The sequence below is a fragment of the Planococcus circulans genome, from assembly GCF_020023385.1.
GTDB lineage: Bacteria > Bacillota > Bacilli > Bacillales_A > Planococcaceae > Planococcus.
Genome location: NZ_JAIQCL010000003.1, coordinates 57,672 through 288,357, shown reverse-complemented (window position 1 = coordinate 288,357; position 230,686 = coordinate 57,672). Strand labels below are relative to the sequence as shown.

The window sequence follows — 230,686 nt, the reverse complement described above, 5'->3', positions numbered from 1 at the left end:
TTCGAATCGGTGTGAAAATGCGCTATACGGGTATTTTAAGTATATAAAAGAATATCGGTTCCATGCTGCTGAAACAGGTTTATTCGGGAAAGAGGTGCACGTGATGGAGCAGGACAAAAACAAAAACGCGCTAAGCCATGCAGCTTCCTGGTTTGCGAAATGGGTGCTGAACAACAAAGCGGTATCCGTACTGATCATTGTCCTATTGATTCTGCTGAATTTACTGCTGCTGCCGAAAGTCAGCTTTATCTTCCAGCCGCTTGTCGCTTTTTTTGATGTCATGGGGCTGCCGCTGATTATGGCTGGTGTCTTGTACTACCTGCTGAATCCATTCATCGATTGGATGGAAACGAAAAACATCCCGCGCGCTGGCGGCATCACCATCGTCTTTGTCGTGATCGCCGCATTGTTGGCGTGGGGCATCGCGACTTTGATCCCGATTATCCGGGAACAGACGCTCAGCCTTTTGGACAACTGGCAAGAGTATTTAACCAGCTTCATCTCACAGATCGACGCCTTTTTCCAAAGCGATTTGCTGTCACAGCTCCAGATGCAGCTGACAGGTGAAGATGACAGCCTGTCCACTTCCATTACGGACCAGGCGGACGATGTTGTCGATACGACGGTTACCGGCATCGGCAGTATCTTCGGCATCCTGTCGACCACCGTGCTGGCCATCATCACAACGCCCTTCATCCTTTTCTACCTCTTGAAGGATGGCCATCACCTGCCTTACCACATCATGAAGCTGGTCCCTTCGAGAATGCGCGAGCATACTTACCTGCTGCTGCGCGAAACGAACCTGCAGATCAGCCAGTATATCCGGGGCCAGCTGCTCGTGGCTTTTTTCGTCGGCCTGATTTTTTGGATCGGCTTCAGCATCATCGGCCTCGAATATGCATTGATACTGGCTATTACAGCCGGCGCTTTGAACCTGATTCCTTTTCTCGGCACCTTTATCGCTTTCTTCCCGATTGTCATCATCGCCATCGTGCTGCACCCGCCCATCATGCTCGTCAAAGTGCTGATTGTCTTCTTCATCGAACAGACGTTGGAAGGCCGCGTCATCCAGCCGCTCATTCTCGGCAGCAACCTGAATATCCATCCCGTCACCATCATCGCTGTCTTGTTGACGGCGGGAAATCTCTTCGGCATTCCCGGCGTCATTCTCGGAATCCCGGCCTACGCCGTCACCAAAGTGTTTCTCGTCCACCTATTCACCTGGTACCAGCGCTATACCGGACTGTACGATGATGAGTACAATCCTGCGCCAAAGCCGCTGGTCTCAGAAAAGAAAAAGAAGAAACAGCTGAACCTGAAAAAGAAACTGAGACGTACCCAATAGAACTGCTGAAATGTTTGTGATTCAAGCCATATGCACGTATGAGCTTACGGGTATTAAAAGACAAAAAAGCCTAATTCCCCTTTCTTGAACGAGGAATTAGGCTTTTTTTTATTCAACTAATTGCTGGGATACTTAAGGGTGTTTCAAGAAAAATTGACGATCCGGCTTAGACTGCCAAATCAACTGATAAAAAGTCAGGCATCGACTGTTCACGCTTGTCGAGCATGATCTGTGCGGTCTTGACGCCCTGCTCACGCAGCAATTTAATGTTTTCCATAAGGAAGTCATCGCTTCCGACAACATAGAAAAGGCCATCTTTGTCTGCTGCAAGCTTCTTCACTTCTTCATAATAGTCGCGGCGGTTATCGACGAATTGTGAGGTGAACTTCTTGTCAGGTGCGGATTCAAAGACATCCGTGAACAGGAAATCTTTTGATGAGTCGATGTTCAACGAATGGATTTGATTGACCTGGTCGGCACGTTCGAAATAATCCAGCACAAGCGGCCGGAACGTCGCCAGGCCGACACCCGATGACAATAGGTAGACATTTTTGTCTTCTCTTTTGAGCGGGACATTCGAATGCGTTTTAAAAATCGCTACTTCATCGCCGACTCCGAGGTTTCTTAGAGCCGCTTTAAATTCAGAACACTGCTCTCTGATGCGTGTCGTGATGCCGATCGAATTTTCATGCGGCAATGTAGAGATGGACATATGGCGGATCAATCCACGGTTCGGTTTCTCTCCAGCGTTAAACCCTTCCAAAGCGAAGTGGGTATGGGAACCTTCCTGCCAAGTGAATTCTTCCGGGCGATCCAGAAGGTAGGTTCTGACCTCAGGTGTTTCTTCAATGATCTTGTTTATTTTCGTCCAGTAAATTTGCATAATCTATTTTCCCCCTCAATGTTCTTTCTCTGTTATCATCTACTATACAACAAGTGATAATTGTTCTCAATTAAATGTTCTGGACGAAACGGAGGAAATCTGACAATCCAGCTTTATTTATACTTATTCATCAATTCTTCTGGAATATGACAGTAATCAGTCGGGCATCTGGCTAACCGGTCCTGATGTTCTTCCGCACTCCTCACATAGTTTGTAAGCGGCAAAACTTCGACCACGATAAGATCCGAATCATTTCTTTCATCAATGAATGCCTTCGCCTCTGTTAGATGGGCAGGATTTTCGCTGTAAACGCCCGTTCTGTATTTCTCGCCAACATCCTCGCCTTGTTTGTTCAAACTGGTTGGATCGATGATTTCAAACAAATACTCCATCAATCCAGTGATTGATACGACGGCCGGGTCAAATGTGGTTTTTACACATTCGGCATAGCCATCATAATCACTCTCAAGTAGAGGACTTGTTCCATTGGCCCTTCCTGCTTCTGTAGACTCGACGCCGGGCAAGGTTTTGATGAAAGCCTGCACTCCCCATAAACATCCCCCTGCCAAATAGACTGTTTCCATAGTGGCCCTCCTCTTTATGTAAAATCAATTAAAGTAAATATACCATTTTCCTGTGAGAAGCTTGTTTTTTAATGCGGAATTCCAGAAAGTACAGAGCCAACCCGGCCTCTCCAGATTGACGGTATCCGCTTTAGAATGGTAGATTTTGTATTCAAGCAGTTTTGCTGCAAAACTAAGGTACTGGAAGGGGAAATTAATGTGAACTCATTCAAAGCCATCAGAGTCAAGGAACAGGAAGACCAGATCGTCTATGGGTTGGAAGAAGTAACTGCAGATCAACTTTCCGAAGGGGATGTTTTGATCAAAGTCGCCTATTCGTCGATCAATTACAAAGATATGCTGGCTGTCCAGAAAAATTCAGGGGTCATCCGAAACTACCCGATGATTCCGGGAATCGATTTGAGCGGCACCATCGTGGAATCGAAAGACTCGCGCTTTACAGAAGGCCAGGAAGTGATCGTAACCGGATTTACGATGGGCATGAGCCATACAGGCGGCTTTTCAGAATACGCCCGCATCCCTGCGGAGTGGATTGTGCCATTGCCAGATACTATGAGCTTGAAGGATGCCATGGTATTCGGCACGGCCGGATTCACTGCAGCACTTTCCATTCTTGCACTCGAGAAGAACGGGATGAACGTTGCAGACAATCCGGAAATACTGGTGACGGGCTCAACCGGCGGAGTCGGCAGCATTGCCTTACAGATCCTCTCTAAAATCGGCTATAAAAACGTCTCCGCTTTGGTGCGGAAAGAGCATCAGGAAGAAGTCGCCAAATCACTGGGCGCAGCCAATGTTGTTTTTGCAGACCAGCTCGGAGACGCCAAGAAGCCACTCGCCAAGACCCGTTTCGACTATGTGCTGGATACGGTCGGCGGAGATGTGGCCTCTGCATTGATTCCGCAGATTTCCTACGGCGGCAGCATGAGCATGTGCGGCAACGCGGGCGGCCTTCCAGTGAACACCACTGTCCTGCCGTTCATCCTGAGAGCCGTCAACCTGCTCGGCATCGACTCTGTCAATGTGCCGATCGAGAAGCGCGGAAGCATTTGGGAGAAGATGGCCAGCGAATGGAACATCGCCGACACGACACTGGTGAACGAAATTTCACTGGAAGAATTGACCGAGGCGATCGACGCCATCAAGAATGGCCAGCATTTGGGGCGGACCATCGTTAAATTGTAAGTTCAGGCTAAAAATACAAAAAGCGGAAGGGCTAAAATCAGCCCTTCCGCTTTTTCACGTTTCTTTCCAATCATGCGATCCTCGTACCCAGCCGCCGATCACTGCGCCCATCGCCATCATCGGCGAATCAAACTCGGTGTCTTCCATCAACAGGAGTTGATGCTCGAACGGCACAAGCAACTTATCCAGCACTAAGTTCTCGCGCAGCTTGATGTATTTTTGAGGGCATTTCGGCGAAGTTGACGCCGCAAACTTGGATCCCCGCTGCACGACAAATTTCGCGTCCCGGTAAAATCCGGTCGCATCCGCTCCACGCTTGGAGGTGATGGAAAAGATTTCAGGTGCTGGCTCCTTCTCCGCATAGAGCTGCAGCATCCCCGTTTCAAACGGATTGATGGCCTGTTCCTCGCCTGTCTGGGCATCTAGTTCCAGAAATTGATAGAGCTCGCCTTCTTGCGGGTGCTGGATTTTCTTAACGTAGTACTCCTTCATTTTTCGTCCTCCTCTAAAGTAAGTTCCGACTTTCGCTGGATAGCGAGTGTCTGGTTACTTTAGAGATAGGAGAAGTTAGAGTAAAAGGAGACAGGACTATCAACTTTCCTCGCTTGCAATGTAGCGATACAACTTCCCTTCCACCGTGTTTTCCAAAGCTAAATGCATATGAACCACGGGGATATCCTTTAAGTTTTTATCTTTCATGAACGCTTGCTCAACGCTTATCTTGTCCGGAAGAACTTGCCCTAGGTAATAGAAATCGCCGCCTTCGTCATCATCTTTTTTGATGAATAAATGAAGGTCAATATGATTTTCAGCAGCGTCTATGATGGTTTTTACTTCCGCAGACGCCAGCGTTCGATTACTACGCGTCGACCATTTGAAGATATCCGGGCTTACAAATCCTTCTGTATAGGCAACACTCGACTCTACTTCATCATTTTTATGATAGGTAACAAAAATTGGACAGGTACCATGCTTCGTTTTATACCCATAAATCGTTGAGCTCTCATCGCTTGTCCAGTTCAATAAGCGACATGCATCTTTGCGGGTATATTTTTTGTAGAGTGTCAAAGATTGATCGCATCTATAGCTTCTGCTTAACTCTTTCGCACTGATGACGATATCTATCAGCATTGCTTTAAAGCTTGGATTCTGCTTCAGGCTGGCTTGAATTTCCCTATTAAGTTGAATACCATTTTCCTCAAAGACCACAAGTGGTTTATTGCCATATTTTTTTCGAGGGCCTTGATTGTAGAAACTCAAGTCCAACACACGCTGCACCGAAGCTAAGGTTTCTGGGCCTACAGAGCAATTATGAGATCTTATCGATTGTTCAAATGCCTGCATCGTGACTTGGTCTTTTTCCAGCAATAATTCGAGCAGCAGAATTTCATGCAGTCGCTTGCCATTCAAAATTTCCAATGACAACATCGTCAAGACCTGCTCTTCATAGACCGTTATTAACGGATCAATCTCTTTAAGTTTCAGTAAAAATTGATAATAATTTGTGTATTTTTGAACAATCACCAAAGGGTCGATTGAGTTGTGTTGGATAAAATCCTGAAGCTGCGGAATATGTCCAATTCTGTTTTTTAGCTCAATATAAGCTTCGCGAAGAATCTTCATATCGTTTAAATTACTCTTCTTAATCGCTGAGAACACACGATTTTTCGCAATCTCTTCAAAATTCACAGTGGAAATCCCCTTGATATAGCTGGTGTCTTTCATTCGACGACGGATATTGTCTTTGTTTTGCGAACGTTCACCGGACAAAGCCACGGGAATCAGGTAATTGTTTTTGTAGTTTCCGATAAAGTCGATGATCGTCACAAATTCCTTTGATCCATGCTTACGAAGTCCGCGACCAAGCTGCTGGATAAAGATAATGCTCGACTGTGTTTGTCTCAGCATGACTACTTGGTTGACACTTGGAATGTCTATCCCCTCATTGAAAATATCCACAGTCAAAATATAGTTAATGACACCATTTTCTAGCCGTTCAACTTGCAGAATGCGCTCTTCCTGAGAATTTTGCCCAGTCAAGGCGACCGTTTTTAATCCGCGACGATTCAGCTCTTCTGAAAGCTTCACCGCTTCTTCTTTTCGGCTGCAGAACATGAGACCTCTTACTTTTTCGCCTGAATGACCGTAATAATCGACCTTTTGCAAAATATGATCGACACGTTCTCCCGTTACTAGTTTTGAAAAAACCGTCGCTTCATCAATCACACCTTCTTCATATTCGACGTCAGTCACTCCAAAGTAATGGAACGGACAAAGCATGTCTTCTTCCAGTGCTTCCTGTAAGCGAATTTCGTAGGCTACATTATAATCGAATAGCTCGTAGATATTGAAATCATCAGTACGTTCAGGCGTCGCAGTCATTCCCATCAGGAACTTCGGCTGGAAATGCTCAATGACTTTCTGATACGATTTCGCACCGGCTTTATGCACTTCATCAATTAAAATATAATCGAAAGCTTGTGGATCTAGTTGCTTGAGCGTCGCTTCTTTTGAAATCGTTTGGATGGTCGCAAATAAATAACGCGCGTTTGTCTCTCTTAAATTCCCCGATAGAATCCCAAAATCTTGTTCTATCCCACCTAGTATCCGGATGAAATCTGACTTGGCTTTCTGGAGAATTTGTTCTCGGTGAACGATAAACAACATTCGTTTTGGGGCAAAGTTACGCACGTCAAAAGCCGATAAATAAGTTTTCCCAGTGCCCGTCGCTGAAATAACCAATCCTTTGTCATTCCCAGCTTCCCGTACCGCTTGTATTTCCTGAAGAGCCGCAGTTTGCATCTTATTTGGTTTAATAGTAACCGCTTCTTCTAACGGGTTTTCTGTATACACCTCTGGAAACTCAGCAATATTCTTTAGCTCTTTACGGTATTCAATCGGCACATACGATTGTTCATATCGCGTAATCCACTGTTCGGATAAGGGTTGGGCGTTCTCCCAGACCTCTTCGAATTGCTGATAGAAATGGGAAACCAATTCCCCATTTTCATGAGAACTCAATTTGATATTCCACTCGTAATTTACCTTTAGAGCTTGCGCAGTTAAATTGGAACTTCCGACGATTAAGGTTTGGTGCGTTTCATGAGAAAAAATATAGCCCTTAGAATGAAAGCCTTTCATACTCGACAATCGGACTTCCACATTGTTAATTTTCAAGAGTTCCTTGAATACTTTCGGTTGATTGAAATTCAGAAAAGTTGAGGTTAATATTCTTCCTTTAATGCCTTGGCGGTCAAGATCTGATAAATGGGTTTTTAAAGTCGCCAAGCCACTTTCAGTCACAAAAGCTACAGAAAAGAGAAAGGATTGACAGCTATCCAGCTCTTCAGTGATGGAATTCAATACGGTCTCATTTGTCTTTGTATTATTGATCAGCAAAGTCGGTTTAAAGCGTTCTCCGCTAGGTTTTGTTTGATCGATGAAACCTTTGTAGATAGAGTCTTCTAAATTCTGAAGAAAGTTCATTTCCGTCCCCCGCTTTTCTCTCAACTGTCTCTCTTATTTTTGGGCTTGGTACGTCCGCTTTAATTTTCGGATGGCCGGTATATCTGCCGGAGCCCATTCGAGCTGCTCTAGCTCATATGCTTCTAACCACTGAATCGCAATATGCTCCGTTAACACCGGAGTTCCTTCAACTAGTTGGCAATAAAACGTGGTCAAATGAACAACTCCGAAATCGTATTCGTGCACCGTATGTTCTACTTGCTCACCAATCGCTACCTGGCAACGCATTTCTTCTTGAATTTCTCTTTGTAACGCTGCTTGAGGCGTTTCAGGTTCTTCAATCTTTCCACCTGGAAATTCCCATAAGCCAGGCAAACTTTTTTCCATACCGCGCTGCGCACATAATATTTTATTGCCGTTTGTAATTACTGCCCCCACTACATGTATATTTTTCTTCATAACTTCTTCACCTACTTTTCGAAATTTAAAGTTGCTTATCATTAGAAAATGTTCAATTCCCTTTATTCTAACATTTTCTTTTAAAGAAAAATTCTTCTTCCTTGTTTAAATTGAAATGAGACAATAATACTTCACACAACAAAACCTATTACCTGTAATATCCAATACTTTTTGTTACACTTGGAAAAAGGCAGACTAGTATGCCATCACCGAAAGGATTTTTAGTTTGAAGACATACTGGCTGATTATTGCCATCTTATTGGTTAATCTATGTACACTCCTGGTCAATGATTATTTCCCGGGAACACTTGATGCGCTTGGCATTCCGCCATGGATCTTGTTCGCGGTTATTGCGCTTATGGTTGTACTTAGTGCACTGACGCTTAAACAGCAACGGGAAAAGAAACGTTATATGATCGTCTTTCCGCTCCTCATGATCGTGGTGCCACTGATTGTACTTGCCGTATTGACGGTGCTTGGCGGAGAACCCCGCAACAGTATCTCCCTCACGAGTTCCACCCTGTGGATCGGCGTTGCTGTGACTTTGTGGATTTTCTGGCTCGAATATTTACGCGCTTCTAAAAAAGAAGCAAAGGAAGCATAAGTTTTCTGCACTGCATATGAAAAGGCCAAAGAAGCTCAGATCAGTTCTTTGGCCTTTTTGTATGGAAAATCTATGAAAGTATTAATATGTTTAATTCTCCAGCAGTCCCTGCAATTCTTTGACTACATTCTGAGGAACCTTACCAGTCACACCCTCGACCAGGTTCTCCGCCGCTTTCATAAGCATCGCTGCGCGCGTTTGTTCGGTGGCTGAGCCGATATGCGGGAGGGCGACGACCTGATCCAGCCCGAGCAGTGGATTGTCGGGGCTCACAGGTTCCTTTTCAAAGACATCCAGTCCCGCTCCGCGAATCTCCCCTTTCTCCAGAGCGTCGATCAAAGCTTTCTCATCCACCACTGCCCCTCTGGCACAATTGATCAGAATCGCGCTGTTCTTCATCTTTTCAAATTGCTGCTGCCCCATCAGGTGATGGGTCTCCGGCGTCAAAGGCACGATCAGGACGACGAAATCGGATTTTTCCAGTAAGGCGTCCAGTTCGCTGTAGACGATGCCGTATTTTTCTTCGAGAGCGGGTTTTGGCGTCCTGCTGTTGTAGAGGACTTCCATTTCAAAACCGAACCTCGCTCTTCTGACAATCTTCTCGCCGATGCGGCCCATGCCGATGATGCCCATCGTCGTGTGATGCACATCGATGCCGAACAGGTGCCGAGAATCCGTTTGTTTATCCCATTTCCCTTGTTTGACGAAGTTGTTCAGCTCGGGCACTCGCCTCGCTGTCGCAAGCATCAAGCTGAAGGCCAAATCCGCCACCGTTTCATCCAGCACAAAAGGTGTATGCGTGCCGAGCACCTTATGCTGTTTCATGGCTTCCAAGTCAAAGGAATCATAGCCGACCGCCGAATTGCTGATGATTTTCAGATTGGGTGCCTGCTCCAGCAATTCATGTGTGATGGGCGCATGCTGCACAAGCACCCCGTCGACATCCTTTATTTCTTCTATTAAAACATCCAGCGGAATGGCCCCTTCCCCTTGCCACTTCCTGTAGTCACAGTGCTCACCGATATATTCTTCCACTTCTTTTGAGATCTTTCGTGCAATATAAACTTTTGGTTTCATTCCGAGACCTCCTATATGAGTATAAAATCCAGTTTCTCTGTTCTATTTCAAGAATATTATAACAATGATAAACTTGAATTTGACATGAAAGGATGAGATCGATGAAAAAATCCACTAAATTTAAAGTAGCCGTCGTCCAAGCCGGCTCGGAAATCATGGACAAGGAAAAAGGTGTGTTGAAAACAGTTCGACTGATCGAAGAAGCAGGCGCTCAAGGGGCGAAGATCATCGTCTTTCCGGAAGCCTTCATTCCTGCCTATCCGCGCGGCATGTCGTTTGGTGCAGTGGTGGGCAGCCGCTCTCCGGAAGGCCGCAAAGATTTCCGGCGCTATTGGGATAATTCCATCACAGCACCAGGCCCTGAAACGGAAGTGATCGGCAAGGCCGCGAAGCAGGCGGGTGCTTATATTGTCATCGGCGTCATCGAAAAAGACAGTTCCGGCAGCCAAGGCACGTTGTATTGCACGGCCTTGTTTTTCGGTCCGGACGGCGAACTGCTCGGCAAACACCGCAAACTGAAACCGACCGGCTCTGAACGGCTGATTTGGGGACAGGGAGACGGCAGCACCTTGCCGGTATTCGATACGCCTTACGGTCGCCTCGGCGCCTTGATCTGTTGGGAGAATTATATGCCGTTGGCGCGTGCAGCGATGTACGAAAAAGGCATCCAGATCTACGTCATGCCAACTGCCGATGCGCGTGATACGTGGACAGCGACCGTTCGCCACGTCGCTGCGGAAGGCCGCTGTTTCGTCCTGTCCTGCAACCAGTATTCAACGAAATCCATGTACCCTGAAGAGATCTCATCGCGGGATGAATTCAAGGAGTTGCCGGAGGAAATGTCACGCGGCGGCAGCTGCATCGCCGGTCCATTAGGAGAATTGATCGTAGAGCCGGTCTACGGCGAGGAAACGATCCTGTATGCCGAACTCGACCTGGACCAGATCGCTGAAAGCCAGTTCGACTTTGACGTAGCCGGCCATTACTCGCGCCCGGATGTTTTTCAGCTGTCGGTGAATGAGAAAGAACAAAAGACGGTTGTTTGGGAATAATTAAGTCATATCATAAAAAAGCGCAGCTGAAACGACGGTATAAACCGTTCCAGCTGCGCTTTTCACTTTTTCTCAGGGCTATTTCTTTTTTTAAACGGTTTCAAGTGCCTGCTTGCATAGACTCTTCATCAAACTTTCGAGTATATGAGGTGTCTGGACGAAGGCACTGTCGATATGAAGCCGCTCCGTATACTGATGGGCGTCTTTTCCGAACGGCCCGACATTCAATACAGGAGCTTGCAACTCCAGCATGCCGGCAAATGGGATGCTGTATGTTTCTCCCCAGACCGGCGTATTGCGTTCATAGGAGCTCCAGCCGTTTCCGTTGTCGCTGTAATTCACATAACTTAAATCGCAGAGGCCATTGAAATAATGGATCTGGTCAACTTCAACTCCCAATTCGGCTGCCGCTTCTTTGACTGTGGCGACGCATCCCACAATGAGCGGATCTTCAGATGAATTGACTGCCGGGTAATAAGGCGGTGCGAACAGGAGGACGATTGCCGGCGCCAGTTCGTGGCACTGGATCATCAGCTTATCAGCGATGCGCAGCGACTTTTCGCGTTCATCCCATTCCGGATGGCTCAGGATTTCCGCTTTCAGATGCGCAACAAAATCCGTACCGCGCTTGATTTCTGCATAAGCAAGCAATTGCTCATAGCGCAAGACCCTTACTTCACCAATTCCTTCAATTCCTTCACGTCTGCAAAGTTCTGCGTATGCCGTGTTGCATACGGCAGCTGCCTGTCTTGCTGTTTGCTCGAACAGTTCCATGACTTCTGCCGCATTCCGCTTCATGAGGAAAACATTATACAAAGCGGTTGCCCGGTAAGGGGTCTGGGTCGAATATTGCATCTTTAGGTCCTTTTGCTGAAGCGACACTGGCAGTGGCGTGCTTTCCCCGAAGTCGCTTTCGTGGTAGAGGGAGTTCCACTCCATCGCCTGCGCCAAAAAAGATGCCATATAATTGGCCGTCATCCCTTTCAACGGTTCGCCGACATGTGTCTCCTTTCCGTAGAAAACGGCGGCAGGCATGATTTTCCCAAGCGTTCCGGAATAGATGTAATGCTTTTCGTCACCCGGCTGCTGGGAAAATGCCGGTTCACTGTTGAAGAACATTTTATAGGACAGGCCGCGCTGTTCGCGCAATTTCACCAGCTCTTCAACCGCTATCCGCATGCCAGCCGAATTGACTTCTTCGTCGGGCACCGTCAACAGCACAAGATTGAGCGGCCATTGTTCAATGCCCGCTTTTTCAATAAGCGCCATATGAAGGGCCAGCCCCATTTTCATATCCATCGTCCCGCGGCCGAACAGGTACTTACCTGATTCGAGGTCAAAGCGTGCTTCGTCAGGAAGTTCCTTCTTTCGTTCGAAAAGCTTCTTTGTCAGTTTTTCAGGGTTGCACGCGAGCACCTCCAGATCACCGTATTCCTCCGTCTGCACAGTATCGAAATGGCTGATCAGGACAATGGTGTCCACCGCTTTCGGATGTTCGTAAAGCGCCATCAGCAGGTTCCGCCCCGGATCCGCTTCATGAAGCTGCAGAAAGTCGGGACGCTGCTGGAAATAATCGAGATTTTGCAGTTTCTCCCGTACTTTAAAAGGAAATTCCTTTTCCCCTTCCGTCAGCGTCCTGCTTTCCCAGCTGACCAATTCACATAAAAGCGCCCGGAGATCTGCCGGCGTTCCCCACAACAATTTCCCCACTCCATACTCCTCCTTATTTGACAGGTTCTACTCCCACTTCGGCTGGAACAGTTTTTTTCTTTTCCAGTTTCACTTTATAGAACACCATGCAGGCGACGAAGAAACCGACGCCATATAACAGTCCGATGCGCTGCGTTGGATCAAAAGCCAGAAAGCCAAGAATCAGCAAGCAGAAAGCGATGCAGAAAATCGGCACGAATGGATAAAAAGGCACTTTGAACTTTAGATCCGCTGTATCCCCACCCGCTTTTACGTAGTGGCGGCGGAACATCAATTGAGAAGCTGCAATACCCATCCATGAAATTGTCACGGAAATCCCCGCAATCGACATCAGCAGGATAAAGACCGTATCCGCTTCCATAACACTGGTCAATAGCGACAGCAGCGAAAACATCATGGTAAAAATCAATGCCGCAAGTGGCACTTTGCGTTTTGTCAGCGCGCTGAAAATCCGCGGTGCCATGCCTTCGTTCGCCATCGCCCACAGCAGCCGGGTTGAGGCATAAAGGCAGGAGTTGCCCACTGACAGGATGGCGGTCAGAATGACAAAGTTCATGATGCCGCCCGCGTACGGAATTCCCGCCATTTCCATCAGTGTAACGAATGGACTCCCCATCAGCCCAAGTTCAGAAGCAGGGAATATCGCCGAAAGAATAATGATCGATGCGATATAAAACACGATGATGCGGACCAAAATATTGCGGATGGCTTTCGGGATGTTCTTTTCTGGATTTTCCGTCTCCCCGGCGGCAATCCCCACCAACTCAGAGCCCTGATAAGAGAAAATGACGTTCATCATCGTGATAAAAATAATGGCAATGCCCGCCGGGAACAGGCCTTGAGGAGCGAGATTCTCCATGAATGGCGCTGGGCGGTCCACAAGCGGTATCACACCGAAAATAGCAGCAGCCCCAATAATGATGAACAGCAGGAGTGCGACCACTTTAATGCCTGCAAACCAGAACTCGGCTTCCGCAAAGCCTCGCGTCGTCAAAGCGTTTATCGAAAACAGCAACACCACGAATATGGCGCACCAAATCCATACCGGGGTTTCCGGGAACCAGTATTTCATCAGAATGCCAGCTGCGGTGAATTCAACTCCCGCGGTGGCAGCAGATCCTACAAAGTACATCCACCCAAGCGAAAATCCGGCTGATGGGCTGATGTACCTTGATGCATACGTCTGGAAAGAACCGGTGACCGGCATATGGACGGCCAGTTCACCGAGACAGACCATGACCATATATAAAATGAGCCCGCCGATCAGGTAACCGATCAATGCCCCTCCTGCACCGGATTGGTTGATTGTATATCCTACATTCAAAAATAATCCGGTGCCGATTACGCCTCCAAGCGAAAGCATGAACAGGTGACGGCTTTTCATGGAACGATTCAACTGGTTTGCAGCTGGCACTTCCGGTGTTTTGATCATAAAACTTCCCCTTCCCCTTTGTTATTTCGGAACACCCCGTATACCTTTTTAAAAGCGCAGCGACAGGCAGCTCAGTCCGCCGTCATGTTTTTGGAATTCCGACATTTCAAGTTCGATCGTTTTCAGTCCGCGTTCTGCGAGTTTGCGTTTTGTGTCTTCAAAGCCTTTAGGAATGATGACATAGCCGTTGACTTTGATGCAGTTCGCCGAGTATTTGTCTGCATCGGGAATTTCCACTTTTTCGTAGTCGCTGAAATCTGGATGGTTTAAAAACTCCCCGGCTGCCGCGATGGTATTGTTTCCGAGATAGGCAATGCCCGTTTTTAGATGAAAAAACTCCTGCAGTTCAACAATCGTGGCCGTGTACCCTTCCGTTTCGACAATGTGTTTGAATTGTTGTGTCCCTTCATAGTTGGTGCGTTCTGAAATGCCGACATAGAAATGCTTGTCCACTTGCAGCACATCTCCTCCGTCAAGAGTGCCGGGCGATTTGATGTAATGGAATTTCGAATAGAACTTCTTCAATACGACTTCGATCTCTTCTTTTTCGCCATTGCGGCTTTTAGCGCCCGGATTCGTGATGATGGCAAATTCTGGTGTCACGACGGCTGCGTCTTCGACGAATGTCGAATCGGGATATTCTTCGCTTTCCGGCAACTGTGTCACTTCGACGCCGCACGCTTTCAGCGCTTCGATATAAGCCGAATGCTGTTCAAGCAGGCGTTCATAGTCCGGTGCGCCAAGATCCGAAGTGGTTAATCCGTTAACATAGCTTTTTCCAGGTGTTTTTACGATGACATTTTCAAACATGTGATAAGCCCCTCTTTTCTGAGATTGGTACCCGTACTGCCGGGCTTGTCAGGCACGTTGGCCCTCCGGTTCCTTTGACGCTGATTTCCTCGCCTTTGTATTCGTAGACTATTGCACCTGCCTGCTCCAGCTGTTGTTTAGTCGACTCATTGCCTTCCACCATGATGCAGACGCGCGGCGCAACCGCGAGCACATTGCAGCCGAGCAGGTCATACTCCGCTTTCGGCACTTCAATGAGCTGAATGCCCCGTTCCAGCAGCAGCTTTCTGAAAGCGACCGGCATCAGCGGGGAATAAACGACGGCGAGGTCTTGGTCGACCATGCTGATAAACGACATCAGATGGAGGCATTCTTCTTCCCCATCAGCATGCGGCAGCTGCACTTCAATAAACTCATCGACCATATGCGCCGTCATCTCCTTGATTTGGCGAATCGCTTCCGCATTGGTTCTGTAACCGTTCCCAACTGCCAGCACCCGGTCATCGAGCCAGACGAGATCACCGCCGTCCGAAGTCGCTTTTCCCGTCAATTCACCGATGATTGGAATCCCTTTTTCTGTTAGGAAACGTTTATAAACTTCTGCTTCCGGCTGGCGCAGCGCTTTCCCTGATTTTAGGATGATGGCTCCTTCAGCTGTAAATTTGACAGGATCATGCGCATAGATGGAATCCATGCTGACATGTTCCGATAACGGTAAATAGTCTATATTCGGAACATGACGTGACAGCAGGGAAATGAATTCGGTGTACTCTTTTTTTGCCTTCTCGAAATCAGGTGCAGACAAATAATTGAGTTTCTCCCATTCGTTCTCGATATGCTGCTGGCTGATAAACGCATCGTTAGGATGTTTGACAATCACCCGTTCCAACGGATGATACATCGATGAAATGTTAATAGTTTTCGCCTCCATTTTTCCGCATACCGGAAATAGTTTCCTCTATACGGAAAGTTATTTTCAATAATATAAGTTACGTATGGTATAATGTCAATATATTTAAAATAATAAGACTACTATATTTTATAGAGGATAGGTGGAACCTATATGCAATCAATTGACCGGGCAATGGGCGTCGTAAAATTATTGGTTTCGCGTTCAACTGAAGATGGATTGTCCATCACGGAACTATCGGTTGAATGCGGCCTCCCCGTAAGTTCTATGCACCGTCTCCTAAAAGCCATGGCGGCTCACGGAATGATTCAACAGGATGATAAGACAAAACGTTACGATTTAGGAAATATTTGGCTGGAGTACGGGTTACATATGTACGATACGATGGATTACATCAGCACAATCAGACCCGAATTGGTGAATCTGATGGACCAGACTGGGGAAAGCGTCTATTTGAGCCAGCCTATGGGAGTCGAAGCGCTTATTACCGAACGAATCGACAACGAGAATCACGCAATTCGGGTCTATGACAAACTTGGTTCTCGTATTCCAATGCATATCGGAGCTGCAAATAAATCCATGCTTGCATATATGCCGAACGGAGAAGCAAAGAAAATCATCAATGTGCATATCTCAAAAGAACAACAACCCACTTTTTACGAACTTCTACAACAAATAAAAGACCAGGGATACGCCATCAGCCACAGCGAACGGACAGAAGGCACATCTTCTGTCGGTGCGCCCATCTTGAACCGTTTTGGAAAAGTGCAGGGAGCAATCAGCGTCGGCGTCGTCAGTTACAACCTGACCGACGAACGGCTTGCATTCCTTATCCAGCATGTCACAGAAACAAGCCAGCGCATTTCCGCTAAATTGGGATATAGCAATTAGTTGAAGATAATTTTTTTGAAGCGAATACTGATTCTCTAATGATTTGGACATTTGATGGAAACTCTGTACGAAGGCAAATTGTCTCATCGTGACAGTTCTTCTTAATATCAGAAGCATACGGTCAACAATGCGGCTCATATATTGTTTGCTTCTTTTTCAGCATCATCTGCTGCTCAGTTAAAATCGGAAACAGCGTATGACATTTTTTTCTGAGTAAAAGAAAGAGCTTTGCTGCCTGCAGTAAATATGACAATAAAACCCGTAAATCAAGCAGCCACGTTCTCACTGAAATTTCCTAAGAAAGGAGTGGTACGAGTCTAATTTCACAATGCAAAAAAGCACAGCTGGAACGGTGACTTTCCCCGCTCCAGCTGTGCTTTTTCACTTTTAACTTATCTAGATGCCCCTGACATTTCCATGACCAACTGCTCGATGATCTGCTCCATTGCCTTCGGCTTCACAGCCGGCGCAAAGCGATGGACTACATTTCCTTTGCGGTCGATCAGGAACTTCGTGAAGTTCCATTTGATGTCGGAACTTTCCAGCATATCGCGATCTTCTTTCTGCAACTTGCCTGCCTCGTCAAACTCCTCGTCCGCCGGAGCCTGTCCGCGTAAATACTGATAAAGCGGATGGGCAGCTTCGCCATTCACTTCAGTTTTTTGAGCAAGCGGAAAACTGACACCATAATTGATCGAACAGAATTCCGATATTTCCTCATCTGTTCCCGGTTCCTGTCCGCCGAACTGGTCACACGGGAAGCCGATGATCTCAAATCCTTTTTCTTTATGGGTTTTATACAGCTCTTCCAATTCTTCGTATTGAGGGGTCAACCCGCATTTACTGGCTGTATTCACAATCAGCAGCACCTCGCCCTTGTACTTCTCGAAATGCATTTCTTCACCAGTTGCTAATTTTGTTTGGAATGAATAAATCGACATGAATATCCTCCTCTTTCATGGGTGCTGGATCTCTCAGTTTCTGTCACCGGCTTAGCCTTAGTCAGTTCTAAAAGGAGTAGCACCCAATCTTCTATACAATTTCTTCCGACAGTCTTAGTATCCTGCTTTTCGGCAGCAGTTACAAACTTGATGGTTTCCTGGAGGAGGATCGAACGGTAAAAGACTTGCTGTTACTTGTCCAAAGAATGAAAATACGACCGAGACGATACGTTTTTTCTTTTCAGCTGCACTTTTCATATTCGTTCCAACAGATCGATCACCTACCAGTTTAATCTACCTTCTTCATTTGCTTCTCATTAAGCCACACGAATGGCTCCATCTGGTTTTTAATCCGAACGATTTCTTTTGCGCAATCCAGGGACATGGTGGTCATCGCCTCTTGTGTCAAAGCTGCAATATGAGGTGTGGCAATCAGGTTATCCAGCTTAAGCAATGGATGATCGGCAGGAACAGGCTCCTGTTCAAAGACGTCCAATGCGGCACCGGCAATCCAGTTATCACGGAGTACTTCAGCTAATGCGGCTTCATCCACTAATCCGCCTCTGGCCGCATTGATTAGGAATGCCGAGGGTTTCATCAAACCTAACTTCTCCTGATCGATGAAATGATGAAGCGCTTTGTTATATGGGAGATGCAAAGAAATGAAATCTGACTTCCTCATCAGTTCCTCTATGTCTTCTACTTTGCTTATGTATGTTTCTTCAGGTAGTTTGGCGTAAGGGTCATAGGCGATCACTCTCATTTCGAGGCCGAATGCACATTTTTTGGCGACCAGCTTCCCAATATTGCCAAGTCCAATAATGCCCAGCACTTTTCCTTTCAGTTCAGTTCCGTAAGAGGTGTCCCGCACCTCAAAATCTCCTCTTCTCACAGCCTTATCGACTTTAATAGTTTGTCTGGAAATGGCTAATATCAATCCTGTCACATGTTCTGCCACGGAATTGATGTTGGCGGCGGGTGTGTAGGACACATAAATCCCCTTGGCTGAAGCAGCTTCGATATCGATATTATCGAACCCGACGCCATGCCGTGCAATGATTTTCAGGCGGTCAGCCTGACGGATCATTTTTTCGTCCAGCGTATCTGTTCTCAGCAAAACCGCATCGCAATCTTTAATCGCTGACTCCAGTTCTTCTGCGCTCATTTCTTCACGCACATCCACTTCACAGCCATTCTCCTTTAAATAGTCAATTCCTTCAGATGCTACAGTTCTTGGTACCAGGACCTTAAAAGCCATTTCCCTTCCCCCTTTTCACTTATCCCTATTCAACACCGAATGCCTTATTTTGAAGAATGAAAATCTCACGACCTGTTGAGAGTTACTGATAAATAAGCTTCAGTGCATAGATGAATACACAGCCAATCAAAAACATCGTTAACACATACAGTCCGTTCCACCGGAAGCCCACTGTGAAAAACTTCTTGCTGACTGCGTTCGATATGAGAATCGTAACTGCATTTATCGGACTGATGATAGCAGACATGAACCAAGCCAGTATGAAGACAAAAGCAATCACTACAGGGTCCACACCGATTGCCCCAGGGTCGACTTGCATGACCAGCAATGGAACCGTAATAATTTGATGGAAACCGATTAAGGCAAAGAACATGATGGTAAAAACGATAAATACGACAAAAAAGAAAAAAGAACCTTCAGAAATGATCAATAGAAAATCTTTTATCCAGACCGATATGGAAGAATTCGAAATTGCACTGCCAAATACACCGGCACTTAAAAAAAGAACCATTTCGCTGCCTGTTCCGCCTGTTACCTGATTTTTATAGAGGATGACCTGATTGATGAAACTCTTCCACTTGCCAGCCAAAGCCATCCATATTGCCGGTATGATGATTGCCAGCATGCTCACCAAGACGAGCATCGATAACTTCGTCAGCTGCTCCAGAAGGATCAAAGCTGAAATCAAGATTCCCAATGAGACGACAAATTTCAGAACCAGGGGCAGTATATGTATCTCCTTTTCATCACCTTTATTTTTCTCTGTTGATAAAGGCTTTTCGACTCCATTCTTCATGGCGAACAGTAGATTTCCTGTCAGAAGTTGGGCAGCGGCAAACAGCAGTCCGATGACAAAGTACTCGCTATAAGGGATGTCCAGATAGTACAGCACCAAGGCGACAGAGCCAAAATAAGGTGACCAAACCATCGCTGTAGAAAAACCAGTAAAATAAGAACGGCCCAACAGCTCACCCGACAAATTGCGGTCTTTCATCAAATCAGCTAAAATCCTCACCGATCCTACATTTAAGACAGGAGCCAGCAGGGTCAGAAAGCTTGAAATTCCCAGAAATAGTTGCCTCGGTTTGTTCTTTACCTGTTCTATGTATGCCATCGGATCGTCCAGCAACGTTCCGCTCCTTAAAGGAATGGACAGTAACGGAGCCAGCAGTATCAGGATAAGAAGCGGCAAATTCAGCTGGACGCCTTGAACACTTTCGATCAAGCTGGCGCCATTCATAAAGAAGCTGATGCCCATTCCGATAACCAGAAGACTGATGCCCATCACCTTTGTCATGGCTTTTGAAGAAGGGATGGCAACAATCAATAATAAAAAAGCCAAAATCGACAGTAATATATGACCGCGTTCACTGCCTATAAAAACATTGAAAAAGTAGAGCAGAAGAACAAGGATTATTAAACTGCTTTTTATCCTATTCAGATCCTCCACCTGCTTTCATTGACACTTTTCCTAGTTTTCCAAAAAAATAACAGACTATAAACAATTCACGTTTACAGTCTGCTCCTTTTCAATCACTTTTTTCCGGTAAATTGTCCAGAATTTTTTTCCGGACAAAACTTAGATGCCGGTACATTTGCGTAAACGCTTCATGAGGGTCTCTTTTTTTCAAAGCCTCATAGATTGCCATGTGGTGTTCCACTGTAATATCGGGATCCCGATGCTGAATTAAGCTATCTGTTTTATGATGCGTAATAAGCAAAGAGGTGATCATCCCCTCCACCACCGGATTGTTTGCGCTCAACGCAATGATTCGGTGAAACTCCTTGTCCAGTGCACCGTAGTTGGTATGCGCATTTTCCTTTATGCTTTCAATCGTTTCCAACAGCTGGTCCAATTGTTCATCCGAAATCTTTTCAGCTGCAATAGTCACCAAACCGAGCTCCAACGCCATCCTCGCTTCAATTACAGCAGGAAGGTTGTTTATCGATAAGGCGAGCATCGCTGTAAAAGGATCACTTCCGACTTTATCATTTACAATTGTCCCGCCACGGGGCTTTCTCGTGATGATCTCCAAGGTCTCAAGAGAACTCAAAGCTTCTCGCAAAACGGGTCTGCTTACTCCCAATTGCTCCATCAGCTTCATCTCCGGAGGTAATTTGTCTCCAGGCTTCAGTTGGCCATCAACCAATAAAAATACAATTTTCTCCAAAACCTGCTGTGAGAGTGTACTTCTTCGGACTGTGTCCACTATATATCCATCCATCATATAACCTGTCACCGCCTTTTTATGCAAGAACACTGTAAAATTCTTTCGCTCCTGCGCTACTTCTTTCTATTTTACATTAATTTTACACTTACTTCCTATATTAATCCCTTACTAGGCAAGGCTTCTTATTATCGAATTTCCAATTTGGAATTAAATATTGCATACCTTGAGAATCATCGCGTGCGCCAAGGCCGTGTTCGTTGTATAGCTGATGCGCTTTCTCGATTTTTTCCAGATCAATTTCGATGCCCAAACCAGGCGATTGAGGCACTTCGATTTTGCCATCCACAATTTGGAAAGGATTTTTAGTTAAGTACTGCCCATCCTGCCAAATCCAGTGTGTATCGATTGCTGTAATTTTTCCTGGAGCTGCTGCCGCGACCTGGGTAAACATCGCAAGCGAGATATCGAAATGGTTATTCGAGTGTGATCCCCATGTTAGTCCCCATTCATTGCACATCTGTGCCACTCTTACCGACCCCTGCATGGTCCAGAAATGAGGATCAGCTAATGGGATATCGACAGAGTTCAATTGGATTGCGTGGCCCATTTCGCGCCAGTCTGTAGCGATCATGTTCGTGGCGGTCGGAAGTCCTGTCGCTTTTCTGAATTCGGCCATCACTTCACGCGAAGAATAGCCGTTTTCCGCTCCGCATGGATCTTCCGCATAGGCCAGAACATCTCCCTTGCCTTTACAAAGGCGAATCGCTTCTTCCAATGACCAGGCACCGTTTGGATCCAGCGTGATACGGGCTTCGGGAAAGCGTTCAGCCAAAGCCGTTACAGCCTTCATTTCTTCTTCGCCTTTCAGTACTCCGCCTTTGAGTTTGAAGTCCTGGAAACCATAACGCTTGTGGGCAGCTTCAGCCAGCGCGACAACCGATTCAGGAGTCAATGCTTCTTCATGCCTCAATCTTAACCAGTCGTCAGTTGCATCCGGTTCGCTCAAATAAGGCAAATCTGTTTTATTGCGATCCCCAATATAAAATAAGTAGCCAAGCATCTCTACATGCGTCCGCTGTTGACCTTCACCCAATAGCTCCGCAACAGGGACGTTCAGGAATTTCCCCAAAAGATCAAGCAATGCCGCTTCGAGCGCTGTTACTGCGTGAATCGTTGTTCTCAAATCGAAGGTTTGGCTGCCTCTGCCGCCGGCATCTTTAAATGCGAACTCTTTACGGACTTTGTTTAAAATCCGGTTGTAGGCACCAATCGGCTGATCCAGCACATATTCTTTTGCTTCTTCCAGGGTTTGGCGGATGGCTTCTCCTCCCGGAACTTCCCCCGCTCCAATATTTCCGTGATTGTCTTCCAATATCACAATATTACGCGTAAAAAATGGACTGTGCGCTCCACTCAGGTTCAATAGCATACTGTCATGCCCCGCAACCGGGACAACTCTCATTTCCACTATATGCGGTGCTGCTGTTTTTTGCTGATTCTCATCTTTTGTTAGCATATTTCCACTCCTCAATACTTATTGGTTGAAAAAGTCCCGCAAACGGGTTATGTATAGAATTTTTTCCAAAAGTCCAAATAATTTTAAAAAAGAGGAGTTACGCATCTAGCGCATAACTCCCTCTGCTTTTATTTTTTTACAAATACCGTTTTAATAGCTGTGAAGAACTCGATAGCCGCTTTCCCTTGTTCACGAGAATGTGAGCTCGACTGTTTCATACCGCCAAATGGCGCCTGCAATTCAACGCCTGCGCTTTCCGCATTGATGCGCACAAGCCCGGCTTCCATATCATTGATGAATTCCAGCATATTGCCGATGTTTGTGGTGAAAATCGATGCGCTCAAGCCGTACTCCGAGTCATTGGCCATTGCCAGCCCTTCTTCTATGGTATCCACTTTCAGCAATGCCAGTACAGGACCGAAGATTTCTTCTCTTGCGATGGCCATATCAGCTGTCACGTCGTCGAACACTGTTGGTTCTACGAAGTAGCCGTTGGCAGTTTCCGTTCCTGTAAGGCGATTTCCGCCATAGATCAGTTTGGCTCCTTCTCGCTTGCCTTTTTCAATATAAGACAACACCGTATTCAACTGGTTTTCACTTGCGACTGGTCCCATCCAACTTCCGGAGTCCATGCCATTTCCGACTGTAATTTCAGCGACTTTTTCCAGCAATTTTTTGCGGAACTCATCGTATACACCTTTTTGGACGATGACCCGGCTGGTAGCTGTACATTTCTGTCCTGAAGATTTTAATCCTCCAGCAATTGTCGCACTGACAGCCAGATCGAGATCTGCATCATTGGCTACGATAACCGGATTCTTGCCGCCCATTTCAAGCTGATATTTGATGCCGCGATCAAATGCGGCACGGCCGATTTGTTTTCCGACTGCATTCGATCCGGTAAATGTGACGGCATCCACACTCGGATGCTCCGCCAGACCTTGTCCGATGACTGAACCGGAACCGGTCACCATGTTGATGACACCTTCCGGAAGACCCGCTTCATGGAAGCATTCAATCACCCGGGCTGCCGTAACTGCCGTATCGCTGGCTGGTTTTAAGACGACTGAGTTTCCGTAGATCAATGCCGGTGCCATTTTCCAAATTGGAATGGCAACCGGGAAATTCCAGGGGGTGATGACGCCCACTACCCCTAACGGTACTCTCGTTGTAAACATCAGCGCTTCGCTGTCTGACGATGGAATGACATCTCCAATCGCCCGCATGCCTTCACCTGCATAATAACGCAGAATAGCTACACCACGGAGGGTTTCACCTTTTGCTTCCGCAAAAGTTTTGCCCATTTCCTTGGTCATTGCTTCAGCCACATATTCCACTTTCTCTTCAAGTACATTTGCCACCTTGAACAAGTAATTTCCTCTGTCACTGCCGGCAAGCTTTCTCCAAACTTTCTGGCCTGCCTTCGCTGCAGAGACCGCTTTATCCAAGTCATTGGCAGAAGACAACTGGAAAGAACCCAGCACTTCATCTTTATTGGAAGGATTGAAGCTTTCGCTTGTTTTCCCGGTATCCGATGTAACCCATTCGCCGTTGATGTAGTTCAAGTATGTTTTAACTTCTATATTAGTAGTCATAAAATCCTCCTAGTTTTTAGTCGTTATTTTTGCCGGATATTTCTGCAGCGCCTCTTCGATGATTACTTTCAACTGTGCATAATGCGCTTCTTCGACCGGCGCGATTGGAGCTCTGACATTTGTTGTGACCGGAAGTCCGACGATCTTCATGCCTGCTTTGATCAGTGAAACAGCATAGCCTTTTTTCTGTTTTCTGATGCGGTGAATCGGTAGGATAACTTCTCCGTATATCTCTTTCTCGACTTTTTTATCGCCATTTTTCAATGCTTCGAAATACAGTTTTGAAATATGCGGGATGTAGTTTGAAATGGCCGATGAATACGTATTGAAGCCGAGATTCAAGTAGGCTCCCATCGTCACTTCAGCCAACGGCATGCCGTTGATCCATTCCAGCCGATCCCCGAACAAATGCGTGAATTCAGCGACCGTTTCCATATTGCCGACGCCATCTTTGAAGCCGACCAGTTGAGGCAACTCACAAAGCTTGCCTAATGTATCTGCAGTCATGATACAGTTGTCCCGGTTATAGACGATGGCATTTAAATCGGTGCTGCTGATGATTTCGCTCAAATAATTGTAAAGGCCTTCTTGAGAAGGATCGATCAAGTATGGTGGTAAGATCAAGTAGCCGTCTGCGCCAAGCTCTTCGGATATTTTTGCCTGTTCCAAAGCAGCAGTGATATTGCCGCCGACTCCGGTATAGAGCGGCACTTTTCCTTTTGTCTTTTTGACAGCCAATTCCACCATGGCGTGGTATTCCGCGGTGTTGATCGCGTGAAGCTCACCAGCTCCACATGCTACAAAAATCGAAGTCAGGCCCTGATCCAATAAAAAATCGATATTTGCTTCCAGTCCATTTAAATCCAATATGCCTTTATCCGTTAATGGCGCTACCGGAAAGCCTAAAATCCCTGTGGGTGATTGCCTTTTGTTTTTCATATCAATTACCACCTTCAATTATTTTTTGTTTAATAGTAATATTGTAAGACAATTAAATTGTTCTGTCAATTCAATTAATTTATTCAAGTAACGGGAGAAGGGTTGAATAGGGCAAGATCGTTATGGATTCCCCATTGATCAGCCCAGGTTTGCTTGGATCCGCTGCTCACTTCCAGAATGTCGTTAAAAATTTCATACCCCACTTCTTCAATAGAAGCTTCTCCGGTAGCAATCTTTCCAGCATTTATGTCGATCAGATCATGCCATTGCTCCTGCAGTGTGTTTCTTGTCGACACTTTGAGGACTGGTGCCATACTCAAGTTATAGGGTGTTCCTCTGCCGGTTGTGAATACTTGCAAGTGTATTCCGGAAGCCAATTGAAGCGTTCCACAAACAAAATCACTTGCTGGCGTAGCTGCGAAAACCAACCCTTTCTTTCTCACCTTTTCACCTGGACTCAATACATCGACAATCGGTAAAGTTCCAGATTTCACAATGGATCCCAGCGACTTTTCAACAACATTCGATAATCCTCCCCGTTTATTGCCCGGGGAGGGATTTGCGCTGCGATCCACTTGGCCTCTATTCAAATACTCGTCGTACCATTTCATTTCTCTTATTAAAGATTTTCCCACTTCTTCGTTTACTGCGCGGGGAGTTAATAGATGGATGGCATCCCGAACTTCCGTGACCTCGGAGAAAAGCACCGTCGCACCGGCTCTGACTAAAAGATCTGTGGCATAGCCCAATGCTGGATTAGCCGTAACTCCTGAAAAAGCATCACTTCCTCCACACTGAACACCGACCACCAAGTCGGAAACAGGGCAGACTTCTCTTTGACGTTCGTTTAATCGGTTCAAGCGCTGTTCCGCCATTTTAACGATGGAAGCGATCATTTGGACAAAGCCATCTTCATCCTGAAGGGACAGTATATTATCGTCGTCATTTCCATCGTTTAAACGCGTAGGCACCAATTTTTCGCAACCCAGACCGATGATCATCACTTCTCCACCAAAATTTGGATGTTTCGCTAGATTTTCAATGGTTCGGATCGGTATTTCGGCATCTGGTGCATTGATTGCCACTCCGCAGCCATAATTATGGTTCAAAGCGATAACATCATCTACATTGGGAAACTGCGGCAATAATTCCTGCCTGATTTTTTTGACTGCATATTCCAGAACCCCTGCAACGCATTGCACGCTTGTCGTAATACCAAGCAGGTTTTTCGTTCCGACCGTACCATCTGAATTTCGGTAGCCGAGGAACGTATAGGTTTCTTCTAATGGCTTCACTTCTTTTAGATTCGTTGAAAATGGAAGAGAATCCAGTTCCGGAGGCGTCGGCAAATTCACCAATGCCTCTTTCACCCAACTACCTTTTTGGATCAACTTTTCAGCATAGCCAATTACTTCACCGTAGCGAATGATTTCTTCACCTGGTTGAATATCGGACAAAGCAACTTTATGTCCCTGTGGAATTCGCTGTATAAGAGTCAGACCACATGAAAACTGAACTCCTTGTTTTAATCCACCCGTATTGACGATGATCGCCGTATTATCCTGCGCGTTCATCTTCAAGAACAAGGGAATATCTGCATTCGATTCATGTTCCATGTTTTCACTCCTCTAATTTATGTAAAGTTATATTTCTTTTAGCCTTCAAACTCTGTCATGGCCGCAAACAAAGCTTTGATATAGCCGACAGAATATGCAAACCCAAGACTGGATTTCTTCCAACCAATATTTGAATATTGCCAGCGTGTGTCCAGATCCGGCTGATCTCCTGCCATTGTCGGGACATGGTCAGGATTGATGCAGCCGTCATAGCCCACTTTCTTCAATTCCAGCAATAGTTTGAACATGTTCATATCACCGTCATCCAACAAGGCTTCTTCAAAGGCCCCAGCAGTCGGCAAACTGCCTCTGACATTCCGGAAGTGGACCAGGAAAATTCTGCCCTTGCGGCCGAAATGATTGATTTCATCCAGCACCAATGAAGAACCACCTGCTTCCGCGCGTGTCCCGATACAATAAACCAATCCGACGTTCTTATTTGGAAAATCGTCGATTAGACGATGCAGCCCGATCCCGCCGAATGGTGAATCAGGATGCGGGGTATCTGACGGGTGCATGGCTATTTTCACACCATTTTCCTGTGCAGTCGGCACTAATTCCTTATAAGCTGTCTGAACGTTGCCCCACCAGGATTCCAATTCTTCCAATGTAGGAGTAGGTTGCTTTTCTTTCAGCAATCCGAGGCTCTCGCCACGGGAAATCGCACCGCCGCGCTGTACTGCCTTATAGTTTCTTGAAAGCCCGTAAAAAACATCGCCTTCAAAACGTTGTCTGACAATATCAATTTTCGCTTGTCCAAATACTTTTACTGCATTAACGGAGTTTTCGAGCTCGCGCTCACTTCCTGGGCGGTTCAGCATAAAGTCATCGGTCATATTCGGCAAGGTCACTCTGTTGATGTCCATTCCGTATGATCGGATTCGCCTTTGCAGTTTCAATAATTCATCCAGATCCGGAAATCCTTGTTCACTGACACCGGCAAAAGAGCCGCCAGCACCAAAATCAACACAATCCACCCCAAGTTGGGACATTTGCTGCAAATCCATATCACTTAAATCTGTAGTATTTACTGTTACAGAAACTTTCATCATTTATAAAATCACCTCTTCAGCATTTTTTTAACTATTGTTAAGCCAATAATTTATGGCAGCAACTCTTGGAAGCATCCAGTTATGCACGAATAGTTCTCAAAGTTGCTGCCACTATTTGTTAATTTCCAAGCTTATCAATGTTCCATTATTGAATTATTTATTGTTCCGAGTTGTCATAAGCCTCTTGATAGCTGGCATTGATTTCTTCTAATTTTGCATTTGTTGCCTCTTGGTCCAAGAAAGTAGGCGACAACCAAGAATCTTCGATTTCCTGTTGATACTCTTCATTCGCCACGACATTTTCCATAGCATTAGAGAATTTCTCTACATATGCATCCGGAGTTTCCGGATCGAAGCCCCAATAGAAGATTTTGTCGATGACGATATCAACGCCTTCCTCTTTGAACGTTGGAACATCAGGAGCTCCTTCAAGGCGTTCTTCTGCCATAACTCCCAGTGGAACCATATCCCCGGATTCGATATATCCGCTTACTAAACCAAGTGAAGTTGGCACAATGTCCACACGCCCTCCAAGAAGAGCTGCAATTTTATCGGCTGCTCCACCGATGTCTACGATATTAAATTCAACACCGGTCTGTTCCTGAAATTGAAGTGTCTGAATATAAGTCATGGAACCGATCTCAGTCGCCATCGTCACTTCTCCAGGATTAGCCTTTGCATATTCAATCAAAGAAGGAATGTCTTGGAATTTAGAATCTGGAGACGTAAGAAACGTGTTAGATTGGTCCAATACTCCCACACCCGCCATTTTAAATTCATCATATGTGTAATCGGTCAATCCAAAAACATTATTCAATAGCATAGAGTTATGGAACGCAAGAACCGTTTGTCCGTCAGGCTTCGCATCCAAAACTGTTTGTGTTCCTGTTGCTCCACCTGAACCGGTGACATTCGATACTACAATATTTGTATCAAGTTCTTTTTCCAAATATTTAGCCATGATCCGTGTATTTAAATCCGTATCGCCGCCTGCTCCAGCCGGGACAACAACTGTAATCGGCCCTGATGGATAATCTGCAGCAGGATCGTTGCCTGCATTCGCGTCTTCGCTTGCTCCATCCCCACCACAAGCCCCCAGGAATAAAATCGATGTTGCCAGAACCGAACCGAACAAAGTCTTCTTTAATACACTCTTCATCTAACTTCCCCCTTTTTTTTATTTCAACGGGTCTGAGCCCATTAAAAACGACATCATTGGTAATGTACTTAAACGTTTAAAACACTGGTGCCTTTCTTCTTCTTGTGATTACTGTAAATTGCGAAGACTACTGAAGCTGCTGCAACCAACAGGAACGCTGCTGCAATGGGTGAAGTCAAGAATGGCATGAAATCACCTTGTGAAAGCATTAATCCTCTGCGTAAATTCGTCTCCAGCAATGGCCCTAAGATAAAGCCAAGAACAAGCGGCGTTAAAGGAAAACCAAATTTGATCATTAAATAGCCTAAAACTCCGAAGAACAACAAAGCACCTACATCAAACAATCTATTGTTGACACCGAAAGCTCCTACTACACAAAGCGCGAGAATGATCGGGTATAGGATATGCTGTGGAATACTCAACAAACGGATGAAGCCTTTCATCCCCATAAATAGGAAAAGAATCATGAAGACGTTCGCAATTAGAAGTGCTGCAAAAATTCCGTACACCACATCACCACTGTTTTGCATAAGCAACGGCCCCGGTTGCAAGCCGTGCAACACCAAGCCACCCAAGAGCATAGCTGTTACTGTATCGCCAGGAATCCCTAGAGAGATAAGCGGAACAAGCGCTCCACCTACTGCAGCATTGTTGGAAGCCTCAGACGCCACAACACCGGCTGGATTTCCTTTCCCAAACTCTTCAGGCTTCTTCGAAGAACTTTTCGCCGCGACATAGGAAATGATGTTTGAAGTACCTCCACCAATGCCCGGCAAAATCCCGATCCCCAGTCCAATGAGACTTGACCGTAAAAAGTTCCACCCTTGAGCCACGTATTCTTTTATGCTCACTTTGTAATTCACTTTAGAAAGTTTTGCATTCAAGCCTTTTTTTACTTTCTTTTCAGCCGATATAAAAATTTCCGATAAGGCGAACAATCCGATTAAAACAGGAAGCAAGTTAAATCCAGCGTTCATATCGGTGAAACCATATGTAAAGCGCGGAAATGCATCAATGGGAGCCGCCCCCACCATGGCAAAAGAAATTCCAAGCAATCCAGCCATAATTCCTTTCGGCAGAGAATCTCCAGAAAGACTGGCAATCAAGGTCAAGGAAAAAATAACAATAGCAAAAAATTCAAACGGTCCAAATTGCAAAGCCACTCTCCCTAATGGAGGTGCTATCATAATCAGGACGATAATACTGAGAAGCCCACCTAAGAAAGAAGAAACGATGGCATAATTGAACGCTTTTCCTGCTTCGCCATTTTGTGCCATTGGATACCCATCAAAGGTTGTGGCGATTGAAGAGGGAGTGCCTGGCAGCTTCAATAGAATAGCCGGGATTAGCCCACCCGAAACGCCACCGATGTATAAGCCCATTAAGAGGGACATTCCTGCGATTGGATCCATACCGTATGTAATGGGCAGGCAGATGGCGACGGCCATCGTGGCAGTCAGGCCGGGTATGGACCCGAACACAAGTCCCAAAGCCACACCAGCTGCAATCAGCATGATAATTTGCAATGTCATAACGGACCCGAAGCCCGCAAATAGCATATCGAACATAGTTTATCCTCCTTAGCCAATGATTCCAGTTGGAAGCATGACGTAAAATACATTGCGGAAAAGGTAATAGATTGTTGCAGATGTAACAATGGAGATTAGAAGGAAGAGCCAAATCTTCCGATGAGTGATGTGACTTAATATCAACATCTGCAAGAAAATGTAGATGACTGTCATAATCAAGAAACCGATATAAGGCAACAGTATTACGTAGCCAATCATCAATCCTAAACTTATCAGCACAGGTTTGTAGCTTCTTTTTTCAGTTACAATCAATTCTTCTTTATGTTGCTCTGGCGAGTTTTTCTCTTCAGGAATGACTTTACTTTTTCTGAACCCACCCACAGCGATGACGACGCTGAAAATGGCCATTACTATCGCAATGATTTGAGGCATAAAGGCCGGCCCGACAAGACTCGTAGTTAAAGCTTCAAAACTGTAAGCAGTAAAAAACATGATAACGCTTACAATCAAAAGAAAAATACCGGAAAAGACATCTTCGTACTTTGCCACCATACTGTTCCCCCTCAACATACTGTAGATTTAAAATATTCTGATTGTTAATATATTTTATTGTAAGACAATATAGATTGACTGTCAACAAAGTATTTAAATTTTCTTACTTTACTAGTTAAACTTCAAATTGTGGTGAAAGCTGTGGGTCTTTGAAAATACTTCTTCTATAGAAGAGATGCGCTTCATAAACCAACGAGCAAGAAGTAAAGCTTTAGAAAAGATCGAGAGGATTATCCAGCTATGACTGTTGGCTATCTCAAGAAATCCGGCTGACCGGAGATCAAAACTGAGATTGAGATTTTGAGGGCACCGGTATAAAGTATCGACTTTTTTACACTAAGGGAAAAGCAGCAATAGTTGCTTATCTATCTTCTATATACCTTAATCCGCCATGGCCAACTGACTGATAGCGATAAAACTGATGATGTCAGCTCCACCTGCTCCATCTGGAACACTACTTTAAACTAAATAAACCATAACGTTAAAGAACTGAAACCTTATTTAGGAGTCAGTTCTTTCTTTTTCCTTACTCTAACTAATTTAAAAAGCGAGACCCTCATAGGCTATTCGACTATTTATTTTTAAAATATTGGTTATTAGTTTCCACTAAATTGTTATTATCTGTAATATACCTATTTCTTTTCTTCCCCAACTTCTTTATAATAAAATAAATAACAACAAATTCTTTAAATTCAGAATTTTTTATGTAAATATTTTCTATTTTAAACGAGGTGGAATCCATCACTCTTTCGAATATAAAAAAATTGTTTGCTGTTTATATCTTCTTCCATATCTCCATCTACTATGCCTGGACTTTGTTCAATGAGAGCAATGACTATATTCATCTGCTGGGGATCATCCTTATTTCCTGGCTGGCTCCTCTCGTTGCCGGAATCGCTCTGTTCATTGTGTATTTAAAAATCCATAACCCCGACCGTTATTTCTGGCTGCTCTGTTCGCTAGGGTGTTTCAGCTATGTAATCGCTCAGGGAATCTGGTTCTACAGCCACAGTATTGCCCGTGCAGATGCGCCCTATATGGGATGGACAGACCTGTTTTACTTACTTCAAATCCTTTTCTATCTAATTGCCTTCGTTTATCAGCTCTGGCAGAAAAAAGAAAATGCCCATCAAATCAAGTTTCTGTTTGATATGGGCATTATCGTTGCTGTATTTACGGGCCTTAGCTGGCATTATCTGATCCAGCCCCTGTTCTCGTCAGGTTCTGCATCTCCCCTGCTGCTTGCGGCCTCAGTTGGGTATCCGATTGGAGATTTACTCTTGCTGTTTGCTGCTGTCAGCTTCTATATCGGCTCCACCTACTTTTTTCAGAGCCGCGTACTGGCACTGATCATTGCAGGTTTGATTGTCCAGGTTTTTGCGGATACCGCTTATCTTCTTGCGATGATTGCGGGCAGCTATAATGCAGGCACGCTCTATGATCCCTTATGGTCCCTCGGACTGCTGATCACGGCGCTTGCCGGCCTGTATGCCCTGGAACCCAAAAATGAAGCTATTCCAACCACAGCTTCCGCCCCTACCGATGGCCGGATTTCCCTGCGCATGCTGCTTCCTTATTTCAGCATGGTGCTGCTGTTCATCGTCATGATTTTCGAGCAAAAGAATGATATGAACGGCTTGATTGCCGGAGCTGGCGTGTCGGTCATTTTGATCATCACCAGACAGGTCTTCACGCTGCAGGACAACCGGAAGTTATTGGCTCGCTACCATGAACTGACTTCTGTACTTGAGGAGAAAATCGAACAACGAACGGTCGAGGTCACTTCCAAGAACGAACAATTGAAAAAAGCCGTACGGCAGATGAAGCACATGGCCTATCACGATGTGCTGAGCGGATTGCCGAACAGAAGGTTGTTTCTGGAAAAACTTGAAGCCGCGATATCGGCGGCCAGACTGAATTCACGGAAAGTTGCTGTCGTCTTCATCGATTTGGATCGCTTCAAAAACATCAACGATACGTTCGGCCATGAGTTCGGGGATTTATTGCTGCAGGGATTTTCCCAAAAAATCAGAGGCAACCTACGCTCAAACGATACTGTTTCACGGCAGGGCGGGGATGAGTTCACTTTGATTTTGAACAATATCCAAGCTGAAACGGACATTGCGCCGATGATCCTCAGGCTGCAGTCTGCACTTGCAGCCCCCCTGGTCATCAACGGTCAGGAGCTGCATATCTCGATGAGCATCGGCATCGCGGTCTATCCCAAAGACGGGGAGACGACAGATGAACTGCTGAAGCATGCAGACAGTGCCATGTACAACGCAAAAGAAAAAGGGAAAAATAATTACCAGTTCTTTTCGGACGACATGGCCGTCACTGCCTCCCGAAAAATCGCACTTGAAAACGATCTGCGCCGCGCCCTTGCCAATGAAGAATTCATCCTGCATTACCAGCCGCAGATCCAGGCCGCAACCGGTGAAATCATTGGGATGGAAGCCTTGGTCCGCTGGCAGAATGCAAACGGAAAAATCATTTCTCCCGGAGAGTTCATTCCGCTGGCGGAAGAAACCCGGCTGATTCTTCCCATCGGTGAGTGGGTCCTTTATACCGCCTGTAAGCAGGCGAAGAAATGGCATGATACGGGTTATTCCCAGTTGAAGCTTGCTGTGAATTTGTCTCCTCTCCAATTTCTTCACGAAGATTTGATGGACACGGTGCGGCTGGCTCTTGAAAAGACCGGTTTTCCAGCTGCTTCTTTGGAGCTGGAAATTACTGAAGGCGTCGCCGTCGATGACGCCGAAAAGGCAATTTCCCGGATGCTGGCCCTGAGGAAATTGGGTGTTCGGATTGCCATTGATGATTTCGGCACCGGCTATTCGTCGCTGAATTACCTGAAACGGTTCCCGCTCAATAACCTGAAAATCGCCCAGCCGTTCGTTCAGGACATGGCCACCAACCCTCACGACAAAGCACTTGTCGAAGCCATGATTTTCATCGCCCACCGCCTCGACATGTCGGTCATCGCAGAAGGTGTAGAAACCGGTGAACAATTGGCATTGCTGAAAGAGATGAACTGTGATGAAATCCAGGGCTACTTCTTCAGCAGACCGCTCACTGCCGAAAAAATTTCAGCTCTTCTTGCGAACGGGCTGCCTTCTATAAAATTGGTTTAGATAGTTTTCTGCAAATAAACAGATTAAAAAAAGAAGGAAAGGCGCTTGTCAGAAAGCGCCTTTCCTTCTTTTTGCCTGTTTCTCTATTTCGGCCGTTCCATTGAAAAGATCTCCCCAATGGCAGCATAGTTTGTCCCTGCGAGCCGGCTGATTGCGTCCAGTCCTCTCGGGTCGATGCGGCCGTTTTCGTAAATAGCTTCATCTAGATGGAACCGGACAATCTTCCCGATGAACAAATCGCTGCCGGGACCGTCGCCGCCCAGTGGAACGGACTCCACCAACTGGCATTCCATGCGGATCTTCGATTCTTTGACACCCGGAACCGAAATCACCTCACTCGGCACCTGCGTTAACCCTGCCATGTCCACTTCACTTTCAGAAGGCGGCAAGGAAGCTGCAGTCTCATTGATTTTCCCGACGTTGTCACGGTCCACGATATGCACCACAAATTCACCGTTGCCGTAAATGTTGCGTGCCGTATCCTTCCGCTCCCCCGTCGGCCGCTGAATCGATAAAGAAACCATCGGCGGGTTGGAAGAGACGATATTAAAATAGCTGAACGGCGCTCCGTTGAGGACTCCCGACTCCGACTGTGTCGTGACGAACGCGATGGGACGCGGGATGACCGAGCCGATCAGCAGCTTATAGTTGTCCCGTTCCTTGTTTTTTTCCGGATCAATTGAAATCACCTATACCTTCCCCTTTACTGATAGAATTTGTTGTATTTAAAACTAACTTTCACTATTCGCTTCGGTCGCATTGGCACAGCTCCTGCAAGAAAGGCGAGTAGACCAACTTATCTTATTGCTCCATTCGGCGTTCGCCTGCTCCTAAGCCGGACCGGCGCTGGAGAACTCTCAAAGATATGGAGCAAAATAGCGAAGACTCCTGCGGCTTAGCGATTCGACCGATACACCGCAGGGAGCGCAGCGGACGAGGAGGATTGGGCGGGAGCCCGCTGGAAAGCGGAGCTGTTTTGCGGAATATCGGCTAAAACAAATCATTAGTCCTACTTGTTATAGCTTAATTACCTTATCCATTCCCTCTACTTCTCCATTGTAGCCAAAAAAATAACAGAATGTGCGAGCTTACCTGCACATTCTGTTATTGGGGTTGAAATTTGGATTAACGGATTGTTTTCAATGCTGTTGACCACGGGATGACCTGGTCCAGCATTTGGTTGACGGAATCTGCTTGGACTGGCGCTGCTTTCAATTCCGCACCGTTTTCGAAGTCTGTGAACAGGGATAGTGCCGGGTGGACACGTACATCCGCTACAGATAATTCGCCCAGGATGCCGCGCAAATGTTCTGCCGCGCGCGCTCCGCCGACTGAACCGTAGGATACGATGCCTGCCGCTTTGTTGTTCCATTCCACACGCAGGTAATCGAGTGCGTTTTTCAATGAGCCGGTGATCGAGTGGTTGTATTCCTGTGCGATGAAGACAAATCCGTCTTGAGCTGCGACTGCTTCTGACCAAGCGCCTGCACCTGATGCATCTCCGCCATTTTCGCCTAATAACGGCAATTTATAATCTGCGATGTCGATGATCGTATAGTTCGCGTCTCCGCGTTTGTCTGCCAATTCTTTTACCCAGTTTCCTACCTGCGGGCTTAAGCGTCCTTCACGTGTTGATCCTAAGATGATGCCGATGTTCAATTTTGTCATTGTTGTTTCCTCCTCCGGTTGGTTTTCTTGCGATGTTCCAAATAATCTACTGAAAATACTCATCTAATTTCCCCCTATTTACAGATATTCTTTTTCGATGGTGCGCGTGCTGCGTACGGTGTCGATCGGGCGTACCAGTTTTTCAATCTGGTCGCGTTTCGGCTCGAGGAATGGCGGCAAGGATAAGTTCTCTCCTAAAGTTTCGTAAGGCTCATCGCCCATGAAGCCCGGTCCGTCTGTTGCCCATTCGAACAGGATGCCTTGTGCGACACGCACATACAGCGACTCGAAGAAGAAACGGTCGACATAGCCGGATGTATTGAAGCCAAGATTTTGCATGCGGTCGATCCATTCCTGCAATACGCTGGTATCCGCTACACGGAAGGCTGCATGGTGAACCGTTCCGAAGCCTTGGCGTCCCTCTGGCAGCAATTTATTGTGCTCGACGATCACCTGCGCGCCGTTGCCGCCTTCGCCTACTTCGAATAAATAGAATGAACCTTCTTTTGCGACTTGGCGCATCAGCATGGCTTTTTCCAATACTTCCTTAAAATAATCGAATTCCGCGATACGGATATGGATCGGACCAAGCCCGGTAATGGCGAACTCCAATGGAACCGGTCCGTTCTGCCATGGCGTACCCGATGCTACGCCTTCGTTGTTTTCGTCCGATACCAGCATGTACTGCTGGTCATCGAAATCGACGAACGAGAGGGTTTTCTTGCCGAATACATCCTGAATGCCTTTATGCTTCACGTCGTATTTATCGAAACGCTTGACCCAGTAAGCAAGTGCATCGTCTGTCGGTACACGGAACGCCGTTTTGTAGATTTCGTTGGTTCCGTGGGTGCCTTTCGGGATGTTCGGGAAATCGAAGAAGGTCATATCGGTTCCGGCCGAACCTTTGTCATCGGCGAAGAATAGGTGATAGGTCTGGATGTCGTCCTGGTTCACGGTTTTCTTGACCAAGCGCATGCCCAGTACATAAGTGAAAAATTCATAGTTTTTTTCAGCGCTGCTGGTAATGGCTGTTACGTGGTGCATTCCTCTTAATTCATTCATCAGTATCTCTCCTCAAATAGTAGTGTATAATTATTATCTCGATTCCGAGATATAGGATTAAAAAAAGTTAAATGTCTTGTGATTGATAGCCGATTTTCTTGACGGTTCTGATCATTTCTTCCATTTCCGACTGTTCCATTCCCTGAAACGCCTGATTGATCACTTGTTCATGCTTCGGAAAAATCTCATCCATCAATTGCTGTCCGCTATCAGTCAGTTCTGCGAAGGTTACACGCCGATCTTCCGGACATGCCTTGCGGATGACGTAGTTTTTCGTTTCCAACTTATCAACGACGTAAGTGATGCTGCTGCTGGCAATCAAGACTTTTTTGCCGATCAGCTGAATCGGCTGTTGTCCCCGATGGTACAGCAATTCCAATACCGAAAACTCGGTCGGATTCAATCCGTACTGCGCAACATCCGTTTTAATCAATTCATGGAGAGCGTCAGTTGCTCGAACCAATACAGTCAATGCTTTCAAGTTGAGATTTGGCATAGCCATTCGATTCACCTCATTTATCTTGAATTAATTTATCTTTAATTCGAGATAATCATAACATGGGTATTTCCGGGAGTCAACTGTTTGAGTTGGATTAACTTTTAAGCAAGTAAAAAGCAGCCCGAAAATCCGGACCGCTCTTCGTTACCTATGATACAGGTTATTTTCTTATTTATTCCGAAGCGGCTCGAATGCATTGGTCCAGGCATTGACCTGATCGAGCAATGTTGTGACCGATCCTTCATGGACATCCGCCGGCTTGAACTCATTCATATTTTCAAAATCTGTAAACAAGGACATGGCGGGGTGAGCTCTAACAGTGGCCACCTGCAGTTCGGCCATAATGATGCGCAGAGCTTCTGCCGCGCGCACGCCGCCGGAAGAACCATAGCTGACAATGCCTGCCGCTTTATTGTTCCATTCCACGTACAGATAATCGATGGCATTCTTCAGCGCCGACGTCACCCCGCGATTGTACTCCGGACAAATGAAGACATAGCCGTCGAGCTCCGCTACTTTCTGAGCCCACGGAATCGCTTCCGGGGTTTGGTAATCCTGGCTATAAGCTGCCGAAACCGGTTCCGCGTACATCGGCAAATTATAATCCTTCAGATCCACAATTTCATATTCCGCATCTCCGCGCTTGTCCGCTACGGCTTTAACCCATTCCGCAACCTGTATGCTATTGCGTCCGGGACGGGTGCTTCCTGTGATAATTCCAATCTTTGTCATGAATAACTGCCTCCTCAATTTGTGATCAATTCTTAGCTCTATGAACTTTCACTCCTTGATGCCCTTTCATCATAAGGGAAAATTCCCTCAGTTTCAAACGAAATGTCCGAATACTCTTTTAAATGATTCCAACTTGTAATTCTCCTTGCCTTTGGTCTATTTCAATGACGACAGTATACTTTTTGTCAGTATGTGCGATTAAAGTGCGTACTTCACACGATTGACGGCAGGGCTTACACTGAGCCTGACCCAAAAATAAGAATCCGAGGAGAATACCCATAGATGAAATTACAATTGGCTTTAGATTTAGTAGACATTCCACAAGCAATCGAACTGGTTAAAGAAGTAGAGGCATTTATCGATATCGTTGAAATCGGCACTCCAGTCATCAACAAGGAAGGCTTGAAAGCCGTTTCAGAAATGAAAGCCGCATTCCCGAACCTGGAAGTGCTGGCAGACGTAAAAATCATGGACGCTGCTGCTTATGAAGTATCCAATGCAGTTGCTGCAGGGGCTGACATCGTCACAATCCTGGCGCAGGCAGAAGATTCATCGATCAAAGGCGCAGTTGAAGAAGCCAAAAAACAAGGCAAGAAAATCCTGGTTGATATGATTGCAGTCAAAGACATCAAAACACGTGCGGCAGAACTCGACCTTCTTGGAGCTGATTACATCTGCGTCCATACCGGCTACGATCTGCAGGCAGAAGGCAAAGATTCGTTCGAAGACTTGCGCACCATCAAAAGCGTCGTAAAAAATGCGCGCACAGCTATTGCAGGCGGCATCAAATTGGAGACATTGCCCGAAGTGATCAAAGCACAACCTGACTTGATCATCGTCGGCGGCGGCATCACAAGCAAAGAAGACAAAGGCGCAGAAGCTGCGAAGATCCAAGAGCTGATCAAAGAAAGCGTGACAGCGTAACATGAACACCACAGGCTTTGCCGATGAAATATTGGCCGAACTGAAACAGACCCTCACAAGCATTGATGAGGAACAAGCCGAAAAACTGGTGACCGGCATCCTGCAGGCCAAAAAAGTTTTTGTGGCAGGCGGCGGCCGCTCCGGCTTTATGGCGAAAGCGTTCGTTATGCGCATGATGCATGTGGGATTGGATGCATATGTTGTAGGAGAAACGGTGACCCCGAATTTGGAAACGGATGATCTCTTCATTGTCGGCTCCGGTTCCGGCGAAACCCAAAGCCTGGCAGCGATGACCCAAAAAGCGAAAGCCATCGGTGCGACGGTCGTGGCCATCACGACAAATCCAGATTCTACGATCGGCAGCCTTGCAGACATCACAATTGAGATTTCTGCCCAAGCGAAAGCAGACAGCTCGAGCGGCAAGTCCATTCAACCGATGGGCTCCCTGTTCGAGCAATCGCTTCTGCTTTTCTACGATGCCGTGATCTTGAGATTCATGGATAAAAAAGGGCTGAACTCCGACACGATGTACGGCAGACACGCCAATCTAGAGTGAAACCCAATAAGCCTGAGCCTGAAGTGATCAGGTTCAGGCTTATTTTAATCGTTCATCCCGAATGAAGAACTTGCGCTGCTATGGATAGCCCTTGTATTCAAGCGTTCTCACTGGACAGCCGGATAAATAACATGCCAAGCTGGACATACAACAAACTCCGCAGCAACGGAAGGGTTGATGAGATGAAAATGTATGACGTAACAGGGGCAATTTTTGAAGGCATGGCTGTCTATAAGGACAAACCGGAAAAGCAGCCGAAAATGAATCCGAAGACAACCGGCGAAGTCACTGAAACGCAATTGGAGATGAACGTCCATACCGGGACCCATATCGACGCTCCCCGCCATATGCTCATGGATGGAGAAACATTCGAGTCGATCTCTTTGGACAAGCTCGTGGGTGCCTGCCAAGTATTGGATTTGACGGGTGTGGAAAACGGAATTTCAAAAGCGGATCTGAAACGATTCCACATTCAAAAAGACGACTTTATTTTATTGAAGACAAAAAACTCATTTGACGAAGAGTTCAATTTCGATTTTGTTTACCTTACGGAAGACGGTGCAAACTATCTGGCAGAGCTGGGGATTCGAGGAGTGGGGACAGACGCGCTCGGCATCGAAAGAAGCCAGGAAAACCACCCGACGCATAAAGCCTTGTTTGCCGGTGAGATCATCATCGTAGAAGGGTTGCGTTTGAAAGAAGTTCAGCAAGGCGATTATTTCATGGTGGCAGCGCCATTAAAATTGATAGGGACAGATGCTGCGCCTGCCAGGGTTCTGCTGTTCGACGAACTGAATTTTTAACGCTTCAAAAAGAGGGATAACTAAAAATTTCAAGGAGAGAGCCTATGTATAAAATGATTGCGATTGATCTTGACGGCACACTGCTCACTGATGAGCTGACCATTTCACCCGATACCGCGACAGCCATCCAAAAAGCGATCCGTATGGGAACCGTGGTAACGATTGCGACGGGAAGAATGTTTTCATCCGCAAAACTGATCGCTGAGCAGTTGGGGATCCATGCACCGCTGATCACCTATCAAGGCGCCATGATCAGAGTCGCAGGCGAAGCGGAGGCATTGTATGAACGCCCGGTCTCTCCTGACATTGCAGAAAAACTGATTATGATCGCCCGTGAAAAAAACATCCACCTGCAAGTCTACCAGGACGACATTCTATACGGTGATGCAAAAACGGATAAGCTGATTGCCTATGCTGAAGCTGTTCAAGTTCCGTATACTGTAGAACCGGACCTGATCGGACTGGCTAAAAAAGGATTTACGAAATTGCTCTTTATCGACGAGCCGGACGTTTTGGCTCCCCTGCAACAGGAATTGCAGGTGTTATTCGGAGAGTCCGCCTATATCGCCAAATCAAAAAGAACTTACCTGGAAGTGACCCATCCCGAAGCCAATAAAGGAAGCGCCCTTTTGTTTCTGGCCAACGAGCTTGGGATCGATCGGTCAGAAATCATCGGCATCGGCGATAACCACAACGACTCCGAACTTTTGAAGGCCGCCGGTTTCGGCATCGCTATGGGAAATGCAGTACAGGAAGTGAAGGAACTAGCTGATTACACCTCTCTCACAAACAACGACGAAGGGGTGCTTCATGCCATCGATAAGTTTATTTTAGATCCGGCAAATGTCGCTGCAACTCAGGAAGGAAGAGAAGAACATGCCCAACTTGGGAGAAAAAAGCTTTAACTGTGAAAAGGAACTGACCCTTTCGATCATCGGCGGAAAGTGGAAGATGCTGATCCTGTGGCATTTAGGCAAAGAAGGAACAAAACGGTTCGGCGAACTGAAGAACCTGATGCCGGGCATCACCCAGCGCATGCTTGTCACTCAATTGCGCGAGCTCGAAGAACATTTGATTGTGCACCGGGAGATCTATCCGGTCGTTCCCCCGAAAGTGGAATATTCCCTGACTGACCAAGGAAGAACCCTAATTCCGATTCTTGACTCGATGTACGAATGGGGCAAGGATTATATGGAGCATAATTTGGATACGAAAGTCGAAAGCAGCTAATACTTATGAATAGAGCAAAGCGGATTGCATTAATATGCAATCCGCCCAGACTGTAGACAAAGTTNCTTGACTCGATGTACGAATGGGGCAAGGATTATATGGAGCATAATTTGGATACGAAAGTCGAAAGCAGCTAATACTTATGAATAGAGCAAAGCGGATTGCATTAATATGCAATCCGCCCAGACTGTAGACAAAGTTTGACCAAAATGTATAGCGGTGCATAATCCCCAAGCGGTCCGGCCACTTCGCTTTCCGTGGGCTCAGCTTCAGCCTCCTCGTTACTGGAAAACCCATGCTTCTGCGGGGTCTTCAGCTTTCATCGCTGCGCTGCTCCCACAGGAGTCTTCTTGGCCAGCCCGCTTGGTGGGTGTTGCTTTAATCAAAGAAAGAAGCTCCTAGTCAGTTTCAGAAAAAATAATCTCACAAAACCTAGTAAATTCTTCACTCAAGGATCCGGAGCGCAAGGCGGCGACTCCTGCGGGAACAGTGGAGTGCCGAAATCCACTCGGGCGCCAGTCCGAGTTAGTTCGGCGCGAGCCCGCGGAAAGCGTCCGCCTGAAGCGCAGGATCCATTATAAACATGATGAAATGTAGATTCATTCTTTAAATAACATCAATATTCTTTCGTCTACAAGCTCAGCGGATTGCATTAACATGCAATCCGCCTTGTTTATTTGAGTTTCAGTAGGAACAATACCGAAAGAGTTAGTGGAGTTCCCTTGACCTGAGAACGTTATCATACTTTATGCTGAAAGTGTAAAGCAGCTTTTGATGATTTTCAGCAGTTTCAAGAAGCCTTTTGTGAGTGTAACCCGTTTCGGGGCATGATCACATGGTCCTTCTTGTGTAAGCTGTCGATCGGTCAGGCTGCTTTTTTCCGATTTCATCACCGGGTGACTTTAAACAGTCATTCTTTCGATCAAGTGAACGGAAACTTCTTTATGTGACACCGTATCCGCCAAGGTCTGTCCGAAAAGAAGCTGCCCGATGGAATTCAACGGAATCCCGATGGTGGTAATATTCATGGCTTTGGCGATCGGGTGGTTATCAAATCCGATAATCGCCAAATCATCCGGAATGGCGATACCGTACTTGGAACTGGCGATCACGATGCCAGCCGCCACTTGATCGCTCGTCGCAAGCAGAGCCGTCGGGCGCCGCTGCAGACGCGAAAACCGGTCTAATATGCGCTCCCCATCTTCCAGGTAAAGGCAATCCTTAACCATGTACTCTTCATGATAAGGCAGCCTTTTCAACTCCAGAAAATCCCGGTAAGCCTGTTCCCTTTGTCTGCTGTTTGTTCCGTCGGATCGATTGATGGAGAATCCGATCTCCCGGTGCCCCTTCTCATACAAATAATTTAACGCATCCATAAAACATGCGTAATGATCGACATAGGTGTAACTCAACGGTGTATTCCCGCCGTTTTCGAATAATACGATCATTCCGTATTGGCGATAGCGCTCTATCGTATCCAGTGAAACTTTTCTCGAACAAATGATGAGACTGTCGATTTGCTTGAGCTTCAACATCTCTAATGCTTCCATTTCCTGGCCTTCATGATAACCGGTCTGATAAAGGACCAGTTTATAGTGATGACTTGCAGCCGCCAGTGAGATGCCTTGGATCAATTGCGAAAAATACGGATGATCCACTATCGGCAAAACGATGCCCACCAGGTTGGTTTTGCCTTTTTTCAAATTGATGGCATTGATATTTTGGATATATCCAGTTTCTTCGATGGCTCTTTTGACAGCCTCCACTTTTTCCTTCTTCACATATGGATGGTTATTCAACACACGTGAAACAGTGGCGACAGATACGCCCGCTATTCTGGCAACGTCTCGGATACTTGCCACTCCATCGCCTCCTTATTTCCGGTTCCCTTATTTATTAAAATGAATGCCATGCTCGATATAAGGGACAGCTGCTTTAATGTATTCCTCCGGAGAGACTTGGCTATTTCTAGTCCATTCCACTGACGCTCCGTAGATTCCCCAGCTCAGCATAACAGCCACTGTTTTAAGGGCTCTCTCTTCCTTATCCCCATTTGTCCGCACCAATATGTTATGGAACAGGACTTCGAGCTGTTCCCTTATGATCCGCGCGATGGTATCTTCATATCCCCGGTGGCACCGGTTGGACAGGGACTTCTGAAAACTGGTGACCGCTTCGAAGATTTTAGCGAATGTTTCTTCCGTGAGTTCGTCGTTCCGGTAATTTTCCACATCCAAATTAATCAATAAAACTTCCGATAAGGCCTTCTCCAACAGATCGTAGATATCTTCGAAATGGTAGTAGAACGTCGCCCGGTTAATCATGGCTTCAGCCGTTATGTCTTTTACCGTAATGTCCTTAAATTCTTTTCCTTCCGAAAGTGCGATGAAGGAATCCATGATCAATTTGCGGGTCCGGATCACACGGGGATCCGTCTTTGTTTCTGCCATTTCGCCGTCACTCCTTTTCCGACAATCTCCTGAATGTGTTGCATAAGCGACACATCCCCGGAACTATTGGTGTTGATTGTTTTCATTATGGCTTAAGATCGAATTGTAAAGCAAATAAGCTACCCAAAAACGCTCAGCCAGAGCCAGTTTAAAAAGAGGAGGAACTAGAATGAAAAACAAGATGATGTGTGATATCGAAACAGGCATATGTGGAGTTGCGGAAGAAGAGGAAACAGGGCTGATTGATTTCAATAAACCCAAGAAATCGGTTACGCTTTATTATGTAACAGACCCAATCTGCTCCCATTGCTGGGCTATTGAACCGGTGCTTCGCCGTTTCACAGAGCAATATGGTGAGCATTTCAACTTCCAGACCGTAATGGGCGGGTTGCTGGAAAAATGGCATGACGGCCCCATCGATCCGGCAAACGGCATTTACAAGCCAGCCGACGTCGCCGGTCATTGGAGAGAAGTCGGCGATCATTCAAGAATGCCGATCGACGGGACATTGATGATCGACAATCCGGTACAGTCGTCTTATCCCCCTTCACGAGTCTTTAAAGTGATTCAGGAAAACCACAACGACACCAGAGCCAATGAATACCTGCGCCGTGCAAGAGAAGCGCTCTTCGCATTCAACCAAAACATTTCAGAACCGTCTGTTATGATCGAGATCGTCAACAACATGGGACTCGACGGTGAAGCCATCGTCAAACAAGCCGACCTGCCAGCCGGACAACAAGCGTTGAACGAGGACTTCGCTCTCGCCAGAAGTCTGGGTGCCAGAGGCTTTCCATCCATCATTATGGTCAATGAAGAAAACAAAGGCATAAAACTTGTCGGCGGCCGCCCATTCGAATCCTATGTGGATGGCTTGAAGCAAGTGCTGAATCAGGACGAACTGCAAGCAAAGCCTCAACCCGCGCTTTCGCAGTTGTTGGAAAAAGAACAATTGCTTTTTTCCAAGGAAATCGAAGTCATGTACGATGTGGAGCTGACAGAAGTGAACTCGTTTATTGAAAAGGAACTTTCACCAGGTTATTATCAAGCAAATGAAATTTTAGGCGAAGCCTATTTCACATTGATTAAAAAATGAGGAGGAAACAAGATGGCGTATATCCTACAAGTGGATTTTGAGATGAATGGCCCTTTCGGAGACGAGATGGCTAAGGCATTTTCCGAACTGGCAACAAGCATCAACAATGAAAAGGGCTTTATCTGGAAAATCTGGACCGAAAGCCCGGAAACCAAAGAAGCCGGCGGAATTTACCTTTTCGAGACAAAAGGCGCGGCGGAAAAATATGTGAAGATGCACACTGAACGGTTAGCGGGCTTTGGCATATCACCGGTACATGCAAAGATTTTCGAAGTCAATTCTGCATTGACGGAAATCAATAAAGGTCCGGTCAAGCAGTAAAAGAACCACACCAAATTAAAAAGGGCAGGAGACGCTGATTGATCCAATCGCGTCTCCTGCCCTTTTCATTTAGAAACTCTATTTTCCATTCCATTTATCTTCGAAAACCAGGTTTTCCAACGAACGCCTTTTTTCCCATCCCGCTGTTTCCAGAATTGGCTCGTCGGGATAATCTTCGGTATAGCCAAGCGAAAGTAAGGCGATCGGGTCGATATGCGGCGGGATGTCCAGAATATCCCGGACATCATTTTTCTTGTAGAAGCTTACCCATCCCATCGCCAATCCTTCTGCACAGGCAACCAACCACATATTTTGAATGGCGCAGGCAGTTGATAACGCATCTGTTTCGGGGATGGAATTGCGTCCCAGGACATGTGAGCCGCCGCGTGTAGGATCACATGTCACACAAATCGTCACCGGCGCTTGTTTCAACCCTTCAACTTTCAGATCAAGGAATTTGTTTTCCTTCTCCCCTTCATAATGGATGGCCAGTGCCCGCCGCTCCTTGTCTGCGGCCCAAGCCAATTTTTCTTTTGTTTCGGGCGAAGACACTAAGATGAAGTTCCATGGCTGCATAAACCCTACAGACGGCGCATGGTGAGCCGCATCCAGGATATTGGCGATCAGCTCCTCCGGAATGGCTGTCGGCAAAAAGGTTCGAATATCTCTTCTATTGTAAATCGCTTTATATACGCCTTCTTTTTCTTCTCTCGTAAACATCGATTCATCCTTTCAGCATCTCGTCATCACTTGTTGTCACTGGAATGAATATCCTATGGTTCCGTTACATCAAATTTCAAGGCCCACTTCAGAAAAGGTGGCCATCTCTCTCATCATGTTACAGGCTGCTTCTACGAGCGGGAATGCTAAAGCGGCGCCCGATCCTTCACCCAAACACATATCCATGTGCAGCAGCGGTCTGATGCCCAGCAGTTCACTGGCTCTTTTGCCGCCCGGTTCGGCACTTGCATGTGAAGGGATCAAGTAATCTTTCACTTTCGGCTCAATCGCAACAGCGAGCAGCGCCGCAATCGTGGAAATATAGCCGTCCAGCACAACCGGCACACGGTTGGCTGCCGCACCGATCATGACACCTGCCATTCCTCCGATTTCCAGGCCGCCGATTTTGGCAAGGACATCAATCGCATCGCGCTTATCCGGATTGTTGACCTCAATCGCCGTCTTGATGACCCTCACTTTATGTGAAATTCCGCCATTGCCGACCCCTGCCCCGTTGCCGGTAATCTCCTCAGGTGGAATGTCCCCCAGAACAGACAGAATCGCCGTGCTCGGTGTCGTATTGCCGATGCCCATTTCGCCGGTTCCCAGGATGCGGGCGCCTCCTCTGATTTCGGCTTCAGCAATTTCTATTCCCACTTCGAGCGACCCGATTGCTTCTTCTATGGTCATTGCAGGCCCTGTCGCGATATTGCCTGCGCCTTGCTTAATCTTCCGGTCAATCACTCCGGCATCACTTGGAAAGTCCCCTTTTACCCCGATATCCACGGTGACGATTTTCGCACCGGTCGGCTTCGCCAATACACCGACTCCGGTTATGCCTTTTGCGATGAACATCGTCTGTGCAAACGTCACCTCTTGTGGGTTCGAAGAAACCCCTTCCTCGTACACGCCATGATCGGCAGCCATCACCACAATCGCCTTTTGATCCACCACAGGATACAGTTCTCCATATATTCCCGCCAGTTGTACAGCCAGGTCTTCCAGTCTTCCCAGACTATGCGGCGGCTTGATGAGACTGTCCACCCGACTCTGTGCCATGTCCATCATTTCCAGATCCAAGCCCTCAATACGTCCAATCGTTTGCTTCAATAAATCCATCTTTTTCTTCTCCCTTCTATACTAAAAAGAAAAAGCCTTCAGTTTATTTGCGCGAACAAATAAACTAAAGACTTTTCCATGGTCTATAAGCAGAAAGTAAGCAGGCAGGTCTCCTGGCTCCGGATCGTCATTTCACAGGCCTTCCCAGACAAAAGTCCAGTGGCTATTTCCATAAAACTCCCCGTTACAGTGGCGGGACCGCTGAAGATTTTCACTTCATTCCCTATTCTCCCCGAAGGGCACCTCTTACTGATATTATATTTATCTTTCATCAAGCTTACACTGGATAATCTTGGGCAGTCAAGCTCCAAAAAGGAAGTTTTAGAACAGCAATAGGAGCTGGACTTTGTAAACAAAGAAAAAGAACTCCGAATGGGGACATCGTTTAAAATGTCTGCCATTCAGGGTTCAGTTCACTCTCCCCTTAAAGCAGCTGCCACTTCTTTTTGGATATCAGTAGCTTATTGCATATACAAATCAGGTTCCGGCGTCAGCCTTTGAATCAACAGGAAAAAAAGATAAAATAAATATACACTGAGCTTTTCAAGGAGGTAGGTCACAATACTATGATGAATGACATTATCACACCGGATTATTTGATGTTTGTACTGGCATTGTTTTTTATCATCGGTGTCTTTACGACGAAATTCTCTTCACGTTTTGGCGTTCCGGCCCTTATTCTCTTCATCGCCATCGGCATGCTTGCCGGCAGTGACGGATTTGGACTCCTCTATTTCGATAACCCCTCTTATGCCCAATTCATCGGTATTTTCGCTTTAGTGGTCATTCTTTTTGAAGGTGGACTTTCAACGAAATGGACGACCATTAAACCTGTAGTGTTTCCGTCACTGGTTCTGGCGACTGTCGGCGTTTTGATCACCACGTTCATAGTGGCAATTGCCGCAACCTTTATTTTGGACGTGACATGGCTGGAAGGGCTTCTTTTCGGCGCCATCGTCGGTTCCACAGATGCAGCCGCAGTTTTCGCTGCCCTAAAAGGCCAAAATATCAAAAATCGGCTGGCGGCGACGTTGGAAGCCGAATCCGGTACGAATGACCCGATGGCCATGTTCCTGACTTTAGCGCTTATCCAATTGATTGTGTCGGACGAGCAGGGCATCTTGAGTATCGTCGGTGTATTTTTCCTGCAAATGGGCCTTGGCCTCTTGTTCGGACTTTTATTGGGCCGCTTCGCTTCTTGGGCAATCAACAAAATCAACCTGGATTCAGGCGGACTTTATCCCATCCTTGCCATGGGATTCGCCATCTTGACCTACAGCGTGGCTGCCAATTTGAACGGCAGCGGACTACTCGCGGTATATGTAGCTGCCCTGGTCATCGGCAACAGCGATCTGACTTTCCGCCATACCATCTTTCACTTCAATGAAGGTTTCGCCTGGATGATGCAGTTGCTGATGTTCGTGATTCTTGGCTTACTGGTCTTTCCGAGTCAGCTCTTCACGTTTGAAATCATCATAAATGGCTTCCTGTTGTCATTCATCCTGATCCTGGTGGCACGCCCTCTTGCCGTGTTTGTTTCCACACTTGGATTTGATTATTCCTGGCAGGAAAAAACGCTCATTTCCTGGGCCGGACTTAGAGGGGCTGTCCCAATCGTGCTGGCAACATTCCCCATGATTGCGGGATTGGAAAATGCCCAGCTATTCTTTAATGTTGTCTTTTTCGTCGTCCTCACTTCAGCCCTTATCCAAGGCGCCACTATTTCTCCTTTTGCCGAGAAGCTGGGGCTCACAGGTCCGAAGAAAGTGGCGCCGATCCACACACTCGAGCTTGTATCCATCGGCAAAGCGAATGCCGAAATCGTGGAATATACCGTCAGCGAGGAAACGCCGATTTTAGGAAAAAGCCTGGCGGAGATTGATTTTCCTCCGGAGGTTCTGATCAACGCCATCATCCGTGATGAAGAACTGGTCACTCCTTATGGTGAAACGACCATCCAAACAAACGATGTCCTGTATATCCTGGTGTCTAAAAACAGGAAAAAAGAGCTCAAAAAGACATTAGGGGAAAATGGAATTTCCGATAACAACTAATGGCCATCAGGAAAGGGATGGCAGGGATTATGTTTTCAATCCCATAAATCTTTTGACGCAAAAACCTCCCAACCTTCATCGGATTGGGAGGTTTTTGCTGTTTTGTCGAAAGGCTTCTCGTCCCTGCGAATCGCTCATGCGTAGGAGTGCAGACCCGCAATGACCAAATTGACGAAAATTTGATTGAAAATAATCGTACCGAAGCCGATAATTGCCAGCCAGGCAGTTTTCTCTCCAGTCCACTCACGACCAATCCGCAGATGGAGGAAGGCTGCATAAAAAAGAAACGTAATTAAAGCCCATACTTCTTTCGGATCCCAGCCCCAGAAACGGCTCCAGGCAATCTGCGCCCAAATCATGGCAAAGAACAAGCCGCCAAGCGCAAATAATGGGAAACCGATGACCACTGAACGGTAAGAGATTTCATCCATCAGCGTCAAATTGACTTTGTTGGTGAACGGCTGCAGCAGCTGCGCGATTTTCTTCCGCGTGATCAGACGAATCAGTCCATACAAGACAGAACCGATCAGGAAAGACCAGAGAACCGAGTTGAGTTTTGCCGCTTCGATGCTGTTCGGAATTTCCAGCAGGCCGCCATAATGATTTGCCGGTTCGTAGCTTCCAGCCTTTCCAGTGACGGGCTTTGCATCAATCGGCACGACCATGGCCGGCATAGTGTAGTCATAAACCTGGATTTCACTTTGCTGATTTTCGAATTGGTAGCTTGCGCTGTAATCGGTAATCCGGAAAGCGGATGTTACAAGGATAAAACCGACAACGACCACCAGGAAATACAGGACCAGCTCCAAAAAGAACGAACTTTTTCCTTTTCGAGTGGTATCCACGTGCTTCAGTAAATAAATCAGCCCTGTGACAAACGATACCGACAATACTGCACTGGCAGTGGCGACTGTCATAACATGGATTGTAAGCCAATGGCTTTGAAGCGCCGGAATCAGCGGCGACACTTCATTGGCGAACATGCTGGCATAGGCGATGATCAGAATGGCAATCGGAAGCAAAAACAAGCCGACGACCGGCTGGCGGTAAAGGTAGTAAAACACCAGAAAGCTGCCGATCAGCATGATGCCGAAGAACGTCAGAAATTCATTGAGATTGCTGACGGGTGCATGGCCGGAAGCTGTCCAGCGAAGGATGAAATAGCTCAGCTACGCCAAAAAACCGATAACGGTCATGATCAAAGCAATTTTCGCCGCAACTTGCTTACGGGATTTTACTGCAACTCCGAATGGAATAATGGCAATCAATAAAATGATGAAAGAAAAAAATAATGCCGAACTGCTTAACGAAATTAGGGATTCTACAGACATAGGTATACTCCTTTTAAAAGAATAATGGTATTATTGAAACTATTATTCCAATAATACCATTATTTACTAAGTAAAATCCTAGTCCTTTTTGTGTCATCTTGCTTCTGCGGATTGCATAAGCAGAAGGACGAAAATATTCATTCCATTAAAATTATGGAGGCATAAGCTATGATAAGTTTTATGAAGGATTTGATCGGCGCTATTACAGATATTTTGAGATGGGTCTGTTACTTCCTGGCTGGAGCAGTGGTAGTGACTGTTTTTATGTACATCCTCAAGTGGAGCATTGAATGGATACTTGTCCCTCTTTTAACCTAAGGAAAAGTATAAAAGAAAACCCGTAGATTTGAACCGAGTCCCATTTCAAAATAGATTAATTTAAAAATAATATAAGCCCAACAACTAATACCTACTTAAACACCTGGTCTATCTCATCTCTGTCGTAATCCAATATCCAGGCATTGTGCGTTTTGTACATATGGCGTATGTCTTCCGGAGAAGCCGCCACCAGATCACAGCCTCTGTCATCATACACATGGAAAATGGTTTTCTGTTTAAGGCTGATGAAGAAAACATCATGATAGATAGCCGGCTCGTATCCCATGTCATTATTACAGATGGCTTTCAGTAAAGGCATATATCTGAGATCCGATACTTTGCACTTCAGGACAAACCTATGGGTCTTGTAATTCCCATCTTCATCGTCCTCCGGGATGATATAAGGAAGCGTCATATGTTCTAATTTGTTCAAAACAGATTGATGTCTTATATACCTGGAGAAGATATTCAATTTGCGTCTCAAGCTTCTGTTATCCCCAAAATCATTTACGTTTACTACCACAAAAATTTCGTCCTCTGGAAGATGCAAGGAATCGAACAGCGTAATGGCCCTTCGGTAAACGCCTTTAAGATAAGGACTGTTCTGAGAACAATCATCCCGCCTATAATCCACTCCTAACTCGAAGCGAATACCGATGTTCTAGTTATAAAATAAAGGAGGATTGAGTTCTAAATCCGGAAAGTTCTTTTTCATAAAGTCGATAAATTCCACTTGTCCACCTCATTCTTTTCATTAAACAACCGAAGCTGCCCTCTTCTGCTTGTGGCATCTTTCGCATGTGTACACATACATGGCGGGCACTTCGTTGTCCCGGTTACCTCGTTTGTATTTATGCAGACCGACCCGGCATAAAAAGCTGCTTTCCTTATTACTGCCAATCAATGAAAAAATCAGACCGATCATCCCACCGGCAATCAATAGATAAGGCGCATTGTAAAGATTAAATGTCTCATCCACTTCCGCGAGCAGGACAACCACCCCGATCAAAATAGCAAACGAAGAAATGACCTTCAGTTTCCCCCACATACTATTCCTCCTTTTGTCTTTGGGTTAGTTAAGCCCAATCCCAACAAACTTATCGAATTTCAGCTTCTCTATTCCACATACCCTAATCCTTCTCCTTATATGAATGGTTCTTCTATAGAGATTTGATCCCTAAAAACAAAAGAGAATTACCTCCAAAATTTGGAAACCTTTCGCGAAATCACACGTATAACAAGTCAACACGATTTCGGAAAGAGTAGAGGATGGGAGGGGTTCACCATGAGGAAGTTGTTTTTACTAGCTTTAGCGGCATTATTATTGGCCGGCTGTTCATTTGAAGTGCAGGATGCAGATCCGGATCAAGAAGACGGATTCACAATCGACCTCAAAGACAACAAGGATGGCAAAGAAGAAGACGAAGAATAGGAAGCAGAGAGGGACATTTCCCTCTCTGCTTTTTCATGACGCATGACATTTTACTCGCCAAGAATCTTAAGACTTATCTTTTTCGAAACAGTCTTCACAGATAAACTGTCCTTCGTTCTTCAAATAAGCTTTCACTTCAGTAAAGCCTTTTCGTTTCGGATAGCGCATCTTGATGAATACGACTTCGTTTCCTTCGATTTCCTTGTTGCATATGGAACATTTCGGCTCTTCATTGAACATTGTCATCGCCTCCTGTGTCTGTTCTGGAAAATCACTTCATTTACTTCAAGTGGATTTTGCTATCGTTTTTTCTTAACCGATTGAACGCGATGCTTGAAACAAGTGTAGTTATAATCAGCACAAAGGGTATCTGTGTTAAAAACTGGCCGTTTGCAGCTAATGGATTCTTATACATATAAATACTGATTCCGATGCACACAAGAGCCGAAGAAATCCCCAAAATCAGCAATAAGGATTTTAAAATTTTCTTATCCAAGCTCCATCACCTCGACATTTTCTTTTTCACTAATGAAAAAATGAAAACTACCGCTATAAAAAACAGTAAAGTATAAATTATGTCTCCTATATTAAGCAAATTGCATCCTCCTTCCATCCGCTCCTATTCCAGCTTCTCCAGATGGTTCTATGTAGTCTTCTAAAAAACGTAATGATATAAAACGAAAGCTACCGTTCCGACTAAAATCGGAAGCCACAGCCACTCAAACAGTTTATTTTCAAGTTCTTTTTCTTTTCCAGCCTTCTCGAAAAAATAGTTGCTCCAAACTAATAGAAGAGAAATGATCAGCAATGTGAAAATAGTGAGTGAGCCGGTTAAATGCAATAAGAAAATAATAAAAGACCAAAGTACATACCGTGTCGTCGTATGAGCAAAAAGCGCCAAGATGAAAACCCCCTTCTCTTAACTACGGATTAGTTAGGATGAAGTTGCACTTATGCTTTAATTTTTCTGATTTTCACGTTTGAGCAATGGATTACAATAGTCGTCCGGGAAAACAAAAGAATCTCATGCTGGAGTTTCTTTTTGCTTAATGGAAGAAGTTCATCATAGCCCCATTCATCAAGACCCCGCCTGCCGCCAAACACGATTTTATGCGGAGCGTCTTCGAATACATTTCGGGTGATGTCATAGTCCATGAAGAACTTTCGGACATGCGTCCATTGAATTTCATAAGTTCCTCCGCTATAGTGCTCGATCACCATTTTTATAGCCGTCGGATCTTTCACCTCTTCGTTCTCCTGATTCAATATATTGATCGATACGACCTTGCCGTCATGAAATGAATTATTCTTTAAGAAAGTTGCTGTCTCTTGATTAAACCTGTCTAAAAGCTTTTCTTTTTGCTCTTCGTAACCATCCAAATCCCAGTGGTCTTCGTTTATCAGGTATTTCATCGGTATCTTCCTTTCATTTCCCCATTAAAAAATTATACTAAAAATATCCATAAATAGTTTTTTGTTTCCGCATTTATATGCTGATAAAGGTTTAACGACGTAATACTTTCTTGCAAATGCCATTACGGAAGGTTTTTATATTTAATATATGGCCAAATAAACTATTGAATTTTAATGATTTTTGGTAGCACATTTCAAAATCGGGTTCTAGCCCTTACGGCAGCAAGGGTTTCTTGCAAATGCCAAATCACTCTCGCGCCATGCACACTGGATAGAAGCGTTTTTATTTTTATTTAGTTGTTCCAAATCATTTCAGACCTCTCATTTGCAGGCTCTTTTTGGAAGAAATTGTGTCCGAATTTCCATAATCATTCCAAATATCGCTTGAATAGTATTGAGTTCTTAGAAGAGTTTTTGTATAGTTGCAAAGTGACTCAACGGCTTTTGGAGAAAGCCGGCAAGTCAAAATTACATATAGATAGAAGGAAATCGATTTATGAAATCTCATGTACAAGTAAAAAAACCGAAAACGATGGCAGCTATTCTGATGCTTGGCTCGTTTATCGGGTTATTTGGGGAAACGGCATTGAATATGGCGTTGACCAATATTATGGAAGACTTCGCCATCAGCGCCGGCAAAGCGCAATGGCTGACGACAGGCTATTTACTGGTGCTAGCTATTTTGGTTCCCTTATCCGCCTATCTGGTCCGTTGGTTTTCAACCCGGCAATTGGTGGTCGCGGCATTGCTCATTTCTTCCCTGGGTGCCATGCTTGCGGCACTTTCGCCAAGTTTCTCTGTACTGCTGATCGGCCGCTTAGTCCAAGCTGTCGGCACAGGAATTTTCCTGCCGCTCATGTTCAGTGTGGTCCTGCTGATTTTCCCGATCCAAAAACGCGGATCGGTGATGGGGATTGTCGGCCTGGTCATTACAGCGGGTCCGGCGTTAGGTCCAACATTCAGCGGATTGATCATCAGTGCCAGCAGCTGGCATTATATCTTCTGGGTCATGGTCGTCTTGAATCTCGTGCTGATGATCGGCGCCTTGAGCATGGAAAACGTCTCGGATATATCCAAGCCCCAAATTGATATCGGCTCGTTGCTGCTTTCCACCATCGCTTTCGGGGGCATCATCTACTCCTTATCGACATTGGCCGAAACGCCGTTCACAGAGCCGAATGTATGGGCTCCGCTCGTAGTTGGTGCAGCCGCATTGGGACTGTTCATCATCCGTCAGTTGAAGATGCCGCAGCCGATGGTCGACCTGCGTGTGTTCAAGTACCCGATGTTCGCACTCGGCACCTTGCTGATGTTCCTTACCCTTTTCGTCATTCTGTCCGTGGCGATCCTGATTCCCATCTACTTGAAGAGTGTCCTGGCTTATACATCGATTGCCGCCGGCTTATTGATGTTCCCAGCCAATCTATTGAATATCATCATGGCACCGATTGTCGGTTCCAATTTTGACCGGGTGGGCGCCCGCATCTTTACACGTCTCGGGTTTTCCTTCATCACAGTGGGAGCCATCGTCTTCCTTGTGATCCTTTCGTCCACGACACCGGTTTGGCAAGTCATCGCCGCTCTTTGTGTGCTGTTCTTAGGGATTTCGATGACCATCATGCCTGCACAGACCCATGCGATGAATCAGCTGCCGGCGAAACTGTACGCAGACGGTTCGGCCGCTATGAATACCCTGACACAGGTTGCAGGGGCTGCCGGTACGGCGATTGCCATCACCTTGTTCACAGCCGGGCAAAACAGCTATATTGCTGAATTCGGAGCCGCCAATCCTGCAGAGTTTTTGGCATCCGGCACCCATACCGCGTTTTATGCAGTATTAACGGCTGCGGCCATTGGGTTGATCGGTTCCTTGTTCATCAGAAACAACCGTACTGTAGCTGAATAAAGTAAAACACACCAGTCCGTTAACAGGGCTGGTGTGTTTTTAGATTTTATTGTATTCGCAGCAACGTCTTCCGCTGTAGAACAATCTTTCAATAGCCCAGATTCAGCAAATCATACTGAATGGTCAAAGCCAGTGCCGTTGCAAACACCACCATCTCCCCGATCGTCAAGATCGCCTGCTTCGGGTGATCCGAGTATTTCCACTCAAAAAATGCCCTTACCACATAGTCTATTACCAGGAGCAGCACAACTGGAATAATGTAAAGGATGATGGAATACTCTTTGAAGATGACCAAGTACGAAATGAAAATCAGCACAATCGACGACAGCATTCGAACAACCCAATCTACTTTTTTATGGGTTTTGTTGATATGATTATAAGAAAACCATTCCGTTTTTTCTTTTTCAATCTTGAAGAGCTTCCTCAAAGTAAATTTCACTACTGCCATTACAGCGAATAGAATTACCAGAGACAAGCCGATTTTCAGCCAAACCATACCATTTCCTCCTTGAATATTCTCTTTTTAACTGAAGAAGAATTGATAAAGGACATAGCCCAAAAACAAGATAAGGATCAATAAGAGCATGCCTTTCCAGCCCATGTCACCCGCAATGTCCGGTACATTGCCGTTTCCGGCGCCACGATCGAAGCCATCACGCAAGGAACCTCCCGGATTGCGCTTGTGCTCCTTTCGTCTTAAGCGCTCTCTGCTTTCTTTTGCCGTTTTCCTCGATTCCACTTGGCTTCCCTCCTCGATTTACTGATAATTCAATTAATGACTCACTCTATTATGACATATTTTCGGGATTTCACTCTTTTTTATTCAACAAAGGAATACAAATGGAAATAACCCTAAAACTAAGACCGGGAGATATCAAAATATAAGTTTACTATTGTCGATTGCAATTGTAGAATCCTGTTATGCATTGAAACAAAGGAACAAGGCCTATTAGAGGAATGGCAAAAGCACCACAGAAAGCTTTCTGCAGTGCTTTGTCGTACCGTTTTAATTCATTCATCATTGATTTTATATAAAAGCTAAATAAGATGACCTCCACCGAGTCATCTCATCATCATACAGACTATGTCTTTTCTTTTAAAATTACTTAAATAATGAAGGTCAGTTTAAAGGACCCGGTTATTCTGTATAATCCGCTTCTATATAGAATTTCACCCGTTCACCGACCATGTAGTACTTAGAGTAATGGACAGGTGTCCCATCCGGTCCGTAAATGAGTTTCTTCACGAGGATAACGGAAGAGGTTTTATTGATGCCCAGATATTTGCAAAGTTCTGTCGGCGGATGGACATATTCAATTTCTTTTTTTACTTTTGTGAAGGGGACTTTATAGGTTTCCCGAATCAAGGCGAAAGTGGAGACGCTGTCGTCCAGCAGGTCCTGAATACCAGGGTAGATGTTCAGCGGCAGATAAGCGTAATCCACGCTGAACGGTCCTTCTGCATCTTTTACGAGACGCACAAGTTCCACAAATTCATTTTGTTCATGTAAAAAAGCTTTTGCAATTTCTCCATCGTCAGTGATGATCCGTTTGTGCAGAATCTCTTTTTCAATATTGTTTTCCTCGGTCGACAAACCTTCGGTAAAGCCTTTCAGGTTCAATAAATGCAAGTCTTTTTTGGACGCACGAACGAATGTACCTTTGCCGCGAATCACTTCAATGACCCCTTCTTCGCTCAGTTCTTTGATCGCCCTGCGTATCGTGATGCGGCTCACATCAAAGATTCCGCACAGCTCAGACTCGTTCGGAATCTTATCTCCCGGCTTTAGATTATTAGTTTTGATCAATTCCTTGATGCCTGCTTTTATCTGCTCATATAATAAGATGGGACTATCCAAATCGACGCTGTTTTGGTTCATATCCAGACTCCCCCTATACTCAAAATTAAAATCTTCCTGTCATTTAACTGTACATGAGGAGCAGTTCGAAAACAATTTTTTAGAATTCCTTCGGGTATCCAAAACCACCGTAAAACCCGCATGTAACTTCTGCTGACTTTGTTGCCTTTTCGATAGCCTCTTCCATCGTTACTCCGTTTATATAATTCACCAAAAATCCGCCGATTAAACTATCACCTGCTCCCATTGTGTCAACAACAGAAATTTCCCGCAGTTTCTGTTCAAACACGGTATTTTTGCTGATAAACAAAGCAGGCTCGCTGCCTCTTGTCAGGGCAGCTGCTTCAAAATCAAAGCCTTTCAGCCTTTGGATAAACCAGTTCAGCTCTTCTTCCGACAAATCCGCTGCTGAGAAAAAAGCGTATTTGATAAAGGGCGCGACCTTTTCAATATAGTCCAATTCCAGATGATTGGAGAAGTCATAGGAAATGTCGATCACTTTTGCCAACTTTTCCAATTCACTTTCCATGGAAGAATAACAACTGACGTGGCAAACATCAAATTCAGTGATGAAATCCAAATCTTCTTCGATCAGCTGTATTTTCAACATGCGTTGTACTGTGTTTTTCGCCCCGCTTACAAATACTCTGTCGCCATCTTCAGTTAATGCTACACGCGGCTGGCCGCTGATGCCTTCCGCTGTACGCGACAATCCAAAGTCGATTTCTTCCTCCTGCAAAGCGTATTTAATATGCTGCGCTTTGTCATCGGTTGCGAAGATGCCGATATAAGCGGCTTTTTCTGCGCCATTTTTCCGGGCATTGACAGCGACATTGACACAGTTTCCTCCCGGGTAATATTTATCTTGATCCAAATAGCAATCCACCACATTATCTCCAACCGCAATCAACTTCATTCCAAATTCCTCCTCTTATCCTTTAACAGACCCTTCCGACAGCCCTCTGACCAAATACCGCTGCAGGAATACCAGCAGGATGACCATCGGGATTGCCGCAATCACCATCCCTGCAAGCAATACGCCCCAATCAGTTCTGAGTGCGTCCCTAAAATTCATCAAGCCTGAAGGGATTGTTTTCAATACGTCCGAATCAATAAACACGGTCGCAAACATAAATTCATTCCAGGCAAAGTATGCCGTCAGTACAATTGTCGTCACGATGATTGGAATCGAAAGCGGCAGGTAGATTCGTGCATAAATGCCAAATTCACTGCAGCCATCGATGATTGCCGATTCTTCCAGTTCTCTTGGAATGCTCAGGAAGAATGCGCGTATCAGGATGATCGTCAACGGCAGCCGGTAAGCTACATACGTTAAGATCAATGCCCAATGCGTATTGATCAAATTCATCCAAGTCAGCATTTCAAACAATGGAATGAGCGCTACCTGTGGATTCATCATGATGCCGCCGATGGTGAAGATCAACGCCACATCAATCCATCTCGATTTGTAGCGGGACAGTGTAAACGCTGCCATCGAACCAATCAGGACGACGAGGACAATCGTAACCAAGGTAACGAATAGGCTGTTGAAGAAATAGCCCGAGATTCCCATCGACCAGGCTGTCGCGTAATTTTCAAAATGCCAAACGGACGGCAACCCCCATACATTGTTATAGATTTCATCATAACTTTTCATCGAAGAAACTACCATCCAAAAAAGTGGATAGAGGATGACAAAAGCAAACAAAAGCAGGCCGAGAAGAATTATGTTTTTCGAAATTTTGCCCTGCAGATTTGTTCTTCTGGTCGTTTTGTCCATTTTAGCTAAACGGGCTTTTTTGATTTGCGTATCTGAGGTGAACAGATCGGCTTTAATATTTTCATTTGTTTTTGTCATCCTACTCATCCTTTCCGGTTCCCGAGACCTTGATTTGGATAAGGGCGAATATCGCAGTCACGACGAAGATCAATGTGGCGACAGCCGATGCATAACCCATATTGTCTTTGAAAAATCCTTGCTGGTACATGTACACCGACAATGTCATCGAACTCGTACCCGGACCGCCATTAGTGAGTATGTACGGTTCGTTGAAAACGAGCATGGCTCCTGTGATAGTAATCAGCATGTTGACGAACAGGGCTTCTTTCACTTGGGGGACGGTAATATTGAAAAACTGCCGTATCTTACCGGCACCGTCTATATTGGCCGCCTCATAAAGCTCTTTAGGAATTTTCTGGATCGCTACGATGAACAGCATGGTAATGAATCCGATGCTTTGCCATTGCGACATCGCTATAACTGCATAAATCGAAGTCGTCGCATTTCCCAACCAAGGCAAGGCCAGACTTTCCAAACCGACCAGCTCCAAAAAGCTATTTAAAAGACCCATTTGAGGATTGTAAATAAAATTGAACAACAAGGCGATAACCGAAATCGAAATCATGACTGGGATAAAGTAAATGATCCGCAACATCGGTGCAATCCGCCGGAACAACTTATCTTCAAGTATCGTAGCAAGGACCAGCGCGAATGCTACCTGAAAAATCACCGAGATGATTGCGTATTTGATATTGTTGATGAAAGCTGTCATGACGACTTTATCAGCAAACAGCTGCTCAAAAGCCGAGAACCCAACATATTCTTTCGTCGGGGAAAACACGCTAAAGTCAAAAAAGCTGTTATAGAAGTTTTGGACCAGTGGAATGTAGATGAAGATTCCCAAGAACAAGAGACTGGGCAATATGAATAAGGCTGGGATCATGCGGTTTCTTCTTGCTATCATACGTGCACCTTCTTTCATTTTAATAAGTCCTAATATTCAACTGAACATTAGGACTTATCCAGTTCTGCACTGCTGCTATTTCTGGTTTGCTGCTTCCTGCTGCGCTTCTTTTAAAATATCCTCAGGCGTTGCCTGCCCTGTAGCCAAGCTTTGCCCTCCACGCATGAAGACGTCTGCTACATTGATGTTAACTGCATTGTCAAACCATGGCGCTGTCGAAGAAGCATTGGTGATTAGTTCATACGCTTCAAGACTTGTTGGATTGACGTTCTCTTCGGTCACTGCGCCTTCAATAGCGTTCAGTTGGCCATCTGTTTTCGTGAATTCAGCCGCCGTTTCTTCTGAAGTCAGGAATTTCAGGAAATCGATGGTTTCTTCTGGGGCGTTCTTGCTGACCATCCATCCTTCTGGTGCCCCTGTAAGTGCTGTCGGATCGCCTGCTGCACCTTCAACTTCCGGAAAGTCAAAGAATCCAAATTCCACATCTCCCGCTTCCTCGACCATTTTGATTTCCGCGAACTGCATGTACAAGACAGGTACTTCACCGGCAGCAAACATATTGCGTGCCGCTTCGTGATCGATTGCAGTGGAAACGTCTCCCATATAGCCTGTCAATTCTTCAAACATTTCAAGGCCTTGAATGTATCCTTGATCCGTAAATTCTGCTGTTTCTTCGTTATAGTCTTTTTCCAATACCGCCGGATCCACAACTCGTTCAAAGATTGTGCCGAGGTAATGCGAAATCGCCCATGTGTTGGTCAACCCTTCCACCAACGGCTGTTCATAGCCCGCACTTTGAAGCTTGTCGAGCGCTGCAATCAACTCGTCATAGGTTTTTGGAATTTCGATATTATTTTCTTCAAAGGCCGCTTTATTATAGAAGAATGCTTTGCCGTCTACAGTAAAGGGAACGCCATACGTCGTGTCGTCAAAAGTGAATCCGCCGAACTGGGAATCGATGATTTTCGTTGACCATTCCTCGTCTTCTTGAATGACTTCATTCAGTGGCATGATGCGCTCAGAAGAAACCAGGTTTTCTGCGAATGAATCTGACCAGGCAGTAAAGATATCCGGCAGCTCATCACTCGATACTAAAACACGGACCTTTTCTTTGTAAGCGTCATTCAGGACATAATCCACGTTGATGTGAACATCCGGGTTCTGCTCCATGTACTCTTTGACTTTTTCGTCGTAGAAGGATTTTCTAGGTTCGTTCGGCCATCTGTGGAAAAAGTCGATTTCAACTTTTCCATCTGCGTTGGCACTTTGTTCTTCACCTGAATTACATGCAGCTAATAACGTCGAAAGCAGAAGCAACAAAATCGAAAAGCACAATGTTTTCTTCATTTCGTATCCCCTTTCTGATGAACCCCGTTTATTTTTAGTAATCCATTTTCCACATATATCTTCTGACCGACAATGGATGGCCAGTGTGTTCGGCTAGCGCATCCGCATAGAGGCGAAGAACCGATCCGGTGAGTGCCGGCCCGAAGTATTCTTTCAAGTCTTCGTCTACGCCGTCGTAGTTTAAAGTTTCGATATCGACCACTTCCACTTTGTCGCTGAATTTCTGTACGAAGTCCAGTGCACGCTCGTCCAGCGGGCGGCTTGCTCCATCGCCTTTCACAACCAGGAATGGCACATCGTAATCGGTGATTTCAAACGGTCCGTGGAAGAATTCTCCGGAATGGATTGCGTTTGAATGGATCCATAGCATTTCCATCAACAGGCAGCTTGTGAATGAGTAAGCATGGTGGATGTACGCACCGCTTGCCATTGTGTAGATAATTTTTTCGCGTTTGTTCTTTTTGCCGAATTCGTTTGCGGCATCCGCAAATTGTTCGATATTTTTCTGAATCAATTCGCCAATATTCGGCAATTGGCTGACAACACGCTTGTATTTTTCATTCGGAGCCAATGCGTTCAGTAATTCGAAGATTAATGTATAGAAAATACCGACTTCACCGTCGATAGCGTCCGAACCATCTTTGTAATTGTAATGAACGATGTGTTCAGCTGCCTGGCATAATGGTGAATCTGCTTCCATTGAGATGGACACAGTCAATGCGCCTTTTTCACGGGCAAAGCTTGCTGCTTCAACCGTTTCAGGAGTTGTACCTGAATGTGAACGTAAAATTACCAGTGTATTTTCACCGACACTTTTCGGATTGCGGTGAATAAACTCGTTCGCTGTATAAACGAAGCTTGGGACTTCTGTTTCCTTGCTGATGAAATATTCACCGAATGACAGCGAAGCCATTGAACCACCGCACGCTACAAAATAGACATTCTTAATGTCGCGGGCTTTTACCGCTTCCAACACGTTGGCGATCTGAATAGCATGTTCCGGTTTCATGGCTGTTCCTTGCACTTCATTGATAATTCCACCTGCTACTTCTTCAATAATTGTACCTTGCTCCTGTTTCATTTCAACACCTCCAAGATTTATAACGTCATATGACGTTATATTAATTAGTATTATATGCCGAAGTATTTTAAATAGTCAATATAATTTGATAATTTAATTTTTTTATTTTTTTAAGCTGTTTTAAAAAAACCAGGCAGTAGCATTTCATCTAGTTTTTTTATAATCATCTTTGAATTTCTTTCCTTTCTTCCGATAATCGAAGTTAATACTTTATAGACGAAATACAAGCCAACAAAAAAAGCGCCGCATATAGCGGCGCCTTAAAGTTTACGTAATTCAATTTTGCTGGATCACAAAGTAAAAGATAGCAATTTCTACTACCGGTCACACCTTTATTCGAATAAAGGCGTGACCGGTTTTTCATTATGGACGTGCTCGATCGCTTCAGCCAATAAAGGCGCGACTGAAAGAATCGTGATTTTCGGCGTACGTTTCTCTTCAGGCACGCGGATTGTATTGGTGACAACCAGTTCCGTAACGGCCGACTCTTCGATTCGTTGTACCGCTTCACCAGATAGGACTGCGTGCGTACAGCAGGCATAAACAGCTTTCGCACCGTTTTCAACCAGGACATTCGCTGCTAACGAAATTGTGGTTGCGGTATCGATGATATCCACAATGATGATGACGTTCTTGCCTTCAATGTCTCCGACGATATTGACCATTTCCGGTTCGCCCGGCTGCATGCGGCGTTTATCGATAAAGCCGATCGGAACGTCCAAATGGCTGGCCAGTTTGCGGGCTCTTCCCAAACCGCCATTGTCCGGAGCTACCACGATGGCATCTTCCAATCCCTTTTCCAGGAAATGCTTCGATAGGATCTTCTCACCGAGCAGCTGATCTACCGGCATATTGAAGAACCCTTGGATTTGAGGCGCATGCAAATCCATGGTGATGATGTGGGTAGCCCCTGCTTTTTCCAGCATATTGGCCACCAGTTTTGCAGTGATCGGTTCACGCGAACTCGCTTTCCGGTCCTGCCGCGCATAGCCGTAGTAAGGCATGACGACGTTGATCGTCTCCGCAGATGCCCGCTTCAGCGCATCGATCATAATCAGAAGTTCCATGACATGCTCACTTCCCGGCTGGGAAGTCGACTGGATCAAGTACACTTCTTTACCACGGACACTTTCTTCAATATTGATTTGGATTTCCCCATCGCTAAAGTGTTTGATGAAGCTTTTCCCGAGCGGACAACCAAGTTCAGTCGCAATTTCCTGGGCTAGTTCCGGATTTGAACTCAATGTAAATAGCTTAAAGTTCTTCCCTAATTGATATGGCAATTTGTAGTCCCCTCCGCAACGATTATTTTGTAAAACCTGATAGCCGATCAGCTATCGTGAAGGTCCATCAACTGACATTTGAACTTCAGTAGTTGCTTTTATAATACCTTTTTCACGAGGTAATAGCCACTGGTTAAAGAGAGTTTTCCATGTTTGCTCAATTGAAAAAAGTTCTTTTTCCTAGCTCAGCAGCTTTTTTATAGTGAAGCTCCGCGCCTTACGACTGTCAACTTACGTAATAGTTGAGTTAACTGTCAAAGACACTGATTTCCTTTCAAAATAAGCATTCAGCCGATATTCCGCTATTTCCTGAGTCCAGTTATATAAAGACTCATTTTCGTTCCCTAAAGCTAGAACATCGAATTTAAAAATACCATCCTCAAAAGAAACCATTCCTTCTTTCGCACTTCCGCTCCACTTCGCCATCGGCATCTGTGCAATCAAGTCCGCTATTTGCTTTTGTTCAAAGTTACGCAGCCGCTTCCCTTGCGCGTCACTAAAGTCGATATTCATGCGGTAGTCTTTTTCGGTTAAATAATTATGGAAGAAAGGTGCTGCTTCATCCGGTGTTATCGGTTCAAGCCATCTTTCCAGACCTTTTGACAGCATATAACTCAAGACGACCATCTTATAGCTTTTGGTCATCCCTGTTTTTTCGACTTCCAAAAACCAGCCTTTAAATTTCAGCCAGACATCTTGTTCTGTTTCCGTCAGTTCATCCGCATAAGCGAGCATCCCTATGTAACTGCCAAACTCCTGTTTTACTGTTTTGGAATCGACGTTGGCGTGAAGGTGGAATTCCAAGTACTTCGGACGCCTGCCAACTTCCTTTTTCAAATCATGATAGGCCAGTACAAGCGCTTCTTTGCGTGGGGCTCTTTTTCTGCGCATTTCCTCCAGCAAATCAATCACTTGAAGATCTAAGTTAAATTCACAGTGGAGGGGCAAAAGTGGTTGAGTGGCTTTATTTCCCACCGGCTTGCCTTCCTTATCAAAAACCGCCAGTTTCAGATCTGCATTTCGGTAATTGCCGATGAAATCGATGATGACGCAATGCGACTTCTCCTCTGCAATCCGCAGTCCGCGGCCAATTTGCTGCGTATAAACGGACAAAGATTCTGTCGGACGGATGAATAGAAGTGTATCCACTTTTGGAATATCAACACCTTCATTGAATAGATCGACCGTGAATATAAGTTCAAGTTCACCAGAATCCAGTTTGGAACGGGCAGTTTTGCGCTCTTGCGGATGAGATTCACCATGGAGTGCAATTGAATGGACGCTTTTGCGCTCAAAGAAATAGTTCATGTATACAGCCTGCTTTACCGAGGAACAGAAGACGATTGTTCTTGTCTGCTTGTGCCGATTCCATTCTTCGAAAATCTTTTGTGCAAAATTTTCACGCAGCTGAACTTGCAGCAATTCCTGTTCATCATACCGGGTTCCCCTCCACGGAATAGCAGAGTAATCGGTATCATCATACACACCGTAATAATTGAACGGCGCGAGCCAATTGCGCTCGATGGCATCCAGGAAATGAATCGAGATCGCCACATTCCCATCGCATAACGCATACACGTCTTTATTGTCCATACGGTCAGGCGTGGCCGTAATCCCCAACAAGAACGTTGGTTCAAAGTGATTAAGCAGGCGCTCATAAGTCGGTGCCGCTGCATGGTGAAATTCATCGACCACAATCAAATCAAAGGCATCCTTTTCAAATTTGTCTAAATGATATTGGCTGCCTAATGTATAGATCGAAGCAAAAATAAAATCAGCATCGGTTCTCTTTTCCGAAGCGTTATAAAAAGCACTCGACCTGTCCGGATGAACATGCTGAAATGACTGCTTCGCTTGGGTAAGAATTTCTTCCCGGTGTGCAACAAACAACACCCGTTTGAATTTCTCCGCAAAAAAAGCGGCTAAATAAGTTTTGCCTAAGCCTGTCGCCAGCACTACCATCGCGCGGCTGTATTCTTCAGCCAGCACAGTGTCTAGTGCATCCAGTGCTTCACGCTGCGCAGGCCTCGGTGAAATCGAAGCGCTGTACGAAACTTGAGTCTCAGCCACTTCCGGCAGTTGCGAAAAAGCTGGACCTACCGTCAGTTCGACTTCTTCCGCTTCAGACCAGACGGGACTGATGGGCCGTTTGAGATTTGCTGCTTTATGTAATGACCGATATTCCGCAAGTGTCTCCGCATTCAAAGAGACCGTCTGCTCGGCATAAAAATTTTTCAGAAATTGAGTAACCGCTTCCTCAAAAACTTCTGCATCCACAGAAGTCGGCGCTATTAAGTTCCACTCAACTCCTGTTGTTAATGCAGATGACGATAGGTTAGAAGATCCTACAATCAAATGTGAAGCGGCTGTCCCCCGGAACAAATAAGACTTCGGATGGAAGGAAGTACTGCCACTCCTCCAAATCCGAATTTCCGCAGAAGGCAGTTCTTCCAAAAGCAATTGCAAGGCGTCCGGCTGCGTAACAAACAGGTAATCGCCTACCAGTAGTTTAATCGGTACGCCGCTTTCAGCCGCTTTCTGCAGAAACGGTATGATCTTTCTCACACCCGACTTCATCGCAAACGCTGTAATCCACTGAATCTCAACCGCTTCTTTTGATAGCCTTTCCAAATGCGAGACAAGCTGAGAAGTGACCAGTTCCAGCTTAGTCATCTTCAACCTCGATCAGGAAGATGCGTTTGTCAAAACCGCCGCGTTTCTCAGCTTTTGCCTGGCGGATTTTTCCCAACTCTTCAATAGAAGAACCGTGAATTTTCACAGCCGCGTGAAGCAGTTCAAGGATATCGGCTAACTCCTCAACTGCTTCTTCGTCGGTGGCTGCTTCTTTATACTCTTCAAGTTCCTCGCCTAACTTCTTTTTCACTTCGGCTTTATACTCTTCTTCTTCCAGAATACGGATTGATGATTCTTTTCCGGTATTTTTGATTACTTCCGGTATCGCATCGCGGACTAATTTATTGTAGATGGGCATAGGTCGGCTCCTTTAGAGAAATATTTATTTAGGTTATTTTAACATATAGAAAAAGCAGTTAGCTTACTCAATCATTAAAGCAAAAATATAATCAGCGATCCCCTGTTCCCAATACGCCATTAAATCCTAACGAGTCCTATTCGCCTCCCAATAACCAATTTCTTGCATTCACACCACTCAGAGCTTATCATTTGAAACATTGTGCTTAATAATATTATTGGGCGGCCACTATGTTTTTTGGAGATGAATTAACGAAAGAACGGAGATGTATGCGTGAAGAGTTTTTATAGCCTGCTGGCCATTTTTGCAGGATCGTTGCTGCTTGCTGCAGCATTTAATTTGTTTCTACTGCCTCATGAGATTTTATCCGGAGGCGTCACGGGTGTCGCAATGATTTTGGGGTTACTGACCCCGATTAACGCAGGAATTTGGCTGGTTGTCCTGAACGTACCGATTTTCATGCTTGCATGGATGAAGCTTGGCAAGGTGTTTGTCCTCAATAGTATTTTTTCCGTGGCTGTGACATCGATTGCGATGCTTTACATTCCCATCATGCAAGTCACTGAAGATGCCCTGTTGTCTTCCGTGTTTGGCGGAGTCATCGTCGGTGCAGGCGCTGGTGTGATTATCCGGTTTTATGGTTCGGGCGGCGGGTTCGATATCGTCGGGCTGCTGTTGACGCTGAAGCGCGACATCCCGCTCGGTTTTTTGGTATTTTGTCTAAACAGCGTTGTAGTTTTCATGTCCGGGTTCATCTTTTCCTGGGAACTGGCGATGTACACAATGGCTTCCATCTACATCACAGGGATCGTCATGGACCGCATACACACGCGCCATATCAAGCTGAGCCTCATGGTGGTCACTAGCCAAGGCGACGCGGTCAAAAAAGAATTGCTCGAAAGCTTGTACCGCGGCATTACGGTGACTGACGGCGAAGGCGCCTATTCAGGCACCAAAGTTAAAGTTCTCCATAGCGTCATCACGCGTTATGAACTTGCCTATGTCCGGCCGCTCATCAAGTCGATCGATCCGAACGCGTTCGTCAGCATTACGGAGACGATGGAAGTTATGGGGAATTTCCGGCGGAGTGGTACGCTCAAGAAACCAGGCGAACCGAAACGTTCCGTGGCCGCTGTTGTGCCAAACTCTTCTAAATAAAATCGTACAGATCAAAAACGCACCGACACTAGAGCCAGTTAGAGCTCAGGGTCGGTGCGTTTTTTTAATCATTTAGTTCTCTATCCCCATCGGCTTCTTATACCCTTCCAACCTATTGAACAACCGCTTCTTTCCCGCTTTCCAAACCGAGCGTTTCGCCGTTATGGATGATGTTCAAAGGCTCTCCCTGCAGAACTGTGTAACTTGCCGTTTCCCTTTCTTTGCGGATCTTCAGCAGCCGGCCTTGGTACTGCAGGCGGAACTCAAAGGAATTCCATTCAGCCGGAAGAGAAGGCGCAAAGGAGAGGCCGCTTTCTTTCAGCCGCAATCCGGCGAATCCATAGACGATGGCGAGCCAAGTGCCGCCCATATTCGCCATATGCAGGCCGTCTTTTGTGTTCTTGTGCGTATTTTCCAAGTCCAGCCGTGCTGTTTCAATGAAGTATGCGTAGGCCTTTTCGTAATAGCCCAGTTTCGAGGCCATGATGCTATGGACACAAGAAGACAACGAAGAATCGTGGGTGGTGATTTGTTCGTAATAATCATAGGAGTTTTTCATCGTTTCCAACTCCTGTTCATTTTCCAGCAGGAAATGCGCAAGCACCGTGTCCGCCTGCTTCAGCACCTGGTACCGGTACAAGGTCAGCGGATGGTAGTTCAACAAGAGCGGAAATTTTTCGGCCGGTGTGTTTTTCAGGTCCCAGCGGTCCTTTTTCAGGAAGCTGTCGTCCTGCGCATTGATTTTATACGTTTCGTCATAAGGCAGGTACATATTGTCGCCAGCGGTCTTCCAGCCGGCCACTTCTGCTTCTGTCAGCTCCAACTGGTCCGTCAGCTGCTGCAAGCGCTCGCCGTCTGTTTTCTTCAAATGTCCGAATACTTTGGCTGCCCACAGCAGATTGTGTTTTGCCATCACGTTGGTGTAATAATTGTTGTTGACGATGCAGGTGTATTCATCGGGCCCCGTGACGCTGTCGATCCGGAACTCGCCGTTTTGCATATGCCCTGTATCTGCCCAGAGCCTGGCGGTTTCAAACAGCACCTCCGCCATATATTCTTTCAGGAAAGCTTCATCTTTTGTGGCCAAGTAGAATTGAATATAGCTGTACGCGATATCCGCGCTGATATGGTACTGTGCCGTACCCGCCGGGAAAAATGCAGAGCTTTCCGGACCGGTAATCGTGCGCCACGGAAACAATGCCCCTTTTTCATGCCCCATTTCCTTTGCCCGCTCCCTGGCACTGTCGAGGATGGAGTAACGATGCAGCAGCAGGTTTTTTGCGATGGCCGGATTGGTCATTAAAAATACCGGAAAAATGTAGATTTCCGTATCCCAGAAATAATGCCCTTCATAGCCTTCACCCGACAAGCCTTTTGCTGCGATATTGCTGGCCGGATCTTTGCCCACCGATTGCAGGAGCTGGTACAGATTAAAGCGGATGCCTTCCTGGACCTGCTCATCGCCGTCTATCGCAATATCCGAGACTGCCCAGTAATCATCCAAATATGCTTTTTGCGCTATGAGCAACTCCACAAAGGTTCTTTGCTTCATTTGTTTCAGAAGCTTTAGCGCTTCCTCATCGACATGTTCCCCATGGCGCAGCGTATCTGTATAGACTGCGTACTTGGTGAAATGGACCGGTTGTGTGCCTGTACAGCTGTAGGTTTCTTCCACGCTCGCGCCTTTCAGCTCGCTGCTGTATTCATGGCTTTCTGCCTGTACACTAGTTGTCGATGCGCAAGCCACTTCCAATTTGGTGCTGTATGTCGTGTCTTTTATAATGCTGATCTGTTCTTCCTGGCGTACATCCGTCACATGAAGGCGCTTCGTATGGCCGGAAGCAAGACGCGGATCTTCTTTGTCGACATAGTTGGAGACGTCTCCGTTGAGCATTGAAACGATCTTCACTTGTCCGATCGGCGTAACCGGTTCAATGCTGATTTCAAGCGCGAACAATTCTTTTGCCACGAATGAAACCAGCCGTCTGAAATGGATCTTCACTTCTTTTCCCTTGGGAGAAATCCAGTGGACGATCCGTTCAGCAAAGCCCGCATCCATATGCAGGTTGCGTTCACAAACCAATATCTCTCCTCCAAACAATGAAAATCGTTCATCATCCAAATAGATTTCGACCGTTTGCGCATCGATGACATTCAAGACCTTTTGCTGCTTGCTCGGAAATCCGTACAGCTTCTCACCGTAGCTGATTTCCGTTTCATCATGAAATGCATTGATATAGGCGCCGCGAATCGATTTAAAGCCCTCTTTGTATCCTTCTTCGAAATTTCCTCTGACGCCCAAATAGCCATTCCCTAACGAGAGAAGGCTTTCGGTCACCAGCAGATTCGGATTGTCCAGTTCAACTTTCGTCAATTTCCAGGTCATGCTTCCACTCCTTTAAAAGCCGGCGTTTTTTTTTGCCGAACTGCCGGACCACTCTATCAAAATCCAATTCAGAGGTTTCCGCCACCAAATAATCAGCATGTGACAGGTAAGCTCTATCCCCGACACCCACAGAGAACATTCCGGCTCGATTGATCGCTTCCACCCCGGCCGCTGCATCTTCTATTCCAACACAGTCCCCGTAATCGATTCCGAAAGCATCTGCAGCAACAGTGAACGTTTCCGGGTCCGGCTTTCCTTTTTTCACCTTTGCCGCGTCCACTATATAATCAAAATAGCCGGCAAGGCCGAGCTTTTCCAAGATGGCTGGCGCATTTTTGCTGGCCGATCCCAGCGCCAGCTTTGCATCCGATTTTCTATTGGCTTCCAAAAAAGCTTCTATGCCGGGCAGAATATGAGCCGGCGTGATTTCTTCGATCAGTTCCAAATAATTTTCGTTCTTTTGTGTAGCTAATTTGAGCTTTTCCTCGTCTGTAAAACCGCCACTGGAAGGATCCAACGCCAGAATACGGTCCAGTGAATCCATGCGGCTGATTCCTTTGAGCTGCTCGTTGAACGCATAATCAAAAGAAATCTCGAGCCCTTCGGCGAGTTTTTTCCATGCCATGTAATGGAATTCGGCTGTATCGGTCAGGATGCCGTCAAGGTCATATATAAACAGTTTCGGATGGCGGGTCATATCGTTTCCCTCTTTTCTTCTTCTGTTATTTGAACGCTCGATAGGCGCTTTACACTTTGCCGTTCCAACAACTGATGCGGAACCCAGATATGTTGTCTTTCCGATTTGCCTTCGATGATTTCCTGAAGCAAACGGGCCGATATTTTTCCGATTTTCACAAAATCTTGCCGGATCGTCGTAAGCGGCGGCTGCATGTACCGGCTCAGCAACAAATCGTCAATTCCGGTGATGGAAATGTCTTCAGGGATTCTTAAGCCCGCTTCTTTCACTGCCTTCATCACACCGTAAGCCATCAAATCACTAAAACAAAGAAAAGCTGTGGGCTGTTTTTCCTGAAGATACGCTTTGGCAAGTTCATACGCCTTTTCTTCCGAGAAAGAAGCTTCCAGAATATCAATATCACTCAACTCTATGCCAGAGGCGTTCAATGCTCTCTCCAAGCCTTTCAAGCGCTCTGAGTTGACATAGGTTTCACGTGTTCCTGACACGACTACCAGCTTGCGATGATTCAGTTCCAGCAGATAGGCCGCCACTTCTTCCACGGCTTTGGCATTATCAATGGAAACACTGCCGATCAATCCATTGACGGTTTCGGCCATGATGTCGAGCACCACACAAGGCAAACTGGAGTCAATCAGCTCTTTATAATACTGGTCATCTGTCCGGATGCCCTGTAAGATGGCTCCGCCGATATTTCGTTCACGGCAGTAGCGGACATAGCTCTGCTGTTTTTGCTGTTGGGAATCGATCAGGTAAATGGATAATTCAAAGCGGCTGTTCGTCACTTCCTGATAGACGCCTTTGAAGATATTGAACGCATTGCTGTCATTTTCATTGTCATTCAGCACGCCGGAAGAAATCAGTCCAAGCGTCATCTGTTTTTTGGATGATAAATTTTTGGCATTGAGGTTCGGAGAATAATTCAATTCTTTGGCAATCGCAAAAATGCGTTGCCTCGTTTCTTCCTTTACATCTGCATAATTATTAAAAGATTTAGAAACGACACTGACGGAAACTCCCGCTTTTTTGGCAACTTCTTTTATTGTCGACATTCACTGTTTCACTTCCTACGTGAGTTTATCAAGTTAAAAGGGCATTTCAGCTGGAGGTTTTGGCCTCCTGTTTGTTCTTGACCCGTAATGTAAAGCTGTAAAATGCTGAAAATGACAGAAAAGCACTCAATGAACAGGTCAAAAGTGGTAAAAGCAACAACAGCTTGACGACACTGATCCAAATGAGCAAGCCATTGCTGCCCAGAATGAATAGGCTCAGCAGCGGGCTGCCGGTTGTAACGAAGAACGCATTAACAAGACGTTCTTTAGGATTCATCCGGTAATGGACGCTGATTGACAGAAAGTTCACGGTATAGATGAACAATGCTAAGCCGATGATCAGAAACAGCAAATCGAGCGAATCGCTTCCTGTTCTGAGATAGAAATACGCATAATACCAAACCAGCCAGATTGCCGCAAACGGCACACCCATTTTCATACTATCTTTATAGTTCGCCTTTAAATTGCTTACGTACATCTTCATGGAAGAAGAATCACGGCCGAGCAGCCAATCCCGGGCAGTCGCAAATGCAGCGGCCGTCGCCGGAAAAAACAGAAGGGGCGTAAACAGCAGGACAGCAGCACCGAAAAATACGATTCCAGCTGCATGGCTGAGGTCAATGACTACAAATGCAGTGAATAACGGAAGGCTCATGATAAACCACATGAAATTGACGGTCGCCATTTTCAAAAACCATTCGCTTGCCGTATAGAACACGCCCATAATCCCGCTCACTTCCTGCATGTTTTCATCTCCTTTTGAAAAGGCTTATTTGATAGCCCCTTCGCCGATTCCTTTGATAATGTATTTTTGTGCAATGATATAGAAAATAACTACTGGAATAATCGTTAACGTCAATCCTGCCATCGCCAGGTTCCACTCAATGGTGAACTCTCCGAAAAAGTAGAAGACAGACAATGGAATCGTCCGCAGCTCTTTGTCGACAAGTGTCAGTGAAGGCAGTAGGAAATCGTTCCAAATCAGAATGACATTCAAAATCATGACAGTCGCCGTAATAGGTGTCAAAATCGGGAAAATGATCCGCCAGAAAACTCCGAACTTTGAAGCTCCATCAATCGTTGCTGCTTCCTCCAGTGAAATAGGAATCGATTTGATGAAGCCATGGTAAAGAAAAACAGAAAGAGCCGCGTGAAAACCGATATTCATGAAAACCAGACCGCTGAGCGTGTTGTACAAAGGAATGCCCAGATTGCCTGTAATCCCTGTGACCAGCTGCATAAGCGGCATCATCAGTGTCTGAAATGGAATCAGCATCGTGGCGATCAGCGTCATGAAAATGATGGTACTGATCCGGCTTCCGGATCGGACCAGCATCCAGGCTGTCATCGATGACAGGATGACGATGAACACCACCGAAACGACGGTGACAAACATCGAGTTCAAAAAAGCACTGAAGAAATTCATCTTTTCCATCGCTTCTGTATAGAATTGGAAACCGAAGACCTCTGGAAAAGCCAGCGTATTCTCGTACAATTCCTGTCTCGTCTTGAACGAGTTGATAAATATGATATAGATGGGAGACAGAAAGATTAAAGCAACCACTATCAAAAGGATTTCTCTCGACCATTTGCTGAGTATACGCATTACATATCAACCTCCCGTTTCTTCGTCAGGTAAACTTGGGTCAATGTAATAGCTGCGATAATCACGAAGAACAAAATAGCTTTTGCCTGACCGTATCCATAATTTCCGTAGCCAAAAATTTCATTGTAAATATTCATCGCAAAAAGTTCTGTCGCATTTGCCGGTCCACCGCCCGTCAATGATAAGTTGACGTCGTAGATTTTAAAGCCGTACGACAATGTCAAGAACAGACTGATGGTAAATGCGGGCATGAGCAATGGGAACGTAATTCTCATCAGGCGTTGCCATTTGCTGGCCCCATCGACTTTTGAAGCTTCAATCAGTTCTCCAGGTATGCCCTGTATCCCTGCAATGTAGACAATCATGACATAGCCGGCCATCTGCCAAGTAAAAACAAACACAAGAGCAAACAAGGCGAAATTCTCGTTAAGCAGCCAGTTGAAAAAGATGCTTTCGAGTCCGACCGCTTCACCTACAAATGTGAAGACGTCCAGAAACACAAACTGCCAGATATAACCTAGAATCAGGCCGCCAATCAAGTAAGGCATGAAAAACATGGTGCGCGCTAAATTGGCCAGCTTAAGTTTTGAAGTGACCAGCAAAGCAAATGCGAGCCCCACTACATTGACCGAGATTACAGACAATACCGTGAACAAAACCGTAAGCCATGTCGATTTCAAGAAGCGCTCATCCGAAAACAGAGTCAGGAAATTCTCCATGCCGACAAAAACTTTCGGATTGGCGTTGATGCCATCCCATTCGAAAAAGGCATAATAAATTCCGATTATAAACGGAATGATGACAATGATTGTAAAAATGATAAGCAGCGGTAACGTAAATAAGAGATACCAGCCGATATTCTTCCTGTTGGCCACGTCCATCCCCTCTTTCCTTAACAACTTCGTTCTTTAATAGAGAAAAAGCAGAACACGCCTGTACAGGCGTGCTCTCTTTATTTATACGTACATCCTGAACAGATCCCTTTACTTGCTCGCATTCTGCCAAGCGGCATCCAGATTGCTGATGAATTCTTCGCCTGTAGTCTCTTCATTCACAAAGAATCCTTCTGCAGCGGGTGCAAAGTCATTCGGTACAAGGTTCGCCGGATAGTAGTTATGTGCCCAAGGAATCGTGTTCCCGCTGTTGGAGGCTTCCAACACAGCTTGTGATAATGGGTCCAAGTCAGTGGCTTCGATATTCGTCATCGCAGGGACGAATTTAAACTCTTCAACGATGATGCGCTTGCCGGTTTCGCTCGTGTGCAGCCATTCCAGGAAGTCAGTAGCCGCTTGGATTTCTTCCGGCTCTTTATCTGCATTTACCGCCCAGTTGCTGCCGACGCCTACTGCAAGCTTGTCATTTCCTTCAAGTGGGAATGGAGCCATACCGACTTCAAAATCCACTTCAAAATCTTGAAGCAAGCCCCATGCCCAGTTTCCTTGATGGATCATGGCCGTTTTTCCAGCTGCAAAATCGCCTACCTGCTGGTCATAAGAAGTACTCAGAGGACTCGGTGTGTTTGCTCTGATGGCTTCCATATACTCACCGAATCTAAGGAATTCTTCCGTTTCCGCCATCGTCACTTCACCATTAGTCAGGCTCTCCATAAACTCTACCGGTTCTTCCTGAATCGAGAATGGATAATTACTCATATGGCCGATCAGGAAGTAAGCTTCTGATGACAAGCCATAGCCGTTGATGCCTTCAGCATTGAATTTTTCCAATGTGCTTACAAATGATTCATAATCTTGAATGTCTTCCGGATTCACCAGTTCCTTGTTGTAGACAATTCCAAATCCTTCTACACCATATGGTATGCCGACCACTTTCTCATCAAGTGTCAAAGCCATGTCCGGTGCAATGTCATCTACAAATTCCTCGCCGCTCAAGTCGTGTAAATACGATGTTAAGCTTTCGGCTACAGTGGCATTCTGCACACTCATAATCGAAGGTCCGGTTCCATTATTGAGACGGATTTGCAACTGTTGGAAATAATCATCGCCGGTCGTTCCGATGACTTCCACATCCACTCCAGTTTCTTCCGTATACGCTTCTGCCGCCGCTTCAAGCTGATCGGAAATTTCAACCTTCGTCTGGAAGATCGTGATTTGTTGACTTGCTTCCTCGCCATCGCCTTCAGTTGCCGGTTCTTCGTTTCCGCTGCATGCAGCCAAACCTGTCATCAGTGCAGCAAACGCTATACCTGCCGTGAACTTCTTTTTAAAAACCATGTGTAATGCCCCCTTTGATTTTTTTATAGTAAATAAAATGAACGAATCATTTTATTACTGCAGTGGTTGTCCCGAATGGATTTGCGCCTCACTTGTGAGCGGCACTTCTATCAACTTGTCCGCTTTGTAGATTTTACCGCCAGTTTCAAATACCACTTCTCCACTGTGCGGGGTGGCTTTGAGTGATTGATGGGTGATTTCGATTGTCAATGCCACACCCTTCCAGTAGAGCGTAAACTTCATGCGCCGCCATTGCTTCGGCAACCTGGGATTGATCCGCAGCAGTTCATCCGATAACCGGACGCCGCCAAAGCCGAATACCGCTGCGGTCCAGATCCCTCCGATAGCCGCTGCATGTATGCCTTCATCGGACGTATGCATTTGCGGCCCGAGATCGATTTCACAGGCTTGACGGAACAGGGAGTAGGCCATGTCCGTTTCCCCCAGATCGTTCGCCACAACGGCATGTACCGCCAGACTCAAAGAAGAGTCATGCAAGGTGCGGGGCTCATAATACCGGTAATTCTTCCGCTTGGCTGTGTTCGATAAGCGGGCGTCCCCGCACAGGAAGGTCTGCTCCAGCAGATAGAATAACAGTACGGTATCCGCTTGTTTGGTCACTTGGATTTTGTTGATCTGTTCCGCATTATAATCCCGGTAGATCGTCCTCACCTTCGTTTGCTTCTTGTATGTTGAAAGATCGATTTCGGGAAGCTGCAAATACGTATCGTCTTGCGGAATGACCGAGTCTAGCGGTCGCGGATTCGGCAAATACAGGCTTTCCGCTTTTTCTTTCCAATCCAGGCGGGCATCCCCCACACCGAATTTCTGAAAAAGCTTTGGATTTTCGGATGACAGCTGTTCGGCATAGCGTTCGGCGAGTTTCAGATTGAAGTAGGCCATATAATTTGTGAAAGCATTGTTGTCCACATGCTCTTTATACTCGTCAGGCCCAAGGACATTGCGGATTTCATACACTTCCCGGTCCTCGTTCCACTCCAGTCTGCTAGACCAGAATTTCGCGGTTTCGAAGACCATCTCGTACCCATAGCATTCCATAAATCCCGAGTCGCCTGTCACCTTCTCGTATTGATAAACTGCAAAAGCGATGTCTGCGGAAATATGCTGTTCGATGATTCCTGACCAGATCTTCGACTGCTCTCCTGTCACAATATCAATATCTCCCCATAACGGCGTGGTTTCTCCATCTTCCGGCCAAGCCATTTCCCATGGATACATGGCTCCGGCATAACCGTTCTCCACCGCCTTTCTTCGTGCTCCTGCAAGGCCGTGATACCGGTAGGTAAGCAACGATTTTGCTGCTGCAGGATTGGAATAGATGAAGAACGGCAATATGAAAATCTCCAAGTCCCAAAATGTATGGCCTTTATATCCTTCTCCGCTCATCGCTTTCGCTCCGATGCCTAAATATTCGTGAGATGCCGGAGGCTGCATGGCCGTCAAGTGGTACAGTGAAAATCGGAGTGCCAGCTGGTCAAACGGATGGTCACTTTCCACCTCGAAATTGTAATTTCCCCAAACTTTTTCCTGCCATGCCTGGCGATGCTTTTCGAATAAGGCATCATATCCTTTTTCTGCATGATGCCTCAGTTCGTCGAGAGATTTCTGAAGCAGCTGTGCGGAATTCTTTGATCGCTGTCCGTCCCCGCTGTCTCGGCTCGTATGCACAGTGGCCAATTTTTCCACTTCCAGTTTTTCTTTCGGTTCGAGCTGGAATTCATAGGTCATCCACACTTTCCGGCGAGCCATGTCCTTATCTGCAGCCGGCATTACCTTTTCCCCATTCAAGCGGATGGTATGTACAGCATTAAAGAGCATTTCCACACCGGATTCGTTCGTCTTCTGAGTCAGCTGGATCAAGCGGTCGTCCAGTATTCTCCGCTCGCCTTCAAGAAAATGCTGCGACCCCGAATTGGTCATCCGCCCATTGATGCCACTGTCAAAAGAAATTGCCACTGGATGGGTCAAGCTTTCCACTTCCATCTTCATCGCAATCAAATGCAGGTTGTCGAGCGATACAAAGCGCTTGAAATGAAACCGCAGCTTTTTCCCTTTCGGTGATTCCCATATAAAAGATCTGGTCAGTTGCGCTGTTTTTAGATTGAGCTGCTTGATGTAATCATTGGTTTTTCCGAATTCCAAGCTGAACCGTTCTCCGTCGATGCGAATATCCAATCGAGTGATATCGGCTGCATTAGGGAGTTCGGTCACTTCATTTTCCTGTGATCTATTGAAAGTTCCATTGATGAACAAGTTTCTGGTTTCCTGTCCATACGGTTCCTCTGCCGCAGAACGCAGCCCCATATACCCATTTCCAAGCATCATAACAGCTTCGCTTTTCCCCAATTTCTCGGCTGAAAAGGCAGTCTCTGCCACAATCCAGTCCTTAAACTCCCCTGTGCCGATGGAATAATCCATCAAAGAAACCGCCCCTTTCGCATTTACGAAAACGTTTTAGTTTTTTCCGAAAAAAATATCAGAGCTTCCGTCTGAGAAGCATCTCCGCTTCTCCTCTAGCAAGCTTTCCTTTGAAATAAAAATCCTTGAATTTTATGGAAAGCGCTTACAAGACTTATTATATGCACTATATTTTGAATAGTCAATAAAATAAAAAAACAAAATCCTACAACTTTTTCAGCTGAAGAATTTTGTTTTATCATCGGGCTTTACAGATTTCAATTCAAAATTTATAGACATTTCCTTCACGTTTTTCTTTTTCCCACTCTGCCGCTTCTTCGCCTTCTATCGGACCTGACAGCAATTGGTCGTCCGTATCAACCATCCACTGTTCAACTTTAACGCGCAAGTCTTCCAAAACATGCTGGTGTTCCCTGTTCTCGGCAAGATTGTTCTGCTCTTGCGGATCTGCATCCAGGTCATATAATTCTTCTTCAGCATTTGGGACATAATATGATTTCCTCACCACTCGCCCTGAAAGGCTCTCGTGGATATCGAATGGGAGGTATACTTTCGGACCGTCTTCAAAATTTCTTATGTACTTGTATTTGGCGGTCCTTACGCCTCGCATCGGATGATAACGGTCATGCCAGGTCAGTTCGCAGAAAAAATGTTCGCGTTCTGTATAATTCTTCTCTTGGATCAACGGCAGGAAACTCCGTCCATCAATTCCAACAGGAACTTCTCCACCTGCAAATTCCAGAAGAGTGGGCATTAAATCAATATTGCATAAAAGCTCTTTTTGCCTGACTCCTTTTCTGTCCATGCCTTTCGGGAATTTCATAATCAATGCTGTTTCCAAACCTGCATCCGTCAATGTGCCTTTTGCTCTTGGAAAAGCAATGCCGTGGTCTGTCGTATAGATCAAGAGCGTGTTTTCGTCTAAACGGGTGTCTTCCAATAATTTTCTTATCCTGCCGATTGCACGGTCCAGCTCTTTGACAGAGCCTTGAAAGTCGGCAATATCTTGTCTGACTTCTGTTGTATCCGGCAAGTACGGGGGAACTTCCACTTCATCGATGGAATCGGGTTCAAACTTATCAAAAGGGCGATGCGTTTCTTCAAATCCGACCGAAGCATAAAAAGGTGGCGCATCGCCAGATTCCGCTCTTTCAAGCAAAAACTTCTCCAGTTCATCCGTCACTTTTTCTGCTGCATTTCCTGGGACTTCGACTACCTGATCATAGCCTAATTTCTCCCCTTCATAAATTCCGTCGATGGATTCATGGAAAAAACCAAAAAGCGAAGTGGCATAGCCGGCTCTTTTCATTTCTGAAGGAAGTGTCTTGATGCCGGCTTTCATTGTGTGCCCTAAATGCGTCAGGCCGATCAATCCATGATTATGGCCATATTGCCCGGTTAAGATGCTCCCCCGGCTAGGGCTGCATTGAGGCTGGGTGCAAAAATAATTGTCGAACTGGATGCCTTCTTCCGCAATCCTGTTCAGTTCCGGTGTCTTCACTTTGCGCCCATAGCTTTCTAAATGCCTTCCTGTATCATGTGAAATCACCAGTAGGATATTCGGTTTCCCCATTGGATCAGCGCCTCCCTGTTTTGTTGAAATCGTTGGATTCTATTGGATGATTTCCGTCTCCCTAAATGCTGGCCACACACCTGAAGCCTATATTGCCTGCCGAACTGTCACTGGTATTAGAGGACCGCGCGGCTACACGATGCCTATTGCAATATGAATCGTGGCACAGGTAGGAGCCGCCCCGCATGGTTTTGTCCATATCTTGATCCGCTTCCAAATTCGGCAGTTCCGCAAATGCGTTCGAACACCATTCCCACACATTGCCGGACATATTAAAGAGACCGAATCCGTTCGGTGGAAAAGAAGAGGCTGGCGCAGTCCCTATAAATCCGTCTTCAGCAGTGTTGAAAGTCGGAAACGTTCCTTGCCAAATATTACAAAGATGTTCGTTATCCGGAGTCAAGTCATCTCCCCATGGATAACGTTTTTGCTCCAATCCCCCACGTGCCGCGTATTCCCATTCAATTTCAGTAGGCAGCCGCTTTCCTGCCCACTCGCAGTATGCGTTAGCATCTTTCCATGAAACATGGACGACCGGATGATCCATCCGTTTCTCTATACTGCTTCCGGGTCCTTCCGGCTGAAACCAGTAAGCTCCTTCTACGGCGTACCACCATGGGGTATTCGCTACTTGCCTCACTGCTGTTTTAATGTCAGGAGCTATAAACTGGTAAAAAACAAAAGACCAGCCGAATATTTCAGCTTCCGTCTGATAACCGGTTTCCTTAATGAATTGCATGAATTCTTCATTTGTCACTACGGTGCTGTCCATATAAAACGGCTCTACCCGCTGCTCACTTATCGGACCTTCAAAGTCGGCAGGATGCCCCTCTCCACTTTCTGTACCCATCAAAAAAGTTCCACCGTTAATGAAAACCATCTTTTCCTTAAAGCGATTTTTTTTGCTGCACTGCTCAGAAGGCTCGGTCTCCATGGCACGATTGATTTCTTTCGGTTGCTGCGGCTTGCTTGGCGAACAACAAGCTTTTGCCATCTTGCCCACGAGATTCCCCCCTTTGTTCCAGCCATCAGTCAATTAAAATTGTAAACGCTATTAGTCTGAATTGAAAGTTAATTTAAGGCGAGCTATAGCCTCTTCTTTTGGTTGATAGAAAAAATGATTGAAGAGATAAACAAACACTAAAACGCCTCGAAACCAGTGCTGTTTTCGAGGCGTTTACCTTGTCTAAATCATTGTCACTTATTCCTTTACCCCCATCGACTTCTTATACCCTTCCAAATACGTCTTTTCGGACGGACTGCTCATGTCGAACGAGCTCATGGTGCGGTGCCAGTTCGGGTAGATCGGCACAGGGCGAGCGGCAGATTCAATCAGGTCGTGCTCTTCTTGAGTCAATTTGATCTCAAAGGAAGCAATGTTTTCTTTCAGCTGCTCTTCGTTGCGGGCCGCGATGACGATTGGCCCAACGTTCGGACGGTCCCGGACCCACGAATAAGCGATCTGCGGAACCGATGCGTTATGGTTGGCCGCGACTTCTTCCAGTGCATCGATGACCTGGTACAGCCGCTCCTGATCTTGCACCCATGGCTCCGGCCATCCCGCACCTTGGCGCGTGTTTGGCGGCGCCTGTTTATTGCGTCCGATTTTGCCGTTCAGTAAGCCCTCGCCGAGCGGACTCCAGATCATCGAACCGATGCCAAGTTCACTGCCGGCCGGAAGCAATTCATATTCTGCTTCTCTCGCTTCTGGTGTGTAGTAGATCTGCTGGGTGATCGGCGGGATAAAGCCCGCTTGCTCCGCGACGGAAAACGTGCGGGCAAGCGCCCAACCGCTGTAATTCGACACGCCCCAATGGCGGATTTTGCCGGACTTCACGAGGCTGGTCATCGCTTCCACGGTTTCTTCGACCGGCGTCTGCCCGTCCCACAGGTGAACGAAATAGACATCAAGGTAGTCTGTTCCCAAGCGCTCCAGCGACTGGTCGATGGATGTCAGGATATTGCTTCGCGAAGCTCCCCTTGCGTTAGGGTTTTCTCCCAGAGGAAAGCCTGTTTTTGATGTCAGCAGAACTTCGTCCCGGCGCCCTTTGATGGCCGATCCCAATACTTTTTCCGCATCTCCTTTTGAATAGAGGTTGGCGGTATCGAACATATTGATGCCGGCTTCCAGTGACATGTCGATCATGCGGCGTGCCAGATTCTCGTCAATATCTCCAGCTGCTTCAAAACCATTTGTTCCGCTGAAAGGAACAGTTCCGAGTATGTATTTCGGAACACGCAAACCTGAATTTCCTAAATAGATATATTCCATGATGGCCTCCTGATACACTGTATTTTTTAAAAACAAGATAGTCTTAGCTTACCCGTTGGCAGCCTGTACAAAACAGCCCTTTGATGATTGGAAATGGATTTACCGCTATGCTATACTGGCCTTATCAAACGACAGAAAGGCTGATGGGTGGACGATGCGCAACTAATCTTGTTTTAGCGACTGGAATTTTAAATTTCAACTTACGCAAAATAGGATTAGTCTGCCCACATCTTGAAAAACTGTCGAGCCATTGTACATGGATGGCTTATTTAGAACGGGCACGATACGGCTAATCCTTCCAAATTTATTTGGGAGGATTTTTTTATTCTCCCTCTCCTGAAGGGATTGATTGGATGAAAGAACTGCTGAAATTGCAGAATGTGCGTTATGAAATACTGGATACGGTAATTTTTGAAGAGGTCCATGCAAGTGTCCGGCAAGGCGAAGTGATCGGCATCATCGGCAAGAATGGAGCCGGTAAATCGACGTTGCTGCGCTTGATCGCCGGTGAATTGATTCCCACAAGCGGACAGCTCGACTGGCTCCAGCCGAATATCGAAACTGTTTTTGTGGAACAGGAAACGGAAACACATGCATTCAGCGAGGTCTCTTCTTCAGAAAGCGCTTTGCTGAAACAATGGCAGGTACCGATGCATGACTTTCCGCTCCTCAGCGGCGGCGAAAAACTGAAGGCCCGGCTTTCTGCAGGCCTCTCGAAAAATGCCCACCTGTTGTTGCTGGACGAGCCGACCAATCATTTGGACAGTAGCAGCATCGAGCTGTTGAAAGCGCAGCTCCGCAAATACCCGGGGACCATTATCCTGGTGTCGCATAACCGCCACTTCCTGGACGCGGTTGCGACCAAAATCTGGTCGCTCGAAAATCAGAAACTGATCGAGCACAGCGGCAATTACTCCAGCTATATAGACGCGCGGCAGCAGAAACGGTTGACCCAGCAACGGGAATACGACAAGCAGCAAAAGATGGTCGAGCGCATCGAAGCGCAGATGGACGAACTGACTTCCTGGTCGCATAAAGCGCACGCTGAATCAACCAAGCAGGAAGGTTATAAAGAACATTACCGCCTGAAAGCGAAACGCATGGACAAACAAGTCAAATCCAAGCAGAAGCGGCTGGAAAAAGAGCTGGATAAAATCAACGCGGAGCCCCTCGAGCCTGAATACGAAGTCGCTTTCTCCATGAAAGCCACGCATAAAACAGGCAAACGTTTTCTTGAAGTGAAAGAGCTGTCGAAGGCATATGGGGGCAATCTGCTGTTTGAAAAAGCGGATTTCACCATTTTGCATGGGGAAAAAGTGGCCATCGAAGGTGCAAATGGCAGCGGCAAAACGACGTTACTGAAAATCCTGCTCGGGCTGGAACCTGCAGACGGCAATGTTTGGATGTCCCCTTCTGCGAGCATCGGCTACTTGACGCAGGAAGTGTTTGACCTGCCGCTTGAGAAAACACCGGGCGAGCTGTTCTATAAGGAAACCTTCGAAGCGCGCGGCAAAGTCCAGAACTTGATGAAGCATCTTGGCTTTACAGCGGAGCAGTGGAAAGAGCCGATCGGCGCCATGAGCATGGGGGAACGCATCAAGTGCAAGCTGATGGTCTATATCCTGGAGGAGCGGGACGCGCTGATTCTTGATGAGCCGACCAACCACCTCGACTTGCCGTCACGCGAGCAGCTCGAGGAGACTTTGGCGCAATACACGGGCACAATGCTTGTCGTCTCCCATGACCAGGCGTTCCGGGAGAAAACCACCACCAGCAAACTGGTCATCGCGGACCGCCGGATCGAGAAGCAACTCGATGCACCCGCTCCGGAACGGGACGAAACTGAAGAATTGCTGATGCGGCTTGAGACGGAGCGCCAGGAAGTACTGGGGAAATTGAGTTTTATGATTACGAAAGATCCGCAATATGCCGAGCTTGACCGGCGGTTCAGTGAACTGACGCAGGAGATCAACAGGCTGAAATCCTGAATAATACCTGAAAGAAAGCCGATAGACCTTGCCAATGTGTACGCAAAAAGGGCCGCTCCTGTAACTTTCAGGAGCGGCCCTTTTTCAAGTGATGATATGCATTTTTAGGCGCGGATCCATCTCCAGATTTCGCCCGGTGTTGCATTTTTCCCATACATTAAAATACCGATTTTAAATATTTTCCCTGCCAGCTTCATGAAGACCCAGACACTGACAATCAGGATAGCCAGCGCAATGATGATTTCAATCCACGGCCACTCTTCCAAGAGCGTCAACCGGAGAATCAATATCGCTGGCGAAGTGAATGGAATATACGAGCCAATTTGCGCCCAAATGCCGCTTGGGTCACTGAAAACCGGACCAACGAAAATCAAAGCGGTAAACGGCAGCATCATAATCATTCCCTGGAAGTTTCCAGCAGTCGAAATGTCCGCCATCGTTGCTCCGATGCCGACAAAAAGAGCGGCAAACAACAAGTAGCCCAGTATCGCAATGAACAGCAGCAAAGCCAGTTCCGGCACGAACAAATACTCAAGTATAGGAACATCGATTTTCCACACAAGAACCGGCAGCACCAGTACGATAAACACAAGCACCTGAATGATGCCAAGCACGAAATACCCGATAATCTTGCCTTGCATCAATTCACTCGGAGTCAGTGACGACAAGATGATTTCAGCGATTTTGTCTTTTTTCTCCTGAGAAGCACTTTGGAAGATCGCCATGCCTGTAAAGACGATCGACAGCAAGACGGCTGCCGCGAATATCCCCGGCACCATGCGTTTCATCAAGTCTTCATCCATTCCTGTGCCCATTTCGGTTTCTGCATTTGCGGCGGCAGAAGCATCTTCAAACACGACGCCTCGGGCAATGACGCTTGCTTCTTCAGGCGTCAAGCCGAGCTCTTCGATTTGCATCGCCTGCAAAGGAGCACCCAGCAGCTGCACTTCATTGATAAAAACAGGGCTGATTTCCTCGCTTTGGTAAACCGGCAAGACGCCGCCTTCGAATGCCCGCTCATCGATAAAGACGTATGCAGTGTTCTCTTCGGATTCAAGCGCCTCTTCGGCTCTTTCCTCCGAACTATCGGTCGGTTGCAGTTCCCATTCGGCTCCTGCTTGATCGACTGTCATTTCCAGGTTTTCATAGACACCAAGCTGGTCATTGACGAATACCGTCGTCGACACTGCGTCCTCATCCGAGTTATTGAACAGGTCGGGAATGAGGTAAAATGCCAGAAACAGAATAGGCGATATAAACAAGCCAATCAGGAACGTCTTGTTTTTCATATTCCGTTTGATTTCCCATTTGGCGACTTTCTTCGTGTTACGCATCCAAACTCTCCTCTCTCTTCAAGAGATTTTTATCTGTTGCGATGTCGATGAAGATTTCATGCAAGGAAATCCGGTCGATGGATAATTCCTGGACATCCAGCTGTACTGGCAGATTTTTCAGCCATGAAGCCGGCTCCACATCTTTAGACAAATACAGCACGGCTGTTTCTTCATTTTGCTCTACCCGTTCGACCTCCGGCAGGCTTTCCAATAAACTCCGTTCGTTCACGCCGTGGATGGTGCATTTGAAATTGGCGTATTGTTTCTTTACGTCATCGAGCGGTCCGTAAATCACTTTTGTCCCGCGGTGGATCAAAAACAGCCGATCGGCCATTTCTTCGACCAGGTTCATTTGATGCGATGACAGCAAAATCGCTGTGCCGTTTTGCGCCAAGCCGCGGATTTCGTTTTTGAACAATTCCTGGCTGACGGGATCTAAGCCGGAAAAAGGTTCATCAAGGATCAACAGTTCCGGTTCATGAAGAATCGCGGCGATAAACTGGACTTTCTGCCCCATGCCTTTTGACAATTCTTCCACCGACACCTTGTCTTTCCCTTCCAAATCAAATTTCTTCAGCAGCTCAAGCGCCCGTTCTTTCGCGCGGTCCAGCGGATAATCTTTCAGTTCCGCCAAATACAGCAGGATGTCCATGACTTTGACGTTTTTGTACAACCCGCGTTCTTCCGGCAAATAGCCGATTTTATTGCGCGGGATTCCTTTTTTAGGGTTGCTCTGGAATGTGATGCTCCCTTCATCGGGATACATAATGCCCATGATGTTGCGGATTGTCGTCGATTTCCCTGCTCCGTTTGGGCCGAGAAGCGCCATGATCTCCCCTTTTTTCACTTCAAATGAAATATTCGAGACAATTTTCTTATCTTTGAAAGACTTCCCTAAATTTTCTACAGCCAGCATCGTCTCCACTTGTTCTCATCCTTTCTTCTTCGAAATCAGGTTCCTGCGTTCTGCTTACTTGAGTAATATGTCGATAATTTCCTCCAGATCCAATGCGGCATGGTCGATTATACGGATATTCTCGTAACGTTCTGCGGCAGCCAAATTATTCGACACGACCTGCCTGGGGTCCCCTGACACTTCTCCAGAGACCGGACCATCAGAATTGATCGAGCCAGTAGCGTTTGCTTGGATGGTTGGGGTGTCCGTTTTAAAAAAAATGCCGTTTAGCGCTCTCCTATACTAGCTTCGTCTTCGTTTGAAAGTTTTGTAAGGAATGGGTATATCCCTAAAAATATAAAAATTAAAGCTGGTACTAACAAGAAAGTACCCAGTACTTCCAAATCAAAAATTAATGTCACCACAATAATAAGAAATGCCGGCAAAAAGCTGAAGAGGGCATTTTGTTTTCTTGACTTCGGCACGATGTATTGCGCTTTTCCGCAGTACGGGCAATTTACTTTATTGGTGAATTTGAGGGTGTTCAGGACAATGGTCTTCCATTTCCATTGCCGTCCGCAATTTTCACAGTTTGGCATATGTACACGCTCCTTTACCGTGGATAAGTTTCGTGATCTGTCTGCAGGTAACGGCTGAAGTAAGCTCCGGTGATCAATAACAAGATTGTCAGGGACATCGAGATGATTCCGATAATATCGAACCAATATGCCAGTATGTTGACGATGGCGATTAAAAAGAAACAGATGGATGTTCCCAAGCTTTTCAGATCCGTGGCAGAAGATGCTTTCCTTTTCCTGATGATTTTATTGATTGAAACACCCAATGCGATGAGCACCAGTGCAGTTAATATCGCTGGCCACAAGATCGGCCACCCCCTTTATTTATAGCTGTATCTTTATTTACGGTTTGGGCTATATAAAGTTTCGCATTTCGAATCTTTTGTGATTTAGAGCTTCCCCAATTCTGGACCCCTCTATCCGAAAAGACGTACAATAGGAAGGAGCGATAAGCAAAGGGGAGGAAATTTTTCTATGGCAAACGACAAGTTTTTCACATTCCACAATGGGGTTAAAATTCCCGATATCGGATTCGGTACTTGGCAGATTCCGAACGAAGAAGCCTACGCTGCAGTGACGACTGCTTTGGAAAACGGCTATACACATATCGATACGGCTTTAGCCTACCAGAACGAGGAAAACGTCGGCAAAGCGATTAAGGATTTTACTATTTCCCGGGAAAAGATCTTTATCACCAGTAAGCTCCCGGCGCAAATCAAAGGCTATGACGTGACACTTGAAGCTTTTGAAGAAACGATTTCGAACCTTGGCGTTGATTACCTGGATCTTTATTTGATTCATGCGCCATGGCCTTGGGACGAAATAGGCAAAGACTGTACAGAAGGCAATATCGAATCATGGAAAGCGATGGAGAAGCTATATAGAGACGGTAAGATTCGGGCAATCGGCGTTTCCAATTTCTCAGAAAAGGATATCCAGGCACTTCTGGATAATTGCGACATCGTGCCGATGGCCAACCAGATACCATTCTATATCGGCCGCGATCAAGCGAGCCTATTGGAGTTCTGCAAAAAGCACAACATCGTTGTGGAGGCATATTCACCTCTTGCAACAGGACAGATTTTAAACAACCCTGACATCAAAGAGTTGGCTGCCAAGTATGAGGTAACACCTGCACAATTATGTATCCGATATTGCCTGGAGCACGGCACATTGCCGCTTCCGAAATCAACAAATGAAGAACGCATCATCGAAAACAGCCAATTGGAGTTCACTATTTCTCCAGTAGATGTCCAAAAGCTGGATACTTTTGAAGATGTTCGTGCTAAATAACAAAAACCGCCCACGGGCGGTTTTTTTCATTTTCATATGAAATGTTTCTTGGAAATCTAGTGGCCATGCCGATTATTCGTGAAATCAGCTTGTTCTTTCCATCTTATTGATTAACTTTCTCAGGATCTTGACTCCGGTACAAGGAAAAGTCATCCAAACTTCCCCAGGCGCCCCCATCCGCTTTCACGCTGCCGCCAATCGTCACCGTTCCTTCTTGGACAAGGATTCCGTCTAGTTCCGGCTGACTCCAGTTGGCCCAACCGTTTACAGCGGTATCCATCGTGTAACGCCCGCCTGCTGTTTCAGCGTAAATGTACATCTCGGAGTTTTCGGCATTTCCGCCTTGCACAAAAGCAGAAAGCTTATAGAATCCAGGTTCCAAGCCCGTAATAGTCTGCTCAACCTGGAAATCGACTGATTCCGCTGAATAGAAATGCAGCGAATAGTTTCCGGTTTTGGCATCCGATGCTTTGTTTTGGTAGCTCGTGTGAGGTGCGGAACCGTTCCGGTGGGTGATATCCCACATGCTTCGGTCGTTGCTTTCAAATCCGAAGTTCTTCACAAAATTTTCCGGACTGATTTGCAGATTCGCTTTGACTGCATGACCGTCTTCCAGTTCTCCATTAATCTCGTAATTGCCTGCGCCGTTGTTGATGGCCTGCTCCAGTGCTTCTTCGTCCCATGTGACGAGAGCTGATCCTTCGCTTCTGTCATTGTAAGTAACAGTCACTGTTTCAGGCAGCATAATTGTGCCTCCTGCAACAGCAGAGATGAAGAGATCTTTTACCTCATCAATTTTTAATGGAGCTACTGCTCCCGTTTCCAAGTACTTAAAAACGTTCAAGGACGGCAACGGACGGCCGTAAAAGTCGAACAGGGCCTGATTATCGACTGCGCTGCCGCCATACCATTCGCCGGCGTCTTCAGAGTCGTATTCTGCAGCATAGCTTGTTGCCCAGCCGGAACCGTATTTTTCCCAGATCATTTTGCTTTTCTTCAATTTTTTGTCGGACGCTACCGGAATCCAAGCCGGTTCCCAGTAGAACACACCGAGGCCCGCATCCCCTATTTTTGCCACGGCTGCCGCCACATCTCTGACAGCATACGCCTGTCCTTGGACCGTTATTGGATAGTCTAAGGTTTGGCCGGAACTTTTCGGCGCGGTGTTTCCGTGGCCATCTCCATCTTCTGCCGTATAGGCATAGGAAGTTTCCGCCACCATCACTTTTTTGCCGTACGTTTCCGCTACATTTTTAAGGACAGATGACAAATTCGTTAAGGTACCGTGCCAGAACGGATAATAGGAGCTGGCAAAAACATCGTAATCTACCTGATTGTCTTCAAGGGTTCTAGCGATCGATGTATATCTTCCAGTTGTTTCGGGATTGGTGAAATGCAGCGCGACCAAAATATTGGGATCAAGCTCTCTGACCGCCCGGCTCCCTTCATTAAATAGTTGGCTCATCTTCTTCCAATCTTTTTCTCCAGCCATGGCACCATTTGTTTCATTTCCGATCTGTACCATGCCGATGTCAATGCCTTCATCAAGCATTGCTTGGACACTGTCTTCAGTAAAATCATGGAGCGCTTTTTTCTTGTCTTCAAAATTCAGGTTTGCCCAGGCTTTTGGTGCCTGCTGTTTGGCAGGGTCTGCCCAGAAATCAGAGTAATGGAAATCCACCAGCACCTGCATGCCATTGGCAGTGGCGCGTTTACCAATCTCAATGGCTTTCTCCACATCGTTGTTGCCGCCTCCATATCCATTTCCTTTCAAATCGTATGGATCATTCCAAATGCGCACGCGAATATAATTGACACCGGATTGCTCTAATGTCTTGAAGATGTCCTGCTTTTTTCCGGCTTCATCGTAGAATTTCACTCCACTGTCTTCCAGAGCAAGAATGCTGGACACATCTACACCCTTAATAAAATCTTCATCGATTCCTGGAATCCGTTCGACGAAGATATCTGTCTCTACCGGTTCTGCGGCCATTGCGGGGGCGTTGTTCAAACCGATAGAACTTATGACCATGGCAGCTGCAGATGCAGCCGCAAGCATTGCTTTCCATTTTCTACTCTTTGTCATCCTCTTTCCACATCCTTTAATTTATTGTCAAAAAGGATTTTGAGAACCCTTTTATAACCAGGAACAGTTGGAACTTACTAAAAAGCACCCGTTCAATAGATTGCCTATTTAGAGCGGGTGCCAGAGACGTTTATATAAGTGGGGTTGTAGTACTATGTTCTATCTATCGCTTAGATGAAACATTTAGCTTTGAAGCAAAACAGCAAAATTATTTCTCTAAAAGTTAGTGCCCCATGAACATTATTGGAGAAATCAGCTTGGCAGTTTCCAAATAATTGGATATACTGTCCAAACTCTCATGAATACTGTCCAAGCAACCTCTTTTGCTATCCAAATGTATTTTTCACTAAAAAAGAATCTTCCTCTTAGCCATTTACAGTCAAAATCCTCACTTCATACTTCGCCAATGTCAGCTCACCCAACAGATCCTCGCCGCTCACCAAGTCTTTAGCTGCCGCATCGATTGAAACGATTTGCTCCTGCTCGGTAAAATTCATGACGAATGCATAGTCTTGGCCTACATCTTGGCGCACTTGGACTGAAACGCCAGGACCGTGTGCAACCGGGAATACCGGTTGGAGCGACAAGTCACTGATTAACCCTTGATAGAAATCGCGATGGAACTGCTCTTCTAAACGGGCTCCAATGTAATAAGCTTGCCCTTTTTCATAGCGGTTGCTTGTTACTGCCGGAGACTCTGCATAAAAATCCTGTTCGTAAGTCCCGACGACGTGAGCTGAATGATTTTCCAAAACTGTCGCGTAGTCCGTCAGTTCATAGGACCGCCCGCCATAATGGACCGTATTCGTGTCGCTTGGATACAGCGTATCGGTTTCAACCGGGTTGATGCCGAATACATCCTGCAGGTCCTGATGCCAACCGCCTAAATACGTTAGGTCATACTCGTTGACGATTCCGCTGATATAGGTCATCACCACGGTGCCGCCGTCTGCCACAAAACGCTTTAGCCGGGCGATCGTTTCTTCGCTCACTAAGTACAACATCGGCACAATGAGTAATTTATAGCCTGAAAAATCCTGTTCTTTTGTAATGACATCGACTGGGATATCCTTTTCCCAGAATGGCCGGTAATGCTCCTGCAAAGTTTGCGGATAGGACTTTGTTTCTGCTCCGTAGCCTTGGGCGTGGTCGAGCGCCCAGTTGTTTTCCCAGTCGTAAAGGATGGCGACTTCTGCCGGGCGATTGGTTCCGACCACTTGGGATAGTTTCCCTAAAGTCGCACCAACTTTGGACACTTCCTTAAAGACGCGGTTTTCTGTGCTATTGTCATGATCAACGACCGCGCCATGGAATTTCTCCGAAGAACCGCGAGATTTCCGCCACTGAAAATACAGGATGCTGTCCGAGCCATGCGCAACCATCTGCATTGAAGACAGCAGGTGCATGCCCGGTCTCTTGGCTTTGTTGACCTTATGCCAGTTGACGGCGCTTGGCGTAGACTCCATCAAAAGGAACGGCTGTTGTTTCAAACTGCGGTACAAATCATTGATAAAGCCGACTTTCATTGCCAGATTCGCAGTTGTTTCCCAATCATTATGCCATGCCGGGTATGCATCCCAGCTGATGACATCCAAGTGCTTGGCAAACTTGCTGTAATCCAAGCTCTGGAAAGGAATCAAATCGTGGGTGTCCGCCATGAAATTGGTGGTTATCGGGATTTCTGGTGTCAACTCTCTGATCGCTGTCACTTCATTTTCAAAGAAAGCGATTGTCTGATCTGTCACAAAGCGCTTCCAATCCAAGTTCAGACCGTGGACCATGTTTTCACCAATTGGAGACGGTGATTCGATTTGGGACCAGCCACTGAAGGTATGGCTCCAGAACGGCCCCCACCAGGAATCATTCAAAGCCTTCAAATCGTCTGCGTATTTTTCCTTCAGCCAGCTTCTGAAAGCATCCTGGCATCTGTCACAGTGGCATTCGCCGCCGTACTCATTGGAAATATGCCACATGAGCAAAGCGGGATGCTTGCCGTAGCGCTCCGCTAGCATCCGGTTGATCTTGGCCGTTTTTTTGCGGTAGACCGGTGAAGTAAAGCAATGGTTATGCCGGCCTCCATGCAATTGTTGGACGCGCGAGCCATCAACCCGCAGTACTTCTGGATATTTTTGCGACATCCAGGCTGGACGCGCTCCGCTCGGCGTCGCCAGGATGACGCGGCCGCCGCTGCTGTGGATGTTTTCGATGATGCTATCCAACCATTCAAAATGGTATTCGCCTTCTTGTGGTTCAAGCGTGCTCCAGGAAAAGATTCCCAGCGAAAACGTATTGCTGCCTGAAAGCTTCATCAATTTCAGATCTTCCTTCAAAATTTTCGGATGGTCTAACCATTGGTCAGGGTTGTAGTCTCCACCGTGAAGCATGAAATCAGCCGCCGTGGTATAGGTTTTTTTGTTTTTAGGCATAATGTTCTCCTTCCATTTCCAGGTGCTGCAGTTTTTGCTGTCAGCCTTTTGTTCCGCCTGCCGTCAAACCTGAGACAAAGTTCTTTTGCAGCAGGAGGAATATGATGGCAATCGGTATGCTAATCAAAATGGCGCCCGCCGCAAAGGTCGTAAAGCTTGCGCCCATGACATCATTCACCAAGTTATATAGGCCGATCGGCAAGGTATAGTACTCTGGTGAACGTAAAATCGTTGATGCCAGGATAAAGTCTCCAAGCGGCCCCGTAAATCCGGTCATTGCCACTACTGCAATCATCGGTTTGGATAAAGGCATGATGATCTGCAGAAAAATCCGTGTATTACTTGCGCCGTCGATTTTTGCGCTTTCATCCAGATCCATCGGAATAGAATCCATATAGCCTTTCATCAAATACGTATTCAACGGAATCAATCCGCCGATATATAGCAGGATCAATAGCCAGTGACTGTTCATCATTCCAAGAATCTGCGCTAAAACGAAAAGCGCAATCAACGCAGAGAACTGGGGAATCATCTGCAGCAGCAAAAACAGCGTCAATGCGTTCTGCCTTCCTTTAAAACGGAACCGTGAAAAGGCGTAGGCGGTAAAGGAAACACAGATTACTGCACCAATCATGGTAAAAATACTGATTTTCAAAGAATTTAAATACCACTGAACGTATTGGAGGCTTTCGCTTCCCGCGAACAGTTCCCGGTAATGGTCCAATGTCGGGTTTTGAGGAATCATGGTTGTGCTGATCAGGCTGTTGCCCGGATTAAAGCTGGCACCCACGGTCCAGAGCAGCGGATAGATGATGATGACCACCATAAAGATCAAAATCGCATGTGAAATCAGGAGACGGAAAAATTTTGCTTTATTCATTTTCAAGCTCCCTCCTTAAATGCGTCGGTGCGTCTGAACTGCCAGAGTGCTATCGCGATGACGAACACGGATAACAAGATCGTCAATGCGGCTGCGAGCGAATACTGGCTCGACTGCAAGGTCAGCTTGTAGATCCAGGATACGAGTATATCGGTCCCCCCCGCAGTGGATCCCGGAACTGAAGGCCCCCCGCCATTAAAGAGGTAGATGATATTGAAATTATTGAAGTTAAACGTATACTGCGTAATGATGACCGGTGCCGTGGCAATCAAAATCATCGGCATGGTAATGTTGCGGAACTGCGCAAAAATCGACGCGCCGTCAATTCGGGCCGCTTCATAGAGGTCATCCGGAATCGATTGAAGGACCCCGGTTGTGACCAGGAAGATAAACGGAAAACCGAGCCAGCCCTGCATCAGGATCAATGCCACTTTGGTCCAATTTTCATCTGTCAGCCAAGGAATGGCATCGATGCCCAACATCGCCAGAATGTCGTTGTTGATGGCGCCGAAACTGTCGTTGAATAATCCGGCAAAAATCAGAATCGTGACAAACCCTGGAACTGCCCAAGGCAAAACGAGAATAGTCCGGTAAAATTTTTTGAAGCGAAGATCTTTTTGATTGACCAGTACGGCCATAAAAATTCCGAGAGCAACTTGCAGCGTAGAAGCGACAAGCGTCCAGATGATAGTCCAGCCGAGGACACTGAAGAAAGTGGAGCGCCAAATATCGACTGTGAATATTTTTGCGAAGGTATCAAACCCGACCCAATCCGCTAAATTCGCCGGCGGAGAATGGTAAAGGTCATAATTTGTAAAAGCCAATGCAAAACTGAAAAGAATCGGAAAAATGACCGCAAAAATCAGGATGAACAGGGACGGTCCACTGATCAAATATGGGTAGCCCTGGGCGATCAGATTCTGATAGTCGCTTTTCAGCGAACTTAATGGCTTATTTTCATCGCGCAGCTTTCCATTTTTATATGCATCTCTTAAATTCACATAATAAAAAGCAAGACCGAAAATCGTCACAATGACCGCAATCAGACCTTCTGCCAAAAGAAAGATCGAGTTGTCACGCGGTACTTCCGTTCCAAGTGTAGCAAGTCCCCAAAACCCCATGTTCAGGAGGTCTCCGAACACCAGGAAGAAGGATATGCCTAATCCAAGAAACAATAGCCCTTTAATCCACTGCTTATTATAAAATTGGCCGAATCCGGGCAGAATTGATAACCATAAAGCTTTTTTACGAGCTTGCACTTTCCTCACCTCTTTTTATGTATGGCCTGGTAAAACCGCTTGTTTACCGGCCTTTACAACAAATGGCGTCAAACAGTTTTAAGGTTTGACGCCATTTCTCGCTATTGCTGATCAGTTGCCGCTATGGGTAGCTTCAATTTGTCCTTCAATTGTTTCAACTGCTTGATTTAATGCATCTTCCGGTTGTGCTTTGCCAGTGGCAATTGTCTGCAGGGCAGAATCAGCTGGCGTCCACACTTCATTCATCGCCGGGATGTTCGGTGTCAATTCTGCAAAGATGGATTGTTCTGCTACTGCCTGCGCGACTTCGCTTTCTGCTACAACCGGATCGCTCGCCAACGCTTCTACCGCAGGAACTTCTTGTGTTTCTTCAAAACGGGTACGGGAATTTTCTTCATTTGCCAAAAAGACAAGCAATTCTTCGGCAAGCTCCGCATTTTCCGAATAGGCACTGACGTTATAGCTTTTCACACCAATAAATGAGCTCATGTTTTCGCCATTTTCCAGCTCAGGCAATTTTGCCATTCCGAAGTTGACGCCTGCATCTGTAAACGGATCGACGTTCCACGGTCCAGAAATGATTGCGGCCGCTTTTCCTTCAGTAAACAACGACTCCAATACGTTGATGCCTTGCTCCCCAATGATTCCAGCTGGGAATAAACCTTCATCGTAGAATTTCTGGATATAGCTTGCTCCTTCAATAGACCCTTCATTGTTCAGTCCAACATCCGTCGGGTCGTAGTTGCCATCCGCGTCCTGTCCAAAGATATAACCGCCGTAGCCGCTCATAACACTTTGTGCGTAGTAGATCTGGTCAAACAATGCCAGGAATCCGAATTGGTCACCCTTTGTCGTTTCCTTTGAATAGTCATACCATTCTTCGAGGGTAGCCGGCAATTCTTCTTCTGTAATCAAATCTTTGTTGTAGTAAAGAATTGTCGACTCGACCGCTTTAGGCAGCCCGTAGACTTTTCCATCAACCATTTGAGATTCCATAGCCGCGTCGGTGTAAATGGATTGAACGTCTTCACCCACTGCTACTTCTTTAACCAACCCTTCCACAACCGCTGTTCCGATTTGATCTCCCGCCATGGTCAAAACATCAGGCCCTGTTCCGCCTGGTCCATCCAGACGCAAGTCCTCAATCTGCTGCGCATAAGGCTTTTCAACAATTTTGATCGTTACATCATGTTCTTCTTCAAATTTTGCCACAGCATCTTTGATGCCGTCGGATTTCTCGATATCTTCCCAGACAATCAGTTCACGATCCTGTGCTGCAGCTTCTCCACCCGCAGACCCTTCTTCACTGTCCTGTGGCCCGCATGCCGCCAAACTCAGACTTAAAGCAACTCCACTCACTAACCCGATATACTTATTATATTTCTTCACGAACATACACCCTCTCAAGTCATTTTCGAAACTCTCTCCCAAGCTTCTGATGAAAGCGCTTCCTGAAAACCAATATATCATTGTTAGAAAAAACTGTAAACAATTATTTTACTGAAAATAGTAAAAACTTTTACGAAAATAAAAAACAGCCTGTTTTACCAGACTGCTTTCTAGTTCGTGCTCTTCCTTACTATTAAGTTTGCACCCAAGTACAAAGTCTTTGTGCACTTTCGCTTTTCCAGCAATTGCTCAAGCAACAACGAAATTGCATTCTTGCATACCTCTGCCATATCGATATGGAACGTGGTTAAAGGCGGCGAGATATATTTGGCAATGCTGATATTGTTGATGCTGACTACACTCACCCTTTTCGGTATCTGAATCCCGTGTTCATTTAAGGCCTGTAGACAGCCTACAGCAATCGGGTCCGCTGCGATAAAAAAGGCGGTCGGCAACTGCTCATCCAGTTCCTCGATTGCTTTGGTCATCAGGCGATAGCCATTATCCACTGAAAAGCCCCGATGACAATAAACGTAGCGATCCTGCAACAGTCCCTTTTTCTCCATGTAATCACGGAAAGTCTGTTCGCGAATGTCCATCTCGTCGCCATCTGTATTAGGGTTATGATAGGTGCCGCCTATAAATCCTATATCCCGATGGCCTTTCTCCACCAAAAAATCAATTGTTTTTCTGGTAATTTGAGCCAGATCAGGTTTTACCGAATCAAAATGTTCCGGATCAGGAGTTGAGTCGATAAAGACTCCATGAGGTGTGAGCTTTCTCAGCTGTGTAATTTCTTTGTCCGAAAACGTGCCAACTGCAATGAAACCTTCTATATTATCCGGTATCTGGCTAATGCCGCCGTCGATTTTATAGGTTGTCAATTCCACATTGGATAGTTTGGCCATCTTCTCTATTTCAATACGCATGGCTTTAAAATAAACATCTTCAAGCTCTTCTCTTTCGGTCAGCCAATACAAAAAGGCGATGTTTTTCACCAAAGACTTAACTGTCTTTTTACGGTAGTCCAGCTGTTCTGCCGCATCAAATATCTTTTCGCGTGTTTCTTCCGGGACAGACAAGCTTGGATCATTACTTAGCACACGTGAAACCGTAGAAATAGAAAATCCGGATTTTTCACCGATGTCTTTAATTGTAGCCAATCCTTCCACCTCCACTTTCATAAAATAAATAAAGTAAACTATTTTACTTAATTTTTACTTGTCTTTTCCCAAATGTCAAGAGATATCGATCTTCTCTGTAAAACTCCCGACTTTTTGCTTACTTTACGAAAGGAGCAGAGAATTTAATGGATTTACTCTCTATTATGACAGATTCCTTTTCACCTTGGGGATGACAAAAACAACCCTTTAATTCATTGCAGTTTATTTTATAACTACAAAGGGAACCTTATCACCATTACAGGTTTTTAAATTGGAGGAGGAAAAATTTTTGGGACATTATATTGAAGTAGAAGACGGCGTGAAAGTTTATGCAGAAGATATTGGGTCAGGACAGCCGGTAGTATTCATCCATGGCTGGCCATTGAACAGCAAATCGTTTGAATCGCAGGTCAGCATCCTTGCACAGCAGAATTTCCGGTTTATCGGCATCGACCTTAGAGGCTACGGGAAATCAGACAAGCCGTGGTCAGGCTATGATTACGATACGGCAGCGAGCGACGTTAAAGCGGTCATCGATCATTTGAAACTCGATAATTTCGTACTTGCCGGATTTTCCATGGGCGGACCGATTGCGATCCGCTACTTAACGAAGTTTGGCCAGCAAGGCGTAGACAAATTGCTATTGATGGGAGCTGCTGCTCCTGTGTTTACACAACGCGAGGATTTCAAGATCAACTTGAAACCTGAAGAAGTGGACGACATCATCAAACAGATCAAAGAAGATCGCCCGGCTTTCCTTTCCCAATTCGCGGATATGTTCTATGAACAGAAAAAGTCACCGGAGTTCCTTCACTGGTTCCAGACGCTCGGACTCGAAGCCGGTGCCCATTCAACCATCAACTCCGCAATTGCGTTGAGAGATGAAGACTTGCGCGGCGAATTGGCGGGCATTACAGTCCCAACAGCTATTTTCCATGGCAAAAAAGATCAAATCTGTTCATATGAACTGGGCGAAGAACTGGAGAAACAAATTCCCAACTCGGTTCTCGTTCCATTTAAGGATAGCGGACATGGGATGAATGCAGATGAACCTGAGCGCTTTAACAACGAATTGTTAAGCTTCCTTAGAAGCACTGGCGTAAAATAAAAATATCCCAGAAGATCTTCGTATTAAATGAAAAAACCGCCACCCAGGCGGTTTTTCATTTTCATTTAGATTTCATTTCTGTAAGCGGTAGTTTTCTGCTGATCAGGAGAGAAATCCACTTTCATTTCAGCTTTCCAGCTTATCGATTCCCAGGTAAATGGATATACAGTCCGAATCGTTCAAAATACAATCCATTCCACGCTAAATACTGTCCAACTCAACTTGAATACTATCCAAACGCCTCTATTTACTTGCCAACCCGAAATCCCCACAAAAAAGAGCTGAATGGAAACAGTTTGCCCCGGCAAACTGCCTTTGTCCATGAGCGAAACCCACTCACGGACAACCAACCTCTCTTTCATCTCCATATAGAAGCTTTATGAATCGATTGGGTGACACGGTTGCACAATTCTTTTATTTTCATATGAAAAGAGTGATCTAATTCCAGAACCCCTCCGTTATGTGTGTAAGAAACTTAAAAAAGAGGAGTGGTTTTATTATGAAATGGAGAAAAGTTTTAGCACCTGTACTTGGAGCCGCACTTTTGGTTCCTGGAATGGGAACAGCAGCATTCGCGGATGAACTTCCGCCAACGGAAACGACGGGCGTGGAACTTCGCGCCACACTGGATTCCTTATTGTCGGAGCATTATGCGCTGGCTGTCGATTCCATGATGAAAATCTATGATGGAGACGAAGCGGCAGAAGCATCACTCGCAGCATTGGATGCCAACGCTGCGGACATGGAGCCGGTCATCGCTTCAGTTTACGGGGAAGAAGGCGGAGCTGCTTTCGTTGAAATCTTCGATAAGCATAATATGGGCACAGACGATTACGCTGCCGCTGTTAAAGCAGGCGACGAAGCCATGCAGGAAGAAGCGTTAACAGAAATCCAGTCATTCGTTGACGACATGGGCGCATTCCTCGGCACTGCAACAGAAGGGAATCTTCCAGAAGACGGCGCAACTGCCGCTCTTCGTGAGCATGAAGATTTCGTTCAAGAAACATTTGATCTGTATGTAGAAGGTGATTACGAAGCGGCTTATACTTCTTACCTGGAAGGCTTCACGCAAATCTTCGGAGCCGGAAGCGCCATCAGTGGAGCGATTTCCGCTCAGTTCCCGGATCAGTTTTCTGATCCGAACACACCAGCCGGCGATTTCCGTTCAACAGTCAACCGCATTGCAGCCGAGCATTTCGCTTTGGCGCAACTGAGCATGACAAAAGGCTATAATGGATCTGAAGACTTTGATTTTGCAGATTGGGCACAAGACCAGAACACCGAAGAATTCCGTGCAGCACTTGCTTCTGTCTACGGTGAAGAAGCGAGCAACCAATTTGTTGAACTTTGGAACAACGAACACATTTCTGTTCAAGGCGACTTGGCTACCGCTGCAGCAGCTGACGATCAGCCAGCTGTAGAAGAAGCGACAACTACGTTGACCAGCACATTTGCAACTGACCTTGGAACATTCCTGAACAGCGCAACTGAAGACCGCATGCCTTTGGATGAAACCATTGCAGGTGTACAAGCACATGAAACTTCAGTTGTAGATACATTCCAGCAATACGGTTCAGGCGATTATGCAGCATCTTATGAAAACTACCGTGCAGGCTATGCGATCATGTTTGATATCGGTAAAGGATTGAGCGGCGCAATCGTTGATCAATTCCCGGAGAATTTCGAAAACACAGCACCTGAAAAAATGCCGGCCACAGGACTTGGCGGCACTGCTAACCAATCCAACACCATGATTCTTTGGATCACATTGAGCATGATGATTTTATTGGCAGCTGGCACTATCACGTACCGTCAAAGTAGAAACCAGCAATAATAGTTCAGGGAGGGCCACTGGCTCTCTCTGTTCCTGATTGGAAAGGAGGGAATGCAGATGAAGCAACTTGTCACCATGGGAACGGCGATTGTTTTATGCCTCGTCTTGTTCATCATATTGAAGCCTTTGGCAGCCGGTCCGACGATTGAAGAAGGAGCCGAACCGGTCGACCGGAACGAACCAACAGAACAAGCCGCAGCCGAAGAGGATATGTCCGGCAACTATGTCGACAAGATTGCGGAATTTCCGATCCTTCCGGAACAGCGGGAAAAGCTGCAAATGCTGCAGCGGGAACGCCAGGAAAGCATCAGAGGCATGGAACCTTCGCAGATTGAAGTCCCCTCGATCGGCGTCAAAGCAAACATTGAGCCGACCGGTATTCTGGATAATGGCGAAATGGGCGTGCCCGAAGACGTAGATCAGGTCGGCTGGTTTGAACCTGGCTTTAAAGCTGGCGCCAAAGGCAACGCCGTATTGGCCGGTCATGTCGACAGCTTGACCGGACCCGCAGTTTTTTATGAACTGACGGATGTAAAAGTTGGAGAAACAGTGGTTCTGACCGACGCGGACGGACGCAAGATGGTGTTTGAAGTGAAAAACCTGACCAGCTACGAAACCGATGAAGCACCGATTGAAGAGATTTTCGGCAGCTCGGACAAGCGGATGATCAATTTAATCACCTGTACCGGTGACTTCAACCGCGACATTGGATCCCATGAAGAGCGTCTGGTCGTGACCGCCGAGCTCGTTTCCGATTCAAGTGTCCAGGAAAAACAACCGGAGCCTCCGGCAAACGTCATGGCAACGGCTTTCAACATCTCCTGGCACGCGGTTCGGGATGACGCCGTCATCGGCTACCGCATCTATGAAGAAGATATCCAGACAGGCGAAATGAAGAAAATCGACACTGTTTCCTTGTTCGACAGAAAGAAAGTGGAACTCAAAACGGATGATGCCAAGCGCTATTTCGTCACTTCTGTGGATGTCGATTTGAATGAATCCGAAAAAGCGGAAGCGCAGCAAAAACAATAGTGCATACCAAAACCCAGCTAATCGAAATTAGCTGGGTTTTGCTGTTCAGATTGATGGACGGCTTTATTTTATGACGAGGCAAGCAAAGGTTCGACTGCCACCGCACAGACTTTAAAGCCCGGCATTTTAGATGCAGGTTCCAATTCATCACTCGTGAGTTTATTGATATTTTGAATGCCATCCCAATGCATCGGCACGAAAATGGTGTCTTCGCGAATCGCTGCTGTCAGCTTGCTCCGGACGATAATTTCTCCTCGCCTTGAATGCAATTTCACGAGTTCATCATCTTTGACGTTGAAGCGGCGGGCTGTTTTCGGATGGATTTCCACGAATGATTCAAATTGGCGCGCTTCAAGCGTCGGGCTTTTCAGCGTTTGAACGCCGGTCAAATAATGTCCCAGCACCCGGCCAGTGGTGAGTGACAGCGGATATCGGCTCCCTGTTTTTTCTTTCGGAAAATGATTGGCGATCGCCTTCATCTCCGCTTTCTTGTCGGGTCTTGAAAAAACCGTTTCGAACAGCCGCTCTTCACCCGGATGGTCCAGTGAAGGACAAGGCCAATAGACGCCTTCCTCTTTCCGGATCCGGTCGTATGTAATCCCGTAGTAATCAGCAAGGCCACCACGGCTCGCTACCCGCAGTTCTTCAAATATCTCTTCTGCTGTTTCGTATTGGAAGCAGCGGCCTTTGCCAAGTGCTGCTGCGATATCCGACAGAATCTCCCAATCCTGCTTCGCCATCCCCATTGCCGGCCGGGCTGCTTCACGCAATAAAACACGGCCTTCTAAATTGGTTACTGTACCCGTACTTTCCAAGTAAGAGGATGTCGGCAATATCAAATCGGCATGCTGCGCGGTTTCTGAAAACAGCATGTCGACAACCACAAGGAAATCCAGCTTGGCTATCCCTTCTTCAACAAAGTTTGCATTCGGATTGGAGACGATCGGATTGGAAGCCATCAATACAAGCGAACGAATTTCCTGCGTATGGATTTTCTCCATCATTTCATAAGCTGATACCCCTTTCCCCGGCAACTCAGCCGGGGCTATCCCCCATACTTCAGCTATGTATTTCCGGTGCTCCGGATTTTCAATCGAACGGTAACCGGGCAGCTGATCGGCCTTTTGGCCATGCTCCCGTCCTCCCTGGCCGTTTGCCTGACCGGTGACGGCACCGTATCCACTGCCCGGTTTACCGATTTTGCCGGTTGCCAGCAGCATATTGATAAAATTTCGGACCGCCAAAGAGCCATCGGTTTGCTGTTCGACGCCGCGTGCGGTGAAAATAAGCGAAGAAGCGGATTTTCCGAACTCGGTCCCCGCCAGCTCGATATCTTCTTTCGGCACACCTGTAATGTCGGCAATATAGCTTAAATCAAGTGTTTCGATATAGGTTTTCACTTCATCAAATCCAGTGGTCCGCTGCTCTAAAAAGTCTTGATCGATAAAACCTCCGTCCATAATCACTTTCAGCAAGCCATTTGCCAGTGCTGCGTCCATGCCGGGCTTAACTTTCAAATGTAAATCCGCCATTTCCGCAGTCGGAGTAAGACGCGGATCAATGACGATGATATAAGCGCCGTTGGCTTTCGCATCTGTGAAATAGGGCAGCAAAGTGGGCTGGCATTCCGCAATATTGGTGCCCGCCAGAATGATGCAGTCCGAAATCCGTATATCGGAAAGCGGCATTGTCAGGCCCCGGTCGATTCCGAAAGCCTGGTTTCCGGCTGTTGCTGCCGCCGACATGCAAAACCGGCCATTGTAATCGATATACGGCGTTTGCAAGGCGACCCGTGCAAATTTCCCAAGTAAATAAGACGATTCGTTCGTCAGCGAACCGCCTCCATAAACCCCTACGGCTTGATGGCCATATTGCTGCTGCGTAGCCGTTATTTTCTCAGCAATTAAAGCATAAGCTTCTTCCCATGATATCGGCACAAATTCGCCGCCTCTTTTCACTAACGGTTCTGAAATACGCTCATTGCTTAAGGCATGCTGATAGGCATTGACGCCTTTCACACATAAACGGCCTTCCGATGCGGCATTTTGCCTTGGCTCCACCGTGTAGCTGCGCATTCCCGCATCTACTTTTTCGGTGATTTTCATTTTGCATTGTACACTGCAAAATGGACATTGAGTTTCCATTACCGTTTCAACTGCTGTCGTCATTTTTTCACCCGCTTTTATGTTTTTAGCCACTCGCATGAGACAGAACCGCTTCTGGTTCCGGTTTTTTGCCTGCCGTTTTTTGATAGATCATTTTTTCCCGTATCGACAGAATGCCAACGCGCTTAACCCAGTCATCCAACTCTTCCAGATAAAAAGCTGTCTGCTGATACAAACTGAGCAAGGCCTCCGTCATCGCCAATGCTTCATTCGTCGTCATCGCTGTATAAAATCTTTCCGTGCCGCCATAAAGTTCCCAGCCTCCCGGCGCACCGATCAAGCTGACTTCTTCTCTCCTTGCTTTTGCCTGGTCATCAATTCCTGCTGATATGCCAATGGTGATTTCGGTCGGAAAACGATGAAGTTCCAACTCTTTTTCCAGTTGGAAGCCAAGCAAAAGCGAGTCCTGCATCGCGTTTTTTTCGTAACGGCTGCCCGAACTTGTACTGACAGCCCGCAGCCCATAGCCGTATGAATGTGCTCCGATAGCCAATTCGGCCCGGACGGCATCCAGTTCTTCTTCCGGAATTCCGTACAGCTCCATTCTTGGTCCTGCCGCCATTTTAACCAGGGGAATATTGTATTTCTCAACGATCGCAGTAAGCTTCAGGAGCTGATCGGTTGCTATCACACCTCCGTGCAGCCGCGGCGAAACCATGTATGTACCATCCGCTGTTCTTTCTTCGGTGATTTCCGGAAGTTTCGCACTGTGCACACCCATATAGTATTGAATTGCCGGGCGGCAAGTTGTACATCCATCCATTGTTGCCCAGCCAAGACGAAGCATGATCGCTTCTTGTGTCTCTTCCGGGTTCTGCTTGATTGTTTCAAGCAGCTCCGCTTGGTCTGCCGCTGTACACGTGCATATCGACTGCTTTTTGTTAATGGCCGCTCCAAAGCGTTGAACATAGTCCAAAATATCGCCAACCAGCGGACGGCATCCTCCACATGAACTTGACGCTTTCGTACACGCTTTGACGTCATCGACATTATCGAGGTCCCCATCGCATATCGCACTGGCAATCGTTCCTTTTGAGACGCCGTTACAAACACAAACCAAATCATGATCTGCCATTTCAGCTATTCGATCGTCTTTATCTGCCGCTGGTGCCGCAAACTCTTTTTCCATCTCTTCATAGCTTGCTTTTTGCTGGATCATCTTCAGTAAATCCGAACCTGTTGAGGTGTCGCCAAACATGACTGCCCCTACCACTTCCTGATTTCGGAGCACTACTTTCCTATAGGTGTTTTGAACACCGTCATACCGTTTCAATAGTACGGTTTCTTCGCTTTCCGCAAATTCGCCTGCCGAAAAAACGTCGACCCCCGATACTTTTAATTGCGTTGATAAAACGGAACCTTGATAACCTTCATGGGATTGGCCACAAAGTGCTGCTGCCAGCGCTTTGCCTTGCTCATACAAAGGCGCAACCAACCCGTAAACGGATCCACGATGCTCCACGCATTCCCCGACAGCATATATATTCGGTAAATTCGTTCTCATATAATCGTCGACCTTGATCGCTCGACCGACTTCAATATCCGTTTCTGCTGCGATTTCTATATTCGGACGGACCCCTACAGCCATAACTACTAAATCGGCTTCACGCCAACTTCCGTCTGCAAAGCGGATGCCATCTACCCGATCCTCGCCCGTGATTTCAGCCGAACTGGCCTGCAATAAAAAGTTCATCCCTTGATTTTCAAGTTCCTTGCGGAGCATCTCAGCTGCTAGCGGATCGAGCTGGCGTTCCATCAGGTGTTCAGCAATATGGACTACATCCACTTTCATGCCAAGATTCAACAAGCCACGCGCTGCTTCAAGCCCCAGCAAGCCACCGCCAATTACAATCGCCTTACTATATTTAGCGGAATATTCAATCATTTTTTCGCAATCTGATATGTCCCGGAAAGCCGTCACGCCTTCTTTCTCTGCACCTGGCAGGGGCAACATGAAAGGCACGGAACCTGTGGCGATGATCAACTCATCATAAGGTACGGTTCGATTTTTGGCTGTTGTGACATATCGATTCTTTGCACAGAGCTGGACGACCTGCTCATCCGTGTAAAGTGTTATGCCGTTGTCCTTATACCATTGCCAATCGTTTAATGTGACACTTTTTACAGTTGTATCTCCTTGCAGAACTTTAGAAAGCAATATGCGGTTGTAGTTCGGGTGCGGCTCTTTTCCGAATATCGTGATGTCAAAAGCATCAGGATTTATCTTTAAAATTTCTTCTACCGCTCGGACGCCGGCCATGCCGTTTCCTATAACAACTAATCTGCGTTTCTTCATCATCAAAATTCCCTCCCGCTCATTCCTATTTTGAAGTCGGGTTCCAATAAAGTTCGTTGCCTGTATAAGATTCATTTATTTTTTGTGCAGTTACTTTGCATGCATCGCCATGGGTCACAAAGTTTAAAAAGAAATTTACGATTCTCATCTCGAACACTCCTTTTCGTTCATGCATGCCAAATTAACCGACATCATGTTAGGTTGTTTAACATATTATAGACGTTTTTCTAAATAGTCAATAAATTTATATATTTTTTCATTATTAATGTAAGGAAACATAACATAAAGGGTGGAAATATTCTTTCTTTTCATATAGACTTGCATAATCAACAAAAAATTCTAACTATTGCTAAGGAGTGTGGCGGATGAAATTTGCGGAATTAAGAAAAAGTGGGCATGCCCCATCATTAGTGGCTTCGTTTTTGTATTTTGATATCAGCTTTATGATTTGGGTGCTGCTCGGTGCATTAGGGGTATACATAACAGAAGACTTCGGACTTTCTCCTTCTCAAAAAGGAATGATTGTAGCAATTCCGATTTTAGCCGGTTCGTTTTTCAGAATTGTTCTCGGTATCTTAACAGACCGCATCGGACCGCGCCAAACGGCTATCGGCGGCATGATCCTTACGATGATTCCGCTGTTATGGGGATTTTTGTTTGGCACTAACCTTACGGAACTTTACTTTATCGGAATTTTACTCGGAGTTGCGGGCGCAAGTTTTTCTGTAGCCTTGCCGATGGCCAGCCGCTGGTATCCCCCTCACCTGCAGGGCGTAGCGATGGGCATCGCAGGTGCGGGAAACAGCGGAACGGTTCTCGCCACATTGTTCGGGCCCCGGCTCGCTGAACATATCGGCTGGCACGGTGTCATGGGCGTGGCATTGATCCCGCTTCTAATGGTTTTTGTGGTCTATCTTCTTATAGCCAAGAACCCGCCTTCTCAGCCCGCGCCACAACCGATCATCAATTACTTTAGAGTGTTCAAACAAAAAGATACGTGGTATTTCTGCTTACTATACGGAGTAACGTTCGGTGGTTTTGTCGGACTGACAAGTTTTCTCAGCATTTTCTTTGTCGATCAATATGGGCTTTCAAGTGTACGGGCCGGCGACTTTCTGACACTTTGCGTCATTGCAGGCAGTTTGTTCCGACCGGTCGGCGGAATGATTGCCGATAAAATCGGCGGAGCCAAACTATTGAACTTCTTGTTTATCGCTGTAGCAATTACGATGTTTGGCGTCAGCACCTTGCCATCACTGGCGGTTGTAACGATATTGCTCTTCCTTTGCATGATGGCTCTCGGAATGGGGAACGGAGCCGTTTTCCAACTGGTACCTCAGCGATTCCAAAAAGAAATCGGCATGGTGACTGGTGTCGTCGGCGCAGCGGGCGGAGTCGGCGGTTTCTTTGTCCCGAATATTTTAGGAACTTTAAAACAAATGACAGGTACATACGCTTCCGGATTCATGGTTTATGCCTTCATCGGAATCGCAGCTCTGGTTATCCTGGCAATTGCTCAACTTTCATGGCGCAGAGTATATCTTGCAAAAACAGAGTCTGCTTAATTTACTTTTTGATATAGACAAGGCATTCTTGCCTCACAATTTCATGCCATTAAAAATCCAGCTAATCTAAATTAGCTGGATTTTTAATCGTTTATTATTGAGTGGCTGCCGTATTCTTTTCATGGCGCAGCAGCCATTCTTTCCGGGTCAATGTCCCGGCATAGCCGGTCAGTTTGCCGGTCGATCCGATAATCCGGTGGCAAGGCACGACAATGGTCAACTTGTTCTTGCTGTTGGCATTCCCTACCGCCCTTACGGCTTTGTCGCTGCCGATCGCTTTGGCGATCGCCCCATAGGAGACGGTTTCTGCATAGGGAACTTCGGTCAATGCGGACCATACTTTTTGCTGGAATGGAGTGCCCGTAGATGTAACAGGAAAATTGAATTCCATGCGCTGCCCTTCGAAGTATTCTTCCAGCTGCTGTTGGCAATCCACGATGACCTGCGGGCTGTCCGAGTTGATAGGAAATTCCACCTTGTCTTTTTCATTGAACAGGATCGAAAGGATCGCTTTTTCGGTTCCGATGATTTCCACGATGCCGATCGGGGATTGGAATTCCGCTTTGTGCAGTTCATTCATAATAAAGACCTCCATAGATAGAATGTGGCATAAGCCTGCCAGCCTTCCCAATTTTTCGCGAGCTCTGCAATTTCTGCCAGCGTCGGTTTCCGGTCAAGTTGCAATTGGGCTTTCAAAGCATTATGCAAGCCTACATCCGCGAGCGGAAAGGCTGATTGGCTGTGCAGGCATTTCATCATGACATAATTAGCCGACCAAGCGCCGATCCCCCGAATTGCGAGTAAAGAATGCTCCATATCGGTTTGCTGGAGAAGCCGCTCCTTCTTCAACTCACCGCTTGCCATTGCTTGCGCAATGCCCAAAATATATTCCGCTTTCCTGCCGGTCAGCTGCAATGCTTTTAAGTCCGCAACCGTCAGCTCGGCAATTGTCTCCGCACCCGGAAACGTCCAATACCGCTCACCTTCGTAAACGAGGGACTCCCCAAAGTTTTCGACAAACCTCTTCTTCAATGTGTAGGCAAAGGCCAAATTGATCTGCTGGCCCATAACTGCCCAAACCAATGCTTCAAACAAGTCCGGTACGCCAATGACACGCAAGCCATAATGTTTTTGAACCACGCTGTTCAGCACCGGATCGGTTTCCGCCATCGCGTAAAATTCCCGCAGGTCTGTTTGCAGATCAAACCAGTCCACTACAAAGACTGCAGCCATTTCTCTTTCCTGCATAGATGGCGCACCCAGTGGAAATTCGAGGCGCAAAGCTCCAGTCGACGGTCTGATATGAAACAGCACAAGCTGCCCATTGAGCTTCAGCAGTTTGGTGATTTTACCCTCACTAAGCCGGTACAGATTTTCCTTCGAAGACCGCCCCAAATGGACGAGGCATTCCGCAAAATTAAAATCAGCAGGCGTCGCTATTTCCGTATACAGTTCATCATGTATCTTTTTCACGAACTCATCGCCTCGCTTCGCTTCCGAAATTCAGTTGGCGAATATCCTTTCAGCTTGCGGAATATCCTATAGAAATTGGATGGACTTTGAAACCCTGCTTCAAAACAAATAGCGAGATTGGATAACTCGGTGTATTTCAGTAGATGAGCCGCCTTATCGACCCTGATCCTCTCCAGACAGGAACGCGGCGTTTCAGACGTTTCCTGCTTGAATACACGCTCCAGGTAAAACGGGCTCATGCCGACATGTCCAGCAATATCCGGCAGGGTTATGCTTTCCTTATAGTTAGACGTCAGGTAAGCCATCACTTTACGCGTCAGCTCTTCATCAGGTGAAAATTCCGTTTCAGGTTGGCATCTTTTACATGCCCGGAATCCATTCGACTCAGCTTCAGCCATGGTCGTATAAAATTCGACATTTCTTTTTTTAGGCTTTCGGGACCGGCAGGACGGCCTGCAGTAAATTTTGGTTGTTTTGACCGCCGTGTAAAAGAGACCATCGTACTTCCGATCGCAAGAAAGGACTTTTTCCCACATTTCATCAAAAGACAAACCTTCTTTTTCCATCATGCAGCCTCCTTCCGCTCGAATCCTATGCAAATGCTTTATTGAATTTATCGATCTGTTTGCTTCATTATATCCCAGTGCTGCGCGATCTTCAGCTTTGCGCTTCCCGCTGTTATCTCCAGTTTATAACCGAGAGCCGGAACATGCATCCTCATTCTTGCCTTTACGGTCTGAAAATTATAAGCGGAAAAATTTTAATTCCAGCCGCCTTCTCTTATAATAGGTAAGATGCCTATGAAAGAAGGAATAAGTTCATGATACAAATTTTTTGGTACATATATGCTGCACTTCTAGCTACGTCCACGATTGGTTTTTTCATTCATGGCGGCTACCGAAGCCCTGTTTTCCTGATCGACCTGGCATTTACAGTCATTGCCTGGGTAGGCCTGTTCGGGTTTGTCACCCATCACCAGATTTTCACGCCTTTTGTCTGGCAAGTGGTTCTTGCGGCTGTGGTCTTATGGGATTTGTTGTTTTTCTTTTTCATCAAGTCGCATGTCACTGTGGAAGACCCTGAAGCCGGCACTGCATCCATGACCATTATTTCCGGCGCGTTGATGCTGGTATTGCTGGGACCACTTTATTACGCTTTATTCCAATATGCCTTTTAAGATTTGACTCTGCTACATGCCAAAGACCGCTGTACTCCAATTTCAGGTTGGGAGCGCAGCGGTCTTTTTTTTTGCGGATAGACAACTTACCTACCCGGCTTCAAATCTTCCACTGGGTTCTCGAGCGGTTCGAACCCATCAATCCGGCAACTCACTACATCCCCATGCCGGATCACCACGGCTCCCGGGGTTCCGGTCGAAATGATGTCGCCTGGCAGCAAAGTCATTACCTTGGAATGGAATGAAATCAGAAACTGCGGCTGAAAGGTCATATTCGAAACCGTATTCTCCCGGTGAACTTCCCCGTTGATGACAGTCGCCACCTTCAGCTCGAGTACATCCTCCACTTCGTCCGGCGTAACCAGCTGTGGACCAAAACTGAAAAATGTATCGAAGCTTTTGGCCCGCGTCAAATAACGTGGATTTTTCTGCAGGATATCCTCTGCTGTCATATCGATAATTGTCGTATAGCCGGCTATGACACCGAGCGCCTCTTCTTCCGAAACATCCCTGCATTCTTTGCCGATGATGATGCCAAGTTCAGATTCGGCAGTGGTGCGCTCCGATTGCAACGGCACCTGAATGGTATCCCCCGGACCGATAATCGTCGTGTCAGGTTTCATAAAACTTGCCGGTTCGGTGTTGGGTGAGACTTCATGCAGGTCGGCCGCGTGCTCCACATAATTCAAACCGATTCCCCAAATTTTTCGCGGATGGCGATAAAGCGGTGCGTAGCTGACCTGATCGAACGGAATGATCAGTTCCTTAAAGGACTCCTCTTTTGTCTTTTGCTGGAATTCATCTTGAAACCAATGGTTCAACGCGTTCAATTGATCCGATTCCATCAGTTCCAATAGATTCGTTGCCCATTGCTGGTTAAACGTATCGTTCAACCGCTCAAACGGCACCACTCCGGATGCCAGTACTAAGGCAGCCATTTCTTTTTCTGATTGTTTGATTGTCGCTAAACGCAATTAATTCATTCCTCCCTCGCATTCAATTCTGCGATAAACCCAAAACTTGTGCGGCTTATGCCTATTCTTATTTTACCTTATTAATTGACGGAAAATTCTATTATTAATATAAAAAACATTCCAAGGTCGAAGGTTTTGGGAGCATTTACCTTTTGCAACGGTGTACAAAGAAAGGGGGAAATCGTATAATGGAGACATGAAAGCGGTTAACAAGCTGGACTTTACAGCCGCAAATCGGACTCTGACAAGAAGGTGCAACGATGATGAATTGGGAAGAACGCAGACAGATCGTAAAGGTCGCTAACCTCTACTATTTCGACGGTCAGACCCAGGCGCAAATCGCCAGCAAAATGGGTGTATCCCGACCGGTGATTTCAAAACTGCTGAATAAGGCAAGGGAAATGGGCATAGTGGAAATTTACATCAAAGATGAGAATGCTCATACAGTGGAATTGGAGCAGCAGCTGGAAAAAGCGTATGGCTTGAAAGAAGCTCTGGTTGTGCCTGCAGCCAATTTAGGCACCGACATGATTAAACATGCCCTTGGAAAAGCGGCGGCTTCCTATGTATCCAAAAATATCAAAGACATTAAATCACTGGGTATTTCATGGGGCAGCACCTTGTCTAAATTTGTGCAGGAATACCCGTATGAACAGCATCGCGACCTCCAAATTGTCCCGCTGGTCGGGGGAATGGGCCGGAAATTTGTAAACATCCATTCAAATCTCCTCGCTTATCAACTAGCTCAAAAGATGAACTCTTATTGTTCTTATCTGTATGCACCTGCCATGGTGGAATCTGTGGAATTGAAAGAGCGGCTGATCCAGTCGGAGGATATTGCCATGGTGCTGGAAGAAGGGCGTAATGTGGAAATGGCGGTTGTCGGACTCGGCAATCCGTTTGAAGGCTCGACTATGGTCGATATGAAGTATCTGACTACGGAAGATTTGGATTCATTGAAGAGTGCCGGGGCTGCAGGAGATATCGGTTCGCGCTTTTATGACGCGGACGGCAACCAGATCAGGCACCCGTTGAACGACTTGGTCATCGGCCTGGATTTGGAAGAATTCAAGAACATCCCGCAGGTCGTCGGCATTGTCGAAGGCGCCCATAAAGTGGAAAGCCTTAGAGCCGCGTTAAAAGGCGGTTACCTGGACGTATTGATCATCGATGACGTTACAGCAGACTTGCTGCTTCACCCTAAAAAGCCGATGGACTGAACTTGGTTACATATGTTCTAAAAAAGCCGATTGGCCTGATGCACGAAGCATCAGGCCAATCGGCTTTTCGGCTTAAGAGTAGAGTATTTCAGCTTTTGGTTATGGTTCAGACTCTGGCTGGGGCGCTTCCGCTTTTCTAGTTGTCCAGACTCCAGCGCCCAGCTCTTTGGGTCATAAGCCAACCCAGCTGCGTGGCAAAGAACGCCACACTGCCGGTCTGTCTTATGCCCGGCAGAGCTAAACGGGCGCTTCCGCTTTTCTAGTTGTCCAGACTCCAGCGCCCAGCTCTTTGGGTCATAAGCCAACCCAGCTGCGTGGCAAAGTACGCCACACTGCTGGTCTGTCTTATGCCCGGCAGAGCTAAACGGGCGCTTCCGCTTTTCTAGTTGTCCAGTTGCAAGTGCCTAGCTCTTCGGGATGTAAGCCACTCTGGCTGTGCGGCTGAAGAGATGCCGCTTCGCCAAAGCGTCTTACACTTGTCAGAGCTGAACAGGCACTTTCACTTTTCTAGTGATGCACACCCCTCCCTAACCAAGAAGCAGCGGCTTCATACAGGCTTTCGGAAACTGTCGGATGCGCATGGATCATGGTAGCCAGCTCATCGACTGTGCCTTCCAACCGCATATAGGCGGACGGTTCCGCAATCATTTCTGTCACATGAGGGCCGACCATGGAAACGCCCAGGATTTCGCCGTAGGTGGTGTCGGCAATCAATTTGGTGAAGCCTTCTTTTTCATCCAAAGTCAATGCTTTGCCGTTTCCGGCATGATCCACTTTCACCACTTTGAAAGGGATGCCTTTTTGTTCTGCTTCTTCTTCAGTCATCCCGACACTGGCAATTTCAGGGTTTGTGTAGACGCAGCGCGGCACCACATGATAATCAATTGTTTCTTCTTGTCCTGCTGCATTAGCTGCAGCCACCAAGCCTTCGGCACTCGCCACATGCGCAAGCTGCCAATTGCCGACCAGGTCGCCGGCTGCGTATATGTTCGGAAGGCTGGTGGCCATCCGCTCATCCACTTTCACGAAAGGTCCATTCATCTCCAGCTCCAGGGAATTGAATGCCGAGGTATTGGGAGACCTGCCGACCGACAACAGAATCATATCGGTCTGCAAGCTTTCTTTCTGTCCTTTTTGATTTTCGGTATGAACCAATCGGGAACTGTCTCCTCGCTCCACTGCCGTCACTTTGGTCGACGTTAAAATGGTAATGCCTTTCTTTTTCAACGATTTCGCCAAAACTTTTGCAGCTTGCGGATCTTCGCTTGGCACAATACTGCCGCTCATTTCAATGATGGTGACCGGCACGCCGATGGCAGCGAAGATGCAGGCAAATTCCACACCAATGATTCCGCCTCCAACGATGACCAGAGAGGCCGGAATTTTCGTGATGTCAAAAATCGTATCGCTGGTATGGAAATTCCCTCTCTCCAGACCTGGAATAGGCGGGACAATCGGTTTCGACCCGGTGGCTAAAATGATTTTATTAGCTTTGATCGTTTCCTGATTACCATTTAGGTCGACTTGAATGACGCCATCCGCCTGCACTTCTCCATAGCCATTCAAGACATCGATTTTTCCTTGTTTCATTAAGTAAGAGATACCGGTCCGAAGTTTTTGGATGACTTCATCTTTGCGTTTCATCATTTTGGATAAGGATACGGTGACCGGTCCTGTTTCAATGCCCCAGCTTTTGGCTTTCTCGATGCTTTCGATGACTTCGGCGTGCCGCAGCAAAGTCTTGGAAGGAATACAGCCACGGTTGAGGCATGTTCCGCCAAGTTCACGCGCTTCCACCAATGCCACTGTCCTGCCAAGCTTGGCGGCTCTGATGGCCGCCACATATCCAGCTGGTCCGCCGCCGACCACCGCCACTTCATAAGTCTTCAATAGGATCTACCCCTTACATTAATAATTCAAATGGATTTTCAAGCACTGCCTTCAAATCTGTTAAGAAGGCGGCCGCCGGTGCTCCGTCGATGACACGGTGGTCGAATGACAGCCCGACTCCCATCATAGGGCGAAGCACAATCTGGCCATTGAGACCCACGGGTTTTTCATTGATTCGTCCGATGCCAAGAATCGCCGATTCCGGCTGATTGATGACTGGGTTAAATGTATCGACTGCGTACATTCCGAGGTTGCTGATGGTGAAGGTGCCCCCTGCCATTTCGTCAGGTTTCAACTTGCTTTCTTTGGCTGCCTGCCCGGCTGTTTTGCAGGCTATTGTAAGTTCAGCCAAGCCTTTCTGGTCGGCATCTTTGATGACCGGCACCACCAGTCCATCTTGGAGTGCCACCGCCAATCCGACATTAATGGCTTTATGATGGACAATTTCATTGCCTTCCAGTGAAACATTGATGTTCGGATGCCGCATCAACGCATGGGCTGTCGCTTTTAAGATGATTTCGGTATAGCTGATCCGATAACCGGTCTGTTTTTCAATCGGCCCCAGCAATTGCTTGCGCATCGCCACCACTTCAGCCATGTCGATTTCACTATTGAGGGTGACATGCGGTGCGGTCGTTTTGCTATGAAGCATCCGGTCTGCTACAGCTTTCCGGATCCCTGCCATTTTCACCCGTTTAGCCGGTGCCGCTTGAGAAGCCGCCGGTTGCTTGGCTTGGTCTACGTCTGTCCGGTAAATCTTGCCTCGTGGACCGCTGCCGCTGACTTCCTGCAATTCCACTCCTTCCGCTTTCGCTACTTTTTCAGCAAGCGGCGTAGCACTGCTGGAAGCGGTGGCGGTGGCGGAAGCCGTGGCAAATCCTTCAACATCCGCCTGGTGAATCCGCCCTTTCGGACCTGTGCCTTCGACTTCTGCGAGGCTGAGTTCCCTTTCCCGGGCGACTCTTCTGGCAGCCGGAGTTGCCCGGACTTTTTCCGGCTGTTCAGAGGGCTGCTCCTTCGATTCGGCTTCTTCCTGTTGTTGGGGTGCTTCTGCAGAGACGGGTTTGTTGCTGACGCCGGACTCTCCAGGCGGCGATTCGGGAACTTCCTCCCCCTCTTCGCCGATATAGCCGACAACATGATTGATTGGCACTTCATCGTCTTCTTCAAAATAACGTTTCAGCAAAGTGCCTTCCTCATAGGACTCGACTTCTATATTGATTTTATCGGTCATGATTTCAAATAGCGGTTCTCCGACTTCGACCGAATCTCCTTCTTCTTTGAACCATTGAAGCAATGTGCCGACTTCCATGGTGCTGCTCAGCTTCGGCATGAAAATTTCTTTGGCCATCTGTTTCTCCTCCCTACAGGCGGTTTAGCGTTTCTTTGACGGCTGTGACGATATCAGCCACTCCTGGAACCGCCGCTTTTTCCAGCTCCGGATTATAAGGAATCGGAACCGCTTTTCCGCCAAGCCGCTTGATGGGCGCATCCAGATAATCGAAGGCTTCACTTTCTGCGATCAGGCTGGCAATTTCGCCGCCGAATCCACCGCGTTTCACGGCTTCATGGACCACGACCAGACGACCAGTCTTTTGGACGGACTGGACAATGGTATCGATGTCGAGCGGCACGAGCGTCCGTGGATCGATCACCTCGGCATGGATGCCTTCTTTTTCAAGTTCCTCAGCGGCCTCCAACGCTCGATGGACCATGATCGCCGTCGCGACGATCGTCACATCCGTCCCTTGTTTTTTGATATCAGCTTTGCCCAGCGGAATCGAATAGAGTTCTTCCGGAACATCGGATTTCGTCCGGTAGCAAAGTTTATGTTCATAGAAAATGACCGGGTTGTCGTCGTCGATCGCCGCCTTCAATAATCCTTTGGCGTCGTAAGCCGTCGAAGGCTGGACCACTTTCAGCCCAGGTATATGGGCCATCCAGGCTTCCAGACTTTGTGAATGCTGCGCTGCAGCCCCCGTACCCGAGCCGGCTGGCGTCCGGAGCACCATGGGCACTTTTCCTTTCCCTCCGTACATATAACGGATCTTCGCTGCCTGGTTGACCATGTTGTCCATTGCGATGGTCATGAAATCGGAAAACTGCAGTTCCAGGATCGGTCGCATGCCCGTCAGCGCCGCTCCAACCGCTGTTCCCGAGATGGCCGCTTCTGAAATAGGCGTATTGCGGATCCGTTCCGGACCAAACTCTTCTATCATTCCACGGGTGACACCGAATGCGCCGCCATAAACACCAATGTCTTCCCCTAGTACAAAGACATCTTCATTGTCACGCATTTCCTGGCTCATCGCTTCTCTTACTGCTTCTAAATAGGTCAGCTCTCTCATGCGTCGATTCTCCTTTACTCCGCCTTATGCGTAAATGTCTTCCATCAGAGCATCCAAAGTCGGCTCTGGACTGTTTTTTGCGAATTCCACGGATTCTTCGATTTCCTTTTTGGCTTCAGCTTTAATTTGATCGGCTTCCTGCTGTGTGAAAATCCCTTCCTCGATCAGAACTTCGGCCATCAATTTAATGGGGTCCCGAAGCTGCCATTCTTTTTCTTCCTCGCGTGTCCGGTACTTTTTGGCATCGCTCTTCGAATGTCCTTTGGAACGGTATGTTTTCGCTTCGATAATGGATGGCCCTTCTCCGTTGCGCGCCCGCTCTACGGCTTCACTGACTCCATTCATGACATCGAACACATCGTTGCCATCGACCACTTTCCCTGGAATTCCGTAGCTTGCCGCCCGTGCGGCAATATCTTCGATGTTGATCATTTCCCGAACCGGCCCCGACATGCCGTATTGATTGTTTTCGCAAATGAAGACTACCGGCAATTTCCAGATGGACGCCAGGTTGATCGCTTCGTGGAAACTGCCTTCATTCGAAGCTCCGTCCCCGAAGAAGCACAGGACGACATAGCCGGCATTTTTCATCTGTGAAGTCAGCGCAGCTCCTGCAGCAATCGCAAAGCCGCCTCCTACAATGCCGTTGGCTCCAAGGTTTCCTTTGTCGACATCTGCAATGTGCATCGATCCGCCTTTGCCTTTGCAGTAACCCGTAGTCCGGCCGAAAAGTTCAGCCATCATGCCATTTACGGTTGCCCCTTTGGCGATGCAATGCCCATGGCCGCGGTGCGTACTGGTAATCTTGTCCTGCTCTTCCAGAACAGCGATGGAACCGACGGCAGAAGCTTCTTGCCCGACGCTCAAATGAGTGGTTCCATGAATCATCCCTTTTGCGAAAAACTCGTCCACTTTTTCTTCAAAAAAACGGATCAGCCACATCTGCTTGTACAAATCCCTTAATTCCGTTTCTTTAACTTGTGGCGGCAATTTCAGTTTCTGTGTCATGTGTCTTCCTCCTTTTACATATGTTCTGTATTGTGACATATGTAAAATATAATATTTTTCGACTATTTAGTCAAGTTAACCGAAAGGGCCAACCCTCTCGAATGGTTATGGAGAAGTCTGGCCCTTGGACAGCAACATTATTTAACTCTGCTTTTTTTCTGCTTGTACTGCTTGATTATTTTCCGCGAAGCATTGACGTCCTTCAGCAGGCGATACGGCTTGCTGACCGTCCGCACAGGAAGGGAAAGCAGCAGATGGCTCAAGTCGTCTTTGTATTCCTGCGTGATCCGCGTCGGCTTCGAGGAAATCCGGTCATAGACTTCTTTATAGAACTTCTTATTGACGTCCACTTTGAGCTTCTTGGTCTTGTTGCATTGCTCACATCGGATGCTCTTTATATCATCGTTGATATAGGTGATTTCATGATTCACTTCTTCTTTGCAATGGTTGCAGAATAGAGCCGCTTCCATAGTTTTGATTTCCATGTTTGGACACCTTCTCATTCAGTTGATTGGGTTTTTCCTCTACATGAGATTGGACGGGCTAAGCTTTCACTGGAATCTCTCTTTCAGTTTCCGCTTTAAACGTGTCATCCTGCATGCGGCGCAGACGCCAAATCGTCGAATCTTTGGTTTGTTCGACATCGTCATAACTGATGATTTCGCCTTTTTTGATATCCCGCTTTAAGCGGACGTTCTTATCAACCAATCCCAGCGGCAATGCATTTTTATCCCGCGCTTCCTGCGCTGTAAGGATATGGCCATATACCGTGAACCCTCCGATGCTGTCCAGGAAATCACCTGCTGCCAGATCGATTTTCGCTACGGTCACTGTTTCGGCTTGGAGCCCATGCCAAGGCGCAATCGTCGCTTCATTGTAGATATAAGCACGCGCAATCGAAATCGGTGTTTCCAAGCTGGTCAGATGATACGGACGATAAAGCACATAATTCGGCCCATCCCCCATGCTCAAATACTTCAGCTCGTGATTCACTTCTTCTTTTTCAGAAGCGATGATGGCGAATACGCCGGGTGCAATGCCGTTGATGTATTCAACAATCCGCTTATTGTTGACTTCTCCGCCGTCTTCTTTCAATTTGAAGATTTCAGGCAAGCCTTTCACGTCGCTGACAAAGCCATGCATGCCCGGTTTATCGGGTAAAAAGCCTGTGGCATTTGCTACTGCTGTCATTTCGACCATGGTTTTCGTGCCGTCCTGGAAAGAAGCAAGCATTTTCGGACTGGCTCCTTTTCGGGCAGCCTCTTCCGCTGCTGTATCAGGATTTGCATTCAGGTTCAACGGATTATTCTTGCCTTTTCCAAGCGCTACCACTTCAAAGCCCAGTGCATCGGCGAAATCGAACAATTCCATAATGGCTCCCGGCTCATCACCCGCAGAACCCGTGTAGACCACGCCGCTGGCATCGGCCATTTTCTTCAAAATGACCCCTACCGTAACGTCAGCCTCCACGTTCAGCATAACGATATGCTTGCGGTTGAGGATGGCGTCCCAGGCAATCTTCGCTCCGATGTCCGGTACTCCCGTGGCGTCCACGACGACATCGACTTCCGGCAATGAAGTGACCAGTTGGGCATCAGTTGTCGCTACGACCTTACCTTCCTTGACGGCCGCTGCCGCTTGCTGGACGCTATTGGTTTCGACGACATCATCTGCTGAAACCCCTGATTTCACATATGCGTTGGTGACATTGCCGATTTGAATATCCGCAGTGGCAACGACGCGCATGCCCGCCATGCTTTCAATCTGCGAGATCATTCCCCGTCCCATCTGGCCGGCCCCCACTACACCAACTTTGATTATTTCACCATTGCGCTCAAGTTCTTCAAGTTTTCTATTTATCCCCAGCATGAACTAACCTCCTCTTTTTAACGCTTTACAATCCGGATCGTGGCGCCGATCTCCAATTCAGGCAACGCCTTATTTTCCACACACATCGTTCCCGGCAAGCTGGCGTCTGTTTCACCGTTGAAGGCGATGGTGCAATGGCCGATTTCTTCGAGTGTGTCATTCACCTTGCTTCCGACAAATAAAATCTCATACCGCTGTCCATTGATCTCCAACACATCGCCGGACTCGACTTTCTCAAGAAGGTCCGCCCGTTCATGGATCACACCAATCGACCTCAATGATTCAGGAACTGTGTCATTGAAAATGACCAGCATATTTTCATCTAAAAAGATTTCCACTTCTTCACCGATTTCCGTTATTTTTGCTTCATATTTTTTCGTCATGATATCCTCCACCTTATTACCTCCTTATTTTCTAGCTGTACAGACCGAAACTGAACAAGTATGCAATGACGACCGCGAGTGGGCCGGTGATAACACGTGACAGCAAGACCGCTGGAACCCCGACTTCAATGGTTTCCGGCTCCGCTTCTCCCAATGTCAGGCCAACCGGCACGAAATCCGCCCCAACCTGTGGATTGATGGCAAACAGGGCAGGCAGCGCCAATTCCGGCGGGATATTCCCGCGGCCAATTTCCACACCGACCAAAACCCCGACTACTTGGGCAATAACTGCACCCGGTCCAAGCAATGGCGACAGGATCGGCAATGCACAAATAACTGATAGGATCAGCAAGCCCCCAATATTCCCTGCTAATGGCGAAACGAAATTGGCGATCAAATCACCGATTCCCGTAAAAGTAATAATCCCGATCAGCATACTGACAAAAGCCATGAACGGCAAAATGTTCTTCAGCACCTGATCGATGGTTTCCCGGCCGGCTTGATAGAAGATCCCGACCACTTTACCGGCTCCACGGCCGATTCTCTCGATGATGTTCATTTTTTCAGGCTTCTGCTTATAGCCGGCTGCTTTTTGTTTTGCTTCTTCTTTTATCTCCTGCGGCGTCTTTTCGCGGGCTGCCGGACTTTCCACTTTCTCCACCGCGTCCTCCACAGCGTCCTGGTCTTCGTATGGAGCCGCTACTGCACTGATGTTTTCAAGTTTCACTCCGGACACGAAATTCTCTTCATTGATGAATTTCATCAATGGTCCCGATGGTGAGGTCGCATTGACATTGACCGTCAGAATGTTCATCTTCGGGTAAACGCCGCAGCGGGCCGTTCCGCCGCAATCGATGATGACGCAGGCCATGGTTTCTTTATCGTACGAACCTTTAAATCCATCTACTGCTTCGGCACCGGTCAGTTTCGCAATTTCTTCCGCAACGGGATGAATGCCGCCGCCTGTTACCGACACAATGTAGCGCTTTTCTTCATTTGGCCGAATGGTCAACGGACCGCCCCAACCGCCTCTGCCTTTCGTTACTGTCACCGGCTTAAAATTCAATGGCGTCTGAATGCTGCTCATTTTCTTTGCCTCCCTTTTTTAGACCACTCGGTTAGTTAGACTTCCATGCCTCGTGATTTCATCATACGTACCGTGATGATTTCTGTGACGATGCCCCGGATCAGAATGACGATCACCCCTACGATAAAGAAGCGGATCGCCAATGGCCCAAGCGAAAAGCCCAATTGGGTGATCCCTGCGGAAATTCCCAGATACACAAACAACTCAGCGGGATTGGCATGTGGGAACAAGCCTGTAATCGGATGCACAAAAGATACTGCTGAATCATAAAATGCCGGTTTTTGTTTTTCCGGCAGAAATTTCCCGAAGGTATAGGCCATCGGGTTGGTCAGGAAGAAAACCGCTAAGACAGGAAACAGCGAATAACGCAAAATGATGTTCTTCGTGCTTCTGCGTGCTAGGTTGTTGATGCGCTCTTCCCCCACCAAACGGATAAATGCATTAACGGCTGTGATCAAAACAACAAGCAACGGAATGATGCCGGTCACCAAGCCGACAAAAACATCACCGCCTGCTTGGAACATGCCAATAAACCCTTCTGCCAATCTAACTAAAAAGTCCATTATTCTTCCTCCTTATACCGCTAGATTTGTCTTTTCATTCATCTGCGCCTCTATCTTTTCAATTGCCATCTTAAAGGCCAGATCCATCGGTTCCCCGTTAAGACCTTCCATTACAGCTTCCAACGGCATGCCAATATACTTCGTGAATGGTTCAAAACGGCTGAACACTGTAACGCCATGCATCAACCGGCTTTCGACCACGGTTCCGGCTTCATCAGTCACCAAAATTGCTACCGCCCCTATTCCCAGTTTCTGTTTTTGAATCCCTACACCCAGATATCCTGAAGGCCTTCTGCTCAACTCCCTGATCGTGCCATGATAATTCTTCAACTGCGCTTTGGTCATCCAAAGTTGAAGCAGCCAGACTGCAGCAAACAAAACGATGAACCATCCCCACATGGATTTCCGCCTCCTTTTTACATTTGTTCAGCGTCGTGACATTTGATATTATCATCATTATAAAAGCGCTTCCACGATAAATCAATACTTAATTAAAAGAAAATTCTAATTATTTAAACTGTGCCTTTTCTTTAGTCGATCGGAAAATGTAGTCTACAGAAGGTACAAAACAAACGAGTGAGCCCATTAGCTTTTCCGATAGAAAAAAGAACCGTTTCCGGAAGTCATTTTAACGACTTCCGGAAACGGTTCTTATCTGCTTTGCTATTTCTGGAACTGTCCGATAAATTCATTCAGACGGTCCAAGGTTTTGACATGCTCATTGCAGGCAGCGGAATCCTGGCAAATGTAATTGCCCCGCTTGATAAACTGATCCTGCCCGGAGCTTTTTGTTTTGGCGATGAACATGCCGACTTCACTGTGGCGGTTGCAGATGGTGCAGATGCCTTGCTTCGCACTGCGCGTAAAGCTGCCTTGGACACCGATCAGCCGATCGCTTTCATCCGCCACCAAATACATGAGATTGGAACTTTCCGTCCACGCCAAATAGGAAGTTCTGCTGAAGTTGATAGTCTCCAGCTTCGGTCCCTTGAACTTTTTTGCTTTAGGGAATAACTTCTTCAATCCCTGATCTGTGACTGCTTTGAATGGAATGATGTATGGCTGAAGCTGTCCCAGAAATGCTTCCGCATCGCTAAGTTCCTTCACCTGTACCAAAGGGTTGAGGATTTTCTTCTGCTCTTCGGTAAGTGATGGAAATAATTTATAGACTTTTTCGTGTGCGAGATGCCTGAGTACATTCAATACCTCTGCATCATTTGCGCTGGCTTGTCCCGACACCAGGATTTTCGTCTGATCCTTGATGAAATTGTATTGGTCATTCCGGATAAACGCTTTTGGGTTGTCTTCTGTGCTGCCACTGTTCAGGTTCGCTTCTTTTACATGGATCATGTGAGACCACTCCTTATGTTTTTTCGACTGGATGTATAAGGAAGAAAGCCTGGTACGATGGACGGCGCTGTTTGGCGGGAGCGATTGTCATCTGATACCACCTCCTCTAAAGGCACGGGTTTTGCTTGTGGTTTCATCATACTTTATCCCATGATTGTTTTCCATCCAGAGATTTTTAAAACTTGGTATCGAAAAAGGAGCTCCCAGTGAAATGGAAGCTCCTTTTTTAGCCTTTAGTTAAAATCGCGATCGACTTCAAATTTCCTGCATGTATCATAAACTATTTTATCGCCTTCGTAAGCTTTCAATCCACTAGTGATGTAGAATTTGGAAGCATCGGAAGTCATCGTACTAGATGACTCCAAGCGTGTTTGCCAATCTTCACGTCCAACCGTCAATGTCCAATCGCAGACGACAGAAGCTGATAGAGGATCTCCTTCAGTGATGCGGTAAACGTTTTTATTGGTGCTGCCGTATTCCAGGCCATTTTCCGGTAATCGCCGGCATCCTTCATCTGAAAAATCATTTAACACCCATTCATTGGTCACCGTATTATGGCTGATTTCACGGGTCCGTCCCGCTTCCCGCATTATCTCACGCTCCATAACAGCCGCCGTTTCGGGACGTTCGAAAGGAACAATATCTTCTGGCTGCGTCTTGTTCGTGTAAGCCGGAAGGATCAGTTTCGTGTCCTGATCTTTAATGATCTGGATTTCCGCTTCCTCTGCTGAGGGCCAAGCATGCGGCCAGTAGGTCGGGGCCACTGATAATTGCAGACGATGACCTTTCGGCACTTTGTAGCCAATAGCGTCCAGCTCCACTGTTACGACAAACTCTTCACCGATTGGCACATCTTCAGGGAATTCATGGCTGTCACGATGCGTCAGGTTCAATTGTCCCCAACTGATTAGCTTTGATGTACCAAAAGGTGACAGATCACTCAAGCGCACCGCCAAATTCCCTCGTTTGCTGTCGCTGAGAAGCTTCAGCTGCATTTTCGGAAATCCGAGGATCGCCAGTTCTTCTTTTAGTTCTTTGCCGGTGAAGGTGTTCGACAATCCGTTTTCAATTGCTTGATCTGACGGCATATCGCCTTCTTGGCCAAATGGACAGTACACACCTGCATACAACCCATGTTGCTGATGGGTCATCAAGCTTTCTTTGCCCCCATCCGGCTTGGCGGTTAATTGCAAGTCACCGAGGTGCAGCGTTTGTTCTTTGGCATTTTCGGTCGGCCAACTGTTCTCAAGAACCCATTCCCCAGGACGGACATGGTAGTCTGTTTTCGGTGGAACGGCGTCCTGCAGCCACATACGCAAGACGGGTTCGTCCATAATGCCTGTTTCTTCCTCTTTCAGCCATTGGTCCCACCAACGAAGACATTCTTGCAGAAAGCCGATTTGTGGCCCGGGAACCGCAACTTCCGGATATTCATGTGCCCAAGGACCAATCAACCCTTTTTTGGGTCCTTTTAAGTTCTGTACCATTCGGAAAATTGCGTTGGTGTAGCCATCAGCCCAACCACCGACCGCATAGACCGGAATTTTGATATCATCGTAGTTTTCACAAACTGAGCCATGCTTCCAGTAAGCATCACGCCGCTGATGACTCATCCACGCTTCTACGAATGGAGGCGTTTTTTCCAGTCGTTCCAACCAATTTTCGCGCCATGCATCCCCAACATGCTTTGGATCGGCCGGCCTGCCGTTATAAACCAACATCGTCGAAGCCCACCAGAGCATATCGGAAGCGAGCAAAACGCCTCCCTTATAATGGACATCATCAGCATAGCGGTCATCAGTAGAACAAAGTGTAATAATCGCTTTCAGGGCCGGGTGCTGACGTGCAGCAACCTGGAGACCGTTGAATCCTCCCCAGGATTTCCCGATCATGCCGACAGAGCCAGTGGACCATTCCTGTTTGGCAATCCAGTCGAGCACTTCAAGCGCATCATCCTGTTCCTGTTCGGCATATTCGTCATACATTATGCCTTCGGAATCTCCGCAGCCTCTTAGGTCGACACGGATGCTGACATAGCCATGCCCAGCAAAATATGGATGGCGAATCGAGTCCCGCAATGCGGTAAATTCATTTTTTCGGTAAGGAAGGTATTCCAGAATCGCTGGAAGCGGCTTGGTTTTTGTACATTTTGGAATCCATAGCTTTGCCGACAACCGAACGCCGTCAGACATGGGAATCCATACGTGCTCCACTATATCCACTTCATATGGAAAATCTTCTTTAATTGACCTTGTGCTTTCTCTTACGTTGAATACCATTACTCAAGCTCTCCTTTTTCAGTTGATGTTTCTGCCTCGGGGTAATCCTGCTTTAACCACCGCAGGAGTGAAACCGAAAGCAATACGTAGAGGATAATCACCGGCACTGAAACAATGACGGAGGATGTCTGGATGACTCTTAACCCGCCGATCAGCAGTAAAGATATAGCTAAGGCAGCCAATACCATTCCCCAAAGCATCCGATTCCAGCGGGCTGGCTCCTGGCCTGCTGTCAATTCTTTTGTCGTGATGGATGCTAAAATATAGGTGGCCGAATCCAACGACGTTGCCAGGAAGATAAATCCAAGAAGTGCGAAGAACGGCAAAACGATGAAGCTGAGTGGCAAGGTTTTTAAAATCTCAACAATTGCAGCAGGATCTCCTCTTTCACCCATAATTCCAATGACATCGAGTGCTCCGCTCAATTGGAGATTCAAGGTATAGCCGCCAAAAATACCGAAATAAATCCAGCTGCCTACAGATCCCCATATCAATATATGGGTAATCAATTCACGGATCGTTCTGCCTCTTGAAATACGGGCAACGAACAAACCGATGAAAGGTGCCGTTGCTGCGAACCAAGCCCAATAAAAGACTGTCCACGTCTGCGGAAACCCTCCCTGATTGATCGGATCGGTTGAAAAGCTCATAAATGCGAAGTTCTGCAGCATCAATCCGAAGCTGTTGCTGAAATTAGAAAGAATAAACAAAGTTGGACCTACCAGCAATACGAAAATCGCTAAACCCAATGCCAAGTAAACGTTCCAGTCACTGAGCTTCCGGATGCCCTTGTATAATCCCATGTACGCACTTGCGCTATAGATAATGACCCAAACAATAATGATGATGATGCTTAACATCATCGATTGTGGAACACCGAAAATTTCTCCAATAACTGCCGATACCATCGGTACACCCAGTCCGAGAGAAGTTCCAAGTCCTCCGACCAAACTCCAGATGACCAGGATATCAATGGCTTTTCCGATGAACCCATCAGCGTGTTTGCCTAATGCTCCCCGACAAGCTGAACTGATTTTAAGCGAATGGTTCTTCTTAACAAAAAACGAATAAGCAATCGTCACAGTAGGTAAAGCGTAAAGTGCCCACGCAGAGATTCCCCAATGAAACATGCCATAAGCGACTGCCCATTCAGCAGCTTCACTGCTGTTCGGCTCTATTCCAAATGGAGGACCCATGAAATAATACATTGGCTCCATCATGGACCAGAACATGATACTCGTTCCCATCCCTGCACAAAATAACATAGCCCCCCAACTGAAGGTGGAAAACTCAGGCGCTTCCTCTCCGAGCTTCACTTTTCCGTATTTACCAAATACGAGATACATTAACAACAAGAATAAACCAAATGTTAAAAATTGAAATGCCCAATCGAGATTATACGTAATCCCTGTTAACATTGTATTTAATACAGGTTCGGCACTGCTTTGAAAAATCACAAGACCTAAAGTAGCTACAATGATTACAATCAAAGAAGACCAAAAAACAAGTGGATCAATTTTTACTTTATTCATCTTTTTTCCCCCTAAAAGTTGAAAGTAAAATCATGATTAAAAAATAATCATGATTACTTTTCTGTTTATTTAGCGTATCATGAGAGTATAGAATAGTTCAACATTATATAAAAATAGTTTAATACTCAAAGGTGGGTTATCGATTGGAGAAAAAGAATATAAAAAAACGCCGCATGTGGACATATTTTATTGATGCGACAGAAGAGTTGATTCAAACTGAAGGATTTGACCATGTAACGATCCGGAAAGTAGCCGAGAAGGCGGGATACAACAGTGCTACCATCTATAATTATTTCGACGAATTATCTCATTTGCTGTTTTTTGCTTCCTTAAAATTTTTACGCCCTTATGTGGAGACAGTTACCACTGAAATGGAGAAAACAGACAATCCTGTTGAGAAGTATCTCATCGCCTGGGAATGTTTCAGCGAGTATTCTTTCAAGATTCCTGAAATCTTCAACGCTGTCTTTCTGATGGATCTTGGGGACCGTCCTGAAAATATGCTGGAACGTTATTATGAACTGTATCCTTCCGATCTCGTGACAATCCCAGAAGAATTATTACCCGGTTTACTGGAAAGAAGCATCACGGATCGTGGTCGTTTCGCCATTAACTTCATCGTTCAAGAAGGTCTTTTGGATAAAGATGCAGCAGAAGAATTGAATGAATTGACCAACTTGGTTTGGCAAGGCATGTTCTCAAATTTCTTGAATAACCGCAATCATTACACTGTTGACGAAGCACAACAACGAACGATGAAGTATATCCGTGAAATTGTAGATCAAAAAATAACTAGCAATTGAAAAAAGCAGCCATTCTAAATTATGGTTAAACTGAGCTCCATTTGAAATGGACAGTTTATTAGAAAGCATTCTGCAATCCACAGTTCGACGAGAAGGATTTTCACATTAAAATTTAAAATGAAGACAAAAAAGAACCGCTCCTTGAAGGGAACGGTTCTACTCCAAACTCAGCTGGGCTGCCCATAATCACAAACTACATAAGCAACCGCTTTTGCGGCAACCAGCAAGGCGTCTTCATCGATATCGAATTTCGGGTGATGGTTAAAAAAGACTTCCGACTGCCCTTTTGGTTTGCAGCCGATGTTGAAAAACAGCCCTGGTGTTTTTTCCAAGTAATAAGCGAAGTCTTCCGAACCGGAAAATACCGGATATTCGACCACTTCCTTGATATCGGGATCGGCGGCTTTTTTCAGGATGGCTACGACTTCTTCAGTTACGGCCTCATCGTTTTTCAGCGGCGGGTAATCGGCAGTGTAGACCAAATCGCATTTCACATCAAACTGTAGTTCAATGCCGCTGACAATACGATGGATTTCCCGGTCGATCAGCTGCTGTGTCTTGTCGTTCATGTAACGGACGTCGCCTTCGATTTCAATGCTGTCTTTGATGATATTGAATGAACCCTTGCCATCAAAGGAGCCGATCGTCACTACACCCATTTCAAATGGATTGAGGCGACGGCTGACCACTGTCTGTACCGCGGTGATGAAATGAGCACCGGCGACAATCGGGTCATTGGCATTCTGTGGAGACGAGCCATGGCCGCCGCGTCCCTGAATTTTCAGCTTGAAGTAAGTTCTGCCCGCCATGGCATAGCCGCTTCGGTAGCCGATGGTCCCGGCTGGATGGGTTGGGAACAGATGGGTGCCGAATACCGCATCCAGATCATCGAGCACACCGGATTCCACGATGCTTTTCGCTCCGCCCGGCGGTGTTTCTTCCGCATGCTGGTGAATGATTTTTATAGTGCCTGACAGTTCTGCTTTCAATTGGATCAGGCAGTCTGCCAACACCAGCATATAAGCTGTATGGCCATCATGGCCGCAGGCGTGCATGACGCCTGCGTTCTGGGACTTGAACGGAACATCCACTTCCTCGTGAATCGGCAGCGCGTCAAAATCAGCGCGCAGGCCAATGGTCTTGCCCGGCTTGCCGCCTTTGATGGTGACGATGATGCCGAAACCGTTCCCGACATGCATCTGGACTTCGACATCTTTTCCTTTATAGAAATCAGCTATGTACTGCGCAGTCTTTTCTTCTTTGAATGACAACTCCGGATGCTGGTGAAGATGGCGGCGGATCTGGATCATTTCCTCTTTCCGGCTGTCGAGCAGATTCAAAAGTTGTTGTTTGAGATGAGATGACTTGTTTTGCTGTACCATTTTGCATTCCTCCTAATTTTTAATCTCCAGGCTTATGCCGTCGCCTTTTTCAGTTTTTCCAGAAGCAGGCAGATGATCACCAAACCGAATATACAGCAGAAGGCTTTCAATGAAGTCGGCACAGGACCAAGGTTGACAGTCAAGGCCAAGGCGATGCCGATCACTCCCCATAATGGCTTTTGCATAGCCAACTGTGCGATGAGTCCACCGAAAATTGCGGGCAGGACAAATACCAAGGAATCCACCACCGACTGAGGCAATAGGGTTACGACATACGAACCGCCAAATACGATGAACAGCAGCATGACAATATTGACGATTGATGCAGCTGCCATCGCCAGTGTCGCAGTCAGTTCACCTTTTTTTGTTCCTGGCTCCACTCCTACGGCCGACTGGCTCAACAAACCAGAGGACCCCGAATACGGCAGCATACGCCAGAAAACTGATTTTATCATAAAGAAAGGGGTTACAGGATTTCTGTAACTTTTTTTGGTTCTGCTATTAAACATACGAAAAAAGGCTCTCCCTCAAAGGAAAGCCCATTTTCCCACTGACCTGTTCAGTCTGTCGTGATCATTTCAACGATTTTGGCAACATGGACTTCCACTGTGTTCAATTGCGGGATAGCCAGATCCTCTGGCTTAAAGATCATCGGAAACTCCGTGCATCCAAGAATCAGCCCTTCAATTTCATGTTGTTCGATCATCCGTTCAACAATCGCCAGAAACTCTTTTTTCGTTTCCTCATTGACGATTCCCTGCTCCAGTTCCTTGACGATTTTTTCGTGAATGTATTGTTGTTCCCGTTCATTCGGCACGAAGATCTCTTTTCCATTGATCTTGAATGGTTCTTTGAAAAAATCATTTTCCATGGTGAACTGGGTTCCGAGCAAACCAATTTTCCGGAGTTCCAACTGTCGGGCTTTCTGGTAAGTTTCTTCAACGATGCTGATCATCGGGATGTTCACTTTCTGCTGCACCTGGTCAAAGACGATATGCGGCGTATTCGCTGAAATGACCGCAAAATCAGCTCCTGCCCGCTCCAGGCTCAGTACGGCGGCCGCCAGATATTCCGCCAGTTCTTCTTCCTGTCCGCTCTCAAGCAAGTCGAAAATCTTATACATATTGATGCTGTAGATCAGCAGTTCCGGCAACGTTTCCTGACTACCGGTTTGTTTTTGAAATTTGTTGATGATGGATTGGTAGTAGTCGACAGTTGACTCAGGTCCCGTACCACCAATCATTCCAAGTTTTTTCATGGGGCTCTTCCTCTCTTCGTCTGTCATTTACTGCAGCCGTTCCAAATTTCCTAAATCGCTCTTACTTGAAAATTCCCTAATAGGAAGAAGTAAAACTTTTCAATAAAAAAGGAGCTGCATATTGCAGCTCCTGAGCTTGTAGACAAAAGAATATTGCTGTCTTTTAAAGAATGAATACACATTTTATCACGTTTATACCGGTTCCTGCGCTACAGGCGGACGCTTTCCACGGGCTCGCGCCGAACTAACTCGGACTCGCGCCCGAGTGGATTTCGGCACTTCGTCGCTTCGCTGCTCCCGCAGGAGTCGCCGCCTTGCGCTCCGGATCCTTGAGTGAAGGATTTACCAGGTTTGTAGAGATGACATTTCCTGAAGTTGACTAGCAAGCTTCTCTCTTCGCTTGGAGCAACATGCCCCAAGCGGGCTGGCGACGAAGCTAGCGCAGCGATGCAGGGGCATGGTGTTCAATACAGGCTGAAGCTGAGCCCACGGAAAGCGAAGTGGCCGGACCGGTTGGGGATTATGCACCGCTATACATTTTGGTCAGACTTTGTCTACAGTCCTGAGGAGCTGCATATTGCACTCTTTTTTGCTGTCTCATTACTGAGCAGTATATCCGCCATCGACCATTAACGTACTGCCTGTCACAAACTCATTTTCGACCAGGAAGACGATGGCATGTGCAATTTCTTCCGGCTGTCCCAGTCTGCCGACAGGATGCTTATCAACCAAGGCATCATAGAAATCACCCAATGCTTCTTTACTGACCATCCCTGACTCCACATAGCCCGGCGCTACTGCATTGACGCGGATCTTATGTTCAGCATACTGCAAAGCCAATGATTTGGTCATCAGGTTGACTGCGCCTTTAGTGGCGTTATAGGCAAAAGCACCGCCTTCCCCAACTGTTCCAAGAATCGAAGAGGTGTTGATGATCACACCGCCATCGCCATTTTTCAGCATATTCTTGATTGCGTGTTTGGCACCGAAAAAGACGCCATCCTGATTGATGGAAATCACTTTATGGTAATCCTCGTACGTCAATTCATGTGTCACACCAAGTACACCGACGCCCGCGTTATTGACCATGATGTCAACTCTTCCGTAACGTTCGACTGTTGCGGCAACCAACTTTTCAACTGATTCTTCACTGGCTACATCAACGTTGACAAACAACACTTCAGCATCTCCCTGCTTCAACTGTTGTTCAGCCTGCTTGCCGCCTTCTTCATTGAAATCGGCGATGACAACTTTCGCTCCTTTATCAAGAAACGCTTTTGCTGTCGCCAAGCCGATACCGGATGCCCCACCTGTTACGATTGCCACTTTGCCTGCTAAGTTCATTTACTCCGCCTCCTAGTATTGGAAAATACTCTCACCCTCTATTAAACCGCAATAAACTGAGTATTACAACTTACCAGAAAATAATATTTAATTGCCTAATTTTGCAGCCGGAAAATAACGTTCTTTCATTTTAGTTGAGAGGATTTCCAAGACGATGGCAAAAACCAAAATCATATAAGTGATCATTCCCACTTCACTCAAATCGAAATAGAATCCGGAAGCCATGAATAGTTCAAAGCCTATGCCTCCTGCTCCTGCTGCTGCACCCATTGCCACAGCAACTGAAAAATTAATTTCGAAGCGCAGGAATGTCCAGGACAAGAGGTAGGTGAACGTCGACGGCAGAACCGCATGCACAACGATGTGCCACCAGTTGGCTCCTGTCGCACGTAATGCTTCAATGATCCCCTGATCCACTTCTTCAAAGGCTTCTGAAAAGGCCTTGACCAAATAAGCGATGGAATGAAACAGCATACCAAGCACCGCCGCTTCACTGCCCAAGCCAGCTGCAATGGCAAAAATTAATACCCAAAGAACAGTAGGGACTGCGCGGATAAATGCGACAGCAATTCGCACAGTTTTTGAAATCCAGGCTTTTGATAAATTTGATGCGGCCATCAATGCCAGGAAAAACGCGATGGCAGCTCCAAGTATTGTCGATAAAAATGCCAGACCTAAGGTGACGCCCATTTGATAGAATGCTTGCCCCCAAGTGAAATGGGAAAGCGCTGGTGCCAAAAACATCTTTTTTAAGTTGTAGAACGTTTCCGGAATGGCCTTAGACAAGTCAAGCCCTGTGTAATCAAAGAAGTAGAACGCCGCGATTGTCAAAGCGATGAGTAGCGTGACCGTCCATGTCATGACGCGTTCCGACTTGCTTCCCATCTTAATTGTTATGCGGCCGTTGGCTCCACGCCTTATGTATGTGCTTGCCTCCATTAAATAATCACCTTCCTGATATAGTTTGACATCAGCTCGATGACAATCACCGCAATAATGATACTGAAGGTAACGAGAGCTACAGCATTGTAGTTCAAGGTCTTATAGTACAGATCGAATGCATAGCCGATGCCCGTACCAGTTAAGATTCCCACTAAAGTCGCGCTTCTGATATTGGTTTCGATCATAAAAAGAATCCAGCTGATCATCTGTGGCAAGCATTGCGGCACAACGGCTTTAAAAACGATTTGAAAATATGTTGCACCGGTGGCGCGCAGTGCTTCAACCGCACTTTGACTCGCTTCATCTATCGATTCGATAAAAGCTCTTGTTAGAAATCCGACAGATCCCACGAATAAAGCCAGGTAACCTGTCATCGAATTTTGGCCGAATGACAACAAAAGAATCAAGGCCCAGGCTACAACCGGGATATTCCGCGAGACTGAGGCAACAAAACGCGCAAACACACCTAAAGCTCTGCTGGTGCCTGTCGTTTTCGACCCCATCAAACTTAAGAAAAAGGCAACGGCCGTGCCCGTTGTCGTTGCGGCAATTGACATGAGAATCGTTTCAAGCAATTTTTCCAAAATCGTCGGCAGGCGTTCCAACGATTCCTGAGTGATCAACAGATTCGAGAAGATCCAAGCACCCGCTTTGGGCAATGTGGCAAGGCCATGGAAAATATTAAACTCGGTGATTGCGGAAGAAGCAAGAGTCATTCCGAAAATCAACACGACAAAAAAGAGTGTCTGCCATTTCCGGCTGGCTTTCATTGTTTTCTCATTCACTGTAATTGCTCCTTAAACCATGATCAATTCTCTGATTTCCGGGGTTGCTTTTGATTGTGTTCCATAAATAAGATCTGTATGGCTTCGGTGGAGCCGGTAACTCGGTCCATCGAAAACGATTCCGCCTTTGTTCAAACCGATGATCCGGTCAGAGTAGTCTTTTGCAATCTCCACTTGATGCAGGTTGACGATACAGGTAATGCCCAACTCTTGGGTGATCGATTTCAAATGGTCCATGATTACTTTTGAAGCATTTGGATCGAGCGACGCAATCGGTTCATCGCATAAAACGATTTTCGGTTCCTGGATCAATGACCGGGCGATGCCGACACGTTGCTGTTGCCCACCACTCAATTGATCACAGCGTTTATAGGCGTGTTCTTCGATGCCCAACTTTTTCAACAGGAAAAAAGCATGTTCTTTTTCCGCTTCGTTAAAACGTCCCAAAATCCCTTGAATCGTTGTCTTGTAGCCAAAGCGGCCATGCAGGACGTTCTCGATAACCGATAAACGCGGCACCAGGTTATAATGCTGAAAAATCATTCCGATAGTTGTACGCACTTTCCGCAGCTCTTTTTTGTTCAATGCGCCGACGTCCTGGCCATCGAAAACTACTTTCCCCTCATCAATTTCCACCATTCGATTGATGCACCGGAGAAGTGTCGATTTCCCCGCTCCCGAAGGTCCGATCACAGAAAGAAATTCACCGGCTTCCACTTCAAAATTCAACCCTTGCAGCACTTTCGAATCCGAATTATAGGACTTTCCAAGATCTTTGATTTGCAGTAAAGACATGCTCATCGTCTCCTTTTTCGTCTCATTTGTCAGACAGCGCATTCCCAATGATAGGAACGCGCCGCTGTCTTCCGGTTATTCTTTCGATAGCTCACGGATTGGATCGAACCACGCATCTTCAACCGGCGCAAACCGTTCATCCCCTGATTTGAAGAAGAGCCCCGACTCACCTGAATCTTCCGGAACAAAGATTTTTTCATTATCCGCGATTTCATCTGAAGTGAATAATTCTTGCAAGGCATCGTAATCTTCCTGGCCAAGCACTTCCATATTGGCTGCGAACGGTGCATTCAAGACAGGAGTGACCCCCATCAATGCAAATTCACTGCCTGTTACGGTATTGAACGGTTCTGCTGCATCATCTTTGACTTTATAGATGGAACCGACTTCGTTGGCTTCACCTTCGGTTACCTCCACGTAGTTTTCAACACATGTGTCACAGAATGCCGAGACTTCAGCACTGTCATTCAGTAAATTGACGGCTGACCCCTGATGTGAATTTCCGAACAGCACTTGAGAGAACAATGGACCGCCTTCCATCAAATCCTCTGCCGCCAGATCCTCATAGCCGGATTGTTCAGCAAAATGGCCGATGATGGTGGAAGAAGGAACAACAAATCCGGAGGTGGAGCTATTGGAGACGAAAGACATTTTTTTCTGTTCCAATGTATCCAATGAAAACTCGCCATCTGCTTTGAATTTCTCCTGATCGTCGACATTGACTGCCAACCAGCTATGGTAGATGGCATCGTCAAGTGTGCCAGATTCTCCTGTCGGCACAACCAACGGCTCAATCGCGTCGTTGCCATTTTTCGCTTCAATATAGCCCTGTGCTCCCATAAACGCCATATCCGCATTGTTGTTGACCAAAGTCTCGATTGCAATGGCATAATCCGTTGTCAATTGGTGCTCGACTTCTTTGCCTGTAGCCTGCTCAATAGCCGCTCCGATTTCATCACGGGAAGATGTCATGTCCGACCCTGATTCATTTGGATACCAGACCACTTTAATCACATCATCCACTTCCGTTTTACCCGCTTCTGCGCTGCCGTCCGAGCAGGCCCCTAACAATAAAGCCGCTCCCATTACCATTGCCAATGCTGAACTTTTCTTTTTCATGGTCGATTCTCCTTTTTGTCTAACTGGAATGAGCAGGAGACCCTGCTTTGTCAGTACCATTACAACATAATTCCAAGGCAAAATACTGAAATTTACAGGAACTTCACAGTCTTTTAACGCTGCTTACATCTCCTGGGCTGACGATGTCTCCGGGCTCTATCATTGCTCCAAAAGCTCCGTGATAGTCGCTGCCCCCGGTCATCACGAGCCCATATTGCCGCGCGAGCTCTTCCACTTTCAGATGATCTTCTGCCGAATGGTCGAAATGGTTACGTTCAATTCCCCCTAGGCCTGATCCAATCAATTCGGGTATCAGCTCATAGGAGTCGAGTTGTCCGGGATGCGCCATAACGGCCAGGCCTCCATCTGAAACGATTGCCTGGACAGCATCTGCAGCAGATGCATACTCAATGTCTCCTGCTGCGACGCCCTTTCCTTTGAATAGGCTTTTGTACAGGAATTGATATTCCTTGGACGTATAAGGGGCATCTGTCAATTGCTGCATAATATGCTGCTTGTAGACAGTGGCTGAAGGTTTTGCCGATTCTATAACCGCTTCGGAATCCAGGTTAAATCCTGCTGCTTGAATTTGGCTCATCTGCCACATCGAATGGCTGTGGCGAAGTTCCAGAAGTCCTTTGCACAGCCGATTGATCGCTAATGCTTCAGAATTAAAATGATAGCCAAGGATGTGTACTTTTCGCTGACGCTTAAAGTCATAGGCGGAAATCTCAATTCCAGGAATCGCCTGTATATGATGAGTTTCCGCAATGCGTTGTTGTTCCCGCCATCCTGATATGGTGTCATGTTCAACAAAACTGATAGCCGTGACGCCCGCTTTCTTAGCTTTCTTGATGACACTCTCCACCGAGTCCGCTCCGTCTGAATAGTGGCTATGGACATGCAAGTCAGCTTTCAGCGCCAACACCCACTTTTCCCGTGACAGTCAACGTTCTCGTCTGCATGTCATAAACTTTATCGCAAAGCCCTTCCATAAATTCAATGTCATGAAAAATCCCGACAAGCGTTGTGCCTTCTGCCTTCAGTTTTTCAATAATCTCACGGACTTTCAGTTTGGACTGATGATCGAGACTCGCTGTCGGTTCATCAAGAAGCAGCAGCCGCGGTTGCTTAACGGTCGCCATGGCAATGTTTAAGCGCAGTTTTTCCCCACCTGAAAATGTATTCGGGTAACTGTCCCAAAGCTTTGGATCGATTTCAAAATGAGCTAATGCTTTTTCCGCTTCTTCAGCAGCCACAACCTCCGTCGAGCCCATCTCCAATAAGGCATTGGTGACCAATTGCCGGCAGGTTGTACGCGGCATGACATTTAAAAATTGGGACACATAGCCGATTTCGTATTTCCGCAAATGCAGCATTTGGCGTTCCGTGATATGGGCCATGTCCACTACGCCGAATGCCGCAGAATCATAAAGAATCTTTCCATGATCCGGCAGATACGTACGATAGATGCTTTTCAGGATCGTCGATTTGCCACTGCCGCTTTTTCCGACGATGCCAATAAATTCGCCTGTTTCTAAAGAAAAACTGATGTCTTTTATAGCTGGCATGGTCTTGTTTAAATGATGAATGGTGAAGCGTTTCTCAAAGCCCACTATTTCCAGCATCGTCATTAGATTGCCTCCTATTTTTTAACTTAAGAAAATACTACTTTTAGGTTCTTCATTTATGGTCGGGACTGCACGGGCGCTTCCGCTTTTCTTTGTCCAGACTCCAGCGCCCAGCTCTTTGGGTCATAAGCCACTCTGGTGTCTAGTTCAGTGCCTAGCTCTTCGGGATGCAAGCCGATCTGGCTATGCGGCTAAAAACATACCGCTTCGCCAGCTCATCTTACACCTGTCAGAGCTGAATAGGCACTTCTACTTTTCTGGCTGTGTGGCAAAGAACGCCACTTCGCCAGATCGTCTTATGCCCGGCAGAGCTACACGGGCGCTTCCGCTTTTCTTTATTTCAACCGGTAATTCGTCGTAGTAATCAACGCGCCATTGACCATTGTTGCCGTCAACATCGGATAACCGTCGTCCATGCGTTGAATGATCAACAGATCGGCTCTTTTCCCGGGTTTGATCGACCCCAGTTCGTTGTCCATCTTCACTGCTTTTGCCGGATTTAACGTGACCATCATGAACATCGCATGCAGATCGTTGCCGTATTTCTCATGCAGATCAAATACAGCATGAAGCAAAGCAGGTGGATAATAGTCGCTGCACAGGATATCCATGCAACCCTGGCTGACCGCTTCCGCCGCTGAAAGATTTCCTGAATGGGAACCTCCGAGCATCACATTCGGGGCTCCGGCGATTGTGTAGATGCCCAGTTCTTTAGCTTTGACGGCGACTTCGAGCGTAATCGGAAACTCACTGATGGTGGTACCGAAGCTTTTCACCAAATCCAGTTTCTTCACGTCATCGTCATCATGGGAAGCGACAGCAATTCCGCGCGCGAGCGCAATATCCGCCACTTCCCTGATTTTCTCTGCAGCCAGACATTCGGTGCTTTGGCGCTCTGCAATGAGCACATTGACGTCCTCATCCGAAATTTCGCGGTAGCCTTTCAACGTTTCACGGTAGACTTCCAGGTTGCGGTATTGGCCTTGTCCGGGTGTATGGTCCATGAATGACAGCAGGTGCACTTTGCCGTCTTCAATATTTTTCACCAGCTGGTCCACTTCATCGATATTATCGATTTCGAAACGGGCATGCAGACGATGGCGAATCAAATGCAGCCGGTTATGCGTCTTTTCGATAGCGTCCACCATGCGTTGGATATTGTTCGGATTGCGCATTGGTTTGTGGGAGAAAACATCTTCTTTATAGAACGACAGGGAGTGGAACATCGTTGTGATGCCGTGGCTGATAAGAATTTTTTCCGCTTCACGCAGGCTGATGTCAAAATCCATCATGCTGGTCGGACGCGGAGAAGCAATCGTTTCGATGTAATCGGAATGGATGTCGATAAAGCCCGGTGAGATATAGCCTCCGTTGGCATCGATCAGTTTGGCAGCCGGATAGTCTACTATCTGTTCTTCCGGGATGATCGACTTGATAATTTCCTCTTCCACTACGACTGCCAATCCTTCGGCTATTGATTGCTCGGTTACGATTTTGCCATTATGGATAATATACAAAGCATCGATCCTCCTAGAGTAATGAGTACACGAGTTGCTGCGTGTACGCATGTTGTGGGTCTTCTAATACTTGATCCGTCAAGCCCTGTTCGATGATTTCCCCATTCAGCATGACAATGGTCCGGTCAGCGAGCATGCGGATAACCGCTAAATCGTGCGATACCACAATCATGCTGATGCCAAGTTCACGCTGGATCCTTTTGATCAGGTCCAGAACATTTGCCTGAACCGACAAATCGAGTCCGGTTGTCACTTCATCTAAAAACAGAATGGGTGGATTATTCGATAATGCTTTAGCAATCTGGACGCGTTGCTGCATGCCGCCTGAAAAGTTGCGCGGTTCTTCTTTCATGCGATGAAGCGGGATATGGACATTGTCCAGCAGCCGTTTGCTTGTTGTTTCCATATTCCCAACATTCCGGTTGCCCGCCGCTATGAGCTTTTCTGCAATATTTCCCACAGAGGAAAAATTCATTTTCAAGCCATGCACTGGATTTTGATAAACCATCCCATAATCGTGGTTGCGGATGGAACGCTTTTGCTGTGAAGACAAATCAAAGACATTGAAGCCTGCCAAAACGGGTGTATTGATATACGCCTCCCCTGACGAAACGTCAGTGTCGAAGTACAGGCATTGCATCAATGTGGATTTGCCGCTGCCGCTTTCTCCGACGATCCCTAGAATTTCGCCGGGATATACATCAAGTGACACGTCACGAACTGCATAGACTGTACCGCATACCGTGCAGTAGTTTTTTTCCAAACGATTAGAATCTAAATTGGTGCATTGAGAACAACCGGGACCAAATTGCTTTCGCAAGTTACGTACTTTTAGAATCGGTTCTTCATGCATAACTGCTCTCCACCTCGACTTTCTCCCTGCTATTCAGCTGTTCCATGCAATAACTGGTGTCGTTGCATTGATAGACGGGCTCTCCTGTTTTCTGATCAATCAATTCATCAAGAAAGACGTGTGCTGATCCGCATAACTGGCATTCCTTGCCTTTAAATGATTCAACAGCAAATGGGTAATCTTCAAATGCCAATGATTCAACATTCGTAAAGGGTGGTACAGCATAGATCTTCTTCTCGCGTCCCGCACCGAGTAAAATCAACGCTTCGGATTGATGCATTCTGGGATTATCAAAGCGCGGAATCGGGCTTGGCGCCATCACATAGCGCCCGTTGACATAAACCGGGTGATCCGCAGCAGTTGCCGTTTTCCCATATTTGACGATCTGCTCGAACAGCATCAGCCAAGCGCCGCTGTAATCGTCTTCGGAGTGCATGCGTTTGGTCATGTACTCGCGTGCTTCCACAGGACGCAGAGGCTCAGGCATCGGCACTTGAAGAACCAGGATCTGGTCTTTCGTCATCGGTGTTTCAGGGATGCGGTGGCGTGACTGGATAAGATCTGCCTCTTCCGTTTGGTCAGTGGTTTGGACACCTGTCGTTTCCTGAACCAACTTTTTGATGCTGACCGCATTGACCGATTCATCGGCTCCTTGGTCGATGACTTTCAGCACATCCGTTTTGCCGATCAAGGACAGTGTCAACTGCAAGCCGCCTGTTCCCCAGCCGCGTGCAATCGGCATTTCCCGCGACGCGAAGGGTACCTGATACCCCGGAATAGCGACAGCTTTCAGTGTAGCCCGCCGAATCTCTTTTTTGGATCCTTCATCAAAAAATGCAAAATGCGGTTTAGCTCTCAACTTCCTGCACTCCTTTCTTTACTTGGCGGATACTGTCCAGCTTCGACTGGAACGTGACGTAATGCGGGAGTTTCAAGTGGGAAATAAAACCGGTGGATTCTACTGAATCGAGATGCAATAAGACAAATTCCTCATCATGAGTTGGAAAATCCGCATTCGGATGTTCCAGGCATTGATCCAGTATGCTCATGGCAATCGCTTTTGTTTCATTTTGCCCATAGCAGACGCCATAGCCGATTTCAAACTCCAGTTCACCTTCATTGTTGTCATTTTTTACAGTTACCGGCACAAACGATTCCACTTCCGTTATGCGCATTTCGCCGACATAGAATTGGTCTTCCGGATCCGGATCCACTTCGTTTGGATGTGCTGTGTAAATCGGTATTTTACCGACACGAACTTCACCTACAGTGGGATGAACTTGTCCATATCCCCGCAGCGATGCGTAGCCGAATGATGTTACGGTGCCTGTTTGTCCGCGTGTCAGGACCTGCAGACGGGCGCTTCTTGTCGTCGGAAATTGAAGGCTTTGCTTGGTCACATCGTTCGGGAATGTATTATCCGGTTCGTATGTCTTAAACAAGCCTTCCTTCCGGAGATAATCGACGACTTTCGGAAAATAAACCACTTCTGTTGAGCCTTGAAGGGCTGACAAGTTATTTTTATAATCCTGCAGCCACTTGCGATTCGTTTCCATGCTTTCTTCCAACAATCCGAAATCCAGCAGCCGGTGTGTGTAATCATAGGTGGCACCCAATAACTGGCCGCCTGGAATATCCTTGAAACTTGCCGATATCCGCCGTTCGACCAGCATGGTTTCCGCTTCGACAGTCTCGCTGTAATAGTGGCGCGGCAAAGTTGAACGGTGCGCGCGCATCAGGAATACAGCTTCTTCCATGCTGCCTTCCCCTTGCTTGATGGCCAAAGCCGCAAGTTCCGGTGAATACAGGCTGCTTTCAGACATCACCTGATCCACCATGCTGCCCATCGTCGCCAGGATCGTGTTGATCTCTAAAATTTCTTCACCTTTTAACCGTTCATAAGTCAGCCGTTTAATCGAAGCCTCGATAGCCTGAGTTCCGCCTTTTACAGGAACATAGCCCATTTACTCCACCTCCATTAAAATGGCCGTAACCGTTCTCGGCAGACAAGCGACCTGAGAGGAGCCATCCGCAAAGATCATATCAATGCCCATCGGATACTCCTTGATGCGGCTGTCTCTGGCTTGCCAGAATTCGAAAGATTGCCCCATCGCCAAATGGGCTTCCGTTTCGATTCCTGGTCCAGTCAGCAGCAATGTGCCTTTGTTCGATAAAGCCGGAGTTTCAATAATCCAAGTCGAGGATTGCTGTGGATCGATCAAGTTGCCTATTTTGCATTGTGCCATGGCTTCTAAAATTTCCGATTCCCTGTCTTCCTGCAATACGATGATGAAATCCGCTTCCTGCAACGGAACACAGCGGGCTGAAGTGTATTCCGAAATCTTCTCGATCAGATCCCGCCGTTTTGTCGACAGGACATGAAAAGTGACTTCCGCATCCAGCAGCACCATCGCGCTTAACATCAAGGCATCGGCACAGCCGAAATCCACATCCATATTTTCTGTCTCCTGCTCAATCGATGAGATGGTTCCTGGCCGTGACATACTATGTAATAATTTCCGATAAACTTGCTGCAAGTCATGAATTTGGTCAATCGCCATATAATCCCTCCTGGTCAGATCATGTAATTTGTTTTCTCAGACTTCCATCGTTTCAAAATTTACTTTTGTTTCGAAAAGGCCTGCTTGCTGCTGCGCTTTGGCTGCATGGATCTGCTGTTCCTCGTCTAAAAGCAAAGGTTCCCATTCAGCTGTTTCAGGCAGTTGAGCCTTATAAGCGGCATCAATGATCGCCAAATCGCTGGCGCGTTGTTCATCCATGCCTACCAGCAGGCCCGTTCCGATTTCCCCTGAAATCTCCGCTTTCGCTTCTGTTGTCAGGACTTCTCCTATATAAAACAAGGAATTTTTTGCTGTCTCCCTCATTTTGACCATAATCATTCCTTGCTCCGGCGCACTGATTTCACGGCATTCGTATTTTTCCGCGATGCTGGCTGCTAAATCCTTTGCCAAACGTCCATCACCTTGAATAAGGATTTCTGTTCTTCTGCGTCTTTTCATAATCGCTGCCTCCTTGTCTGTAAGTTCATCGTAACTTGTCGCCAAGTGGCTGTGTTTTAAGCTCTCGTAAAGCTTGTGTAAAGGTGCTTCACAATTGTGCCAAGAAAAACACAAGCGCCCATACAGCCTAAACAATAAAAGAAAAACTCAAAGCCAGAATGTAGACAAAGCCTGACCAAAATGTATAGCAGTGCATAATCTCCAAGCGGTCCGGCCACTTCGCTTTCCGTGGGCTCAGCTTCAGCCTCCTCGTCACTGCGTTCCTGCGGGGTCTTCAGCTCTCGCTGTCCCACAGGAGTCTTCGTGGCCAGCCCGCTTGGACGCGTGTTGCTTCAATCAAAGAGAGAAGCTTGCTCGTCAATATCAGGAAATGTAGTCTCTACAAATCTTGTAAACTCTTCACTCAAGGATCCGGAGCGCAAGGCGGCGACTCCTGCGGGAGCAGCGAAGCGACGAAGTGCCGAAATCCACTCGGGCGCCAGTCCGAGTTAGTTCGGCGCGAGCCCGTGGAAAGCGTCCGCCTGAAGCGTAGGATCCGGTATAAACAGGATGAATTGTATATTCATTCTTTAAATCACATAAATATTCTTTTATCTACAAGCTCAAAGCTACACTTTCTTAAGCATAAAAAACAGGCAAAGGATAGTTTCTCCTTTGCCTGTTTTTTTAATCCATCGTGATATCATATTTGAATTTATCGCTGCGGTATAAGATTTTAGTATGCTCCAGCACATCTCCTGTCGCTGCGTCGATGCAGTCACTTTCCACCATAATGAGAGGCACCATGCTTTTACATTGCAAAAGCTGTTGTTCTGTTGATGTCGGAAAAGAGATACTTAGCAAGGTTTTGTTGTTGGCAAACTCGGTATGCCCGTGTTTACGGTAATAAGCGAACATTGAGCGGATATCGGGTCCTTCAGTTTTGATTTCAGGAAACATCTTTTCGCTTACAAAGGATTTGTGGATGGCCATCGGTTGCCCGTCGATAAATCGGCTTCGGGAAACCTTATAAACGCTGTCCCCTGATCCACATGCTAACGATTTATAGATTTTTTCATCATAGCGAATTTTTTCGCAACTGATGAGCCGCGTTTCCAAATCATAACCGGCCTGCTCCATCTTTTCAGTAAAGCTGATTTTGCCGGTTAAATGCAACTGAATTTGAGTGGACTCTTCTTTTAAAAATCTTCCTTTACCTTGCTTCGAATAGATGTAGCCCCGTTCTTCCAGCCTAGTCAATGCCGCGCGCACAGTCATGCGCGGCACTCCATAGCGATCGGCTAACTTGTTTTCTGAAGGCAGCTTTTCACCGGCTGAAAATTTCTTTGATGCAATTTTTTCCATTAACTCATCCAGAATTTGTGTTTCTTTGTCGAGTGAAATAATAAGCCACCCTTTCCATCGCTTTCGATTCACCGTCCAGTGGTTTGTTTAACTTGTTTTTACGTTCCTCATTAATTCTACAGGCAACCAGCCGCGTACGCCGTTGATCAGAAAGATTGCCTCATATTCCTGAAGCTCTTCTTTAAGGATGACTTTTTCTTCAATCAGCTTTTGATCCAGCAACTGCTGCCTAAACGTGCCTGCCAACAATCCGCAGGAAACCGGAGGCGTAAAAAACCGCCCATTCTTTTCAAGCACCACATTGCCGATGGTGAATTCCGTCAGCTGCTGGTTTTCATTCCATAACAAAACTGAAAATATGTCATCTGGCAGCTTGGCGCTGGCTTTGTCGTATACTTCACGATGTGTCGTTTTATGGAACAGGAACGGATTTCTGCTGTCCACTGCCGAAGAGGCGAGCGAGCATTTTATCGGTTTATCGATCGTTGCCGTTTCCTGGGCCTCCAGTTTCGTCTGTCCTTTGTCATCCAGGAGCATGCGAACCTTATAGGTGCCTACCGGGTAGGTTTCTGCCAACTGTTTTAACTCCATTTCAACTTGCTGAATATTTCCCGGGAAATGAAAATAACCCGCAGAATCCTTTAAGCGTGCCAGATGATACCGCAGCAACGGGTAGTTTCCGTCCTCCAGTTTCAAGGATTCCAGCAGGCTGAATACCGGCCGTTTCGCTGTCAGCACTTCTGCTTTTGTCTGCAGTTCCCGGTATTCTCCTTCCGAAGTCGAATCCCAAGTGATGCCGCCTCCCACGCCATAGCGAGCCGTCTCTTTTTCCTGGTCGATGACGACTGTACGGATGGGCACATTGAAGACAGCGTCTTTGGTCGGCGTGATGAAACCGATAGCACCGCAATACACTTCCCTCGGCGTCTGTTCCAGTTCGGCTATGTAGTTCATCGTACTGATTTTCGGTGCACCCGTAATTGATCCGCATGGAAACAAAGCTTGAAACCAGTCCAGGATAGTTGTTGTATCATCCAGCTGGGCTTCTATCGTCGAGGTCAGCTGATGGACGGTCGGGTAGGTTTCCACTGTAAACAGCGGATCGGCTTTGACAGTCCCTTTTTTGGCTATGCGGCTGATGTCATTTCGAAGCAAGTCAACGATCATCAGGTTTTCAGCCCGTTCTTTTTCAGAAGCCCGCAATGCCGTGACCTGTTCCAGGTCTTCCTGCGTGGTACGTCCTCTTGGCGCTGTGCCTTTCATCGGTTTGGCTGTCAGCTTTCCGTCCTCGACTTTAAAGAACAGCTCTGGAGATGCCGACAGCACACGGAATCTTCCAAGGTTCAGGTACGCACCATAGTCGGCCTGTTGATTTCTTGCCAATTGGCGGTAGAATGCCAGGTCGCTGCCCGTAAATTCCGCAACAAGCCGTTCCGTATAATTCACCTGGTAGGTTTCGCCTTCTTCAATTGCCTGCTTGATCTGTTGAATCCCAGTTTTGTACCGTTCCACGGAGCTCGCCATTTCCCACTCCGACACACTGTAAGGCTGCTGTTCTTCCGGAATTGAAAAGCTTTTTTTCGGCTCATTGAAGATTCCGAACCAGACAAGCGGCATTTCGCCTCCCGTTTGCACGTTCATTTCTGGGTGAAAAGCCGGAGCTGCTTCATAGGAGACATAGCCCGCTGCGTAGAATCCATCACCAACCGCCTTTTCCACCTTCAAAAGAATTTCCGCCACTTCCGAAAGAGCGCTTGTTTCAAAGACGTCTAAAGGTTCACTGAACAAGAGCGGCTCAACTTCTTCGTCCTCATTTCGAAACTCATACAGTAGGTAAGGGTTTTGCATGTCCAGCACCTCCCTTATTATTTTCTTTCCATTGCTTTGCCAGTTCATAACTATTCTTCAGCATATTGAAACCTTCCGAAGTCAAAATTGATTCCGGATGAAACTGAATGCCTTCAACCGGCAAATATCGGTGGTGAACAGCCATAATCACCCCGTCCTCTGAATAGGCGGTCACCGATAGGCATTCAGGCAGCGGTTCTTCCGCGACCAAAGAATGATAGCGGGTCACAGCTGTCGGATTGGGTATTCCTTTGAACAGCCCATCGCCATTGTGTGTCAGCATGGAGACTTTTCCATGCATGGGCCTGTTTCCTTTAGCGATCCGCCCACCGAAATGCTCGATGATGGTTTGATGCCCAAGGCAAACACCGAGTACAGGAATCCGTCCGCTAAGCTCCCTCAGCACTTCCTTGCTCGCCCCATCTGCAACAGGACGTCCCGGCCCGGGCGACAGCACAATCAGGTCCGGCTTTAAATTCTCTATTTGTTTTGCCGTCAATTCTCCATTTTGAAAAACCAGCACGGCTGGATCCAATTGCTCAAAATAATGCACCAGATTATAGGTGAATGAATCCTGGTTATCGATGATGATGATCATGATGGACACCTCTTTAATTTCACTTTATGTAACTCTATCAGCTGTCTTTATTATACGCTGTAGAATGGCTCAGATGGAAATTTCCCAGAGGCAGAAGCGGCTCTCTGGCTTCAAATTATTAGCCAATAAAAAAAACCGCCTTTCGGCGATTTTGTATCTTACTATCCCTTACACATAAGGCGAAGTATCGGTGGCTGCAATTGCCTGGCTTATTTTTTCAGCACTGTCCTGCAGAATCGGCAAGAATTCTTCCCGCAGCAACTCCTTCGAGGTTCTTCCCGCATGGGCAGAGCAATTGATGGCCGCAATGACTTTGCCCGATTTATTGCGCAACGGTACAGCGATGGAACGCAGCCCTTCTTCAAATTGCTGATCCACCCCACCCCAGCCACGCTCACGCACTTCAGCGAGGGTTTGGCGCAATTGCTCTTTGTCCGTGATGGTCTTGCTTGTAAATTGTTCGAAATCAATGGCATCCATATACCTCTCCAGTTCTTCCTCAGGCAAATAGGCAAGCAGGACATGCCCCATTGAAGTGGCATACGCCGGTAGACGTGAACCGACGTCCAGGTTGATGGACATGATGCGCTTAGTCGAAACCCGTGCCACATAAAGAACGTCGGTGCCGTCCAAAATAGAGATCGAACACGATTCTTCCGTCTTCGCTACAAACTCTCTCATAAAAGGATGAGCCAAACTCCATGTGTTATTCGATGACAGATACGCATAACCGAGCGATAAAGTCCGCGCCGTCAGCGAATATGTGTTATTTTCGGATTCCGCAAATCCCAGGTGTTCCAAGGTTAAAAGAATTCTTCGGGCTGTCGGACGGCTCAACCCTGTTTTCTTTGCTACAGCACTCACTGTAAGAGATCGATCCTGTTGGGAAAAAGCTTGGATCACCTGCAATCCCCGATCCAGTGATTGGATGTAATCCCCACTATTTTTAAAATTGTCTGATTCTTTTATTGACAAGACCACTACCCCCTATGCTAAGATGACACTGTACGCATAACGATACATTGTACGTATATCGTACAATAATTATTCACCGCTGGCAAGCATTATATTTTTTACCGGTTGTGAAGGCGTTTACATTCACGTTTTCACACTTAAAATACCATCCCATTATTAGGAGGAATTTGAGATGACAGAAAAAACAGTAGTAAACGAACGCGTATTGGGAGCTTATGAAGGGTTTGTTAAGCATTTGAAGAACTTCCTTGATGAGCAGCAATTCAATCATGAAGAATATACGAACTTCGTCAAATGGGCAGATCGCTTAGGGCGCAGCGGAGAGATTCCTTTGTTCCTTGATGTTTTTGTAGAAACCCATGTACTGGAATCTAAATACAAAAATTCTCCAGGAACCGAGCCTTCCCTGCTTGGACCTTATTATGAAGAAGGCGCTCCTGTCCTTGAAGAATCACCGTTTGTGATGCCCCAGAGAGAAGATGAGCCCGGCGACAAATTGACGTTCCGCGGAAATGTGAGTTCTGTCAACGGACCGTTGGCAAAAACAAAAGTGGAATGGTGGCAGGATGATGCAGATGGCTTGTATTCAAACTACGACTCGCCTGCGCCGGCCTTCAATTTGCGCGGCCAGTTCCATACAGATGAAAACGGTGATTTTGAAGTGCATTCCATCGTACCGATCCCTTACCAAATTCCAACAAGCGGTCCGACTGGTGAATTCACTTTTGCAGCCGGCTACCACGCTTACCGTCCAGCCCATATCCATATCAAGTTCGAGCATGAAGGACATGAGACATTGATTACGCAAGTATTTTTTGAAGGCGATGAATGGCTGGAGACAGATGTTGCCGGCGGCGTTCGCTCTTCTCTTCTGACAAAGCTTGAAGACCATGGCGATCACAAAGAAGCTTCGTTGAATTTTGTTATGAGAACTGAATAAGCCAAGTAAAAGCTGCCGGGATTTTCTTGGCAGCTGATTCTTTTTAATACAGGAACTTACAAATTTGAACTGGAGTGGATTTAAGTGGAACTTTACAAAGTAGAGGTCAATGGAAACGAAATTCAAGTAGCCGATTATCCAGGAGAGAAAGGGACGATCATCGCGATACACGGATTAACCGGGACGCATAAGAATATGCATTATTATGCTGAACAGTTTAAAGGCGATTATCGCTTTATCTCGTTAGACCTCCGAGGCCGCGGCAACAGTGCGGCAGCGGATTCCGACACCTCCATCTTCAAACACGCCGATGACGTTTTGGGCTTGATTGAAGAATTGAAGATCGTCAACCCGATCTTGCTCGGCTATTCGATGGGTGCTTTCATTTCTGCGATTGTCGCCAGCCAGCTGAAATCGGTCAAGGCATTGATTTTGCTCGATGGCGCTGCCAAGGCATCCGAACACCAAAGAGGGATTGTCCAGCCATCCCTGGGGAGAATCAGCCGCGAATTCACTTCAAAGCAGCATTACACCGAAGAAATCCAAAAGATTTACGCGAATCTCGGAATCGAATGGAATGAAGTATTGCAGGAAACAGCGGAATACGAAGTCGGCCCTGTAAATGGCCATTGGGAAAACAAAGCGACTGAATCGCGCATTGTGACGGATTTTGATAGTTTTTATTCCTTTGATCCTACGGAAATCTGCCCGCAGATTGCGTGTCCTGTCCTGCTGGTTTACGCCGAAGGAAATATCGGCTCCATGCCGCCTCTGTTTTACCTGTCAGATTATGATGAAACGCAAAAACACACCAAGAAGATCGAGACCATCGTTTCAGGTGCCAACCATTACACCATGGTTTTTGAACAACGCGAAGAGATTCTGCAGGCAGCCGACAGCTTCCTGAAAAAATTGTAGAACAGCACCCTGCAAAGGGGTGTTATGGGGGGAAATCATCTATGAAATACTCATTGAAAACCTTAAAGACAAGCATGTGGAAATCACATAAGCAAACGAAAGATCTGCTGACGATGGCAGAGCTGCGGCATTCCGGCGGTGCTGGGGTGGCAACCGCAGAGCTTCCCGACAAAGATTCTGCAGCCCAGGAAAACGAAAAAACCTTTCGCAAGAAATCCTATAACCTATCCCAAAAAATCGGTCTGTTTTTAGGCCCCGCTTTATTTCTGCTGATCCTGTTCTTGCTGCCGCTTCCCGGACTCAGCACAGAAGGCCGGTCAGTGTTGGCCGTAACTGCATGGATGGCCGTTTGGTGGATCCTTGAAGCGATGCCGCTTGGAATTACGTCGTTGATGCCATTGGTTCTTCTGCCTTTGCTGCAGACAGTAGAGGCCGGCGTAGTCGCTTCCAGCTACGGGGATAACTTGATTTTCCTGTTCATCGGCGGATTCGCCCTTGCTTTGGCGCTGGAACGCTGGAACCTTCACGAACGAATCGCCTTGTCCATCATCAGTGCAGTAGGCGCCAGCACCTCAGGCCTGGTACTCGGCTTTATGCTGGCTACAGGCTTTCTGTCGATGTGGGTTTCCAATATGGCTACGGTCATGCTGATGATTCCGATCGGTTTGGCGATCATCGCAAAAGTCGTCACTTTGATGAAGGAAGATGACGTCTATACGAAAGAAGAAGAAACGAAGTTCACCAAGTCCATCATCTTTGCCATCGGTTTCGGTGGAACGATTGGCGGCAGCGCCACCTTGATCGGGACACCGACGAACCTGGTGCTTGCGGGACTGGCCAGTGAGCTGCTCGGCGTTGAAATTTCCTTCGCCCAGTTCTTTATTTTCGCCTTTCCGCTAGTGACATTGCTGATGATCGTTTCGATTTTCTACATTACAAAAATTGCTTACCCGATGAAAGTTAAAAATATCCGAAACGGGAAACAATTTGTGGTTGACCGCAAAAGAGAGCTTGGCGTCATGAGTTACGAAGAAAAAATCGTCTTGACGATCTTCACTTTGACCGCCTTCATGTGGATGACGAGAACCTTTATCTGGAGCGACATCATTCCAGGATTGAGCGATACGATGATTGCCATGGTCGCCGCTATCCTTCTCCACTTGATCCCTGCTTCAGGCGATTCGGGAGACCGGATTTTAAATGGTGATTCGTTGAAGAACATGCCGTGGGGCGTTCTGCTGTTGGTCGGTGGCGGCCTTGCACTGGCATCCGGATTTAATGGTACAGACCTGGCTTCATGGATCGGCAGCCAATTGCTGCTGCTTGAAGGCACTTCCTACCTGCTGATTCTTGCGGTGACCACATTGCTCGGCATCGCCATGACACAGGTGACGCCAAACACTGCAACGGTAACCATTTTGGTGCCGATCACTGCTGCGCTCGCTTTAGCGATCGATGTCCATCCGCTGCCATTGATGACTGCCGTTGCGATGGGTGCCGGATTTGCGTTCATGCTGCCGATTGGTACGCCCTCCAACGCCATCATCTTTGCAACCGGAAAAATCACGATGGTCGATATGCTACGAAGAGGTTCTGGATTGACGGTTCTGGCTTTCCTTCTCATCGTCGTCTTTGTCTACTTTATCCTACCGGTCGTTTTCGGCATCAATCAGCACGAATATCCCGACAGCTTAAAATAAATGAAAATCCAGGAGTGAGAATATGAGCAAAGCGTTAGATTATTTCAAAGAAGTGTACGATGAGGTGCCTGGATGGGTTCAGAAAATGCACGATTACAGCCCGGCTGTATTGGACACCTATACAGGAATACGCGGAGAAATCATGCAGGACGGCTCCTTGTCCCGCAAGGAAAAAGATGCTTTAATCGCCAGTATGAATGCGGCTCGCCTGTACTCCCGGAGTATGCTGTTCCATACAAAAGGCGCCATCGACTTTGGCTATACCGTACCGGAACTGGCCGAGTTTTTCCTGACTGCCTACTTATACAAAGGTGATAAAGCCTTGGCGTTGTCCCTTGAAGCGATTTCCTACGCCCTCGAATTGCAGGGGAAAACAGCAGTGCAGCCGGACCCGGCTCCTGAACAGGCTATGGATTCCCTGAAGACCATCATAGACTGGCTAGACGGCGAGGATACGTCATATCTTGAAGAAACCTTAGCAGTTATCCACTCTGGAAACCTTGAAGAGATTCAAACCAAGATTTTGGGGGACGGACTGCTGTCCTCCCGTTTGAAGCATTTGAACATGGCCGGCAATTTCATCGTGGAATTGAATGGCAAAGGCGCTGCCTCTTGGATGGACAAGGCGCGGACAGCTGGCGCATCGGAAGCAGACCTGGCGGATATCGGCTATATCTGCATCCTGACTGCCGGCATCCCTGCCTGGTTCGAATTGAGCGACTCATTGAAAACAATCGAATAATCACCGAATGGAGGATTTCAGATGTCAAAAATACAGCACGATATCTCACAAGCCCTGGATTGCATTAAATCTGGAGACACTGTCCTAGTCGGCGGCTTCGGTCTCATCGGAGCCCCCCTCACCTTGATCGAAGGGTTGACTGAACGCGATGTCACCGACTTGACCATCGTCAGCAACAACCTGGGTGAATCCGGCAAAGGACTCGGCATTCTGCTCAATCAAAACAAAATCAAAAAAGGCATCGGCTCTTATTTCACCAGCAACCGCGATGTCGGCGACAAATACCAGAATGGTGAAATCGAACTGGAATTGCTTCCGCAAGGCACGCTCGCTGAATCACTTCGCGCAGGCGGCGCTGGCCTTGGCGGTTATTATACAACCACAGGCGTCGGTACCGATTTGGCGATCGGCAAAGAAGAACGTGAAATCGATGGCATCCCCTATATTCTTGAAAAAGCCATCCGTGCTGACGTAGCTTTGATCCGCGCCCACAAAGCGGATACGCTCGGAAACCTGGTCTATTATAAAACAGCACGCAACTTCAATCCTTTGATGGCTACTGCTGCGAAAATCGTCATTGTCGAAGTGGATGAAATCGTGGAAGCGGGCGAATTAGATCCCGAAGAAGTAGTTACGCCCTTCATCTATATCGATACGATCGTCAAAGCACAGCAAGTGTTGACGAAAGAAGGAGTGGTGGCAGTATGACGGTTCAATTGAGCAAATCAGAAATGCAGCACGGGATTGCCAAACGCGTCGCACTGGAACTCGCAGGTCCCTGCATCGTCAATTTGGGCATCGGAATCCCGACTTTGGTTGCAGAATACATGACAGAAGACAATATTTATCTGCACACAGAAAATGGATTGCTTGGGGTAACCGATGTAGCGGATGAAGCGATTGATCCCAACTTGGTCAATGCCGGTAAATTGCCGGTCGGCGAAGCGGTTGGCGCTTCCTTCTTCAACAGCTCGGACTCGTTTGCCATGATCCGCGGCGGCCATGTGGATGTAGCCATTCTCGGCGCCCTTCAAGTGGATGAAACCGGCGTCATCGCCAATTGGGCCGTACCCGGCAAAAACATCATGGGTGTCGGCGGCGCGATGGACTTGCTGGTCGGAGCGAAAAAAGTATTTGTGACGATGAGCCATACGTCGAAAGACGGCAGTTCCAAGCTATTGAAGGAATGCACCTATCCGATCACTTCCACACGCCAAGTCGATATGATCTTTACAGAACTGGCGGTATTCAAAGTGAACGCCGGCCAACTAGAGCTGGTGGATCTGATGCCTGGCGCAACCATCGAAGAAGTTCGCGAAAAAACCGAAGCCGCCTTTACAGAATAGAAGAAAGAGGGTTTATACGCATGAAAATACGTTCACTTGACGTTTATATAGTCGATTTACCGACCATCCGGCCGCATCAACTGGCGATGCATACCATCGTCTCGCAGACGATCTTGCTCGGCTGCGCTACAGACGAAGACGGACGCGAAGGCTGGGCGGAAGTCGCCACTATCGGCGGTGCTTCCTATGGCGAATCCACGCCGGAAGCGATCAAAGCCAATATCGATGCTTATATCACGCCTTTGGTTATTGGCCAGGACCCTATCCATTTCAATAAGATCATGAACGATGTATCAAAGCTCGTACGCGGCAATTACTTCGCCAAAGCTCTGGTCGAAGGTGCCATTGTGGACCTGGCAGCCAAAAGCAAAAACATTGCTGCCTTTGAGTTGTTCGGGGGACAGATCCATAAGTCATTGCCGATTGCCTGGACACTGGCAAGCGGCAATACGGAAACCGATATCGAAGAAGCGCAGGACATGCTCGAGAAGAAACGACATAACATCTTCAAGCTGAAAATCGGCAAGGGCGATCCCTACCAAAACGTGGAGCATGTCCGGAAAATCAAGCAAGCACTCGGCGATCAGGCGCGTCTGACGGTCGATGTCAATCAGGCTTGGGATGAGGATACATCGAATTACTGCATCGCTTCCCTTCAGGATGCCGGTGTTTCAATGGTCGAACAGCCGCTGCAGGCCTGGGATTTCGAAGGCATGTCACGTTTAACCGCTAAATTCACCGTGCCGATCATGGCGGATGAAGCGGCAACCAGCATCCAGGATGTTTTTCGGATAGCCAAATACCGCGCCGGAAATTCCATCGCGTTGAAGCCCTGCAAGCATGGCGGATTGACACAGACGAAAAAAGTGGCCGGCATTGCAGAAGCTTCAGGACTCGGTCTATACGGCGGTACCATGATCGAATCGAGTTTAGGGACCGCCATGTGCGCCCAATTATATGCCACTCTTCCTGAAATGAAATTCGGCACCGAGATATTCGGCCCATTATTATTTAAGGACACTCTCACAACCAACGACATCCGCTTTGAGAACTTTGAAGTCATTGTGCCGGACGGTCCCGGCTTCGGCATGGAGATCGACAAGGAAAAAGTGAAACATTACGCACGCAAGTTCCAGTCAGAAACGGAGATGACGATTTGAGAAATACAGTGATAGTAGATTCAGTCCGTACCGCCATCGGCAAGCTGGGCGGCGGCATCGGAAATGAAACGGTCGACTTTCTCGGCTCCCATGTCATTGAAGAGTTGCTGCGCCGAACTCAATTGGAACCTTCCGCTGTGGAAGAAGTCATTTTCGGACAGGCTAAACAAAGCGCCGATGTCTCCAATTTGGCCAGGGTCGCTATGCTGCGCGCAGGCATCCCGGCTGAAGTGCCTGGCTATACCATCCACCGCCAATGCGGTTCCGGTGTACAGGCATTGAATTCAGCTGCTCAACAAATTCAAACTGGCCTCAGCGATATCATCATCGCTGGCGGAGCCGAATCCATGAGCACCGCCCCTTATTACGTCAATAATGTACGATTCGGAACGAAATCCGGAGATACCCTGTTGAAAGATCCAAATACGGCGAGCCAGCCGGGATCGCAGCCACGTGAAACTTATGGCGAGCTGAACATGGGAACTACAGCTGAAAACGTCGCGGATAAATATGGCATCTCACGCCAGCAGCAGGATGAGTTCGCTTTGGAAAGCCAGGAAAAAGCCGCAAATGCGATTTCAAAAGCTTATTTCGAAGCCCAGATTGCCCCTTATCCGGTGAAAACCCGGAAAGGCATCAGCGAGTTTAAAACGGATGAACATCCGCGCGAAACAACGCTTGAGAAATTATCACTCTTGAAGCCGGTCTTCAAAGAAGGCGGTACGGTCACTGCAGGCAATGCCAGCGGACGGAATGACGGGGCGGCAGCTCTACTCGTCATGTCGGAAGATGAAGCTGCTAAACGCGGCTATCAGCCAAAAGCCCGTGTCCTTGCCCAAGCCTCTGTCGGCTGTTCTCCTGAACTGATGGGAATGGGTCCCGTTCAAGCAAGTTTCAAGGCATTGAAACAAGCTGGATTAAAAGTGGAAGACATTGATATCGTCGAATTGAATGAAGCTTTCGCTTCCCAATCCGTCGCTTGCATCAATGAGCTGGGACTGGACCGCAGGAAGGTCAATCCGAACGGCGGCGCGATTGCGATGGGCCATCCCATCGGTGCAACAGGCGCCATCCTTTTGACGAAATTAATGCATGAACTCGAACGCACCGGCAAAAAATACGGGTTGGTAACACTCTGTATCGCTGGCGGTATGGGAATTGCAACAATCATTGAAAACCTGAACGCATAACAGAAAAAGGCAGGAGCACCGAAAAAAATCGGGCTCCTGCCTTTACTTATGCTTTGCATCCGTTTCATTTTCCACCTAATCTGTCCTTCAAACCCTGCATCTCATCACAAACGGTTTGGTTTCTTCAGTCGCCTTCGCTTTTCTGCCTGCCATTTGCCTTTCGACACGCTCCACCATCCGATGACCGATTCCTTCCCCCCGGAACGAAGGGATCACGGATATATGTTGGACTGTGAAGCTATCCCCGTCTTCTATATGAATACCTATGGCACCGACATAATCATCCCCTTCTCTCCAGAGGAAAAGCTGCCAGTCGGGACGTTCGTTGTACAATTCCATGGTTTTTTTCAGTTGTTTTACATTTCGCTCCTTGGGCATGAATGACAACAGGCCCATAGCGATTTTTTCGTGCGGTCGTTTATATCTGCTAAGCATTGGAATCTCCTTCCTTAGGCAGTTGCTCAAACAAGCGTATTTTGTTCAATGGCATCGAAAGCGGCAGACAGCCTGGCAGCAAAATCTTCAGGAGCTTCTTCTGAAGACAAATAGACGCAAATGATATCCGGATTGCTATCCATGCGATGCTGATAAGTTGTCGGCAATGGAATCGGATGCCTATGGAGCGCATTGATAAAGGAAGCCAACTCCCCTGGCAATAAAAATATTTCTGCCTGGTTGAAAGCTTTTCCGTTGTCTTTTAGATTCTTGAAAGAAATATCGTGATCTAAGGTACAGGTGAAGTTTTTACTGTGTGAAGAAATATTGATGGTTCTTTTTCTTTTGATCAAGCATTCCCCGCCCTGCAGTTCTGTTTCGGAATTCATCAGCAGGCCTACTTGCTCAGCCAATTGCTCTAGTTGTTCCATCCCTCTCATCCTTTCTGTTTTTCCCAAATTACATTTCGGATTGTAAAAAACAGTAAAAATCTACACAAAAATACCGAAAAGAATCGAGAGACTCTTTTCGGCGTTGTCTACAGCACTATCGTCTGTCACATCCAGCCAACTTATTCTGGCTATTTATATTTAGAAAGCTTGCACCTTATAGTGGATTGGATTTAACGGAAACCCAAGTGTTTTCCGTTCGCTCCTAACTTACCATCACTTGAAACAAAAGTAAAACCTTTGACCCAAATTCTTCTACAAAAATCCAATATCTTTGTGATCTATGCTATTTTTTTATTAATGGAACCGGGAATTCCGCCGATTAAGAGTCAGGAGTTTCTACTATTTAAACCCGTTAACTGCTGCGTTGATGGTTTAAGCTCTTTTAGGTTATATACCCTTTTCCTAAAATAAAACACTTTTCCGACAACTAAAATCATTTCACTGAATTCAGCCGTTTCTCCACGTAGATGGGCTCTTCTTTAAAAATCTGTATAGCGCGCTCTTTTGAACAGCTCCACCAATTTCTCACAGCGGGGAGCATCACTCGGCTGCGGCATCAATTCCACTTTTAAGGTCGCCACCAGCTGGGTCTTCACAAAAAGCATATCGCGGAAGCGGTCGACCGCGCCGCAGAACTCGGAAAAAAAGCTGTCGCCGGTTCCGAAAACCGCTGTATGCAGCTCTTTTCTGTCCAAACGCTCGATCGCCTGGTAGAAAGCATGCATTTCTTCCGGAATTTCGCCGCTCCCCCATGTATAAGTGCCGATTAATACACCATCATAACTGGGCAGTTCGAACAAAGGAAACTCCTCTACCCGATACAGCTTTGCATCAAGGCTCTGCTTCTGTGCAGCCTCCTGCAGCATCTCTGCCAAGTGCTCCGTATTTCCGGTAACAGAGGCATAGACAATCGCCAACTTCGGGCTATAGTTCGTCAAAGCCATTCGACTTGGAGACTTTGGTATAGGTCCGTGATTTCTGTTCGAAAAAGTCGGATTTGGTATCGTTCATCATATCGTCTCCAAAGACCTGAATCCATGGCATCGGATTGCTGCGCTCTTCGTAAAGATTGTCCAATCCCAGCTGGCGCAGCCGTTTGTTGGCCAAATACTCCACATAACCATCAAATTCCACCAGATCCAGTCCCTCGATGTCCTCCAGAATGTAATGTGCCCATTCCTTCTCAAGCGCTACGGCCCGGTCGATGGTCGTGTAGATGTACTGGATATTTTCACCTGTGTTCAATTCCGGATTTTCCGTCAGCATGATGCGGATAAACTGGGCAATAAAATACGCATGCTGCATCTCGTCACGCTGGATATAACTGATCATCGTGCTGGTCTTCAGCATTTTCTGCTGGCGCGCCAGATGATAGAAAAAAGCAAAGCCGGCATAAAAATAGATGCCTTCCAGGTTGATGGAATTGACGCTCAGCTTGAACAGGTTTTGCGGCGTCGGATTTTGCCGGAATTCCTCGTAGGCATCCAAAATTAGATCGTTGCGCTTTTGGACAACTGGATCGCTTTTCGCCTGGTCGAAGCGTGCATTCTGCTCGCTGACCGAAACCAGCGAACTCAAGATATAGGAATACGACTCGGTATGGACCGCTTCCTGTTGGGAAATGACCGCAAAAATGGCCTTGAAGCTGGAGTCGGTGACGTAATCCATCGCCTGGCTCATTGTCGGTGTCTGCAAGCTGTCGAGTGATGCCAGCTGCGTATTGATGCGCAAAAAGACGTCTTTTTCCACATCGCTCAAGCTATCCCATTGCTTGATGTCGTCCTGCATATTAATCTCCTGCGCTTTCCAAAAGTTAGCCAAAAGCGCCTGGTACAGATCGTACATTTGCGGATAAGCAATATCGTTCCAGTTCAGTAAGCCGGAAGACTGGCCGTTCAAGACGCCAGTCGATTTGTTCGGATGTTCCGGATTCAGTAATTTAATTTTCTTCAACGGTTCATGGATGGTCATGAAGATTCCTCCTTTAGCTTTGGCATGCTTCGCATTCTTCGATTTCCGCCTGTGATGTACTGCGGACGTAATAGGTCGTCTTCAGATGTTGTTGCCACGCTTCCAAATGAAGCTCCAGCAATTCTTTCGCTTTAATGGTATGCGGTACGTAAAAGTTGAAGCTGATGGATTGGTCGATATGCCGTTGGCGTGCTGCGTTTTGGCGGATGCTCCATTTCTGATCCAGCACGTGGCGGGCACGGCGGTAATACTCGTAGGTGTTGTGGTCCAAGTCAGGCGCTGTCACCTTGAACTTGAAATTCTTTTTCTCTTCCGCGTATTCAACGGCATACAGGGGATCGATGCCATCTGTCGAACCGCCGATTTTCGCAGTCGACGAGTTCGGTGCAACGGCCATCATCCAGCCGTTGCGGACACCGTTTGCGGCGACTTCCTGCTGCAGTTGCTCCCAGCGCTCTCCGCGGTAGCTGCGGCGCTCAAAATACTCGCCAGTGTGCCATTCAGAATCTGCAAACTTGCTGAAAGCCCCTTTTTCTTGGGCCAGCTGCATCGAAGCGCGGATCGTCTCATAAGCAATTTTTTCGTATAACGAGTCTGCAAACTCCACTGCCTTTTCGCTTTCCCAATGGATGCCGTCAAGCGCCAAAAGGTGGTGCCAACCGAATGTCCCTAATCCAATGGCGCGGTATTTTTTATTTGTGGCTTCGGCCTGCCCGACAGAAATTGTGTTCAAATCAATGACATTATCGAGCATGCGCACTTGGATTGGAATTACCCGTTCCAACACGTCCGCTTTGACCGCTCTCGGCAAGTTGATGGATGACAAATTGCAAACGACAAAATCCCCCGGCTTGCGGACCATCACAAGGTTGCCGTCTTCATCGGTGTATTCTTTCATGATGGTTGTTGCAGACATATTTTGTGTTATTTCTGTACACAAATTACTGCAGTAAATCGATGTCAGCCCTCTGCCTCTTGTGTGCTTGTTCGGGTTTTGACGATTCACTTCATCCCGGTAGAACATATAAGGCGTGCCGGTTTCCAGCTGCGATACCATGATGCGCGCCATAATCTCCATCGCCCGGTAAGTTTTGCGCGGCAATAGCGGATGGTCCACAGCTTCCTGGTATTTCACGCTGAAGTATTTTTCATCGGTTTCATCGTAAAAGTCTTCGAGACCCAACGCGTTGCCGTTTTCGTCTTTCCAGCCCATTACCTGCTTGATCTGGTGCGGACAGAAGGTATGCCATTCACCGTTGCTGCGGCCGTTTTCGTCTTTTTCCTGAAGCCGCTCCATAAACAGATCCGGAATCGACACGCCCGTGAAAATATCGTGCGCTTTGCGGCGCTCGTCGCCGTTATTGGTCTTCAGATCCAAAAATCCGTTCATGATGTCTTTATGGAAAACATCCAGGTAAATCGCCACTGCGCCCTGGCGCTGGCCCAGTTGATCGACACTGACCGCCGTATCATTGACCAGACGGATCCACGGCACGACGCCTGACGAATTGCCTTTGAACTTTTTGATGTCTGAGCCCAAAGCCCGCACTTTTCCATAATAGATGCCAATGCCGCCGCCATCTTTGCTGAGGCGGGCGATGTCCCAGTTGTTCAAATAGATGCCATCCAATGAATCGTCAACGGTATCGATAAAGCACGAAGACAATTGGCCGAAGCTCTTCCCGGCATTCGATAAAGTCGGTGTCGCCACTGTCATATACAGATGGCTCATTGCCCAGTAGGCTTCTTTGACCAGTTCCAGCCGTTGGTCTTTCGATTCGTTTTGCATCAAGGTCATCGCGATGACGAGAAAACGTTCCTGCGGAAGTTCGAACAAGCGCCCTTCATAGTCTTTCGCCAAATAGCGGTCAGCCAGCAGGAACAGGCCGATGTAATTGAACAGCAAATCCCGCTCCGGTGCAATTCCCTGTCCCAATTCAGTGATTTCTTCTTTCGAATATGCCGCAAGGAGCTCTTCGGAATAAATGCCGATCTGTGTAAGCTCTTCAATAAGTCCGTAGAAGTCGCCGTATTTCTCTGAAGCGGAAAATTTGCGGCTATCTGCAGCTTTTCCGTACAAGTCGCCTGCATACAATTCGGCCGCCACGTATGTCCAATCCGGCTCATCCATGGTGATGCGGTTCAAAGCATAGAGCAATGACTGTTCTCCTTTTGCCTGTCCAGCCAACTTTGCTGCCCGTTCCAGCAGTTCACGCGTATCCAGTCCATATACATCCGTTGCCCGTTGAAGGGCTCTTTCCACTGCATTCATTTCTGTTGCTTCGATTTTCGTATTCATGTCAGCACAACTCCTTTGCGTATTCGTTTACTTTCATGCGCCGTTGCTTGCGTTCCTGGGCGCTTTTGAATAGTTTTTCTTCGGCAGCCGTTTCGGGAATCACGCCAGTCACAGGTGTCGGTTTGCCTTCGCTGTCGACAGCCACCATCGTCAGGATTGCCGTCGTCGTTAAACTTTTATCACCGGTTTCAATATGCTGGCATTCGGCTTTGACGTACACTTCCATCGATGTTCTGCCCGTTGAAATGACGACGCCTTCTAAAATGAGGATATCCCCCACTTTCGCAGAAGACAGGAAATTCACGGTGTCGATCGATGCTGTCACAACTGCTTTTCCACTGTGCCTCATCGCTGTGATGGCGGCAATCTCATCAATATAAGCCAATACCGTGCCGCCGAAAATGGTGCCCATGTGGTTGGTGTCCGGCGGCAGCACCAGCCTTGTTTGAATGGTTCTTGCTACGCCTGCTGCTAATGGTCCCGTCATCTGCATTCAATCCTCCATCTCTGAGTAAAAAGAAAAAACCCCATCCTCTCAGGGAGGATGGGGTTGAAAACGCAGAATATCAGATGAAAACAGCTGAAAAAGGGCTGTCCCACACATAAATACCTTTGTTATCCCTCTCAGCTCCCGGAGAAGATCATAAACGATAACGAAGGCAGGTCTCCTGGCTTGTGCGTCATCCTCTGCTATCTCCTTCCCGTCCATTGGACAGTGGATTGTGATAGCTCGTCAGCACTTACAGTTGCGGGAACAGCTCCGGAATTTCACCGGCTTCCCTATTAAGCCTTTTCAGGCACCTTCGTTATTGGTTCTACTATATATAGTTTTTATTTTCATCAAATCACTAAATATTGTATTTCTAAACTATAAATCACTTTCAATGCTTTGACAAGAATTTTTTCAACCTTCTGGTTAGGTGGAGGTTTTAGTTACTCGTCAAATGCCGCTTCAACGCTTGTTTAACTGTACCCATGGTCGTCAATTGGCTGAAATTGACACGTGCTTCAATGGCTTTTAAAGCCAATTCTGGCCGGATTCCAGTGAAAATCAGTTGAATGCCGAGCAAGCGCATGATGTGATCAATCTTGTAGAGAAATTCCGCTACGACCTTATCGATATTGTAGATGCCGGATACATCGATGATGAGGCATTGGAGGTTCTCCCCTTGAATTTTTTGCGGGATGATATCAAGCAGCCGATTGCTTCGGTCACCATCGACAGAACCTACAAGCGGCAACACGGCCAAGCCATCAATAATCGGAACGATGGGGGTTGATATTTCGTTTTTCAATTGCAATAAGTCCCGTTCTGTTTGTTTTTGCGCGCTGATGTCATGGATGATCGATTGAATGGCAACCGTTTCTCCATACTGAACAGGATAACAATACAACTCTACATCTGCTAGGGTCCCATCAAAACGTCTAACAGTGGTCTCCATCAATCCTCCGATCGCGCGGTCTTCCATGCCCGTGCGGATGCGTTCAGTGATGAACTCTTTATAGTCCTCAGTAAAAACATCCACCACATTCGCCCCGATGAGCGTCTCTTTGCTGGCTTTGAAAAAATCCGATCCCGGCTGATTTATATATAGGACTTTCTGATTTGAATGGATGATGGTCGTTTCGTTCGAATACTCCGCTATTTGCTGATAGATTTCTTCTTTTTCTGTAATGCTCAGTTGTGGTACTGGTGATAAACTTGGCATTTTTTCTCACTCCTTCTGGCTAAGAAACTGCCTTATCCTCTATTTTACACTTTTTCAGAAAAACTTTCAGTGTCTGTCGATGTTTCAAATATCTGAATCATTCTTTTATTTACAGTTCTATTTCAAAACTTGTAAAACAGAAGTATTATGCTATGATAAGAAATTGTGATTTCGGAACATCTTTTTGACACTGCTTTTGGAAATACAGTAACGTGAAGTTATGGCAAATGGAGATACATGATGAAACAATTAACAGGAAATGCTTTTCACTACGGCTGGGTCATTATCGCGATTGCAGCCTTGTCCCAATTTTTCTCTGGCCCCGGACAAACTTATTCCAACTCGATTTTCATCGATTATTATATAGAAGACTTCGGCTGGAGCCGCTCGACGGTTTCCGGCATCTACTCAGCTGCCACCTTAACCGCAGGCTTCCTGCTGTTTTTTGTCGGTCGGCTGATTGACCGCAATGGTTCACGAAAAATGGCGGTTGCTGTTTCCATCGCCCTCGCTGTGGCCTGCTTCTTCAACAGTTTCGTAACAAGTCTCGTCATGCTGTTCATCGGCTTCTTTTTTATCCGGCTGCTTGGACAAGGTTCCATGGCGCTCATCTCAAGCTCGCTCATCCCCCAGTGGTTTGTCAAAAAGAGAGGGCGCGCCATCAGCATTGCCGCCATCGGTGGATTGGTCAGTTCCGCTGCTTTCCCGCTGTTGAATGTTTGGCTGATCGAGTCATTTGGCTGGCGCAGTTCGTGGCTGATTTTAGGGGTCATCATCATTGTTTGCTTTACACCGCTCGCTCTTTTCCTCATTCAAAATTCTCCTGAAGAAATGGGTTTGTTGCCGGATAACGGCGATAAACTAAGAAAAGAGCCTGAAAAAATGGCCATTGAAGAAGTCAGCTGGTCGGTGAAGGAAGCTTCAAAAACCCGGGCATTCTGGTTATTGCTGCTATGTGCCGCCATTCCTGGAATCGTCAATACCGGTTTGACCTTCCACCTGGTTTCCATCTTCGCTCAAAAATCCTTATCCCTTGAAACCGCCGCAAGTATATTAAGCTTAACGGCATTGATCGGTTTGCCGGTCACGTTCATCACTGGGATCCTATTGGAAAAAGTAAAGGTCCAATATATGCTGACGCTCGTTTTTGCCGGGGAACTCCTGTCGTTGTTTCTTCTGCAGAAAGCTGATTTTTTGGCAGCCGCCGTCATTTTCGGTCTGGTCTGGGGCGTGAGCATGGGAATCGAGCGGATCGTCATGGCTGTCGTCTGGCCCAATTACTTTGGCCGGAAACATATTGGCAGCATCAGCGGCATCTCGATGGCGATGGTCGTCACGGGATCTGCACTTGGCCCGTTGCCGCTCGGCATCGCGTTCGATCTGTTCGGCGGCTACGTTGAAATCCTCTGGACGCTGATGATCTTCCCGGTTTTCGGCATCATTTCGGCATTGCTGGCGAATCCACCGATGAAGGAAGGGGCTGCAAAAGAACCCGTTATTGAAGACATTTATGGTCCTTCAGAAAACCCTTTACTCGCGGAGTAAAGGGTTTTTTTGATGCAACTGGACTACCGGGCAAATAAAAAAAGTTGCCCAATTTGGACAACCCATTACTTCTCTCTTTATGCATCGACCCATTCAGCTTCAGAAGCTCGTTCTTTATCTGTTTTGGGTTCGTCGGCTTTTTTATTGGTTTTACTGGTGTACGGCTTAAAACTCTTGGCCTTGTTGGCGCCGGCTTTCCAGCGGGTCCAGCCTTTTTTGCCAGTTCCCTGGCCCGTACCGCTTTTCGTTTTTGCTTTTGCTTTGCTCATTCTAATCACTCCATTACTTACGATGATGTACAGCTTATCACATCAGGGCGCAGAGTGGAATAGAAAGGTTTTGCTATTGCTGGCCAAGCACTTTTTGAATATCTTTTTCAAAGGATTCAGGTTTGTCTTTTGGCGAGAAACGCGAAACGATGTTGCCTTCCTGGTCAATCAGGAATTTAGTAAAGTTCCATTTGATCCCGCTCGACAGGAATCCTTTTGTGTTAGCAGTCAGGTAGCTGAAAAGCGGATGTGCGCCTTTGCCATTGACCTTTACGAGGTCATGCATCGGAAAAGTAACCCCATAAGTCATGCGGCAAGCTTCCTGAGCTTCTTCTCCGCTGCCTTTTTCCTGTCCGAATTGATCGGATGGAAAACCTAACACGACCAGTCCTTGCTCCTTATAGTCTTCATACATTTTTTCCAGGCTGTCAAATTGATCTCTCAATCCGCATTTTGTCGCTGTGTTGACAATCAACATGGCCTTGCCTTTGTATTCGCTTAATTGGTATTCTTCCCCGTTCGGCTTTGGTACGGCAATATCGTAAATATTCATCCGGCATCACTCCTTTTGTGGCGATTCAAAGCATAGTTTACAGATCCATGGTTTTAAAAGTCGCATTCAGCTCTTTCAGGTTTTTCATCAAGGTAATCGCGTTGACGCCCATGAAGTTGCAGCTCGCAAGTTTGTCGAAGACAGCCTGTTCAACCGCTTTTTGTTCGCTTTGGGCTTTTTCCGTCAAGGAAATCGTAAACGCGCGTTTGTCGGTTTCGGATTGCTGTTTGATCAGCCTCCCCTGTTCGATCATGCGATTGATGATGGGATTCAAGGTTCCCGTGCCGAGGCCGAGCCGTTCACCGATGTTTTTCATCAGCAGTCCGTCTTCCTCCCATAGGACAAGAAGCACCAAATACTGCGGGAACGTCAGACCGAACGGCTCCAGCGCTTTCGCATACATTTTCGAAAAATTGCTGGAAGCTTTATAGACTTCAAAACATAATTGCTGTTCGAGTTTCGTCGGTTTTTCCATTTACATCTCACCTATACTCATTATTAGAGAACGCTGATCTCCACATCCACCGATCCTTTGATCGCTTTGGAATATGGGCAATACTGATGCGCTTTTTCTACGTACTCGTGTTTTTTCTCTTCATCGATGCCTGTGATATCGACAACCAGTTTCACTGCCAGCTTAACGCCGCCATTGTCTTTATCTCCGATCAATGCAACAGTCGCCGTTACTTCGCTTTTCTCTATTTCCACTTTACCAGCTTCCAGCACCCATTCCAATGCGCTATTGAAGCAGGCGCTGTAGCCTGCCGCAAAAAGCTGCTCCGGATTTGTTGCCGTTGTGGCTGAACCGCCAAGAGCCTGTGGTTTTGCTACGTCCAAATAGAAAATATTGTCCGGCGAATAAACTGCGCCGTCTCTTCCGCCTGTATTGATCATAGTCGTTTCAAATAGTGTTTTCATTAGTTATGTTCCTCCATCCATTTGTATCTTACACGATCTATATTATATTACATCGTACACGATGTAAATAAAGATGCTCATATCTAAAAAAGACGTTATTCACCAGAACGGTGAATAACGTCTTTTCGTAAAATTGATCCGTTTCCTTCTGTTTAATAAATGAATGGAATCAAGCGCGCACGCTTTTTCATCCATTGCTCATAATCCGGCCCGAACTTCTCGACCAGCAGGCGCTCTTCGTAATTGATCCGCTGAAGTAAGGCCCAGACCATGGCCGCGCCTCCGATAATTGCCGCAATCAGGCTGCTGAAAAAAAGCGCCATGCCCAGTGTAATCAGCAGCAGTCCCGTATAAAGCGGATGGCGCAGCTTCCGGTACGGGCCGGTGCTGACGATTTCATCCCCTTCGCGAACTGTGACGTAACGTGTGAATTGCGACTTCAAATGTATGATTCCCCAGAAGCGCAGAAACACTCCTGATGCCAGTAAAATGATCCCCACCAGCTGGCCAGCCAACGCCAAGGCCGCGAATGGCTGCAGCTCCTGCAGCAGCATCGCCACAATGATCGTGGCAATCAAGACCGTGAAAATAGTGAAAAAAGTCCGTTTTTCCAAAGAATCACCCTGGCCGACGCCGCGATTGCGGAAAATCACGAATTCGCCGATCCACAGCAAACTTATTGCCGTAAAAATCCATTCCATAATCGTCATATAAAAGGCCTCAACTTCCTGTCCATTTCCTTCCAATATATAGAACATTCCGAAACAATACAATTTCTATCCCTTTCCAAATAAGCTCATCCAAACATCGGCAGCCGGGAATCCATCCTGCTGCTCTGGCTTGCGTCCAAGCTCGTGGAGGATTTTGGCTGAACGGCTGCAAATTCTCCTGAGCGACCATAAATCTTTTTGAGCGCCCACAAATCCTCCTGAACGACCACAAATCTTTTTGAACGCCCACAAATCCTCCTGAACGACCACAAATCTTTTTGAACGCCCACAAATCCTCCTGAACGACCACAAATCTTTTTGAGCGCCCACAAATCCTCCTGAACGACCACAAATCTTTTTGAGCGCCCACAAATCCTCCTGAACGACCACAAATCTTTTTGAGCGCCTATAAATCCACAACACACCTGCCAGAAGCCGAAAAAAAGCCCTTTGCCGACCCGGCAAAGGACTCTTTTCTATGATTTTATCTACGTTTCCTTAAAAAACTGGTGCTGCTGCTTCCCATTTACTCTTCTGTAGAAGAGATTTCAACCAGCATTGCCGTGAATGCGATAAAAACAACCATTAATGAAAGTACCATCGTGAACATTGTTCCTCAACTCCTACCAAGTTTTGAATCCTTCTGAGCCTGGCGGTGCATGTTGAATCATATGGCTTAACGGAATTGCATAAGCGATGACAATGAGTGCAACAGCGAGACCAATCCAAATCCACCAATTCTCCAGCCATTTCGGCGTACGGGTCATGTCGCTTTCCGCCATCGGGAAGTCAACCACATCCTTCGGCTCCACCGCTTTAGGCGACAGGAACATCGTCATAATAACGATATAGATGAGGATCATCGCCGATACGAATAATATACTTCCTCCAATTGCCATCGTGACGTGGTTCGTCAAGATGCCATCAAACCATTCCATGGCAGCTGGGTGATCGTTATAGCCGGAATACGCGGTTCTTCTTGGCGCTCCGAGTAGGCCCAGAAGATGCTGCGCTGTTGACATCAAAAGCATACCGATTGACCAGGTGATGATTTGGACCAGTCCAAGAACTTTCATGGACTTGGTGAATTTTCTGCCTGTCAGATAAGGAATCAGCCAGAACGTCAATCCCATGAATGTCATGGCCACTGGAGTTCCAACCGTAATGTGGAAATGTCCGACAATCCATAGCGTATTATGGACAACTTCGTTCAACTGGAAGCTTGCATTGATGATTCCGCCAGCTCCACCGGGGATAAAGAACGCCATGGCGATGAAAATCGATGTAAAGCGGATATCTCTCCACGGCAATTTCGTAAACCATCCGAAAATGCCTTTTCCGCCATTTTTCCGTCCCGCGATTTCAAATGTCGCGAACATCGAGAACGCGGTCATCAATGAAGGCACGATGACCATGAATGTCAACACCACCTGAAGGAATTTCCAGAAGTTCGAAATTCCCGGTTCTGTCAGCTGATGGTGGAATCCGACAGGAATGGAGAACAGGATAAAGAGTACGAAAGACAAACGTGCCAAGGAATCACTGAATACTTTTACGCCCAGGATCTTCGGTACGATAACATACCAGGCCATGTATGCAGGCAATAGCCAGAAATACACGAGCGGATGCCCAAAGAACCAGAACAAGGTACGGCTGAGTTCCACATCAATGGTATCGGTCCAGCCGAACGCCCAAGGAATGTATTGGAACAATACTGTCGCCACGACACCAAGACAAGCGATGATCCACATGATGATGGTGGTGATGGTCATGAAAGCGAATAACGGGCTCAACTGCCCTTTATTGTTTTTCCGCCATACTCTGTAATGTCCGACCAGCGCGAAACTGCTGATCCAGGTTCCGACGATGACAAGAGCAAGCCCTACATAGTAAAAGCCGCTTGCCTGAAGTGGTGCATAAAAGGTGTACATGACGGAAGCTTCACCGGCCACGATCATTGCTGTTGCCATGACCGTTCCAAGCAACGTCACCCAAAAACCGATCCAGGAAAACAAGCGGACTTTCGGCCCGAAGCTTCCGAGGCTTTTGCTCATACCGGTAATAAAGAATCCAAAAATGAAAAATGTCGTAAATACAAGTGCGAGTAAGACCCCGTGCGCCGTTAAAATTTGATAATAGTCCAGCCAAGCCGGTAATTGAAGAGCGTCATTGCGGATAAAAACCTGAAGCAGTCCGCATAATGTACCTATTAGAAATGCAGCATAAGCTACGCCGATATTCCATAAAGCGATTTTTCGATCTTGCACAGCAATCATTCTTCGTACACCTCTATCTCTGTATACATCATATGGTGACCCGTTCCACAGTATTCATTGCAAAGAATTAAATATGTGCCCGGTTTTTCAAACGTGTAGGATTTTGTTGTAATACGGCCTGGAACGACCATCATATTGACTTTTGTATCATCGATTGTAAGACTGTGGACCACGTCGGTGCTGGTCACTTTAAAAATAATTTCCTTGCCGACCGGCACTCTTAAGTCCGGTGCCTGGTATCCGAAGGCCATTGCTACGATCGTAGCCTGATACGTGTCTTCATCCAATTGGGTTACACCCGGGTTATCAAATGGCGCTGTTTCATTCACTTTTTGGGGATCTATTGTTTCCATCCCTCCAGCTGGGGTGTGATCTTGAGAAAAGGCGCTCACTCCGACCACGCTTAAAAATACAATCAGCGATGCAATACCGAACACCAGCCAAATTTTTTCATATTTATGAAGATGCATTTAAACCTACTCCTTTCGTCCTGCCTTAACGGGCTACGTACAATAAATAAACGGCGACCCACATCACGATGATGATCAATCCCACTATGAAAACACTTACTAAAGTTCCTTTTAGATTGGCCTCCGGCTCCCGGTTTTCCTGACTCATTTCTTCTCACCTCTAATGCTTTTTGTTCTTACTTTCAGCCTATGCTATCGTCCTTCATGGCACTGTGACATTTCTCACACTTGAACCTCATTTTTAATAGATTGACAAATTTTAGACAAAAAAAGAGCTCGCCACATGGGCAAGCTCTCCTATTAATCAATTTTACATAAATAAATGGGACAGTTTTCACAATTTGTTTCTGTCTTTAAATGGCTCATATCGTGAATAAGGATTTTCCCTTCAAGTAAACTCACTATGCCATTCTTTTTCAAATCATTCAGCATGCGGTTGACCACTTCCCTGGTCATTCCACAGAAATTCGCCAGGTCCTGGTTAGTCAGGACCAGGTCGATCAGCGTCCCTTTTTCTGTTACAACCCCATAACTGTTGGAAAGTCTGATTAAGGTCGAATACAGCGCTCCTTTTTTACCGTGCAGCAGCAAATCCCGGAATTTCGTCTGAGTTTTCTGCTGATCGATTCCCATCCATTTCATAAAGGCGATGGACAGCCGCGCATTCGACAGCAAGGCTTCTTCCAGATCATTTATTGAAATATGAAGGCATACCGTGTCTTCAATCGCACGGGCATCCAGCATGTATTTAGGTGCTTCAGAAAAAATTGTCACTTCTCCAACAAGCTGTCCCGGACCGCAGATTTTCAGCGTAAGCTCCCGACCGTTCGGTGTCACTTTTTCAATCCGTATTTTCCCGGAGCGAATGATGAATACCCCGCTGATGGCATCTCCCTCATGGAACAAGTAACTATCCTTTTTCAATTCTTTGGTTTGATGGCGTATTGACAGCAATTCTTCCATCCCTGTCAGTCCATTCGTGTTTACTGCACCGGTCTTCACTTTATAGCCACCTTTCAACATGTCTTCCGGACTCTTCGATTTCATTTATTTTAACATGAATTTCCTTTTATCCGTGCAAAAGTTCATGACTTCGACACCCTTTTTCAAAAGAATGTGACAGATAAGAAGGAACTCCCGATGGCGACAGCGAAGTTCCTAGTATAGAGACGAGGAGGAATGCTGAATGACTTTAAAATATTCCAATATTTTAGTAGCAGTAGACGGTTCCAAAGAAGCAGAATTGGCATTTAAGAAAGGTGCTGCAGCTGCAGCCCGGAACAATGCCACCTTGCATCTGGCCCACATTATCGATAACCGTTCATTCGGTTCCATCGAGGCTTACGATCGGACAATTGCAGACCGCACGAAAAAAACATCCCAGGAGCTGCTGGCCAAATATAAAGAAGAAGCATTGGCTGCCGGCGTAAAGGATGTAAATGTCATTATTGAATACGGAGTCCCTAAAGTCGCCATTCCTAAAGAACTGGCACCTAAATTAAACATCGATGTCATCGTTTGCGGCGCTACTGGATTGAATGCCGCTGAACGGTTTATCATGGGCAGCGTTTCTGAACGGATTGTCCGTTCTGCCAAATGTGATGTACTGGTCGTTCGCAGAGAACAAGCTGACGTATTAGCAGAAGAATAATCGAAAGTCCTTCCCAAACTAAATTCCGGGGAAGGCTTTTTTTTGCCCTTTTACATCTTCTCTCGTCCTATCCTATCTTCGTCTTTTATCCTAGAAGCAATAAATCATGTAAATAGTCAGATAAATATCAAGTCCTTGTTTTCAATATAACGATATTTCACTAAAACATCATATTAATGCTATAAACCAGCAGATTCAACCTTATATTCTGACATTTTGTCATGTTCGCCTTCTAATTGATAAGAAACTGTAATAATAAACAGGTTTATGCGGTGGTACAATGGGTCTGCTGGATTTTTCCTATGGCCACTCAAATGCCAAGGAAATTATCGATTATGTAAAAAATTTATCAGTATAACTTATAGATAGCCACGGAAAATGAAAGGGGCGCGAGAGTTTGAATTCATTATCAAAAATTATGATGATTGCATTATCAGCAGTACTGGCTTTAACGATGTTCATGCCGACTGCAAATGCAGATAAACTAAGTGATTTAGAAAAGAAGCAACAAGAGGTTCAACAGAAACAAAGTGAATTGAACTCAGGGATTCAACAAAAAACAAGTGAAATCTCCCAAAATCAAACCACACTCGAAAAAATCATCGCAAAAATCCGCGAATTGGATAACCAAATCATCGAAACACAAACCAAAATTGACGTGGCTCAAGCCGAGATCGACCAAACGAAAGTCGAAATTGACGAGTTGAGAAAGTCCATTGAAGAATTGGAAAGAAAAATTGCGGAGCGTGAAGAGCTTCTGAAAGAACGAGCTCGTGCCATCCAATTAAGTGGCGGCTCAGTAGATTACATAGATGTACTTCTTGGAGCAAACAGCTTTGTTGATTTCATTGACCGTTTCTCAGCAGTTAACATCTTGATCGAAGCAGACCGTGAAATTATGCGTGAACAAGCTGCAGATAAAAAATTGCTGGCTGAACAAAAAGCAGAAGTGGAAACGAAGTTGGCTGAACAGGAAGCTAAAAAAGCGGAATTGGTCGACTTGAAGAATTCACTAGATGCTCAAAAGAATAAACAGGCACAACTTGAAAAAGATCTAAAAGCCGAACAGGGACGATTGGCTAAAGAGAAATCAGCTCTTGAAGCGGAACATAATAAAGCGATGAATATCAGCTCAGATCTCGCCAAGAAAATTGGCGCAGAACAAGCACGCCTGGCAGAAATCGCCAGAAAAGCAGAACAAGAACGCCTAGCTAAAGAAGCAGCTGCACGTAAAGCGGAAGCTCAGCGCCAAGCAGCCGCATCTGCAGCTTCAGCGGCACCTGCAGCAACCGTTACACAAGCTTCTGTTTCTTCCAATGCCGGCAGCTCAACATTCATCTTGCCATCAACTGGACGTTTCACTTCTGGATTCGGCGGCCGTGATATCGGAGCCGGAGCAGAATCACATCTTGGAATGGATATTGCCAATTCACCGGGTACACCGATTGTTGCTGCAGCGAGCGGAATTGTTTCGTACGCCGGCAACATGGGCGGATATGGAAATGTGGTTGTTCTTACGCATTCCATCAACGGTCAGACTCACGCTACTGTATATGCCCATATGAACTCGATCAATGTATCGGTTGGACAGTCAGTCGGACAAGGCCAGCAAGTAGGCGGCATGGGCAACACCGGCCGTTCAACAGGCACGCATCTTCACTTTGAAATTCATGTAGGACCTTGGAACGGCGCACGCTCGAATGCCGTCAACCCTGCTCCTTACGTACGCTAATATAGGAAAAACCGGTTTTCTCTTAAGAGATGCCGGTTTTTTTATATGCTGAACCCAGTCAACTTTTCTGTAAAACTTTGCTCAGTCAAGCATATGGATTGAAGTGATCATACCGATTGCAAGTTGCCGTTCACCGAACGAATCTTCATAGGTGATGGCCCATTTCTCCTGATCCAGTTTTCGGATCGTGCAACGGCAGTAGTGGAAATGGCGTTCTTGCCATGATTGGATAAACACAGTGCACTTACGCTCACAAGCTACTATCAGCATATCAAGGATGGCCCCTTGCTCATCAGCACTGAGCATTGGCTGCGGATCATTAATAAAGTCAGCTGTGGAATCCCAAGCATGCTCCGATACGAACAGTCCCTCCCATCGCGTTTGCCTTCTTACATATCTTTTGCCGGTACTGCTTTTCTCCTCCATATTCTCCACTCCTTTCAAAAAAGAACATTTGTTCTTATTGTACCAATTAAAAGCAGTGATTGTGTTATTTCGAAAAAATTTTTATTTTGAAGTAGAACCATAAATGAAGAGAAGAGCTTATTTCCTTCCGATAAATAGGTGAAATGCTAACTACTAGGGTGCAACATCACCTCTTTTTACTGCTGACTAAAATTTATTCGTAGAAGGAACTGTTGTCCACTCCAGGTATTTTAACTATTAAGAATTATAGATGCTAAGCTTTTAAAATTTTCACCTTTTTTACAGAAACGCACCTTTTGAAAGCGTTGACAATGCAAGAAGACAAAGATATACTAAATTAACCGAATGAATAGATTGAAAATTAGGATTGTTACTGGTTGAGCAGGCAAAACCTAAGTCGCTAAAAGGGTGAAATCTTTGTGATTTTATCTGCTTTTAGTATGGCTTAGGTTATTTATATTGGATAGCAAAAGAACTGAGGAGAAGCCATGAAAATTGCTAAGGTTATTAATAATAATGTAATTAGTGTGCTGCAGTCAGACGGTTCGGAACTGGTTATAATGGGTACTGGCCTGGCTTATCAGAAAAAACCCGGCCAAGAGGTCGATCAGCAAAAAATCCAAAAAGTGTTTGCGTTGAAAAATAAAGAAACTTCCGATAATTTCAAGATGCTTCTTCGGGAAGTGCCTGTGGATCACATGGTTGCAGTTGAAGAAATCATTACATATGCAAAAAATAAACTGGGCAAGAAATTAAATGAAAATATCTATGTTTCCTTAACGGATCATATCAATTTTGCGATGGAGCGGTTTCGGGACGGCATTGAGATAAAGAATGCTTTGTTATGGGAAGTAAAACAGCTTTATAAGGAAGAGTTTTTGGTTGGCATGAAAGCAGTCGAACATATAAATGAAAAGTTCAATGTCTCGTTATCTGAAGATGAGGCAGGTTTTATCGCAATCCATTTAATTAATGCAGAAATGAATGAAGATGTGTCAAATACGTTAAATATCACAAAATTCATCCACCAAATCATTACAATCGTCAAATACCATTTTAAAGTGGAGTTCGAAGAAGATTCCTTAAATTATATGCGCTTTATCACCCATTTGAAATTTTTCGCCCAACGCATTTTTAAAGGCACACATTATGAAGGTACGGATGATGATTTGTATACTCTGGTTAAGCAAAAGCACCCAGACGCAGCAAAATGCACCAATAGAATTAAGGAATACATTAAAAAAGAATATGGCCATGAATTGACCAACGAAGAAATGCTTTACTTGACGATTCACATTGAACGTGTTGTCAAAAGATGAATAAACCCTTGAGCAACAGCGCTTCGCTGAAAGACTTTCCTCTATATAACAAAAAAGAAAAGATGCCCCATCAGGCATCTTTTCTTTTAATCGTTTTACAGTTTGGCTTGTACAGTAGTTAATACATAATTATTTATGGCATAGGCCACGCCATTTTCATTGTTTGAATGTGTAACAACATCACAAACCTCTTTCACTTGAGGCTCTGCATTTCCCATCGCAACTGAAAGTCCAGCCACTTCAAGCATCGGAATATCATTAAAGTTATCTCCAATAGCCACGGTATCGTGTAAAGGAATGTTGTAGTGTTCAGCTACTCTTTTCAGAGCGCTCCCTTTATTTCCATGCTGATCCATCACTTCGATATTCAAAGGGCTCGAAGAAGTGATGCCGATAGTAGAGATGCCCTCCAAATAGCCGGATAACGCTGTTTTACTGCTGCTGTTTAAAGTCAGTACAAAGAATTTTTGGATGGTTAAATCTCTTCTGTTAAACAACTCGCTATAATGCTCGAAGAAATTAATGAGACTTGATTTTTGCGGCTGTTCTGTAATTTTTTGATAAATTTCATCTGAAAGGCCTTCGACTTTGATCTGTTCCTGTTTCATCGCAAGTTCTACTCGTTCTGACCAGTCTGCAGGTAGATAAATACCGTAATTGGTGTAGATTCGATATGGAAACTGATCCTCATCCAGCTTCTCTGCCGTCTTGATGATATCTTCTCTGTTCATAGATACACTTTGCAGAACACGGCCTTGGGCTTGCACAACGGATCCGTTGCTTCCGGCCAACGGAATCGACAAATCGTATTTTTCAAGGATTTGTTGAATATCTTCCGGAGCACGACCCGAGCAGATCATCACTATATTTCCCTGATTCTGTGCTTCCCGTATTGCTGCAAGATTTTCTTTCGTAATTTCCATTTTGGGAGACAGCAACGTGCCATCTAAATCAATCGCAATCAGTTTCATTATTCTCCACCTCTTATCCTAAATTCAAACATAGTACTATCATTCAGTATAAAGCATTCGTTTATTTCTGCCCTTACCTGGAAACTTTTTCACAACCAGTTTAAAGTGCCCTACTCTATTGAGTAAGGCACTTTTTCATTACTTCACTTCATCTAAGCTTTTCTGATGCAATTCTTCGCCGTTAGTAGCGATTACATTTTTGTACCAATCAAATGACTTTTTCTTTTTTCTTTCCAGCGTACCGTTGCCATAATCGTCTTGGTCCACGTAAATAAATCCATAGCGCTTGGACATTTCGGAGGTACTGGCAGAAATCAAATCAATGCAGCCCCAGCTTGTATAGCCCATCAGTTCAACACCATCTTTAATCGCTTCTCCCATTTGTTCAATATGGGCCTGAAGGTAGTCGATGCGGTAATCATCGTTGATCGAGCCATCTTCTTCCACAACATCGTATGCCCCTAAGCCATTTTCCACAATGAATAATGGTACTTGATAGCGGTCATACATTTTGTTTAACGTTATGCGCAAGCCTTTCGGGTCAATCTGCCAACCCCAGTCCGAAGCTTCCAAATAAGGATTTTTAATCCCAAGAGAAAAGTTTCCTTTCTCTTTTGCTTTATCCGGATTTCCGCTTGCCACCATTGACATATAATAGCTGAATGACAGAAAGTCGACAGTATGCTGAAGCAAGATTTCTTTATCGCCTGGAAGCATTTCAATCTGAATATTATTTTCTCTAAAGTATCGGTTCATGAAACTTGGGTAATAGCCGCGTACTTGAACATCTGTAAAAAATAAGTTTTTCTGATCTTCATCCAGTGCTGCCAACACATCATCCGGGCTGCATGTTTCCGGATAGGATTCCATGCGAGCCAGCATACAGCCGATCTGGGAACCAGGAATAATTTCGTGGCAAGCCTTTACCGCTAAGCTACTCGCTACAAACTGATGATGCAACGCTTGATATACCGCTTGTTCCTTGTTTTCAAGGCGGTCAACCAAAATTCCGCTGCCGATATATGGTGAAAACATAGAGATATTGATTTCATTGAATGTCAGCCAATATTTCACTTTATCTTTGTAGCGGTTGAATACCGTTTCAGCGTAATGAACAAAAAAGTCTACTAAGCGACGGTCAGTCCAGCCGTTGTATTTTTGCACCAGGTGAAGCGGCATTTCGTAATGCGATAGGGTCACTAATGGTTCAATACCATGTTTCTGCAATTCATCAAACACGCGATCGTAGAAAGCCAATCCTTCTTCATTCGGTGTTTGCTCATCGCCATTCGGAAAAATACGCGGCCAGGATATCGACAAACGAAACGTTTTAAAGCCCATCTCTGCAAAAAGAGCGATATCTTCTTTGTAACGGTTATAAAAATCAATTCCACGGCGCTTCGGAAAATTGGTTTTCTCGGTTTCGGCTAGCAACGCGTTCAATTCCGATTCGCTTTTAACGTCCATTTCAATGTCGTTGCCGCGTTCTTCTTTCGGCACAAATGAAACCATATCGAAAATCGACAGCCCTTTTCCTCCTGCATTGTATGCGCCTTCTAGTTGATTGGCAGCTGTTGCACCGCCCCATAAAAACCCTTTTGGAAATGTAGTTGATGTCATGAATTTATCTCCTTTTTTATGTATGGAAGAAAAACGGAATTCCGTTTTTCTTCCTACTTATTTTTGTGAAGTTAGATGTCCAGTGAAATGAGCGGCTCGCCCCACTTGACTTGTTTGTCTGTCGTTGTGTTGACCTGAGCATATTTTCCAGTATCTGTGATGACTACAGGCGTCGTCACTTCAAATCCAGCTTTCTTAATTGCCTCAATATCAAATTCAATCAGCAGCTGGCCTTTTTCCACCTGAGCACCTTGTTCTACAAGAGCCGTGAAATACTTGCCGTTAAGCTGGACCGTATTCATGCCGATGTGGATCAATATTTCCGCACCGCTGTCTGCTGTAATGCCGATTGCGTGCTTTGTTGGAAACAAAGCGGTTACAATGCCGGAAATCGGTGCAAACAATTTTCCTTCTGTCGGCTCGATTGCTACACCTTTACCCAGAGCACCCGATGAAAATGCGGCATCTCCGATTTCCGAAAGTGGTTTGATAAGCCCCTCCATAGGGCTTGCTACGATTTGATCTCCTACAAGCAATGCTTCTTCTTTTTGAACAGCTACTTTTTCTGTTGCAGGATCATTTGTTGTATCTGCTTTAGTCATGCCGAATAAGTACGTAAGGATAAAACTAAGAACAAAGGCAACCCCAATTGATATCATCACTGCCCAAAAGCTAAAACCTAATCCTCCTGTAGGAGGAATGAATGTCGGGATTCCAAAGATTCCAAGGCCACCGATCATGTAAAATGCTGAATTGCCAAAAGCAAGAATAGCTCCACCAACAGCTCCACCAATACAACTTATGATGAAAGGTTTTTTCAGCGGAAGCGTAATTCCGTAAATCGCCGGTTCTGTAACACCGAAAATACCCGAGATGAATGCTGGAATGCTAAGCGATTTCATCTTTTGATTCTTGATTCTCATCCAAACTGCAAGAACAGCCCCAATTTGCGCAAATGAAGCCGCGAATGACATCGCAAGAATAGGATCCGCTCCATAAACCGACAAGTTGTTGATCGCAATCGGTACAAGGCCCCAGTGCAGACCAAACATGACGAAGACTTGCCAAAGCCCGCCGATGAACAAACCGGCAATGATCGGGCTTAAGTTGAAGATGAACAAGGTTGATTGTCCAAGCAGTTGTCCTGCCCAAGTGGCAATCGGCCCGATCAGCATGAATGTAACCGGCACTACTACAAGTAAGGTTGCAAATGGAACAATGAACGTTTTTACGACGTCAGGTGTGATGTTACTAAACATTTTTTCTACTTTAGCACCAATTGCCGAAGCAATAATAATTGGAATAACGGATGATGCATAACTCATTAAGATTACCGGAATACCTAAAAAGGTAATATGAACAGGTGATTCAAAAAGAGTGCCACTAAACAGTGTATAAAGCGGTTCGCCTGCCGATAGACCGGATAGGGTTGGATAAACAAGAGCTGCACCAATGGCCATCCCGATAAAAGGACTGCCGCCGAATTTCTTCATTGCTGTATAACCAAGGAAAATAGGGAAGAAGTAAAAAAGTGAGTCACCGACTGCGTTTAGGATTTGATATGTACCGGATGTCGTATCAAGCCATCCAAGTGCTACAAACAGTGCATTTAACCCTTTGATCATCCCGGTTGCTGCAAGGACGCCAAGAATTGGTGAAAAAATACTGGAAATAATATCAATAAGTCGGTTGAATAGACTTGTATCGCCCGACTCTTCTGGAGGAGCATCGTTAGCTCCAAAGCCGCCTACTTCAACAACTGCTTTGTATACGTCTTGCACATGATTTCCGATAACTACCTGATACTGGCCGCCACTTTGCATGACTGTTACCACACCATCCATGTTCTTCAATACTTCTTTATTCGCCTTACTTTCATCTTTCAGCTTAAAGCGAAGCCGGGTAATGCAGTGCACCACACTATTGATATTCCCCCGGCCCCCAACATTCTCGATGATCTCTTTTGCCAACTTCTCATACTTCATCTTTTCCACCCCCATGATATTCAACCAATTTAATTTTGGAAACAAAAAAACCTAAATCATACAACGTCAGAGATAGATCTCTGTACCGTTCTATGATTTAGGTTTTGCCTGCTTCACCAGTAACAACCCTAAAGGGATTGATATGCAGTTGATGGGTTAAATATATCAGCACTGAAATTAGATGTCAACGCTTTCATTTTTATTTTTTTAATTTTATAAAAATTAAAGGAATTTCAGCTGATTTTTAAAACTACTGGAATCACCCCCTAGTCAAAGAAGTCGAGGTACTTACCTCAGATCCAAAGAACCCATGCAAAACCTTACTTTGAGTTTTGGTGTGACTGGCGTTTTATTAGTTTCGAATGAGCTTCTTCTCTCTATTCTTAAACTAAAAAAGGCAACGGAAAAGTTTTCTGTAAATTGTTTGCCTAATCAAAAAAGCAATGGTAAAGTTAATTCAATTAACTATTATAGGATTGTTACTGCTTATGCAGGCAAAACCTAAATCACGTAGAGTACGGGACGAGTATGTCTCTTTACGTGATTTGGGTTTTTTTATTACCCGCGTGAAAACGCACCCATTATACATAATTGGAGGTTTTACAAATGACGAAGACATATCAATTTCCCGAAAACTTTTTATGGGGCGGCGCAACAGCTGCCAATCAACTAGAAGGTGCTCATCTTGAAGGTGGCAAGGGGATGAACCTTGCAGACGTTATGCCGGGTGGAAAAGTTCGTTTCAACCTAATCACTGCACCGGGATTCGATTTTGAAATCGATAAGGACACGTATACCTACCCAAACCATGATGCCATCGATTTTTATCATCGTTACGCTGATGATATTGCCCTTTTTGCAGAGATGGGTTTTAAGACCTTCCGTCTGTCAATTGCCTGGTCACGCATTTTTCCGAACGGCGACGAGCTTGAGCCGAACGAAGAAGGCCTAGCATTTTATGACCGTGTATTCGATGAGTGTTTGAAGCATGGGATGGAACCGCTTGTCACGATTTCCCACTATGAAATGCCTTTATACTTGATTAAAGAGTATGGCGGCTGGAGAAGCCGTGAAGTCATTACTTTCTTCGAGCGCTATGCCATTACCTTATTCAACCGTTACAAAGATAAAGTGAAATACTGGTTAACGTTCAATGAAATCAACGGCGCAACACATATGCCGATTTTCGGTCTTGGATTTTCTCCCGCTACTGAAGATGTTCGTTTACAGGAAAGCTTCCAAGGGCTGCACCACCAATTTGTAGCGAGCAGCTTGGCAGTGAAAGCTTGCCACGAAATCAGTCCTGACGCTCAAATCGGCTGCATGTTGCTTTATGCTCCGGTTTACGCCTATGACAGCAATCCAGCAAATGTGTTGTATGCGATGAAGGAAGAGCAAATCTTCAACTACATTTGTGGAGATGTTCAGGTGCGTGGCGAATACCCTGCATTTACAAAACGCTATTTCAAAGAAAATGACATCAACATTGAAATGCAGGAAAATGACTTAGAGATCATTAAACAACACCCAGTCGACTTCATTTCTCTCAGCTACTACATGTCTCGTACGGAAAAGAAAGAGAAAACATCAGAGGAACAATCAGCAGGAAACATCATGGCCGGTGTGAAAAATCCATTCCTAAGTGCAAGTGACTGGGGTTGGGAAATTGATCCTACCGGTCTACAGATTGCATTAAATCAATTATACGACCGCTACCGCGTGCCATTGTTCATCGTAGAAAATGGGCTTGGCGCGTACGATGAAGTGGAAGAAGACGGAAGCATCCATGACGACTACCGCATCAAATACCTTCGCGAGCATATTCAAGCGATGGGTGAAGCGATCGAGGACGGCGTTGAACTGATGGGTTACACTCCTTGGGGCTGCATCGACCTGGTAAGTGCTTCGACTGGTGAAATGTCCAAGCGCTACGGCTTCATCTATGTAGATAAACACGATGACGGAAGCGGTACTCTTGAGCGTAAGAAGAAAAAATCGTTCGACTGGTATAAAAACCTTATTGCTACAAATGGAAGAGAGTTATAATATTCAGCAAGCCAAGTATTGGTCCATTTTGTTTGGGCCAATGCTTTTTATTTATTTTTAATTTTACATAAAAGTACACTAACGATAAAGTAAAGAATCTTCAGTATGAGGGTGGCCATTCTACTGATAAGTCGCCATATGTAAACTTGGAAGTTAATAAATCTTTTCTATAACTTAATCCGGAAAATAATGAATAATATCATCAATCCCAGAAAAAACACCTCCAGTTTGTCGTTGGTAACTCCATACGACGTTGGTGGTGTTTTTTCCTTGTCTCATTTTAGTGGGTCACTCCATCCAAGATGCCCGGTTTTTCCGTCTCTCTATTCTTTTCCTCCATACAACTGCTGAAGTTCTTCTTCTTTCATGGTGAAACGATGTTCTTCAGCCGGAAAAGCACCTGTTTTCACTTCGTCTACATACTGGATCAAGCCTTGTTTCATGATGTCTCCGGTTTCCGCATAAGAACGCACAAACTTCGCTAAGTGGTGTGTTCCGTATTTCAGGACGTCATGATAAACGAGGACCTGTCCATCCGCTTCACTGCCGGCGCCGATGCCAATTACGGGGATTGTCAGCGCTGCCGTTACTTTCTGCGCCAATTGATAGGGGATGCATTCAAGAACCAGCATGCAGGCTCCTGCCGCTTCACATGCTTTTGCATCCTCGATCAGCTTCTGTGCAGCATCCGCTGTTTTCCCTTGAACTTTATAGCCGCCGAGAACCCCTGCGGTCTGCGGAAGCAGACCCAGATGACCGACAACCGGAATTCCGGTGCGCGTCAGCAATTTCACGACTTCCACAACTTCGTCTGCACCTTCAAGCTTCACTGCTTCCGCTCCCGTTTCCTGAAAAATGCGGACCGCATTATCAAGGGTGCGTTCTGCGCTGCCATGAAAGGAAGCAAATGGCATATCCACCACCAAAAAGGTGTCGGGCGCTCCGCGGCGTGCTGCTTTGCCGTGATGGATCATGTCATCGACAGTCACCTTTACAGTAGAATCGTATCCCAGGACGACCATCCCAAGAGAGTCGCCTACCAGAATCACATCCACGCCAGCTTGTTCTGCAAGCTTTGCGGAAGGATAATCATAGGCTGTGAGCATCGCGATTTTTTCATTCTGGGCTTTCATTTTGATGAGTGAGGCTGTGTTCTTCATTTTTTTCTCTCCTTTTGGGAGGAAAACCGAAATAAAGCCCATCGGTTCCAGAATTGGACAGACGGGCGGTAAGTTTAGCAGTGGTTTTCTCCGTCCCTGTCGATTTAAGATCAAGGCAGAACTATACAATTGTTGAGTGTCTTTATACGGGTGCAGTTCAACAATGATACCGCCCTTATTGCCACTATAGCAGAAGCCAGGATGTTGGAACATATTTTTTCTCCAGGAAGATCCTTTTCAACTTCCGCTTCAACAAAAAAAGCAAGCTAAGCCCGACTGCTTTCGCTTGCTTCTTCCCTATCAGCTGAACGCTCCAAAATAATTTCTTGTATTGCCTGATGGCGGCTCAAACTGCCTGTATGTAAAACCTGCTGGCCCTTGGAATTCCTTCTATTCACTTCCTGATCGATTTCATCCAATAGAAGGCCACCGAACAATAAATAAGGGATGACAATGACACCCGCTTTTATTTCCCGGGAAATTTCTTCAATGCCTTGTTGAAAGCTTGGAGATGTCGCTGCGAGGTAACAAACGGAGACGTTTTCGGCCTCTAACCGCCGCTTCAAGCCTTCAGTGATTTTCCCGAAAGCTTCATGGATTGCAGGGTCGCTGCTGCCCCTGCCCACGACCAGAAGGGATTCTCGACCGCTCCATGCTCCCGTGGACATGACCATTTCAGCGATGGCATCCAGTATCCGTTCCTGCACGCCGAATGGATCGGCTACGGTGACTTGAATTTGTGGGTATTGTTGCTGTAAAGGAAGCAGGGCTTCCGGAATATCAGTTTTAATGTGACCGGCTGCCAACAGAAAAAGGGGCACCACAGTAATTGCTGTAGCCCCCTTTTTAACACAACGTATAAACCCTTCTTCAATAAAAGGCTCCGTTAACTCCAGGAAGCTGATTTCCTGTATGGAGACATTCGTTTGCCTGATGATCTTTTGCAGGAAGCTTTTCGCTTCTGCAGCCCCTTTTTCCGAACGCGTCCCATGCCCTACGTATAATATCGCCCTCACGGACAGCATCTCCTTTCAATTCTGCATAGCCGGCAAATGCGGGACAATCTCTTCATCAAACCAATTGATCTTCTGGTGAAGCTTCACTACTTCCCCGATGATGATCATGCTTGGATTGGAGATCCCCGACTCTTTCACCTGATTTTCAATGGTTTCCAATATACCCACGACTGTAGACTGCTCATTCAACGTTCCCCAATGAACAAGCGCAATCGGTGTTTTCGGTGACTTTCCATTATTGATCAAGTGATTGATGATGTTCGGCAACTGCTGAACGCCCATATACACACAAATGGTGTCCACCGCTTTCGCCAGGTGCTCCCATTGGTGCTCAGCTTCCACATCTCCCGCCTGGTGGCCTGTAACAAATGCAAAACTCTTGCTTAAAGTTCTATGGGTCACCGGAATTCCTGCATAAGCAGCAGCGGCTATCCCTGCGGTGATGCCCGGCACCACTTCAAAATTGACCCCATTTTTCGCGCATTCTTCGGCCTCTTCTCCGCCCCTCCCGAAAACAAATGGATCTCCACCTTTTAAGCGGACAACCCGCAACCCTTTTTTCGCATATTTCACCAAAAAGTGATTGATCGTTTCCTGCTTCATCGTGTGATAATGAGGAAGTTTCCCGCAATAGATAAGCTGTGCATTTTCTTTCGCATGTCCGAGCAGTTCCCGGTTCACGAGCCGATCATATAAAATGACATCCGCAGACTCCAAAAGACGAAGCCCTTTGACGGTAATTAAATCTGGATCTCCTGGACCCGCTCCCACTAAATAGACTGTACCCATCATATTATTGCCACCCTTCCTCATTTTCCAGTCTCGCTTCCTACTCTCCAGCTTTGCCTGCTACTATGGTGTTCCCCAAAGAATGACTGCATTCCAGCGGGGCCGATGCTTCACCGGACCCATCGAACAATACGTAGACTTCACCGTTTTCCACTGTCACTTCAAAAGTTTTTACACATCCCACATCCGGCCCCTGGGCTTTGCCGTCAACCACACTGATTTTCCAATCATGCATGGGGCAAAAAACATATTCCCCGCTTACCATCCCTTCGGATAGAACGCCGGCTTTATGCGGACACCGGTTTTCGATGGCTCGTATGTCTCCGTTAGCCAGCTTGAAAACGGCCAATTCCAAGTTGCCGTCTTCCACATAAACCCTTTTCCCTAAATTCTCTGGCAGCTCATCGACTTTTGTTATAAAAACTTTGCTCACTAACTTTTCCATACTCATCCTCCTCCGTTATTTTGCCCCTACAGGAATTTTCACATTCTCATAAAGATCTCTGGCCATCGTCTCGTCTTCCAAAACTTCTTTCCAGCCATCCTGCACGACAGACATATTCTCATCCATCCGTTTGTTCAACTCGTTGAAAGTCTGCTCATCCGCTAGAACTTCTTTGATATGTTCGATTCCCATCCGTTCCACCCACACCGATGTCCGGTCTAAGTAATTCGCTGTTTCCCTGTAATACTGCAAAAATGCAGCCGTCGTTTCCAAGACTTCTTGCTCCGTTTTCACTTTAGCCAAGAGTTCGGCCTGCCTCATATGCGTTCCGGCATTGCCTCCGACGTATATTTCAAATTCGCCGTCCAATCCGATGATCCCCACGTCTTTTACAGCGCCTTCCGCACAATTTCTCGGACAAGCTGACACACTCATCTTCACTTTATGCGGTGCATTCATGCCTTCGAATTTTTTCTCCAACTGTGTTCCCAAACCGATCGAGTCTGAAGTTCCGAATCGGCAAAAGTCTGCCCCCACACAGGTTTTCACTGTACGTAAGCCTTTTGAATACGCAGCCCCAGAAGGCATATCCAGCTCTGCCCAGATGCTCGGTAAATCGTCTTTTTTAACACCGAACAAGTCGATTCGCTGTCCGCCTGTCACTTTGATCAATTTCACTTCGTATTTATCTGCGACATCAGCGATTTTCCGCAGGTCTTTTGAGTTGGTGACTCCGCCGTACATTCTCGGAACCACGCTGTACGTACCGTCTTTTTGAATGTTGGCTCGCAGTCTTTCATTGACGTAACGCGATTCTTTTTCGTCTTTATAACCTGTTGGATTCAGCATTCCCAGATAGTAGTTTAAGGCAGGGCGGCATTTCGAACACCCTCCTTCTGAGGTCCATCCAAGGACGTTCATCACTTCTCTTGTATGGGACAAGCCTTTTGCTTTAATTTCTTCAATCACTTCATCCTTCGACAATGTTGTACATGAACACACCGACTCTTTTTGGTTCTCTTCAAAAGCATCCCCTACCGTACATGCCACTAAATCGGAAACAAGCGATGTACATCCTCCGCATGACCGGGAAGCACTGGTGCATCCCTTAACCTGCTCAACCGTCGTCAAACCCTGGCTGTTGATGGCATCGACGATCGCCCCTTTGGTTACACCGTTACAGCCGCAAATGATTTCTTCGTTCGGCATGGAAGCAACCAGATCAATTCCTGTTTCCAGTGACGCTGCATTATCCATATACTCTTCGATAGGCGCTGACTTATTGATCAAGCTCAGTAAGCGGTTGCCGTCTTTGGTATCTCCAAATAGGACCGCCCCGGTGATTTTCCCATCGTCTATCAATACCTTTTGGTAGACGCCTCGCCAATCATCGAATACTTTCACTGATTTCGTCTCTGCGTCCTCGACGATTTTTCCTGCGGAGAAAACATCTACGCCCGATACCTTCAATTGAGTAGACAGGACAGACCCTTGATAGCCGGCGCTTTCTGTTCCGCAAATCCGCTTAGCCATTTCCTGCCCTTGCTGATACAGCGGAGCAACGAGTCCATATACCGCGCCCCGGTGTTCAACACATTCACCGACAGCATAAACGCCGGGCACGTTCGTTTCCAAATGGTCATTGACGAGGATTCCTCTATTGACTTCAATGCCGCTGTCTTTCGCTAATGCTGCATTCGGTTTGATCCCGACAGCCATGACGACCAAATCGGCTTCGACTTCTTCACCATCTGCGAATTTTAAGCCGGCAACACGTTCTTCTCCTGTTATTTCAGCTGACTGCTTTTCCAATAAAAAATTCATGCCTTGGCTTTCCAGCTCTTTTTGCAGCATCTTGGCAGCTGCTTTATCCAATTGCCGCTCCATCAGGCAGTCGGAAAGATGAACGACATCCACTGTCATGCCCAGATTCAACAACCCCCGGGCCGCTTCCAATCCCAGTAATCCTCCGCCAATGACAATGGCTTTTTTATATTCCTGCGAAGCTTTGATCATTTGCTCGCAGTCTCTTATATTACGGAAAGCGGTGACGCCTTCTTTATCCGCTCCCGGAAGCGGGAGCATGAAAGGCACTGATCCGGTTGCGATAATCAGTTTATCGTAAGCGACCTGACGCCCTTTATCGGTCAAAATCATTTGCTGGGCGGTATCGATGCCGGTAACCGACTCTCCTATGTATAAGGAAATCCCGTTTTCTTCATACCAATTCCAATCGTTCAGCGTAATATCCGCAATTTCCGTGTCCCCCTGCAAAACTTTTGATAATTGAATCCGATTATAATTTGGATAAGGCTCGTCTCCAAAAACGGTGATATCGAATTTTTCTGGTGAGAGCTTCAATACTTCTTCGACTGCCCGTACTCCTGCCATCCCATTGCCGATCAGTACCAGTTTTTGTTTGTCCATATTATCAACCCTTCCAAATATAATAGTTGTGCCTGCCTATTAAAGCATCTGAGAAATTATTATTTTGATTCCATTTTCAAACTATTCAAACTTTATTTCATAAATATAGAGGGAAAATTTAGCTTTGTCAATTTTATATGTAAACAAACCTAACATATAAAATATTTTATTCAGAGTTTTTTGACTTTTTGCATACATTTTTCTTTTTTTCAAACGCTTACATAGTTTCATAAGACTATATGACGTAAGGAAACCTAACAATTCGAGGAATTTTTTTCACAAAAAATCACCCTCAGCATTTTATTACAATACTGAGGGTGATCGCTGTTTCAATTCCACTTCGATGACGCTCCCGCTTCTATCCAGACAACTGCAAATGTGAATCGGGTGCAAAGTTGTTCAATTAAGTATGTCTTCTATGTATTGCTTAGTTTCTTCCACGCGTTTTGCGCAGGCTTTCATTTCATTGCATCCCTTACTTTCTCCTGAATCATGACAACCTGTGGTTCCAGGTCGACTGAACCATAGGCGGAATCAATGCATTCATTCCAAAACTCTATGTGCTTTTTGTCCACTTCATGGCTGGAGCTCTCCAGTTCAGTTCCGCCTTCCCCTTGTACCGAATACCAGTATAAGTAGGTGACGCCTTCAAGCTCTTCTTTAAAAATCGTTTCTACAAACATTTTTTCATCCTCGAGAGTCAGCAGGACTTTGTCCATATGCTCATTCAAATATCCCATCCATTGTTCAACCGTTTCGTTTTTTCCTTCTTTAACTTTGAACCGCGAAAGTTCTGCCGTCAGCTTCATTTCATCTACACCCTTCTGGTATCACATCATTTATTAAAAAAGAAAAAAGCTGTGGTACTCTTTTTTGGAAAGAACGATAATTATGTTCTTCTCCTTCCAATACCTTAAAATTCGCTGCCGGAACTTTTCTTTTGACGACCTCATAAATTGCACGATTGGAAGCCAAAAACTCTTTGCTTACAAAAGTTCCACTCCCTGCTTCATCGGTACCGCAATCCATATATGGGGTGCGGATGGCCGACAGATCTGTTGCCTCCAGCAAGCCCTCCATTTTTTCCTGGTTTGCATAAAACGCTCCTGAGAAAACAAATAGATCTTTAAAAACTTTCGGATAAAGGCAAGCAGCATATAATGTGATTAATCCGCCCATTGAGATCCCAGCCATCGCTGTCTGAATTTCTACCGTTCTGTATTTTTTATCGATAGATGGTTTGAGTTCTTCGACGATAAATTCAATGTATTGCTTGCCTTTTCCTCCAAAAGAAGAACTTTCCGCACCTAAAAATTTTTGGCTGTATGCACCATTCTCCCATGGGCAATACTCATTTTTTCGCTCATCGCTGTTTTGATCAATTGCTACTACAATGACATCCAGCCCTGTTTCATCCAAAGAGCTTTCAAGTTCAAGGGAAACTCCACCAATAGCCTCGCCATCCTGAAAAACGTTCTGGCCGTCATGCATATACAGCACAGGATATTTTTTCTCACCAAGTTGGTAGCTGCGCGGCAAATAGACCTGAATCCTTCGCTGTTGTTCAAAACTTTTTATCGTCATTAAAAAGATATCCAGCATCTCAATTCTCCTTTATCGGTTATCCCCCAAATACTCAACTGCCAACTCTTCTTCTCCATCCTTGCTCACCCGGTAAGCCTTTGCTGCCGGTCTTGAACTGACAATCCGTTTGATATCCTGGTCCACGTAGTGGATAGCCGCTCCATCGTCTGCCGCAACCCCCTCTTGCAAGTTGCCTTGTTCGATAAACTGGCGGTAAGCCGGTCTTCTTTCAGCTTCACCGTCGTAATGCGGACAATGGCTGCCTTTCAGGAAACCCAGCGCCTGGAGTGGTTCGAGTTTGTCTCCATAGGAATCGGTGACACCTTCCTCGTACCAGCAGATAGAACCGGCACTGAGGCCCGCCAGCACAATTCCCTGCTGCCATGCCTTCTTCAGAATTCCGTCCAATCCCCATTCTTTCCAAAGCACCAGCAGGTTTTTGGTATTGCCGCCGCCTACGTAAATGATGTCCTGCTCCAGCACGAAGCGTTCCAAATCCCGTGTTGGCGGCTTAAATAAAGATAGATGGCTCGGAATGCATGGCTGCTGATGGAAGAAATCATAGAACTTCTCGATATAGCCTTCCGCATCTCCGCTTGCCGTTGGAATAAAACAGATTTTCGGCTGGGGTTTATTGGCCTGCTGCAATATGTATTGATCGAGTAATGGATTGTCGGGTTCCATCGAGAAACCTCCACCGCCCATGGCAATGATCTGGCGCATAGCTTTCATCCTTTCTTCACATTCTTATTTCTATTTATCCCGCTTTAACGGGCAGTAAGACTCCCACTTCTGCAAGTGGGAGATCCACTGACCATAAAAGTCCGATTGGATCAACTAACAATCAGTGGGTTGCCTCCCACTGATTGAAGTTTCTCTTTATCCTTCAAATTGGAAGGTTTATCCTTCTATGCTATAGTAATTAAAACAAATTCAGCTGGTGGGGGATTATCATGCTTGTACAGGAAGTTGCGGTAGAAAAAATAACAGCCAGTTTAACGCAAAGCCCTTATGTCCGAGCCGTCTTCTTGAAGGGTTCCATGGGCAGAGATGAACACGATGAGCATTCGGATATCGACCTTTATTGCCTGGTCGAAAAAGAACAGGAAGAATTGTTTCTGGCTGAGCGCCTTACTCATTTGCAGGCATATCGGCCGGTGCTGTTTCAGGACGATATCTTCATCATTGCCCCTCAGCTCATAGCGGTTTTTGATGATTTGCTGCATATCGATCTGTTTACGGTGACTGTAGAATCATTTACGTCAAAGGATTTCTTTAGGGTGGTCTATGATCCTGAAAACCTGCTGGAGCAATTTACAGAATCGCAAAGTCTGGAGCTGAGTAGATTTGAATACACAGATCACGTCATCGATGTTGCGTGGTTTTTATTTCAGTACTGGAAAGCGGCTGCCAGAGGAAACAAGGTATGGGCAGTGAAGATGCTGTCTCATGTTGTGGAGCATTTAGCGCGGGTTCTCTTATACCGCTATGCACCAGAGCGGGCGCAGCTGGGCCTGAAAACAGTGAGCCGTTCGTTGCCGGAAGCCATATTTTCGGAAATCGAGGGAATCTCCAGTCTCATGACACCGGCAGATCATGCGCAGGCAGCTTCACGTATCAAAGAACTGCTGAAACGGGAATACAGCTGGATCGATGAACATGCGTCCGAGGGTGATAAGATGATGCCGCTCATGAAAGAGATGATTGGAATTCAGGAACATTAAACAAGCAGAAAGTGCCTGACGACTGCGCTTCCCGCTTGTTCGTTATTGACCCTTCTCTTGTTCCGGTTCTATCAGCAGCACTATAAACCCTATATCTTCTGTAAAGTTCCAATCGGTGAATACTTCGGTTATGTTCCGGTTTAAGATTTGTTCAAGAGAAGAGTTATAGATGAGTTTCGATTCCAAAGGGCGTTTTGCCAGTTTCAGCTGTTCCGTAAAATTATTTTTGATCAATTCCTTTTCGATTTCAATCATAATTCCTGTTCTTTGAATCAATACAATTCGTGGATTCAACCAATAAACTTCAATTTTCTCAGGTTCTTTCTGGGCTTCTTTGCTGATTTCGATGATTTCCTGAAAAAATGCCTTGGGATCTACACCTTTCGGCCATTCGCCATCATCTTCAACCCCCTCTTCGTTGAGCACCAGAATCAGCATGCCGGTCTTATTCTCCAAATTCCAGTCTGTGTAAATGTCTTTGATATCAAGATCCGCTGATTTCAACAGGTCCATCTTTATTTGGCCATCCAAATCCGCCATCAGCAAATCCCGGATTTCCTTTACACGTCCAGCTTCATGTTTGCTCATCAGCACTTTTTCTGTCGGCGCCAGGAACTCACGCAAATGGATAACGATAAACGGACGACGGATTGAGACAAATACAGACCTTAGCCCTTTTCCAAAATACGTTCGCAATAAACCTGCAATATAGCCGCTCACTTCCGCTTCAATGGTCTTGTCCTTCTTCATGGGCGCTGCTCCTTTAGGTGACACATCATTTGTTCTGATGCTATTCCCCTAAACGAGCGCATTTAATCCTCCACCGAAACGGTCGTGCTAATATCACCAGGAGAAAAAAAGAACGGCAGACTTATCCACCTATAAAAACTTCTGCCGGACATGAATATTCTTCTAACGAGGGAAAACAAAAAAACTAAGTAGCAGGACTGCAGCAATGGCGGCTTCCGATAACTGGCTGATCCAAATATTATCGGTTTTAGCGTATTTCCATTCCATTAAAGCCCGGATGAGGGAGCTGATGAAGAAAAAGAAAAAGAGATAATAGACCCAATTGATGTTCCCCAACAATTGATTTCCTAAAGTCACTGCCCCGACAAGAAAAGCGATCATCAGAAAAGCTTCAATCAACGCATGGGTCCGGTTCAGAGGCCAATACAGCCATTCCTTGCGCTTTGCTATGTCCCAGCGCTTCTTCACATACCGCCCCACAAAAAAGTTTACACTAATATAAAACAAACAAAGTATGAGCGCCTCGACTATCAAACTTTTTTCACCTCCATTATGCGCTATTCAGGTTTTTCTTCGTCCAGCCATTCCGGCCTCAATAAAGAGAAAATAAAAGCGTCGTGGGATTGATTACGCTGATGCAGATAGCCGCGCAATCGTCCTTCCCGTGTAAAGCCAAGCTTTTCCAAAAGCCGGTTCGATGACATGTTTTCCGGATAGGTTACAGCTCCGATCCGGTACAGACCGAGTTCTGCAAAAGCATGCCTTAAAACAGCACGGATTGCTTCCTGCATCAATTGCCGGCGCCAATAATCCGGATGCAATTCATAGCCGATTTCCGCTTTTTTCGAATAAAGATTCAAATTGTTCAACCCAATGGTCCCAATAAACTCATTCGTCTCCTTGAAGCGGATTGCCCACCGCATCCCCCGTTTCAACTTAAAGTTAGAGTGAAACGAACGGATCATTTCAACAGCTTCTTCCTGGCGGACCAAACTATCCATTCCATAATAGTTTGTTACTTCATCGCGCGATAAGATATCAAAAAAACGGCTCGCATCCGGCTCTTCAACCTTATTTAAAAACAGTCTTTCCGTCTCCAATATAGGGAATTCCATGGTTGTCCTCCTTTTCCATTGCGTAAACCCAGACGTTTTTCCCGGACAGCACAATTTCCTTTTCCACTGTCATTCCGATATATTCCGCCACTTTTCTCGAAGCCTGATTATCCGGCTGAATCAACGAAATGAGCCGTTTTCTTCCTAGCTGCTGCAGTCCATAATCACGCAACGCCTCTGCAGCTTCCTTGGCATATCCCTGTCCCCAATAATCTCTGGCCACCCAATAGCCGACTTCCAATTCATCAGTCCCCTCGATGTTCTGAGCCACCAGCCCGGCATGGCCGATTCGTTTGCCATCTTTTTTCCGGATCAACAGCAAAAGCCCGCCTTGAGGATTTTCTTTATACGAACGATAAATCCAGTAAAGGAATTCAAGAGCTCCATTTTTATCTCGGGTCTGTCCTTTTCCGATATAGCGGATCATTTCAGGATCGGACAGCAACGAGTATAAAAAGAAGAAATCTTCGTCTCTGTAAGCTCTGAATTCCAGCCTCTCAGATTGAAGGCGCACAAAACCACCCCTTTTTAGGATTTTCAAAGATCACGCGGATTGATGATGGCCAGCACCTGATGATCCCGCCATACCCCATTGATCTGGACATTTTGCACAGCGACCCCTTCTTTGTGAAAGCCTGCTTTTTCCAGTACCCGGATAGAGGCATCATTTCCCGGCATAACCCCTGCCTCGATACGATGCAGGGCAAGCTTTCGAAAAGCATAGGCCACCACCAGCTTGACCGCTTCTGTTGCATAGCCTTTGTTATTGTGCTTTTTATCCAAGGCATATCCCAGTACGGCGCTTTGCAACGGGCCTCTTATCACTTGAACAAGGCTGATCGTTCCAACCAATAACCCGGTTCTATTCTCAAAGATTCCAAAGCTATAAGCCTGATCATTTTCCTTCTGCTCCGCATAAATTTCAATCAGTTCCTTTTGCAACGGCAATGTATAAAAATCCGGATAGCGGGTCATGGCATACGCTTCAAAAAACTCACGGTTATCCACTTCCAACTGGAGCTTTTCCGCTGCATCTCCAGTGTGCAAAAACCGGATATTCACCTGCTCACCCTTCATTTAGGCATCTCTCCTTTGAGTTGAAACGTTCCACGTGAAACAGCTGGCATCTCTTAAAGTTATTCTTCGATGGTTTTGCGGAAGCCGTAGAATGGCCGGTAGCCCTGTGCTTCATAAAAACTGCGGGAGGTGCTGCTGGCCAGTAATTCCATGCGGGTTTTTGGGTACAAGCTGTGAACATGACGCATCAACTTTTTGCCCACTCCTGACTTGCGGTACTTTTCGCTTACCAGCACTTCGCAGATATAAAGGGAAATGAAGCCATCTGTCAGTCCGCGCAAACAACCGATGACCTGTCCGTCCATTTCAGCAACGACTGCCACAGTGGAGTTGGTCCAAGCTTGTTGGGTATCCTGTTCTTTTGCCGCCAGGTTGTTCCATTGCTCCTGCTTGTTCAATCCATGGATGGCTGGGAAATCATCTTCCCGGTACGAACGGATCACCAAATTTTCCTGCGTATTCTTCATTTGCTCCCCCTCGCACTTTCTTTCAGCAAACTGATGATTTCTTGATTTTGCTGTATCTGCTTTTCCGAATTAAGGCGGAGAATCCGGACCCATCTCAATGCTATGGCTGCAACAAAGATTGGAATCAATATAAAAATCGCGCCAATGAAATCTCCCATCTGGTTCCCCCTTTATTTTAGATCGTAAAAATAACCGAGACAAAGTCCGGAAATAAACTCACGCCCAATGTGATCAGAATGATAGTGCCCGTCAACGATTCCAAGATCGTATACAAATAGTCGTTCGGGTTTTCCGCGTATTTCTTCTCGAATCCTGCCCGGATCAACACCTGTAATGCCCCTATAACAGCTGTAATGCCCACAACGTATAGACTGATGACGGGACCATATTCAATAAGGGACATCGATAGGATAAACACAATAATACCTGCGCTGACATTCACAATCCTGTCCCATTTTTTGTGAAGGTCGTTCACATGTTCTGTTGAAAAAAACTTCCTTTTCTCCACACCAGGATTTTTCTCAAGAGCCCATTCACCAGAAAAATACTGGAAACCGTTCCGAGTAAAAACAGGACAAACCGCCAACCTATTCCATCAAAAAGCACTTTCAGAACCCCCTTCGCTTACGACGGCCCTTCCCGCTGTTCTTCCGGAAAACAGGCAGCCGCCAAGAAACGTCCCTTCAAGTGACCGGTAACCGTGGACGCCCCCACCGCCGAACCCTGCCACTTCTCCAGCGGCATACAGGCCCGGCACTGGCTGCCCGGATGCATTCAGCACACGAGCGGATAAATCCGTCTGCAGGCCGCCTAAGGTTTTGCGGCTGACGATATTCAGGCGAACCGCAATGAGCGGTCCTTTTTTCCGGTCCAATAGTTTATGAGGCACAGCCACTCGGATCAATCGGTCTCCTCGGTAATTCCGGGCTCCTCGCATCGCTGTAATCTGCAGATCCTTTGAGAAGGGATTGTCGAGTTGACGGTCGCGTGCATCGATCTGTTCTTTGATCCGTTCAAAATCCAATAGATTTCCCCCGGTCAGGCTGTTCATTCCTTTCACTAATTCCTCAAGGGTGTCCGCCACGATAAAATCTTCGCCTTGGTCCATAAAGGCCTGTACCGGTGCCGTCGCTCCGGCGCGGACACGGGATAATACCTGCGGAATGCTTTTGCCCGTCAAATCCGGATTCTGCTCGGAACCTGACAGCGCAAATTCCTTTTCGATGATTTTCTGCGTAAGGATGAACCAGGAATAGCTATAGCCGGTCTTCTGGATGGTTTCGAGTGTTCCGAGCGTGTCGAATCCCGGAAAATTCGGTGCCGGGAAACGTTCTCCCACAGCATCGAACCACATCGAAGAGGGTCCCGGCAGAATCCGGATGCCGTGTTTGCTCCAGACCGGATTCCAATTCTTGATGCCTTCAGTATAATGCCACATCCGGTCCCGGTTGACGATGCGCCCGCCTGCTTTTTCCGTGATGGCCAGCATCCTCCCGTCGACATGCGCCGGCACACCTGACAGCATCATCTCTGGCGCTGTCCCCAAACGGCTCGGCCAATTCTGTTTGATCAGTTCATGGTTGCCGCCAATGCCGCCGCTCGTCACGACGACGGCCTTTGCTTCGCAGCGGAAATTGGCGACCATCTGCCGTGAACTCGCTTCTCCCCGCTCGGCGTCGCTCGGCTCCAGCAGTGAACCTGAAACACCTGTCACCACTCCGTCTTCGGTGAGCAGCTCGTCTACTTGATGCCTTGGAAGGAATTCGATCAGGCCATTCTTGATATGTTCACGCACCCGCCGCTCGAACGGCGCAACGATGCCCGGCCCCGTTCCCCAGACAATATGAAAGCGCGGCACCGAATTGCCGTGCCCTTCCGCCAGATAGCCGCCACGTTCTGCCCAGCCAACAACTGGAAAGAATTTGACGCCCATGTCAGCAAGCCAGGTCCGTTTTTCATTCGCTGCAAAATCCACATAGGCTTCCGCCCATCTCCTGCCCCAGTGATCTTCGTCCTCTTCCCGGTCGAAACCGGCTGCCCCAAGCCAGTCCTGCCAGGCCAATTCTTTTGAATCGTTGATGCCCATGCGCCGTTGTTCAGGCGAATCGATCAAAAACAGCCCGCCGAACGACCACCACGCCTGTCCGCCAAAAGACGCTTCCGGCTCCTGGTCCAACAGCAACACTTTTTTGCCCGCGTCAGCGATTTCCGCTGACGCCACCAGCCCCGCAAGGCCTGCTCCTACTACAATCGCATCGAATTCCATCCTTACATCCCCCTTGATGTTGAATGATTCAGGTACCGCTTTTCCACAGTGGGAAAAGTTCTCCCCACTGATTGAAGTTGTCTTTATCGTATCATGGGCGTTTGGAAAATTATAGATATTTTTAGCTGTTTTCTGATTGTTTGCTTTATTTTAGCGAAAAGTTCTGCCATCCGTGCATATTTTATTTTAAACGTGCATAAGTTCTGCTGAACGTGCGTATTTCATGTTAAACGTGCATAAATTTTCTTAAGCGTGCATAAGATTAGCCAGAAGCAACTATGAAATTTTATTCGAATAAATAAAGAAAATATCCCCAGACAATCAACCCAAAAAAACACCCGAAACCAACTTTCTGGTCCCGGGTGTCGCATATTATTCCAAATGCTTCCGTTGGAAGTCTGAAATGCTTTCGTATTCTTCTGTCAGCAGGCGGGATAGGCGGATATAGATCGGCAGCAGTTCCCGATAGACACCCGCTGCCGCGTCGTCCGGTTCATGTGTATGCGTCTGGCCGATCATTTCGGAGACGATGCTGAAATCCTCGATTTCCCCTGTTGCGTACATGCCGAGAACGACGGCACCGAGGCACGAGCTTTCAAAGCTTTCCGGAATGATCACCGGCTTGTCGAAAACGTCCGCCAACAGCTGGCGCCACATTTCCGAACGGGCAAAGCCGCCCGAAGCTTGGATGCGCACGGGTTCACCGGTCAATTCCTCGACTGCAAGCAACACCGTATACAGATTAAAGACGATGCCTTCCAGCACCGAGCGGATCATGTGCTGCTTCTTGTGATGAATGCTGAGGCCGAAAAACGATCCGCGTGCATTGGCGTCCCATAGCGGTGCCCGTTCCCCCGTCAAATACGGATGGAACAGCAGGCCGTCCGCGCCAGGATTGACTCCTTCGGCGATTTTCGTCAGTACGTCATAGGAATCGATGCCGAGGCGTTTTGCCGTTTCGACTTCAGATGAAGCGAACTCATCCCGCAGCCAGCGCAGGACGATGCCCCCATTGTTGACTGGTCCACCGACCACCCAATGGTTTTCAGTCAACGCGTAGCAGAAGGTGCGCCCTTTCGGATCTGTTTTCGGTTCAGCAGTGACCGTACGGATCGCGCCGCTCGTACCGATCGTCACGGCAAGAACGCCAGGTTCGATCGCATCAACGCCGAGGTTCGCCAAGACGCCGTCACTTGCACCGATGATGAAAGGAATGTCTTCAGGAATTCCCATAAACAAGGCATGTTCCGGAACAATTCCCGTCAGCGCGTGCGTTGTCGGCACTGGGCGCGACAGTTGATCAGGTGTGACGCCGGCCACTGCAAGCGCCTCTTCATCCCAATCCAGTTCCTGCAGATTGAAGAGTCCCGTCGCAGAAGCGATTGAATGGTCGACCACGTACTCTCCGAACAATTCGTGAAACACAAACTCCTTGATACCGATGAATTTCGCCGCCTGTTCGCAGACTTCCGGCTTGTCGTCTTTCAGCCAGACCAATTTTGAGAGAGGCGACATCGCGTGGATCGGCGTTCCTGTACGCAGGTAGATTTCATGGCCATTGAGCTGTTCTTTTATATATTTTGCGTGCTTGGAACTTCTGGTGTCGGCCCAAGTGATGCTTTGCGTCAGCAGATTTCCCTCTGCATCCACCGCAATCAGGCTGTGCATGGCTGAACTGAAAGATACCAGTTTCAGTTGCTGTGCATCAATGCCGCTTTTGCGGATTGTTTTTCGCACAGAGGTCAAAACAGCACGGAAAATTTCCTCCGGATCCTGTTCCGCTATCAACGGACTCGGCGTCTCCAGCGCATAGAAAACCGTATCGGCTTCTATTACGTTCCCGGATTTATCGAACAAAACGGCTTTGGTGGACGTGGTGCCGATATCCACCCCAAGATAATATGACTGTTCAGGCATAGGAGCCCTCCTCTATATACAAGAAAAAGAAAAAGGAAACACGTCCTTTTTCTCTTCAGGTTTAATTTAGATAAAAAAGCTTATGATCAACACTACCACGAATCCGGTGAGACCGATAATGGTTTCCATGACCGTCCAGGATTTCAATGTATCCTTGACGTCCATGCCGAAGTAACGGTTAACGAGCCAGAATCCGGAGTCGTTGACGTGGGACAAGACTGTCGCACCTGAAGCGATGGCAATAACGATCAAGCCCAAAGCGGGTCCGGTCATGCCGACCATTTCAAGAAGCGGCGTGATCAAGCCGGCCGCTGTTACCATCGCAACGGTTGCAGAACCCTGCGCAACACGTACGGCCGTCGCAATCAGGAAAGCCAGAACGATTGGCGGCAAAGCTGAATCGCCCATCATCTCACCCAATACATCGCCGACTCCAGAGTCGATCAGCACTTGTTTGAAGACACCACCTGCACCTGTTACCAGAATGATGATTCCGGCAGGTTCAAGCGCTTTGGTCGCAATATCCTGTACTTCCTGGCGCGAATAACCGCGTTTTGTACCCAACAGATAGAAAGTCAGCAATGTCGCGATGGTCAATGCCACGAATGGATGGCCAAGAAATGTCAAAATCTCACGCACTGTATTGCCTTCATCCAACAATACACCTGATAACGTATTCAACAGGATCAAAACTAAAGGAATCAAGATCAACGATGTGATCATGCCGAAACTCGGCAGATCCTTGTCGTATTCCTTTTGTTCAAGCTCCATGTAATCCGGAATTGCGATATGGATCTTTTTGCCGATAAAGCGCCCGAACACAGGTCCAGCCAAAATCATCGCTGGAATCCCTGCAAGCACCCCAAATAGGATAACCCACCCAAGTTCCGCTCCGACCAACTCAGCCACCGCAATCGGTCCTGGAGTCGGCGGGATGAAACTATGGGTAACGGCAAGTCCCGCCAGCAGCGGAATCCCGTAATGCAGAAGCGATTTGCCTGTTTTTCTTGCCAAGCCATACACAATCGGCACCAAAATGATGAAACCGACATCAAAGAACACAGGAATCGCGACAATAAAGCCGGTGACGCCAAGTGCCCATTGCGCTTTGTCTTCACCGAATTTGCTGATCATCGTAGCGGCTAAACGTTCCGCACCACCCGATACTTCCAGCATTTTTCCGAACATGGCACCAAGGCCGACCACTACAGCGACAAAGCCGAGTGTGCCGCCCATCCCGTTTTGGATGGACGTAATCACTTCATTCAGCGGCATGCCTGCGGCGATACCCACCAGCAAACTGACCAGCAATAGCGCAACAAAAGCATGCAATTTAGTCCGAATAACCAAAAACAACAATAAGAATATACCTGCAAGTGCGACCATGATCAATGTTGAACCTGACAAATCTTCTCCCCCTCAATATGTAACCTCAGCGCCGTGCACTGAAGCTGAAATTCGCTTTTATGCTCCGCGTTGAGCCCCGCTGACGCCCATCCCCTGGTCGCGCCAGCGCATGTCTACACAGAATAATGTAGGCGATTACCTTCTATAGTAATTAAACCGGTAAAGTTCTTCTTATTTTTTCTCTACCGCATGACCGCCGAACTCGTTGCGCTGGGCTGCCACGACTTTTCCTGCAAAGGTATCGTCTTCCAATGAGCGGTAGCGCATCATCAGCGACAAAGTAATCACCGGTGCCGGAACATTCAAGTCAAGCGCCGTTTCCACGGTCCACTTGCCTTCGCCTGAAGAATTCATGACGCCTTTAATGCTTTCCAATTTGGCGTCTTTTGAAAAGGCGCTTTTTGTCACTTCCATCAAGTACGAGCTGATGATGGAGCCGTTGTTCCAAACGTCAGCCACTTTTTCGTAATCAAAATCAAATGGGCTTTTGTTCAGGATATCGAAGCCTTCCGCGATGGATTGCATCATGCCGTATTCAATTCCGTTGTGGATCATTTTCAGGAAATGTCCGCTTCCCGCTTCTCCTGTGTACAGATAGCCGTCTTGTACAGAAATATCCTGCAATAACGGTTCAATTGATTTGAATTTTTCTGCATCGCCGCCGATCATCGCGCAAATCCCGTGGCGTGCCCCTTCCGTTCCACCGCTTGTCCCGCAATCAAAAAAGTAGATGCCGTGGTTTTTCAAGATTTCCGCGCGGCGCACGGTATCTTTGTAGTTCGAGTTCCCGCCATCGATAATCGAATCTCCTTCTTCAAGCAAAGGAATCAATTGCTCGATGACCGATTCCGTAATTTCACCGGCTGGCACCATCAACCAAATTGTTCGCGGCGCTTTCAGCTCTTTCACCATTTCTTCAATAGAAGAAACTTGTTTGAAACCGCTTTCTTCGATTGCCGCATGACTGTCATAGCCGACAACTTGATGATCGTGATCGCTCAAATTTAATGCCAGGTTCAATCCCATTTTCCCTAAACCAATAATTCCGATTTCCATTGTGGAATCCTCCTTTGAAATAAAAGAATATTTTTCCTTAATAAACTCATTGTATCAAATATTTTTCCGCACGCAACATGTTATTGTATAATTAACGAAAATACTTCTATAGAAACGAGGCGCGGATCATGAAAGAACAGCAATTTGCGCTGGCTGCCATACGCGGTAGTTACCGCCACTTCAGTGAAAAAGAAAAAAAAATCGCCGATTATGTACTCAACGACCCAAAAAACATCATTCATTTGACCATCAACCAGATTGCGGATGAACTCGGGCTCGCTGAATCGACCATTTTCCGCTTTTGCCAACGCATCGGCTTCAAAGGATTTCAGGCCTTTAAGATTTCGCTTGCTGCGGAAGTCGTGGCTCCTTTAAAAGATATCCACGAAAAAATTGAAGAAGGCGACAGCATCAGTGCTGTCACCGAAAAAGTCTTCCGCTCCAATATCAAAACATTGGAAGACACGCTGCAGATCGTCGACACGGAAGCAATGGAACAGGCAACAGAAAAATTGCTGAAAGCGCGGAAAATCGACTTCTACGGCAATGGCGGTTCCGCCATGGTTGCTATGGACGGCTACCATAAATTTGTCCGTCTAGGCCTTCACGTTTCCATGAACCTGGATTCCCATATGCAGCTCATGGCAGCATCGCAGCTTCAATCGGACGATGTGGCGATTGTCATTTCCCATTCCGGTTCGACCACAGACGTTCTGGATGTCCTGCGGGTCTTGAAGGAAAAAGGCGTAACCATCATTTGTGTCACCAACTTCGCCAAGTCGCCTTTATCCAAAGAGTCGGATATCGCCCTGTACACGATTTCAGAAGAAACCGATTTCCGCTCCGAGGCCTTATCATCCCGCATCGCCCAATTGAGTTTGATCGATGCGCTTTACACCAATCTGATGATCATCCGCGGCAATGAAGGCAAAAAAGCCCTTCAGGACATGCGCGAAGCGATGTCGTATAAACGGTTGTAGACGACTTATTGATCCAATGCCGGCTTTTTTCACGAACCGTCTCCGCCCCCTGAATGGTTTCAGCTCTCGCTCACGGGGTATTTCATGGCTATCAGGAAGTTATCCAATTAACCTCATGGAGGATGATGAGCATGAAAAACTTACAAGATACCACTACGTTGCATAACGGCGTCAAAATGCCTTGGTTCGGTCTCGGCGTGTTCAAAGTCAGTGAAGGGGCGGAAGTCATCGATGCGGTCAGAACTGCGATTGCCAACGGTTACCGCAGTATCGATACAGCTGCCGCTTATGGCAATGAAGAAGGCGTTGGCCAAGGAATCCGTGAAGGTTTGAAAGAAGCCGGCATCTCCAGAGAAGAGCTTTTCATCACTTCAAAAGTATGGAATTCCGATCTTGGTTATGAATCGACGCTTGCTGCCTACGAAACCAGCTTGAAGAAACTCGGCTTGGATTATTTGGATCTGTATTTGATCCATTGGCCGGTTGAAGGGAAATACAAAGAAGCCTGGCGTGCTCTGGAGACTTTGTATAAAGATGGTCGGGTCAAAGCGATCGGCGTCAGCAATTTCCATATCCATCATCTCGAAGAATTGATGAGAGAAACAGAAATCGTTCCGATGGTCGATCAGGTTGAGTATCACCCGCATCTGACCCAGACCGATTTGCATGAGTTCTGCAAAACACACGATATCCAGCTGGAAGCCTGGTCACCTTTGATGCAGGGCAAGCTGCTCGATCACCCGTTGCTTGTGGAAATCGCCGCCAAGACCGAAAAAACGGTCGCCCAGGTCATCCTTCGCTGGGATTTGCAGAATGGGGTCGTGACGATTCCCAAATCCATCAAGGAAGCACGGATCATCCAAAACTCCCAGATTTTCGATTTCGAACTGACAGAGGACGATATGGAACGGATTTCCGCGTTGAATGAAAATCAGAGAGTCGGTCCGAATCCGGATAATTTCGATTTTTAATTGCAAAAAGAAGCCCTTTTTTATAATAAAAGGCTTCTTTTTTTATCGATTCAAGAACGCTACTGTCATTACCCATTTAACTGGAAATTAATTCTAATTATTTGCAGATTTCTCTCAATAAATTCAAAATAGTGTTATCTTTCTCGTGTATATACAGTAGTATGATAATAAACGTTTATTCTTGAACTATCCCGTTAACTTCCTGTTTTGGAGCTTAACTCATGTCAATTTTTCAAGAGGCAGGGAGCAATGATATATGACTACTCAATTTAAAGGACTTTTAGGCATTTTCTTTATGTTATTTTACACATCCTTTTACTTTTTCTGGGTGCGCAATTGGAAAGATCATGAAACCCTCTTAACTTTGGGGGGCAATATTCTTTCGGTATTAGGCTGTTTCATCGCCTTCGTATGGCTATTCAGGGCATTCAGAAAAAGCTGTAAAGAGGAAAAAATGTTCTGGCTGCTTTTGACCACCGGGACATTCAGTTATTTCATAGCTGAGTTTCTATGGATAGTATATGAAAACATATTAGGCATTGAAGTTCCTTTCCCAGGACCACCCGACTTCTTTTATATGCTGCAAATTGTTTTTTACCTGGGAGCCTTTTCTTATAAGTTGATAAAAGAAGTTAAAAAACATCAATTTACTAAATACCTCTTAGATGTTTTAATTGTCATGACTGTCGCCTCAACTTTCAGCTGGCATTTTTTGATTAGCCCAATTATTGAAGCTGGAGACCTCTCCATTTACTCTTTCCTTGTCTCTCTCGCCTATCCTGTCGGTGATTTAGCTCTTCTTCTTGGAATCGTCAGCATCTACCTTGGCACACAGAAATCCACTTTTACTAAAAACCTGCTCTTTTTATCGATCGGGCTCTTTTTTCAAATAACCGCAGATTCTGCTTATCTCTACTTGGTTTCTTTTGAGCAATACGAGTCGGGAAGCATAATCGATCCGCTGTTTATATTGGCTATTCTGTTTATTGGATTCGCTGGATTCCTGCGGACAGAAACCGTACAGCAACCACGCTCTTCCTTAACCGAGCAAGCGGCTCCACAACAATTGGATGCTTTCCGTCTGTCACTCCCATATATAAATGTACTGATTTTATTTGTCTTCATGGGATCCAGGTCTACCGGCATAGATGTGGTCACCGTCGGGTCAGGAATCTCAATTTTGCTCGTCATCTTGAGACAGATTTTAATCATTTTGGAAAACCAGCAACTGCTGCGCCAATATCATTGTAAAACAGAAGAACTGGATGTAAGCGAACAGCGCTACAAATCCTTGTTTGATTACCATCCCGATGCTGTCTATTCTCTTGATGTAACAGGACGTTTTGAAAGTGCCAACCCTGCTACCATTGCTCTTTTCGGTTACGAAAAAAGCGAATTGATCGGTCTCTCAAGTACTGTTTTTATCGATGAAGAAAAGCAGCAAAAAGCTTCTGAAATTTTGGCAAGTTCATTAGAAGGACAACCTCAAAGCTATGAATTGCCGATACGCAGCCGTCTAGGCAAATTCCATCATTTGAGCATCACCAATATTCCAATTAAGGTGCGCAATAATATTGTTGGTATCTTTGGAATCGGCAAAGATATTACAGAGAACAAAAAGAATGAGGAAAAAATTCAATTCCTGGCATATCACGATCCTCTAACCGGCTTAGCCAACCGATTATATTTCGGGGAGTCGTTAAAAAAAGCTGTAACCGAAGCTGAAGCCCTAAACGAGATATTCGCCGTCATGTTTATTGATCTGGATCATTTCAAGCAGATCAATGACACCCTAGGACATGATAACGGGGATGAACTGCTGATTTCTGTTGCAAATAGACTTAAAAGCTGTGTTCTTGAGAATGATATCGTATCGAGGCTAGGCGGGGACGAATTCACGTTGATCATCCGTGACGTAAATGATTTAGAAGCAATTGAACAGACCGCAGAGAAGATTCTCCAGTCCCTGAAACAAACTCATCTCATTAATGGCTTTGAAATCATTAGCTTGCCTAGCATAGGTATTGCTGTTTATCCATCGGATGCGACCACCACTGTCGATTTAATGAAAAAAGCGGACAAAGCCATGTACCAGGTCAAAGCAAACGGCAAAGGCCATTTCCAGTTCATTAAAGAAACGATTTAAATAACTTCGAAAAACCTCCATTCAATGCTGTTTGGGGGTTATTTTCTGTCTTTTGAAGCTGTCGGCAACAAAATTCACTATCTGATTTCCTCTTTCCTTTCTGGCACAAGCAGACATTTTGACAGTCCTCCACACTCTGGTATAAGTTAAGAAAGTTAATTCCGATAAAACATATAAGATTTATTTTTTGAAAAAAGGAGAGACACGATGAAAACTGCTTGGAAACGATATCTCGACGCTTCATTGATATTTAAAATTACGATTGCACTTATACTCGGCATTGCCGTCGGGCTGATTTTTGGAGAGCAGGCAGCTGTTCTGGCTCCGCTCGGCGATTTGCTGCTGAACCTGTTGACCTTTCTGATCATTCCCCTGATTCTTTTCACTATGATGGTCGGCATCAACCAATCCTCCATCGGCGATTTGGGGCGCATGGGCGGTAAAGTATTCATCTTCTATGTTTTTAGCTCCGCATTTGCCATCATGGTCGGTTTGACGGTAGCAAGCCTCTTTCAGCCTGGAACCGGCATGCAGCTGCAGGGCAATGAAACTTTTGATGTTCCGGACAATCCGGGGGTCATTAATGTCTTGCTGAATATTGTCCCTTCCAATATCTTTACGGCTTTTACCGAACTTAATCTGCTCGGCATCATTTTTACTGCCTTTGCTTTCGGCATCGCGCTGTCCTATATGCGCCAATCCAGCGAACTTGAAAGCTTGGGCGATCATTTGTATAAAACCGTCAATGCGCTGAATGAAGTGACCTTGCTGGTGCTGAAAGCCATTCTCCAATATGTGCCGATCGGAATTTTCGCCATCATGGCCGAAACTGTCGGCAGCCAGGGCTTCGCTACACTTTTGTCGCTCGGAGAAATGGTGCTGGTGTTATATGCCGCATTGATTGTCCAGATCCTTCTCTATACGCTGGTTCTGCTGTTGTTCAAAGTTAAGCCAGGGCAGTTTTTCAAACAGGCGCGTACCCCTATGCTGACTGCGTTTGTTACTCAAAGCAGTTCAGGGACTTTGCCATTGACCTTGACTGCCGCCAAAAACCTTGGCTTATCCAAAAGTCTGTATGGCTTCAGCCTGCCGCTCGGTGCAACCATCAATATGGATGGAGCCGCCATCCGCATTGCTGTTTCCGCCGTTTTCGCAGCAAATCTGGTAGGTGATCCTCTAAGCCTGTCCGAAATGCTGATGGTGGTTCTGGTCGGAACTTTGGCATCCATCGGAACCGCTGGCGTCCCTGGTGCCGGAATTGTCATGATCGCCACAGTATTTGTTCAGTTGGGCTTGCCGATGGAAGCTGTCGCCTTGCTGACAGCCATTGATGCTCTGGTTGGCATGGGCTGTACCGCATTGAATGTAACGGGTGACCTGGTCGGGAGCACGGTGATCGATAAAAACGAGCAGAAACGCAAAACTGCATAACGCTAAAAAAGGCTGCCCTTCCGGCAGCCTTTTCATTTTATTCCGGCAGTTTGAACTCGCTCTTCAGCACCGCATACATCGCCAGATCTACAAATTCACCTTTAATAATCATATGCTGCCGAGCAACGCCTTCGCGTACCATGCCCAGTTTTTCTGCCAGCCGCTGAGATTGCTTATTTCCCAACATAATCGGGGCTTCCACTTTGTTCAATTCCATGTCCCGGAAGCCGAACGAAAGCAAGGCCTCTGCTGCTTCGGCCATCAGCCCACGCCCCCAGTAGTGAGGCGACAGCACATAGGCGATTTCTGCTTTATATCGCTTCGGGCTCCAGCTGACGAAGTCGATGGTTCCGATCATCTTGCCGTTGCTTTTCAATTCAATCGCCCAAGTCAATTTGGACTGCTGATTGTAGCCTTCCAAAATAAAGTTCAGAAATGCTATCGAATCCTCTATCGATTGGTGGACCTGCCACGGCAAGTAATTGGAAACTTCCGGTTGCGAGGCATACTCAAAAAGATCCTCGGCATCTTTCATCATCATTTTTCTCAGGAGCAGACGCTCCGTTTCGATTACCGGCAATTGACGGTAGATTTCCTGTGGGTTCATCTGGAATGGCCCTCTCTTCTCTTAAAGTCTGATTTCAGGTATCCTTTTAACTAGCACACCAAAGGAGATGGCTCTATTGACAACAATTGGTTTGGTACGGCACGGCATAACGGATTGGAACATACAAGGCATCGCCCAAGGATCTTCGGATGTCCCGTTGAACGAAACCGGCAGACAGCAGGCAGAAGCGCTTGCAAACAGGCTTGCCACAGAAGAAACTTGGGACCTGATCATCTCCAGCGATTTATCCCGCGCTAAGGAAACAGCGGAAATCATTGGCCGCAAGCTCCATTTGCCAGTCAGCCATTTTGACACGCGGCTACGCGAAAGAAGCGGCGGTAAAATTGAAGGCACTACAGAAGAAGATCGACTTGAAAAATGGGGAGCCGATTGGCGCAAACTTGATTTGGCGATGGAAAACCTCGACGAGGCAGCTGATCGGGGACTGGCTTGCATCGAAGAAATTCTGGAAGATTTCAGCGGCCAGCGTGTACTCATTGTCAGCCACGGGGCATTGATCGGCCTCACACTGAAAAAACTCATGCCGGATAAGTTCCAGGAAACTTCCATGGATAATACATCCATCACAATTTTGAAAAACGCTGAAAGCCGGTGGGATTGCTCGCTGTATAATTGCACGGTCCATCTGCAGAAAAGTGAAAGCTATTGATTGCTGGCAAAACTTGCCGGTTCTCCTATCTCCACTGTCCAGGAAACCACAGTCGCGCTGTCGCGGACGTGGTTTTTTTGGATGATTGACAGTAAAGCGGCTACTCCATCTGCTGTATCGACATCCCTGCATTGCTGCCAGATGCTTTCCGGTTCAGCAAATACTGCATTAGGGCATTCCACCAGACCGTCCGTTGTCAGCAAGAGCTGATTTTTTCCTTGGCGCAATTCCCGTATGCCGCTGCTGAAGCACGGAACTTCTTGCTCGAAGGTGTTCACCTGTCCGACCCATTCATAAAATTGGCGTTGATTGAGTTGATATTGCCCAAAAGCGGCCAGCTCAGGATGGAAGAGGTACAATAGGCAATCGCCGATGGAAAACCAGTACAGGTATTTCCCTTTTCTTACCGCGATCAGGCAAGCCGTTTCGCCCTGCACATGCCGGCAGGCTTCTTTAAAGCCGTCTTCCTGAAACAGCTGCATCAATTTTCTTTCCATTTGATTGAACACCTCAACACTAACCTTACCTGATAGTAGAAGAGCGATTGACGTTCTGTGTTTTTCAATTTGCCTGATGACCAATTCAGCGCTTTGGGCTGAATTATGCGCATCCAAAACCATCACGAATTCCCATTCTTCCTTCTCATCGATCCAAATCAGGCATCCATCTTCATTCTTGGTTTGGCCGGCAGCTGAATTTCCACCAAATCTGCCGACCACTGCATGTTGGAGCCGTTGGACATCGGGCTGATCGATGTATGTTCCCTCGCTGCCTACCCAGCTGAATTTCTGCATCATTTAACTAACCTCGCTCTCAATATTCTTACAATTATAATCGACACGAAGCAGATTGGACAGAACATCTTGGATGACACCCGCAGTACACACATCGATTTGAAGAATGTGGTAAAGTTAATATCAATGAGCGACAAAAATACCAAACAAAAAGGAGAGATGTCTGATGTACATCGTAACCAACCGCATTAAAATGAAAAAAGGATTTGCTGAAAAAATGGCTCCTAACTTTGCACGTCCAGGCGCTTTGCAGGAAATGGAAGGCTTCGTCAAAGTTGAAGTGACCATTACTCAGAACCTGGAAGAATATGATGAATTGAACGTCAATATGTACTGGGAAAACCTGGAGAGCTTTGAAGCCTGGAAAACCAGCGACACCTTCAAAGAAGCCCATAAGCGCCCCGAAACGAATGCAGACAGTGATGAACCGAAAAAAGAATCGCCAATGCTTGGCAGTGAACTGGTAATCACCAAAATCGCTGCTCTTATTGAAGCAAAAACTTCAAATTGATGACTGCAGACAGATAGCCTGAATTTGGCTGTCTGTTTCTTTTATGCCCCTACCTCTCAGCCATATGAATTACATTGCAGAACAAGGAGAACTTCTATATGAATACTTCAAAACCCGCTTTATGGACAAAGGATTTTATCGTTACTGCTTTAGTGAACTTTTTCTTGATCCTTATTTTCTACCTATTGATGGTCACGATCGCCGTCTACGCCGTTGAGGAATACGATGCTTCTACAAGCGAAGCTGGTCTGGTTACCGGAATTTTCATCTTGGGTGCTTTAGCAGGCCGGCTGGTCATCGGCCGCACCATCGACAAAATGGGCCGCAAACGGACCTTGGTCATCGGCCTTATCCTATTCACGTTGACGACGTTTTTCTATTTCCTGAATTTCGGACTTCCATTCCTGATGCTCAACCGTTTTCTTCATGGGATGACATTGGGGATGGCCAGCACAGCAGCTGGAACCATCGTTGCCCAGATCATCCCAATGAGACGCAAAGGTGAAGGCATCGGCTATTTCAGCCTCAGCGCCACTTTAGCCACGGCTTTCGGTCCTTTCATCGGATTGATGATGAGCCAGTACAGCAGTTATGAGATGATTTTTACGGTATGCCTGGCACTCGGCGTTGTCAGCCTTATCGTGTCTTTGTTCATTTATGTACCGCCGGTTGTCGCTCCATCTGTGACTGACGAAACGAAAGGGTTTAAGCTTTCCGATTATGTCGAGCCGAAAGCGGTTCCGATTGCACTGGTTTGTCTGGCGATTGCCCTTTGCTATTCAAGCGTTCTGTCCTTCATCAATTTTTACGCTATGGAAGAGGATTTAGTGGCAGCAGCCAGTTACTTCTTCCTGGTCTATGCGATAGCCATCCTCATTTCACGGCCATTTACAGGGCGGCTGATGGACCTGAAGGGAGCCAACTTCATCATGTATCCAGCTTTCGCCGTCTTTGCTGCCGGCTTATTCGTGTTAAGCATCACCAGCAGCAGTACGGGTCTATTGGTGGCCGCTGCCTTGATCGGATTCGGATTCGGCAATATGCAGTCGACTACACAGGCTGTCGCCATCAAGCTGACTCCACCCCACCGCATGGGCCTGGCGACTTCAACGTTTTTCATCTCGATGGATGCCGGGCTCGGCTTCGGTCCGTACCTGCTGGGCTTTGTGGTTCCGCTGATCGGCTATAGCTCGCTTTACGGCGTCCTGGGCTTTGTGGTTCTTGCTACTGCCATCCTCTATTATCTGATGCATGGCAAAAAAGAGCGCGCGGAAGCTGCGGCTTTGGCTTATAAATAAAAGCGCTTCTTTTTTCTCCTTGCTTGGCCGTTTTGGTGATGCCAGTGTTTTATGAATTATTATTGTTATTAAAATAAAGAAATGGCCATCAAATCTATAGACGATTTGATGGCCATTTCACATTCCATTTTACTATTATCAATCGATAGCAAACCCTATTACTTTTATGCGGTCTTTTTACTCATCTTCGTCTTTTTCAGCAATCTCTTTAGTTTTATGGACTGTCCCATGTGGATGTTCAGGCGGTGCATAAATTGAATAGATTTTCAACGGATTATCGCCGGTATTCGTCACGTTATGCCATTTTCCTGCTGGAATCATGATGGCGTAGTCGTCTTCGGCATTTTCTTCGAAAGTAAGATTATCTTCACTGTCGCCCATCTGGACAAACCCTTTTCCAGCTTCAATCCGCAGGAATTGATCACCTTCATGGACTTCCAACCCGATGTCATCACCCGCTTCAATGCTCATCACAGTTACCTGCAGGTTTTTTCCCGTCCATAAAGCAGTGCGGAATGTATCATTTTGCTTAGTCGCTTCTTCGATATTCACAACAAACGATTCTGCTCCATAATCTTTCAATTCCATCATCAATTCCTCCTCCAAATTTTCTTCACAGCCTTCTATACCTCAGTCCCAGCTGCATCAAACTATTTGGAAGGGGTCTTTCTTACACCAATAATTGCTTGACCAATTCCTTATTGCGCTTTTTAAATACTTCATTATGGGAAGACACCATCGCGATTTTATGGGCATCCGGCTGGATGAAATGCTTGGCTTTATTGACAGCGTTGGCTGCGTCTTGGAATGTCCCGGCAATCAAATTCAATTTGCCTTCATGCTGGAGAATGTCCCCAGCCGCAAAGAGCCCGGCCACTGAAGATTCGCTGCTTGAAGTGCCGGCGATGTAATAGTCGTCAGCGATTTCGATATTCAGGGGGCTATTGCCGAGCAGACTGATGTCGCGCTCGTAACCATGGTTGATGATCATTTCGTCGATTGGAAGTACTTGCTTGTCGTTTGTTTCCTGATGCGTCAGCTCAACGAATTCGATGGCATCCCGGTCATCCGAAGCAATGAGGCGGGTGATATTGGTATGAAGGCAACAGATGGCCGAGCCGTTCATCAGCTGGGTCACCTGCGCTTCATGTCCCGCAAGTTCCGGCTTGCGGTAGGTCACATATACTTGCTTGGCAATCGGCTCCAGTTCGTTGGTCCAATCGATTGCCGAGTTTCCGCCGCCTGAAATCAGCACCGTTTTGCCTTTGAAACGTTCCAGTGATTTGACGGTGTAGTTCAAGTTGGATACTTCAAAGCGCTCCGCTCCTTCAATCTGCAGCTTTTGCGGGTTGAGGATTCCCCCGCCGACTGCCACGATGACGGTTTTCGATACATGCACTTCTCCTGAAGAACCGATCAATTCAAATAATCCTTCTTCGGTTTTCGCTATGGACTCCACTTTTTCGTTCAATACGACTTCCGGATGGAATGTCAGCCCTTGTGCAACCAATTGGTCGATGAGTTTAGCTCCCTGAATCGGCGGCTGTCCTCCCACGTCCCAAATCATTTTCTCTGGGTATACATGGATTTTGCCGCCCAGCTGCGGTTGGAATTCGATGATTTTTGTTTTCATTTCCCGTAAGCCGCTGTAGAAGGCCGAATATAATCCAGCAGGGCCCCCACCTATAATCGTTACATCAAAAAGCTCTTTTTCCTCCATCTATCTTCACTCCTGTCCTTTTGGATTTCGTATTGACAATGTAAAAAATTAGTCTTATAGTATTGATTGTACTGAAAATGAGAATCATTATCAACGAAAAAGAGAATAAATTTAGAAAAGGAGGTTTTTTGGATGGTGCGCCTATTCACCGAGGAGCTGAATATCGGCTATGGAGACCGGTTGATTGTCAAAGATTTGACAGTCCAAATTCCAGATAAAAAAATTACGACAATCATCGGTTCCAATGGCTGTGGCAAATCAACGCTTCTAAAAGCGATTACTCGGGTAATTTCGCATCAATCCGGATCCGTAGTATTGGATGGCAGTAATATTGCACAGGAAAATACGAAGTCCCTGGCAAAGAAAATGGCCATCCTGCCACAAACTCCGGACAGTGCCGCCGGATTGACGGTCGGCGAACTGGTCTCCTATGGCCGCTTCCCTTACCAGAAAGGCTTCGGGCGATTATCCAAACGGGATTACGAAATCATCAATTGGGCACTCGATGTCACCGGAACGCAATTCTTCAAATACCATCCTGTCGACGCATTGTCCGGCGGCCAGCGCCAACGCGTTTGGATTGCGATGGCTTTGGCCCAGGAAACCGAAATGATTTTCCTCGATGAGCCGACCACTTATCTCGACATGGCCCATCAGCTGGAAATCCTGGAGCTATTGCAACAACTCAACCGGGACCAGGAACGGACCATCATTATGGTACTGCACGACCTGAACCAGGCAGCACGTTTTGCTGATCACATCATCGCGATGAAAGACGGCAGGATCGTCAAAGCGGGCAATTGCCACGAAGTCATTACACAACCCGTATTAAGAGAAGTTTTCCGGATCGATGCAGAAATCGGCCTGGATCCAAGAACCAAAAAACCCATGTGCACCACCTATAACTTAATCAAAGGAGTCTAACCGACATGAAAAAATTATTCTTGCCTATACTTTTACTTACTTTGCTGCTGATCCTTGGCGCCTGCAACTCCGATTCAACTGCTGAAGAAGCTGACGCTGCAGAATCTGACAAATCTCCTGAAACCATTACATATGAATCTGAAAGCGGACCTGTCGAAGTTCCTGCAGATCCACAGCGCGTAGTCATGCTCACTTCTTACACAGGTGACGCAATGTCTTTAGACGTTCCTTTAGTAGGAGTAACTTCCTGGGCAAAAAACAACCCGCGTTTTGAAGAAGAGCTCGCAGACGTAGAAGAAGTAGAAGAAACAGACCTGGAGAAAATCATTGAATTGGAACCTGACTTAATCATTGGCGCTTCAACTACAAAAAACATCGACAAATTGAGTGAAATCGCACCAACGGTCACGTTCACCTACGGCAACGTGGGCTATTTGGAGCAGCATCTGGAAATCGGTAAAGTATTAAACAAAGAAGATGAAGCACAAGCTTGGATTACCGACTTCCAAGAACGGGCACAGCAAGCCGGGGAAGAAATTCGCGCTGAAATCGGCGAAGACACAACCGTTTCCGTTATTGAAAACTTCGATAAGCAAATCTATGTATTCGGAGACAACTGGGGACGCGGAACTGAAATTCTTTATCAGGAAATGAAGTTAAAAATGCCGGCAAAAGTGGAAGAGATGGCTTTAGCAGATGGATACTACATGCTTTCTCAGGAAGTATTGCCAGAATACATGGGTGATTACGTCATCTTCAGCAAAGACAGTTCACAGGACAATTCATTCCAGGAAACGGACCTGTACAAAAACACACCTGCCGCTCAAAACGGCCAGATCTTTGAAGCTGATGCCAAAGAATTTTACTTTAACGATCCAATTTCATTGGAATACCAATTGGAATTCTTTATCGAAAACTTTTTAGGTGAGTGAGATCTCTTTTTATCAAGCAAGTATCTCAGTGTCAGCGCCGGCGTCCAAGGGCTAGGCTTCCTGTAAGAGCCATGCCCGAAACGGCCGAAGCGCTGTCAAAAAAGTGCATTCTTTAATTTGCCAAATATAAACGTCTATACTAAAAAAGAGGGATTCTGATTTTAGAATTCCTCTTTTAATCTCAGGAAAAGATGATGATCAATGAGCCCTAAAGTTTCCTTTCCAATTAAATTCATCTTGAGCCTGCTTGCATTAGTGCTGACACTCATCGTCTCCCTGATTTTCGGGGCGGCGGACATCAGCCTGAAGGAAGTGGGGCTTGCGTTATTTTCAACCAGTTCCAGTGACGGCATCGGTGTCATTCGGGAAATCCGTCTGCCGCGTGAAATTGCTGCCATCTTTGTAGGTGCTGCTCTTGCAGTATCCGGCGCAATGATGCAGGGTATGACCCGCAACCCGCTGGCCGATCCAGGTCTTCTTGGTTTGACCGCCGGTGCCAATGCCGCTCTTGCTTTTACATTGGCCTTCATTCCTGCAGCCAATTATTTCGGCATCATGATTGCCTGCTTTATCGGGGCAGCAGCCGGAGCAGCCTTGGTGTTCGGTATCGGCGCTGCAAAAAAAGGCGGATTCTCGCCTTTTCGGATCGTCCTTGCCGGTGCTGCCATCTCAGCCTTTCTGACAGCGATTGCTGAAGGAATCGGCCTGTATTTCAATATTTCAAAAAATGTTTCCCAATGGACAGCCGGCGGATTGATCGGCACCTCCTGGGGGCAGCTGCAGGTGGTTGTGCCATTTATCGCCGTAGCTTTGCTGGTTGCATTGCTGCTGTCACGCCAGTTGACCATCCTTAGCTTAAGTGAAGAAGCCGCCATCGGGCTTGGCCAAAGAACGGCGCAGGTCAAGGCGATTCTCTTTGTCATCATCACACTTCTTGCAGGTGCAGCAGTTGCGCTTGCGGGCAATATGGCCTTTATCGGCTTGATGATTCCGCATGTGGTGCGGGCGATTGTCGGGACCGATTACCGCTTCATCATTCCGATGTCTGCAGTGGCAGGAGCCATTTTCATGCTGCTCGCCGACTTGATCGGCCGGACCATCAATGCACCATTTGAAACGCCAGTGGCAGCGATCATTGCGATTATCGGCTTGCCCTTCTTCCTGATCATTGTCCGTAAAGGAGGCAAAGCATTCGCATGATCCATCCAAGCTTACGCAAAAAACAACGGATTTCGTATTACTTATTGCTGGCGTTGATCCTGTTGACGGCGATCGCCAGTATGGGCTTGGGCTATTCTCCCATCTCCTATGACCGACTAGTACCGGCAATTTTTGGCCAAGGGACATTCAAAGAAGATTTCATCCTGTTTTCCATCCGGCTTCCGCGTATTTTGATCACGTTGCTGGCCGGAATGGCGCTGGCCTTATCCGGTGCCATTTTGCAAAGCGTGACACGCAACGATCTCGCAGACCCCGGAATCATCGGCATCAACTCCGGTGCCGGCGTCGCCATAGCGGTCTTCTTCTTATTCATTCCGGTGGAAGCAGGCGCGTTCGTTTACTTGCTGCCGATCGTGGCATTCGGTGGCGCACTTGCAACTGCCGCATTAATTTATGCGTTTTCCTACTCACGCAACACCGGTTTGCAGCCAATCCGTCTGGTTCTCGTCGGAATCGGTTTTTCAATGGCTTTATCCGGAGTCATGATCGTCTTGATTTCCTCAGCGGAACCGGAAAAAGTCGATTTCATCGCCAATTGGCTGGCCGGCAATATTTGGGGTGCCGATTGGCCGTTCATTGTAGCCATTCTGCCATGGCTACTGGTGCTGATTCCGTTCACCTTGTACAAAGCCAATCGGATGAACGTCCTCGGCCTCAGTGACCCGGTCGCTGTAGGCATCGGCGTTTCCATCGAAAAGGAACGGCTCGTTCTGCTGATCGCCGCTGTCGCTCTTGCGGCTTCTGCTGTCTCGGTCACCGGAGGAATTGCGTTCATCGGCCTGATGGCGCCGCATATCGCTAAATCCATTGTGGGTCCGCGCCATCAATTGTTCCTGCCGCTTGCCATCCTGATCGGCGGCTGGCTGTTGCTGCTGGCGGATACCATCGGCCGGAATCTGCTTGAACCTTCCGGAATTCCAGCAGGCATCATGGCTGCGCTGATCGGAGCTCCTTATTTCATCTATTTGCTATTGAAAAAATAAAAGCTGTCGAGAACTTAAGTGTTCTCGACAGCTTTTATTTTCTTTCTGTGTGGACGACACTTCTGTAAAAAAGACAGCAATCACAATGGCTGTTAACTTACCTTTTTACGCTTCGTTTCTCTTTTCATACAAAGGCGATGCCGCCGGTTTCCCAAAATAATAGCCTTGGAACAATTGGTATCCCCGTTGCTTCAGCCAATCAAAGTCCTGAGGCGTTTCGATGCCTTCCGCCAAAGGCACAGAACCGATTTCCAAAGCTTTCTTCAGAAACTTCTCGGCAACCTTCTGCTTATCCGTATCCGTTGCAACATCCTGGACAAACTGCATATCCAACTTCATATATTTGGGCTTCAAATCTGCCAGCATTTCAATGGTACTGTAGCCCTCACCCACGTCATCCAATGCGTAATCGAATCCTTTTTCTTTATAATAAGTCAGGATTTTTTTCAAATGATCCAAGTCGTCTACTTTTTCCGTTTCCACCACTTCAAACACCAGAGATTTCGAATCGACGCCTAATTGCTCAGACAATGAAATTGTCGAACGCAGACAAAATTCAGGCGAATAAATCGATGTGGGGATAAAATTGATGAACGCCTTCTCCCCTTTCAGCGCAGCAGCATATTTTACAGCAGTCATTCTGCAGACCCGATCCAAAGCATACAACCGTCCGCGGGTTTTTGCAGCGGGAAAAATTTCATTGGGATAGATCATCGAACCGTCTTCGTTTTGAAAGCGCGCCAGCATTTCGTAGGCAAAGATCTTTTCATCCGCATCCACAATTGGCTGGTAATGGCAGGTCAAACGTTCGTTTTTGATGACCTCGTCTATCCATTCGGTTGCGAAAACCTGGGACATCCCCTCTACTGGCTGCCAGGATTCCTGATTGATGCGGAACGTCACTTGGTCCATATCCAGCAGATCCCTGCAAAAATCCAGGAACTCACGCGCTCCTTTTTCATCCATCTGCAGCTTATTCCCTTTAACGGCAACTTCTATTTCTCTTCTTCCCAAATGATCTATGACTATTTGTAAAACTGAAAGATTCATCTGACCTTCCAGCTTGATTTCGAATTTGAGGGCCGCTACTGTGCAGCTATTGCAATGCATAATCTATCACTCCCCTTTTTATGGTATTTATAGTTTACTTTATAAGTAATAAGAACTGTCGATTTTTAGCAAAAAAATTTAACTTTTTCTATTTTTCCTATCTATATCCAACTGGCCGAATATTTTCAGTTGCTCCGCTCGATTTAAAGGGTATTTTAAATGGAGCTCGAATTAAATCTACTATAGACTCTGCTCCTTATCTAAATTACTTCCGTATAAAAGGGCCACCCGTTCGTATTTCATTCGCAAAGGAGAATGGTCATGGGAAAAATTGTTGTAGCGATGTATTTGACGCTTGATGGAGTCATGGAGGAACCTTCGTGGACTGCGCCTTATTGGGATGATGAGATAGCCAAGTTCCAACTGGATCTGCTGTTCGGCACTGATGCACTGCTGCTCGGACGGGTCACGTATGAAGGATTTGCGGCAGCATGGCCAGCGGCAGAAGATGAAGAGGGATTTGCCGAACGAATGAACAAATTGCCGAAGTATGTGGTTTCCACCAGCTTGAAACGCACAGAATGGAATGCCCGCCTGATCACCAGCCATGTGCCGCAGGAAGTTGCCAGGCTGAAAAAAACTGGGCAGCGGCTGTTGGTCTACGGCAGTGCCGAGCTTATCGAAACCTTACTAAAGTATGATTTGATCGACGAATTGCATCTAATGACATTTCCGCTCGTTTTAGGTGAAGGAAAACGGCTGTTCAAGGAAAATGCCGACCAGAAAATGTTCAATCTCCAGGAAATCCGTTCCACAGACTCAGGCGTCCTCATTGCCAGCTATACGCCGGATAAATAATGACAAACAAAAAGGCTTCCGTATAGGAAGCCTCTTTGTTTGCGAATCATGTTTTGGAGAATTTCTTTTTGGCGTATACATAAGTGACTGCCAGTGCAGCGACCAACACGCCTCCTTTGATGATGTCGAATGCGTAATAAGGAAGGTTGAGAATCGTCAAGCCATTCAATAGGATGCCGATGACAGCCGCTCCGAAAAATGTACCGAGTGCATTCGGTTTTCCCGCCCCTAATACCGAGTAGCCGACAAAGACAGCCGCAACCGCCTCCATCATCAATGGTGCACCTGCGTCAATCTGTCCGGAACCTACACGTGCCGTAAACAGGATGCCCGCCATAGAAGCAAAGATACCGGATATGACGTAGGCAGTGAACTTCACTTTTTTGACGTTGACACCTGACAGCGTAGCCGCTTCGGCGTTCCCGCCAGTCATGTAGAGCACTCTTCCCCAACGGGTATGGTTGAGCACTACATAAGAAGCCAGGACCATCACCAGCATGATCCATACCGGAACCGGCAGACCCAGCATCTGCCCCTGGCCAATCCACAGGAACGCTTCCGACAATTGGCCGGGTGCAGTGCCTCCTGAAGTCAGCGGCATATTGTTATAAATCGAATAGCCTTCCGTATAGGTCCGGTGCAAACCAGCCACGATATACATCATGCTCAAAGTTGCCAAGAGATCCGGAATGCCGATGACGACAATCAGAAAGCTGTTGACCGCTCCGACTGCAACCCCGATCAGCAACGGCAGGATCAGCACGAGCCACAATGGCATGTCGTACCACACCATCAATGAGGCGGAAACGACGGTTGATAAAGACATCGTCGAACCTACAGACAGATCAAAACCATCCACCACCAGCGTGAACGTCACGCCTAAAGCCAGTAAAGTCACAATGGAGATTGAACGCAAAATATCCGTAAAATTACCATATGTGAAAAAAGCATCACTGATCGTGCTGAAATAAAAAATAATGAAGACCAGTAATGCGATGGCGCCATATTTAAACAGAAACTGAATTGCGTTGTCTTTCACCGAGCTCTTGCCTTTCCCCAAGTTCTTCTTTTCCGCCACTTGCATACAATAAAATCCTTTCTTGGGTCGCTTCTTGTCGTGATAACTCCTTCACGATTTGACCGTTGTACATTACGAGAATCCGATCGGAAATTCCAATGGCCTCATGAATCTCACTTGAAAAATACAAACATCCTTTGCCGCTTTCGGCCAATTGGCGGATCAGTTTAAAGATGTCGACTTTGGCACCGATATCGACGCCTTTTGTCGGTTCATCAAACAAGTACAGGGCGGAATCGAGGGAAATCCATTTGCCGATCGCCACTTTCTGCTGATTTCCGCCGCTCAAATGGACAAGCGGTGTTTCTGTACTGCCAGTTTTGATGCGCAACCGTTCAATAATCTCATCGGCAAAACGCTTTTCCGCTTTTCGATCCATCAACAGGCGCTTGGAGAACTTTTTCAGATTGGGGAATGAAGCATTGGCTTCCAGCGATTCCTGGACAAACAAGCCTTCTTTTCGCCGCTCTTCCGGAATCAACGCCATCCCTGCTTTGATGGCATCTGCCGGATGTTTGATTTTAGCTGCGTTCCCCGCCAGTTTAATTGTTCCGGCTGTTAAAGGGGTTCCGCCAAATAATGCTTTGGCGAGCTCCGTTTTGCCTGCCCCTACCAGTCCGACGACACCCACTACTTCACCCACTGCAACCGTCAGCGACAAATCCTTGAGCTTTTGCCCATCGGACAAATGATCGACTTCCAACAAAGCGGTTCCGATGTCATGCGCCCGCGGCTCCAATTCGTGGCTGAGTGCTGCACCGAGCATCGCTTCGATCACACCATCTTGATCGGCTTCTGCCGTATCATAGGTTTTGACAAGCGTCCCTTCCCGCATAACCGTAATCCGATCGCTGATTTCAAACACTTCCGGCAAGCGATGGGAAATAAAGACACATCCAACCCCCTGCGCTTTTAATTTTGAAATGACGGCATACAGTTTTTCCGATTCATGAATCGACAACGGAGCCGTCGGTTCATCGAAAATGATGATTTTCGCTGAATGCACCAATGCTCGGGCAATCAGCACCATCTGCTTTTCCGCCAATGTCAGGCTTGCCGCTTTTTGCTGGACGTCAATGGTTTCCGCTTGAAGTTCAAGCAATGCTGAATAGGCTCGCTTATTGATTTTCTGCTTGGAGACGAATAGATTCCCCTTGCCGGAGAATGTGTCGAGCAGGATATTTTCTGCTACAGTCAATTCAGCCACAATGGCCGTATCCACTTCCTGATAAACGCAGTAGATTCCCTGTTCTTTCGCTGCTTTCGGCGACTCCAGCCGAATGGCGGAGCCGTCCAGATGAATCGTTCCTTCATCCTGTTGATAGACGCCCGACAGAATTTTGATCAAGGTGCTTTTTCCTGCCCCGTTGACGCCGAGAATGGCATGGACTTCGCCTTTTTCCAAATGGAATTCCGCTCCTTGCAATGCTGTTACCGGTCCAAAATTTTTTCCGATGCCGGCCATCGATAGTAAAGGTCCTGCCATTGAGATGCCCCTTTCTGGTAAAAAAAGCTGCCCCATCTTTCAGGACAGCTTGAGATGGTGAAGATTATTGGCCTTCCAGTTCGCGCAGCTCATCCGTATACCCTTGCTCACTTGCGCCCCAGCCTTCTACATATTCGCTTAATTCTTCGGTTGTCACCGTTTCTTCCGGCAAGCTTTCCGCCTCCACGAAAACCGGTTCCAAAATCACTTTTTCTTCCGGTTGTTCACCGTTCAACAGCTGGTACAGGTAACGCACTTGAATGCGTCCGATGTCCGTCGGATCCACAGCTGCTGAAGCCAGCCACGGGCTATTTTCTTTTTGCATCAATTGCAGGTCCTCATCACTCATGTCGATGCCGTAGACTTTGATATCTGTACGCCCTGCTTGTTCAATGGCACGGACTGCACCTTTTGCAAATTCGTCCCAAGCCGCCCAGACCGCTGTGATCTCCCCTTCATTCGGGTATTGCTTCAACACAGCTTCCATCTGTGACTGTGTATCCAGTGCCGTATTGTTGGTTGCCGCACCGAATGATGTGACTTCCTTAATGCCCGTGTTGTCAGTTAGGAATTTTTCATATGCCACTTGGCGTCTTTCCATTGGTGCAAATCCGGCTGTCCAGATTTTCACGATATTGGCTTCGCCATTGGCATCTTCCGCCAGTTTTTCCAAAGTCATTTCAGCCATCTGCTGATCACCCTGTTCCAAAGAGACAACGCCTTCTACATCGATTCCTGCATCAAACGCTACTACCGGAATCCCTGCTTCAAGTGCTTTTTCAACCCCTTGGTTCAATGCTTCTTTTGTTCCGTGGTCGATTAAGATGCCATCGACGCCCTGGTTGATCGCTGCATCCAGATTGGACGCCATTTTCGCCAAATCACCTTCAGAAGTGAAAACTGTCGCTTTGCCTCCGAATTTTTCAACCTGTTCTTCTACACCTGCAATATACTGGGCAGAAAATGTCCCCAGGTTGATTTGCATGATCAAAGCAATTTCCTTGCCTGCGAGCGGGTGATCTGAAGCCTCAGCCTCGGTATCTGAAGAAGTCGTTTCTTCGTTGACATTTCCTTGTGGTTGGCAGGCAGCCAATAAAATACTGATAAATAAAAGTGCGGCAAGCAGCCAAATGGATTGTTTTTTCATATTCTTTCTCCTTTTCCTGCAGATGCACCAAGCAAATCAGGGATGTTTTTTTGATAATCGGATTGAATGATGCCTTTTTCAGTGATGATTGCTGTAATGAGATGTGCCGGTGTGACATCAAATGCCGGATTAAATACTTTTGTGCCGAGTGGTGCCACCGGCTGTCCATTCATGTGGGTGATCTCTTCCGGGTTGCGCTCTTCGATCGGAATCGCAGTGCCATCTTCAATCGACAGATCGAAAGTCGATGCCGGCGCCGCTACATAAAATGGAATTTTGAATGCATTCGCCAACAAAGCCAGATTATACGTGCCGATTTTATTGGCCGTGTCGCCATTTGCAGCGATGCGGTCCGCACCGACAATAATGGCTTCCACGCCTTTCGCTCCGATGGTGTGTGCTGCCATGCTGTCGGTGATCAGCGTGACATCGACTCCCGACTGCTGCAGCTCCCATACCGTCAAACGTGCGCCTTGATAGACCGGGCGGGTTTCACAGGCGAACACTTCAAACTGCCGGCCACGCTCACTTCCCAGATGGAACGGCGCTAAAGCTGTGCCATATTTGGCGGTGGCGATCGAACCGGCGTTGCAGATCGTCATGACTTTCGTTTGCCCCTGCAGCAGTACCAGCGCATGTTCGCCGATGCTGCGGCAGGATTCTTCATCTTCCCTGTGGATCTTCACAGCTTCCGCCAACAACAGAAGCTTTGCTTGTGGCACGTTCTCCGCTTCGCTTAATTTATCTTTCAGACGGCTGAGCGCCCAACCGAGATTGACCGCAGTCGGTCTTGAGGCGTTCAAATACGCCGCGTCTTTTTCGACGTATTGCCCAAAGGCTTCCAGTGAATCCGTCTCGTGCCGCTGAGCCCCGATTGCCAGTCCATATGCGGCGGTGATGCCAATTGCAGGTGCTCCACGGACTTTCAATGAAAAAATAGCCTTGTACACGTCTTCCACCGTTTCAAGCGTCAAGTATTCAATACGATGCGGCAACTTCTGCTGATCCAGAATAGTCAGCTGTTGGCCGTCCCATTTGATGGATAAAGGAATGCTCATGTGTGCGCCTCCTCCAGAATTTGCAGTACATCCCCAATCGACGCTGTCTGCTGGCGCTTCAGGATTAATGCTTGTCCTGCCCGCAGCGCCTGTTTCTTAAAGTGGATTCTTTTTTCTGTATCTTCGATGCTGTCCAAGTCTTTGACATGCGCCAAGCCAATCGTCCGGCGGATCAATTCACATCCTGCAAAACCGGCTGCATCTGTCAGCACCTTCTCAAGTACGTACTCCAAATAGCCTTCTGTCTCTTTAAACGATTCGACACTCTCTGTTTTCCATAGCTCAGTGAAGCGGGAAGCGAAAACTTCCCATGTCTTTTCAATATGATCTACAATTACCTGGCGATCTCCATCCTCCCGCGTGATGGACTGGAACATGAGGTTTGCCAAGAACAAGCCGACATCGAATCCGATCGGACCGTAAAAGCCGAATTCCGGATCAATGACCTTGGTTTCCGTTTGGCTCGCAAAGATGCTGCCTGTATGAAGGTCGCCGTGCAGCAGCGCTTCCGATTCAGTCAAAAAGCTCTTCTTCAATTTCGCCACCTCCAGCTGCAGTTTCCGGTCATTCCAAATCGCTTCTACCGCTGGTTGGAGCTGCGGTTCGTAATCATTGGTTTCAACATCGAAAAAGGGATCTGTAAAGACGAGGTCTTCCGTAATCTTGCAGAGCTCCGGATTGGAGAATTCAGCAGCCAATCCCTTTTTCTCAAAAGGATGCAAGCCGTAATCCGATGTATGGAATAAAGTCTCCGCCAAGTATTCGCCGATATCCTGCGACAGCCTTGGGAAATTCTTTCCGTTGACCAAGCCCTCCCTTGCAATCTCCAGATGAGACAAGTCTTCCATCACCGTAATGGCCAGCTCTTCGTCCGTAGCATAGACTGCGGGTACCAATGAAGGAACGAACTCTCCGTGTTTTCTCAGGACATTGGCTTCAATGGTCGCCCGCTTCAAGGTCAGCGGCCAGCTTTCACCGATTACTTTCGCATATGGCAGCGCCTGTTTGATGATCAGCCGCTTGCCGGTTTGCGGATCTTCAATCTGAAAGACATAATTCAAGTTGCCGTCGCCAATTTCCCGGCAAGTCAATCGGGCATCGCCATCGAATGGGTGGACAACCTTCGCCAATGCGATCGCCGTCGATTCAGTTAATGCTTTATAAGTGGTTGGAACAGTAAGAGTCATCATTTATCTTCCTTTCTTCTGCAATATAAAAAGCCTCTTTCAAAAAGAAAGAGGCCAGAATAAGAGATTCCATGCCTCTTATCTTTCAGAAAATAAATTTCTGATGGAATTAGCACCGTGCCTTACAGGAAATTCATCCTGGCGCCAAAGCGCCCCGTCTCACAACGGTATTACGGTCGGTTGCTGGGCGTCATCGGGCCAAAATCCCTCTGCCAGCTCTTGATAAGAGTACTACGTGTATTACTATTAAGTTTATGAAGAGAATCCTATCACGATTCAGAATTGACTGTCAACGGATTTTTCAAATAAAAACAGTTTTTTGATAACAGAGTTGACAGACTTCTGCGCACATGAAATAATCAGAATTACTTTACTGTATTAAATCGACTTACTTATTTTGGATTGAACCTATAAAATTGTTTTACCCAATTTCATATCTTTCTTATTCAGAGCAGGTGGAGGGACAAGCCCTACGATACCCGGCAACCGGTCCAATGGTGGACACGGTGCTAATTCTTGCAGCCAGAACCGATGGCTGAGAAATAAGAAGTTGTTAACGCCCTTAACCTCTTCTTATTTGAAGAGGTTTTTTATTTTTTAAATTGCATGGGAGTGTGGAATAGATGAGCGTATTGACTGCTACTTATCAAGTATATGGAAAGCCCGGTTCCTTCGAAAAAAAAGCGGAAGGCATCGCTTTGGGTCTGACAATCGGCTCCTGGACAGACTTGCCGCTGCTTGAACAGGCACAACTGAAACACCATAAGGGACATGTTGTCTCCATCGAAGAATTCGCAGAAGACAGCCATCCATTGAAGCCGGAGCTGATAAAGGCAGAACTCGAGATTGCCTACCCGAGCATCAATTTTTCAGCCGACTTGCCTGCCATCCTGACCACGGTTTTCGGCAAACTATCCCTGGATGGTGAAGTGAAGCTACTGGATTTGGATTTCAGCCATGATTTGCTCAGCCACTTTCCCGGCCCGCGCTTCGGCATAGAAGAAATTCGCAATACACTTGGCGTAGCCGGAAGGCCGCTTCTGATGAGCATATTCAAAGGCGTCATCGGCCGCGATTTGGATTTTCTGTCTGCTCAATTGCGCGAGCAGGCTTTAGGCGGCGTAGACCTTGTCAAAGACGACGAAATTTTGTTCGACAATCCGCTGACTCCATTCGAAAGCCGCATCATAACGGGTAAAAGAGTACTGGAGAATGTCTACGAAGAAACGGGCCATCGTACATATTATGCGGTAAACCTATCGGGCAGAACTTCCGACCTGAGAGGGAAGGCAAGAAAAGCACGAGAGCTGGGAGCGGATGCCTTATTGTTCAACGTCCACGCATACGGTCTCGATGTGCTGCAGGAATTGGCGGAAGATGATGAGATCGGTTTGCCGTTGATGGCGCATCCTGCATTCAGTGGTGCCTTCACTTCATCCGCATTTTATGGCCTAGCTGCGCCGCTCGCACTCGGGAAACTGATCCGCTATGCCGGTGCAGACTTCTCCCTCTTTCCTTCTCCTTACGGCAGTGTTGCCTTGGAGAAAACAGCTGCTCTTGCACTCGGCAAGGAACTGACCAGGGATAGCCCATTGAAACGAAGCTTCCCGGTACCTTCTGCCGGAATCCATCCAGGGCTTGTGCCTTTACTGTTGGCTGATTACGAGATTGATAGTGTCATCAATGCCGGCGGTGGAATTCATGGACATCCGGCTGGCGCAGCTGGAGGCGGCCGTGCCTTCAGACAGGCAATAGATGCGGTGCTTCAGGGAGAATCCTTACAGGATGCCGCTGGACAACACGAAGAACTACAAACGGCTCTTGAGCTATGGGGGTGAACAGATTGAACAAACCGATTATTTTTTGCGATTTTGATGGTACTGTAACGGCCAATGATAACATCATCGCTATTATGAAACAGTTTGATCCAACGGGCTGGGAACCAGTCAAAGACCGAATTCTTGACCAATCCATCTCAATACGTGAAGGTGTGGCGAAAATGTTTTCCCTGCTCCCTGTTTCGGCAAAAGATGAAATTATTTCATATGTTCTGGAACAGGCTGAAATACGGGAAGGTTTCAGCGACTTTGTCGCTTATACGAAAAAACAGGAGTTGCCTTTATACATTGTCAGTGGTGGAATCGACTTTTTCGTCTATCCGCTCCTTGAACCTTTTGGACCTTTTGACGGCATCTATTGCAACGGTGCCGACTTTTCAGAAGATGTCATCAAACTGGAATTCCCGCATGGCTGCGATGAAAAATGCAGCAGCCAGGGCTGCGGATGCTGTAAGCCATCTGTCATTCGGGACCTTTTGGATACCGGCACGAAAAGTATCGTCATTGGTGATTCCATCAGTGACTGGGAAGCCGCCAAAGAAGCCGACTTCGTCATCGCCCGGGATTTATTGGCTGAGAAATGCCAAGAAGCTGACATCGCCTACGAACCGTTTGAAACGTTCCACGAAGTCATTGCGATCGTCGATGACTATATAGGAGTGAAGTCATGACAGCATTGCGGGAAAAATGGCTAGAATTGGCGGATGTCAAAGATGAATTGGCAGTTCGCGACTGGTTTATGGGAACCAGCGGAAATCTAGCCATTAAGGTAGCAGATGAACCACTCGAATTTCTTGTCACCGCCAGCGGAAAAGACAAGAAAAAACGGACCGATGAAGACTTTTTGCTCGTCGATGCCAACGGCCAGCCGGCTGCAGAAACACCGTTGAAACCATCGGCTGAGACTTTGCTGCATTGTGCGATTTACGGAAAGACAAAGGCCGGCTGCAGTCTTCACGTCCATACAGTCGCCAATAATGTCATTTCCGAGTTATACGGCGATGCCGGAAAAATCGATTTCAAGGGACAGGAATTGATCAAGGCATTCGGATTATGGGAAGAGGATGCTGTACTGACCATTCCCATCATTCCCAATCACGCCGATATTCCAACGCTCGCCGCAGCCTTTGAACCTTATATTGCCGCCGACAAAGGTGCGGTGCTGATCCGCAACCATGGCATTACCGTTTGGGGAAAAGACGGCTTTGAAGCGAAAAAGCTGCTTGAAGCCAGCGAGTTTTTATTTCAATACCAATTAGCGTTGCAACTACAGTTAAAATAAGAGAGGAAGATTCTAATGGCTATCATTAAAATTCAAGGAACAGACGAAACAATTGAAGCACAAAACGAGGTGGCAGCATTTCTCGAGCAGCAGGAAGTCGTTTATGAACATTGGGACAACAATAAATTGCCGGAGCATCTTCGTGAAAAGTTCGACTTGAGCGATGAAGACAAAGAAGAAATCCTTCAGGTATTCAAAACAGAAATTGATGACATCTCAGAGCGCCGCGGCTACCAGGCAGCGGATATCATTTCCCTGTCAGACTCCAACCCGAAGCTGGACGAGCTCTTGAAGAACTTCCAGCGCAAACATATCCATACAGACGACGAAGTGCGCTATATCGTCAGCGGCCATGGCGTCTTCATCATCCAAGGAAAAGACGAGCGCTTTTTCGAAGTTCACCTGACGCCAGGCGACTTGATCTCGGTTCCTGAAAACATCACCCATTACTTTACGCTTGCAGATGACCGGAAAGTTGTAGCGGTTCGCATCTTTGTAACAACTGAAGGATGGGTACCGGTTTACCAGGAAGAAAGCAACGTTCAAAACTAAAGATGATGAAAAGACCCGACAAATTCGGGTCTTTTTTATTTTGAAAAAAATAGGTAAAATTTATCTATTTTTAATAATTTTTAAGCTATAATGTCTTTTGAGTTATATTTTGTAAATAGAAAAGAGTGGTATTGATGAAGAAGACTCTGCTGTCTATAACAGCAATCATTGCTATCCTTCTATTGCCTATTATCATCTGGTTCTTTAAGGAAGAAAAAATAGTAAATGTGGCGATACTTGATAAAACGGTTCCAACTGAAAGTTACCGGGAACATAAAGGACTGACCTGGCTGTTGAATCACCACCGCTACGTGTCAGAAGACAATAAGACGTATCAGGCAGACAGCGATTATTATGGATTTGTCCCTGATGAAAAAGAGAACAGCTATACAACCCGGGATTTACCCGAAAATCTATCTGGAACCGACCTTATCTATCTGGCGGATTCCTATGGTGTTTATGAAGAAGATCTTCCATGGCAATCATCGGAAAAAACTCCAGGCAGTTCATCTATGATTTTGGGCGGACTTCAAATGGATGAATGGCAGACCATTAAAAAGCAGGTTCAATCTCAAGGTACGGATTTAGTTGTTGAGTTCAATACCTTCGCCTCCCCGACGCCAAAAGAAGTGGCGCAAGATATGAACGAGTTTCTGGGACTCAAATGGAGCGGCTGGAGTGGCCGCCATTTTGTAAACCTTCAGGCACCTGAAGGCGAAGTGCCTCAGTGGATTGTAGATAATTATGAAAAAAACGATATGAAATGGAATTTTGAAGGTGCTGGCTTTGTCCTGGTCAACGATGCTAAAGGAGAAATCGTGGTTCTTTCCGAAGAATCCGGAGAAGTCGGCGCCAACGGGATTCACCTTGCCTTTACTGAAAAAGGCGCTGATCAATTCACTTTAGCGGATAGTCCTTCTTTCGGTTATTGGTTTGATATCAACGAGGCGGCTGCCGGTACAGAGGTACTGGCAGACTATCAATGGGATCTCGAAAGCACGGGCAGCGAGAAGTTGAAAGCTGCCGGCATTCCTGAAAACTTTCCAGCCGTGTTCCATCAATCCAAGAACGGAGCAGACCTTTACTATTTTGCCGGGGATTTTGTTGATATTGATGATACCCCAAGTTTTTACCGCTATGCCGGATTTTCAACACTTCGTTCATTTATCTCAACAGAATCATTGGATGCCGAAAAGAGTTTTTACTGGCAGACTTACCTACCAATGATGGAGACCATTTTGGCGAATACAGAAGATAAGAAGACTGAAAGTGAAAAGACCGAAGATGAGAATACTGAGATCGAAGCAGCCAAAGCAACTACAGCCGAGAAGGATGGCATCGCCTACCCTTCCCGTGTAAACGGCCAGGCGTTTGAGGTATACCAGGATGGTGAATGGCAGCCGTTCACCATCAAAGGCGTCAATATGGGGATGGCCAAACCCGGAACGTTCCCTGGAGAAGCCGCGATTACGCGGGAGGAATACGACCGGTGGTTCCAAGCAATCGGTGAAATGAATGCCAATGCAATCCGCATTTATACACTTCATCCACCAGCTTTCTACGAAGCATTCGCTGCTTATAATGCCAGCGCAAAAGAGCCGCTTTACCTGTATCACGGTGTATGGATCGATGAAGAGCCGTTGGTGGAGACATTGGACGCTTTTACTCCCGACATCACAGACCGCTTCCAGAATGAAGTTGAGAAAATTGTTGATGTCATCCATGGCGAAGCAGTGGTCGAACAGGAGCCTGGCCATGCCCATGGAACTTACCAGACGGATATCTCTTCCTATGTCATCGGCTGGATGATCGGCATCGAATGGTATCCTGGAGCTGTCCATCAGATGAAACTCGATTACCCTGACTTGGGTGATTATCAGGGAACCCACGTCTACACAGAAGGTGCCACCCCCATGGAGCATTGGCTGGCGCAGCAATTGGATCGCCTTGCGGAATATGAGCTGGACGAATACCAAAGCATGCGCCCCCTCAGCTTCACCAACTGGGTGACGACTGACAATATCGAACACCCAGCGGAGCCAAGCTACTTGGAAGACTTAGCCACTGTTGACCCAAACCACATTAAAACAAAAGGGATGACGGATACAGTCGGTATGTTTGCTTCCTACCATGTTTATCCGTACTATCCGGATTTCTTGAATTTAGAAGAGCGCTATACCGAATATGTTGATCACCGCGGCGAAGCTAATAACTACGCCGGTTACTTGAAGGATTTAAACGATTCACACGACATGCCGATTGTCATCGCCGAGTTCGGTGTTCCAGCTTCACGCGGCATGACCCATGAAAATCCGTTCGGCTGGAACCAAGGATTCATTTCCGAACAGCAGCAAGGTGAAATCGTCAACCGTCTATATGAAGATATTCTTGAAGAAGGCATGCTTGGCGGTATGGTTTTCACCTGGCAGGATGAGTGGTTCAAACGCACGTGGAATACGATGGATTATGACAATCCGAACGAACGGCCTTTCTGGTCGAATGCCCAAACCAACGAGCAGCAATTCGGTCTGTTGAGCTTTGATCGCCATAAAGTGAAAGTCGATGGCGAGGATGACTGGTCAGGTGGCCAAACCCTTTACGAAAAAGACAGCGGAGCTCTTAGAGCACTGGAGATGGATTCGGATGAGCGGTATGTCTACATTAAAGCCCAATTCGATCCAGCCAATAAAAACTGGTGGGACAAACAGGATTTCACTCTTTATTTCAGCACCCGTGAAGACCAAGGCATCGCGGTTGATGCCTTGAAGAAAACAGAGTTTCTGGCGGACTTCCAGTTGAAAGTGGAAGACCTGGAGCAGGCACGTTTGCAGGTGGCGGGCGATTACGACAGCTTCTATTATGATTATCATGAACGCCTTGAAATGATTCCCGCGGAAGAAAAGATCGAATCGACCTTCCATCCGATCCGATTGGCTTTGAACAAAGAATTTGTTCGTCCGGACACAGGCGAAATTTATCCATTTGATGCCTATGAAACTGGGGTCCTTCGATTCGGCATCGCCAACCCGGAACATGAAAATTATGATTCCTTGAATGATTATTATTACGATAAGGGGACGGGAATCATGGAAATCCGAATTCCATGGATGTTGCTGAATGCCAAAGACCCGGCGAAGCACGAATTTATCGGCGATCTCTGGAAAGAGGGGATCGAATCTTCCGAAACGATCGACGGATTGGATGTCACCGCCAGTTTAACCGGACCGGACGGAAAAGCAGTTGAAACCTTTGAGGCCGATAAAGCTGCCCGGTACTCCTGGGAACCTTGGGGCTTGCCGAAAACTGATGAACGGTTGAAGCAATCGTATTATATTTTACAAGAGACTTTTGACGAGACAGAGTGACGTAAACCAACTAAAAAAGAAGGAAGCCCTTTACAGGCTTCCTTCTTTTTGTTCGTCATCCGAGAACACACCTTTGCGCTCCATGTCTCCCCATACGGATTTTTTCTTGAATGCATAGAACAAACCTTGCACACGCCAGAAATTCATCAGGATCCGATACCAGAACGTCTCAGTCAGTGCATAGACATAAAGGACGAGGATACTTCTGACAGTAGGATACTTATGGTAGGTCCATTCCTCCAGCAGCACAGCAAGCGCAGACAAGAGAGAACCGTACAGCACCATCACCAGCAGCATGATAACGGCTATGTCCGTCTCAATGAAGGAGAAGGCAAACCCGCCGATGATGATGAAATAACCCATTACTTCAAAGACAGCGCTCAATAGTTCGATAAAGACATAATAAGGCATCGAAAATAACCCGATTCCTCTATATTTCGGATTGAGCATCATTCCGCGATGCGTCCATAAAGTTTCTGCCAGGCCTCTTTGCCAGCGAATGCGCTGTGCCCGCAAGGAAGCTACTGTACTCGGCGCTTCTGTCCAGCAAACCGGATCCTGGATATATTCGATCCGCTGCTTTGATTTTTCATCTTTGATGGACCGGTGCAAGCGGACAATCAGCTCCATATCTTCACCGACGGTATCGGTTTTATAGCCGCCCACTTTAATGACCCGGCTTTTCTCAAAGACGCCGAATGCCCCTGAAATGATCAGCAGGATATTCACCCGGCTGAACCCAAGACGGCCAATCAGAAAAGCACGGAAGTATTCGATAATCTGCATGACTTCCAATGGCTTTTTCGGTAATGCCACCTGTTCGATGACGCTACGGTTAATTTTGCAACCATTGGCAATCCTCACAGTCCCACCTGTCGCAGTCACCATTCCGCTTGAATCCACAATCGGTTTCATCGTCTTCAGCAAGGCATCCTGTTCGAGGATCGAATCGCCGTCGATTGCTGCAAAATAGGGGTATCTTGAGAAATTGACTCCAGCATTCAATGCATCCGCTTTTCCGCCATTTTCTTTTTCAATCAAGAACAAATGGGGATGAAAAGTCGAGCGATAAGCCCGTTTGATTTCTCCAGTTTTAAAGTGAGTCCGGATCGCCAGTTCAATCGGTTCCATCCCGAATTGGGCAAGTACTTTTTCACTGGTCCTATCCGTTGACCCATCGTTGAC

Annotated in this window: 216 protein-coding genes, 2 pseudogenes and 4 riboswitches (1 of these 222 running past the window's edge); of the genes and pseudogenes, 58 read left to right on the top strand and 160 right to left on the bottom strand. The window is 46.6% G+C overall.

Annotated features, from left to right (window positions below; genetic code table 11):
• The first annotated feature begins 103 nt into the window (after positions 1–103).
• The gene (locus tag K8U60_RS07760; protein ID WP_223636699.1) at positions 104–1,345 is read left to right on the top strand and encodes an AI-2E family transporter; all 1,242 of its coding nucleotides are present in this window, start codon (positions 104–106) and stop codon (positions 1,343–1,345) included.
• 166 nt (positions 1,346–1,511) lie between these two features.
• Here K8U60_RS07760 and K8U60_RS07755 read toward each other — a convergent pair whose 3' ends face one another.
• Both K8U60_RS07755 and K8U60_RS07750 read right to left on the bottom strand, forming a co-directional pair.
• Positions 1,512–2,228: a dihydropteridine reductase gene (locus K8U60_RS07755; RefSeq protein ID WP_223636697.1), complete on the bottom strand. Its 717-nt coding sequence runs from the start codon at positions 2,226–2,228 to the stop codon at positions 1,512–1,514.
• Positions 2,229–2,341: 113 nt separating this feature from the next.
• On the bottom strand, positions 2,342–2,812 hold the full coding sequence (locus K8U60_RS07750; RefSeq protein ID WP_223636695.1) for a peptide-methionine (S)-S-oxide reductase: 471 nt from the start codon (positions 2,810–2,812) through the stop codon (positions 2,342–2,344).
• A gap of 198 nt (positions 2,813–3,010) precedes the next feature.
• Between K8U60_RS07750 and K8U60_RS07745 the strand changes: the two genes are divergently transcribed.
• A complete protein-coding gene (locus K8U60_RS07745) occupies positions 3,011–3,997 on the top strand; it encodes a YhdH/YhfP family quinone oxidoreductase (RefSeq protein WP_223636693.1) in 987 nt (328 codons plus the stop codon).
• A gap of 54 nt (positions 3,998–4,051) precedes the next feature.
• On the opposite strand, the gene K8U60_RS07740 is transcribed toward K8U60_RS07745, so the two are convergent.
• The 3 genes from K8U60_RS07740 to K8U60_RS07730 all read right to left on the bottom strand — a co-directional run bounded on the left by K8U60_RS07740 (position 4,052) and on the right by K8U60_RS07730 (position 7,921).
• The gene (locus K8U60_RS07740) at positions 4,052–4,489 is read right to left on the bottom strand and encodes a methionine sulfoxide reductase (protein WP_223636691.1); all 438 of its coding nucleotides are present in this window, start codon (positions 4,487–4,489) and stop codon (positions 4,052–4,054) included.
• Positions 4,490–4,588: 99 nt separating this feature from the next.
• Complete coding sequence (locus tag K8U60_RS07735; RefSeq protein WP_223636689.1) at positions 4,589–7,483, bottom strand: DUF3427 domain-containing protein; 2,895 nt, start codon at positions 7,481–7,483, stop codon at positions 4,589–4,591.
• A 33-nt stretch (positions 7,484–7,516) separates the two neighbouring features.
• Complete coding sequence (locus tag K8U60_RS07730; RefSeq protein ID WP_223636687.1) at positions 7,517–7,921, bottom strand: (deoxy)nucleoside triphosphate pyrophosphohydrolase; 405 nt, start codon at positions 7,919–7,921, stop codon at positions 7,517–7,519.
• Positions 7,922–8,147: 226 nt separating this feature from the next.
• Here K8U60_RS07730 and K8U60_RS07725 point away from each other — a divergent pair, with 226 nt between their 5' ends.
• Positions 8,148–8,525, top strand: coding sequence for a hypothetical protein (locus K8U60_RS07725; protein ID WP_223636685.1), 378 nt, complete (start codon positions 8,148–8,150; stop codon positions 8,523–8,525).
• 90 nt (positions 8,526–8,615) lie between these two features.
• Here the strand turns inward: K8U60_RS07725 and K8U60_RS07720 are convergent, their stop codons facing one another.
• Complete coding sequence (locus tag K8U60_RS07720; protein ID WP_223636683.1) at positions 8,616–9,602, bottom strand: 2-hydroxyacid dehydrogenase; 987 nt, start codon at positions 9,600–9,602, stop codon at positions 8,616–8,618.
• A gap of 101 nt (positions 9,603–9,703) precedes the next feature.
• Here K8U60_RS07720 and K8U60_RS07715 point away from each other — a divergent pair, with 101 nt between their 5' ends.
• The gene (locus K8U60_RS07715) at positions 9,704–10,654 is read left to right on the top strand and encodes a carbon-nitrogen hydrolase family protein (protein WP_223636680.1); all 951 of its coding nucleotides are present in this window, start codon (positions 9,704–9,706) and stop codon (positions 10,652–10,654) included.
• A gap of 90 nt (positions 10,655–10,744) precedes the next feature.
• Here K8U60_RS07715 and K8U60_RS07710 read toward each other — a convergent pair whose 3' ends face one another.
• The 4 genes from K8U60_RS07710 to K8U60_RS07695 are packed head-to-tail and all read right to left on the bottom strand — an operon-like array spanning position 10,745 to position 15,516.
• Entirely contained in the window at positions 10,745–12,364 is a 1,620-nt protein-coding gene (locus K8U60_RS07710) for a M20/M25/M40 family metallo-hydrolase (RefSeq protein ID WP_223636677.1), read from the bottom strand.
• A gap of 13 nt (positions 12,365–12,377) precedes the next feature.
• Complete coding sequence (locus K8U60_RS07705; RefSeq protein WP_223636674.1) at positions 12,378–13,796, bottom strand: amino acid permease; 1,419 nt, start codon at positions 13,794–13,796, stop codon at positions 12,378–12,380.
• 48 nt (positions 13,797–13,844) lie between these two features.
• Positions 13,845–14,606, bottom strand: a complete 762-nt coding sequence (locus K8U60_RS07700; protein ID WP_223636671.1) for a dimethylarginine dimethylaminohydrolase family protein — start codon at positions 14,604–14,606, stop codon at positions 13,845–13,847.
• Entirely contained in the window at positions 14,599–15,516 is a 918-nt protein-coding gene (locus K8U60_RS07695) for a dimethylarginine dimethylaminohydrolase family protein (RefSeq protein WP_223636669.1), read from the bottom strand. The genes K8U60_RS07700 and K8U60_RS07695 overlap by 8 nt, the downstream gene beginning before the upstream one ends.
• Before the next feature lie 132 nt (positions 15,517–15,648).
• Here K8U60_RS07695 and K8U60_RS07690 point away from each other — a divergent pair, with 132 nt between their 5' ends.
• Entirely contained in the window at positions 15,649–16,386 is a 738-nt protein-coding gene (locus K8U60_RS07690; protein WP_223636666.1) for an IclR family transcriptional regulator, read from the top strand.
• A 392-nt stretch (positions 16,387–16,778) separates the two neighbouring features.
• Here the strand turns inward: K8U60_RS07690 and K8U60_RS07685 are convergent, their stop codons facing one another.
• From K8U60_RS07685 to K8U60_RS07630, 12 genes are all read right to left on the bottom strand, one after another.
• Entirely contained in the window at positions 16,779–17,327 is a 549-nt protein-coding gene (locus K8U60_RS07685; RefSeq protein ID WP_223636663.1) for a glutathione peroxidase, read from the bottom strand.
• A gap of 289 nt (positions 17,328–17,616) precedes the next feature.
• Positions 17,617–18,585, bottom strand: a complete 969-nt coding sequence (locus K8U60_RS07680) for a hydroxyacid dehydrogenase (protein ID WP_223636659.1) — start codon at positions 18,583–18,585, stop codon at positions 17,617–17,619.
• An 82-nt stretch (positions 18,586–18,667) separates the two neighbouring features.
• On the bottom strand, positions 18,668–19,927 hold the full coding sequence (locus tag K8U60_RS07675) for a hypothetical protein (RefSeq protein WP_223636656.1): 1,260 nt from the start codon (positions 19,925–19,927) through the stop codon (positions 18,668–18,670).
• A gap of 187 nt (positions 19,928–20,114) precedes the next feature.
• On the bottom strand, positions 20,115–20,813 hold the full coding sequence (locus tag K8U60_RS07670; protein WP_223636653.1) for a FadR/GntR family transcriptional regulator: 699 nt from the start codon (positions 20,811–20,813) through the stop codon (positions 20,115–20,117).
• Positions 20,814–20,913: 100 nt separating this feature from the next.
• Entirely contained in the window at positions 20,914–22,272 is a 1,359-nt protein-coding gene (gene gudD / locus K8U60_RS07665; RefSeq protein WP_223636650.1) for a glucarate dehydratase, read from the bottom strand.
• Between the two features lie 128 nt (positions 22,273–22,400).
• Positions 22,401–23,867 (bottom strand): alpha-ketoglutaric semialdehyde dehydrogenase GucD, encoded by a 1,467-nt coding sequence (gene gucD, locus K8U60_RS07660; protein ID WP_223636648.1) that lies wholly within the window; start codon positions 23,865–23,867, stop codon positions 22,401–22,403.
• A 9-nt stretch (positions 23,868–23,876) separates the two neighbouring features.
• Positions 23,877–24,806 (bottom strand): 5-dehydro-4-deoxyglucarate dehydratase, encoded by a 930-nt coding sequence (gene kdgD / locus K8U60_RS07655; protein ID WP_223636646.1) that lies wholly within the window; start codon positions 24,804–24,806, stop codon positions 23,877–23,879.
• Between the two features lie 83 nt (positions 24,807–24,889).
• A complete protein-coding gene (garD, locus tag K8U60_RS07650; protein WP_223636642.1) occupies positions 24,890–26,422 on the bottom strand; it encodes a galactarate dehydratase in 1,533 nt (510 codons plus the stop codon).
• A gap of 38 nt (positions 26,423–26,460) precedes the next feature.
• Complete coding sequence (locus K8U60_RS07645) at positions 26,461–27,474, bottom strand: mannonate dehydratase (protein WP_223636639.1); 1,014 nt, start codon at positions 27,472–27,474, stop codon at positions 26,461–26,463.
• Positions 27,475–27,631: 157 nt separating this feature from the next.
• Positions 27,632–28,633, bottom strand: a complete 1,002-nt coding sequence (locus tag K8U60_RS07640) for a tripartite tricarboxylate transporter substrate binding protein (RefSeq protein ID WP_223636637.1) — start codon at positions 28,631–28,633, stop codon at positions 27,632–27,634.
• A gap of 68 nt (positions 28,634–28,701) precedes the next feature.
• The gene (locus tag K8U60_RS07635) at positions 28,702–30,201 is read right to left on the bottom strand and encodes a tripartite tricarboxylate transporter permease (protein WP_223636635.1); all 1,500 of its coding nucleotides are present in this window, start codon (positions 30,199–30,201) and stop codon (positions 28,702–28,704) included.
• Positions 30,202–30,213: 12 nt separating this feature from the next.
• A complete protein-coding gene (locus K8U60_RS07630; protein ID WP_223636633.1) occupies positions 30,214–30,714 on the bottom strand; it encodes a tripartite tricarboxylate transporter TctB family protein in 501 nt (166 codons plus the stop codon).
• Positions 30,715–31,478: 764 nt separating this feature from the next.
• On the opposite strand from K8U60_RS07630, the gene K8U60_RS07625 reads away from it, so the two are divergent.
• On the top strand, positions 31,479–33,848 hold the full coding sequence (locus tag K8U60_RS07625; protein ID WP_263298601.1) for a putative bifunctional diguanylate cyclase/phosphodiesterase: 2,370 nt from the start codon (positions 31,479–31,481) through the stop codon (positions 33,846–33,848).
• 83 nt (positions 33,849–33,931) lie between these two features.
• On the opposite strand, the gene K8U60_RS07620 is transcribed toward K8U60_RS07625, so the two are convergent.
• The 5 genes from K8U60_RS07620 to K8U60_RS07600 form a co-directional block, all read right to left on the bottom strand.
• Complete coding sequence (locus K8U60_RS07620; RefSeq protein WP_223636629.1) at positions 33,932–34,537, bottom strand: flavin reductase family protein; 606 nt, start codon at positions 34,535–34,537, stop codon at positions 33,932–33,934.
• A gap of 436 nt (positions 34,538–34,973) precedes the next feature.
• Positions 34,974–35,579, bottom strand: coding sequence for an NADPH-dependent FMN reductase (locus K8U60_RS07615; RefSeq protein ID WP_223636627.1), 606 nt, complete (start codon positions 35,577–35,579; stop codon positions 34,974–34,976).
• 15 nt (positions 35,580–35,594) lie between these two features.
• Positions 35,595–36,578, bottom strand: coding sequence for a ring-cleaving dioxygenase (locus tag K8U60_RS07610; protein ID WP_223636625.1), 984 nt, complete (start codon positions 36,576–36,578; stop codon positions 35,595–35,597).
• 67 nt (positions 36,579–36,645) lie between these two features.
• Positions 36,646–37,080, bottom strand: coding sequence for a MarR family winged helix-turn-helix transcriptional regulator (locus K8U60_RS07605; RefSeq protein WP_223636623.1), 435 nt, complete (start codon positions 37,078–37,080; stop codon positions 36,646–36,648).
• A gap of 165 nt (positions 37,081–37,245) precedes the next feature.
• Positions 37,246–37,809 carry an NADPH-dependent FMN reductase gene (locus tag K8U60_RS07600; RefSeq protein WP_223636620.1) on the bottom strand — a complete coding sequence of 188 codons (564 nt, stop codon included), beginning with the start codon at positions 37,807–37,809 and terminating at the stop codon, positions 37,246–37,248.
• A gap of 282 nt (positions 37,810–38,091) precedes the next feature.
• Here K8U60_RS07600 and hxlA point away from each other — a divergent pair, with 282 nt between their 5' ends.
• The 5 genes from hxlA to K8U60_RS07575 all read left to right on the top strand — a co-directional run bounded on the left by hxlA (position 38,092) and on the right by K8U60_RS07575 (position 41,322).
• Positions 38,092–38,733 carry a 3-hexulose-6-phosphate synthase gene (gene hxlA / locus K8U60_RS07595; protein ID WP_223636618.1) on the top strand — a complete coding sequence of 214 codons (642 nt, stop codon included), beginning with the start codon at positions 38,092–38,094 and terminating at the stop codon, positions 38,731–38,733.
• A gap of 1 nt (position 38,734) precedes the next feature.
• Entirely contained in the window at positions 38,735–39,289 is a 555-nt protein-coding gene (gene hxlB / locus K8U60_RS07590) for a 6-phospho-3-hexuloisomerase (RefSeq protein WP_223636617.1), read from the top strand.
• A gap of 182 nt (positions 39,290–39,471) precedes the next feature.
• On the top strand, positions 39,472–40,092 hold the full coding sequence (locus tag K8U60_RS07585; protein WP_223636615.1) for a cyclase family protein: 621 nt from the start codon (positions 39,472–39,474) through the stop codon (positions 40,090–40,092).
• Between the two features lie 44 nt (positions 40,093–40,136).
• Positions 40,137–40,997 carry a Cof-type HAD-IIB family hydrolase gene (locus K8U60_RS07580; protein WP_223636613.1) on the top strand — a complete coding sequence of 287 codons (861 nt, stop codon included), beginning with the start codon at positions 40,137–40,139 and terminating at the stop codon, positions 40,995–40,997.
• Positions 40,969–41,322 (top strand): winged helix-turn-helix transcriptional regulator, encoded by a 354-nt coding sequence (locus K8U60_RS07575; protein WP_223636611.1) that lies wholly within the window; start codon positions 40,969–40,971, stop codon positions 41,320–41,322. Before K8U60_RS07580 ends, K8U60_RS07575 begins: the two co-directional genes overlap by 29 nt.
• Before the next feature lie 902 nt (positions 41,323–42,224).
• On the opposite strand, the gene K8U60_RS07570 is transcribed toward K8U60_RS07575, so the two are convergent.
• On the bottom strand, positions 42,225–43,184 hold the full coding sequence (locus K8U60_RS07570; protein ID WP_223636609.1) for a LacI family DNA-binding transcriptional regulator: 960 nt from the start codon (positions 43,182–43,184) through the stop codon (positions 42,225–42,227).
• A gap of 27 nt (positions 43,185–43,211) precedes the next feature.
• A complete protein-coding gene (locus K8U60_RS07565) occupies positions 43,212–43,772 on the bottom strand; it encodes a TetR/AcrR family transcriptional regulator (protein ID WP_223636606.1) in 561 nt (186 codons plus the stop codon).
• A 169-nt stretch (positions 43,773–43,941) separates the two neighbouring features.
• On the opposite strand from K8U60_RS07565, the gene K8U60_RS07560 reads away from it, so the two are divergent.
• A complete protein-coding gene (locus tag K8U60_RS07560) occupies positions 43,942–44,868 on the top strand; it encodes a DsbA family protein (protein ID WP_223636603.1) in 927 nt (308 codons plus the stop codon).
• Between the two features lie 12 nt (positions 44,869–44,880).
• Positions 44,881–45,189, top strand: a complete 309-nt coding sequence (locus K8U60_RS07555; RefSeq protein ID WP_223636600.1) for a monooxygenase — start codon at positions 44,881–44,883, stop codon at positions 45,187–45,189.
• Positions 45,190–45,267: 78 nt separating this feature from the next.
• Here K8U60_RS07555 and bluB read toward each other — a convergent pair whose 3' ends face one another.
• On the bottom strand, positions 45,268–45,909 hold the full coding sequence (bluB, locus tag K8U60_RS07550; protein WP_223636597.1) for a 5,6-dimethylbenzimidazole synthase: 642 nt from the start codon (positions 45,907–45,909) through the stop codon (positions 45,268–45,270).
• A 69-nt stretch (positions 45,910–45,978) separates the two neighbouring features.
• Positions 45,979–47,028, bottom strand: coding sequence for a nicotinate-nucleotide--dimethylbenzimidazole phosphoribosyltransferase (cobT, locus tag K8U60_RS07545; protein ID WP_223636594.1), 1,050 nt, complete (start codon positions 47,026–47,028; stop codon positions 45,979–45,981).
• An 86-nt stretch (positions 47,029–47,114) separates the two neighbouring features.
• Positions 47,115–47,289: riboswitch (cobalamin riboswitch) on the bottom strand.
• A 305-nt stretch (positions 47,290–47,594) separates the two neighbouring features.
• On the opposite strand from cobT, the gene K8U60_RS07540 reads away from it, so the two are divergent.
• Positions 47,595–49,082, top strand: coding sequence for a potassium/proton antiporter (locus K8U60_RS07540; protein WP_223636591.1), 1,488 nt, complete (start codon positions 47,595–47,597; stop codon positions 49,080–49,082).
• A gap of 134 nt (positions 49,083–49,216) precedes the next feature.
• On the opposite strand, the pseudogene ccsB reads toward K8U60_RS07540, so the two are convergent.
• Positions 49,217–50,413: pseudogene (gene ccsB / locus K8U60_RS07535) on the bottom strand (c-type cytochrome biogenesis protein CcsB).
• Between the two features lie 168 nt (positions 50,414–50,581).
• Here ccsB and K8U60_RS07530 point away from each other — a divergent pair.
• The gene (locus K8U60_RS07530; protein ID WP_223636588.1) at positions 50,582–50,731 is read left to right on the top strand and encodes a hypothetical protein; all 150 of its coding nucleotides are present in this window, start codon (positions 50,582–50,584) and stop codon (positions 50,729–50,731) included.
• 91 nt (positions 50,732–50,822) lie between these two features.
• Here K8U60_RS07530 and K8U60_RS07525 read toward each other — a convergent pair whose 3' ends face one another.
• Both K8U60_RS07525 and K8U60_RS07520 read right to left on the bottom strand, forming a co-directional pair.
• A complete protein-coding gene (locus K8U60_RS07525; protein WP_223636829.1) occupies positions 50,823–51,389 on the bottom strand; it encodes a DUF3885 domain-containing protein in 567 nt (188 codons plus the stop codon).
• 96 nt (positions 51,390–51,485) lie between these two features.
• Entirely contained in the window at positions 51,486–51,779 is a 294-nt protein-coding gene (locus K8U60_RS07520; protein WP_223636585.1) for a hypothetical protein, read from the bottom strand.
• A 237-nt stretch (positions 51,780–52,016) separates the two neighbouring features.
• Here K8U60_RS07520 and K8U60_RS07515 point away from each other — a divergent pair, with 237 nt between their 5' ends.
• Positions 52,017–52,163 carry a lipoprotein gene (locus K8U60_RS07515; protein WP_223636582.1) on the top strand — a complete coding sequence of 49 codons (147 nt, stop codon included), beginning with the start codon at positions 52,017–52,019 and terminating at the stop codon, positions 52,161–52,163.
• 66 nt (positions 52,164–52,229) lie between these two features.
• Here K8U60_RS07515 and K8U60_RS07510 read toward each other — a convergent pair whose 3' ends face one another.
• The 3 genes from K8U60_RS07510 to K8U60_RS07500 form a co-directional block, all read right to left on the bottom strand.
• A complete protein-coding gene (locus tag K8U60_RS07510) occupies positions 52,230–52,403 on the bottom strand; it encodes a Fe3+ hydroxamate ABC transporter substrate-binding protein (protein WP_223636579.1) in 174 nt (57 codons plus the stop codon).
• A gap of 40 nt (positions 52,404–52,443) precedes the next feature.
• Entirely contained in the window at positions 52,444–52,659 is a 216-nt protein-coding gene (locus K8U60_RS07505; RefSeq protein WP_223636576.1) for a hypothetical protein, read from the bottom strand.
• A gap of 455 nt (positions 52,660–53,114) precedes the next feature.
• Positions 53,115–53,576 carry a hypothetical protein gene (locus tag K8U60_RS07500; RefSeq protein ID WP_223636573.1) on the bottom strand — a complete coding sequence of 154 codons (462 nt, stop codon included), beginning with the start codon at positions 53,574–53,576 and terminating at the stop codon, positions 53,115–53,117.
• Between the two features lie 496 nt (positions 53,577–54,072).
• Here K8U60_RS07500 and K8U60_RS07495 point away from each other — a divergent pair, with 496 nt between their 5' ends.
• Positions 54,073–55,482 (top strand): DHA2 family efflux MFS transporter permease subunit, encoded by a 1,410-nt coding sequence (locus tag K8U60_RS07495; RefSeq protein ID WP_223636571.1) that lies wholly within the window; start codon positions 54,073–54,075, stop codon positions 55,480–55,482.
• Positions 55,483–55,570: 88 nt separating this feature from the next.
• Here the strand turns inward: K8U60_RS07495 and K8U60_RS07490 are convergent, their stop codons facing one another.
• The 11 genes from K8U60_RS07490 to K8U60_RS07440 all read right to left on the bottom strand — a co-directional run bounded on the left by K8U60_RS07490 (position 55,571) and on the right by K8U60_RS07440 (position 66,787).
• On the bottom strand, positions 55,571–55,978 hold the full coding sequence (locus K8U60_RS07490; RefSeq protein WP_223636569.1) for a DUF4181 domain-containing protein: 408 nt from the start codon (positions 55,976–55,978) through the stop codon (positions 55,571–55,573).
• 27 nt (positions 55,979–56,005) lie between these two features.
• Positions 56,006–56,221: a DUF6366 family protein gene (locus K8U60_RS07485; protein ID WP_223636567.1), complete on the bottom strand. Its 216-nt coding sequence runs from the start codon at positions 56,219–56,221 to the stop codon at positions 56,006–56,008.
• A 399-nt stretch (positions 56,222–56,620) separates the two neighbouring features.
• A complete protein-coding gene (locus K8U60_RS07480) occupies positions 56,621–57,361 on the bottom strand; it encodes a GntR family transcriptional regulator (RefSeq protein WP_223636565.1) in 741 nt (246 codons plus the stop codon).
• A 79-nt stretch (positions 57,362–57,440) separates the two neighbouring features.
• Positions 57,441–58,256: a PfkB family carbohydrate kinase gene (locus K8U60_RS07475; RefSeq protein WP_223636562.1), complete on the bottom strand. Its 816-nt coding sequence runs from the start codon at positions 58,254–58,256 to the stop codon at positions 57,441–57,443.
• Positions 58,257–58,271: 15 nt separating this feature from the next.
• Positions 58,272–59,165 (bottom strand): carbohydrate ABC transporter permease, encoded by an 894-nt coding sequence (locus K8U60_RS07470; protein WP_411730355.1) that lies wholly within the window; start codon positions 59,163–59,165, stop codon positions 58,272–58,274.
• Between the two features lie 34 nt (positions 59,166–59,199).
• On the bottom strand, positions 59,200–60,084 hold the full coding sequence (locus tag K8U60_RS07465) for a carbohydrate ABC transporter permease (RefSeq protein WP_223636558.1): 885 nt from the start codon (positions 60,082–60,084) through the stop codon (positions 59,200–59,202).
• Positions 60,085–60,159: 75 nt separating this feature from the next.
• Positions 60,160–61,431 (bottom strand): ABC transporter substrate-binding protein, encoded by a 1,272-nt coding sequence (locus tag K8U60_RS07460; RefSeq protein WP_223636555.1) that lies wholly within the window; start codon positions 61,429–61,431, stop codon positions 60,160–60,162.
• 34 nt (positions 61,432–61,465) lie between these two features.
• Complete coding sequence (locus K8U60_RS07455; RefSeq protein ID WP_223636552.1) at positions 61,466–62,512, bottom strand: SIS domain-containing protein; 1,047 nt, start codon at positions 62,510–62,512, stop codon at positions 61,466–61,468.
• 332 nt (positions 62,513–62,844) lie between these two features.
• A complete protein-coding gene (locus tag K8U60_RS07450; RefSeq protein ID WP_223636548.1) occupies positions 62,845–63,795 on the bottom strand; it encodes a ribose-phosphate diphosphokinase in 951 nt (316 codons plus the stop codon).
• A gap of 231 nt (positions 63,796–64,026) precedes the next feature.
• On the bottom strand, positions 64,027–66,468 hold the full coding sequence (locus K8U60_RS07445; protein ID WP_223636545.1) for a DEAD/DEAH box helicase family protein: 2,442 nt from the start codon (positions 66,466–66,468) through the stop codon (positions 64,027–64,029).
• Positions 66,461–66,787, bottom strand: coding sequence for a nucleoside triphosphate pyrophosphohydrolase (locus K8U60_RS07440; protein ID WP_223636543.1), 327 nt, complete (start codon positions 66,785–66,787; stop codon positions 66,461–66,463). The genes K8U60_RS07445 and K8U60_RS07440 overlap by 8 nt, the downstream gene beginning before the upstream one ends.
• 273 nt (positions 66,788–67,060) lie before the next feature.
• Here K8U60_RS07440 and K8U60_RS07435 point away from each other — a divergent pair, with 273 nt between their 5' ends.
• Positions 67,061–67,945 (top strand): YitT family protein, encoded by an 885-nt coding sequence (locus K8U60_RS07435; RefSeq protein ID WP_223636541.1) that lies wholly within the window; start codon positions 67,061–67,063, stop codon positions 67,943–67,945.
• Positions 67,946–68,057: 112 nt separating this feature from the next.
• Here the strand turns inward: K8U60_RS07435 and K8U60_RS07430 are convergent, their stop codons facing one another.
• From K8U60_RS07430 to K8U60_RS07380, 11 genes are all read right to left on the bottom strand, one after another.
• A complete protein-coding gene (locus tag K8U60_RS07430) occupies positions 68,058–70,331 on the bottom strand; it encodes a glycoside hydrolase family 65 protein (protein WP_223636539.1) in 2,274 nt (757 codons plus the stop codon).
• Positions 70,306–71,028 (bottom strand): beta-phosphoglucomutase, encoded by a 723-nt coding sequence (gene pgmB, locus K8U60_RS07425; RefSeq protein WP_223636537.1) that lies wholly within the window; start codon positions 71,026–71,028, stop codon positions 70,306–70,308. The genes K8U60_RS07430 and pgmB overlap by 26 nt, the downstream gene beginning before the upstream one ends.
• Complete coding sequence (locus K8U60_RS07420) at positions 71,025–72,080, bottom strand: LacI family DNA-binding transcriptional regulator (protein WP_223636534.1); 1,056 nt, start codon at positions 72,078–72,080, stop codon at positions 71,025–71,027. The genes pgmB and K8U60_RS07420 overlap by 4 nt, the downstream gene beginning before the upstream one ends.
• Before the next feature lie 46 nt (positions 72,081–72,126).
• Entirely contained in the window at positions 72,127–72,825 is a 699-nt protein-coding gene (locus K8U60_RS07415; RefSeq protein ID WP_223636530.1) for a DUF624 domain-containing protein, read from the bottom strand.
• A 24-nt stretch (positions 72,826–72,849) separates the two neighbouring features.
• The gene (locus tag K8U60_RS07410; protein WP_223636527.1) at positions 72,850–73,686 is read right to left on the bottom strand and encodes a carbohydrate ABC transporter permease; all 837 of its coding nucleotides are present in this window, start codon (positions 73,684–73,686) and stop codon (positions 72,850–72,852) included.
• Positions 73,686–74,567, bottom strand: coding sequence for a carbohydrate ABC transporter permease (locus K8U60_RS07405; protein WP_263298600.1), 882 nt, complete (start codon positions 74,565–74,567; stop codon positions 73,686–73,688). The genes K8U60_RS07410 and K8U60_RS07405 overlap by 1 nt, the downstream gene beginning before the upstream one ends.
• Positions 74,568–74,669: 102 nt before the next feature.
• Positions 74,670–75,917, bottom strand: a complete 1,248-nt coding sequence (locus K8U60_RS07400; protein ID WP_223636521.1) for a sugar ABC transporter substrate-binding protein — start codon at positions 75,915–75,917, stop codon at positions 74,670–74,672.
• A gap of 54 nt (positions 75,918–75,971) precedes the next feature.
• Positions 75,972–78,356 carry a glycoside hydrolase family 65 protein gene (locus tag K8U60_RS07395; RefSeq protein WP_223636517.1) on the bottom strand — a complete coding sequence of 795 codons (2,385 nt, stop codon included), beginning with the start codon at positions 78,354–78,356 and terminating at the stop codon, positions 75,972–75,974.
• Between the two features lie 262 nt (positions 78,357–78,618).
• On the bottom strand, positions 78,619–79,929 hold the full coding sequence (locus tag K8U60_RS07390) for a sulfatase family protein (protein ID WP_223636514.1): 1,311 nt from the start codon (positions 79,927–79,929) through the stop codon (positions 78,619–78,621).
• 61 nt (positions 79,930–79,990) lie between these two features.
• Complete coding sequence (locus K8U60_RS07385; RefSeq protein WP_411730354.1) at positions 79,991–80,923, bottom strand: formylglycine-generating enzyme family protein; 933 nt, start codon at positions 80,921–80,923, stop codon at positions 79,991–79,993.
• Positions 80,924–81,130: 207 nt separating this feature from the next.
• Positions 81,131–82,201 carry an aldo/keto reductase gene (locus K8U60_RS07380; protein WP_223636512.1) on the bottom strand — a complete coding sequence of 357 codons (1,071 nt, stop codon included), beginning with the start codon at positions 82,199–82,201 and terminating at the stop codon, positions 81,131–81,133.
• A gap of 353 nt (positions 82,202–82,554) precedes the next feature.
• Between K8U60_RS07380 and abc-f the strand changes: the two genes are divergently transcribed.
• Positions 82,555–84,189 carry a ribosomal protection-like ABC-F family protein gene (gene abc-f, locus K8U60_RS07375; RefSeq protein ID WP_223636509.1) on the top strand — a complete coding sequence of 545 codons (1,635 nt, stop codon included), beginning with the start codon at positions 82,555–82,557 and terminating at the stop codon, positions 84,187–84,189.
• 104 nt (positions 84,190–84,293) lie between these two features.
• Here the strand turns inward: abc-f and K8U60_RS07370 are convergent, their stop codons facing one another.
• From K8U60_RS07370 to K8U60_RS07355, 4 genes are all read right to left on the bottom strand, one after another.
• Entirely contained in the window at positions 84,294–85,523 is a 1,230-nt protein-coding gene (locus K8U60_RS07370) for an ABC transporter permease (protein ID WP_223636506.1), read from the bottom strand.
• Positions 85,516–86,448, bottom strand: coding sequence for an ABC transporter ATP-binding protein (locus K8U60_RS07365; protein WP_223636503.1), 933 nt, complete (start codon positions 86,446–86,448; stop codon positions 85,516–85,518). The genes K8U60_RS07370 and K8U60_RS07365 overlap by 8 nt, the downstream gene beginning before the upstream one ends.
• A gap of 257 nt (positions 86,449–86,705) precedes the next feature.
• Positions 86,706–87,017 (bottom strand): TIGR04104 family putative zinc finger protein, encoded by a 312-nt coding sequence (locus K8U60_RS07360; protein ID WP_223636500.1) that lies wholly within the window; start codon positions 87,015–87,017, stop codon positions 86,706–86,708.
• A 14-nt stretch (positions 87,018–87,031) separates the two neighbouring features.
• Positions 87,032–87,301, bottom strand: coding sequence for a hypothetical protein (locus K8U60_RS07355; RefSeq protein WP_223636497.1), 270 nt, complete (start codon positions 87,299–87,301; stop codon positions 87,032–87,034).
• Between the two features lie 169 nt (positions 87,302–87,470).
• Between K8U60_RS07355 and K8U60_RS07350 the strand changes: the two genes are divergently transcribed.
• Positions 87,471–88,289 (top strand): aldo/keto reductase, encoded by an 819-nt coding sequence (locus K8U60_RS07350; protein ID WP_223636494.1) that lies wholly within the window; start codon positions 87,471–87,473, stop codon positions 88,287–88,289.
• Between the two features lie 103 nt (positions 88,290–88,392).
• Here the strand turns inward: K8U60_RS07350 and K8U60_RS07345 are convergent, their stop codons facing one another.
• From K8U60_RS07345 to K8U60_RS07320, 6 genes are all read right to left on the bottom strand, one after another.
• Positions 88,393–90,375, bottom strand: coding sequence for a glycosyl hydrolase 53 family protein (locus tag K8U60_RS07345; RefSeq protein WP_223636491.1), 1,983 nt, complete (start codon positions 90,373–90,375; stop codon positions 88,393–88,395).
• 365 nt (positions 90,376–90,740) lie between these two features.
• Positions 90,741–92,801 carry a beta-galactosidase gene (locus K8U60_RS07340; RefSeq protein WP_317851917.1) on the bottom strand — a complete coding sequence of 687 codons (2,061 nt, stop codon included), beginning with the start codon at positions 92,799–92,801 and terminating at the stop codon, positions 90,741–90,743.
• A gap of 40 nt (positions 92,802–92,841) precedes the next feature.
• Positions 92,842–93,681: a sugar ABC transporter permease gene (locus K8U60_RS07335; RefSeq protein ID WP_223636488.1), complete on the bottom strand. Its 840-nt coding sequence runs from the start codon at positions 93,679–93,681 to the stop codon at positions 92,842–92,844.
• A gap of 2 nt (positions 93,682–93,683) precedes the next feature.
• Positions 93,684–94,940 (bottom strand): sugar ABC transporter permease, encoded by a 1,257-nt coding sequence (locus K8U60_RS07330; RefSeq protein ID WP_223636485.1) that lies wholly within the window; start codon positions 94,938–94,940, stop codon positions 93,684–93,686.
• A gap of 111 nt (positions 94,941–95,051) precedes the next feature.
• On the bottom strand, positions 95,052–96,335 hold the full coding sequence (locus K8U60_RS07325) for a sugar ABC transporter substrate-binding protein (protein ID WP_411730352.1): 1,284 nt from the start codon (positions 96,333–96,335) through the stop codon (positions 95,052–95,054).
• A gap of 164 nt (positions 96,336–96,499) precedes the next feature.
• Complete coding sequence (locus K8U60_RS07320; RefSeq protein ID WP_223636480.1) at positions 96,500–97,492, bottom strand: LacI family DNA-binding transcriptional regulator; 993 nt, start codon at positions 97,490–97,492, stop codon at positions 96,500–96,502.
• 289 nt (positions 97,493–97,781) lie between these two features.
• Here K8U60_RS07320 and K8U60_RS07315 point away from each other — a divergent pair, with 289 nt between their 5' ends.
• The 3 genes from K8U60_RS07315 (at position 97,782) to K8U60_RS07305 (ending at position 101,466) form a co-directional block, all read left to right on the top strand.
• Positions 97,782–98,600 carry an alpha/beta fold hydrolase gene (locus K8U60_RS07315; RefSeq protein WP_223636477.1) on the top strand — a complete coding sequence of 273 codons (819 nt, stop codon included), beginning with the start codon at positions 97,782–97,784 and terminating at the stop codon, positions 98,598–98,600.
• A 499-nt stretch (positions 98,601–99,099) separates the two neighbouring features.
• Positions 99,100–100,434, top strand: coding sequence for a hypothetical protein (locus K8U60_RS07310; RefSeq protein WP_223636474.1), 1,335 nt, complete (start codon positions 99,100–99,102; stop codon positions 100,432–100,434).
• Between the two features lie 57 nt (positions 100,435–100,491).
• Positions 100,492–101,466: a class F sortase gene (locus K8U60_RS07305; RefSeq protein WP_223636471.1), complete on the top strand. Its 975-nt coding sequence runs from the start codon at positions 100,492–100,494 to the stop codon at positions 101,464–101,466.
• Positions 101,467–101,534: 68 nt separating this feature from the next.
• Here K8U60_RS07305 and nasC read toward each other — a convergent pair whose 3' ends face one another.
• From nasC to K8U60_RS19040, 3 genes are read right to left on the bottom strand one after another with little or no spacing between them, the layout of a single operon-like run.
• Positions 101,535–103,634 carry an assimilatory nitrate reductase catalytic subunit NasC gene (gene nasC, locus K8U60_RS07300; RefSeq protein ID WP_223636468.1) on the bottom strand — a complete coding sequence of 700 codons (2,100 nt, stop codon included), beginning with the start codon at positions 103,632–103,634 and terminating at the stop codon, positions 101,535–101,537.
• A 22-nt stretch (positions 103,635–103,656) separates the two neighbouring features.
• The gene (gene nirB / locus K8U60_RS07295; RefSeq protein ID WP_223636466.1) at positions 103,657–105,930 is read right to left on the bottom strand and encodes a nitrite reductase large subunit NirB; all 2,274 of its coding nucleotides are present in this window, start codon (positions 105,928–105,930) and stop codon (positions 103,657–103,659) included.
• 22 nt (positions 105,931–105,952) lie between these two features.
• Complete coding sequence (locus tag K8U60_RS19040; protein ID WP_263298599.1) at positions 105,953–106,075, bottom strand: hypothetical protein; 123 nt, start codon at positions 106,073–106,075, stop codon at positions 105,953–105,955.
• Between the two features lie 217 nt (positions 106,076–106,292).
• Here K8U60_RS19040 and K8U60_RS07290 point away from each other — a divergent pair, with 217 nt between their 5' ends.
• Positions 106,293–107,492, top strand: a complete 1,200-nt coding sequence (locus K8U60_RS07290; RefSeq protein ID WP_223636464.1) for a nitrate/nitrite transporter — start codon at positions 106,293–106,295, stop codon at positions 107,490–107,492.
• Positions 107,493–107,586: 94 nt separating this feature from the next.
• Here the strand turns inward: K8U60_RS07290 and K8U60_RS07285 are convergent, their stop codons facing one another.
• Genes K8U60_RS07285 through K8U60_RS07275 form a run of 3 tightly spaced genes read right to left on the bottom strand, consistent with a single transcriptional unit; the run spans position 107,587 to position 109,531 of the window.
• Complete coding sequence (locus K8U60_RS07285; RefSeq protein ID WP_223636461.1) at positions 107,587–108,072, bottom strand: methylated-DNA--[protein]-cysteine S-methyltransferase; 486 nt, start codon at positions 108,070–108,072, stop codon at positions 107,587–107,589.
• The gene (locus K8U60_RS07280; protein WP_223636459.1) at positions 108,069–108,965 is read right to left on the bottom strand and encodes a DNA-3-methyladenine glycosylase family protein; all 897 of its coding nucleotides are present in this window, start codon (positions 108,963–108,965) and stop codon (positions 108,069–108,071) included. Before K8U60_RS07280 ends, K8U60_RS07285 begins: the two co-directional genes overlap by 4 nt.
• On the bottom strand, positions 108,962–109,531 hold the full coding sequence (locus K8U60_RS07275; protein WP_223636819.1) for a bifunctional transcriptional activator/DNA repair enzyme AdaA: 570 nt from the start codon (positions 109,529–109,531) through the stop codon (positions 108,962–108,964). The genes K8U60_RS07280 and K8U60_RS07275 overlap by 4 nt, the downstream gene beginning before the upstream one ends.
• A 254-nt stretch (positions 109,532–109,785) precedes the next feature.
• On the opposite strand from K8U60_RS07275, the gene K8U60_RS07270 reads away from it, so the two are divergent.
• Positions 109,786–110,142, top strand: a complete 357-nt coding sequence (locus tag K8U60_RS07270; protein ID WP_223636456.1) for a hypothetical protein — start codon at positions 109,786–109,788, stop codon at positions 110,140–110,142.
• 86 nt (positions 110,143–110,228) lie between these two features.
• Here the strand turns inward: K8U60_RS07270 and K8U60_RS07265 are convergent, their stop codons facing one another.
• Entirely contained in the window at positions 110,229–111,116 is an 888-nt protein-coding gene (locus K8U60_RS07265) for a fumarylacetoacetate hydrolase family protein (RefSeq protein ID WP_223636453.1), read from the bottom strand.
• 260 nt (positions 111,117–111,376) lie between these two features.
• Here K8U60_RS07265 and K8U60_RS07260 point away from each other — a divergent pair, with 260 nt between their 5' ends.
• On the top strand, positions 111,377–112,336 hold the full coding sequence (locus K8U60_RS07260; protein WP_223636450.1) for a sugar-binding transcriptional regulator: 960 nt from the start codon (positions 111,377–111,379) through the stop codon (positions 112,334–112,336).
• A 507-nt stretch (positions 112,337–112,843) separates the two neighbouring features.
• Here the strand turns inward: K8U60_RS07260 and lpdA are convergent.
• The 13 genes from lpdA to K8U60_RS07195 all read right to left on the bottom strand — a co-directional run bounded on the left by lpdA (position 112,844) and on the right by K8U60_RS07195 (position 126,645).
• Complete coding sequence (gene lpdA / locus K8U60_RS07255) at positions 112,844–114,226, bottom strand: dihydrolipoyl dehydrogenase (RefSeq protein WP_223636447.1); 1,383 nt, start codon at positions 114,224–114,226, stop codon at positions 112,844–112,846.
• A 13-nt stretch (positions 114,227–114,239) separates the two neighbouring features.
• Entirely contained in the window at positions 114,240–115,577 is a 1,338-nt protein-coding gene (locus K8U60_RS07250; protein ID WP_223636443.1) for a dihydrolipoamide acetyltransferase family protein, read from the bottom strand.
• Positions 115,578–115,590: 13 nt separating this feature from the next.
• The gene (locus K8U60_RS07245; protein WP_223636440.1) at positions 115,591–116,574 is read right to left on the bottom strand and encodes an alpha-ketoacid dehydrogenase subunit beta; all 984 of its coding nucleotides are present in this window, start codon (positions 116,572–116,574) and stop codon (positions 115,591–115,593) included.
• 24 nt (positions 116,575–116,598) lie between these two features.
• Positions 116,599–117,582 (bottom strand): thiamine pyrophosphate-dependent dehydrogenase E1 component subunit alpha, encoded by a 984-nt coding sequence (locus K8U60_RS07240; protein WP_223636436.1) that lies wholly within the window; start codon positions 117,580–117,582, stop codon positions 116,599–116,601.
• Positions 117,583–117,719: 137 nt separating this feature from the next.
• On the bottom strand, positions 117,720–118,067 hold the full coding sequence (locus K8U60_RS07235; RefSeq protein ID WP_223636434.1) for a bh protein: 348 nt from the start codon (positions 118,065–118,067) through the stop codon (positions 117,720–117,722).
• 58 nt (positions 118,068–118,125) lie between these two features.
• Positions 118,126–119,451 (bottom strand): NAD(P)H-dependent oxidoreductase, encoded by a 1,326-nt coding sequence (locus K8U60_RS07230; protein WP_223636432.1) that lies wholly within the window; start codon positions 119,449–119,451, stop codon positions 118,126–118,128.
• Positions 119,452–119,468: 17 nt separating this feature from the next.
• Positions 119,469–119,834 carry a PTS glucitol/sorbitol transporter subunit IIA gene (locus K8U60_RS07225; RefSeq protein ID WP_223636430.1) on the bottom strand — a complete coding sequence of 122 codons (366 nt, stop codon included), beginning with the start codon at positions 119,832–119,834 and terminating at the stop codon, positions 119,469–119,471.
• 31 nt (positions 119,835–119,865) lie between these two features.
• Positions 119,866–120,921, bottom strand: a complete 1,056-nt coding sequence (gene srlE, locus K8U60_RS07220) for a PTS glucitol/sorbitol transporter subunit IIB (protein WP_223636428.1) — start codon at positions 120,919–120,921, stop codon at positions 119,866–119,868.
• A gap of 35 nt (positions 120,922–120,956) precedes the next feature.
• Entirely contained in the window at positions 120,957–121,484 is a 528-nt protein-coding gene (gene srlA / locus K8U60_RS07215) for a PTS glucitol/sorbitol transporter subunit IIC (protein WP_223636426.1), read from the bottom strand.
• A 12-nt stretch (positions 121,485–121,496) separates the two neighbouring features.
• Positions 121,497–121,883 (bottom strand): transcriptional regulator GutM, encoded by a 387-nt coding sequence (locus K8U60_RS07210; RefSeq protein WP_223636424.1) that lies wholly within the window; start codon positions 121,881–121,883, stop codon positions 121,497–121,499.
• A gap of 264 nt (positions 121,884–122,147) precedes the next feature.
• Entirely contained in the window at positions 122,148–122,834 is a 687-nt protein-coding gene (locus tag K8U60_RS07205; RefSeq protein ID WP_223636422.1) for a FusB/FusC family EF-G-binding protein, read from the bottom strand.
• 233 nt (positions 122,835–123,067) lie between these two features.
• Entirely contained in the window at positions 123,068–125,113 is a 2,046-nt protein-coding gene (locus K8U60_RS07200) for a CocE/NonD family hydrolase (protein WP_223636420.1), read from the bottom strand.
• Complete coding sequence (locus K8U60_RS07195) at positions 125,113–126,645, bottom strand: BCCT family transporter (protein ID WP_223636417.1); 1,533 nt, start codon at positions 126,643–126,645, stop codon at positions 125,113–125,115. Before K8U60_RS07195 ends, K8U60_RS07200 begins: the two co-directional genes overlap by 1 nt.
• A 143-nt stretch (positions 126,646–126,788) precedes the next feature.
• Here K8U60_RS07195 and K8U60_RS07190 point away from each other — a divergent pair, with 143 nt between their 5' ends.
• Positions 126,789–127,448 carry a TetR/AcrR family transcriptional regulator gene (locus K8U60_RS07190; RefSeq protein WP_223636415.1) on the top strand — a complete coding sequence of 220 codons (660 nt, stop codon included), beginning with the start codon at positions 126,789–126,791 and terminating at the stop codon, positions 127,446–127,448.
• 167 nt (positions 127,449–127,615) lie between these two features.
• Here the strand turns inward: K8U60_RS07190 and K8U60_RS07185 are convergent, their stop codons facing one another.
• From K8U60_RS07185 to K8U60_RS07090, 20 genes are all read right to left on the bottom strand, one after another.
• Complete coding sequence (locus K8U60_RS07185) at positions 127,616–128,830, bottom strand: amidohydrolase (protein WP_223636412.1); 1,215 nt, start codon at positions 128,828–128,830, stop codon at positions 127,616–127,618.
• Positions 128,831–128,862: 32 nt separating this feature from the next.
• On the bottom strand, positions 128,863–129,234 hold the full coding sequence (locus tag K8U60_RS07180) for a hypothetical protein (RefSeq protein ID WP_223636410.1): 372 nt from the start codon (positions 129,232–129,234) through the stop codon (positions 128,863–128,865).
• A gap of 155 nt (positions 129,235–129,389) precedes the next feature.
• Complete coding sequence (locus K8U60_RS07175; protein WP_223636406.1) at positions 129,390–130,088, bottom strand: aspartate/glutamate racemase family protein; 699 nt, start codon at positions 130,086–130,088, stop codon at positions 129,390–129,392.
• Between the two features lie 600 nt (positions 130,089–130,688).
• Positions 130,689–131,432 (bottom strand): SDR family NAD(P)-dependent oxidoreductase, encoded by a 744-nt coding sequence (locus tag K8U60_RS07170; protein ID WP_223636403.1) that lies wholly within the window; start codon positions 131,430–131,432, stop codon positions 130,689–130,691.
• A gap of 87 nt (positions 131,433–131,519) precedes the next feature.
• Positions 131,520–132,371, bottom strand: coding sequence for a phosphonate ABC transporter, permease protein PhnE (phnE, locus tag K8U60_RS07165; protein ID WP_223636400.1), 852 nt, complete (start codon positions 132,369–132,371; stop codon positions 131,520–131,522).
• The gene (gene phnE, locus K8U60_RS07160) at positions 132,371–133,159 is read right to left on the bottom strand and encodes a phosphonate ABC transporter, permease protein PhnE (RefSeq protein WP_223636397.1); all 789 of its coding nucleotides are present in this window, start codon (positions 133,157–133,159) and stop codon (positions 132,371–132,373) included. Before phnE (K8U60_RS07160) ends, phnE (K8U60_RS07165) begins: the two co-directional genes overlap by 1 nt.
• 12 nt (positions 133,160–133,171) lie before the next feature.
• Positions 133,172–133,954: a phosphonate ABC transporter ATP-binding protein gene (gene phnC, locus K8U60_RS07155; protein WP_223636394.1), complete on the bottom strand. Its 783-nt coding sequence runs from the start codon at positions 133,952–133,954 to the stop codon at positions 133,172–133,174.
• A gap of 75 nt (positions 133,955–134,029) precedes the next feature.
• Positions 134,030–135,073: a PhnD/SsuA/transferrin family substrate-binding protein gene (locus tag K8U60_RS07150; protein ID WP_223636392.1), complete on the bottom strand. Its 1,044-nt coding sequence runs from the start codon at positions 135,071–135,073 to the stop codon at positions 134,030–134,032.
• Positions 135,074–135,176: 103 nt separating this feature from the next.
• Positions 135,177–135,992 (bottom strand): PHP domain-containing protein, encoded by an 816-nt coding sequence (locus tag K8U60_RS07145; RefSeq protein ID WP_223636816.1) that lies wholly within the window; start codon positions 135,990–135,992, stop codon positions 135,177–135,179.
• Positions 135,982–136,707: a phosphonate C-P lyase system protein PhnL gene (gene phnL / locus K8U60_RS07140; protein ID WP_223636390.1), complete on the bottom strand. Its 726-nt coding sequence runs from the start codon at positions 136,705–136,707 to the stop codon at positions 135,982–135,984. Before phnL ends, K8U60_RS07145 begins: the two co-directional genes overlap by 11 nt.
• A gap of 332 nt (positions 136,708–137,039) precedes the next feature.
• The gene (gene phnM / locus K8U60_RS07135) at positions 137,040–138,221 is read right to left on the bottom strand and encodes a phosphonate metabolism protein PhnM (protein ID WP_223636387.1); all 1,182 of its coding nucleotides are present in this window, start codon (positions 138,219–138,221) and stop codon (positions 137,040–137,042) included.
• A 13-nt stretch (positions 138,222–138,234) separates the two neighbouring features.
• A complete protein-coding gene (locus tag K8U60_RS07130; protein ID WP_223636386.1) occupies positions 138,235–139,074 on the bottom strand; it encodes an ATP-binding cassette domain-containing protein in 840 nt (279 codons plus the stop codon).
• Positions 139,067–139,933 carry an alpha-D-ribose 1-methylphosphonate 5-phosphate C-P-lyase PhnJ gene (locus K8U60_RS07125; protein WP_223636384.1) on the bottom strand — a complete coding sequence of 289 codons (867 nt, stop codon included), beginning with the start codon at positions 139,931–139,933 and terminating at the stop codon, positions 139,067–139,069. The genes K8U60_RS07130 and K8U60_RS07125 overlap by 8 nt, the downstream gene beginning before the upstream one ends.
• Positions 139,923–141,038: a carbon-phosphorus lyase complex subunit PhnI gene (locus K8U60_RS07120; RefSeq protein ID WP_223636382.1), complete on the bottom strand. Its 1,116-nt coding sequence runs from the start codon at positions 141,036–141,038 to the stop codon at positions 139,923–139,925. Before K8U60_RS07120 ends, K8U60_RS07125 begins: the two co-directional genes overlap by 11 nt.
• Positions 141,039–141,635, bottom strand: coding sequence for a phosphonate C-P lyase system protein PhnH (gene phnH / locus K8U60_RS07115; protein WP_223636380.1), 597 nt, complete (start codon positions 141,633–141,635; stop codon positions 141,039–141,041).
• Between the two features lie 36 nt (positions 141,636–141,671).
• Complete coding sequence (gene phnG / locus K8U60_RS07110) at positions 141,672–142,094, bottom strand: phosphonate C-P lyase system protein PhnG (protein WP_223636378.1); 423 nt, start codon at positions 142,092–142,094, stop codon at positions 141,672–141,674.
• A 666-nt stretch (positions 142,095–142,760) separates the two neighbouring features.
• Entirely contained in the window at positions 142,761–143,450 is a 690-nt protein-coding gene (locus tag K8U60_RS07105) for a GntR family transcriptional regulator (protein WP_263298606.1), read from the bottom strand.
• A gap of 75 nt (positions 143,451–143,525) precedes the next feature.
• Positions 143,526–145,286, bottom strand: coding sequence for an aminodeoxychorismate synthase component I (gene pabB, locus K8U60_RS07100; protein WP_223636375.1), 1,761 nt, complete (start codon positions 145,284–145,286; stop codon positions 143,526–143,528).
• Positions 145,261–145,884: an anthranilate synthase component II gene (locus K8U60_RS07095; protein WP_223636372.1), complete on the bottom strand. Its 624-nt coding sequence runs from the start codon at positions 145,882–145,884 to the stop codon at positions 145,261–145,263. The genes pabB and K8U60_RS07095 overlap by 26 nt, the downstream gene beginning before the upstream one ends.
• A 168-nt stretch (positions 145,885–146,052) precedes the next feature.
• A complete protein-coding gene (locus K8U60_RS07090) occupies positions 146,053–146,859 on the bottom strand; it encodes an IclR family transcriptional regulator domain-containing protein (RefSeq protein ID WP_223636369.1) in 807 nt (268 codons plus the stop codon).
• A gap of 172 nt (positions 146,860–147,031) precedes the next feature.
• Between K8U60_RS07090 and K8U60_RS07085 the strand changes: the two genes are divergently transcribed.
• The 8 genes from K8U60_RS07085 (at position 147,032) to K8U60_RS07050 (ending at position 154,855) form a co-directional block, all read left to right on the top strand.
• The gene (locus K8U60_RS07085) at positions 147,032–147,799 is read left to right on the top strand and encodes a dioxygenase family protein (protein WP_223636365.1); all 768 of its coding nucleotides are present in this window, start codon (positions 147,032–147,034) and stop codon (positions 147,797–147,799) included.
• A gap of 84 nt (positions 147,800–147,883) precedes the next feature.
• On the top strand, positions 147,884–148,717 hold the full coding sequence (locus K8U60_RS07080; RefSeq protein ID WP_223636362.1) for an alpha/beta fold hydrolase: 834 nt from the start codon (positions 147,884–147,886) through the stop codon (positions 148,715–148,717).
• Between the two features lie 41 nt (positions 148,718–148,758).
• Positions 148,759–150,417: an SLC13 family permease gene (locus K8U60_RS07075; protein WP_223636359.1), complete on the top strand. Its 1,659-nt coding sequence runs from the start codon at positions 148,759–148,761 to the stop codon at positions 150,415–150,417.
• Positions 150,418–150,439: 22 nt separating this feature from the next.
• A complete protein-coding gene (locus tag K8U60_RS07070; protein WP_223636356.1) occupies positions 150,440–151,159 on the top strand; it encodes a carboxymuconolactone decarboxylase family protein in 720 nt (239 codons plus the stop codon).
• A 21-nt stretch (positions 151,160–151,180) separates the two neighbouring features.
• Positions 151,181–151,867: a CoA transferase subunit A gene (locus K8U60_RS07065; RefSeq protein ID WP_223636353.1), complete on the top strand. Its 687-nt coding sequence runs from the start codon at positions 151,181–151,183 to the stop codon at positions 151,865–151,867.
• A complete protein-coding gene (locus K8U60_RS07060) occupies positions 151,864–152,505 on the top strand; it encodes a 3-oxoacid CoA-transferase subunit B (RefSeq protein WP_298831227.1) in 642 nt (213 codons plus the stop codon). The genes K8U60_RS07065 and K8U60_RS07060 overlap by 4 nt, the downstream gene beginning before the upstream one ends.
• Positions 152,506–152,525: 20 nt before the next feature.
• Positions 152,526–153,665, top strand: a complete 1,140-nt coding sequence (locus K8U60_RS07055) for a muconate cycloisomerase family protein (RefSeq protein ID WP_223636350.1) — start codon at positions 152,526–152,528, stop codon at positions 153,663–153,665.
• On the top strand, positions 153,662–154,855 hold the full coding sequence (locus K8U60_RS07050; RefSeq protein WP_223636347.1) for a thiolase family protein: 1,194 nt from the start codon (positions 153,662–153,664) through the stop codon (positions 154,853–154,855). Before K8U60_RS07055 ends, K8U60_RS07050 begins: the two co-directional genes overlap by 4 nt.
• A gap of 87 nt (positions 154,856–154,942) precedes the next feature.
• On the opposite strand, the gene K8U60_RS07045 is transcribed toward K8U60_RS07050, so the two are convergent.
• From K8U60_RS07045 to K8U60_RS07015, 7 genes are all read right to left on the bottom strand, one after another.
• Positions 154,943–155,290, bottom strand: a complete 348-nt coding sequence (locus K8U60_RS07045) for a GNAT family N-acetyltransferase (protein WP_223636344.1) — start codon at positions 155,288–155,290, stop codon at positions 154,943–154,945.
• 26 nt (positions 155,291–155,316) lie between these two features.
• Positions 155,317–155,721: a DUF1259 domain-containing protein gene (locus K8U60_RS07040; protein ID WP_223636341.1), complete on the bottom strand. Its 405-nt coding sequence runs from the start codon at positions 155,719–155,721 to the stop codon at positions 155,317–155,319.
• A gap of 500 nt (positions 155,722–156,221) precedes the next feature.
• On the bottom strand, positions 156,222–156,686 hold the full coding sequence (locus K8U60_RS07035) for a flavodoxin domain-containing protein (protein WP_223636338.1): 465 nt from the start codon (positions 156,684–156,686) through the stop codon (positions 156,222–156,224).
• Positions 156,667–157,713, bottom strand: a complete 1,047-nt coding sequence (locus K8U60_RS07030; protein ID WP_223636335.1) for a ribonucleotide-diphosphate reductase subunit beta — start codon at positions 157,711–157,713, stop codon at positions 156,667–156,669. The genes K8U60_RS07035 and K8U60_RS07030 overlap by 20 nt, the downstream gene beginning before the upstream one ends.
• A 13-nt stretch (positions 157,714–157,726) precedes the next feature.
• Positions 157,727–160,012: a ribonucleoside-diphosphate reductase subunit alpha gene (locus K8U60_RS07025; protein WP_223636332.1), complete on the bottom strand. Its 2,286-nt coding sequence runs from the start codon at positions 160,010–160,012 to the stop codon at positions 157,727–157,729.
• Position 160,013: 1 nt separating this feature from the next.
• A complete protein-coding gene (locus K8U60_RS07020; RefSeq protein ID WP_223636329.1) occupies positions 160,014–160,499 on the bottom strand; it encodes an acyl-CoA thioesterase in 486 nt (161 codons plus the stop codon).
• 154 nt (positions 160,500–160,653) lie between these two features.
• Positions 160,654–160,832: riboswitch (cobalamin riboswitch) on the bottom strand.
• 109 nt (positions 160,833–160,941) lie between these two features.
• Positions 160,942–161,721 (bottom strand): PAS domain S-box protein, encoded by a 780-nt coding sequence (locus K8U60_RS07015; protein ID WP_223636326.1) that lies wholly within the window; start codon positions 161,719–161,721, stop codon positions 160,942–160,944.
• Positions 161,722–161,961: 240 nt separating this feature from the next.
• Between K8U60_RS07015 and K8U60_RS07010 the strand changes: the two genes are divergently transcribed.
• Positions 161,962–163,266 carry an MFS transporter gene (locus K8U60_RS07010; RefSeq protein WP_317851916.1) on the top strand — a complete coding sequence of 435 codons (1,305 nt, stop codon included), beginning with the start codon at positions 161,962–161,964 and terminating at the stop codon, positions 163,264–163,266.
• A gap of 77 nt (positions 163,267–163,343) precedes the next feature.
• On the opposite strand, the gene K8U60_RS07005 is transcribed toward K8U60_RS07010, so the two are convergent.
• The 10 genes from K8U60_RS07005 to K8U60_RS06960 all read right to left on the bottom strand — a co-directional run bounded on the left by K8U60_RS07005 (position 163,344) and on the right by K8U60_RS06960 (position 169,485).
• Entirely contained in the window at positions 163,344–163,535 is a 192-nt protein-coding gene (locus K8U60_RS07005; RefSeq protein WP_223636320.1) for a DUF3934 family protein, read from the bottom strand.
• A gap of 73 nt (positions 163,536–163,608) precedes the next feature.
• Positions 163,609–164,088: a glutathione peroxidase gene (locus tag K8U60_RS07000; protein WP_223636318.1), complete on the bottom strand. Its 480-nt coding sequence runs from the start codon at positions 164,086–164,088 to the stop codon at positions 163,609–163,611.
• 37 nt (positions 164,089–164,125) lie between these two features.
• Entirely contained in the window at positions 164,126–164,563 is a 438-nt protein-coding gene (locus tag K8U60_RS06995) for a MarR family winged helix-turn-helix transcriptional regulator (protein ID WP_223636316.1), read from the bottom strand.
• Positions 164,564–164,586: 23 nt separating this feature from the next.
• Positions 164,587–165,006 carry an organic hydroperoxide resistance protein gene (locus tag K8U60_RS06990; protein WP_223636313.1) on the bottom strand — a complete coding sequence of 140 codons (420 nt, stop codon included), beginning with the start codon at positions 165,004–165,006 and terminating at the stop codon, positions 164,587–164,589.
• 152 nt (positions 165,007–165,158) lie between these two features.
• Positions 165,159–165,716, bottom strand: coding sequence for a methyltransferase family protein (locus tag K8U60_RS06985; RefSeq protein ID WP_223636311.1), 558 nt, complete (start codon positions 165,714–165,716; stop codon positions 165,159–165,161).
• A 66-nt stretch (positions 165,717–165,782) separates the two neighbouring features.
• Positions 165,783–166,088 (bottom strand): hypothetical protein, encoded by a 306-nt coding sequence (locus tag K8U60_RS06980; RefSeq protein ID WP_223636309.1) that lies wholly within the window; start codon positions 166,086–166,088, stop codon positions 165,783–165,785.
• 251 nt (positions 166,089–166,339) lie between these two features.
• On the bottom strand, positions 166,340–167,992 hold the full coding sequence (locus tag K8U60_RS06975; RefSeq protein WP_223636307.1) for a b(o/a)3-type cytochrome-c oxidase subunit 1: 1,653 nt from the start codon (positions 167,990–167,992) through the stop codon (positions 166,340–166,342).
• Positions 167,989–168,462, bottom strand: coding sequence for a cytochrome c oxidase subunit II (locus K8U60_RS06970; RefSeq protein ID WP_223636305.1), 474 nt, complete (start codon positions 168,460–168,462; stop codon positions 167,989–167,991). The genes K8U60_RS06975 and K8U60_RS06970 overlap by 4 nt, the downstream gene beginning before the upstream one ends.
• A gap of 25 nt (positions 168,463–168,487) precedes the next feature.
• Entirely contained in the window at positions 168,488–168,610 is a 123-nt protein-coding gene (locus tag K8U60_RS06965; protein WP_223636303.1) for a cytochrome C oxidase subunit II, read from the bottom strand.
• Between the two features lie 152 nt (positions 168,611–168,762).
• Positions 168,763–169,485: a Crp/Fnr family transcriptional regulator gene (locus K8U60_RS06960; protein ID WP_223636301.1), complete on the bottom strand. Its 723-nt coding sequence runs from the start codon at positions 169,483–169,485 to the stop codon at positions 168,763–168,765.
• A 163-nt stretch (positions 169,486–169,648) separates the two neighbouring features.
• Here K8U60_RS06960 and K8U60_RS06955 point away from each other — a divergent pair, with 163 nt between their 5' ends.
• Together K8U60_RS06955 and K8U60_RS06950 are read left to right on the top strand one after the other, a co-directional pair.
• Entirely contained in the window at positions 169,649–170,113 is a 465-nt protein-coding gene (locus K8U60_RS06955) for a universal stress protein (RefSeq protein WP_223636299.1), read from the top strand.
• Positions 170,114–170,510: 397 nt separating this feature from the next.
• Entirely contained in the window at positions 170,511–171,845 is a 1,335-nt protein-coding gene (locus K8U60_RS06950) for a murein hydrolase activator EnvC family protein (RefSeq protein ID WP_223636297.1), read from the top strand.
• Between the two features lie 81 nt (positions 171,846–171,926).
• Here K8U60_RS06950 and K8U60_RS06945 read toward each other — a convergent pair whose 3' ends face one another.
• Positions 171,927–172,271, bottom strand: coding sequence for a YolD-like family protein (locus K8U60_RS06945; RefSeq protein ID WP_223636294.1), 345 nt, complete (start codon positions 172,269–172,271; stop codon positions 171,927–171,929).
• Positions 172,272–172,759: 488 nt separating this feature from the next.
• Here K8U60_RS06945 and licT point away from each other — a divergent pair, with 488 nt between their 5' ends.
• Complete coding sequence (gene licT / locus K8U60_RS06940) at positions 172,760–173,590, top strand: BglG family transcription antiterminator LicT (protein ID WP_223636291.1); 831 nt, start codon at positions 172,760–172,762, stop codon at positions 173,588–173,590.
• 95 nt (positions 173,591–173,685) lie between these two features.
• Here the strand turns inward: licT and K8U60_RS06935 are convergent, their stop codons facing one another.
• The 3 genes from K8U60_RS06935 to K8U60_RS06925 all read right to left on the bottom strand — a co-directional run bounded on the left by K8U60_RS06935 (position 173,686) and on the right by K8U60_RS06925 (position 178,166).
• Positions 173,686–174,561, bottom strand: a complete 876-nt coding sequence (locus tag K8U60_RS06935) for a Cof-type HAD-IIB family hydrolase (protein ID WP_223636288.1) — start codon at positions 174,559–174,561, stop codon at positions 173,686–173,688.
• Positions 174,562–174,699: 138 nt separating this feature from the next.
• A complete protein-coding gene (locus K8U60_RS06930; protein WP_223636285.1) occupies positions 174,700–176,181 on the bottom strand; it encodes a glycoside hydrolase family 1 protein in 1,482 nt (493 codons plus the stop codon).
• A 71-nt stretch (positions 176,182–176,252) separates the two neighbouring features.
• Entirely contained in the window at positions 176,253–178,166 is a 1,914-nt protein-coding gene (locus tag K8U60_RS06925) for a beta-glucoside-specific PTS transporter subunit IIABC (protein WP_223636283.1), read from the bottom strand.
• Between the two features lie 606 nt (positions 178,167–178,772).
• Here K8U60_RS06925 and K8U60_RS06920 point away from each other — a divergent pair.
• On the top strand, positions 178,773–180,212 hold the full coding sequence (locus tag K8U60_RS06920; RefSeq protein WP_223636281.1) for a glycoside hydrolase family 1 protein: 1,440 nt from the start codon (positions 178,773–178,775) through the stop codon (positions 180,210–180,212).
• 323 nt (positions 180,213–180,535) lie between these two features.
• Here the strand turns inward: K8U60_RS06920 and panB are convergent, their stop codons facing one another.
• The 8 genes and pseudogenes from panB to K8U60_RS06880 all read right to left on the bottom strand — a co-directional run bounded on the left by panB (position 180,536) and on the right by K8U60_RS06880 (position 188,356).
• On the bottom strand, positions 180,536–181,372 hold the full coding sequence (gene panB / locus K8U60_RS06915; RefSeq protein ID WP_223636279.1) for a 3-methyl-2-oxobutanoate hydroxymethyltransferase: 837 nt from the start codon (positions 181,370–181,372) through the stop codon (positions 180,536–180,538).
• A 266-nt stretch (positions 181,373–181,638) separates the two neighbouring features.
• Complete coding sequence (locus K8U60_RS06910) at positions 181,639–182,397, bottom strand: sirohydrochlorin chelatase (RefSeq protein WP_263298598.1); 759 nt, start codon at positions 182,395–182,397, stop codon at positions 181,639–181,641.
• 6 nt (positions 182,398–182,403) lie between these two features.
• Complete coding sequence (cobA, locus tag K8U60_RS06905; RefSeq protein ID WP_223636275.1) at positions 182,404–183,180, bottom strand: uroporphyrinogen-III C-methyltransferase; 777 nt, start codon at positions 183,178–183,180, stop codon at positions 182,404–182,406.
• A 121-nt stretch (positions 183,181–183,301) separates the two neighbouring features.
• Positions 183,302–183,622 (bottom strand): annotated as a pseudogene (gene nirD / locus K8U60_RS06900) (nitrite reductase small subunit NirD); the annotation flags it as partial.
• 15 nt (positions 183,623–183,637) lie between these two features.
• Positions 183,638–186,049: a nitrite reductase large subunit NirB gene (gene nirB, locus K8U60_RS06895; RefSeq protein WP_223636273.1), complete on the bottom strand. Its 2,412-nt coding sequence runs from the start codon at positions 186,047–186,049 to the stop codon at positions 183,638–183,640.
• Between the two features lie 458 nt (positions 186,050–186,507).
• Positions 186,508–186,852, bottom strand: coding sequence for a DUF6176 family protein (locus K8U60_RS06890; protein WP_223636807.1), 345 nt, complete (start codon positions 186,850–186,852; stop codon positions 186,508–186,510).
• 7 nt (positions 186,853–186,859) lie between these two features.
• Positions 186,860–187,651, bottom strand: coding sequence for an alpha/beta hydrolase (locus K8U60_RS06885; RefSeq protein WP_223636270.1), 792 nt, complete (start codon positions 187,649–187,651; stop codon positions 186,860–186,862).
• A 12-nt stretch (positions 187,652–187,663) separates the two neighbouring features.
• Positions 187,664–188,356 (bottom strand): Type 1 glutamine amidotransferase-like domain-containing protein, encoded by a 693-nt coding sequence (locus K8U60_RS06880; protein ID WP_223636267.1) that lies wholly within the window; start codon positions 188,354–188,356, stop codon positions 187,664–187,666.
• A 230-nt stretch (positions 188,357–188,586) separates the two neighbouring features.
• Here K8U60_RS06880 and K8U60_RS06875 point away from each other — a divergent pair, with 230 nt between their 5' ends.
• Positions 188,587–189,357 carry a nucleotidyltransferase domain-containing protein gene (locus tag K8U60_RS06875; protein ID WP_223636265.1) on the top strand — a complete coding sequence of 257 codons (771 nt, stop codon included), beginning with the start codon at positions 188,587–188,589 and terminating at the stop codon, positions 189,355–189,357.
• A gap of 42 nt (positions 189,358–189,399) precedes the next feature.
• Here the strand turns inward: K8U60_RS06875 and K8U60_RS06870 are convergent, their stop codons facing one another.
• From K8U60_RS06870 to gnd, 11 genes are all read right to left on the bottom strand, one after another.
• Positions 189,400–190,107: a Na-translocating system protein MpsC family protein gene (locus tag K8U60_RS06870; RefSeq protein WP_223636262.1), complete on the bottom strand. Its 708-nt coding sequence runs from the start codon at positions 190,105–190,107 to the stop codon at positions 189,400–189,402.
• Between the two features lie 162 nt (positions 190,108–190,269).
• A complete protein-coding gene (locus tag K8U60_RS06865; protein ID WP_223636804.1) occupies positions 190,270–190,587 on the bottom strand; it encodes a DUF4181 domain-containing protein in 318 nt (105 codons plus the stop codon).
• A gap of 77 nt (positions 190,588–190,664) precedes the next feature.
• Positions 190,665–191,222, bottom strand: coding sequence for a GNAT family N-acetyltransferase (locus K8U60_RS06860; protein ID WP_223636259.1), 558 nt, complete (start codon positions 191,220–191,222; stop codon positions 190,665–190,667).
• A complete protein-coding gene (locus tag K8U60_RS06855) occupies positions 191,179–191,736 on the bottom strand; it encodes a GNAT family N-acetyltransferase (protein WP_223636255.1) in 558 nt (185 codons plus the stop codon). Before K8U60_RS06855 ends, K8U60_RS06860 begins: the two co-directional genes overlap by 44 nt.
• A gap of 23 nt (positions 191,737–191,759) precedes the next feature.
• Positions 191,760–192,299 (bottom strand): GNAT family N-acetyltransferase, encoded by a 540-nt coding sequence (locus K8U60_RS06850; RefSeq protein WP_223636252.1) that lies wholly within the window; start codon positions 192,297–192,299, stop codon positions 191,760–191,762.
• 59 nt (positions 192,300–192,358) lie between these two features.
• Complete coding sequence (locus K8U60_RS06845) at positions 192,359–192,766, bottom strand: GNAT family N-acetyltransferase (RefSeq protein ID WP_223636249.1); 408 nt, start codon at positions 192,764–192,766, stop codon at positions 192,359–192,361.
• 175 nt (positions 192,767–192,941) lie between these two features.
• On the bottom strand, positions 192,942–193,352 hold the full coding sequence (locus K8U60_RS06840) for a DUF4181 domain-containing protein (RefSeq protein WP_223636246.1): 411 nt from the start codon (positions 193,350–193,352) through the stop codon (positions 192,942–192,944).
• A gap of 9 nt (positions 193,353–193,361) precedes the next feature.
• Positions 193,362–195,032: an FAD-binding dehydrogenase gene (locus tag K8U60_RS06835; RefSeq protein ID WP_223636242.1), complete on the bottom strand. Its 1,671-nt coding sequence runs from the start codon at positions 195,030–195,032 to the stop codon at positions 193,362–193,364.
• Between the two features lie 372 nt (positions 195,033–195,404).
• Positions 195,405–196,949 carry a gluconokinase gene (gene gntK, locus K8U60_RS06830; RefSeq protein WP_223636239.1) on the bottom strand — a complete coding sequence of 515 codons (1,545 nt, stop codon included), beginning with the start codon at positions 196,947–196,949 and terminating at the stop codon, positions 195,405–195,407.
• Positions 196,950–197,015: 66 nt separating this feature from the next.
• Positions 197,016–198,356, bottom strand: a complete 1,341-nt coding sequence (locus K8U60_RS06825) for a GntT/GntP/DsdX family permease (RefSeq protein ID WP_223636236.1) — start codon at positions 198,354–198,356, stop codon at positions 197,016–197,018.
• A 171-nt stretch (positions 198,357–198,527) separates the two neighbouring features.
• Positions 198,528–199,412: a phosphogluconate dehydrogenase (NAD(+)-dependent, decarboxylating) gene (gnd, locus tag K8U60_RS06820; RefSeq protein WP_411730349.1), complete on the bottom strand. Its 885-nt coding sequence runs from the start codon at positions 199,410–199,412 to the stop codon at positions 198,528–198,530.
• A 128-nt stretch (positions 199,413–199,540) separates the two neighbouring features.
• Between gnd and K8U60_RS06815 the strand changes: the two genes are divergently transcribed.
• From K8U60_RS06815 to K8U60_RS06800, 4 genes are all read left to right on the top strand, one after another.
• The gene (locus K8U60_RS06815; protein WP_223636233.1) at positions 199,541–200,392 is read left to right on the top strand and encodes a MurR/RpiR family transcriptional regulator; all 852 of its coding nucleotides are present in this window, start codon (positions 199,541–199,543) and stop codon (positions 200,390–200,392) included.
• Positions 200,393–200,517: 125 nt separating this feature from the next.
• The gene (locus K8U60_RS06810; RefSeq protein ID WP_411730353.1) at positions 200,518–201,363 is read left to right on the top strand and encodes an aldo/keto reductase; all 846 of its coding nucleotides are present in this window, start codon (positions 200,518–200,520) and stop codon (positions 201,361–201,363) included.
• 454 nt (positions 201,364–201,817) lie between these two features.
• Positions 201,818–203,509 (top strand): sensor domain-containing diguanylate cyclase, encoded by a 1,692-nt coding sequence (locus K8U60_RS06805; protein ID WP_223636228.1) that lies wholly within the window; start codon positions 201,818–201,820, stop codon positions 203,507–203,509.
• A 207-nt stretch (positions 203,510–203,716) separates the two neighbouring features.
• Positions 203,717–204,940: a dicarboxylate/amino acid:cation symporter gene (locus tag K8U60_RS06800; protein WP_223636226.1), complete on the top strand. Its 1,224-nt coding sequence runs from the start codon at positions 203,717–203,719 to the stop codon at positions 204,938–204,940.
• Between the two features lie 37 nt (positions 204,941–204,977).
• On the opposite strand, the gene K8U60_RS06795 is transcribed toward K8U60_RS06800, so the two are convergent.
• Positions 204,978–205,547 carry a GNAT family N-acetyltransferase gene (locus K8U60_RS06795; protein WP_223636224.1) on the bottom strand — a complete coding sequence of 190 codons (570 nt, stop codon included), beginning with the start codon at positions 205,545–205,547 and terminating at the stop codon, positions 204,978–204,980.
• A 76-nt stretch (positions 205,548–205,623) separates the two neighbouring features.
• Between K8U60_RS06795 and K8U60_RS06790 the strand changes: the two genes are divergently transcribed.
• On the top strand, positions 205,624–206,217 hold the full coding sequence (locus K8U60_RS06790; RefSeq protein WP_223636222.1) for a histidine phosphatase family protein: 594 nt from the start codon (positions 205,624–205,626) through the stop codon (positions 206,215–206,217).
• Here the strand turns inward: K8U60_RS06790 and K8U60_RS06785 are convergent.
• Entirely contained in the window at positions 206,211–207,014 is an 804-nt protein-coding gene (locus tag K8U60_RS06785; protein ID WP_317851915.1) for a protein phosphatase 2C domain-containing protein, read from the bottom strand. The genes K8U60_RS06790 and K8U60_RS06785 overlap by 7 nt on opposite strands.
• Before the next feature lie 163 nt (positions 207,015–207,177).
• On the opposite strand from K8U60_RS06785, the gene K8U60_RS06780 reads away from it, so the two are divergent.
• A complete protein-coding gene (locus tag K8U60_RS06780; protein WP_223636220.1) occupies positions 207,178–207,522 on the top strand; it encodes a heme oxygenase in 345 nt (114 codons plus the stop codon).
• 98 nt (positions 207,523–207,620) lie between these two features.
• On the top strand, positions 207,621–208,820 hold the full coding sequence (locus K8U60_RS06775; protein ID WP_223636218.1) for an MFS transporter: 1,200 nt from the start codon (positions 207,621–207,623) through the stop codon (positions 208,818–208,820).
• 177 nt (positions 208,821–208,997) lie between these two features.
• Here the strand turns inward: K8U60_RS06775 and K8U60_RS06770 are convergent, their stop codons facing one another.
• Entirely contained in the window at positions 208,998–209,411 is a 414-nt protein-coding gene (locus K8U60_RS06770; protein ID WP_223636216.1) for a cupin domain-containing protein, read from the bottom strand.
• A gap of 79 nt (positions 209,412–209,490) precedes the next feature.
• A complete protein-coding gene (locus K8U60_RS06765) occupies positions 209,491–210,540 on the bottom strand; it encodes an NAD(P)/FAD-dependent oxidoreductase (protein ID WP_223636214.1) in 1,050 nt (349 codons plus the stop codon).
• Positions 210,541–210,672: 132 nt separating this feature from the next.
• Here K8U60_RS06765 and K8U60_RS06760 point away from each other — a divergent pair, with 132 nt between their 5' ends.
• The 4 genes from K8U60_RS06760 to K8U60_RS06745 all read left to right on the top strand — a co-directional run bounded on the left by K8U60_RS06760 (position 210,673) and on the right by K8U60_RS06745 (position 214,600).
• Positions 210,673–211,464: an ABC transporter ATP-binding protein gene (locus tag K8U60_RS06760; RefSeq protein WP_223636212.1), complete on the top strand. Its 792-nt coding sequence runs from the start codon at positions 210,673–210,675 to the stop codon at positions 211,462–211,464.
• A gap of 5 nt (positions 211,465–211,469) precedes the next feature.
• Positions 211,470–212,396 carry an iron-hydroxamate ABC transporter substrate-binding protein gene (locus K8U60_RS06755; RefSeq protein ID WP_223636209.1) on the top strand — a complete coding sequence of 309 codons (927 nt, stop codon included), beginning with the start codon at positions 211,470–211,472 and terminating at the stop codon, positions 212,394–212,396.
• Positions 212,397–212,597: 201 nt separating this feature from the next.
• Positions 212,598–213,596: a FecCD family ABC transporter permease gene (locus tag K8U60_RS06750; protein WP_223636206.1), complete on the top strand. Its 999-nt coding sequence runs from the start codon at positions 212,598–212,600 to the stop codon at positions 213,594–213,596.
• The gene (locus K8U60_RS06745; RefSeq protein WP_223636203.1) at positions 213,593–214,600 is read left to right on the top strand and encodes a FecCD family ABC transporter permease; all 1,008 of its coding nucleotides are present in this window, start codon (positions 213,593–213,595) and stop codon (positions 214,598–214,600) included. Before K8U60_RS06750 ends, K8U60_RS06745 begins: the two co-directional genes overlap by 4 nt.
• Positions 214,601–214,705: 105 nt before the next feature.
• Here the strand turns inward: K8U60_RS06745 and K8U60_RS06740 are convergent, their stop codons facing one another.
• Positions 214,706–215,710 carry an EAL domain-containing protein gene (locus K8U60_RS06740; RefSeq protein ID WP_223636201.1) on the bottom strand — a complete coding sequence of 335 codons (1,005 nt, stop codon included), beginning with the start codon at positions 215,708–215,710 and terminating at the stop codon, positions 214,706–214,708.
• A gap of 261 nt (positions 215,711–215,971) precedes the next feature.
• On the opposite strand from K8U60_RS06740, the gene K8U60_RS06735 reads away from it, so the two are divergent.
• The gene (locus K8U60_RS06735; RefSeq protein ID WP_223636197.1) at positions 215,972–216,508 is read left to right on the top strand and encodes a dihydrofolate reductase family protein; all 537 of its coding nucleotides are present in this window, start codon (positions 215,972–215,974) and stop codon (positions 216,506–216,508) included.
• 46 nt (positions 216,509–216,554) lie between these two features.
• Here the strand turns inward: K8U60_RS06735 and K8U60_RS06730 are convergent, their stop codons facing one another.
• From K8U60_RS06730 to mtnK, 5 genes are all read right to left on the bottom strand, one after another.
• Entirely contained in the window at positions 216,555–217,592 is a 1,038-nt protein-coding gene (locus K8U60_RS06730) for an ABC transporter permease (protein ID WP_223636194.1), read from the bottom strand.
• Entirely contained in the window at positions 217,516–219,072 is a 1,557-nt protein-coding gene (locus K8U60_RS06725) for a sugar ABC transporter ATP-binding protein (RefSeq protein ID WP_223636191.1), read from the bottom strand. Before K8U60_RS06725 ends, K8U60_RS06730 begins: the two co-directional genes overlap by 77 nt.
• 64 nt (positions 219,073–219,136) lie before the next feature.
• Positions 219,137–220,219 carry a sugar ABC transporter substrate-binding protein gene (locus K8U60_RS06720; RefSeq protein ID WP_223636188.1) on the bottom strand — a complete coding sequence of 361 codons (1,083 nt, stop codon included), beginning with the start codon at positions 220,217–220,219 and terminating at the stop codon, positions 219,137–219,139.
• Positions 220,216–221,277, bottom strand: a complete 1,062-nt coding sequence (mtnA, locus tag K8U60_RS06715; protein ID WP_223636185.1) for an S-methyl-5-thioribose-1-phosphate isomerase — start codon at positions 221,275–221,277, stop codon at positions 220,216–220,218. The genes K8U60_RS06720 and mtnA overlap by 4 nt, the downstream gene beginning before the upstream one ends.
• On the bottom strand, positions 221,274–222,464 hold the full coding sequence (gene mtnK / locus K8U60_RS06710; RefSeq protein WP_223636795.1) for an S-methyl-5-thioribose kinase: 1,191 nt from the start codon (positions 222,462–222,464) through the stop codon (positions 221,274–221,276). Before mtnK ends, mtnA begins: the two co-directional genes overlap by 4 nt.
• Positions 222,465–222,539: 75 nt before the next feature.
• Positions 222,540–222,693, bottom strand: a riboswitch (SAM riboswitch).
• Between the two features lie 210 nt (positions 222,694–222,903).
• Positions 222,904–223,013, top strand: a riboswitch (SAM riboswitch).
• Positions 223,014–223,087: 74 nt separating this feature from the next.
• On the opposite strand from mtnK, the gene mtnW reads away from it, so the two are divergent.
• The 5 genes from mtnW to K8U60_RS06685 all read left to right on the top strand — a co-directional run bounded on the left by mtnW (position 223,088) and on the right by K8U60_RS06685 (position 229,501).
• Positions 223,088–224,302, top strand: a complete 1,215-nt coding sequence (gene mtnW / locus K8U60_RS06705) for a 2,3-diketo-5-methylthiopentyl-1-phosphate enolase (RefSeq protein WP_223636182.1) — start codon at positions 223,088–223,090, stop codon at positions 224,300–224,302.
• 5 nt (positions 224,303–224,307) lie between these two features.
• Positions 224,308–224,973, top strand: a complete 666-nt coding sequence (locus K8U60_RS06700; protein ID WP_317851914.1) for a 2-hydroxy-3-keto-5-methylthiopentenyl-1-phosphate phosphatase — start codon at positions 224,308–224,310, stop codon at positions 224,971–224,973.
• The gene (locus tag K8U60_RS06695) at positions 224,970–225,584 is read left to right on the top strand and encodes a methylthioribulose 1-phosphate dehydratase (RefSeq protein WP_223636176.1); all 615 of its coding nucleotides are present in this window, start codon (positions 224,970–224,972) and stop codon (positions 225,582–225,584) included. Before K8U60_RS06700 ends, K8U60_RS06695 begins: the two co-directional genes overlap by 4 nt.
• A gap of 15 nt (positions 225,585–225,599) precedes the next feature.
• Positions 225,600–226,136, top strand: coding sequence for a 1,2-dihydroxy-3-keto-5-methylthiopentene dioxygenase (locus K8U60_RS06690; RefSeq protein WP_223636173.1), 537 nt, complete (start codon positions 225,600–225,602; stop codon positions 226,134–226,136).
• 134 nt (positions 226,137–226,270) lie between these two features.
• Positions 226,271–229,501 carry a hypothetical protein gene (locus tag K8U60_RS06685; RefSeq protein ID WP_223636171.1) on the top strand — a complete coding sequence of 1,077 codons (3,231 nt, stop codon included), beginning with the start codon at positions 226,271–226,273 and terminating at the stop codon, positions 229,499–229,501.
• Positions 229,502–229,531: 30 nt separating this feature from the next.
• Here the strand turns inward: K8U60_RS06685 and K8U60_RS06680 are convergent, their stop codons facing one another.
• On the bottom strand, positions 229,532–230,686 hold the 3' portion of the coding sequence (locus tag K8U60_RS06680; RefSeq protein ID WP_223636169.1) for a glycosyltransferase. It continues 285 nt past the right edge of the window; only the last 1,155 of its 1,440 coding nucleotides appear in the window; the start codon falls outside the window, past its right edge — the gene reads right to left on this strand; the stop codon is at positions 229,532–229,534.

What these genes read in the sequence shown, in the direction of transcription:
- K8U60_RS07645 (WP_223636639.1), bottom strand. Translation starts at nt 27,474, where the DNA reads ATGATGAAAGTTTCTGTAACAGTAAATACTACAGATTTAAGTGATATG.
- K8U60_RS06870 (WP_223636262.1), bottom strand. Translation starts at nt 190,107, where the DNA reads ATGAAGAAGGACAAGACCATTGAAGCGGAAGTGAGCGGCTATATTGCA.
- phnC (WP_223636394.1), bottom strand. Translation starts at nt 133,954, where the DNA reads ATGTCTTTACTGCAAATCAAAGATCTTGGAAAGTCCTATAATTCGGAT.
- K8U60_RS07000 (WP_223636318.1), bottom strand. Translation starts at nt 164,088, where the DNA reads ATGAATATTTACGATATTGCCGTACCAAAGCCGAACGGGGAAGAATAC.
- K8U60_RS06975 (WP_223636307.1), bottom strand. Translation starts at nt 167,992, where the DNA reads ATGATTGCTGTGCAAGATCGAAAAATCGCTTTATGGAATATCGGCGTA.
- K8U60_RS07065 (WP_223636353.1), top strand. Translation starts at nt 151,181, where the DNA reads ATGTCAAAAATACAGCACGATATCTCACAAGCCCTGGATTGCATTAAA.
- mtnW (WP_223636182.1), top strand. Translation starts at nt 223,088, where the DNA reads ATGAGCGTATTGACTGCTACTTATCAAGTATATGGAAAGCCCGGTTCC.
- hxlB (WP_223636617.1), top strand. Translation starts at nt 38,735, where the DNA reads ATGAACACCACAGGCTTTGCCGATGAAATATTGGCCGAACTGAAACAG.
- cobA (WP_223636275.1), bottom strand. Translation starts at nt 183,180, where the DNA reads ATGATGGGTACAGTCTATTTAGTGGGAGCGGGTCCAGGAGATCCAGAT.
- phnL (WP_223636390.1), bottom strand. Translation starts at nt 136,707, where the DNA reads ATGACGATGCTGGAAATAGTGGGCTTTGAGAAACGCTTCACCATTCAT.
- kdgD (WP_223636646.1), bottom strand. Translation starts at nt 24,806, where the DNA reads ATGAAAAACAAAAGGCAATCACCCACAGGGATTTTAGGCTTTCCGGTA.
- K8U60_RS07200 (WP_223636420.1), bottom strand. Translation starts at nt 125,113, where the DNA reads ATGGTATTCAACGTAAGAGAAAGCACAAGGTCAATTAAAGAAGATTTT.
- K8U60_RS06925 (WP_223636283.1), bottom strand. Translation starts at nt 178,166, where the DNA reads ATGAAGTATGAGAAGTTGGCAAAAGAGATCATCGAGAATGTTGGGGGC.
- mtnK (WP_223636795.1), bottom strand. Translation starts at nt 222,464, where the DNA reads ATGACTCTTACTGTTCCAACCACTTATAAAGCATTAACTGAATCGACG.
- K8U60_RS07685 (WP_223636663.1), bottom strand. Translation starts at nt 17,327, where the DNA reads ATGTCGATTTATTCATTCCAAACAAAATTAGCAACTGGTGAAGAAATG.
- K8U60_RS06955 (WP_223636299.1), top strand. Translation starts at nt 169,649, where the DNA reads ATGACTTTAAAATATTCCAATATTTTAGTAGCAGTAGACGGTTCCAAA.
- K8U60_RS07760 (WP_223636699.1), top strand. Translation starts at nt 104, where the DNA reads ATGGAGCAGGACAAAAACAAAAACGCGCTAAGCCATGCAGCTTCCTGG.
- K8U60_RS07520 (WP_223636585.1), bottom strand. Translation starts at nt 51,779, where the DNA reads ATGTGGGGGAAACTGAAGGTCATTTCTTCGTTTGCTATTTTGATCGGG.
- K8U60_RS06760 (WP_223636212.1), top strand. Translation starts at nt 210,673, where the DNA reads ATGGTGCGCCTATTCACCGAGGAGCTGAATATCGGCTATGGAGACCGG.
- K8U60_RS07170 (WP_223636403.1), bottom strand. Translation starts at nt 131,432, where the DNA reads ATGAACTTAGCAGGCAAAGTGGCAATCGTAACAGGTGGGGCATCCGGT.
- K8U60_RS07195 (WP_223636417.1), bottom strand. Translation starts at nt 126,645, where the DNA reads ATGAATAAAGTAAAAATTGATCCACTTGTTTTTTGGTCTTCTTTGATT.
- K8U60_RS07210 (WP_223636424.1), bottom strand. Translation starts at nt 121,883, where the DNA reads ATGTGGGGATGGTTCATCGTTTTGTTTGCTGCAGTCTGGCTGCTTCAA.
- K8U60_RS06990 (WP_223636313.1), bottom strand. Translation starts at nt 165,006, where the DNA reads ATGAAAACACTATTTGAAACGACTATGATCAATACAGGCGGAAGAGAC.
- K8U60_RS07225 (WP_223636430.1), bottom strand. Translation starts at nt 119,834, where the DNA reads ATGACGAAAAAATATGAAGCAAAAATAACGGAAATCGGTGAAGAAGTG.
- K8U60_RS06810 (WP_411730353.1), top strand. Translation starts at nt 200,518, where the DNA reads ATGAGCATGAAAAACTTACAAGATACCACTACGTTGCATAACGGCGTC.
- K8U60_RS06770 (WP_223636216.1), bottom strand. Translation starts at nt 209,411, where the DNA reads ATGATGGAATTGAAAGATTATGGAGCAGAATCGTTTGTTGTGAATATC.
- srlE (WP_223636428.1), bottom strand. Translation starts at nt 120,921, where the DNA reads ATGAGCAGCATTCAGACGCCATTGAATTTTAAGCCGGTGACAGTAACG.
- K8U60_RS07085 (WP_223636365.1), top strand. Translation starts at nt 147,032, where the DNA reads ATGACAGAAAAAACAGTAGTAAACGAACGCGTATTGGGAGCTTATGAA.
- K8U60_RS07630 (WP_223636633.1), bottom strand. Translation starts at nt 30,714, where the DNA reads ATGGTGGCAAAGTACGAAGATGTCTTTTCCGGTATTTTTCTTTTGATT.
- K8U60_RS06875 (WP_223636265.1), top strand. Translation starts at nt 188,587, where the DNA reads ATGCTTGTACAGGAAGTTGCGGTAGAAAAAATAACAGCCAGTTTAACG.
- K8U60_RS07235 (WP_223636434.1), bottom strand. Translation starts at nt 118,067, where the DNA reads ATGGAAATCAAAACTATGGAAGCGGCTCTATTCTGCAACCATTGCAAA.
- K8U60_RS07245 (WP_223636440.1), bottom strand. Translation starts at nt 116,574, where the DNA reads ATGAGAGAGCTGACCTATTTAGAAGCAGTAAGAGAAGCGATGAGCCAG.
- K8U60_RS07490 (WP_223636569.1), bottom strand. Translation starts at nt 55,978, where the DNA reads ATGGTTTGGCTGAAAATCGGCTTGTCTCTGGTAATTCTATTCGCTGTA.
- K8U60_RS07755 (WP_223636697.1), bottom strand. Translation starts at nt 2,228, where the DNA reads ATGCAAATTTACTGGACGAAAATAAACAAGATCATTGAAGAAACACCT.
- K8U60_RS07720 (WP_223636683.1), bottom strand. Translation starts at nt 9,602, where the DNA reads ATGAAACCAAAAGTTTATATTGCACGAAAGATCTCAAAAGAAGTGGAA.
- pabB (WP_223636375.1), bottom strand. Translation starts at nt 145,286, where the DNA reads ATGCAAAACCCTTACCTACTGTATGAGTTTCGAAATGAGGACGAAGAA.
- K8U60_RS07735 (WP_223636689.1), bottom strand. Translation starts at nt 7,483, where the DNA reads ATGAACTTTCTTCAGAATTTAGAAGACTCTATCTACAAAGGTTTCATC.
- K8U60_RS07045 (WP_223636344.1), bottom strand. Translation starts at nt 155,290, where the DNA reads ATGCTTAGCAGATATAAACGACCGCACGAAAAAATCGCTATGGGCCTG.
- K8U60_RS06805 (WP_223636228.1), top strand. Translation starts at nt 201,818, where the DNA reads ATGTTCTGGCTGCTTTTGACCACCGGGACATTCAGTTATTTCATAGCT.
- K8U60_RS07455 (WP_223636552.1), bottom strand. Translation starts at nt 62,512, where the DNA reads ATGAAACAGGAGCAAGGTACAATTATTGAAGAAGTAGCAGGTGGAATT.
- K8U60_RS07370 (WP_223636506.1), bottom strand. Translation starts at nt 85,523, where the DNA reads ATGCGTAACACGAAGAAAGTCGCCAAATGGGAAATCAAACGGAATATG.
- K8U60_RS07510 (WP_223636579.1), bottom strand. Translation starts at nt 52,403, where the DNA reads ATGTTCAATGAAGAGCCGAAATGTTCCATATGCAACAAGGAAATCGAA.
- K8U60_RS07175 (WP_223636406.1), bottom strand. Translation starts at nt 130,088, where the DNA reads ATGAAAAAACTTGGAATGATTGGTGGTACGGGACCTGAGTCAACTGTC.
- cobT (WP_223636594.1), bottom strand. Translation starts at nt 47,028, where the DNA reads ATGGATTTATTGAAGCAAACGATTGGACGTATTGAGGGCTTGGATCTG.
- K8U60_RS07205 (WP_223636422.1), bottom strand. Translation starts at nt 122,834, where the DNA reads ATGATCCATGTAAAAGAAGCGAACCTGAACAGTGGCAGCACAGAAGAC.
- K8U60_RS06735 (WP_223636197.1), top strand. Translation starts at nt 215,972, where the DNA reads ATGGGAAAAATTGTTGTAGCGATGTATTTGACGCTTGATGGAGTCATG.
- K8U60_RS07430 (WP_223636539.1), bottom strand. Translation starts at nt 70,331, where the DNA reads ATGACCTGGAAATTGACGAAAGTTGAACTGGACAATCCGAATCTGCTG.
- K8U60_RS07130 (WP_223636386.1), bottom strand. Translation starts at nt 139,074, where the DNA reads ATGCATGAAGAACCGATTCTAAAAGTACGTAACTTGCGAAAGCAATTT.
- K8U60_RS07405 (WP_263298600.1), bottom strand. Translation starts at nt 74,567, where the DNA reads ATGGACGTGGCCAACAGGAAGAATATCGGCTGGTATCTCTTATTTACG.
- K8U60_RS07560 (WP_223636603.1), top strand. Translation starts at nt 43,942, where the DNA reads ATGAAAAACAAGATGATGTGTGATATCGAAACAGGCATATGTGGAGTT.
- K8U60_RS07055 (WP_223636350.1), top strand. Translation starts at nt 152,526, where the DNA reads ATGAAAATACGTTCACTTGACGTTTATATAGTCGATTTACCGACCATC.
- K8U60_RS07410 (WP_223636527.1), bottom strand. Translation starts at nt 73,686, where the DNA reads ATGCGTATACTCAGCAAATGGTCGAGAGAAATCCTTTTGATAGTGGTT.
- K8U60_RS07290 (WP_223636464.1), top strand. Translation starts at nt 106,293, where the DNA reads ATGAAATTTGCGGAATTAAGAAAAAGTGGGCATGCCCCATCATTAGTG.
- K8U60_RS06720 (WP_223636188.1), bottom strand. Translation starts at nt 220,219, where the DNA reads ATGAAAAAACAATCCATTTGGCTGCTTGCCGCACTTTTATTTATCAGT.
- K8U60_RS07695 (WP_223636669.1), bottom strand. Translation starts at nt 15,516, where the DNA reads ATGGAGGCGAAAACTATTAACATTTCATCGATGTATCATCCGTTGGAA.
- K8U60_RS06995 (WP_223636316.1), bottom strand. Translation starts at nt 164,563, where the DNA reads ATGGAAAAACCGACGAAACTCGAACAGCAATTATGTTTTGAAGTCTAT.
- K8U60_RS07270 (WP_223636456.1), top strand. Translation starts at nt 109,786, where the DNA reads ATGATACAAATTTTTTGGTACATATATGCTGCACTTCTAGCTACGTCC.
- pgmB (WP_223636537.1), bottom strand. Translation starts at nt 71,028, where the DNA reads ATGACCCGCCATCCGAAACTGTTTATATATGACCTTGACGGCATCCTG.
- K8U60_RS07640 (WP_223636637.1), bottom strand. Translation starts at nt 28,633, where the DNA reads ATGAAGAGTGTATTAAAGAAGACTTTGTTCGGTTCGGTTCTGGCAACA.
- K8U60_RS06970 (WP_223636305.1), bottom strand. Translation starts at nt 168,462, where the DNA reads ATGCATCTTCATAAATATGAAAAAATTTGGCTGGTGTTCGGTATTGCA.
- K8U60_RS07075 (WP_223636359.1), top strand. Translation starts at nt 148,759, where the DNA reads ATGAAATACTCATTGAAAACCTTAAAGACAAGCATGTGGAAATCACAT.
- K8U60_RS07730 (WP_223636687.1), bottom strand. Translation starts at nt 7,921, where the DNA reads ATGAAGAAAAATATACATGTAGTGGGGGCAGTAATTACAAACGGCAAT.
- K8U60_RS07700 (WP_223636671.1), bottom strand. Translation starts at nt 14,606, where the DNA reads ATGTTTGAAAATGTCATCGTAAAAACACCTGGAAAAAGCTATGTTAAC.
- abc-f (WP_223636509.1), top strand. Translation starts at nt 82,555, where the DNA reads ATGAAAGAACTGCTGAAATTGCAGAATGTGCGTTATGAAATACTGGAT.
- garD (WP_223636642.1), bottom strand. Translation starts at nt 26,422, where the DNA reads ATGGAACATGAATCGAATGCAGATATTCCCTTGTTCTTGAAGATGAAC.
- mtnA (WP_223636185.1), bottom strand. Translation starts at nt 221,277, where the DNA reads ATGAGCATTCCTTTATCCATCAAATGGGACGGCCAACAGCTGACTATT.
- K8U60_RS07680 (WP_223636659.1), bottom strand. Translation starts at nt 18,585, where the DNA reads ATGGCTTTTAAGGTCCTGGTACCAAGAACTGTAGCATCTGAAGGAATT.
- K8U60_RS19040 (WP_263298599.1), bottom strand. Translation starts at nt 106,075, where the DNA reads ATGAGAATCGTAAATTTCTTTTTAAACTTTGTGACCCATGGCGATGCA.
- K8U60_RS06740 (WP_223636201.1), bottom strand. Translation starts at nt 215,710, where the DNA reads ATGCATTGCAATAGCTGCACAGTAGCGGCCCTCAAATTCGAAATCAAG.
- K8U60_RS07275 (WP_223636819.1), bottom strand. Translation starts at nt 109,531, where the DNA reads ATGGAAAAAGAAGGTTTGTCTTTTGATGAAATGTGGGAAAAAGTCCTT.
- K8U60_RS06745 (WP_223636203.1), top strand. Translation starts at nt 213,593, where the DNA reads ATGATCCATCCAAGCTTACGCAAAAAACAACGGATTTCGTATTACTTA.
- K8U60_RS07480 (WP_223636565.1), bottom strand. Translation starts at nt 57,361, where the DNA reads ATGAACCAAAACAGCGTCGATTTGGATAGTCCCATCTTATTATATGAG.
- K8U60_RS06935 (WP_223636288.1), bottom strand. Translation starts at nt 174,561, where the DNA reads ATGAAACTGATTGCGATTGATTTAGATGGCACGTTGCTGTCTCCCAAA.
- K8U60_RS06910 (WP_263298598.1), bottom strand. Translation starts at nt 182,397, where the DNA reads ATGCTGTCCGTGAGGGCGATATTATACGTAGGGCATGGGACGCGTTCG.
- K8U60_RS07465 (WP_223636558.1), bottom strand. Translation starts at nt 60,084, where the DNA reads ATGATAGCAAGAAGAAACCGCATGATCCCAGCCTTATTCATATTGCCC.
- K8U60_RS07185 (WP_223636412.1), bottom strand. Translation starts at nt 128,830, where the DNA reads ATGGTACAGCAAAACAAGTCATCTCATCTCAAACAACAACTTTTGAAT.
- gudD (WP_223636650.1), bottom strand. Translation starts at nt 22,272, where the DNA reads ATGCTAACAAAAGATGAGAATCAGCAAAAAACAGCAGCACCGCATATA.
- K8U60_RS07740 (WP_223636691.1), bottom strand. Translation starts at nt 4,489, where the DNA reads ATGAAGGAGTACTACGTTAAGAAAATCCAGCACCCGCAAGAAGGCGAG.
- K8U60_RS07635 (WP_223636635.1), bottom strand. Translation starts at nt 30,201, where the DNA reads ATGTTCGATATGCTATTTGCGGGCTTCGGGTCCGTTATGACATTGCAA.
- K8U60_RS07420 (WP_223636534.1), bottom strand. Translation starts at nt 72,080, where the DNA reads ATGTCGACAATAAAAGAAGTTGCCAAAAAAGCGGGAGTTTCCGTCAGT.
- K8U60_RS07475 (WP_223636562.1), bottom strand. Translation starts at nt 58,256, where the DNA reads ATGAAGTTGATTGCGGTTGGAGATAATGTGGTGGATTGCTATTTGGAT.
- K8U60_RS07325 (WP_411730352.1), bottom strand. Translation starts at nt 96,335, where the DNA reads ATGTTCGTGAAGAAATATAATAAGTATATCGGGTTAGTGAGTGGAGTT.
- K8U60_RS07015 (WP_223636326.1), bottom strand. Translation starts at nt 161,721, where the DNA reads ATGCCAAGTTTATCACCAGTACCACAACTGAGCATTACAGAAAAAGAA.
- K8U60_RS07380 (WP_223636512.1), bottom strand. Translation starts at nt 82,201, where the DNA reads ATGGAATATATCTATTTAGGAAATTCAGGTTTGCGTGTTCCGAAATAC.
- K8U60_RS06690 (WP_223636173.1), top strand. Translation starts at nt 225,600, where the DNA reads ATGGCTATCATTAAAATTCAAGGAACAGACGAAACAATTGAAGCACAA.
- K8U60_RS07030 (WP_223636335.1), bottom strand. Translation starts at nt 157,713, where the DNA reads ATGACCATCCATGAACCGTTGAAGAAAATTAAATTACTGAATCCGGAA.
- bluB (WP_223636597.1), bottom strand. Translation starts at nt 45,909, where the DNA reads ATGTTTACGAGAGAAGAAAAAGAAGGCGTATATAAAGCGATTTACAAT.
- phnG (WP_223636378.1), bottom strand. Translation starts at nt 142,094, where the DNA reads ATGAAAAGACGCAGAAGAACAGAAATCCTTATTCAAGGTGATGGACGT.
- K8U60_RS07575 (WP_223636611.1), top strand. Translation starts at nt 40,969, where the DNA reads ATGCCCAACTTGGGAGAAAAAAGCTTTAACTGTGAAAAGGAACTGACC.
- K8U60_RS07230 (WP_223636432.1), bottom strand. Translation starts at nt 119,451, where the DNA reads ATGCTGGGGATAAATAGAAAACTTGAAGAACTTGAGCGCAATGGTGAA.
- K8U60_RS06850 (WP_223636252.1), bottom strand. Translation starts at nt 192,299, where the DNA reads ATGAAGGGTGAGCAGGTGAATATCCGGTTTTTGCACACTGGAGATGCA.
- licT (WP_223636291.1), top strand. Translation starts at nt 172,760, where the DNA reads ATGAAAATTGCTAAGGTTATTAATAATAATGTAATTAGTGTGCTGCAG.
- K8U60_RS07460 (WP_223636555.1), bottom strand. Translation starts at nt 61,431, where the DNA reads ATGAAGAAAACATTGTGCTTTTCGATTTTGTTGCTTCTGCTTTCGACG.
- K8U60_RS06725 (WP_223636191.1), bottom strand. Translation starts at nt 219,072, where the DNA reads ATGGCAGGACCTTTACTATCGATGGCCGGCATCGGAAAAAATTTTGGA.
- K8U60_RS07005 (WP_223636320.1), bottom strand. Translation starts at nt 163,535, where the DNA reads ATGAGCAAAGCAAAAGCAAAAACGAAAAGCGGTACGGGCCAGGGAACT.
- K8U60_RS07605 (WP_223636623.1), bottom strand. Translation starts at nt 37,080, where the DNA reads ATGGCTATGCCAAATCTCAACTTGAAAGCATTGACTGTATTGGTTCGA.
- K8U60_RS07715 (WP_223636680.1), top strand. Translation starts at nt 9,704, where the DNA reads ATGAAAAAATCCACTAAATTTAAAGTAGCCGTCGTCCAAGCCGGCTCG.
- gntK (WP_223636239.1), bottom strand. Translation starts at nt 196,949, where the DNA reads ATGCCTGAACAGTCATATTATCTTGGGGTGGATATCGGCACCACGTCC.
- K8U60_RS07040 (WP_223636341.1), bottom strand. Translation starts at nt 155,721, where the DNA reads ATGGAACAACTAGAGCAATTGGCTGAGCAAGTAGGCCTGCTGATGAAT.
- K8U60_RS07010 (WP_317851916.1), top strand. Translation starts at nt 161,962, where the DNA reads ATGAAACAATTAACAGGAAATGCTTTTCACTACGGCTGGGTCATTATC.
- K8U60_RS07585 (WP_223636615.1), top strand. Translation starts at nt 39,472, where the DNA reads ATGAAAATGTATGACGTAACAGGGGCAATTTTTGAAGGCATGGCTGTC.
- K8U60_RS07260 (WP_223636450.1), top strand. Translation starts at nt 111,377, where the DNA reads ATGATGAATTGGGAAGAACGCAGACAGATCGTAAAGGTCGCTAACCTC.
- K8U60_RS07445 (WP_223636545.1), bottom strand. Translation starts at nt 66,468, where the DNA reads ATGACTAAGCTGGAACTGGTCACTTCTCAGCTTGTCTCGCATTTGGAA.
- K8U60_RS07285 (WP_223636461.1), bottom strand. Translation starts at nt 108,072, where the DNA reads ATGAATGAACTGCACAAAGCGGAATTCCAATCCCCGATCGGCATCGTG.
- K8U60_RS07615 (WP_223636627.1), bottom strand. Translation starts at nt 35,579, where the DNA reads ATGAGTATTTTCAGTAGATTATTTGGAACATCGCAAGAAAACCAACCG.
- K8U60_RS07360 (WP_223636500.1), bottom strand. Translation starts at nt 87,017, where the DNA reads ATGCCAAACTGTGAAAATTGCGGACGGCAATGGAAATGGAAGACCATT.
- K8U60_RS07670 (WP_223636653.1), bottom strand. Translation starts at nt 20,813, where the DNA reads ATGATGGATGGATATATAGTGGACACAGTCCGAAGAAGTACACTCTCA.
- K8U60_RS07095 (WP_223636372.1), bottom strand. Translation starts at nt 145,884, where the DNA reads ATGATCATCATCATCGATAACCAGGATTCATTCACCTATAATCTGGTG.
- K8U60_RS06750 (WP_223636206.1), top strand. Translation starts at nt 212,598, where the DNA reads ATGAGCCCTAAAGTTTCCTTTCCAATTAAATTCATCTTGAGCCTGCTT.
- K8U60_RS07400 (WP_223636521.1), bottom strand. Translation starts at nt 75,917, where the DNA reads ATGGTTTTTAAAAAGAAGTTCACGGCAGGTATAGCGTTTGCTGCACTG.
- K8U60_RS06695 (WP_223636176.1), top strand. Translation starts at nt 224,970, where the DNA reads ATGACAGCATTGCGGGAAAAATGGCTAGAATTGGCGGATGTCAAAGAT.
- K8U60_RS07395 (WP_223636517.1), bottom strand. Translation starts at nt 78,356, where the DNA reads ATGGATTATTCCATCGGCACAGGGGAGTTTAAGGACTGGATTGTGGCA.
- K8U60_RS06985 (WP_223636311.1), bottom strand. Translation starts at nt 165,716, where the DNA reads ATGACGATTATGGAATGGATTTTTACGGCAATAAGTTTGCTGTGGATC.
- K8U60_RS06765 (WP_223636214.1), bottom strand. Translation starts at nt 210,540, where the DNA reads ATGGAGGAAAAAGAGCTTTTTGATGTAACGATTATAGGTGGGGGCCCT.
- K8U60_RS07025 (WP_223636332.1), bottom strand. Translation starts at nt 160,012, where the DNA reads ATGAATACGAAAATCGAAGCAACAGAAATGAATGCAGTGGAAAGAGCC.
- K8U60_RS07305 (WP_223636471.1), top strand. Translation starts at nt 100,492, where the DNA reads ATGAAGCAACTTGTCACCATGGGAACGGCGATTGTTTTATGCCTCGTC.
- K8U60_RS06730 (WP_223636194.1), bottom strand. Translation starts at nt 217,592, where the DNA reads ATGCAAGTGGCGGAAAAGAAGAACTTGGGGAAAGGCAAGAGCTCGGTG.
- K8U60_RS07555 (WP_223636600.1), top strand. Translation starts at nt 44,881, where the DNA reads ATGGCGTATATCCTACAAGTGGATTTTGAGATGAATGGCCCTTTCGGA.
- K8U60_RS07440 (WP_223636543.1), bottom strand. Translation starts at nt 66,787, where the DNA reads ATGCCCATCTACAATAAATTAGTCCGCGATGCGATACCGGAAGTAATC.
- K8U60_RS07250 (WP_223636443.1), bottom strand. Translation starts at nt 115,577, where the DNA reads ATGGCCAAAGAAATTTTCATGCCGAAGCTGAGCAGCACCATGGAAGTC.
- K8U60_RS07120 (WP_223636382.1), bottom strand. Translation starts at nt 141,038, where the DNA reads ATGGGCTATGTTCCTGTAAAAGGCGGAACTCAGGCTATCGAGGCTTCG.
- K8U60_RS07340 (WP_317851917.1), bottom strand. Translation starts at nt 92,801, where the DNA reads ATGCCTAAAAACAAAAAAACCTATACCACGGCGGCTGATTTCATGCTT.
- K8U60_RS07530 (WP_223636588.1), top strand. Translation starts at nt 50,582, where the DNA reads ATGATAAGTTTTATGAAGGATTTGATCGGCGCTATTACAGATATTTTG.
- K8U60_RS07390 (WP_223636514.1), bottom strand. Translation starts at nt 79,929, where the DNA reads ATGGGGAAACCGAATATCCTACTGGTGATTTCACATGATACAGGAAGG.
- panB (WP_223636279.1), bottom strand. Translation starts at nt 181,372, where the DNA reads ATGAAGAACACAGCCTCACTCATCAAAATGAAAGCCCAGAATGAAAAA.
- K8U60_RS06960 (WP_223636301.1), bottom strand. Translation starts at nt 169,485, where the DNA reads ATGTTGAAAGGTGGCTATAAAGTGAAGACCGGTGCAGTAAACACGAAT.
- K8U60_RS07565 (WP_223636606.1), bottom strand. Translation starts at nt 43,772, where the DNA reads ATGGCAGAAACAAAGACGGATCCCCGTGTGATCCGGACCCGCAAATTG.
- K8U60_RS07385 (WP_411730354.1), bottom strand. Translation starts at nt 80,923, where the DNA reads ATGGCAAAAGCTTGTTGTTCGCCAAGCAAGCCGCAGCAACCGAAAGAA.
- K8U60_RS06920 (WP_223636281.1), top strand. Translation starts at nt 178,773, where the DNA reads ATGACGAAGACATATCAATTTCCCGAAAACTTTTTATGGGGCGGCGCA.
- K8U60_RS07580 (WP_223636613.1), top strand. Translation starts at nt 40,137, where the DNA reads ATGTATAAAATGATTGCGATTGATCTTGACGGCACACTGCTCACTGAT.
- K8U60_RS07540 (WP_223636591.1), top strand. Translation starts at nt 47,595, where the DNA reads ATGATGAATGACATTATCACACCGGATTATTTGATGTTTGTACTGGCA.
- K8U60_RS06775 (WP_223636218.1), top strand. Translation starts at nt 207,621, where the DNA reads ATGAATACTTCAAAACCCGCTTTATGGACAAAGGATTTTATCGTTACT.
- gnd (WP_411730349.1), bottom strand. Translation starts at nt 199,412, where the DNA reads ATGGAAATCGGAATTATTGGTTTAGGGAAAATGGGATTGAACCTGGCA.
- K8U60_RS07705 (WP_223636674.1), bottom strand. Translation starts at nt 13,796, where the DNA reads ATGATCAAAACACCGGAAGTGCCAGCTGCAAACCAGTTGAATCGTTCC.
- K8U60_RS06795 (WP_223636224.1), bottom strand. Translation starts at nt 205,547, where the DNA reads ATGAACCCACAGGAAATCTACCGTCAATTGCCGGTAATCGAAACGGAG.
- K8U60_RS07500 (WP_223636573.1), bottom strand. Translation starts at nt 53,576, where the DNA reads ATGAAATACCTGATAAACGAAGACCACTGGGATTTGGATGGTTACGAA.
- K8U60_RS06860 (WP_223636259.1), bottom strand. Translation starts at nt 191,222, where the DNA reads ATGGAATTCCCTATATTGGAGACGGAAAGACTGTTTTTAAATAAGGTT.
- phnE (WP_223636400.1), bottom strand. Translation starts at nt 132,371, where the DNA reads ATGGAGGCAAGCACATACATAAGGCGTGGAGCCAACGGCCGCATAACA.
- K8U60_RS07150 (WP_223636392.1), bottom strand. Translation starts at nt 135,073, where the DNA reads ATGAAAAAGAAAAGTTCAGCATTGGCAATGGTAATGGGAGCGGCTTTA.
- K8U60_RS06965 (WP_223636303.1), bottom strand. Translation starts at nt 168,610, where the DNA reads ATGAGTCAGGAAAACCGGGAGCCGGAGGCCAATCTAAAAGGAACTTTA.
- K8U60_RS06780 (WP_223636220.1), top strand. Translation starts at nt 207,178, where the DNA reads ATGTACATCGTAACCAACCGCATTAAAATGAAAAAAGGATTTGCTGAA.
- K8U60_RS07415 (WP_223636530.1), bottom strand. Translation starts at nt 72,825, where the DNA reads ATGCAGGAAGTGAGCGGGATTATGGGCGTGTTCTATACGGCAAGCGAA.
- K8U60_RS07035 (WP_223636338.1), bottom strand. Translation starts at nt 156,686, where the DNA reads ATGGCTTTGACGAACTATAGCCCGAAGTTGGCGATTGTCTATGCCTCT.
- K8U60_RS06685 (WP_223636171.1), top strand. Translation starts at nt 226,271, where the DNA reads ATGAAGAAGACTCTGCTGTCTATAACAGCAATCATTGCTATCCTTCTA.
- phnH (WP_223636380.1), bottom strand. Translation starts at nt 141,635, where the DNA reads ATGGCGATTGACCAAATTCATGACTTGCAGCAAGTTTATCGGAAATTA.
- K8U60_RS07240 (WP_223636436.1), bottom strand. Translation starts at nt 117,582, where the DNA reads ATGACACAGAAACTGAAATTGCCGCCACAAGTTAAAGAAACGGAATTA.
- K8U60_RS07070 (WP_223636356.1), top strand. Translation starts at nt 150,440, where the DNA reads ATGAGCAAAGCGTTAGATTATTTCAAAGAAGTGTACGATGAGGTGCCT.
- K8U60_RS07750 (WP_223636695.1), bottom strand. Translation starts at nt 2,812, where the DNA reads ATGGAAACAGTCTATTTGGCAGGGGGATGTTTATGGGGAGTGCAGGCT.
- nirB (WP_223636273.1), bottom strand. Translation starts at nt 186,049, where the DNA reads ATGGACAAACAAAAACTGGTACTGATCGGCAATGGGATGGCAGGAGTA.
- K8U60_RS06945 (WP_223636294.1), bottom strand. Translation starts at nt 172,271, where the DNA reads ATGGAGGAGAAAAGCAGTACCGGCAAAAGATATGTAAGAAGGCAAACG.
- K8U60_RS06930 (WP_223636285.1), bottom strand. Translation starts at nt 176,181, where the DNA reads ATGACATCAACTACATTTCCAAAAGGGTTTTTATGGGGCGGTGCAACA.
- K8U60_RS07610 (WP_223636625.1), bottom strand. Translation starts at nt 36,578, where the DNA reads ATGAATGAATTAAGAGGAATGCACCACGTAACAGCCATTACCAGCAGC.
- K8U60_RS07060 (WP_298831227.1), top strand. Translation starts at nt 151,864, where the DNA reads ATGACGGTTCAATTGAGCAAATCAGAAATGCAGCACGGGATTGCCAAA.
- K8U60_RS06815 (WP_223636233.1), top strand. Translation starts at nt 199,541, where the DNA reads ATGAAAGAACAGCAATTTGCGCTGGCTGCCATACGCGGTAGTTACCGC.
- nasC (WP_223636468.1), bottom strand. Translation starts at nt 103,634, where the DNA reads ATGACGACAGCAGTTGAAACGGTAATGGAAACTCAATGTCCATTTTGC.
- K8U60_RS06785 (WP_317851915.1), bottom strand. Translation starts at nt 207,014, where the DNA reads ATGATGCAGAAATTCAGCTGGGTAGGCAGCGAGGGAACATACATCGAT.
- K8U60_RS06885 (WP_223636270.1), bottom strand. Translation starts at nt 187,651, where the DNA reads ATGCTGGATATCTTTTTAATGACGATAAAAAGTTTTGAACAACAGCGA.
- hxlA (WP_223636618.1), top strand. Translation starts at nt 38,092, where the DNA reads ATGAAATTACAATTGGCTTTAGATTTAGTAGACATTCCACAAGCAATC.
- K8U60_RS06835 (WP_223636242.1), bottom strand. Translation starts at nt 195,032, where the DNA reads ATGGAATTCGATGCGATTGTAGTAGGAGCAGGCCTTGCGGGGCTGGTG.
- K8U60_RS07690 (WP_223636666.1), top strand. Translation starts at nt 15,649, where the DNA reads ATGCAATCAATTGACCGGGCAATGGGCGTCGTAAAATTATTGGTTTCG.
- K8U60_RS07335 (WP_223636488.1), bottom strand. Translation starts at nt 93,681, where the DNA reads ATGAATAAAGCAAAATTTTTCCGTCTCCTGATTTCACATGCGATTTTG.
- K8U60_RS06880 (WP_223636267.1), bottom strand. Translation starts at nt 188,356, where the DNA reads ATGCGCCAGATCATTGCCATGGGCGGTGGAGGTTTCTCGATGGAACCC.
- K8U60_RS07350 (WP_223636494.1), top strand. Translation starts at nt 87,471, where the DNA reads ATGGCAAACGACAAGTTTTTCACATTCCACAATGGGGTTAAAATTCCC.
- K8U60_RS07310 (WP_223636474.1), top strand. Translation starts at nt 99,100, where the DNA reads ATGAAATGGAGAAAAGTTTTAGCACCTGTACTTGGAGCCGCACTTTTG.
- gucD (WP_223636648.1), bottom strand. Translation starts at nt 23,867, where the DNA reads ATGACTACTAATATAGAAGTTAAAACATACTTGAACTACATCAACGGC.
- nirB (WP_223636466.1), bottom strand. Translation starts at nt 105,930, where the DNA reads ATGATGAAGAAACGCAGATTAGTTGTTATAGGAAACGGCATGGCCGGC.
- K8U60_RS07515 (WP_223636582.1), top strand. Translation starts at nt 52,017, where the DNA reads ATGAGGAAGTTGTTTTTACTAGCTTTAGCGGCATTATTATTGGCCGGC.
- srlA (WP_223636426.1), bottom strand. Translation starts at nt 121,484, where the DNA reads ATGGACTTTTTAGTTAGATTGGCAGAAGGGTTTATTGGCATGTTCCAA.
- K8U60_RS07345 (WP_223636491.1), bottom strand. Translation starts at nt 90,375, where the DNA reads ATGACAAAGAGTAGAAAATGGAAAGCAATGCTTGCGGCTGCATCTGCA.
- K8U60_RS06845 (WP_223636249.1), bottom strand. Translation starts at nt 192,766, where the DNA reads ATGAAGAATACGCAGGAAAATTTGGTGATCCGTTCGTACCGGGAAGAT.
- K8U60_RS06800 (WP_223636226.1), top strand. Translation starts at nt 203,717, where the DNA reads ATGAAAACTGCTTGGAAACGATATCTCGACGCTTCATTGATATTTAAA.
- K8U60_RS07020 (WP_223636329.1), bottom strand. Translation starts at nt 160,499, where the DNA reads ATGACGGGACCATTAGCAGCAGGCGTAGCAAGAACCATTCAAACAAGG.
- K8U60_RS07600 (WP_223636620.1), bottom strand. Translation starts at nt 37,809, where the DNA reads ATGACAAAGATTGGAATTATCACAGGAAGCACCCGTCCCGGACGCAAT.
- K8U60_RS07495 (WP_223636571.1), top strand. Translation starts at nt 54,073, where the DNA reads ATGAAATCTCATGTACAAGTAAAAAAACCGAAAACGATGGCAGCTATT.
- K8U60_RS06755 (WP_223636209.1), top strand. Translation starts at nt 211,470, where the DNA reads ATGAAAAAATTATTCTTGCCTATACTTTTACTTACTTTGCTGCTGATC.